Consider the following 230,686-nt stretch of genomic DNA (forward strand, 5'->3'; position numbering starts at 1 on the left):
GAACCTGATCCTGCCGTAGATCGACGGTTCCTACACCACCCCGCGGGACACGACCCATCTAAGGGCAGCTAGCCACCCGTTTCGCCATTCCGTGGGGGTGAACGCTGCGCTCTATAGCTGTCCGTCCGGTGCTCGCCGCGAGCGAAGAAAACCCGCCTGACCGAACACGCCACTTTGCCGCCATTGCTGCAGCAGCCTAGAATTCCGGAAAATGAGCAGTCCTCGCTTGATTCCTCGCTTCAAACGCGACTTAGTCGGATCGACCGGATTAGGCGTGCTTTGCCTTTTGTTTCTAGGTGTTTCTCTTGCAATCGGCGGCGCTAATTATCTTGCTAACCCCTCGGCTGCTGACGTTGCCTCATCTCCCTCGGAGACCGCTAGGATTACGTTCATCGGTGTTGGCGGCAGCAAATACCAAGTCGCGCCATCGAGGGTAGTTCACGCGCAAGACGATGCCGGATTAGTCGGCTCGAAGTTGGTGCAGCCCAATGAGATTTTCGGCTGCCAAGTCGGTGATAAGATAAAGGCGCAGCGGTCTGGGACCACCCTCATTTTAGCCCCGGCTCCATGCCGATGAACTTAAATTGAGCCGCTGAAACCAAAGTCCGCAATCCACCCCTTCCGGACAAAACTCGCCAGTCAGCACACGCCCCATTGCGGTCAACGTTCCTCTGATTCATCATGCGACTATGCGACGCCATAGAATCTTGCTTTTCGCTTTATGCGGTCTTCTTGGTTTCACGTTGACCGGTGGCCAAATTCCTACGCATGATTGCCTTCAAGGACTTAAAGAATCGCTGGTTTCAGGTGGATTTTCTGGTTCGGTAGATTGTCAAAACGACAAGCTATCCATGCGGAAAATCGGAACGATTCACACTCAGAGAAATGATTATTCTATTTACGACTACAAATATAGACTGGCTCGTATCTGCAAGGATTGCGCAGATCACGGTGGCCAGCGGATTTTAATATTTTCCCGCAGACAATATGTTGGTCAATATAAGCCGGATGGCGTGAATTTAACTATCAGAAACAATCGGCTGTTTTTTAGTTCTGCCAATAAATCTGCTGCGCAGCAAGGTTTGACGGAGATCAGAACTACTCAACGTGGCTTCCCTCGCAAGGTGCTGATCGACGGCGAGTTTTTTAGCTTTTTCCGGTAAATTGCTCTTCTTACCACCCCTTTCAGCTATTCAGGAGGGCGATGGCAGCGCTCCATAGCAGCCTGTCCGGTGCCCGCCGCTTTCGAAGAAACGCAGCCTGACCGGACACGCCCCGTTGCGGACCTGATGCAGCATAGTATGCATGCGAGACCATTATGATAGGTCGGCCATGAAAGTTGAAGCATCACAGGAAAATTCGGAAATAAAATTCTCACTGAATGAAGCTGAATCATGGCATTTTTTGGCGATTCTCCTGCACGCTAAATTCTCGGATGATCCAAAACTGGAAGTTGCCGGATCGCCGACGATGCGGTCCCTTCTGGAAGGGCTGATGTTAGCGCGAAATGAACTCGGATTCGATCAAAGGGAGAGTCCTGACTGGAAGATAGTTCATGACGAGAATGGTCTTTCTGCTCCTCCTGCATTCCGCATTTTGGAGAGTGATCTCAAGTCACTTCTCAGGAAAGAGGATGTCACCAAAGAACTGGGAGATTATCTTTTTCCCTACCAATGGATGCGTCGAGATTTTCCTTAAAAAATAATTGTCTGGTTCCCGCCAAAATCGGACGTTTCCGCATTTCGTCATTGCGAGCGTAGCGAAGCAATGACGATTTGGTATTGGCAGTTCCCCAAACAAAATGCCCCCAGGGCGAGGCGCACCCTCATCCCGCGACCATCGCCCGCTTCTCCAGCAGCGCCACGTACGAAGGAATCAGCGCCGCGAAGGCCTTGAAGCGCGGGTCGGCGATGCGGCCCGTCTTGAACAGGAACGCGCCGACCGAGATGATCGCCGCCACCTTGGCCTGACCCAGCACCGCATAACGATCGACGTCGACGGCGGTGCGGCCGATGCCTTTCTCCCATTCCTCGACCATGCGCCCGGCGGACCACCAGCCGGGCAGCTCGAACCCGGCGTTGGCCAGCGACGCCTCGCCCTGATCGTGGAACATCAGCACGTAGCCAAGGTCCAGCAGCGGCTCGGAGACTTGCGCCATCTCCCAGTCGAGCAGGCCGGTGATGCGGCCCCGGTGCCACATGCAGTTGCCGTGCTTGGGGTCGCCGTGGACCGGCGTGGGCGGGCCGGAAGTGCGCGGCGGGCGGGCCACCAGATCCTCCAGCACCGCGACCAGACCGGGCGTCGAGTCGGCGCCGCGCGCCACGTCCAGCCAGTGCTGCGCTTCCTCCAGCACGGTGCGGCCACCCGGCGGCATCGCCGATACCGGCATCCGGTGCAGCGCCAGGATCGCGTCGAACCACTGGCGGCAGACGCTTTCGGCGCCCTCGACCGGATCGGCGGCAAGCCAGTCGGGCACGGCATATTCGAACGCCTCGCCCTCGATGCGGCCCATCAGGAAGAACGGGTCGCCCAGCACCTGCGGATCGTCGCACAGTTCCAGCACCGGGGGCAGCGGCACCCCCGGAGCGGCCTTCGATACGGCGCTGAGCACCGCGTGCTGGCGCACCATGTCGTAAGGGGGCAGCAGGCCTTCCTCGGAGGGAGGCATGCGCAGGATCTCGTCGATCCCCTCGACCAGATAAGTCTCGTTGGAGTGGCCGGCGGAGAGGGTCTTCACCCCCGTCACCCGGTTGCCGCGCGGCAGCCAGGCGCGAAGCCCGGCAGCCAACTTTTCGGTATCGCGCGCCATGGCGGCTCAGACCAGCGAGTTTTCGGCGGTCAGCCCGAGTTCGGGATGCGCGCCGTGGATGATGGTTTCCATGATGCCGTAGCCGGTCCAGTCGCCCTCGGTGACCTTGATCGGGCAGTCGCGGACCTGGCGGATGCGTTCCAGCGTCGCGCGGTCGAGGGTATCGTCGAACTTCTCGCCCTCGAGCGTCAGCGGACCGTGCCAGGAGCCGTGCTTGCGCCCATCGAAGCCCAGGTAGAGGCCCGGGCCGAGGTGGACGCCCGAGGTGCCCATCACTTCCACATCGATGGTGTGCGATCCGCCCTGCAGCATGTCGAAATGGATGCGCCCGCCCAGCAGGCGACGGGTATGGTCGTCGAAGCGCAGTTCGGGGCGGACGCGGGCGATCTTCTCCTGCGTGCCGTCGGGGTGGTTACGGTAGCCGGACGAATAGAAGATGCGCCCCTGCTTCGACTGGAAGTACATGTGGTAGGCGACTTTCTCGCCGCTGGGCGAGACGAGCATGAACGGGCTCCAGATCAGCACGTACTCGCCTTCGCCGAACTTGACGTCGCCGAAGTTGGAGGTGGGCTTCACGTCGGCGTTGTGCGCACCGACGTCGAGGCGGGTTCCCCAGGAGTGATCGCGGTACTGGGTCCATTCCTCGGGGTTTATCTCGATCCGCTCGCCCTCCAGTTCGATCCAACCCGAAGGCGTGCCGATCTGGTGGTAGCGCACCACGTCCGAGCCGATGCGGAAACCGTCCTGCTCGCGCTGCTTGTGGCGGTCTTCGAAGAACGGCGGCATCTGTGCGGTGAAGGTGATGTCGTAGGCGATCGGCTGCAGGTCGTTGGCCGCGCAGGCGTAGCGGACCTGGCGCAGAGGCTCGATGATCTCGTAAGTGAGGGGACCGACTTCGGTGACGAGCGGGTCGTCGCGTAATTCGCTGTTGGCGCGGACGGTCCACTGCTCGCTCCCGCGCGAGATCGCGGCCCAGCCGTCGAGAACGCCGCGGTTGTGGTAGCGGCCGAGCCCGAAATCGACGCCCATGGTGCCGTCCTTGCGCACGATCGCGGTCCAGATCTTCTCGGTCCAGCTCTGTTCGGAGGTGCTGACGGAGGCGAACGTATCGACGATCTGGTGGTTGAGATGCTCGTCGAGCGCCGTGATCATGCCGATGTCTTCCATCGCATTGCGCACGTAGCGCACCGGCGTGTTCAGCAGTGTCGAATTCATTTCAGGCTCCCTCTTTGATGTCTTCTTCCGCCAGCGTGCCGACCTGCAGGACGGGGGTGACGGTGGTGTAGTTGGGAAGGTCGGCGAACAGCGCCGCGCCGCATTGCGCCATGGCCTCGTCGAAGGCGGCGCGCGTGGCGAACAGCATTTCCGAGACGGCCCAGTAAGCCGGAGAGGTACCGTCGAGCGCGGCTTCGCCCAGCACTGTGCGCACGCTGTCCAGCCCGAATGGCGCCAGCAGACGGTGCGCGAAAGGCGCGTGGCGGTGCCGGTAATAGTCGCCGTCGAAACGGCTGCCAGCGTCGTTTGGATAGACCGCGAGAATGCGAATCATCGCGCTTCGCCTTTCTGTTCCTGTCCCGCTGATCTGTTTAAATCGTCCGACGATTTAGTCTATAGAAAATCGTGTTGTGCTTGGGCCCTTCGACAAGCTCAGGGTGAGCGGCGGCAGCGCAGATGTTCTGACGCTGCTCAGGTCGCGCCAGTTGAAGGCACCACCCTACTTCGTCATTGCGAGCGCAGCGAAGCAACCCAGGGCGGTTTATGCTGCCCTGGGTTGCTTCGCTGCGCTCGCAATGACGAGATGTAAGATTAAGATGCGAAGCTGGCGAAGGCCGCTGCGGGCAGTTCCTCGATCGTGCTCCGGGTGCCGGCGAAGTGGCGCTGGACGGCGCGGTCGGCGGCGCCGACGTTGTTCTCCGCGACGGCCTTGGCGATCTTGCTGTAGCCCGAGGCATGGCGCACGCGCTGCTTTTCCGACTGGATCGATTCGATCTGGGCGCGGAACAGGTCGGTGCGGGTGAGCGGCATCGCACGCTCAAGCTCTCCGTTGCCGCCGATCGCGACGAGCACCGAATAGAACTGGCGCCGCTGCTCCAGATAGAGCGCGCGGTTGTGGTTGCGGTTGGCCTCGTCGATGGCATTGGCGGCCTCGACGATCTGGCGGCGCTTCTCGTCGGTGTCGCAATGCTCGGCCGCGAGTCGCGCGGCAAGGCAGGCGAGGGGCTCCAGCGTCTGCAGCAGATCGAGCACCGCCTTGCGGTCCAGCGTGGCGATATAGGCGCCGCGATAGCGGTTGAGCGTGACGATGCCGTCCGCCGCAAGGTGCTTGAGCGCTTCGCGCAGCGAGCCCCGGCTGATCCCCAGCCGCTGCGTCAGGTCCGGTTCGACGAGATGCTGGCCGGGCACGAATACGCCTGCGCGGATGCCCCGGATGATGGCTTCGGAGACTTTGTCGGCGGCGCTTCCGGCGTCGACCTTGATGGCCTCCGCATCGAGGGTGGTTTCGTCTGCCATGTCCTTCAACCGCGTCGCCATCGTCCTGTTGCCTTATGCCGCCGGGACATCTCTCCGGCTTCCAATCCGTACCGCCCTACAGGCGTTTCGTCCATCATCAATACAAAATGATCGATCGGTCTCATATCACGAAATCGTCGAACGATATTGACAGATGGTGCGGGCGGGGCAATACCTCCAATTCACGAAGGACGGCAGGGAAGCAAATTCCCGCGCCTCGTGGCTCCAAGGAGGGAGGAAACTGAAATGGCGATAGACAATCTTATCCCGGTTGGGCGACTCGCATTCGGGAGGATGCTGCTGGGGGCGGTGTCGCTCACCGGACTGGCAGGCGCGAATGCGGCGTGGGCGCAGGACACTGCCGCAAGCACCCCGAGCGCTTCGGCGAACGAAATCATCGTGACCGCGAACAAGCGCGAGCAGGACATCAACGACGTCGGGCTTTCCATCACTGCGCTCAGCGGCGCGGCGCTCACCGACAAGGGCATCACGTCCTCGCAGGATCTGGCGAAAGTGGTGCCCGCCTTCACCGTCGCCTCCTCCGCCGACGGCACGCCGGTATACACCTTGCGGGGTGTCGGCTTCAATTCCTCCAACCTTGGCGCGCAGCCCACGGTCAGCGTCTACGTCGACGAAGCGCCACTGCCTTACGGGCCGATGACGCAGGGGCCGATCTACGACCTGCAGCGTGTCGAAGTGCTGAAAGGGCCGCAGGGCACGCTGTTCGGCCAGAACTCTACCGGCGGCGCGATCAACTACGTGGCGAACAAGCCCACCGATGTCTTTGAGGCGGGCGGTAATGCCAGCTTCGGTCGCTTCAACACGTTTCAGGCCGACGCCTACGTCAGCGGCCCGTTGTCCGACACGCTCAAGGGGCGCATCGCGGTCACCGGAACCCGTTCGGGCGGCTGGCAGGAGAACTACACTCGCGACGACAGCATCGGCCGCCAGAAGAAGTTCGCCGGTCGCCTGCTGCTGGACTGGGAGCCGAGCGACCGCCTGCGCGTGAACCTCGACCTCAACGGCTGGATCGACAAATCGGACAACCAGATCCCGCAGTTCGTTCAGGCTTCTCCGCGCGTGGCGACGCAGGCCGACCCGAGGCTGTTTCTCCAGCCCGTCGCTCCCCGCAACGCGCGCGCCGCCGACTGGGATCCGAACCGCCCGTTCGACCGCAACAACAGGATGGGACAGGCGATCCTTCGCCTCGACTACGACGTCACCGACCAGCTCACGCTGACCTCTCTGACCAATTACGCCTACGTTCACATCGACAGCCTGTTCGACAACGACGGCACGGCGCTGCCGCTGAGCTATGTGAATACTTCGGGCCATGTCGAGACGTTCAACCAGGAACTGCGCCTTGCCGGGCGGATCGGCGCAGCCAACATCACGGTGGGCGCCAGCTTCGCCGACGACAACAGCTACGAAAGCTCGTTGCAGGACTTTGGCGGCATCCTGTCGAGCACCACCAACGTCGGCGCGACGCCGGAGAATCCCGAGGGGGTGGGCGACATCCTGATGAACGAGAACCGCGGCCGGCAGACCAACCGCGCCTATGCGGTGTTCGGCAATGTCGAATACGAACTCACCCCGCAACTGACGGTGCTGGGCGGCGTGCGTTACACCGACCTGCGGCACACCAACCAGGCCTGCAGCGCCGACACCGGTGCCGGCGATTTCTCGGGCGTGATCAACGCGCTGTTCGGCGGCCCGATCACCCAGCCCGGAGGCTGCATCACCCTGGCGTTCGACGGCGCCGCTTTCACCGCGCCGTTCCCGGTGCAGAAGTTCAAGGAGGACAATGTGTCCTGGCGCGTAGGCGTCAATTTCAAGCCGAACCCTGACACGCTGCTCTATGCGCTGGTCAGCCGGGGCTACAAGGCGGGCAATTACCCGGTCATCAACGCCACCGCGCGCTCGCAGTTCGAGCCGGTGCGGCAGGAGAAGCTGACTTCCTACGAGGCGGGCGTGAAGGCCGGGCTGGCGGATGGCCGGGTGCAGCTCAACCTCGCGGGTTACTACTACGACTACCGTGACAAGCAGTTGCTGACCAACACCACCGATCCGGTGTTCGGGCTGTTGCCGGTGCTGGCGAACGTGCCCCGATCGCGTGTCATCGGCTTCGACTTCGATGCCACGGTGAAGCCGGTGGACGGGCTCACCCTGCGCGGCTCGGTTGGGTATGCGGACTCGAAGATCAAGGACTTCGCCGGGTACGACGCCTTCAACACTCCCGTGGATCTCAGCGGCAAGTCGTTCAACTTCTCGCCCAAGTGGACCGCCAACGCGGATGTCGAATATCGTTTCCCGGTCGGGAGCATGGAGGCCTTCGTCGGCGGCGACATGTCGTACAACGGCGCGACATATGCCGACCTTGCGCAGACGTCCTCGCTGCGGATCGATCCCTATACGATCTACGGCGTACGGGCGGGCGTCGGCGCGCCCGATCGCAGCTGGACGGCGACCGTTTGGGGCAAGAACGTGTCCAACAAGTATTACTGGTACAACGTGCAGGTCGGTTACGACACGATCTGGCGGCTGACCGGAATGCCCGCGACGTACGGCGCGACACTGTCGTTCAGGATGTAGGTGACTCTCCGACTGGCCCCGCCTGCGTCCGGCACGAAGGCGGGGCTCGTTTGAGGGCAGGATACGTCCGCAAAGACGGCGGTAATGGGAGAGCAGCATGGCCACCCGACTGACTGAAGGCACGAGCGGTGATCTTCGCGCCGCAGGGCCCAGGATCGTATCGAGCATACCCCCGATCCCGCCGCGCGAGCGCGCGCACGGCCCGCTGACGGCGCGGCGGCTGCGGCGTTTCTACCTTGGTCTTGCGGTGGTCTTCGCGCTGGCGGTGCTGCCGGTTGTGCTGGGCATGAGCGCGCAGTGGAAGGCCTTCGGGCTGGGGCTGATCTTCCCCGGCGGCGGGTTCCTCTATGCGGGCGGGGTGGTCGGCGTGCTGGGTGCGCTGGCCTCGATCGCGGCCTTTGCGGTGATCCTGTTCATCTGGTGGGCGCGCGGCCCGATCATCGCGCCGCCCGGCGTGCTGGTCGGCACCGCGCTGCTTTCCGCCGCGTGGATCGAGGGGCGTGCGGGCGTCGCCTTCGTCGAATATGCGCTTCCCGCTGGCGTGCTGGCGGCGTTCGGCGTCATGGCGCTCAAGCGCCGCGCGCACTTCGTCCGGCAGCAGGCACGGGGGGAGGAACTCAACCGCGTGATCGCCCGGGCCGAGCCGATCCTGCGCGATGCGCCGGTGGAGGCCGGGCCGGAGATGCCCGAGGGCCAGATCGGCGAGTACCGCCGCATGCTCGACCTCGCGCTTCAGCCGGTGGACAGCTGGACCGGGTTCTCGACCGGCGACACCTGGCAGGACGGCGCGCTGCGCTACCAGATCTGCACGATGTCGTGGAACCTCGCCTTCGGGCAGTACACGCAGCTTCCGGCGTTCCATGGCTACCTGAACACCGCGCAGGAAAACCTGATCCGCAAGCACGTGGACCGCAAGACGTGGAACTACTGGTTCTGGGAAAGCCTGTGGGGCAACCTGAAGCTGGAGAAGAACCCGGTCGCCACTGACAACATCATGCTGTCGGGCTTCATGGGCGTCTCGCTCGGCCTGTTCGAGACGGCCAGCGGCACCTCGCCCTTCGCGGGCAAGGACGCGCTGACCTTCCGCTGGGACGAGAAGACCGCGTTCCCCTACAGCCACGAAACGCTGATGGACGAAGTGGTGAAGAACTTCCGCCGCTACGACATCGGCTGGTTCCCGTGCGAGCCGCGCTGGATCTATTCGATGTGCAACCTCGTCGGCCGTACCGCGCTGGCGCTGCACGATGCGCGCAACGGCACCGACATGATCGGCAAGGTCGGCGACCGCTTCGAGCAGACGATGGAGCAGGAAATGATGATGGCCGACGGGCGGGTGAAGGTCTGCACCTCCTCCCCCTTCGGCTTCACCGTGCCCAGTCTTTCGGGCCTGTTCGGCGAGACCTGGGGCATCCGCTTCCTCACTCCCCACGCGCCCGATCAGGCGGAGCGGCTGTGGCAGGTGCTCAAGCAGGACTTCATCGCCCGCCGCCCTGACGGTACGCTCGATTTCAAGCTGCTGCCGCTGGGCTGGGACACGCGCAAGCCCGCCAACTTCTCGTTCGCGCAGTGGCCCGAACTGAACCCGCTGACGATGGTGCTGTGGGCCGCGCTGGAGATGGGCGACGAGGAGATCATCGCCGCCACCCGCGAGAGCATCGACGCGCAGTACAACCCCGGCATGGCCGATGCGCTGACCTGGACCCGCCGCAACACCGTGCGCGACATGGTCAACAAGGGCCTGCCCGAAGCGTGGAAGACCGGCCCGCTGCTGGTCGAGGCGTGCTATCCCGAAACCATCGTCACCCGCGCGGTCAGTGACGGGCGCGACTTGTCGCTGGTGCTGCGGGCGGGGGAAGGCCCGGCGCGTGTCAGCCTCGGCTTCGCGCGGCTGGTGCCGGGTACGCGCTACCGCGTGGTGCAGACCGGGCAGGAGCTGCAGGCCGGGCCGGACGGCAAGGCCGCGCTGGCGTTCGACCTCGACATGCGTAGCGAACTGCATCTGGTTTCGGTAAGCTGACGCGCCATGTCCTGCTGTATCCTCGCCGCTTTGCTGATCGCCCATATTATGGCGGTGCTGCGGCGCTGGGCGGTGTTCCTGGGGCTGGTCCCGCCCCGTGAGTGCGACGATGCCGACACGCTGCCCGGCCGAATGCGGGCGTGGTCGGCAAGGCCCAAGGTGCGGGCGACACTGGGCGTGCTCGTGGCCGTGGAGCTTCTGGCGGGCGGCACCTGGATCTACGCGGAGCATGGCACGCACCTCTATCGCCTTGGCGACCAAGCCTATTCGGCGATGCGCGGAGAGCGGGTCATCTATAGCGAGGACTGCGGCAAGCCCGGAGAGCGCTATGCTTTGCGCATGGTAATCGACGAAAGCGGCAGGGTGATCCGGAACGAGCGGGTGTCGGCGCAGTCATGACCGGGGAATTGGCTGGCCGCGTGGCCTGAGTTGACACCAGGTTCGCCGCTCCATAATGGCGATTGATAATCGTTCGCAAAAATTTGAAATTTATGACGAGTTCCACGATCCGCGCCTGGTATCTGATCCATAAGTGGACCAGCCTCGTCTGCACGATGTTTCTTCTCATGCTTTGTATCACGGGGCTGCCGCTGATCTTTCACGACGAGATCGACCGGCTGGCCGGGGATGCAAGCGCTTATGGGCAGCCGGGCGTAGGTTCCTCGGGGAACGCGCCGGGCCTGCTTCCGCTCGACGAGATGATGCGCCGGGCGCTGGCTGCGCGTCCGGGAGAAGTCCCGCTGTTCATGGCGTTCGATAACGATCAGCCCGCGATGACGATCACCACCGGCCCAAGGGCGGACTCGCCCGGAGCGGAGATGACCATGCAGGTCTTTGACCGTTCCACCGGCCGCAAGATCGGGCAGGAAGACGAGAGCGGCGTGATGCACTTCCTGCTCCAGTTGCACACCGACATGTTCCTCGGGCTGCCCGGCATGCTTTTCCTTGGCGCCATGGGGCTGCTGTTCACGGCGTCGCTGGTGTCCGGAGTGGTGCTGTATGCGCCGTTCATGCGCAAGCTCGCCTTCGGAACCTTGCGCACGTCGCGCAGTTCGCGGCTGAAATGGCTCGATTATCATAATCTCATCGGAATCGTGGCGTTTGCATGGATGACGGTGGTGGGCGTCACGGGCGTCATCAACACGCTTGAAAATCCGATCAACAAGCTATGGCAGCGTAATGAACTGGCGGCCATGACCCGCGAATACGCGGGCAAGGGCGCGCTTGCACCATCTCGCTATGGTTCGCTGGACAAGGCGATGGCCGAGGCCCGGCGGACATTGCCCGGCAACAATCCGCAGTTCATCGGTTTTCCCGGCGGGAGTTTCAGTTCGAAGCACCACTACGCCGTCTTTTTCCAGGGTGACACGCCGCTGACCGAGCACCTGCTGACACCGGCTCTCATTGATGCGGAGACCGGCACTTTCACGGCCGCGCGCACGATGCCGTGGTACAACAAGTCGCTTTCGCTCTCGCGCCCGCTGCATTTCGGCGACTACGGGGGGCTTCCGCTCAAGATCCTGTGGGCGGTGCTGGACCTCTTCACGATCGTGGCGCTGGCGAGCGGCATCTACCTCTGGCTCGGCAAGCGCCGCGCCTCGGCATCTGCACATGTGCGCGAGGTCGAGTCAGGCGGCATCGTGGTGCCTGCGGCATGAAACGGGGGCGCCGGACATTGTGGGCGATCTTCGCCGTGCCTCTGGCGATCGGCGTTGTGAGTTGCGCCGCGCTCGTCCTTGCCCTGACAGGAGACGGATGGCGGGACACGGTGTCATGGGCCGGGCTGGCCGTGCCCGTCCTTGCGGTGGCCTGGGCAATGAAGGCCCGCCGTTCCTGAACGTCCCGCGCAGGTTCAAGCTGTCGGCTTCGATCCCTGCAAGGAACATCGCCATGGCCCGCTATGGAGCGATGCCGGGCCGAAATGTGCCTCTAGCGAACGATGCATACGTTTGTGCTGGGGAGGAGGGGCGACGGGATGGTTGCCATGGCCCCTTCCGCCTGGCTAATCCGCCGTGATGAACGACAGTTCGCATGGAGGCCGCTGAGCCATGTTGCGTCCCTGGCAGATCAGTCTCAGCCAGCGCATCGACGCTGCGCGTTCCGAGCCTGTCTACATGCAGATCATCCAGGCGGTGATCCGCGACATCGAAAGCGGGCGGCTGACTTCCGGCAGCTACCTGCCGAGCAGCCGTGAACTCGCGGCAGGGCTCGGCGTCAACCGCAAGACGGTGGTTCTCGCCTACGAGGATCTTATCGCACAAGGGTGGCTGTCGTCGGCAGGCACGCGCGGCACGATGGTCTCGACCGCGCTTCCCGATCCTGCGAGCACCGTGGCTCCGGAAGGGTCCGAGGCATCCGGCCAGGCCGAGTATCGCTTCATCCCCGGGCCCGAGCACCCGCTGGCGCTGCCGGAGGGGCGGGGCGTCAAGCTCGACGAGGGGGCACCGGACGGGCGGTTGTTCCCGGTGGAATTGCTGTCCCGCGCCTATCGCGGCGCCGCCCAGCGGCTCACGCGGGCCAACGGCTTGCAGTACCGCGATCCGCGCGGCGCCCCGGCCCTGCGTGAGAGTGTGGCGGCAATGCTCAAGAGCCAGCGCGGCCTGCCGGTGACGGCGGACAACATCTGCATTACGCGCGGCAGCCAGAACAGCATCTTCCTCGCCGCCAGCCTGCTCATCCGGCCCGGCGACGCGGTGATCGTCGAGGAACTGACGTACGAACCTGCCGTCGCTGCCTTCGCTGCGCGCGGGGCGAAGATCGTGCCCGTCGGGCTCGACCATGATGGCATTTGCCTTGAAGACGTGGAAGCCGCCTGCCGCCGCAACCGGGTGGCGGCGGTGTTCGTGACGCCGCACCACCAGTTTCCTACCACCGTCGCGCTGCGGCCCGAGCGACGCCTGCGCCTGCTCGACCTTGCGCGCCAGTTCGGCTTCGCGGTGATCGAGGACGATTACGATCACGAGTTCCATTTCGCCTCGCAGCCGCTGCTGCCGATGGCGGCTTATGCGCCCGGACGGGTGATCTACGCCGGATCGCTATCCAAGCTGCTGCTGCCCGCCCTGCGCATCGGCTATATCGCCGCGCCGGTCGAAGTGATCGAGGCGCTGGCGCACATCGTCTCGCTGGTCGACGGCATGGGCAATACGCTGACCGAGCATGCCGCCGCCGAACTGATCGACAGCGGCGAACTCAGCCGCCATGCCCGCAAGGTGCGCCAGATCTACGCCGGACGCCGCACCGCCTTCGCGCAGGTGCTCGACGACACGCTCGGTGACAGGGTGAAGTACGAGATGCCGCCGGGCGGCCTCGCGTTCTGGCTACGTTTTGCATCCGACGAAATTCTCGACCGGATCGAGGCCGGGGCGGCGGGCGCGGGCCTGCGCTTCGCTTCGTCGCGCTCGTTCCAGACCCGCGCGGACGCGCCGCGCGGATTACGGATCGGCTTCGCCAGCCTCGACGAACGCGAAGCGCGCGGGGCGCTGGAAGCGCTGCGCCAGTTACTGGATTGACCCTGCTGGATTAACGAGGCTCGTTGGCTTCGCGCATCGCTGCCGTCAATTCCGGGTCGGCATGCCCCGCGAGGATCTGTGCCAGGCTCTCCGGCCGCTCGTCCTGACCCAGCTTGAACGTCGCGTCGCACGACAACACCCTGGCCCTGAAGGCGATGATGTGGCGGCTCATCGGCTCGTAGCGTTCGCCCATGGCGGCCACGGTCCAGCGGTCCGGGCGATCACCTTCCATGTGCGCGATCAGGCGGTCGAGCGCCTCGCCGTTCTGGTCGGCCGCGAATTCCACTTCCACCTCGAGCCGGGCGACCGCATAGTTCCATGTCGGTGCCCATTGCGGCTGGGTGACCAGTTCGGGGGAGATGTAGCCTTCCGCCCCCTGGAACAGCACCAGCGCGCGGGGGTGTGCCTTCAGCGCCTCGACTTGCGGGTTGCGCAGCGCGAAGTGGCCGACAAGGGCCGCGACGCCGCCCTCGTCGTCGAGATCGGCGACCAGCGGCAGCGGCGTCGCATGGAACGAGGGCGCTCCGGAAACCACCCATGCAAGGGGATGACGAGCGACGAGGGCCGCCACTTCGGCGGCGTTTCGCGGGGACCAGGCGGTCATGCCGAAGCCGCCGTGAAGCGCTCGCGGCCGCCCACGAAGGTGCGCAGCACCTCGACCTTGGGCAGCTTTTCCGGATCGATCGCAGTCGGGTCGGCGTCGAGCACGGCAATGTCGGCGAGGAAGCCGGGCGCGATCCGGCCCAGCCGGTCGTCCTGGAAGCCCGCATAAGCATTGGCCACCGTGTAGGCGTGCAGCGACTGCTCCACCGTCACTTTCTGATCGGGCAGCCAGCCTTGCGGGTTCGCGCCGTCGATGGTCTCGCGCATGACGGCGGCATAGATGCCCTCCATCGCGCTAAGCGGCGCTACCGGCCAGTCCGAGCCGAACGTCACCGTCGCGCCGCTGCGCATCAGAGAGCCGAAGGCGTAGGTGCCGTTCAACCGCTTCTCGCCGATACGCTTGACCGCCCAGCGGCCGTCATCGACCGCGTGATAGGGCTGGACCGAGGCGATCACGTTCTGCTTCGCGAAGCGCGGGATCGTGGCTGGCGCGATGTGCTGGGCGTGCTCCACCCGGAAGCGGCGATCGCGCTTGCCGTTCAGGCGCTCGGTCTCGGCATAGACGTCGAGGATATCGTCGTTCGCCTCGTCGCCGATGGCGTGGACGGTAACGTGCAGGCCGGCGCGGTCGGCTGCGATCACCTTCTCGCGCAGCTCGGCCAGCGGCATCACGCGCACGCCGCGGGTGTGCGGGTCGTCGGTGTAGGGATCGTGGAACAGCGCCGTACGCGCGCCGAGCGAGCCGTCCACCAGCGCCTTGACGGCGCCCCAGCGCAGCCAGTCGTCGCCGCGCCCGTCGTCATTCACCAGCGCCGCCATCTTCTCCCAGTCACGCAGCGGCACGAAGCTGTAGAAGCGCATGTCCGTCTCGCCCTTGGCGCGCAGGCGGCGCAGGCCCTCGAAACAGTCCCAGTCGAAGGGATCGGGTACGTGAACCTGCGCGAAGCCGTGCTTCAGGCCGTGGGCGATGCCGCCGCGCAGCGAGGCTTCGACCTGCTCGGGCGTCAGCGGCGGGATCACGCGGTTCACCAGCGCCTTGGCGTTGTCCTTGACCACGCCGGTCGGCTCACCCTTCGCGTCGCGCACGATCACGCCGCCTTCCGGGTCCGGCGTGTCACGGGTGATGCCCGCCAGCCTCAGTGCCACCGAGTTGCACAAGTAGCTGTGCAGGTCGGTGCGGGGCACCGCGATGGGCGTATCCGGGCTGACCGCATCGATCCATTCGCGCGTGGGAAGCTGACCGCCGAGGCGCTGTTCGTCCCACGATCCGCCAAGCAGCCACTGGCCGGGCGCGGCCTTCACGGCGGCGGCAATCCGGGCGACGAACTCGGCGCGATCCTTCACGCTGAGCAGGTCCGGCCGGGTGAGCGCGTTGGACCCCATCAGGAAGTGGGTGTGATTGTCGGTAAAGGCCGGCAGGGCGAAGGCGCCCTTGAGATCGAGCACCCGCGTCGAGCGCGCCATGCGTGCCCTGACCGCGTCGGCTCCCACCGCGACGATGCGGTCTCCGACAATGCCGATGGCGTCGGAGCGCCCGCCCGCGCCGCCGGTCCAGACCGAACCGCCGACCAGCGCGACGTCGAGCTGCCCGGCATTGCGTGCGGCACCGGCAGCGAAGGCATGGCGCGCGAACGCGGCTGACCCCAGCAGAGCCGCGCCCGAACCCAGAAATCGACGACGATCGAACATGACGCTCCCCTTGCCTGTGCGTGTTGCCTGTGCGTGCAGATGCCCCATTCGCCTGCACGCCCGGTCCCGCCAACATCCAATACCACACACGACCAAGGGACCAATGCGCGGGCTGGCCCCTTCCACTGGTCCCCGCATCGCTGCCGGGCATTGGTCCCCTCGACTTCCTCAAAGTGGATGTTCCTCCCGGACCGCGCATGCGCTTCACCCATTTTCAGCCGCGAGGCCCAGCCTCGTAGCATTGTCAGATCGTCCCCGAGGGCGACCGCGAACAGGGATACATTGATGGAACAGATTTTCCGCGCACGCCGCCGGTCGATTCTGGCGGGCACCGCGCTTGTCGCACTGAGCATTTCGGCCGGTCCGGCGCTCGCCCAGACTGCTGCCCAGTCAGGCGACGACAGCGCTGCATCTCCGCAGGGCGACATCGTCGTCACCGGATCGCGCATCGACCGCCCCGGCTACGAATCGCCGACGCCGCTGCTGCACATGTCGCAGGAAGACCTGCAGGTCGTGAGCCGCACCAACCTCGGCGCGGCGCTGGCCGACCTGCCGCAGTTCAAGGCATCGCAGTCGCCGCAGACCTCGGGCACCAATGCGCAGGCGGGCCGCTTCCCGGTCAACATCCGCGGTCTTGGCGAGACGCGCTCGCTGGTCCTCGTCGACGGACGTCGTCTGGTCAGCGACAACGATCTTAACACCGTGCCCTCGATCATGGTCAAGAGCGTGGACATCGTCACCGGCGGCGCTTCGGCGGCGTGGGGTTCGGACGCGGTCGCGGGCGTTGTCAACATGATCGTCGACGGCGAATACGAAGGCGTGCGTCTCGGTGCCGAAGGCGGCATCTCGTCGCGCGGTGACGCGGGCCAAGTCAAGTTCGAGGGCAAGTACGGCACCAGCTTCGCAGGAGGCCGGGGCCACTTCGTGATCGGGGGCGAATACCTCGACAACAAGGGCATCCCGCGCAAGACCGACCGCGAGAACACCGGCCGCTTCGCCATCATCAACAACACGCTGACTTCGGACGTCGGTTCGGCCACGCGCCTTGTCGGCGGCTATGTCACCTCGGGTCCGGCAGGCCTTCGCGGCATGGGCTTCAACCCCGATGGCAGCCTGCGCACGCCCGACATGGGCATCATCGTCGGCACCAACATGGTCGGCGGCGAAAGCACCTCCGACGACGACCGCAGCCCGCTGATCACGCCGCAGAAGCGCTACACGGCGATGGCCAAGGCGTCTTACGAGCTGACCGATACGCTCAAGCTGAGCGCTGACCTGCGCTATTCGCGGTACTACAACAGCTATACGTGGTTCGGCGATCACACCAGCAGCGTGACGATCCAGGCCGACAACGCCTTCCTGAACGACGACGTCAGGCAGATCCTTGCCGATGCGAACGCCAGCAGCTTCACGATGGCGCGCTACAACGCGGACCTTTCGTACAGCACGATCAACCTCGACCGCCGCAGCATCCAGGGCACGCTGGCCCTCGACGGCAGCTTCGGTGACGGGCGCTGGCGCTACACGGCCTATTACAGCCACGGCCAGTACCGCAACAAGATGGACACCCCCGGCTTCCTGATCGCGAGCAACTTCGCCAATGCGGTGGATGCGGTGATCGATCCGGCGACGGGTCAGGCGGTGTGCCGTTCGGGCGCGGCAGGCTGCGTGCCGCTCAACCTGTTCGGCGAAGGCGCGCCCTCGCAAGAGGCGATCGACTACGTCACCGGCACCCCGCGCTCCAACAGCGTGAACCGGCTCGACACTTACGGCGTCTCGCTGCGCGGCGAGCCGTTCGAGTTGCCCGCAGGCCCCGTATCGATTGCGATCGGTGCGGAAGGGCGCAATCTGGAAACCAGCTCGACGATCGGCGAACTGGATGCCGCCCGCGCTTTCTCGACGTTCTACTTTACGTCGCTGCAGGGCAAGTACGACGTGAAGGAAGCGTTCGGCGAAGTGGTCGTGCCGGTGATCCGCGACGTGCCGCTGCTGCGCAAGCTTGAGCTGAACGGCGCCGTGCGCGTGTCGGACTACAGCACCACCGGCAGCGTCTGGTCGTGGAAGCTGGGCGCGACGAACGAGTTCCTGCCCGGCGTCATCGGCCGCGTCACCCGTTCGCGCGACATCCGCGCGCCCAACATCAGCGAACTCTACTCCAACCGCACGGTCAGCTATGTCGGCGTGATCGATCCGCAGTACACCGGCGATGGCAGCCGCAGCATTCTGGTCTACGGCGGCGGCAATGCCTCGCTCCGCCCGGAAAAGGCGGATACGTGGACGGCGGGCATCACTGCCGCTCCGCTGCGCGGCCTGACCGCCTCGATCGACTACTTCAATATCGCGATCAAGGACGTCATCACCAGCATCGGCGCGCAGGTTCTGGTCGATCGCTGCAACAGCGGTAACGCCAGCCTGTGCGATTATATCACGCGCGGCAGCGACGGCAGGATCGTCAGCGTCGCCTCGTCCTCGGTCAACCTGTCGGAGTTCAAGTCCGACGGTATCGATGCCGAAGTGGCCTATACGATGCCGGTGAACAACGACGCCAACGGGCGGGTCACCTTCCGCCTCGTCGGCACCTGGGTGAACCGCTTCACCACCGACGACGGCGTCACCAAGGTCGATTACGTGAAGTCGCAAGGCTATGCCTTCGTCAACGGCGTGCCGCGCATCCGCGCCAACGCCTCGGTCGGCTATGCCAGCGACGGCTTCAGCGGTCTGGTGCGGGCGCGCTACACGTCGGCGGGCCTGTGGGACGGTACGCGCCCGACGATCACCAACGGGCGCATCCCGGCCTATACCTACATCGATCTGCAGCTCAGCCAGAAGGTGCCCTTCGGTGACGGCCAGCACTTCGAGCTTTACGGCAATGTGTCGAACCTGTTCGACAAGAACCCGCCGCTCTACTCGAACTTCTCGCCGTACTACGACGTCATCGGTCGCTACATGACAGTGGGCGCGCGTCTGGAGTTCTGACGCGGGGGCCTGAGAGCACACAGAAAAGGCGGCGGGTTTGGCACCCGCCGCCTTTTTCATGCCCGCAGTTCGCGAAGAGCCTTTACCACCCACCACTGACGAGGTTGCGTGCCCCGCGCCGCGTCAGTACTCGAACGACGCGGCGTTGCCCTGCTTCTCCTCGAAGGCCGCCGCGGTGCTGATCGCGTGGGCGACCTCGCGCTTCGACATGCCCTCGAACCACTGGGCGTCGCGGCTCTGCACGCGCGGCCACTGCTCGTTGAGGGTCGCGGCTTCGTAGAGGCGGCCGTTCTGCATCACCAGCGAGAGCGAGCGGGTGTTGCGGATGTCCGCCAGCGGATCGCGGTCCAGCACCAGCAGGTCGGCCAGCTTGCCCGGCTCGATCGAGCCGAGATCGAGCGCTCGGCCGATCACCTCGGCCGAGCCGATCGTCGCCGCCCGCAGGATCTGCGCCGCGCTGGCCCCGCCCGATGCCATGGCCTCCAGTTCCCAGTGGTAGGACAACCCCTGCACGACGCTGTGCGAGCCGACGCCCAACAGGCCGCCCGCCTGTCCGACATCGCTCGCCTGCTTTGCGAACAGGGCGAAGCCTTGCCCGTCGGCGCGGTTCCACTGCGCCGAATCGCGCTTGCCCGCGAAGACGAATTCGGGAACGAAACGGCTCAGCTTTCCGTCGAAGTCCTCCTGATGAACCGCCGCCATCGCGCCCAGCGGTCCCGGCGCGCCGTAGAGCACCAGCATCGTCGGCACCGTCGAGATGCGCGATCGCACCAGCATCTGCTTCACGTCGTCATGCAGCGGCGCGATCGGCAGGCTGTGTTCGTTGCCCGCGTAGCCGTCGAGCATCTGCGTCAGGTCCAGCCGGTAGTCGCTGGCGCCTTCGGTCGTGGGCATCAATCCCAGCGCCTGCGCGCCTTCGATCAGGTGCCGCCGCTCTGCCCGGTCGCCGACCATGTACTCCTTGATGTTGGGGGTGCGGTAATAATCCGAATAGCGCCGCAGCGTGGCGATCGCCTCTTCGCGACTGGCCATCGGGCTGTTGCGGAACACGCCCTCGCCGGTGGAGAACGCGCGCTCACCCACCATCAGACCGGCGTCGATCATGTCGGCATAGCCGAACACGTCCGGATCGAACGTCTGGACGTCCAGCCCGGCGGTCACCCCGTAGGCCAGGTTGGCGGAGAAATCCCAGTGCCCGATGTCGAGGATGCGGCGCCGCGTCTCGAACCAGTGGGCATGGGCGTCGATGAAGCCGGGCAGGATGAACTTGCCCGTCATGTCGCGGACTTGCGTGTCTGCGGGTATCTTCAGCGTGCCGCGCGGCCCGACCCCGGCGATGCGGTTGTCGACGATCAGGACGTCGGCGTCGTCGATGACCTGATCGGCCTTCATGGTGATGACCTTCGCCCCGCGCAGCAGCAGCTTGCCCCGGGGCACGTCGCGCGGGAGCACGACGTCCATCGCGATGCCGCCCGCCCGCTTCTCGATCGCGGCAGGGGCACCGTCCTGCGCGGCGATTACCGGCAATTGCCGCAAGGTCGAGCCGACCGACCACACGAGCGAGCGCATGTCGGGCGCCCAGTCCATGTAGTCCGCGCCGATGGCAGTGATGCGCCGCGCTTGCGCAGCCGCATCGGTGACGGTGATGGTCGGCGCCGCGTCGTCCTTCGCTTGCGGCACCGGCACGAGGTAGAGCTGCGAGGCCAGCCTCACCAGCGCGGTGCGGCCATCGGCGCTCAGCTGCGCGTTTTTGAGCGGGGCGGGCGTGTCGAAATACTGGCTGTCGGGGCGAGCGATCAGCTTGACCAGATGCCTTGCCGGTTCCTCGGCATCGACCGCGTGCGAGGAAATCCAGCCATCGGCGTAATAGCGCACGCGCGCCGGATCGGGATCGCGCCGCAAGTCCATCGCCGCGCCTACCTCGCCAAGCGAGTGCATCGGCCCGCCGTCCACGGGTATCCGCACCAGCGTCGAGGGCATCGGCCCAAGGCTTTCGGCCGAACGGTAGAGCCGGTCATGCTGACTGGCAGAGAACGCGACCACGTCCTTGCCGCCGGCAAGGAACAGTGGTTCCGAATAGAAGGCCGTCTGCGTCGTGACCCGGCGCGGCGCGGTCTTGCCGTCCGCAGCCACTATCCAGACGTCGCCGCCTTCCTTTGCGGTCCAGGTGACGTAAGTGACGAAGCGCCCGTCGTCCGACCAGCTCGGCTGCCATGCGGCGCCCGGCACGTCGAGGCGGCGGGGAGTCGCGCCTTTGCGGTTGAAGGCGATATAGATACGGCCCACGGCGCCGAAGACCACCTGCCTGCCATCGGGGGAAAGGCGCGGCGTCTGGATCACGCGAACATGGACAGGGCCGGTATCGACCTGGTGCTGGCGGCGAAGCGGCGGCGGCATCTCGTGTCGCACATGCGCCTCGAACGGAATGTCGACGAGTGCGCCTCCGGCAAGGTCGATGCGTTTCAGACCACCGCCGAGCCCGAGATAGATGCTGCGGTCATCGTCGGAAAACACTAAGCGCGGCATCACATCGACGTAATAGCCGCCGGACTGCCCATCCGGATCGAGCGGGGCATGGATCAGCCTGTCGCTCCCGTCGGTCAGGTCGTGCAGGCGCAGCACTGTCTGCTCGTTTTCCCGCGTCACATAGGCGAGCAGGCGGCCGTCGTGCGACAGTACCGGCCGCATACCGCCGCCGGGTGTAGTCAGGACCTCGTGCTGAGTCCGGGTGGCGAGGTCGAAGCGCGCGATTGTCCAGTGCGGCAGGGGGCCGCTGGACCAGGTCGTGCCCGCCTTGGTCGCATAGTACAGGCTCTTGCCGTCGGGGGAGGCGACCACGCCCATCGCGTTGCGCCGCTGCGGATGCGGATCGTCACCATGGGGCTGGGCCTTCACCAGCACGTCCGCCTTGCCGCTCGCGACGTCGAAGGACCACAGTTCGAACGCCAGCACGCCCCAGATCATGCGCGAGACGTAGAGCGTGTGGCCATCGGGCGACCAGGCGGGAGAACCGTAGTGCGGCGCGCCGCTATTCTCCTGCGAAACGCGGCGGGCGTTGCTGCCGTCCGCATCGGCGATCCACAGGTTCTCCCGCCCGTCGCGGTCGCTCACGAAAGCGATGTGGCGGCCGTCGGGGGAGAATACGGGCTGGGTGTCGAATGCCGCGCCCGTCATCACCGGACTGGCTTTTCCGCCTGCAGAGGGCAGGGCGTAGATGTCGCCGAGCAGGTCGAACAGGATGGTGTTCCCGTCCGGCGAGAGGTCCAGCGCGGGCCACGTGACTTCCCGGGTGTCGTACTCGATGATCCGCCCGGCGAGCGGCGGCAGCGTATCCGCCCAGACCGAAGGCGCCACCGCCATTGCCGCGCATGCCAGAACCGCCGAACCTGCCAGCCACTTGTTCACTGCGTCACCTTTCCGCGATTATCCATGACACGGTTGCATCGCCTTTCGTCGCCTTGCGCGAAACATCCAGTTTCCGCAGCGGGACGGGTCCACCGGGCGGATGCTTGCGCCGCTCGCGTCAGACCGTGCTCAGCAGCAGGCTGGTTTCGCTGTTCAGCACCCCGTCGATCATGCGCACCTGTCGCAGCACCCGGTCGAATTCCGAGAGGCTGCCGGTACGAATGTCGGCGACGAGGTCCCAGTTGCCGTTGGTGGTGTGCAGCGCATGGATCTCGACCATGCCCCGCAGCTTCTGGATCACCTGCGTGGTCGACTTGCCGGTGATCTCGATCATCATCACCGCGCGCACGGAAAGATCCTCGTAGTCGTCGCGGACCCGGATCGTGAAGCCCAGCAGCGTTCCGGTATCGATCAAGCGGTCCAGCCTGCTTTGCACGGTGCCGCGCGCCACGCCCAGCGCATCGGCCAGTTTCGACAGCGAAGCGCGCCCGTCTGCCCGAAGGTGGCCGATGATGCGGCGGTCGAGGTCGTCGGGGATAAACTTGGCGGAAGATGACAAGAGTTGATGGCCTGAAATCGAGCATATTGTATAAATATGCTGATAAAATTGTCCAAAGTTCATCGGTCTGCAAGGCGGTATGGCAATTTTTACCAGCACGGCCTCGCTCTACGATCGTCCTGCCCATTCACCATCAGGATACGAAATCATGGCGCCGCAGCCTTCCCCGCTTGCCTTCATCCCTTTCGTCAGCGTCGAAAACATGATGCGCCTCGTCCATCATTTCGGGATCGAGACGGTGCTGCATGAACTGACCGATGCGATAGAGGCCGACTATTTGCGCTGGTCCCTGTTCGAGAAAGCGCCGCGGCTGGCCTCGCACTCGCAAGAGGGCGTGATCGAACTGATGCCCACGTCCGACGGCGAGGCCTATGCCTTCAAGTACGTCAACGGCCATCCCAGCAACACCGCGAAGGGTTTGCAGACGGTTGCAGCCTTTGGGCTGCTGGCGCGCGTGGATACCGGCTATCCGCTGCTGCTGACCGAGATGACGCTGCTGACGGCGCTGCGTACTGCGGCGACGTCCGCGATGGTGGCGCGCCGCCTCGCCCCGGCGGACGCGCGGGTCATGGCGATGATAGGCAACGGCGCGCAGGCGGAATTCCAGGCGATCGCGATGAAGGCCATCGTCGGCATCGAGGAAGTGCGCCTCTACGACCTCGATCCCGAGGCCATCCGCAAGGCCGCGCGCAATCTGCAGGGCAGCGGCCTCCGGGTCGTGGCCTGCGAAACCTCGCAGGATGCGATCGAGGGCGCGCAGATCATCACCACCTGCACGGCAGACAAGGCCTATGCCACCATCCTGTCCGACAACATGGTCGGCTCCGGCATCCATATCAACGCGATCGGCGGCGACTGCCCGGGCAAGACGGAACTGCACCGCGACATTCTCGACCGCGCGGCCACTTTCGTCGAATTCGAGCCGCAGACCCGCATCGAGGGCGAGATCCAGCAGATGGAGGCGTCCTATCCGGTGACCGAATTCTGGAAGGTTCTGAGCGGCGAGGCCGAAGGCCGCACCGACGCGCGCCAGATCACGCTGTTCGACAGCGTCGGCTTCGCGATCGAGGATTTCTCGGCGCTGCGCTACCTGTTGGGCAAGCTGGACGGCACCACGTTCTTCCAGCAACTCGACATCATCGCCGATCCCGACGATCCGCGCGACCTGTTCGGCATGCTGCAGCGGGCTGCCTGATCGGGCTTCGGCTCAACCCCGAGACTACGTGACTTGCGGCGGGGGGAGTGGTCCCGCGCCGCAAGTCATCTTGGACCTTTACCATCGGGTGGTCGCCGTGAAGAAGCGGGGAGATTGGCAAATGGAGATGAAGACGATGGGCGAAGCGACCCTTGACGGTACGACGGCGACCCGCCGAACCGTGCTGACCGGCGCAGCCACGGCACTGGGCACCATGGCGGCACCGGCGCTCGCACGGGTCGCCGAACGGCGTGGGACGGGATCGAACGAGATCGTGATGATGAATGCGACCGACCTGTCGGCCGCGATCCATCGCCGCGACTTGTCCAGCCGCGAGGTGATGACCGCCCATCTGGCGCAGATCGACCGCCTGAACCCCCGCTTCAACGCCATCGTTTCGCGCGTGGACGGCGATGCGCTGCTGCGACAGGCTGCCGCCATGGACGAGGACGCGGCGGCGAACCGTTTCCACGGGCCGCTCCATGGCTTTCCCCATGCGGTGAAGGACACTGCCCCGGTCAAGGGTATTGCCAGCACGCAGGGTTCGCCGATCCTGCGGGACAACATTCCTGCAGCCGACAGCCTCGTGGTGTCGCGCATGCGCAAGGCCGGTGCGATCTTCCTCGGCAAGAGCAACGTACCCGAGTTCGCGCTGGGATCGCACAGTTACAATCCGGTGTTCGGAACGACGCACAACGCCTATGCCTACGGCCGCGCAGCGGGCGGCAGCACCGGCGGCGGCGCGGTCGCGCTGGCGCTGCGGATGGTGCCGGTGGCGGACGGCAGCGACTTCGGCGGGTCGCTCCGCAACCCGCCCGGCTGGAACAACGTCTTCGGACTGCGTCCCTCGTTCGGCCGGGTTCCTTCGGTGCCCAACACCGACCTGTTCTGGCAGAACTTCGCCACGTCGGGGCCGCTCGGCCGAACCGTGAGCGATCTTGCGATGCTGTTTTCGGTGCAGGCGGGCGGCGATGCGCGCGCACCGTTCTCTCTCGGCGATGATCCGGCGATGTTCGCGCGTCCGCTCGATCGCGACTGGAAGGGCGGCAGGGTCGGCTGGCTGGGTGATCTCGGCGGTGCGCTGCCGATGGAGGCCGGCATCATGGAAACCTGCACGAAAGCGCTCAAGGCATTCGAGGCGATCGGCATGACCGTCGAGGAAGCGACCCTGGCCGAACCTGCTTCCGAGATGTGGCGTACGGCAGTGGCGCTGCGGCACTGGTCGGTCGGCGCCGATCTCCAGGGATTCTACGACGATCCCGCCAAGCGGGCGCTGATGAAGCCCGAAGCGATCTGGGAAGTCGAGGGCGGCATGAAGCTGACCGGGCCGCAGCTTGCCAAGGCGTCGGAAGGCCGCACCCGCATCTACAATGCGTTCGCCGCGGCCTTCGAGAAATTCGATTTCCTGGTGCTGCCCAGCGCGCAGGTCTTCCCGTTCGATGCCAGCGAGCACTGGCCGACCGAGATCGCCGGAAAGGCCATGGACAGCTATCACCGCTGGATGGAAGTTACCCTTCCCGCGACGATGGCGGGCCTGCCTGCTCTGGCGGTTCCGGCCGGCTTCGGCGGTGCGCGCAAGCTTCCCATCGGTCTTCAGATCATCGGCAGGCGCCATGCGGATCTGGCGGTGCTGCAAGTCGGCCATGCTTACGAGAAGGCATCGCCGTGGATCGCCGCGAGCCTGCCATCCGCCCTGCAGGGACTGCGCTGAACGATAATTCCGTCGATCCGCGTGCCGCCATGCGGGTCGGCGGCGCGTTTCAGCGCGCCGCTTCCCACTGGTAGGCGGACACGGTCTCTCCGCGAGGTTGGTAGCGCAGATGCAGTTCCTCCCCGGCGCGCTTCACGTCGAGGGAGAGGAAAGCCTGCTGGTCGCCCTGCAAGCCGTCCTGTGAGAACGTGTTGAGTATCTCGTCGCCTTCGCGCAGTCCGGCGGCTTCGGCATTCGAGCCGGGAATGATGCCCTTCACGATCTTCGGGCGTGCCAGCAGCGAGGCGGGGTCGAAGCCGAGGTCGAAACGGCGCAGCGGCTTCTCGATGCGGCGGAACTGCGGGCCGAAGGTGTCCGACGGCGGCAGCACGACGCCGCCCTTGAGCATCGCCTCGAACGCGGCGATGCCCGTGTCGCCGAGGTCGGCTTTCAGCAGGCGGCGGTACAGCGCTTCGTCCATAGGCCGCCCGGCGCGGCGCTCGGCCAGCATCGTGCGCACCAGATCGTCGAGAGAGCGCTTGCCACCCGACGCCTTGCGGATCGCCGCATCGGTGGCCGCGAAGTAGAGCGAGCCGCGATCGTAGGGCAGCACGCGGATCCGCGTGTCGCGCCAGAAACTCGCCGGGATATCGGCGTTGGGCACACCGATCTTGATGTTGGTGTAGTAGCGCGCCGCCGTCTCGTTGAGGTCGGCGAGGAAATCCTCGGCCGAGATCAGGCCCGCGCGGTAGGGCAGCAGGCGCTGGTAGTGCACCGCCAGCCCCTCGCCGAACCACGAGCGGTCGAGCCCGCCCGCCGCATCCATCGAGGCGTCGAGCGAATTGACCCAGGCATGGAGCATCTCGTGCGCCAGCAGCGAGCGCAAGTCGGCGGGTTTGGAGGTGTGGTTGAAGGTAAAGGCGAAGCTGTCCTTCAGGCCGATGCCGCTGCCCGGGTTGCGCTGGTTGGTCCGGCCGAACACGCCGAAGCTGGGCGGGGTATAGCCGAAGAACGCGCCATAATGGCGGTGCAGGTCGCCGGCCCATGTCATCAGCGGCGCCATCGGGAAGGGCGGAATGCCCTGCCATGCGGCGAAGAAGCCGTCGTTCGCGGGCGGAAACACGCCGGGCTGGCCGCCCATGTAGTACATGTGCGCCAGTTCCGAAGCGGGCATCGCCTTGCGCGCCGTCGCGTTGCCGACCCCGAGGCTGGAGACGCCCTTGCCGTTCGGGCCGTAGGCGGCGAAGTTCCACGTCACACTGGCACGGCGCGGCGTCTCGTCATCGGGCAGGATCAGGAAGGCGTTGCCCGCCGCCGAGAAACCGCCGAGTTCGGTGCGCATCTCGTACTGCGGCAGGGCAAGCGGCGGTGCGGCGGCGTCGATCGGCACGCGGTAATGCACCTTCAGCGCGCCCTCGACGGCACGCGGCGCGCGCCACAGGCGGGTGCGGTTGGAGCCGTCCTCCTCGACGTCCTCGACACGCGGGGTAAGGGCGCCGCGCCGGTCGCGGACGGTGAGGCCGGTGATCGCAGCGCCGCTGGTGACCACGGTATTGGCGACGAGGGGCATGCGCAGCAGCGGTGCGCCCTCGGTGCGGGACATGCCTTCGGCCACTACCGTCACGTCGACATAGGGCACATGCTGCTCGGCGTCGGGCTTCGCGGGGGCCAGCGTCACGCGCAGCGCGGGTTCGGCAGCGGCTCCGTCGGCAGGCGCACAGGCCAGCGCGGCCAGCAGGGAAAAGGCGATACGACGATCGGGCATGGTGGGCTCCTCCTGCCCGTGAGTCTATGGGCGCGCGGCGACGAAGGTTTCGCGTAGATGGCCGCCCGATCGCCTCGCCAAGCATCATTTATGCACAGGGTGGGGGCATGAATTCGAAAACCACTTCGTCATTGCGAGCGTAGCGAAGCAATCCAAGGCAGTCTTGAGCCGCCCTGGATTGCTTCGCTACGCTCGCAATGACGACAGGGAGCGGATCTCAGGACGCCGACGGCAGCGGCAGTCGGTGGGTGCACTTCATCTCCGACAGGGTCGCGGTGGAGCGGATGTCCTCCACCCCCGGCAGGCGCAGCAGGCGGCGGAAAGTGAAGTTCTGATACCACGCCATGCTCGGCGCCAGCACCTTGAGCATCACGTCCATCTCGCCGAACAGGGTATAGGCCTCAGTGATCTCGGGGATGTCCTCGATCGCGCGGATGAAGCTTTCGCGCGCCTCGTCGCTGAGGCGGCCCATCTTGAGCTGGGCGAAGATGTACATGCTTTCGCCGAACTTCTCGCGGTCCAGCACGGCGACTTGCGCCTTGATGTAGCCTTCTTCCTTCAGCCGCTGGATGCGCCGCCAGCAGGGCGATTGCGACAGGCCGACGCGCTCGGCGATCTCGCTCGACGATTCCGAGGCGTCGATCTGCAGCCGGTCGAGAATCTTGAGGTCGAGCCGGTCGAGTGCTTCCGCCATGATTATGCGTCATCCCTGTCATCGATGCATTGAATTGCCATCGAGCCTAGGCAAATGCGCGAAGTCGGGCAAGCATTACGCCGATAGGGCGGCTAGCGTGTGCACACAGGGAATTGAAAGGACGGCACCGATGAAACGCGACGAGCTGACGATCTTCGACAGCGAGGCGGTGCGCGAGAAGCTGTCCTATCCTGATTGCATCCGTGTCGTGCGCGAGGCGATGATGGCGCTGTCTTCGGGCGAGACGCGCCAGCTTTTGCGCACGATGCTGTCGCTCGGCCCGGGTCGCACCTTTGCTCAGATGCCCGGAGCGCTTGGCGAGCGCGACATGTTCGGCACCAAGACCATCAGCGTCTTCGCCGATCCGCGTTCGGCGGGCCTTCGGCGTCACCGGGGTCTCGTCGTGCTGTTCGAGCCCGAGGAAGGCCGCCCGGTCTGCGTGGCCGATGCCGAGGAGATCACCCATATCCGCACTGCCGCCGCGACTGCCGTGGCGACCGACGCGCTGGCGCGGCCCGATGTGAGCACGCTGCTGATCCTCGGCACCGGCGGTCAGGCGCACACGCACCTCAAGGCCCTGCCGCTGGTGCGCGATTTCGAGCGCGTGCTGATCTGGGGCCGCACACCCGACAAGGCCGAGGCTCTGGCGGCTGAGTACGCCCACCTCAACGCCGAGGCTGTGGCGGACCTGCCCACGGCAGCGGGTGAGGCGGACGTCATCTGCACCCTGACTACCGCTTCCGAGCCGGTGCTGAAGGGCGAGTGGCTGAAGCCCGGCGCCCATGTGAACCTCGTCGGCTCCAGCGGCCCCGGCCCGGTCGAGGTCGACAGCGCGCTCGTCGTCAACAGCCGCTACGTGGCGGACAGCCGCGCCTCTGCGCTCGACGCGGCGGCCGAGTTCATCCTCGCGCGGGAAAAGGACCTGATCGACGACAAGCACATCGTCGCGGAGATCGGCGAAGTGCTGCTCGGCCGCGTGGAGGGGCGCCGTTCCGAATGGGATATCACCGTCTACAAGTCGCTCGGCCATGCGGTGCAGGACCTTGCCGCCGCCGCTCACCTCTACCGGAGTTCGCTCGCCTGATGTTCCGCATGCCCTTGCGCGCCGCGCTGTTCGCCTCGACCCTGCTGGTCACGGTCCCCGCCCACGCAGAGCACCTGCGCTACAGCTTCGTCTCCAACGGCGAGAAGGTCGGCTTCGTAGACGCCGACGTGCAGGGCAATCGCGTCGCCATCGAGTACGACGTCAAGAACAACGGCCGCGGCCCGACCATGCGAGAAACCGTCGAACTCGGCCGCGACGGACTGCCCACGCGCTGGGAACTGGACGGCAAGGCAACGTTCGGCGGCGACGTCCACGAACGCTTTGCGCGCGAAGGCACCACGGCGCGCTGGACTGACTCCATGGGCGAGAAGCAGGCGGTCGCCAGCGGCCCTGCGCTCTATGTCGGACAGAACGCCAGCCCCTGGGCGCTGGGGCTTTACGCCCGCGCGCTGCTCAAGGATGCGGACGGGCGCATGGCGGCGTTCCCGCGCTATGCTGCCCTCCAGAAGCGCTTCGCCCATACCATCGACGCGCCGGTGCGCATCCGCAACGTGCGGGTGTTCGATCCTGCCAGCGGCATGCTGGGCGATCCGGTCTCGGTGGTCTTCGCGCACGGCCGCATCACCGGCATCCAGCCGCTCGACGAGCCCGCTACGCCGGGCGAGGCGCTGATCGACGGCAAGGGCGGCACGCTGCTGGCGGGTCTGCACGACATGCACGCGCATATCGGGCTGGAATCGGCGATGCTCTACATCGCCGCCGGGGTCACCTCGGTGCGCGACATGGGCAACCACAACGACTTCCTGCCCGGCCTGATCGACCGCATCGGCAAGGGCGAAGTGGCCGGGCCGCGCATCACCGCCAACGGCTTCCTCGAAGGCCGCAGCCCGTATTCGGCGCGCCACGGCATCGTCGTGGACAGCGAGGCGGCGGCGGTTGACGCGGTGCGCTGGTATGCCGCGCGCGGCTACTGGCAGATCAAGATCTACAACAGCATGAACCCGGCATGGGTGCCCGCCATTGCACGCGAGGCCAAGCGGCTGGGCATGGGGCTGACCGGGCATATTCCTGCCTTCACCAATGCCGATGCGATGATCGCGGCGGGCTATGACGAGATCACCCACGTCAACCAGCTGATGCTGGGCTGGGTGCTCGACATCAAGGAGGACACCCGCACCCCGCTGCGCCTGACGGCAATGCGGCGCACGGCGGGGCTGGACCTCGATGCCCCGCGCGTGAAGACGACGCTGGATACGATGGTCGCGAAGCACATCGCGCTCGATCCGACAGCGGTGACGCTGGAACTGCTGATGCTCAGCCGCGACGGCAAGCCCGCTCCGGCGGTGGCGAGCTATATCGACCACCTGCCGATCGGCCTCCAGCGCCGCCGCCGGCAGGCCATCGCGCCGCTGAGCGAGCCGGGCGACGATGCCGCCTATCTGGGCGCCTTCGATGCGGTGAAGCGCGTGGTAAAGCGCCTGCACGACCGGGGCGTCACGCTGCTGCCCGGCACCGACGACGGCACCGGCCTGTCGGTGCACCGCGAACTGGAGATCTACGGCGAGGCGGGCATACCCGCCGCCGACGTGCTGCGCATCGGCACGCTTGGGCCGGAGCGCTACATGGGCAACGATCAGGAACTGGGCTCGATTGCGCGGGGCAAGCGGGCGGATTTCCTGCTGCTGCCGGGCAATCCGCTGGCGGACCTTCGCGAACTGCACCGCATCGCCATGGTGGTGAAGGACGGGACGATCTATTTCCCGTCCGAGATCTACCCCGCGTTCGGCGTGAAGCCTTTCGCAGAAGCCCCCGCAATCGCGCTTCCCAGCAGCAAGCCGGCGCCCGCCACGACCAGCGGCGGCGACAGCCACGACGCCGCCGACGAGTTTCTCTAGAGCCGGATGACGTTGCCTTGGATCGTCATCGCGAGGGGAGAGGGGACTAAGGGCGGGTCAATCCGATCTCATCCCACTCCAAAGTGCGCAATGAAATCGCGGTCTTTACTGCGCAACCTCGCTTTCCATTGCGCGTAGCCCGTGCGATCTGCGGTCGGGATGAATGATTCACGACTCACCCTGATGGAAGCGATCGCGACGCGACGGTTCGTCACTGCGCGCTACAACGGCAATACGATCACGCTTGCGCCGCACTTGCTGTTCGAGCGGCATGGCGACCTTGTCGTCAGCGCCATGAATCCCGGCAAGGCGCGCCGCAGTGACGAGGAGCCCGGCCTCGGCCAGTTCAAGCTGGCGGGCCTCTCCGCGCTGGAACTGATGGACGAGCATTTCGAGCCGCTGGCGTCCTACGACGGCTCGCCCCCGCGCAGCGACGATGTGCTGATCCTGTCGGTCTGACGGCGGCCACTGCGGCCGTCAGACCCGCTCGACCGCTAGCGCCAGCCCCATGCCGACACCGATGCACAGCGTGGCGAGGCCACGCCTGCCGCCGGTCTTCTCCAGCTGGTGCACGAGGCTCATGGCGATGCGCGCGCCCGACATGCCGAGCGGATGGCCCAGCGCGATGGCGCCGCCGTTGGGGTTCACATGCGGCGCATCGTCCGGGAGGCCGAGGCCGCGCATGACGGCAAGGCCCTGGCTGGCGAAAGCCTCGTTCAGTTCGATCGCGTCGAAGTCGCCGATGGTCAGGCCAAGCCGCTCCATCAGCCTGAGCGTCGCGGGCAGGGGGCCGATCCCCATGACGCGCGGCTCGACGCCGACCGACGCCATGCCGAGAATGCGCGCGCGCGGCGTCAGCCCATGTGCCCTGGCCGCCGCCTCGCTTGCGACGAACATCGCCGCCGCGCCGTCGTTGATGCCGGACGCATTGCCCGCCGTGACGGTGCCTTCGGGACCGAACAAGGGCTTCAGCTTGGCCAGCGTCTCGATCGTGGTGTCGGCGCGGGGATGTTCGTCGATCGACACCTCCAGCGTCTCGCCGCGCTTCTTCCCCGGCACGGTGACGGGGACGATTTCCTCCGCGAAGAAGCCGCTCGCCTGCGCCGCGGCGGCGCGCTGCTGGCTGCGCAGGGCGAACGCATCCTGATCGGCGCGGCTGATGCCGAAGTCCTCGGCGACGTTCTCGCCGGTGCGCGGCATCGTCTCGGTGCCGTAGAGCGCATCGAGCGCCGGGTTGACGAAGCGCCAGCCCATCGTCGTGTCTTCCAGCTTCTGCGCGCGGCCGAAGGCGCTGTCGGACTTGCCCATGACGAAGGGCGCGCGCGTCATGCTCTCGACACCGCCCGCAATGGCGAGCGCCATCTCGTCATTGCGAATGGCGCGTGCCGCCGTGCCGACCGCTTCGAGGCCCGATGCGCACAGGCGATTGAGGGTGACGCCGGGGACGGTGTGCGGCAGGCCCGCCAGCAGCAGGCTCATGCGCGCGACGTTGCGGTTGTCTTCACCCGACTGGTTGGCGCAGCCGTAGAAGACCTCCTCGATGGCGGCCGGGTCGAGCGAGGGGTTGCGCGCGATCAGCGCGCGCATCGGCACGGCGCCGAGGTCATCGGCGCGGATCTTCGAGAGGCCGCCCGCGTAGCGGCCGATGGGTGTGCGTATGGTATCGCAGATGAAGGCTTCGGTCATCGTGTGGTCGTCCTTTGCACCCTTGTGGGCGTCTTGAGTGCCGTTGAGTGCCGCTTGGTCAGACGGGTTCGGCGGCTTTCGTGAAGGCCAGGTCGAGGCCGGTGATGCGGCGCAATTCCTCTATGTCGAGGCCCTCGACCATCTCCACCACGCGCGCGCCGGAGGGGCCGAGGTCGAACACCGCAAGGTCGGTGTAGACCCGCGACACGCAGCCGAGGCCGGTCAGGGGGTAGGTGCAGTTTTCGACCAGCTTGCTCTCGCCCTGCTTGGTCAGAAGTTCCATCATCACAAAGGTTTGCTTGGCACCGATGGCAAGATCCATCGCTCCGCCGACCGCCGGGATCGCATCGTGCTCGCCGGTGTGCCAGTTGGCGAGGTCGCCGTGCACCGAAACCTGGAAAGCGCCGAGCACGCAGATGTCCAGATGCCCGCCGCGCATCATCGCGAAGCTGTCGGCATGGTGGAAGAAGCAGCCGCCGGTCAGCAGGGTAACTGCCTGTTTTCCAGCATTAATCAGCTCCCAGTCTTCCTCCCCCGGAGCGGGCGCAGGCCCCATTCCGAGCAGGCCGTTCTCGCTCTGCAGGAAAATCTCGCGCTCCGCAGGAAGGTAGTTGGCGACCTTGGTGGGCAGGCCGATGCCGAGGTTGACGTAGGCACCTTCGGGAATGTCGCGGGCGACGCGGGCGGCCATCTGGTCGCGGTTGAGGCGGTTCATTTTATCCTCTCCTTTCAGGCGGCTACGGCGATATGCGCAGGTGAGATCTCAACTACGCGCTGCACGAAGATGCCCGGTGTCACCACTACTTCGGGGTCGATGTCACCCAGCGGCACGATCTGCGAAACCTGCGCGATGGTGGTCTTTGCCGCCATCGCCATGATCGGCCCGAAATTGCGCGCGGTCTTGCGGAACACGAGGTTCCCCCAGCGGTCGCCCTTGTGCGCCTTGATCAGCGCGAAGTCGGCCTGGATCGGGTATTCGAGCACGTAGTGTCTGCCGTCGATCTCGCGCACTTCCTTGCCTTCGGCAAGCAGCGTACCGTAGCCGGTGGGCGTGAAGATCGCCCCGAGGCCCGAGCCCGCAGCCTGGATACGCGCGGCCAGATTGCCTTGCGGAACCAGCTCCAGTTCGATCTTTCCGGCGCGGTAGGCGGCGTCGAAATGGTGCGAATCCGACTGGCGCGGAAACGAGCAGACGATCTTGCGCACCCGCCCTTCGCGGATCAGCGCGGCGACACCGTGCTCGCCGTTGCCGGCATTGTTGTTGATGATGGTGAGGTCGCCCACCCCGCGTGCGATCAGCGCGTCGATCAGTTCGTCGGGCATGCCCGCGGTGCCGAAACCGCCGATCATCACCGATGCGCCGTCATGAATATCCGCGACGGCCGCAGCGGCGCCGTCGATGGCCTTGTCGATCATCCGACTCTCCAAAGGCTTTATGTTGAATGCTGACCTCGCGTGTCTGCCTCTGGGTAGGTTGCGTCAATCGGTAAACGTGATATTGTCCGGTAATCGGTTGTTTAGGTGTGCGCATGCAGGATTTCGGCCAGTTGGACGCGAAAGGCGATCCCGAATTCATGACCTCGCTGGCACGGGGACTGGCGGTTCTGCGCTGTTTTGCGGACAGCGAACGGCCGATGACGATCGCACAGGCGGCCCGCTTGACGGGGCTGAGTCGTCCGGCGGTGAAGCGCTGCCTGCATACGCTCGTCAGGCTCGGCTACGCGGTGCAGGACGGCACGCTCTATGCGCTGCGCCCCAAGGTTCTGGCGCTCGGTTTCGCGTATCTTTCGTCAAGCAGCCTGGCGATGCGGGCGCAGCCGCTGCTCGACCAGTTGCGCGACGATCTGCACGAATCCTGCTCCCTCGGCGTGATCGAGGAGGATGAGGTCTATTACGTAGCGCGCGCGGAAGTGTCGCGGATCATGTCGATCGCGCTGCGGGTGGGCAGCCGCCTGCCGCTTTACTGCACCTCGATGGGGCGGGTGATGCTGGCCGGTCTCGATCGGGCCGCGCAGCAGGCGTACCTGCGGCGTACCGAACTGACCGCGCGCACCGACCGGACGGTGACGGAACCCCTGGCATTGCTGGAGATCCTCGATCACGTCGCGCAGGAAGGCTACGCGATCATGGATCAGGAACTGGAGCGCGGGCTGCGCTCGGTGGCGGTTCCGGTGATCGTCGATGGCCGCGTGATCGCCGCCGTCAACATCGGCACCCAGGCGGACCGGGTGTCGATGGCCGACCTGCACTCACGCTACTTGCCTGCGCTCAGGCGAGTGGCGCGCGATCTGGCGGCCTTGCGGCCGGTCTGACGGGTCAGTGCGTGGTCGCGATGGTCTCCGCCGAACTGCGCAGCCGGTCGAGATAGCGGTCGATCGCCACGGTTTCCTTCATGGCCGAGGCGAAATAGGTCATGGTGAGGACGTTCTCGACCCCGCCGTCGCGCATGATCGGGATCGCGAGCGAAGCGGTCTTGCCGTTCTTTTCGTAGACAGATGGGCGCCACGCGTAGCCCCTGCTGCGCACTTGTTCCAGCGAACGTAGCAGTTCCTCGACGTCGAACATGTCGTTGCGGGTGTCGGGGTCCATCTCGCCGCGCAGCAGGTCGTGGGCGCAGTTTTCGGACTGATAGGCCAGCCACGCCATGCCGGTGACGCTGCCGAGCACCGGAAACGTGCTGCCGGGCTTCCAGTTGAAGAACGTCAGTGTCGTCTCGTGGTGAGTCGATGCGCGGATCACGAAACGGCGGCCGACGCGCTCGGAGAGGAACACCGGCCAGCCGATTTCGCGTGTCAGGTCGCTCATCAGCGGCTGTGCGGCGGTGCGCAGCTTCTGCCCCTCGTAGCCGCTGGCGAGCGACTGGACGAGCGCGGTCGGACGGTAGCGCTTGCTGCGGTCCTCACGCTCGATCATGCCTTCGTGAAGCAGAGTCTGCATGATGCGGAACGCCGTGGGGTATGGCAGATTCTCGTGCCGCGCGATCTCCGACATGGAGACGCTGCCGAACTCGTTGATCGTTCGAAGTACACCCAAAGTCCGGCTTACGGAGCGAATGGGAACGCCGCTTTCCATCATCTGCCTTGCCCCTTTATCAGGCTCATCCGACCGGCTATAACCCTCATGCTGGCGGTATGGCGTGACTGTCTGCGGGCGATGACACGACAGTTTTTTGAAATCGCTGACGACGAATTCAAATCTATCCGCCTGTCGGAGATTTAAGGGTCGATCCCGGCATGGGGCGATTGGCCATGACGATTGCCGACCATGATAACCCTTTTTATGCAGATACTTGCTCTCAAGTTTTCGGCTAACGAATAACTCGTTCGGTTCTTCGTGACCGGCGCTGACCCTGCGTCAATCATCTCCGGCGAAGACAAATGGGCGACTGCCGGTCACTCGGCGCCGCGCCCGTCAGGAGTTTACGCGATGATCGATGCTGCGGACGTATGCGAAGGAACGCTGGCGAAGTGGCTGGCGCCCGAACTGATCGAGCATACCCGGCAAGGCGAGATGCTGGTGCATCGGGACCGGGCGGACCGGATCATGGACAAGTACGGGCTGGACGGGCTCGTCGCCGCGCTGCCCAGCAATATCTACTACCTCTCCAGCCATCTCGGCATTTCGGCGATGATGGGCCGCCATTATTCGAGTTTCGCCGTGCTGCCGCGCAATCGGGAGGCTCCGGCCTCGCTGATCGTCAACGGGTCGATGGTCTATCATCTCGACTACCGCCCGACGTGGATGCCCAGCGTGGAGGTCTTCAGCTACCCGATCGGCACTGACGCGGCAGGGCGTGCCATTCCCGAACCGTTGCCGAGCCCGTGGGCCAGGGCCATCCGCGAGGACAGCATGACCGATCGCGACCGGCTGCTGATGGCCCTTTACGCCGAGTATGAAGGCAAGACCGGCGCCTCGGCAGGCGGATCGCTGGCGAATGCGCTGGCGAAGGCCGGGTTGACGCGCGGAACGCTCGGCTTCGACGATATGCGCGTACCAGGCGTTCTGGGCGCGGACTTCCATGCCAAGGCGGTCGATGCGCTCAACATCTTCCGCGAGATCCGCATGGTGAAGTCCGAGCCCGAGATCGCCATTCTGCGTCAGGCGGCGATCCGCAACGAAGCCGCGCTGGATGCGGCGATCGCGACCATGCATATCGGCCAGCCACTGCAGGACATCGACATCGGCCATCAGCGCAAGTGGGGCGAGCTTGGCGGCAAGTCGCTGTGGCTGATCGTCAACCAGCGCGGCCTCAATTCGGGCGTGGTGGAGAAGGACGAGCCGACCAAGATCGACAGCGTCGGCGAATACATGGGCTACAAGGGCGACGTCGGCCGGACCATCGTGGTCGGTACGCCGCCTGACGAAGTCGCGCGCCGGGCGGAGGCGAACAGCGCTGCGCTTGCCGTGCTCTATGCCGAAGTGCGTCCGGGCATGACCTATGCGCGCGGCTCGGAGATCATCCGCGACGTACTGCGGCAGCACGGCTTCGAACGCGGGCTGGGCGGGGCGCACCCGGTCGGGCTGGAGCATACCGACCAGCCCTGGCCAGTCGGCGGCGAGCCCGATCCGGCGTACTTCGAGGACGTCATGGTGTTCGAGGAAGGCACCGTGTTCACCATGGACATGCCTTATCACGAGATCGGCTACGGCACTTCGCATGTCGAGGACATGATGGTCGTGCGCGCTGACGGCGCGGAAGCGCTGTCGTCCGGTGACACCTCGCTGCGCATCCTCCCGGCATGAGTATCGACGCTGCCGAAGAAGCCTATCCGAGCCGGTTCAGGGCTTGGTGGGTCGTCGCGGCGATGTTCGCGGCGTCGATCGTCTCGGTGATCGACCGGGGTATTCTGACCTTGGTGGTCGACCCGGTGCGGCGCGACCTTGGCATCTCGGACGTGCAGATCAGCCTGCTGCTCGGATTGGCCTTCGGGCTGTTCTACGCCGTGGCCGGCATTCCGCTGGGGCTGATGGCAGACAGGTTCTCGCGGCGGCGGCTGCTGATCGTGGGCATCGCGGTGTGGAGTGCGGCGACGTTCCTCGGCGGTCTGGCGGGCTCGTTCGGGGAACTGTTCACGGCGCGCCTGCTCGTCGGACTAGGCGAGGCGGCGCTGGCCCCTTGCGCGGTCTCGATGATCGGCGACATGTTTCCGCCGGATCAGCGCGGCAAGCCGATCAGCATCTATCTGCTCGGGCAATCCTTCGCTGGGGGGCTGTCGATCATGCTGACCGGCGCGATCGTCAGCGCGGTTCCGGCGGGCCGCTTCGCGTGGATCGGGCTGCTCGACGGGATGAGTGCGTGGCGCGTCGCCTTCGTGTTCTCCGGGCTGCTGGGTATTCCGGTGATCCTGCTGCTGCTCACCTTTCGTGAGCCGGTGCGCCGGGGGACAGCCAGCGCCGTCGCGCGCGTGCCGTTTCCCGAAGTGCTGGCCTATCTTGGGCGCAACTGGACGGTATTCGTGCCGTTCTACGGCGGGTTCGCGATGCTGGTGATGATGACCTACAGCATCAACGCATGGGGCGCGACGTACCTGATGCGCCGCTTTGCGATGATCCCGGCCGAGGTCGGGCAGTGGCAGGGTTCTGTCGGCATGGTGCTGGGCACGCTGGGCGCGCTGCTGGCGGGGGTGATCGTGGACGGGGTTTCGCGCCACGGACATCCGGGCGGCAAGTTCCTCTACCTCTTTGCGGTTTCGGCGATGCTGTTCCCGGCGACGCTGATGGTGTTCATGCCGACGCCCGCAACCGCGATCATGACGCTGGGGCTGGTCAGCTTCTTCATGCCGATGATCGGCACCGGCATGGTGACCGGCGTGCAGGAACTGGTGCCGGGCAACATGCGCGGCATCTGCGTCTCGCTGTTCGGGCTGTTCAACACCATCACCGGGCAGACGCTCGGGCCTTATCTGGTCGCGGCGGTGCGGGGCGAGGGGGCCGAGGACGGCCATGCGCTGGGCCTCGCTCTGACGCAGATCTGCCTGCCCGCGCTGACCTGCGCGGCCTTGCTCTACCTCATGGGCTACTTCGCCTATCGTGCGCGGCTGCCCGACATCCAATCTCGACAGGGGATCGACCATGCGTTTCCATCGTAAACTGGCGCTCGCGATCGGTGCGCTGGCGGCATCGGGCGGGCTGTTCGCCGCTCACGGCTACAGCAAGGCCAGTGAGGCCGCCGAAGTCCAGCGTATCATCTGGGCCAAGGAAATGGCCATTTACCAGGGGCGCAGCAAAGGCATGGTGGACTTCTACGTCGACAATGCCTCGCCCAATTTCCTTGCCTGGACGGCCGGTACGCCCGCGCCGTTCCGCATCGACAAGTTGCGCGCGGGCAAGCAGGCGATGCGCGGGCGCGACAAGGAAGTAATCGAGACGACCTTCCGCGATTTCAGCCTCTCGGGCGACACCGCGGTGATCTATTACCAGAACCACCGCACGCGGATGCCCGATGGCACCGTGGTCGACCAGACGTACGACAACATCCACGTCTGGCAGAAGACCGACGGCGAGTGGAAAGTGCTGGCGAGCATGTCCCGCCCGATGCACGGCTGCCCGCTGAGCTGATCCTTTCAATCCCGAACCACCTTCGTCATTGCGAGCGTAGCGAAGCAATCCAGGGCCGCGTAAACCGCCCTGGATTGCTTCGCTGCGCTCGCAATGACGATTGAGGGTAAAGTCATCGCGCTGCGGCTCGGCGCCTTGTCATATTCGGCATTCGCGGGCTGCGGACGCAGATATGCGCGGCAAGTATCCACGATAAGAATATCTCGATGCGAACGAGTTGGCGGTTCGCGCCCCTCGGGTGAACTTCTCCCCCGTACCCCGCAGCAGGCGCCATCGCCTTGGCCGGGGACGACCGACACGTCGGTCCATAACAATCATATCTACAAGGGGGCTGAATCCATGAAGAAGTACGCCATCATGCGCGCGGCGAGCGTCATCGCCCTCGCCCATGCCTATATGGGAACCGCATTCGCAGAGGACGGCGGTTCCGCGCCGAGGGCCGAGGAGGGCGGCCAGCTGACCGAGATCACCGTCACCGCACGCCGCCGCGAGGAGACGCTGCAGTCGGTGCCGCTGACGGTGCAGGCGTTCGGCGCCGATGCGATCGAGAACAAGGGCATCCGCGACATGGCCGACGTCGTGAAGCAGACGCCCGGCATCTTCATGGACAAGGGCTTCGTCCAGCAGGACGTGCGCCCGAACATTCGCGGCCTTCCCGCCACGCGCGGCCGCCCGCCGGTGGGCATTCTGCTCGACGGGATCGACATTTCCTCGGAGTCCATCGCTTCGGCGGGCGGCGGCAACCTCGCGAACATGAAGCTGGTCGATCTGGAGCGGATCGAGGTGGTGAAGGGGCCGCAGTCGGCGCTCTATGGCCGCGTGGCTTTCGGCGGCGCGATCAACTACATCAGCAAGGAGCCGACCAGCGACCGGGTCGAAGGCTACGTGAGCGGCGAAGTCGCGACCTACAGCCAGGCCGAACTGCGCGGCGCGATCAACCTGCCCGCCACGGATACACTCTCGTTCCGCTTCAACGGGGCCTATTCCTACTTCGACGGGTTCTACGACAACGACGTCACCGGCAAGCGCATCGGCGGCTACGAGTCCAAGGGCGGCGCGGTGGCCGCGAAGTTCCAGCCGTCCAGCGACGTGAAGCTCGTCGCCCGCGCGAGTTATTCGGACGACACCTACGAAGTGCGTCCGCAATACTACATCGGCGGTGCGCCCGAGGTGAACATGCGTGAGGCCATCGCGCTGCCCTCGGACGTGGCCGGGCAGCAGGTCGGCATCATCGGTGCGCCGCAGACGACGATCGGCTCCACCGCCTATGTCGCGCAGCGCGGCAAGATCGGCAAGGGCATCGGCCGTGTCATGCTATCGGCCGATCCGGCGACCGGGGAGGATTTCCCGGGCACGCACGTCAAGACGTTCCTCTCTAGCCTGCGTGGCGAATTCGCCGTGAGCGACAACATCACGGTCTCGACCTGGACCGGCTTCACGCGCTCGCGTTCGCGTCAGCGGCAGGATGCGGACTTCTTCGGCCGTCCCTTGACGTCCTATACGCAGGCGGGCGTGACGCAGCTTGCCGAAGTGCCCGAAGGCGGCATCGCGACCGGCTTCTTCTTCTTCGACGCAGCGACGCTGACCAAGCAGTTCAGCCAGGAAGTGCGCATCGGCGACCAGACCAGCAGCGGCTTCCGCTGGGCCGTGGGCGGCCTCTACTGGTGGGAGGACGTGAAGCAGAAGCTGGGCAGCATCTCCAACGCCGGGTTCAGTGCGGGCGGGCAGCCGGTCAACATCTATTCCAACCTCGCGCTGCTGGGAGGCTATGGCCCGGCGCAGGATCAGGGCCGCACGACCGAGCACTATTCCGCCTACGCCCTCGCCGAATACGACCTGACCGACCAGTTGACGGTCTCCGCCGAAGGCCGTTACGGCAAGGAGAAGTACGACTATCTCTTCGCGCGCAGCATCGCCATCTCGACGACGGCGGTGAACGGGGTCTATCCCTTCGCGCTGACCGGCAGCGTGTTCGAGGCGAGCACTTCGACCAACTACTTCGCGCCAAAGGTGGGACTGACCTACAAGGTCAATCCGGACCTCATGTTCTACGGTTCGTTCTCGCGCGGGATCAAGCCGGCGGGCATGTCGCAGGTGCAGACGCCGAACCCGGACGATGCGGCGTTCGGCACCGAAAAGCTCAACAACTACGAGATCGGCTTCAAGTCGAGCCTGTTCAACCGGCGGCTGCGTTTCAACGCCTCGATCTTCCGGATGGACTACAAGGACAAGCAGGAATCGACGCTGGTGCCGGTGGATTTCAGCGTCAACCCGCAGGGCAACGTCAGCCTCGTGCAGAACGTCGGCGGCGCGCGGATCGACGGCGCCGAAGTGGAACTGGCGGGCGTCATCGCGCCGGGCCTGACGTTCTCTGTCGGGTATACGTATCTCGATGCGCGCTACACCGATTACGACCTGCCCTCGACAAGCCCGATCACGATCGCGCTGGCGGGCGGCTGCACCATCCGTACCGAGGGCAATCTGAAAGGTTGCTTCGTCAACCTCGACGGCAAGCGGCTGGAAGCATCGGCGCGTCACTCGGCCGTGGGCAGCCTGAACTATCGCGCGCCGCTGACGGGCGATCTCGACCTGCTGCTGGAGAGCGATATCCAGTATCGCAGCCGTCGTTACCAGGACAACACCAATAGCTACTGGTACGCGCCTTATGCCAATGTCGATCTGCGGGCGGGCGTGGAGAACGATCGGTACTCGGTCATCTTCTTCGTGACCAACCTGTTCGACAATCGCTCCATCCAGTCGGCGCAGTCGGGCGGCGATACGCAGGCGCTGCCGTCGGGTGGCCTGTCGATGGCGGCATTCGCTGCCGACAAGCGCCAGTTCGGCCTGCGCGGCCGGTTCAACTTCTGAGTATCGGCGACACCGGCCCGGAATTGCCTCGGGCCGGTGTCGCACTTGAACGAGACAGAGCATGGCGCCTTCCCGAACTCACGTCACCATCGGCGGTCGGCCGGTCGACCCCGGCTCCCTTGCGACCGCGAGTTGGGACCATGTCATCGTTGGAGGCGGCTCGGCCGGTTGCGTTCTGGCCCGGCGGCTGTCCGAGGATGGCGAACGCCGGGTGCTGCTCCTTGAGGCTGGGGACGAAGCGGAGGATGCCGCGATCTGGTCGCCGCCGGCCTGGCCCGGCCTCGCAGGCGGGGGCAACGACTGGAACTACGCCTCGACACCGCAGCCCGGTCTTCTGGGCAGAAGCGTAGCGCAGCCGCGCGGCAAGGGCCTTGGCGGCTCGACGCTGATCAATGCGCTGGGTTTCCAGCGCGGGCCTTTGCGCGCCTACGACCGATGGGCTCAAGCGACCGGCGACCCCGGTTGGGGCGGCGAGGGGCTGTTGCCCTACTTCCGCCGATTGGAAGCGGCGTCGTCGGGCGATCCTGAATACCGGGGGCAGGACGGCCCGCTGAGCGTGCTTCGCATAAGCGACGTGGCGGAGCGCAACCCCCTCTCGACTGCGATCCATGAGGCGGGCGTCTCGGCCGGTCATGGTGCCAATCCCGATTGGAACGCGGAGCGGTGTGACGGCACAGTCTGGACGCAGCTGACCATCCGCGATGGTCGCCGTGATACCGCCGTGAGTGCCTTTGTGGACCCTGTGAGGCACCGCTCCAATCTGTGTATCGCAACCGGCATTGCCGCGCAGCGGCTCGTGTTCGATGGCAGGGTTTGTACCGGAATAGAGGCGCTGACTTCGGACGGAGCGGTCATGATCGGCAAGGTCGCCGAAGTGATCCTGAGTGCAGGGGCGATCGACACGCCGCGCCTGATGCTGCTGTCGGGCCTCGGCGGTGCGGCGATGCTGTCGGCACAGGGTATCCCGGTGGTGCTCGACAGCCCGGAAATCGGCCGCAACCTGCAGGATCATCCGCTGGTGCCCGGGCTGCTCTTGCGGGCGCGCCGCCCCGTTCCGGCATCCCGCTTCAACCACTGTGAGTCGCTGATCATCGCAGGCAGTCGCTTCATGGACGAAGTGCCCGACCTGCAGATCATGGGGCTGACCGTGCCGTTCCTCAGTCCTGAACTGGGCGCACCGCCACCGGACAGTTTTTCCTTCGTGCCCGCGTTGATGACGCCGATTTCGGTCGGGTCGTTGACGCTGGGAGACGGAAAGGCGCTGCGGATCGACGCAAACTATCTGGCCGAGGCGCAGGACGTCGAGGCTCTGGTCGATGCCTTCGAAATCAGCCGCGAAATCCTGTCGCAACCGGCGCTGCGCGAATGGGTCGCGGCGGAAGTCCATCCCGGCCCCGGCATACGGGATCGCAAGGCGCTGGCGGAGCACATTCGCCGCACCGCGTCGCCGTTCTTCCATCCCGTCTCGACCTGCCGCATGGGGCGCGACGACCTTGCGGTTACCGATCCGCAATGCCGGGTCCGTGGCATCGAGGGGCTGCGGATCGTCGATGCCTCGATCATGCCCTCGATCCCGCAGGCCATGACCAATGCAGCGGTGCTGGCTCTGGCCGAGCGGGCCTCAGATATTATTCGTGGCCTAAGGGGGCAGCCGATCCCGGCGTGATCCGCGCCATTCCGGCGAAGACGTGCCACTTGCCGTCCTCGCGCAGCCAGGTGTGCGTCGTGTCGAAGTGGTCGTCGCACGGCGTGCCGTCCGCGCGGCGCGTGCGGTGGGTGTTGTAGTAGATGACCGCCGTGTTCCCGTTCATCGAGAAGTCTACGAATGTCATTTCCAGCTTCTCCTGCGATGTGTGGGTCGCCGCTGCGCTGGCCTTCAGCGTCGTCGTGCCCAGCGGCTTCGCGGAGACCGGCGGCCATGCGAGGTAGCCCTTGGCCAGATTGTCGGCATAGCTGCTGAGGTCGCCCTTTGCGCGACCTGCATAGATCGAGCGTTCCAATGCCCATATCTCATCCTTGGCCGTAGCGATCTCGGCGGCGCTCTGGGCGTGCAGGGCGCAGGGAGCAAAAGCGGCCGCAAAAGTGAGTGCGATCATCATACGCTTCATGGACGTTGGACCTCGTTCTGACGGGAATGGGCCAGTCGGCCTGGCCATGAACATGGTGCACGGCCCGCCCCGGAGAAACGCCGTATTGGCGGCCTTTTCACCAGCCGAAAGAGAGGCGAGACTGCAGATGCGGACTTTCGCCTGACGAAAACCGGACACGGTCGCAAGCGACGGGTTTGGAGCGGGGGAATAGTATCGGCCGATCCTGTTTCACCAATGACGGAGCCGGGGCGATGAATACGCCGACGAACACCGCGTCGAACCTGAATTCCAGCACCATCACGCAGCGCAGCCGTGCGGGTCTCGACGCTCTGGCGGCTATGCTGAAGTATTCGTCCACCAGCCTGCGCTCGGTCGCCCGGGAGGACTTTCTCGCAACCGAGCAGGGCGCGCAGTTGGCCCGCGAGCACGAAGATGGAGCCACCGGCGCCGAAGAGGTCGCCGCCCGCGTCGACAGCGCGATCAAGGTGGCGTCAGCCCTCCCGGTGCATCGCATGGAGCGCTTCGTCCAGCGCTACGTCGCCGAGGAGATGATGAGCCGCAACGTCGTCTCGGTCGAGGAGATGCGCGATTTTCACGTGATGCAGGATGCCGCTCCGGTCGAGGGCGCGGGCGGTACGCTCGAACTCGACGGGGATGCGCCGCTGCCCGCTTACTACGAAGGCGTTCACTACCACCTCTCGCCGCATGGGGCGGAGGACTACGATCTCGGTGCTAAGGGCGGCGGGATCGGCCGGGTGTTCCGCTACGGCGGTTTCGCGGCAGTGCCTCCGAGTTCCAACATCGGCTCGCAGCGCATCGATGTGGTGCGCCAGTTCCGGCAGGCTGATCTGGGGCGCATCCTCGAGATCGGGTGCGGCGGGGTCTTCACGCTCATGGCGATCCACCGCGTCTTTCCGGAGGCCGAATTGATCGGCTGCGACCTCAACGGCCAGACTTTGGCGGAGGGGTTTAGGATCGCCGAGCGCATGGGGATGAAAGTGACGCTGCGGCAGCGCGACGCGCGCGATACGGGCGAGGCGGCCGGCAGCATCGACGGGGTCTTCAGCTATGCGCTGCATCACGAGGCACCCGTGGAGGTCAACCGCGAGATGTTCCGCGAGGTGTTCCGCGTGCTGCGCTCCGGCGGCGAGATCGTGATCTCCGATCCTCCGCCGTTCCGCGGGGTCGATATCTTCGACGCGGTTTTGCTGGAGTGGGACAACGACCACCGCGAAGAGCCCTATTTCCGCGAAACCTGCCTTGCCAACTGGGAGGACGAACTGCGCGCGATCGGCTTCGTGGATGTCGAAGGTTACGCACTGGGGGATCACGGCTATCCGTGGGTGACGCGGGCCGTGAAACCCTGAGGCTTATCGCGTACGAAAAAGGGGCGGGCCGGAGAACGGTCCGCCCCTTTTTGATTCAGGCAGGGCGGGAGTATCCTGCGCGGGCGAGCATCTGGTCAACGTGGCGCTCGCGCGCACCCAGCGGCGCGCCCAGGACGGAGCCGACCATCTGGTCGCGCAGCGTCTCGACACGATCGGCCTGTTCCGCCGGCCAGTCGAAGGCGTCGATCGTCGCGCTGTCGAGGATGCCTTGCCGGGACAACAGTTCCTCCATCACCAGCATGCGGTCGCGCATGATCCACATCTCGGACAGCAGGGTCGTGACCATGCGGCCGAGATCATCGACGTTGGTTTCATCAAGATAGACGTTCGCCATCGGGCGGATTCCTCCGTTTCGAAAAGATGGGTTCAGCGCGCGGCGCGCTGGAGAAGGCGGCGTTCGATGATCGCATGGCGGCGCCGGTCGATCGGGAAGTTCCAGATGATCAGCCCGCCGCCGATCTTGAGGATCGCGGGCAACACCGCGACGGTGAAGAGGATGCCGAAAGCGGCGGTCCCCGTGTTCACCGCACCGGCCGAGGCGTCGTAGCCGAATGCGCTCAACAGCAGGAAAGCCATCCCTGCGCCGATGGCCGTCGCGATCTTGCTGGTCAGCATGTAGAACGCATAGTAGCTGCCGGTGCGTTGTTCGCGCGTGCGCAGGCGGCCATAGTCCACCACGTCGGCCAGGATCGCGGGCGACAGGACCATGACCGCGCTCGCCCCCATGCCGATGAAGAACACGATCACCATGCTGACCGAAACGATGAACTCCTGCGTCAGCGTGTCGGGATCGAGGAACCAGTAGCCTTGCGTCGCAAGGCTGACGATCACGACGGACACCACGTAGGCGCGGTGCTTGCCGATGCGGCGGGCCATCCATGACCATAGCGGCGTCGTGCCCGCCATCGTGATCGCGAAGACCGTCATGAGGTAGGGATACCAGGAGCCCAGTCGCAGGTAGCCGTCGTAGAACGTGAACATGATCTGCAGCGTACCGAGCCCCATCCCGCCGAGACAGAACGCCGCAAGGTACAGCCAGAGCGGCCGGTTGCCGCGCACGCTGCGCACGAAGGTCCAGAACGGAGGGCGCTCGATCGGCGGCGCGGTGCCCTGCGGCGCGCGGGCGAGGCTGATCGCGGTGGTCAGCGGAATGACGATCACCGCGACGACGAAGAAATATCCCAGTACCGGGATCGAATAGGCGGACGTCGCCACCAGCCCGGCCCATGCCAGGATGATCGGCAGGGCATCGTTGCACAAGTTGCCGATCTGGCTGATCAGCCCCCGCATGCCGGTGATCCGGGAGCGGGTATCGTAGTTGCTGGAAAGCTCGGCGCCCCATGACGTGTAGTTGATGTCGCCGAGGGTATAGGCGAAATCGTAGAGTATCTTCCACCCGACCAGATAGGCGAGGCTTGCCATCGGCGGTGGGCGCAGCAGGAAGAACGCCGCGACGAGGACCAGCGCGGCGCCGATCGCTATGGCGGGCTTGCGGGCGCCCCAGCGGGTGCGGGTCCGGTCGGAGACGTATCCGATCACCTGGTCGGTAAAGGCATTGACGATGCGCAGGACCACCAGCGCCGATCCCAGCGCGGCAAGGCTGATGCCGAACTCCTTGGCGTAGATCTGCGGAACATAGAGCGTCATCGGATTGAGAAGCAGGCCGGGGCCGAAAGCGGCCAGCCCGTAGGCGACGAGGTCGGCGCGGCTGAGCTGGACCGGCCCGGTGCCGTCGCGCCGGTGCGCCGGGACATCGGCAACTGCGGGCGGGGGCGTCACTTCCAGTACGAGTTCGGCCGCGTCGCTCATTCGCTTCTCCATCGGTCAGGCGCGGATCAGGCGCTCGATCGCAGCTCAAGTCGAATGGCGTTTGGCGGGTTTTTCACCTGCCGAAATTGCTGCGGAGATTTACCGCGCGGTGCTCTGCGGGGCGACGACCGGAAACAGGCATGCCGCAACGAGAGTGCCGGCGAACATCGCCGCGCCCCACAGGAGCGGGGCTGGCGGTCCCAGCAGATCGTAGAGCGGTCCGGCCATCAACGGTCCGAACACGCGCCCCAGCGAATTGGCCGCCTGCATGAGGCCGAGGCCCATGCCTTGCGCACTAGGGGGTGTGGCAAGTGAAGTCAGGCCGGAGAGCGCGGGATTGAGCAGCCCGAAGCCGAGCGAGGTGAAGGTCAGCCCGATTCCCGCGACCAACAGGTCATGCGCACAGCCGAGCACCAGCATTCCGATGCCGATGGTGGCCAGTGCCGCCTGCATCGTCCCGCGATCCCCGAGCCGCCGCGATGTCGGTCCGGTGAGCGTCAGCTGGGTTATGGTGGTGACCACGCCCATCCCTCCGAACATGAGCCCGATGCGCAAGGGATCGAGCCCCAGCACGTCATCGGCGAAAAGCCCGAGGATCGCCTCCAGCTTCGAGAACGCCGCCGAGGCCAGGAAGGAAATGAACGTCAGCGTGGCGAAGGCGGGCAGGCGCAGCAGCGCGACACTGCCGATTGCAGGCGCCGCGCTCACCGGGTCGTGCATCGTTGCGGTCTCGGGCAGGAGGAACCACGTCACTGCGGCCGCCAGCAGGCCCATCGCGGCGCCGACCAGCGATACGAGCGTGAAGGCATGGTCCTGCCCGGTAATGCTGGACGCGAACCCGCCGATGGCGGGGCCGAAGATGAAACCCAGAGAGAAACCCGAACTGACTATGCCCATGTCCCGCGTGCGCGTCTCGCGCGTCGAAATGTCGGAGGCGACGGCGAACGTGATCGAAAAGCAGCCGTTGGTCAGCCCGCTGATGAAGCGCACGACCAGCAGCGACGCAGGCGTCGTCGCGTAGATATGCAGGACGTAGACCAGCGCTCCGATGGCCAGCCCCGCGAACATCACGTTCCGGCGCCCGTAGCGGTCGGAGAGGCGGCCCCAGATCGGGCTGGACAGGAAGCCGCCAAAGGAGAATGCGGCGACCGTACCGGCGATCTCGATCCCGCTCGCGCCGATCTGCCGTCCGTAGACGGCGAAGACCGGGAACATCAAGCCAAACCCTGCCAGCGAGACGAAGTTGACCAGCGTGATCGTGAAGAGGGCTCGGCCGCGCGAGGCGGCGGTCAGGGGGCTGTCGGTCATGGAGTCCGGGTCTCAGTCGGCGCCGATGCCGCCTACGGCATTCACCACTTGCGCGACGAGGCGCTGGCCCATTGCGTTGAGCCTCGCCTGGAACTCCGCATCGGGCTGGAAGGCGTCGATTTCGGCGCGAATGTCGATGCCGCGACGGGCGAGCACTTCCTCGGTCACGGCCATGCGGTCGGCCAGCACCCAGACCTCGCGCGTCAGGGCGATCAGCCCGGCGGCGAGATGCCCGCTGTCCGCCTCGGTCAGCGTGCGGCGTTCGGGGTGGTTGTAGCTCTTGGGGTCGGCGTCGATCATAGCGGCTTGCGGCCCTGGACAACGTAAGGATAGGCGCGGGGACCGAGGCCCACGGCGTTGACGTCGACGAAGCCCGCCTGACGGGCGACTTCGGCAAGGTCGAGGCTGGCGGATTCGCGCCAGTGAGGTTCACCGCCGTAACGGGCGCCGCTGTCTGCTCGCCAGACGCCGAGCTTGTCCATGTCGGCGTAGCGGGTAACGTCGCTCATGATCATGTCGCCGCCCGGCTCCAGCACCCGGAAGGCTTCGGCGAACACGGCGCGGATCGCTTCGGCTGGGAGTTCGTGAAGCAGGATGTAGGACGCGACGAGGTCGAACGAAGCCTCGGCAAAGCCGGTGCGCTCGGCCGGACGCTGATAGAGGCGCCATCCCCAGCCATGCGCATTGGCGACCCGCTGCGCGTGCTCTAGTGCGCGCAGGGACAGGTCCACTCCGGTGATTTGCGCCGAAGGGTAGGTTTCCTGCAGTGCGGCGGTGAAGTGGCCTGTCGATGCGCCCATGTCGAGGATGCGCGCATAGTCGTCACGCGGAGGCATCCCGGCGATCGCGCGGCGCTGGAGGAAAATGCCGCCGGGGAACATCGCCTCGACCAGTCGGCGATGGACGATTTCGCCGTGGATGTATCCCTGCAGGGGGTGATCGTCCCACCCGCCAGCAGTGCGGTGGAAGTTTACGCCTTGCCAATAGAACGGCGCGGCCTCGTCCGGAGCAGCAGGTTCGAGCGTGGCCGGGCCATTTGTCTGGAAGTGGGCAATCACGGGTTGGAGGTCGGGCAGGATTTCCTCGAAAGCCTCGCGTGCGATCAGCCCGTGCATCGTGGAATGCCATTCGCCCACCGCCTGAGATACGCGCCAGGGGCGGCTCGCGGCCATGGCGTCTTCCATCCACCGGCCGCGCTCGTCGAGGTCGTCAGGGAGCGAGGAGGGGTCTGGAACGGCGGCGGCGATTTCGCGATCGCCTTGCGCGCGCACGGCCTGCGATCCGCGCCCGAAATGCACGAGGAAATCGACCGAGGCACGGCCCCGCTGTTTCAGAACGGGGGTGAGCGAAGTGTTCATGCCTTCTGGCTGTCGTGTCATCTGGCCTCCAGGCCGTAGGATTGACGCCAAGCCGGTAAAATGGCGCGCGTTATGATCGTGTCTGTTCAGCAGATGAATAGTGATGGGAGCAGGCATTCGCCGGAGCCCTCCGTCGCGGCAGTGTGCAGCCTTCGCCTTGGGGAAATCCGCGATGAGACTTGCGTTGCCTGCCACTCTGCTGTCCGGCATGGCGGCTTTATGCCTGACGGGGTGCGCCTCGACTCCTCGCCCGTCTCCCAAGACGGCTGCGGAGATGTCCCCTCGGGACGCGGAGGCGCTCTACATGCGGCGTTATCAGCAGTACGTGACCGGAGAGACGGGGATAGCGACCTACGATACGCTGGGGCCGCTGGACGGTGTCCGCAAATGGCGCCCGCTACCAGCGGGGCACTCCATTGCACCTGCCGCACTGGCGAAGGCGAGGGATTATGCTGCATCGGGCAACAGTTCGGCGTTCATGGTCTGGCACAAGGGCGCTCTGGTCGAGCAGGACTATTTCGGCGATACGCATGAAGATACGCCGATCATCTCCAAGTCGCTGTCCAAGCCTCTGGCGGTCATCGCCGTTGGGCGGGCCATCGTGGCCGGCAAGATCGCGTCGCTCGACCAGCCGATGGCGGACTTCATTACCGAATGGCAGGGGACACCGCGCGCGGCGATCACCATCCGGCAAGTGCTCGGGATGCGATCGGGCCTGCTTCCGCAAGGTGCCGCGCCCAATCCCGGCGACATCCTCAACCGTGCCTACCTGCACCCCTATCACGATCGCATCATCATCGACGAGTACCCGCTCGTCGATGTGCCGGGGAACCGCTACGAATACTCCAACGCCAACGGCGAACTCGTCGCTCCCCTGATCGAGCGGGCTACCGGCATTCCGTTCGAGCAATGGATCGCGCGCGAAGTGCTGGCACCGATCGGCGCGCGGGGCGGACGGATCTGGATGAACCGCCCGGACGGCACGCCGCATTCTGGCTGCTGCGCCTTGCTGCCCGCCGAAAGCTATCTGCGGCTGGGTATCCTGCTCGTCCGCGACGGGGTTTGGGAAGGCAGGCGGCTTTTGCCGGAGGGTTTCGTCAAGGCCATGGTCACGCCGACGGAGCAGAACCCGCACGCGGGGCTCGGCGTCTATATCGGCAGTCCTTATGTCGAATGGCGAGGGCCGGCCAACCCGCAAGTCCCTTTCGGTCGGTCCTATCATTCCGCGCCTTATGCGGCTGCGGACCTGTTCCTGTTCGACGGCAATGGCAATCAGGTGGTCTACATTGTACCATCGCACCAGCTGGTGATCCTGCGCACTGGCGAACGTCCGCCCGCAAAGCCGGTCTGGGACAATGCGATGCTGCCCAATATCGTGCTTGAGGCGATCGATGGAGGTGGTCAGGAAGGCTCCACCGGGAAATAACGCGCAAGCACGTCGCGCGGCTTGCCCTTGCGGCGGTCACGGATCTTGCGCGGCGTCAGCCACGTGAAGATCCGGCCGTTGCGGGTGTTCGTATCGACAATGCGGGCGGCCCACCGGCCGATCGTCTCCGGGTGGTCGGCAATGAGATTTACCCAGTCACGACGGGCGCGCGCGCCCTCGGCATCCAGCTTTGCGTGTTCGCGCAGGAAGCCCTCCGTGATGACGAGGCCGGGGCTGATTGCGCCGACGACGATGGGGTGGGCGAGGCTTGGGCTATGCTTCATCTCCTCGGCCAGAGAGCGGGTAAGGTAGGTAACGGCGGCCTTGGTGGTGGCATAGCCGTTCATGAAGGGCATCAGCGTGCCGTCCGCCCCTGCCCCCAGCATGTTGTAGAGCGCCCCCTGCCTGCCGGCTGCGCGCCATCCGCGGATCGCCGTCTGGCAGCCATGCACCAGTCCCATGACGTTGATGTCGAGCATTCGGCTCACTTCGGTTTCGGGCATGTCGACCAGCCCGCCGCCGAGCGCCAGCCCGGCATTGTTGATCCAGATATCGATACCGCCGAACCGTTCGCAGGCATCGTCCCATGCCGCGCGTACCGCATCGGCACTCGTGACATCGCAGGCGCCGCCTTCGGCGCGGGCGCGATCCTGGTGCAGGTGCCGGGCCGTGTGGCGGGCATCCTCGCCATCGGAAGAGGATATGTAGACGTTGATACCCCGGTCGAGCAGCGCTTGCGCCAGCGCCTTCCCGATCCCTCTCGAACTGCCGGTGACGAACGCGGTCCGAAGGGCAGTGGTATCGTGAGCGGGCATGGTCTTTACGTCCCCATCGCGGCAGGCCTTTGCTTCGAGGCTAGCGCCCGGCCGCGCATGCTTGACCCGCTTCGTTCGTGAATGTTCGCGCAGTGAATTTTCCGGGCAGGCGGCGATGTTCGTCTGTTGAAAAGGCGCGAAGAGGGGGCAGGACAGGGAGCGCCTTGCTTCTCCATTCGTGATCGGGCCGCTTGCACATCCTCATGGGCAAGCCCTTCTCGCGGACAGGTTTCGATCATGAGCGACGCAATGCACTTTCCCATCGTCATCGTCGGCGCCGGCGGCACCGGCCTGACCGCCGCGCTCGCCGCGCACGACGCCGGGAGCGAGGTCCTCGTGCTGGAACGCGACGCCTCGCCTTCGGGCTCCACCGCGATGTCGACGGGCCTGATCCCGGCCAGCGGCACGCCCGAGCAGGAAACCGCAGGGATCGTCGATACGCCCGAAATCTTCGCCGCCGACATGGTGGCGAAGACCAAGGGCCGCGTGGATGGCGAACTCGCGCTGCACGTCGCGCGTGAATCGGTCGAGACGATCGCGTGGCTGCGCGATTGTCATGGAGTGCCGCTCGATCTCGTCGACGGGTTTCTCTACCCCGGGCATAGCGTGCGCCGCATGTACGGCACGCCGAACCGGACGGGGGGCGAGTTGATGGCGGCGCTCGAAGCGGCTTGTGGGGAGGCGCAGATACCCATCCTCACCGAAGCGACCGTGGAAGAATTGCTGCATGACGGCGACCGCGTCACCGCGGTGCGCTACACACGCCCCGACGGCAGCGCGGAAATCGTCACCTGCGATGCACTTATCCTCGCCTGTTCGGGCTTCGCGGGCAATGCGGAGATGGTCGCGCGGTTCATCCCCGACATGGCGGAGGCGACGTTCCACGGCCATCCCGGCAACAAGGGCGATGCCATCCGCTGGGGGCTGGAGATGGGCGCCGCGGTAGCCGACATGACCGCTTACCAGGGCCATGGCGGGCTGGCGGTGGGCCATGCCGTGCCGATCCTGTGGCCGCTGATCATGGAAGGCGGCTTTCAGGTCAACGTCGAGGGGCGCCGCTTCTCCGACGAATCCGCCGGCTATTCCGAACAGGCGGCCAAGCTCAATGCGCAGCCGGGGCGTGTCGGTTGGTCGATCTTCGACGAGCGGCTGCATGTGTTGATGAGTGATTTCGACGATTACCGGGACGCCCTGCGCGCCGGTGCGGTGGTGAGCGCACCCACCCTGCCTGCGCTGGCCGAGGCGATCAGGGTGCCCGTCGCAGCACTGGAGGGCACTTGTGCCGAGGTCGCGGCGATCGCGCGGGGCGAGCGGGAGGACGCCTTCGGGCGATCGTTCGCCGCTTCGCAGGTTCTGGTGGGTCCATACTATGCCGCCAAAGTGACGGGCGCGCTGTTTCACACCCAGGGTGGGCTGGTGATCGACAGCCGGACGCGCGTGCTGCACGAGGACGGGACGGCGTTTCCCAACCTCTTCGCAGGCGGAGGCGCGGCGCGGGGCCTGTCCGGCGATGCGTCCTATGGCTACCTTGCCGGTAACGGTCTGCTTGCGGCCACGACGCTTGGCAAGATGGCGGGCCGTGCTGCCGCAGCCTTATCCGTTCAGACGCTTTCTTTCACGGCAGCCCCTGACTCCAACCTGTAATAATATCGCTTCCCACTTCGCGTCGAAGCGCCTAAGGCGCGCTCCATCCCCGGGGGGCCGCTCATGCGCGGCTGAGAGGTGGTCAGCAGACCACGACCCGCTGAACCTGATCCGGTTGACACCGGCGTAGGGAGGGTTGGCGGCAAGTCCGTTATCCCTCCGAGTGGAGTGGACGCGAGACTATGACGGTCAATTTTTCGTATCTCTGTGGCGCGGCGCTGGCATTCCCGGCCCTGTTCGCGGCGGCTCCGGCGCTGGCTGACGAGGCCGATGCCTCGCCGATCCAGGTCATCGGTCATGCCGACCCCGAGGGCCTGCTGCCCGACCAGACCGAACCCAAGGCGGTCAGCGCGATCTCGTCCGAGTTCATCGTCAAGCAGGCACCGACATTCAACGCCTTCCAGTTAGTGAACCTGCTACCCGGCGCCAATGTATCGATGAGCGACCCTTACGGGCTCTCGGCCAGTTCCAGCCTGACACTGCGCGGGCTGGGGCAGGACCAGATCGGCGTGCTGATGGAAGGGGCGCCGCAGAACGACATCGGCTATTACAACGCCTATCCTTCGCAGTTCGCCGATGCCGAGAACGTGCGTCAGGTCAGGCTCGTGCAGGGCGGAGCGGACATCGATGCGCCGGTCGTCGCGGCGGCAGGCGGCCTGTTGTCGCTGACGCTGGATGACCCGAAGGAGCGGATGGGCGGGCTGGTCAACCTGTCGGTCGGTTCGTTCGACGAACGGCGCGTTTTCGCGCGCTTCGATACCGGCGAGATCGGCAATACCGGGCTCAAGGCCTTCGTGTCGTACTCCAACAACCGCGCCGACAACTGGCGAGGGCCGGGCTTCGACAAGCGCCAGCATATCGACGCCAAGTTGCTGGCGGAATGGGGAGAGGGCAACCGCGCCAGCCTCGCCCTGTCGTTCAACGAGGCCGAGACTTCGGGCTATCCGGCGCCGACGCTGGCCGATTGGCGCGCTTACGGTCGCGGTTTCAATTACAGCACGAAGTATACCGAAGGCGATACCGGGTACTGGCGCCTTTACCGCGCGCCGTTCCGTAACCTCTACGCCTCCGCGCCGGTGCATCTGAACTTCGGCAGCGGTCTGACGCTCGACAGCACCACGTATCTCCAGTTCGGCTACGGCAACGCGCCTTACGGGACGCAGTTGACCACGACCGGCAATTACCTCGGCACCGAGGAACTGACGCAGCCGGTGGAACTGCCGGGAGCGGTGGACGGCCTCGCCACGGTGATGGGGAACTGGACCGGCAAGCAGATGCGCACTGGCAACGTCAGCAAGCTGACGCTGGAGGCCGGCGCGCACACGATCACGGCGGGGCTCTGGTTCGACTACGGCACCGACCGGGTACAGCAGACCTACACCTCGATCGGCGCGGAGGGGCAGCCCTTCGACAAGTGGGGCTATCCGAGCAAGGCGATCCGCACTGCGGACGGCCGCCTGCTCGCTTACGAGAACGCGCGTACGGTCACGGTGACCAAGGGCTTCTTCGTCGCCGACAGCGTGACCGTCACGCCGCGCCTGACCCTCGATGTGGGCTTCAAAGGCGTGGATTTACTGCGCAATGGCCGCAACCATCTGCCGGGGCCGCAGGACAAGGTGCATACCGACAGCTTCGCGGCGCTTCCGCGCGCGTCGGTGCACTACAAGCTGGACGAGCGGCAGCAGCTGTTCGCCAACGTGACCACGAACTTCCGCACGCCTAACGAGTTCGCGCTCTACAACAGCTACTATGGCGGCGAGGTGGTGCAGCAGGGGACTTCGAACCTCAAGAACGAGTACTCGGTCTCCGAGGAACTGGGCTATCGCTATATTGGGCCGAGCCTGTCATTTTCGCTGACCGCGTTCCATTACCACTTCCGCAACCGGCAGGTGGCGACGGTGATCAATAGCGGCGGGGCGCTGGTCAATTCTACGGTCAATGGCGGCAGTCAGACCAGCTACGGCCTCGACGCCGAGATCGACTATCGCCCGGCCAAGGGCGTGAGCATCTACGCCTCGGGCGAATATCTGCACACGCGGCAGGACGACGATCTGGCCATCGGTGGCGATTATCTGCCGACGAAGGGCAAGCGCGCGGTGTCGAGCCCCGAATTCCAGTTCGCCGTGGGCAGCACCTATGACGACGGGCGCCTGTTCGGCAGCACCGCGCTCAAGTACGTTGGGCGGCAATATTCGTCGTTCATGAACGACGAGAGCATCAAGGGCTATGCGACGCTCGACCTGGCGATCGGTGTGCATCTGGCCGGGCTGATCGATGCGCAGCGCATGGACTTGCGGGTCAACGCGATCAACGTGACCAATCCGCGCGTGCTTTCGGGCGTGTACTCGGTCAGCAGCAACGCGCAGGACACGGTGGGTCGGGGCGGCACGGTGATCTCGGGTTCCGCGCCCGCCTATTACATCGGCGGCGGCCGGGCGGTGGTCGCGACACTGTCACGCGCGTTCTGACATGAGCGGCGGGGTGCCTCGGGCGGACCATCTCGTGCACGGGATGGGCACGGAGCTTGAGGCGCCCGTCTGGCCCGCGATAACCGAGCCCGAGGCGGAAGGCGTTCTCGCGCACTTCCCGCAAGTCGGGCGAGTGGAAGCGCTGCGCTGGCATTCCCCCCGCCCGTTCTCGGCCGCGACGCTGGTGGAAGCGGGCGGGGAAACGCTGTTCCTCAAGCGCCACCACCGCGCGGTGCGCTCCCCCGCCGCGCTGGGCGAGGAGCACGCCTTCATGGCACATCTGCGGGCGAAAGGGCTGAGCGTGCCCGAGGTCATGGTGACGTCGGACGGTGGCGGAGCGGTGGCGCAGGGGGAATGGACGTACGAACTCCATCGCCGGGCGCCGGGCATCGATCTCTACCGCGAGCTGCAGTCGTGGACGCCCTTCCTCTCGCATGATCATGCTTTCGAGGCTGGCGTCGCGCTGGCCCGGCTGCATGCGGCTTCGCGTGATTTCGCAGCCGAGGCGCGAGAGGATCGTCCGCTGGTCGCCAGCTTCACCATCGTGTTTTCGTCCGACCCGCTCGCGGCGGCCGAGGCTTATTTGGCAGCACGGCCGGCTCTCGACGCCTACCTCGATGACAAGTCATGGCGCCGTGAACTGGCTCGACTGTTCGATGCGCTGGGCGAGGGAATTGTGGACCGGATCAAGGGTCGGCCTACCCTATGGACGCACAACGACTGGCACCCTTCCAACCTCTTATGGTCCGTTAGGGGCACTGTGAGTGCCGTTATCGATTTCGGTCTCGCGACCCGGACTTGCGCTATCCACGACCTCGCCACGGCGATCGAGCGAACGGCCATTCCCTGGCTGGAAATCGGCGGAAATGCGGGCGATCCGCAGGCGGCTCGGGCAGTGATCGCGGGCTACCGGACGGTCCTCCCGCTGACCGGCGCGGATGTTCGGACGATCGCCTGTCTGCTGCCGCTGGTGCATGTCGAATTCGCTTTGTCGGAAGTTGATTATTTCGCAGGAATCCTCGCTGATCGCGGTCAGGCCGACCTCGCGTGGCAGGGCTATCTCATCGGGCACGCCGAGTGGTTCCTGTCCCCGCCGGGACGCGATTTCCTGAGCCGGTTGGAGGCCGCAGCCTGATGTCGATACTGGAGATTGTCGCCGTCGTCGTCAGCTTCCTCGGCATCTGGTTCACTGCCCGCCGCTGGATGCTGTGCTGGCCGGTCAGCCTGCTGGCCTGCGCCTTGTATTTCAAGGTTTTCCTCGACGTGCGCCTCTATTCCGACATGATGCTGCAGGCGCTGTTCGGTGTTGCGATCCTCTACGGTTGGGCGTCCTGGGGACGCGGGAAGGCCGATAGCGGCGACATCGTCGTCAAGCCGCTGTCGCTGCTCGGCGCTGCGGTGGGCCTCGGCGCCGGGGCTGTCGGTGCGGCCGCGATAGGCTGGCTCGCCAGCCGTTACACCGACGCCGCCTTGCCGTGGATGGACGCGGGGCTGAGCAGCTTCAGCCTCGTCGCCCAGTACTGGACGGCGCGGCGGCAGTCGGCCAACTGGCTGCTGTGGATCGCGGTGGACGTGCTCTACGTCGGCATGTTCGCGTTCAAGGACTTGTGGCTGACGGCGGGGCTCTACGCCGCGATGGTCGCTCTTGCCGTGCTCGGCTACCGGCGCTGGCGGGCAGCGGCGGCACGGCAAGGGCAGACCGCCGCCTTATAGGCGCGCCGTCACCGCCTTGGTCTCGAGATAGCCGTCGAGGCCCTCCTGACCGAACTCGCGGCCCCAGCCGGACTGGCCGTAGCCGCCGAACGGAATATTCGTACCCACCGCGCCGTGGCAGTTGATCGAGACATGCCCCGAACGCACCCGCTTCACCAGCCGGTGCGCCGCCGCCATGTCCCGCGTCCAGACGCTGCCCGACAGGCCGTAAGGCGTGTCGTTGGCGAGCCGTGCGAGTTCGTCGAGGTCGGTCGTCGCGACCTTCTGCACCGCCATGACGGGGCCGAAAATCTCCTCGCGCATGACCGCCATGTCGGGCGTGCAGTCGGTGAAGATCGTGGGCTGGACGAAGTTGCCCGGCCGCGCCAGCTTTTCGCCGCCGGTGACGAGCCGGGCCCCGGCTGCCTTCGCGGCGTCGATATGCGCCATGACCTTGCCGCAATGCGCCTCGGAAATCAGCGGCCCCTGCATCGTCGCGGGATCGAGCCCGTGGCCCAGCGTCATGCCCGAGGCGAACTGAACGAGCCCCTTGATCAGCGCGTCATAGATGTCCTCATGCGCGAAGATGCGGGTGCCGGCCATGCAGTTCTGGCCCTGCAGGAAGAACGTCGCCATCGCGACGCCGGGCACGGCGAGGGCGAGGTCGGCGTCGGGCATGACGATGACCGGGCTCTTGCCGCCGAGTTCCAGGCTGACTTTCTTGAGGTTGCCCATCGCCGCCATGACGATGCGTCGTCCGGTCGCGGTCGATCCGGTGAAGGAAACCTTGTCCACGTCCGGGTGCTCGGCCAGCGCTTGTCCGGCAGTCGCGCCGAAGCCGTTGACGATGTTCACCACGCCCGCCGGGAAGCCCGCCTCGCCGATCATGTCGGCCAGTGCCAGCAAGGAAAGCGGGGTTTCCTCCGATGGCTTGACGACGACCGTGCAGCCCGCCGCCAGCGCCGGGGCGAGCTTGAGGATCGCGGTTGACAGCGGCACGTTCCACGGCACGATCTGGCCGACGACGCCGACCGGTTCGCGCAAGGTGTAGGTCAGCGCTTCGGCCTCGGCGGAGACATGGCGCGGCGGGGTCGTGGTGGTGCCCTCGATACGCAGGATCGCGCCTGCGTAGTAATCCACCATCTCGACACAGTTGGCGGTGGTCAGCCCTGCGATGAAGCGCGGCATGCCGTTGTCGATCACGTCGAGTTCGGTTAGCAGCGTCGCGTTGGCCTCCATGACCCGGGCGAGGTGCTGCAGGATCGCGGTGCGCTCGGCGGCGGCCATGCTGCCCCACGGTCCCTCGAAAGCACGACGCGCGGCAGCGACGGCGCTGTCGATCTGCGCCTTGCCGCCGACGTGGAAGCGCGCGAGCACAATGCCAGTCGCCGGATCGCGGGTTTCGTGGAAGGCCTCGCCCTCGACCCGCTCACCGTCGATGAGAAGGCGCATGTCCCCGTCGAGGAAAGCGACGGTTTCGGGCGAGAGGGTGTGTCCGTCAAAGGGCCGGGTCATCGTCATACTTCCACCGTCCGGCAATCGTACTGGAACAGGCCCAGCGATTCCTCGTCCTTCATATCGCCGAGGCCGAAGAGGGCGGCATCCTGCCCCTGCATGCGGTCGGCATTGGCGTTGGATTCCGCCTGGATGAAACTCGCGCGTTCATGGCGTGCGGCCTGATAGCGGGCAAGCCCCCCACCGATCGTGTTCGAGGCCCGGAGTGCGCGGGCGAGCACCACGCCATCCTCGATCCCGCAGGCGGCGCCGTGGCCGAGGAATGGGGTCATGGCGTGCGCGGCGTCGCCGATCAGCGTCACGTTGTCGTCGATGATCCAGTTGGGAAGCGCGCTGCGGGCATTGATCGCCCACTTAAACAGAGGCTGGGCGCAAGCTGCATCGACCAGCTTTTGTGCATCATCGCACCAACCCGCGTAGATGCTGTGCAGTTCGGCGGGGTCGGCGGGGAGCATCCAGCCTTCCTCGTTCCACCCGGCCTGCCTGGCGAAGAACACGAGGTTCATCACCTTCGATCCGCGCACGTTGTAGCGGTTGAGCATCGCGCCGGGGCCGATGAAGATGCCGGGGAAGTCGGAGAGTTCCTGTAGTTCCGGCGTCACCGGCACCAGCGCGCGCCATGCGACGTGGCCTGTGAAGTGCGCGGCCGTCGTTTCGAAGCGCTGGCGGATGACGGACTTCACGCCGTCCGCGCCGACCAGCAGGTCGCCGCCGATGCGCTCTCCGCCCGCAAGGATCGCCTCGGGGCCTTCGCTGCCGACCACGGCTGCGCCGCAGCGGACCTCGACGCCTGCATCGAGGGCTGCGGCAGTCAGGACTTCATGCAGGTCGGCGCGGTGGATGGTGACGTAAGGCGCGCCGTACTTGGCGCGCTGTGTGGAACGGTCCATCTGCACCAGCGTGCGGCCGTCCTGCCAGTGCTGGATGCGCTGGCGGGTAGGCTCGACGCCGACCGCTGCCGCCTTCTCGCAGACGCCGAGGAAATCGAGGCCCTTCATGGCGTTGGGCGACAGGGTCACACCCGCGCCGATCTCTCCGAGTTGCGGCGCGGATTCGAGCAGCGTGACGCGGAAGTCCTGCTGTGCCAGCGCGGCAGCTGCGGTCATTCCGGCGATGCCGCCGCCGACGATTACGATGTGCTTGCTCATGGCATTCTACTCCAATCAGGCCGCATCGTTCAGCGAGACGATGACCTTGCCGAACGCGCCCGATGCGGTGCGGGTGTAGGCGGCTTCCGCTTCCTCGAAGGGGAACACCCGGTCGATGACGGGACGCAGGCTGTTGTCTTCCATGAAGGCCACCAGCGCTTCCTGATCGGCGCGCGAGCCGACCAGTACCGCACTGACGCGCAATGCCGCGAAGATCATCGGCATCGCGGGAATGTCGCCTCCGAAACCGTCGAGCGCGCCAATCAGGGCAAGGTGGCCATCGAGGCCGAGGCTGGCGATCGACTTGCCTATGGTGCCGCTGCCGCCCAGTTCGACCACCTGATTGACGCCCGCGCCGCCGGTGATGGCGCGCACCGCGTCGGCCCACTCGGGCGTGGTGACGTAGTTGACGCCGGAGTGGGCGCCCATCGCCTTGACGGTCTCGATCTTCTCGTCGCTGGAGGAGAGCACGATCGCCTTCGCGCCTGCTGCAACCGCGATCTGCAAAGCGAACAACGCCACGCCGCCGGTGCCGATGATCAGGACCCAGTCATCCTTCTCCAGCTTGCCGAGCGTCATCAAGGCGCGCCATGCGGTGACGCCGGCGCAGGGCAGGGCGGCTGCTTCCTCCCAACTCCAGCCCTCGGGAATGCGGGTGATGCCGGAGGCCGAAAGCACGACATAGTCCGCGAAGACGCCCGGCCCACCGCCACCGAGGGACGAGACCGCAGCGGGCAGGGTCAGGCGGCCATCCGCCCAGTTTTGACAGAACGTCGAGGCGACCCGGTCGCCCACCTGCCAGCGTTCGACGCCCGCGCCAAGCGCGACGATTTCGCCTGCTGCATCGGACAACGGCGTGAAGTTGTCGGCACCGTTCACCGGGTAGCTGAGGTCGCGGATGCTGACGTCGCGGCGGTTGATCGAAACCGCGTGGACCCGCACGACCACTTCGCCGTGCGCGGGCGAGGGCACTTGTGCGTCGGCGCGTACGAGGTCGTAACCGGTGTCGCCCTGCTTCAGTGTGTAGCGCTTGTTTGCCATGGTCTTGTCCGTTGCGTAAGGAGGCTGGATGAAGTCGAGAAGTGCGCGGGCGAACTGGCCCGCCTGGCGCTCCGGCGTGGCGAGGAAGGCCGGGCCGGTCGGATAGAAGGACACGGCCGGGAAGTCTTCGCGGAAGCGGGTGAGCATTCCGCCGAGGGTGAGCGGGTCGTCGGCTGCTTGCACGATCTGCACCGGGCAGCGGACCTCGCGGAACACCGCGCCGAAATCCTGCGCGAAGATCGCGTCGAAGGCTTGGTCACGCGCCTCCATGGCGGTGAGCGCGCCCAGCGTCTCCGCATGGACGAGCGGGCCGTCGTAGTCGAGGAACAGGCTTTTCATCAGGTCCCAGCAGTTGGAGACGTGCGAGCCGTCGCTGGCGATCGGCGCGGCGTTGCCGATGTCGGCGCGCATCTTGGCGCGATCTTCCTCGGGCGCATAAAGGACGCCGGAAAGGGTCAGCGATTGCGCCCGCTCAGGTGCGAGCCGGGCCATCTCCGCCGCGAAGTGCGTGCCGGTGTGATGTGCGGCGAGGTGGAGCCTGCCGATGCCGAGCGCGTCGAGCGCCTCCAGCAGCCAGCGGCCGTACTCTTCGGTCGAGGGGCTGCCGTCCGGCCGGAAAGACTGCCCGAAGCCGGGCGTGTCGAGCGCCACGGCGGCATTACGTCCATCGAGATAATCCAGCATCGCGTCGAAGCTGGAAGACGAAACCGGCGTGCGGTGCAGGAGGACTAGGGGGATGCCCGGTCCATCGACCGAGCGGAAATGGATCTGCCCTGCACCCGTGCGTGCGTAGCCCTTGGTTTGACCGGCCATGCGAATTCCCTTGCCGCTTGCGGCCTCAGCACGGCCTCATCGCTTCCCGCGGCAAAGTCTATGGCCGGCGAAATGGCGCGGCCAGCAAATCGGGAGAATTTACGACAACTTTTGGTTGTCGTCCTCATGCGCTCCGAGATAGGCCTTCACGATGTCGCAATAGGCGGTGACGACCGGAGTAGGCCGGGCGTGGCGCCGGGTCGCCATGACAAGCTCCCATCCCGCGTCCTCCGGCTCGACCGGAAGCACGGCAAGGAGGCCATCGCGAACGTGGGGCCGGGCTTGCCGAAGAGGCGCGATCCACCAGAAGTCGCTGCGGCGCAGCCATGCCATCGCGAAGTCGATCGAGGCGGCTTTCAGCATCGGTCGCGGTGTCGGCGATCCGGCGAAGATCCGCTCCAGATAGCTCTCGCCGCGCGGGTAGTTGTGGATCGCGAGCATCGGATAGCCCGCCAGCATCGCTGTGGAGACGGCGGCCGCATTTGCGAGCGGATGATCCTTGCGCACCACCACGACGTTGCGGTCGCGGGCGATGACGCTGGTGGTAACGAGATGGCGGGGGATCTGCTCGGGGCTGGAGCAGAGGATCAGGTCGAGATCACCCTGCAGCATCGTGTCGCGCAGCAGCGGAAAGTCGCCACGATCCACGGAGAGGCGCGCTTCTGGATAGCGCTCGTGGAAAATCCGGAGCGTGTCGGGAATGGCCTCGCTCAGAAGGTTCGGCGTCGCGCCGATGCGCAGGTGGCCGTGCTTGCGGCCCATGGTATCGGCAAGGGCGTCGTCGAAGCGGCGCACGTCGGCAAGGATGTCGCGCGCGTAGGCCAGCAGTTGCCGCCCTTCCTCGGTCAGCAGCACCGCCTGTCGCCCGCGTTCGAACAGGCTGATGGACAGGCTGCGCTCCAGTTGAAGGATGCTCTTGCTGACGGCCTGCTGGGACAGGTTCACGCGCTCGGCGGCGAGCCGGAAGTTGCGCGCCTCGGCGACCGCGAGGAAGTGTCTCAGCTGGCGGATTTCCATCGAGGGCTGCGTACTTCATCGCGAAGGGGGCCGCCAGCCTGATCAGGCTGCGACAGCTTTTTCAGGAGCGCTCACGGCAGAGATGACGGTGGCGCATACGAGGTCGCCGATGACGTTGAGGGTCGTGCGGCACATGTCGAGGAAGCGATCGACGCCGATGATGAGGCCGATGCCCTCGGGCGGGACGCCGACGCTGCCGAGTATTAGCGCAACTACCGGCAGCGATCCGGCGGGAACGCCCGCCGTGCCGATTCCGGCGAGAATGCAGATGACCATCACATAGAGCTGTTGCCCCAGGCTCAAGTCGACGCCGAAGAATTGCGCGAGGAACAGCACCGTCACGCCCTCGAACATGGCGGTGCCGTTCTGGTTGGCGGTCGCTCCGATCGTCAGCACGAAGCGGGCGATCTTGTTGGGGAGGTGGAGTTCTTCGTCGGCGACGCGCAGCGAGGTGGGCAGGGTGGCGTTGGAACTCGCGGTCGAGAAGGCCAGCAGGCTGACTTCGCGGGTCGAGCGGAAGAACGCGATCGGATTCCTGCGCGCAATGAAGGCGAGGAGCAGGGGGTAGACGCCGAACATCTGCAGGCCCAGCGCCAGCAGCACGACCCCCGCGAAGGCCGCGAGCTTGCCCAGCAGGTCCCATCCGAACTGCGCCGAGAGATTGAACATGAAGCAGAAGATCGCGATCGGCGCGAGTTGGATGACGATACCGATCAGCTTCATCGCAACCTCGAAGACGCCTTCGATGGCATCCTTGAGCGTCTCCGTGCGCGGGCTCTGCACCAGCAGCAGGCCGATGCCGAAGAACAGCGCGAAGAACATGACGGCGAGGATGTCGTTCTCGCTCATCGCGGTGATCACGTTGGAAGGCACCAGCGCCAGCACGGCATCGACGCCCGTGGTCGATTTTGCCGAGGTCTGCAGGATGCTGCCGGCCGAATCCGCACCCTTGGCGAGCAGTTCCTGCGCTGCCTGCCGGTCCACGCCGTCCCCTGGCCTCAGGACATTGACGAGGGCGAGGCTGATGGCAACCGCGATCCCCGAGACGATCAGGGTATAGACCAGCGTGGCTACCCCGACGTTCCGCAAGGCGCGGATCTCGCCCATCTCCGCAATGCCGATGACGAGCGCGGAGAACAGCAGCGGCAGCACCAGCATGAACAGCAGCCGCAGGAAAATCTGCCCGATCGGCATCGTGACATATTCGACGAGGGGCGCGATCCATGGCGCGTCGGGGGCGAGCGTGTACGTCAGCAGTCCTGCACCGAGACCAAGCACGAAGCCTGCAAGAATGCGAAGCTGCAGCCGCTTGTGCCTTGCACGGCCGGGCGCGCTGTCGGAGGTTTCGCTAGCCTGATCCATGCCTACGGTCGGTTCCCTGACTTCGCGTGCCTGTGGAAGACAAAGTCCGAGCGGGGCAAACGTTGCCTCAGTGCGGGAACATCACCTTCGGGGTTTCAGGCGCCCACGGCGGCACGCGCACCATCGCGGCGTCGAACAGCGGTGATGCGAGGTGCCGGGAGAGCCAGTCTTGCACGTGGGACGGTGCATGTGCGGCGAACCATTCGCTGTCTACGGCCGCGAACTGGCGCACGAAGGGCATGACTGCGGCGTCCGACATTCCCCGCGCTTCTCCCGAGAGGTTGGCGGTTCGTGTCAGTCGCGCGTCCAGTTCGCGCAGGAAATCGAGGCCACTCGAACGGTGCAGCAATGGGTCTCCATCGTGACGCTCGGGATACTTGTAGCGATCGAGGTCGTGTTTGAACGGTCCGTCGTTGACGGCAATGAGCGCGGGATCGTCGCGCTCGAGCCAGCCTTCGGCGTCATGGGCGGCCAACACCCGGCGCATGATGTCGATGCTCTGGTCGATCACTTCGCCGTCCGGCATGACCATCACCGGAACAGTGCCTTTGGGAGACTCCGCCAGCATGGCCCGGGGCTTGGCGGAGAGTTTGACCTCCCGCAGTTCGCAGCGCATTTCGCTTACGATCACTGCCAGCCTTGCCCGCATCGCGTAAGGGCAGCGACGGAAGCTGTAGAGGATCGGCGCAGTCACCTCTTCAGTCGCCGGACAGAAGGCGGTAGGCGGCGGTCATCAGGCAATCGACGTCCTCGCTGCTCAGCACGTATTGCGGCTCGTACTCCAGCCCCACGCGGCGCGCGCGGCGCCACTGGTCGGCGTAAAGGCCCTTGTCCTGGCCGAAGACTGAATGAACGTGCCGCGCGAGTTCCGGGTGGCAATCGGCCGAACGGGCAAGCCCGAAGATGGCGACGTCGACGACGTGGGCGCCGACCATGATCCAAACATGCCCATTCCATGTAGGCTTGTCCTCGCCGAATACCTGCGCCCCGTCGAATGGCTCGCAGTCGCCGCGTACAGGCGTGCCGTCGATGCTCAGCGTACCGGCCACCAGATGCACGGGGGCATTGAGATGGCGTTCCAGTTGCACGGCAAGCGCAGCGCTGAGCAGCATTCCGGTTCCGGGCTGCTGCGGGAACACTTTCAGAAGATCGGCGGCGCAGGCGGCGATGCGCGCCTGGTCGGCCTCGGTCCATGCGTAAGCCTTGAATGCCTTGGCGGCGGCCCAGCCATGGGTGGCGGCGACGCGCTGGCCAAGTTGGACGAGGTCTTTCACGGGAGGCATGGCATTCTCGGCAGGAGAGGACGGGGCTTGGCCCATAGGCCAGTCAAGCCGCCCGGCTCAAGCCCGTCCGGCGTAGATCATCCGTCCCTTGCCGAGAAACCGGAAGACATCGTCGAGCTTGTTCTCACCCACCGCGAAACAGCCCTGGCTGCGCCCGAGCTTGCCGTGCGCGCGGATCATGTCGTCATTCGCATACCACGCGCTATGGATCACGACCGCGCGGTCCAGCGCATTGTTGTTGGTCGTATCGAGCCCGATCAGGCGCTGCGAACGGCCATGCTTGCCGACGTAATAGTCGTCGGTGAGAAAGGCGCCCTCGCTCGACGCATTGGAACCGAAGGCGTTCGAAAACCGCTCGGCAAAGCCGGTATGGTGCGGGTCGGAACCCGAGCCGTGAGCGACCAGCAGCTTCGAGGCCTTGCCATCGATAACGTCGAGAAAATGCATGCGCATCTCGGAAGATGGCGCGTCGAAATCGACTATCGCGATGCGATCATGGGCCTTGATCAGCTTCGAATGCCGATCGAGCGAGGCGAGCGCCTTGCGCAGCAGCTTGGGATCGACGGTGGAGAATGCCGAACGCGGAGCGGCGGGACGCGCTTCGACCAGCTTCGGCGGTGCCGAAATACGCACGGGCGCTGGCGGCGCCAACGGCCCGAGCGATCTCGAGGTGGACTGCGCCAGCGCGCCGATTCCAACGGCCGCGCTTCCGGCCATGAGCATGCGCCTGCTCAATCGGGAGGATTCTTCCGTCATGAGCCCGATATGGGGATTCTCGAGGAAACTTCAAATCGGACCATATCCGTTACGGATATGCCTTGGGGCATTTTCGCAAGGGCTTTTCAGATCGAGCGGCGCGGATCGGAGCCGTCCCAGGCCGCCGCCGCGCCCTTGATCATGGCGAACAGCTCGACCATCGGCGGCAGCGGTGCGATGACCTCGATCAGAGGGCTGAGGCCGTCGCGAGCCGTGTCCAGATAGGCGAAGCGCGACAGCGGCAGGCGGCCTTCCAGCAGCACGGGCACGCCGTCCGCCCGTGCCTGTGCCAGCGTGGCCTCGTAGTCGTCGATCCAGGTGCCGTAGTGATGCACGCCGCTTTTGCCGCTTTCCAGGAAATCGCGGTAGGTGGACGGCGCCGCGCCGGGCTGGATCAGTTCGATCATCGTGTCGCCGCTGTAGCTGATCGAGACGCCTCCGAAGATCGGTTCGTCCAGCGGCGCCGGGCTGTCGGCGACGGAAAGTTCCTCGAAGGGAAGGGGAATCGGGAAGTCGTAGAACGGTCCGACTCCCATCGATTTCGTCCAGTGCTCGACCGCTTCGTCGAGGTCTGGGACGACGTAGGCGATCTGGAAAATCCTGCCATAGATGCGGCTCATCTCGGTCACTCTCCCGCTATGCCGCGTTCCCGCGTCCGGTCGGCACGGGTGGTCGCGATCCTTCTTGAAAAACATTCATGACTGTTTTCTACTGAATGTCCACCCCGAGGGTGAGTCGGACATGAGAGACGGCCGCCCGGTGGATCCCAGAGGAGAGGGATGACCATGATGAAGCTCGATTTCGACGACTGGAACATCCATGTCGGCACGCCGCATCCGTTCAACGCGCGGGTTTCGCCCGCGATCGACAACGGCACCGGGCGGCCTGACCCGCGCCGCTACCACGACCGCGCTTTCATGCGCGAGGAGTGGGAAAAGGTCTTCGCCAGGAGCTGGCTGCTGGCCGGGCCTGCCTCCGACATTCCGGAGTCGGGGGACTTCTTCACATTCGATGTGGGACCTGAGAGCTTCATCGTCGTGCGCGGCGACGACGGCGCGATCCATGCGCACTACAACGTCTGCCCTCACCGTGGCAGCCGCCTCGTGACCTCGGACTTCGGCTCGCTCGACCGCTTCACCTGCCCGTTCCATTCGTGGAAGTTCGACCTCGAGGGCCGCAACGTCGCGGTGACCGATCCGGAGACGTTCCGGCCCGAAGTCCTGTGCCATGACCGCAATCTCACTTCGGTACGCTGCGAGGTGGCGGTGGGGCTGGTGTTCATCTGCATGGACCCGCAGGTCGAGCCGCTGAAGCAATGGCTCGCGCCGATCCTGCCGCATCTGGAACTCTACGACATCGATCGGATGTACGTGGTGCAGCACCGCCGCTCCGACTGGGGCGCGAACTGGAAGGGCGGGGTGGATGCCTTCGCCGAGATCTACCACCTCCATGCCGTCCACCCGCAGACGCAGTGCCTGATGGACGACCGCACCCAGATCGACCTTTGGCCGGGCGGCCTCTCACGCCAGTTCGTGCCCTTCGCGCAGCCCGCCGCGCGCTATGGGGATCAGGAGACGGTGAACCCCGGCATCCAGTCGATGCTGCGCGACGCCGGGATCGATCCCGAGACGTACGATGGCACTGCCGCCGAAACCCGCCGGGCGGTGCAGCAGGCCAAGCGCCGCCGATCCGCAGACCTCGGGCTCGGCTATGAGCGGTTCAGCGACAGCCAGCTCAGCGACTCCGTCGTCTACGGCCTGTTCCCCAATGCCCAGATCGGCTGCCATCCGGAGGCGATCTTCCTCCATCGCTTCCTGCCGCATGCCAGCGATCCGAACCAGTTCACGTACGACACCTGCATCCTCTACCGCCACGTCGACGCGCCCGGTTACAGCGCTCCGGCATGGATGGGGCTGGGGGAGGACACCGACCTTTCCGGCGCCACCCGGCCCGAGGTCGTTCACACTGGCCTCGGCGAGCCGCCGGGGCTGGGCGAGGTGCTGGATCAGGACTCCGACCTCCTGCCCATCGTGCAGGCGGGCGCCCGCTCGCGCGGTTTCCGGGGACCGCTGTGGAGCGAGCAGGAAGGCCGTCTACGCCACTTCCACGCCGAACTCGACCGCCGGATGGAGGCAGGCGTATGAACTACGATCCGCGCAGCTGGACCGTCCACAAGGGCTCCGATCATCCGTTCGACCAGCCCGCCCCGGCGATCGACAACGGCACCGCACGCCCTGATCCCGCGCGCTATACCTCGCCCGAATTCTTCGCCCGCGAATGGGACGAGGTCTTCGCCCACACCTGGCTGCTCGCCGCGCCGTCCAGCGATATTCCCGAGCCCGGCGACTGGGTGAAGTTCGATACCGGACCGGAGAGTTTCATCGTCGTGCGGCAGGCGGACGGCTCGGTCGCGGCGCACTACAACGTGTGCCCGCACCGGGGCAGCCGCCTCGTCACCGGAGAGATGGGCAGCCAGGACAGCTTCACCTGCCCGTTCCACTTGTGGCGTTACGGGATCGACGGGCACAACCAGAAGGTGACCGACGCCGAGACCTTCCGTCCCGAAGTGCTCTGCCATGGCACCGACCTGACCTCGGTTCGCGCGGAGGAAGCGGCGGGCCTCGTCTTCATCAACATGGACGAGGGCGCGCGGCCGCTGGCCGAGTTTCTCGCACCGATCCTGCCGATGCTGGAGACTTACGGCATGGACCGGATGCACGTCGTCCAGCATCGCCGGTCGGACTGGGCGGCGAACTGGAAGGGCGGGATCGACGCTTTCTACGAGAGCTATCACCTCCACGCGATCCATCCGCAGACGATGGGAGTGATCGACGACCGCACGCACATCGACCTCTTCCCGCACGGCCTCTCGCGCCAGTTCGTGCCGATGGCCCAGCCCAACTCGCACTTCCCGGATCAGGAGAGGATCAATCCCGGCATCGCCATGCTGCTGGCCGACGCGGGCGTCGATCCGGACAGCTTCACCGGCACCGCCATGGAAAGCCGCGCCGCGGTGGCCCATGCCAAGCGGGAGCGGGCGGCGCGGATCGGGCTGGACTATTCGCACTTCTCCGATGCGCAACTGACCGATGCGACGATCTTCGGGATATTTCCCAATACCCAGATCGGCTGCCACCCCGAGGCGGTGTTCCTCCATCGCTTCAAGCCGCATGCCAGCGATCCGGAGCAGTTCACCTACGAGACCACCATCCTCTACCGCCACGTCGATGCCCCCGGCTACGGTGCGCCGGGCTGGATGGGGCTGGGCGCGGAGGTCGACGTGACGGGCGCGACGCGGCCCGAGGTGGTCCATACCGGGCTCGGCGAACCGCCGGGTATGGGCGAGGTTCTGGATCAGGACTCCGACCTGCTGCCGATCGTTCAGGCGGGCGCGCGTTCGCGGGGGTTCCGTGGCCCGCTCTGGGGCGAGCAGGAAGCGCGGCTAAGGCATTTCCATGTCGAACTGGATCGGTGGTTGGAAGGTTAGACGGTATAAATGTTCCGGTTATGATCTGGTGACGGATTGACACTCGGCGCGGCGGCGGCAAGGAGGCGCGGATGGAACAGCCTCTCTATCGCCGCACGATGCCGTCGCCGGTGGGCGAACTCACGCTGGTGGGCGGCGACGCCGGGCTGGTCGCGGTGTTGTGGGAGAATGATCGGCCGGACCGGGTTCCCCTTGGTCCGCTGATCGACGAAGAACATCCGGTGCTTGCCGCCACGCAGACACAATTGCGCGAGTACTTCGCGGACGGTCGGCGCGTGTTCGACCTGCCGCTGGATTTCCGGGGCACGGAATTCCAGCGCAAGGTCTGGGCCGCGCTGCTGGAAATTCCCTTCGGCGAAACGCGAAGCTACGGCGAGATCGCGCGCGGGTTCGGCACTCCGGGTGCAAGCCGCGCGGTCGGTGCGGCGAACGGACGCAACCCCATCTCGATCATCGCGCCGTGCCACCGCGTGATCGGCAAGAGCGGCAACCTCACCGGTTTCGCCGGCGGCATCGACGCGAAAGCCTGGCTGCTGGCGATGGAGGAAGGGCAGCCGCTCCTGCTCTGACCGGTCAGAACGGCCTGATCGTCACGCCGTTGTCGATGACAAGCTCCGCGCCGGTGATGAAGCGGGATTCGTCCGAGGCGAGGAACAGCACCAGCGCCGCCACGTCCTTGGGATGGCCCGGCGTGCCCGGAGGCAGGACGCCGTCCGGGATTTCCTTCGGCTTGTCGAGGCGGCCTTCGGCGGTCTGCACCATCGGCGTCTCGATCGCGCCGGGATGGACCGAATTGCAGCGGATCTTGTAGCCCTTTTCCTGGCACATCACCGCGACCGACTTGGTCATCGCCCGCACCGCGCCCTTGGCGGCGGAATAGGCGAAGAAGATCGGATAGCCGAGCAGGGCGCCGGTCGAGCTCATGTTGACGATGGAGCCGCCGCTCCCCTTGTTCATCAGCGGGATCGCGTGCTTGCAGCCCAGGAACACGCCGTCGGTCATGATCGCGCTGACCCAGCGGAACTGTTCGAGCGTGGTATCCTCGACGTCGGCGCTGAGCACCACGCCTGCGTTGTTCACCAGCACGTCGAGCCTGCCGAAGCGCGCCTCGATCTCCTGCATGACGGCGATCCACTGCCCTTCGTCCGCCACGTCGAGCGCCATCGCCAGTGCGCCGCCACCGATGCGGTCGGCTACGGCGAGCGCGGTCTCCAGCTTCACGTCGGTGACGACCACGGTGGCGCCTTCACGGGCGAGCGCCTCGCAATCCGCCGCACCCAGCCCCGAGCCGCCGCCGGTGACCAGCGCGACTTTGCCTTCAACCCGGCCCATGTCTCTCTCCCGTTTTCGTCTTAGGAACAAACTTGTTCGTCATTGCGAGCGTAGCGAAGCAATCCAGCGCGGCATTCAACTGCCCTGGATTGCTTCGCTACGCTCGCAATGACGAAGAAAAGGGCATGGGCTACGCAGCCCCGTCCTCGCTGAAATATTCCGGCATTCCGGCGGGCCAGATCACGCCCCACTGGGCCTGCCCGCCGTCCATGATGATGAGGTCGCCATTGATGAACCGCGCCGCCGGGGAGGCGAGGTAGGCGATCGCCTCGGCCACGTCCCAGGCGTTGCCGCGCATCCGCATCGGGTTGGCCTTGTGGAAGCGCTTGAGCGCTTCCTCCGGGTACATGCGGAAGCCCTCGGTCTCGATTACGCCGGGGCCGATGCAGTTGACGCGGATGTTCCACTGCGACCACTCGGTGGCAAGCGTCTTGGAGAGGTAGATCACCCCCGCACGCGCCGCGCAGGTGTGCGCCGCCTGCGGCATGCCGCGCTCGACGTTCGCCACGATGTTGACGATGTTGCCCGGCTTGCCGTCCTCGCGCCAGCGCTTGGCGGCTTCCTGCATCATCCACCAGGTCCCGTTGAGGTTGGTGTCGATCACCGCCAGCCAGCCCTTGCGGGTGAAGTCTATGGCGTCCTGTGGGAACTGCCCGCCCGCGTTGTTGACCAGCGTATCGAGCCCGCCGAAGTGGTCATGAACCGTGCCGATCAGCGCCTCGACGCCTTCGGGATCGCGAATGTTGGTCGATACGGCGAGGACTTCGCTGCCGACCTCTTCGCGCACGAGGTCCACGGTGGTCTGCAGCTTGTCCAGGTCGCGCCCGCAGATCGCGACGTTGGCGCCCAGCCTTGCCGCCAGGAACGCCGCCGCCTTGCCCATGCCGCTGCCCGCGCCCGTAATCAGCACCGTCTGCCCGGCGAGCATGTCGTCCCGGTAGATCGTGGACTGCTGGCGCAGCGCCTCTTCGTCAAGGCCACGCGCCGGACGGTCCGGGCCATCGTCTTCGGGGCGGAACACTTTCGCGGTGTAGTTGCTGGGCGCGTTCAAATCTCTTGTCCTCACGAATCGGGACAGAGGCCGACTTGCGCCGCGTTGATCCTCTGCCCGCCACCACGGTAGCGGCGGCCGATCAAAAAGACAAACAAGATTGTTTTTACGAGACGGCGGCGCCCTTGTGCCACGGCATCAGCGCGCGGATCTGGTTCTCAAGATGGGTCAGCATGGCCGGGACCTTGGCCTTGTCCATCGCGCCGGTCTGCACCGCGATGGCCATGCCTTCGAGGATCGTCTGGGACAGGTTCATGGCCATGTCGAACTGGGCCGGAGCATCGCGCCATTCGGGGAAGAGGGCATCGGCCTGCGCGTTGAAGCGTTCGCGGAATTCCTCCTGCAGCGGGAAGAGGATCGCGCCGAGGTCCTTGTCGGTGCGCGCCGCCACGGCAAGTTCGTGGAAGGCGATGAACGCGGGTTTCTGGACCTGTGCCCAATAGACTTCCACAAGCGTGTCGACGTCGTGCTCCTCCGGCTTTTCGGCGGCGCGGCGGAAAGCGCGCAGGCGCTTCTCGTGCAGTTCGATGATCGTCGCCTTGATGAGCGCGGCGCCGTTCTCGAAGTGGTGCATCATCGCTCCGCGAGACAGGCCCGCCTCCTCGGCCACGCGCGGGGTCGTGGTGTTGGCGTAGCCGTGCTTGACGAGGCAGCGCACCGTCGCATCGATCAGCCGCGCGCGCGTCTGTGCCGCCTTGGTCGCCTGCAGGGTCGTGCCGCCATTCTTTGCGGGAGACGCCTTGGGAGCGGCGGGCTTTGCAGTGCGGGTGGTGCGCGTGCGCGAAAGAGCCATGTGATTCGCCTGGAAAATGCTGTCGGCAGTGATTGCGGATTCAATCCGCTTACGCTCTGGACCGCCCGTTAGGCAAGCACCCGAAGGACCCGGATCGCGGCCATTCCTGCGGATATCGCCGCGCTGGCATCACCTTGCCAAGCCCGTAAACAAAACAGACATGACTGATTGTATTTTTCCCACCGCTTGATAAGCTGGCGTCAAACACAGTTCGCATGATCGGGTGCTTTGCCGCGCGATCTGATAAGAGCACAGGACATGGGAGAGCGGGAATGGGCGATAGGCCGATCCTGACTATGGGCGAGATGGTGCGATCCTCGGCAGGCAAGTTCGGGGACCGCGATGCGATCGTGCTGCCGGACCGGCGGCTGACGTACACCGAACTGAACGAGGCAGCGCGCAGCTGGGCGCGGGCGTTCGTGGCGATGGGGGTGAAGCCCGGCGACAACGTCGGGCTGCTGCTTCCGACTTGCGTGGACTTCATCACCGCGTTCTATGGCATCACCATGGCGGGCGCCGTCGCGGTGCCGGTCAACGCGCGGTATCAGGCGAGCGAACTGGGCTTCGTCGCCGCCGACGCCGATCTCGTGACGATCATCACCATCGGTAAAGTCGCCGACGGTCTCGATTTCAGCGCGCGTCTCGAAGCGGCACTGCCCTCGCTGACGCAGGCGGAGGATCCCTGGGCGCTTGCCTTGCCCGAGGTGCCCCGCCTGCGCAGCATCGTGTGCCTGGACGACCGGTGCGCGCCTTACCTTGTTTCCGCCCGCGCGGCGCTGGGGGCGGGGCTGGAGACGCCCGAGGCCGAAGTGGATGCGCGGATCGACGCCGTCTCGCCGCAGGATACGGCGATGATCCTCTATACTTCGGGCACCACGGCCAATCCCAAGGGCGCGATGATCAGCCACCGCGCGCAAGTGGCGAACAGCCGCAATCTCGGTGTGCGCTACGAATGCACCGGCGAGGACAAGGTCTGGTCGCCGCTGCCGATCTTCCACATCGCCGGCATCCTGCCGATGACGATGATCCTCGACCTCGGCGGCGTCTACATGACGATCCCGCGCTTCGATGCCGGGGTAGGGCTGGCGATGCTGGGCAACGAGGGCGCGACGATCGCCTATCCCAGCTTCGTCACGATCATGCAGGACCTCATCACCCACCCGACCTTCAAGGACACCGACCTGTCGAAGCTGCGGGTGATGAACTCCAACTTTGCGGTCCAGCCCGAATGGATCAAACTGGCGGTGGCCGAGGCCATGCCGCACACCATTCAGGTCGGCACGTACGGGCTGACGGAAGGCGCGGGCACCGTCTCCACCAGCCGTCTTTCCGACAGCTATGACGTGCGCACCGGCCGCTGCGGGGTGCCGCTAGACGAGTGGAAGGTGCGCATCGTCGATCCCGAAACCGGCGAGGATTGCGGGCCGGGAGAGCAGGGCGAGATCGTGCTGGGCGGCCCGAACATCCTCAAGGGCTACTACAACGCCTCCGAAAAGACCGCCGAGGCCATCCGGGGCGGCTGGTTCTTCTCCGGCGACATCGGCTCGATCGACGCGGACGGCAACGTCATGTTCCATGGCCGTACCAAGGACATGCTCAAGGTCGGCGGCGAGAACGTCGCGGCGGCGGAGATCGAGGCCATGCTGCAGACGCACCCGGCGGTGAAGCTGGCGCAGGTCGTCAGCCTGCCGGACGACCGCTACTCCGAAGTCCCCGCCGCCTTCGTCGAACTCGCCGAGGGCGAGAGCGCCAGCGAGCAGCAGTTGATCGACCACTGCAAGGGCCGCATCGCCAGCTTCAAGATCCCGCGTCATGTGCGCTTCGTCGCGGAGTGGCCGATGTCGACCTCCAAGATCCAGAAGTTCCGCCTGCGCGAGGGGCTGATCGCGGAGTTGCAGGCGGTTTGAAACCGAAAACAAAAAAGGCAGTCGTGATTGTCTTTTTTATTGCATCGTCCGGGGCGAGGGGCTTACAGTCCTCTCAAGACTTCAAGGCCGCACTCCGACTCCGCGGCCATACGGAACAAGGAAGAAGCGAATGGATCTGGGACTGGCGGGCAAGAAGGCGATCCTCGTCGGCGCGGCGCGCGGCATTGGCTACTCGGTGGCCGAAGTCCTGGCGCGCGAGGGCTGCGACATCGCACTCACCGCGCGCAGCGAGGACAGCGTCAAGGACGCCGTCGCCAACCTTTCGAAGTACGGCACCAAAGTCGTCGGCAAGGCCGTCAACGCCAAGCAGCCCGAGGAATACAAGGCCTGGATCGACTGGGCGATCGAAGCGCTCGACGGTGTCGATATCCTCGTCCCCTTCACCTCGGCCGGCGGCGGCATGGGCAGCGAGAAGTATTGGTACAACGCCTTCGAGACCGACGTGATGGGCGTGGTCCGCGCGGTCGAGGGCGTGATCGAGAAGATGACCGAGCAGCAGCGCGGCGCGATCGTCCTGCTCGGCTCGACTTCGGTGGGCGAGGCGATGGGCGGCCCGCAGGCCTATAACGCGATGAAGGCCAGCCTCATCACCTGGGGCAAGCAGCTGGCGCTGTGGCACGGCAAGAACGGCATCCGCGTCAACGTCGTCTCCCCCGGTCCGATCGAGTTCGAGGGCGGCAACTGGGACATGATCAAGGGCACGATGGAGAAGTTCTACGCTTCCCAGCTTCGCCAGCAGCCTTCGGGCCGCCTCGGCCGACCGGAGGAAGTGGCCAAGGCCATCGCCTTCCTCGCCAGCGACGCGGCCAGCTGGTGTAACGGGTCGCACCTCGTCGTCGACGGGGGCTTCACCAACAGGACGCACTTCTGATGAAGCCGCATGTCATGGGCTGGGACCGGGCGTCGATGGACGTCAAGCGCGTCGTCGACGTGTTCCGCGTCGATCCCGAGTCCGTGGGTAACGGCACCCCGACGGAGCGTGCGCCCGATCCGGAGCTGGGCACCGACATAATCCCGGCCGCGCGCTATTACTCGCCCGAGTTCATGAAGCTGGAGTGGGAGCGGGTCTGGACCAAGGTGTGGCTGCTCGGCGGCCGCTCCGACGATCTGAAGGAGCCGGGCGACTACATTTGCACCGACATCGGCAAGGAATCCGTGCTGATCGTCCGGCAGGCGGATGGCTCGATCCGCGCCTTCCCAAACCTGTGCCTCCATCGCGGCAACCGCCTGCGTCCCGAGGGGCGCGGCAATGCCGAGAAGTTCCAGTGCATGTATCATCACTGGACTTATGGCCTCGACGGCAAGCTCGAGCATATCCCGGACTTGTGCACCTTCGTGCAGGGCGGTCCGGACGGCATGAAGCTGACGCCGCTGCCGTGCATCGAGTGGAACAGCTTCGTGTGGTTCTCGCTCGATCCGAACGTCGAGCCGTTCGACGACTTCATCGATCCGCTGAAGCGCCACCTCGAACCCTATCATCCCGAGCGGATGGCATGGATGCGCGACATCACCGTCGAGTGGGACTGCAACTGGAAGACCTCGGTCGATGCCTTCAGCGAGACCTACCACGTCCAGGGCATCCACCCGCAGCTCAAGTGGTATCTCGACGACGTCAACGTCCAGATCGACTGCTACGGCAAGCACAACCGCTACCTGATCCCCTTCGCGGCGATATCCCCGCGCGTGGCGATGCCGAGCCAGATCCCACCCGCGATCCACGAGATCATGGTGCATGCGGGAATGGACCCGGCCGAATACGAGGGCCGCGTCTCCGACATTCGCCGCGACGTGCAGCTGTTCAAGCGCGAGCACGGCGCGGCGCAGGGCAAGGACTATTCCGAACTCAATGACGAGCAGCTGACCGACGACTACCACTACACGATCTTCCCGAACGTGTCGGTGAACGTCCACGCGGACGACGTCATGCTGTTCCGTCAGCGCCCGCACGCCACCGACCCAAACAAGATGTACTACGACATCTGGATGTTCGGCCTCGTCCCCGAGGGTGAGGAATGGCCGGAGCGGGTCCGCCATCAGCGCTTCAAACACGGCGACAAGACCATCGGTCAGGTGCTCGATCAGGATGCCTTCAACTTGCCGACGGTGCAGACGGGCATGCAGTCGGACTTCTTCCCCGGCCTGCACATCGGCGATCAGGAACTGCGCATCCGTCACTTCCACAAGGTGCTGGACGACTACATCTACACGCACGGGAAGGGGCCGGATGACTTGTGACAAGGACGTCGTCCCGGACTTGATCCGGGACCGCTGGCCGAGCGTCACCCAACCCTCGGCAGGGCGCGCCTAAAGACAGCCACCGGTCCCGGATCAAGTCCGGGACGACGATTTAAGAACACCAACGGGAGAAGCGGGCGATGCAACTGAACCGCGACGAACTGCTGGGCGCCTATCGCCGGATGAAGACCATCCGCGAATTCGAGGAACGCCTGCACGAAGAGATCAAGACCGGCGAGATCGGCGGCTTCACGCACCTCTACGCCGGGCAGGAAGCGGTTGCCGTGGGCATCTGCGATCAGTTGACCGTGGACGACAAGATCGTCTCCACCCATCGCGGCCATGGCCACTGCATCGCCAAGGGCTGCGACGTGAAGGGCATGATGAAGGAGATCTACGGCCGCGCCGGAGGTCTCTGCAAGGGCCGCGCGGGCTCGATGCACATCGCAGACCTCGAAGTGGGCATGCTCGGCGCGAACGGCATCGTCGGCGGCGGTGCACCGCAGGCGGTGGGTGCCGCGATCGCCGCGCGCATAGACGGCAAGGGCAGGGTGGGCGTGACTTTCTCCGGCGACGGCGCCTGCAATCAGGGCACCACCTTCGAGGCGATGAACCTCGCCGTCGTGACCAAGGTTCCGGCGATCTTCGTCTTCGAGAACAACCACTATTCCGAGCACACCGGCGATGCCTACGCCGTGGGCACCAGCAAGGACATCGCCAGCCGCGCCGAAGGCTTCGGGATGAAGGCGTGGCGCGCCAATGGCTGCGACTTCTTCGAGACGTATGCAGCCTTCACCGAGCTGCTCGAATATGTCCGTGCCGGCAATGGCCCGGCCGCGATCGAGCTGGATACCGAGCGCTACTACGGCCACTTCGAAGGCGATCCGCAGCGCTATCGCGGCAAGGGCGAACTCGATCGCATTCGCGCCGAGCGGGACTGCCTCAAGGCCTTCCGCGCCCGCGTCACCGGCGCCGCGCTGCTGACCGACGCCGATCTCGATGCGGTGGACGCCGAAGTGCTCGCCCTGATCGAGGAGGCCGTGGCCGAGGCGCGTGCCGACGAGCAGCCCGATCCCGCCACCGTCGCCGACGACGTCTACGTTGAATACTACTGAGGAACCGCAGATGGCCATCATGAACATCCGCGAGGCAATCGTCTCGACGCTGCACGCGGAAATGGAACGCGATTCCGACATCATCCTGCTGGGCGAGGACGTGGTGGGCGGTAACGGCACCGCCGGAGGGCCCGAGGCGATCGGCGGCATCTGGGGCACCAGTCCGGGGCTCTGGAAGAAATTCGGGCCGGAGCGCGTGATCGACACGCCCATCAGCGAAAGCGCCATCATCGGCGCGGCGGCGGGCGCGGCGCTTTCGGGCAAGCGGCCGGTGGCGGAACTGATGTTCGCGGACTTCGTGGGCGTCAGCCTCGACCAGATCTGGAACCAGATGGCCAAGTTCCGCTACATGTTCGGCGGCAAGACCAAATGCCCCGCCGTGGTGCGGCTGGTCTACGGCGCGGGGATGCAGACGGCGGCGCAGCACAGCCAGTCGGTCTACGCGATGCTGACGGCGATGCCCGGCCTGAAAGTGGTGCTGCCCACCACCCCGGCCGACGCCAAGGGCCTGCTTACCGAGGCCCTGCGCGGCGACGACCCGGTGATGTTCTTCGAACACAAGACGCTCTACGGCGTGAAGGGCGAAGTGCCCGAGGGCGACCACCGCCAGCGCTTCGGCGAAGCGCGCGTGGTGCGCGAGGGCGGCGATGTCACCGTGGTCGCTTGCGGGCGCATGGTGAACTTTTCCGAAAAAGCGGCGGATGCAGTGGCGAAGGACGGCATCGGCATCGACTTGCTCGACTTGCGCACCACCAGTCCGCTCGACGAGGACGCCATCCTGGAATCGGTGGAGCAGACCGGCCGTCTGGTCGTGGTGGACGAAAGCCCGCCGCGCTGCAGCCTCGCCGCCGACATCGCCGCGATGGTGACCGAGCGCGCCTTCACCAGCCTCAAGGCCCCGCCCGCGATGGTGACCGCGCCGCACAGCCCGATCCCCTTCGCCCGCAACCTTGAACGCGCTTGGGTGCCTTCGCCGCAGAAGATCGAGGAAGCGGTCCGCCGCGTCCTCGCCTTCCGCTGAGGGGAGGGCACATGGCCAAACTCACTCCCTTCACGATGCCCAAGTGGGGCATCGAAATGGCCGAAGGCACGATCGCCGATTGGATGGTGGCCGAAAACGCCCCGTTCGAACGCGGCGCCGTGCTCACGCTGGTCGAGACCGACAAGATCACCAACGAGATAGAGGCCGAGAAGGACGGCCGCTTCGTGCGCATCCTTGCCGAAGCCGGGCAGACCTACCCGGTCGGCGCGCTGCTGGCGGTGTTGAGCGACGGCGGCGAAGCCAGCGCGGCGGAGATCGACGCGGTGATCGCGGCGTTCCGCCCTTCCGAAAGCGGCTTCGGCCCGGACGGGGACGATGCACCCGCTCCGGCCGCGCCCGCCGCCGAACCGGAAAAGCCCGCTGCACCCGTAGCGCCGCCGGTGCCCGAAGGCCTTGCCATCAGCCCCGCCGCGCTGGCGGAGGCGCAGCGCCTTTGTGTCGATCTCGCCACCGTCACCGGCACGGGCCGGGGTGGCCGGATATTCGCGCAGGACGTGCATCAGGCCGCGCGGCCCGAGGCCACGCCGCAGCTGGTCGGCGTGTTTGCGGCGACGCCGGACAGCCCCGTGCTTTCCACCCCCGTCGCCCGCCGTCTGGGCGTGCTGCACGGGTTGGACCTTGCCACGATCAAGGGCTCCGGCGCGCGCGGCAAGGTGCGGCGTGATGATGTGCTGGCGATCGTTCAGCAGGCGGCCCCGACACCGGCACCCGCTCCGGCGCCCGCCAGCGCGGCGCCGGCACCTGTCGCAGCGGCTCCCGCACCGCGTCCGGCTTCGGGCGATGTCGATGTGCTGCCGATGTCCTCGATGCGCCGCACCATTGCGCGCAGGCTGACAGAGGCGAAGCAGCAGATCCCGCACTTCTACGTCCGCCGCCGCGTCCGCGCCGACCGGCTGCTGGCCCTGCGCGCCTCGCTTGGCCCGGAGAAGCCCAGCGTCAACGACTTCATCGTCAAGGCCTGCGCCCTCGCGCTGCTGGAAGTGCCTGCCGTCAACGTGCAGGTCCACGGCAACGAGATCCACCGCTTCGGCTCGGCCGACATTTCGGTGGCGGTGGCGACCGAGAAGGGCCTCGTCACCCCGATCGTCTTCGGGGCCGACGATCTCTCCGTGGCCGAGATCGGGAGTGTGATGAAGGGCCTCGCCCAGCGCGCCCGCAGCGGCAAGCTGAAGCCGGAGGAATTCACCGGCGGCAGCTTCTCGCTGTCCAACCTCGGCGGGTTCGGGGTCGAACAGTTCGACGCCATCATCAACCCGCCGCAGGGCGCGATCCTTGCGGTCGGCACCGCCCGGCCCGAGCCCATCGACGACGACGGCGCGATCCGCATCGTGCCGGTGCTCCATCTGTCCCTGTCGTGCGACCACCGCGCGATCGACGGGGCCGACGGTGGCCGCTTCATGGCCGCGCTCGCGAACCTCATCGAACAGCCCCATTTGCTCTGACGGAAAAGAAACGATGAACTTCAAGCTGACCGAAGACCAGCTCCAGCTGCAGGAAGCCGCCCGTACTTTCGCCCGCGCCGAGCTGCCCGCCATCGCCGCCGAGCTGGAGCGCGACAACAAGCCGCCGAGCCGCGCGCTGGTCAAGCGCTATGCCGAAATGGGCTTTCTCGGCATCAACGTGTCGAGCGAACTCGGCGGTCTGGGTCTCGGCAACATCGAGGCGCTGATCGTGCTGGAGGAATTCGGCAAGATTTCCTCGGCGGTCGGCTTTCCGATCTTCGAAAGCTCGGTCGGCCCGGTCCGCGCGATCGAGCATTTCGCGTCCGACACGCTGAAGAAGCGCGTGGTTCCGGCCGTCTGCTCGGGTGACATGGTGGTGGCGGTCTCCATGTCCGAACCGGATGCGGGCAGCGCGCTGACCGACCTCAAGACCAAGGGCGTGGTCAAGGGCGACAAGCTGATCATCAATGGCACCAAGCGCTGGTGCTCGGGCGGTGGCCACTCGGACGCTTATGTCGTCTACTGCCGCCTTTCGGACGATCCGGGCGCAAAGGGCATCGGCGCGGTGCTGGTGGAAAAGGACGCGCCCGGCATCTCGTTCGGCCCGAACGAGGAGCTGATGGGCTTTCGCGGCGTGCCGTCGTCGGACATCAATTTCGACGACTGCGAAGTGCCGCTCGACAATATCATCGTGCAGGCGGGCGGCGGGTTCAAGAAGCTGATGGAAGCCTTCGACCTCGAACGCTGCGGCAATGCCACGATGTCGCTGGCGCAGGCATCGGGCGCGCTGGAGGACGTCAGCGTCTACGTTCAGGAGCGCAAGCAGTTCGGCAAGGCGATCGCCGAATTCCAGGCGGTGCAGATCAAGCTGGCCGAGATGCAGATGAAGATCGAGGCCGCCCGACTGCTGATCTGGCGCGCTGCCTCGCTGGCCGAGGACGGGCTGCCTTCGGTGCTGCACAGCTCCACCGGCAAGTGCTTCGCCAACACCATCGCGCGCGAGGTGACGGGCGATGCGATGCAGTTGATGGGGGCCTACGGCTACTCCAAGGAGTTCCCGATGGAGCGTCGCCTGCGGGACTCGTGGGGCTGGGGCATCGCCGGCGGGGCGATCGATATCCAGAAGGTCAATATAGCCGGGGCCATGCTCGGGCGGCGGTTCGATCAGCGGCGGTAGTGGCGGAGGGGGCTTCGACAAGCTCAGGGTGAGCGGGGTTAAGTGTAAACCTCCCAATTCCGCTCAGGCTGAGCTTGTCGAAGCCCCCTCGGTTACAGAGCCATGAGGGGGTGGCCCGGCACCCGCGTTTCTAGCGCGCGGTGCCGGCCATCCGCTCCCTCGCGCCGCGCGTGTAGACCAGGTTGATGCTGGTGAAAGTCACCGCCTCGGTCCCGTCGTCGAGGAGCACGGCGTAGCGTGTCATCGCCGTGCCGCGATCGGTGCGGGTCTTCGAGGGTTCGAGGCTGACGATCTCGCTGGTGACGTGGATCGTGTCGCCGGCCCGGATCGCGCGTTTCAGGCGCAGTTCGTCCCAGCCCACGCCGCAGACCCAGTCGATGTCCCAGTTTATCTCGTGGTCCATCTGCCGCCACAGCGCGAGGACGTGGATGCCGCTCGCCACCACTTCGCCGAAGACCGACTGCGCGGCGCTTTCCGGGTCGGTGTGGAACCATTGCGGATCGTACTTGCGCGCGAATTCCAGGATTTCCTCCTGCATCACCGTGCGCGAGGAGGAGCGGCGGAACTCGCCCAGTTCGAGGTCTTCGAACGTGCGATGGGGTCTGGCGGGGACGAACGGCTCGGAAGTCACAGCTTTCCTTCGCGTTTCTGGTCCAGCATCCGCGCGAGGCCTTGCTGGCTGACGGTGGCGACGAGGGTGCCGTCGCGGCGGAAGATATTGCCTCGGCCGAGCGCCAGCGCATCGGTCGCGGCGGGACTGTCCATCGCGTAGAGCATCCATTCGTCCACGCGAAAATCGTCATGGAACCATATCGCGTGGTCGAGGCTGCTGCTCTGCAGGAAGTCGTTGGCCCAGCCGATGCCCAGCGGGCCGAGTGCGGTGTGGAAGATATGCAGGTCCGTGGCATAGGCGAGCAGGCGCTGCTGCACATCCAGCGGACCGTCCACGGTGCCGTTGAAGCGGAACCAGAAGTCGCGCGCCGCCGGGCGCACCTCGCGCTCGTCGAAGGGGAACAGGCCGATCGGGCGCCAGTCCACCTGCTGGCGGCGGCGCCAGAACGGGCGGTGCCGCTCGGGCAGGCGATCGCCGTAGGCCGCCACCAGTTCGGCCAGGCTGGTGAGGCCCTCGGGCGGGGGCACGTCGGGCATCGGGAAGCCGTGGCGGCCCGAGGGTTCGGGCGCCTTGAACGAGGCCATCAGGTTGATGATCGGCGCGCCGTCCTGGGTCATGCGCACGGTGCGGTTGGAAAAGCTGCGTCCGTCGCTTTCGCGGGTGACGGCGAAGTCCACCGGCCGGTCGATGAGGCCGGGCTGGAGGAAGTAGGCGTGCAGGCTGTGCGCCGCCTTGTCCTGCGGCACCGTCAGCCGCGCGGCGGCGAGGCATTGCGACAGCGCCATGCCGCCGTAGAGCCGCAGCAGCCCGCTGGGGACCGGGGCGACACGGAAGCTGTCGGGGCCGGTTTCCTCGAAGGCGTAGGCGAGGCGGCGTTCGAGTTCGGGATCGTCGATATAGGGGTTGGTGTCAGGCAAGCAGTCCATCCAGTTTCGTCATCCCGGACTTGCTCCGGGACCGTGGGCCGTGTGACGCGGGGGGCATCGACAAGCTCAGCCTGACCCTTCGACAAGCTCAGGGTGAGCGGGGTTAAGTGTAAACCTCCCAATTCCGCTCAGGCTGAGCTTGTCGAAGCCCCAGCCGTCAGCACTGACCTAAAGACCGCCTACGGCCCCGGAGCAAGTCCGGGATGACGCAGCGATCATGCCACGGCCAGCTTATCGAAGGCGAACCCGCAGTCCGGATCGACGATCTGAAGGAGTTCCACGACGTTTCCGTCGCAGTCCCGGCCATACGTCGCCCGCGTCGCCGCAGAGCCGCCGGGCGGGCAGTTGAACTTCATGCCCAGGCCGAGAAGACGTTCGTATTCGGCGAAGACATCGTCGCAATAGAGGCACAAGTGCGTGATGCCCCGGTCGCACATGCGGGGGTGGACTACTTCCGGGTCGTTGCTGGCATACTCGAAGACCTCGATATGCAGATTACCCAGCCGGATCATCTCGTAGCGGGCGCTGCTGTCTTTCAAGCCGACCATCGTGTCTATGCGGTCGTTGCCGGGCTGCCAGCCGCCTTCCTTGCCGGCGCGTTCGAAGCCGAACCAGCGCTGGTAGTGATCGACGAACCGTTCGAGGTCCGGGGTCGATATGGCGAGATGGTGGACGCCCCGGATCATGCCGCCTGACCCACTGCGGATTTGGCGGCTTTCACGGCGGAGACGATCTCGGCGTTGGTGGGATTGCGACGCAGGGTGAGGCCGCCGTTCACTTGCAGGACCTGCCCGCTCATGAAGCAGGCATCCCCTGCGAGCCACGAAACGGCCTCGGCGATGTCCTCGCTCGTGCCGACGCGGCCGAGCGGATACTCTTTCGTAAATGTATCGATTATTGCATTGTTTTTCGATGCTTTCTCGGTCATTGGCGTGACCGTGAAGCCAGGCGCGATCGAGTTGGCGCGGATGCCGCGATGGCCGAATTCGTTGGCGACGCAGCGGATCACGTGGTCGGCGCCGGCCTTGGTGCCCATGTAGGCGGCGTGGTCCTCCAGCATGATCGATGCCGTGGCGGACGAAATCTGGATCAGCGATCCGCCGTCGCGCATGATCCGCAACATGGCCTGGTAGAACAGGATCGCGCCGGTGAACTGCAGCGCCGTCATCTGCTCGATCTCGGCCTTCGTGGTGTCGAGGAAGGGCTTGAGCAGGCCCCAGCCGGTGGCGTTCACGGCAATGTCGACCCCGCCGTAGGTGGCCTTGGCGGTGTCGCCCAGCCGGGCAAGGCTGGCCTCGTCGGTAAGGTCACATCCGGTAACTGCCAGCCCGCCGATCTCTGCAGCGAGGCGTTCGAGTTCTTCCGCCCTGCGGCCCGCGACGATTACGGTTGCGCCATCGGCGGCAAGGCGGCGTGCGATGACCTGCGCCATGTTGTCCCGGTTCGCCGCGCCGGCGACGACGGCGATCTTTCCAGCCAGATCGGCCATGCGTGTTCTCCCGTTATCTTGTGTTCTCGTCCCGTGTGGGGCGGGGCAAAGTCAGTCGCGCTGTACCCAGTCGCCCAGAACCTGCTCGACCCGCGCGTGCTCCGGCACCTGGTTGAGGCCGATGCGGCGGTCCAGTTCCTCGTGCCAGTGATAGATGCGGCGCTCCTGATAGTTGAGCGGCATGCCCTTGAAACCCGGACTTTCAAGCGATTCCTGGATCTGGGGCGCGTACTGCAGGTCCTCGTAAAGAATGCGCTCCCAGTTGTTCAGGCGCGTGGGCCAGAGCGGGTGCGGATTCTCGGGATCGTGGTCGGGCGCGAGCCAACTGGAGACGACGCGGGTGCGCCTGGTCCCGATCGGCCAGAACTGCAGGATCGGGATGCCTGTGGGCGCGGGCGGCATTATGAAGTTGGGATAGATCTGGTAGCTGACGTTGTTCTTCGCCGGGAATTCCGTGATCGATGCGATCTCGGGCATGCCTACGGTGCCGGGATCTACCCAGTCCGGACGGCGGTTCGGCGTCGCCATGCGGCTGTGACCGCCCGGCCAGAGCGTGACGATCATCGCGCGGTGATCGAGGAAGCGGTCCACGGTGTTGATATGGATCGACTTGAGGTGATAAACCTCAAGAAAAGCGTCGAGCAAGACCTTGGCATTGCAGTCAACTTCGTAGCTGCGGCTGTCGACGAGGCGAAGCTTTTCAAGCTCGAACTGTTCGAGCTGTTCTGCCATCGGGCCGATGTGCTCCATCAACGGCTGTGCATCGGGATCGCGGTTGATGAAGATCAGCGACCCCAACAGCTCGCAACGTACCTGCACCAGAGAACGACATGACATGTCGAGATCGACGAAGTCGCGCTTGTCGCGCACCGCCGTCAGCTTGCCGTCGAGCGTGTAGCTCCAGCCATGATAGCCGCACACAAAGCCGCGCCCTTCACCCGCTTCCTCGGTGACGAGGGGGGCACCGCGATGCTGGCAAGTGTTGTAGAACGCCTTGACCTCACCTGTCAGGTTGCGCGCGACGATTATCGGCACGCCCGAATTGCGGGTCAGGAACCAGGAGCCGGGATTGGGCACCTGATCAGTGTGGCCGGCGTAAAGCCACGCCCGGTCCCACATCATCTCCTTTTCGAGGCGGAGGAATTCGGCGTCGGTGTAGCGAGTGCCGGGAATGTCGGGGAGTTTGGGAAACCCCTCGGGCGGCCCCTTGCGATCCCGCTCGTAGTCCATGCGCGCGAAATCGTTCTCGGGGGTTTGATCTGTGACCAGATCGAGCATCGGCCTTCTCTCCCTTGCCTTGAACCGCGACGCCCTGAACTGTGACTGTCGCCGGGTCGGCCTGACCGAATCAAAAACAGACATGAATGTTTGATTCTGTCGATGTGATGCTTGCGATCCTACCTCCCGCACGATAAAACAGTCAACAGTGATTGTAATTTTGCCATCTCGACAATCGGGCGCTTCAGCCCTGACCGAAGTCCGCGACACGTTTCTGCGCGTAAGCGGCGATGCCTTCGCGGCTGTCGGCGCTGGCGAGGGTCGCCTTGCCCCAGGCGTTACCGACTGCCAGCGCCTGCGCGGTATCCATCCCGGTGGAGAGTTCGTAGAGTTCACGCCCGTTGTTGATCGCCTGCCAGCTGTTCGCCAGCATGGCCTGCGTAACTTCCAGCGCGCGGCTCAGCAGGCCGTCGCCGGGAACCACTTCGGTGACGACGCCCAGTTCGTAGAGCCGCCGCGCCGGCAGCAGTTCGCCGGTCATGATCATAGCCAGTGCCGTGGCGCGGGGGACCTGCGCGGCGAGACGCTGGATGCCGCCGGCGAAGGCGAAGAGGCCGCGCTTCACCTCGCTCACGCCCATCAGTGCGTGTTCGGCGGCGAAGACCATGTCGCAGGCCATCATGATCTCGAACCCGCCGGCCACCGCCGTGCCGTTGATCGCGGCGATGAGGGGCTTGGAACGGCGGCGTTCGGTGATGCCGCCGAAACCCCGGCCCGGGATCAGGCCATGCCCGGCGCCGATGCGCTCCGCTTCCTTCAGGTCCATGCCGGCGCAGAAGGCGCGGTTGCCGGCGCCCGTCACGATCATCGCCCCCACAGCCGGATCGGCTTCCGCGGCCGAGATTGCTTCGTCCATCGCGTGGGATGTGGCCGCGTCGAGCGCGTTACGCGCATCCTCGCGGTCGATCGTCAGCAGGCACACGGCGCCACGGCGTTCCACGATCAGGCCAGTCATTGTGCTATTCTCCCGAAGTTATCTGCCGTCTTCGGATGGCGAGAACCGTTTCTCGAATCACGACAGCGTATAAGCTGATCGATAATATGGGATGAGGATAAATTGAAAGCTTTTGAAAAGCTCCATCATCATGGATTGATAGTCGAAGATATTCATCAATCCATGGATAAATTGAGAAATGGACTTGGTGTCGAATGGGCACCAATTCGAAAATTCGATCCTATTCGCGTATGGCTGCCTGATCTCGGTTGGTCCGAAGCACATCTAACCGTCACGTATTCGCGGCAGGGGCCGATCCACGTCGAACTGATCCAGATGGTCCCCGGCGGCGCTTACGAGGCGCTGCGTGCCGTTTCCGCCGCCCATGTCGGCGCCTGGGTGGACGACGTCGGCTCGGAAGTGGAAGCGTTGCTGGCCGAAGGCTGGCGGGTCATCGCAGCGGGCGCGTCTCCCAAGCATCGCTACGGCCAGATGGCCTACATGGCGCGTGGTGACGGCCCGGTGCTGGAACTGGTGGGCGAGCCCATCCGGCCGATGATCGAAGATTGGATTCGGTCATGAGCGGGGGTGTGAGCGGGGCGGCTGTCGCTTTTGCCGAGCCGGAAGAGCAGGCGACGCCGCTCCCGGCAGATACCGAGTCCGCGCCCACTGCGGCGGCGTGGTACCTGATCTTCGTGCTGACCCTGACCTATACCGCCAGCTTCGTGGACCGTCAGGTGCTGAACCTGCTGGTGGTGCCGCTGAAGGCAGACTTCGGGCTGTCCGACACGCGCCTCAGTCTGTTGCAGGGGGTGGCGTTCACCGGCGCTTATATCCTGTTCAGCCCGCTGTTCGGCAGGCTGGCCGACACCGGCAGTCGCAAGCGCATCCTGATCGGCGGCTCGATATTATGGAGTCTGGGCACCGGCCTCTGTGGCCTCGCGCGCGGGTACTGGCAGTTGTTTTTCGCCCGTGCGGCGGTGGGCGGTGCCGAGGCGAGCGTCACGCCCGCCGCATGGTCGATCATCGCCGACAGCTTTCCCACGAGGATGATCCCGCGCGCATTCAGCATCTTCCTGATGGGACCCTACATCGGCGGCGGGCTGGCGCTGATCTTCGGTGGGCTGCTGCTGGAGGCGGCGCAGGGCTGGGATCTGAGCGCGGTGCCCTATCTGGGAGCGCTGCGCCCGTGGCAGGTCGTGTTCCTCGTCGCGGGTATCCCCGGCGTCCTGATCGCGCTGATGATGCTTCGCATTCGCGAGCCCGTGCGCAAGCTGGCGCCTCGGGATTCGGCGCAGATGCCGTTTGCGCAAGTTTGGCGCACCTTTACCGATCGCCGGGACTTCTACGGCAATTTCTATGCCGGCATGGCCTCGCTGGTGATCGTGCTGTACGCCTTCCCGGCGTGGATGCCGGCGATGCTGATGCGCCGTTTCGGGGCGAGTGCGGCCACGGTGGGCGTGCAGTACGGCGTGGCAGTGCTCGTCACCGGTTCGATCGGCGTGCTGGCAGGGCCGATGGTTGCCGACTGGCTGCGGCGGCGGGGCCACCATGACGCGCTGATGCGGGTGCCTTTCTTCGCCGCGCTGGCGCTGATCCCGATCTCGCTGGCGCTGGCCTTCGCGCCCAGCTACGAATTCGCGATGGTGGTGGCGACCCTGGCGAGCTTCACCTATTCGCTCCCGCAGGCGCTGGCGTCTTCGGGCCTGCAGATGGCGACGCCGAACCGGATGCGGGGGATTTCCTCGTCGGTCTACGTCTTCGTGGCGAGTGTCATGGGGCTCGGCGCCGCGCCGACGATCGTGGCGCTGCTGACCGACCATGTCTTCGCCGACGAGCGCAGCGTCGGGCTTTCGCTTTCGGTGACGTGCGCGGTTGCGGCGGGGGTTTCGGCGTTCTTCGTGGGCCGCGCGCTCAAGGGCTATCGGCGGGTGCTGGCGCTGCAGTGAACCGTCGTCCCGGACTTGATCCGGGACCGCTGGCAATTCTTGAGGCGAATGCTGGCCGTGAGACGTCCTGACGCGAGGTGGGCTGTTCACGGCCAGCGGTCCCGGATCAAGTCCGGGACGACGGCGCATTCCGACTTACAAAGTAGCCACACTCCCCAGCACCACCGTCGCCTGACTCGACAGGGTGCCGCCGTTGCCGTGCGCCAGCGCCACGTCCACGCTGGAAAGCTGGTTCGCCGCCTCTCCCCGGATCTGGCGGGCGGCCTCGATCACCGCGAAGAGGCCGTACATCCCCGGGTGGCAGCACGAGAGGCCGCCGCCGTTGGTGTTCACCGGCAGACTGCCGCCCGGTGCGATGGCGCCGCTGCTCACGAAGCGGCCGCCTTCGCCCTTGGGGCAGAAACCGAGGTCCTCGAGGAACAGGATCGTGTTGATCGTGAACGCGTCGTAGAGCTGCGCGGTGCGGATGTCGGAGGGAGAGACTCCCGCCATCGCCATCGCCCGCGCGCCGGACTCCCTGGCGGCGGTAACGGTCACGTCCTTGGCCTGCGCGATCGAGTTCCACCACGTCGCAGCAGCCGCGCCCAGCAGCGGCACGGCCGGTTTCGCAAGATCGCGGGCGCGGGACGTGCGGGTCATCACGATCGCCGCGGCGCCGTCGGTGACGAGGCAGCAGTCGCGCACCGAGATCGGGGTGCTGATCATGCGGGCGGCAAGGCACTCCTCCAGCGACAACGGGCCTTTGGCGAAAGCCTCGGGATTGGTCTGCGCCCAGGCCCTTGCGGCCAGCGCAACGGCGGCGAGGTCTTCGCGGGTGGTGCCGTATTCGTGCATGTGACGCGCTGCCGCCAGCGCATAGCCGGTCAGCGGAAATATGGGCGCGTAAGGCGCATCCCACTGATTATTGGTGATCTTCGTCGCCAGCTTGCCGCCGTTGCTGCGCTGGTTGGAGCCGTAGGCAATCAGCGCGCAGTCGATATAGCCCGCCTCCAGCATCATCGCCGCCACTGCCATGTGGCTCATGAAGGCCGAGCCGCCGGTACGGTTGTTGTCGGTATAGCGCGGCTGCAGGCCGAGGTATTCGGCGAAGGAGAGCCCTGCGAAGAAGTCATCGGGCTGGCAGATGAACAGCGCATCGACGTCAGCCAGCGTCAGCCCGGCATCGGCGACGGCGAGGAGGGCGGCCTGCGCGGTCAGTTCCATCGAACTGTATCCAGGCGTCTCGCCGATGCCGAAGGTGGCGAGGCCCGCGATGGCGGTGCGGGCGCGAGGGAAGGTGTCGGTCATCGTCAGTCCTCCACCGGCCGAAACAGCAGCAGCGGTGTATCCCCGTCGTGGTCGACGAAGGCTTCCACCCGCATCCCGATGGCCAGCGTTTCGGGCGTCACGCCCTCCACCCGGCTCATCAGCCGCGCGCCTTCGTCGAGGTCTATCAGCGCGACGTGATAGGGCTCGGCGGGCGGCTTCCGGTTGATCCACGAGAGCGTGTAGACCCGGCCGCGCCCGGATGCCTCGAACCATTCGAGCGGCCTGCCGCTGCCCGGTGCGGCGAGGCGCGGGGGGAACACCGCGCTGCCGTCCGGCGCGCGCTGGAGCAACAGGCAACCTTCCGCCAGCGCCGTGCGCCAATGGGTTTCGGGGCTCATGCCGCTGTCCTCACCGCGCCGCGCGCTTGGAGATCGGCGATCTCCTCGGCCGAGAAACCCGCTTCGCGCAGGACGTCGAGGCTCTCGCCGCCCAGCGCCGGGCCGGGATCGCCGATGGCGCCGGGGGTTTCGGAGAAGGTCGTCGGGATGCCGGGAAAGCGCAGGGTGCCTTCCGGTGTCTCGCGCTCCTGCCAGAAGCCGGTTTCGACCAGATGCGGATCGTCGAGCAGGTCGGTCAGGCTCTTGATCGCGGTGGCGGGGATGTGGGCCTGACGGAACAGCTCCACCCATTCCTCGGTCGTTCGCGTCTCGATCACTTCGGCCACCTTCGCCAGCACGGTGCCGATGTTCTGCGTGCGCGATCGCATCGAGGCGAACATGGCGTCCTGCGACCACTCCGGGTTGCCCAGCGCATCGAAGAAGGCGCGCCAGTGCTTGTCGTTGTAGATCATCACGCCGATGTAGCCGTCCGCCGTGCGGTAGGGGCGCCGCGCTTCCGAGGTGGCGCGGGGGTATTCGGGCGGCCCCTGGGGCGGCACGAAGAGCGAGCCGCACAAATGCTCGACCATGGCGAAGGACACCAGCGTCTCGAACATCGGGACCTCGATCTCCTGCCCGATCCCGGTCTTCTCGCGCGCATAGAGCGCTGCGATCACCGAGTAGGCGCCGGTGAGGCCCGCCACCTTGTCGGCGATCACCGTCGCGGCATAAGTCGGCTCGCCGCCCGAGAGGCGCGCCTGCAGGTCGACGATGCCCGAGGCGGCCTGCACGATGTCGTCGTAGGCGGGATAGTCGCGGTACGGGCCGCTCCGCGCGAATCCGTAGAGGTTGGCGTAGATGATCTTCGGGTTCACGGCCTTCAGCGCCGCATAGTCCAGCCCGAGCCGCCCGATCGCGCTGGAACGCATCGAGTGGATGAACACGTCGGCGCTTTCCGCCATCTTCAGCAGCGCGGCGCGCGCCTCGCCCTGCTTGAGGTCGAGCACGATCGAGCGCTTGCCGCGATTGACGTTGAGGAACATCGCCCCGCGCGAGGCGTCCGGCCCCGGCGGGATGAAGCGTGTGGTGTCGCCCGAGGGGCTCTCCACCTTGATCACGTCCGCGCCCAGATCGGCGAAGATCTGCGTCGCATAAGGCCCCATCAGCACGCTGGTGAGATCGAGCACCCTGACACCTGCGAGGGGGCCTTTGCCCTTACCGCTCATTCGTATTCTCCGATGATGAAGCGACCGCGCTGCGGCCTGAATTTCGATGCTTGGACGCAGGCGTGGCGAGCCTTACGCTCGGGCGCATACACGCACACACGTGAGGGGAGTTTGCCGGAATGAAGGTCCACCTGATCGCCGCGGGGAAGTTCCACGACATCGATTATGCCCGCCTCGAATTGCTCAAACTGCTGGCGGAAACCCCGCGCATCCGCGCCTCCGTGGCCTCCGACTACGCCGATCTGGCGAGCCTTGCGGCGGCGGACCTGCTGATCACCTACACCTGCGATCTGGTGCCGACGCGCGGCGAGGAAGTCGCCGCGCTGGAGGCGTTCCTGGCGCGCGGCGGGCGCTGGCTGGCGCTGCACGGGACCAACGCGGTGCTGCGCTTCGGCGCGGACGGCGTGGTCGATACCCCGGACGAGGTGCCCACCTTCACCGGCCTGCTCGGCACGCGTTTCGCCGGCCATCCGCCGATCGCGCCGTTCAAGGTCTTCGTCACCCAGGGCGATCACGAGATGACGCAAGGGCTGCGCGACTTCCGGGTCGAGGACGAGCTTTACCTGACGCACCGCACCGCCGAGATCGACGTGCTGCTGCACACCAGCTTCACCGGCCGCTGCGACGAGTTCCGCGATGCCGACTGGGACGAGGCGGAAGTGCCCGTGCTCTACGAGCGCAAGGTCGGCGAGGGTGCGATCCTCTACCTGACGCTCGGCCATTGCCGGGGTCACTACGACCTGCTGCCGGTAAGCCCGTTCTGGCCCCATCCGCAGCGCTGCGCGTGGAATTACCCGGTGTTCCACGAACTGCTGCGGCGGGGCATTCGCTGGGGTCTCGCTCATGCCGCCTGATCCTGCGGCCTGAGGGCGTGGAGCTGGGTTTCGAGCGCTTCGAGCACCGGCTCCACCAGCCCGGCGTCCATGGCGCCCGTCAGCAGGTTGATCGCCATGCCTTCCATCGTCGCCTGCGAGATCGCCATGGCCAGCGCGAACTTCTCCGGGCTTGCCTGCCATTCGGGATAGAGCTGGACGGCGAGTTGGTTGAACCGCTCGCGGAACTCCACCTGCAGCGGCATCAGCACGGCGGCGAGGTCGGGACTGGTACGTGCCGCCACCGCCAGTTCGTGGAAGGCGATGAAGGCGGGCTTCTGGATCTGCTTCCAGTACGTGCGCACCATCGCTCCGTGATCCAGCGCACTGCGCTCCGCCGCGCGGCGGAAGGCGCGCAGGCGGCGCTCGTGCAGGTGCATGATGGTCGCCTTGATGAGCGATACGCCGTTGTCGAAGTGGTGCAGCATCGCGCCGCGTGACAGCCCGGCCTCGATCGCCACCTGCGGCGTCGTGGTGCGCGAATAGCCGCTGCGGACGAGCACCCGGATCGTCGCGTCGATCAGCCGCGCGCGGGTCTGGGCGCTCTTGAGCGCCTGCATCGTCGGTTCGTCCGCGCCGGGTCGTCTCACTGGATCGCGCTCTCCCACGCCGTGCGGGCCGGTGGGTTCCGGCCTCGCCAACCTGATCGGTAGCGCAATCCGGTCGATAAAAAAAGACATTCATGAACGTCTTTTATAATTATACGGACGTCAGTTGCGCGCATTTCGTCATCCCGGACTTGATCCGGGACCGCTGGCCGTGAACAGCCCACCTCGCATCGGGGCGCCTTGCCGGCGACCGTTTCCTAAAGACGGCCAGCGGTCCCGGATCAGGTCCGGGGCGACGGGTCTTTCAGCGCCGCTTCCATCCGGTCGATCAGCGCCGACAGCCGCTCCGTTTCCGACGGTCCGCGCGGTTCGCCCGGCTCGGACAGCACGCCGCAGAGCAGCACGTCGACATACCGCTTCGCCTCCGCGTCGATGTCGAGCGGGCGGCCGATGAAGCTGGTGCGCATGGCGACGTGCTCCAGCCCGCCGAACATCATGTCGCGGATCATCACCGGATCGACGTCGGCGCGGACTTTGCCCTCGTGCTGCGCCTGCTGCACCGCCTCGACCACGCTATGCGCGAAGACGTGGTTGAGCTTGTGCAGCGCCGACCCGCGATAGTCCGCCCAGCGCAGTTCCTGGTAGAACACACGGTGGAAGCGCGGCGTCTCCTCGATCGAGCGCATGAAGCGCGCGGCGATCAGCGTCAGCTGCGAACGCAGGTCGGTGATGTGCCGCAGTTCTGCGATCAGGCGCTCGACGAAAGGCGTCGCCCAGTCGACCAGCACCTGGTTCACCAGTTCCTGCTTGCTGTCGTAGTATTTGTAGACGGTAGCCTCGGACACGCCCGCCAGCTTGGCGATCCGCGCCATCGAGGTGGCCGTGGTGCCTTCCTCCTCGATCAGCCGGCGCGCGGCGGCGAGGATTTCCTGCGGGCGGTAGTCCTTGCGACGCCGCCAAGCGAGGGGTTCGGCCTCCGTGGTCTTCACCGGGTTCGCCATAATAATTGAACCATCCTCATTACTGGCCTCGATTGCGGTTGACTCCGGCGAAGCCCGAGGTCAGCTTTACGCCCAATCGCGCGACATGCAACACGTGGGCGCGGACTTACCAAGCAGCCATTCCGGGAGAGGCATGGACCATTTCGCGATACCGCCGGGGCGCTTCCTGCTGTCTGCCGGGCTCGACGATGCGATCCGGCGGTCCTGCGCCGCGCCGCAGCGCCGGGCCAAGGAAGCGCACCCCGTCTTCGCCTTCGTCGCGGCGCTGGGCGGCATGGGTGCGCGGGTGGGCGACGTGTGCCGTGCGCTCGGCCTCGCGTTCGACGAGGGGGCGGTGCTGGGTCGCTGCCGGATCGACTACGACGCGCCGCTGACGGTTGATACCGGGTACGACGTGGCCGCCCGCGTGGTCTCGCTGGAGCGCAAGGCAAGCCGCAGGTTCGGCGCGGCCGACCACCTGACCCTGGGCATGACGGTCAGCGCCGCCGGGCGGCCGCACGCGCGAGTCAGCCTCACCACGATCATGCCCGCGCCCGGACCGGCCGTGCAGGCACCCGCATGAGCGCGTGGGAACTTGGCGCCGTGCCCGCCGAGGCGATGGCGCTGTGGTGCGAGGCGCTGGGCGACGACAATGCGATCCACGTTGACCCCGCCGCGGCCGAGGCGCTGGGCTTCGGCCCGCGCACGGTCAATCCGGGGCCGACGAACCTCGCCTATCTGCTCAACATGGTGATGGAAGCGCGGCCCGACCGGGAGATATGCTCGATCGAGGCGGCGCTGCTGGGCAACGTACTGGCGGGCGACGGCGTGCTGGCGCGCGGGACCTGGGACCAGGACACCTGCGACGCGGAACTCGTGGTCGCACCGGACAACGTCGTGCTCAGGGCAAGAATAGAAACGGACGGGAGAGACAGCGATGATGGAGAAGGCTTTCGCAGCCAGCGTCTATGACCTTGTCGCCATGCGCGCGCGGGCGACCCCCCAGGCGCTGGCGATCGTGCAGGGCGGGATGCGCCTCGGCTATGCCGAGGTGCTTGCCTGCGTCGATGCGGTGGCCGCCGATTTCGCCACGCGCGGGCTCGTGCGCGGGCAGCGCGTGGCGATCCTGTCGGAAAACCGCTTCGAGTACACCGCCGTCCAGCTTGCCTGCGCGAAGCTGGGGCTGATCGCGGCCTGCCTCAACTGGCGGCTCTCCGATGCCGAGATGCGCCACTGCGTCGAACTGGTGGACCCCTCGCTGCTGGTCGCCTCGTCCCGCCATCAGGTCCTCGGGGAGAAAGTGGCGAACGGTCGTCCCTTCGCCGCCATCGATCGTCTCGGCGCGGCGGGAGAGACCGCCAGCGTGGCCGAACCGGAAGACGGCCTGCTCATCATCTACACCAGCGGCACGACGGGGCTGCCCAAGGCCGCCGTGATCAGCCACCGCGCCGAAGTCGCGCGGATGTGCGCCATGCGGCTCGACATGGGCGTGGCGATGACTGACGCCTACGTCTCGTGGGCGCCGATGTTCCACATGGGCGGGACCGAGCACCTGCTGGCGACGCTGATGTGCGGGGGCACCGGGATCATCATCGACGGTTTCGACGTCGATGCGCTGGTCGATGCGCTTGAGGAATTTCCGATAGGCTGGCTGATGCTGGTGCCCGCGACGATCGAGCCGCTGCTCGAACGGCTCGAGGCGAGGGATGCCAGGGTGCGCGGGGTCAAGGCGGCGGGCTGCATGGCGGACCTCGTCCCCTCCGCCACGATCGCGGCGATCACCCGGGCGCTGGGCGCGCCTTACCTCAACTCCTTCGGTGCGACCGAGACGGGAATGCCGCCGCTTTCGGCCGATCTCATCCCCGTCGGCACGATGCCTTCGGCTTTCCCCAAGCGGCTGAGCCTGCTGTGCGACCTGCGCCTGCTGGGTGCGGACGGCAACGAGGTGCCCGACGGCGCGACCGGCGAGGCCTGCGTGCGCGGGCCGACGCTGTTCAGCGGCTACTGGAACGCCGAGGCCACCAATGCCGAGTGCTTCGCCGGAGGCTGGTTCCACATGGGCGACCTGTTCCGCCGGACGCCTTCGGGCTACGACTTCGTCGGCCGCTCCAAGTACCTGATCAAGTCGGGCGGCGAGAACATCTACCCGGCCGAGATCGAGCGCGTGCTGTTCGCCGATGCGCGGGTCAACGATGCCATCGTCGTGCGCAGGCCGGACCCGCAATGGGGTGAAGTGCCGGTGGCGGTGATCGCGCGCAACGATCCCTCGCTCGACGAGCAGGTGGTGATGCAGATGTGCCGCGACGCGCTGGCCGGATACAAGCGGCCCAAGGCGGTACGCTTCATCGCGATGGAAGCCTTCCCTCGCAGCGCCAGCGGCAAGATCATCCGCGAGGAAGTGGAGGCGATGATCGGATGAGGCAGGTTGACATTTATCGCCAAATGGGTTATAAGCCCCAGCATCCGATCCGGCGATGATCACGCTGGAAAGGTGTATCGGGTCGGCGTCGTGGGCCGGGATGCGGTTTCAAGCCGCGATCGTGCAAACCACGCGTCAGTTCGAAGACCCGGACTGTCCCTGAGTTCCCGGAAAGTGTCATCCGCCCGATCCTGAGATATACGTCAGGACACCGGATGTCCCCGCCGGACAACCATCGGCCGATAACGCTGCGAGCCCTAACGACGGCTACATGGGACTTTCCGATGGAATACAGGTCGAGCCGGGCTGACCACCGCTACCCGGTCGCTCGCCAGAGCAGGTGGAAAACAAACCCCCGCGTCCCAGCTTGGACGCTCCCGACGCCGACCCGATGTTACCTTCGGATGCGTTGACTTTCCCCGGCGTAATGGCCCGCACTCGCCAGCGGGTATTGTCGTATCTGCAAACCCCAAGTTCGTCATTGCGAGCGCAGCGAAGCATTCCAGGGCCGCGTAAACCGCCCTGGATTGCTTCGCTGCGCTCGCAATGACGAATGGTGGGTGCAAATTCCTCCCCGGCATGGGGAGGGGGACCACCCGCAGGGTGGTGGAGGGGCGCCCTCGCGAGGACGCTTCCCCTCGGCCTCACATAAACCGCCTGTGCCCCTCCACCATGCTGCGCATGGTCCCCCTCCCCCAGGGGGGAGGAATCAACCCCTCCCGCGTGATTTCTCATAGGCGATCCACGTCGGCAGGCGCTCGGGGAAATCCGCCGGCATGGGCTCGGGATAGGCGTGGTTGCGCAAGGGCGTGGAGAGGATGCCGGGATACTCCTCGATCGGCACGTAGTAGAGGAACCCGATCGTCCGCTCGGCGAACTTCCAGCCTGCGTCCGTGTTGCGGTACTTGTCATCGTAGCGGATGGCGGTGACCATCATCCTGCCGCCGCGCCACAGTTCCGCATGGCCGATAACGCGGCCGGTCGCCGCCTCCGAACCGTCGCCGACGAAGTCGATCTGGACGTCGTGCATGAAGTGGTGCCCCGGCCCCAGCACGTCGAAGCGCCCGTCGTACTGCGTCATGATCGCATCGACGCCGGTGGCGTTCATCACCCCGTCCGCCGATTTCAGCACCGCATCGGGCGCGAAGAGGGCGCGGATGCCGTCGATGTCGCGGTCGTCGATGGTGAAGCAGTAGCGGGCGACGAGCTGGCGGATCTGCGATTCCGCTTCCAGCCGGGCGATGCGCTGTTCCAGTGTCGGCATGTCTCTCTCCTCTTTTATCGGGCGTCTTCCAGGATCATGTCGGCGCACTTCTCGCCGATCATGATCGAGGGGGCGTTGGTGTTGCCGGACGGCAGGCTCGGCATGATCGAGGCGTCGGCGACGCGAAGCCCGGCGATGCCGTGGACGCGCAGGCGCGGATCGACCACCGCGTCGGCGCTGACACCCATCCGGCACGAACCGACCGGGTGCAGGTTGGCGATGGCGGCGGCGCGCACGTAAGCCTCGATCTCCGCGTCGCTGCGGGCATCCGCGCCGGGCGATATCTCGCCAGCATTGTAGGGCGCGAGCGCGGGCTGGGCGGCCACGCCGCGCACCACCTTCACCGCCGCAATCATCGCGTCCACGTCGATGCGGTCGGTCAGGAAGTTTTGGCGGATCACCGGGTCGGCCAGCGGGTCCGGCCCGCGCAGCCGCACCGTGCCGCTGGCGCGCGGGTTGAGGTGGACCGGGCTCATCGTGAAGCCGGGGAAGGGGTGGGCCTTCATGCCCGCCGCCGTGCGGCTCTGGACGGTCCAGATGTTGGTGTTGACCTGCAGGTTGGGCCGGTCCTGCCGCTCGTCGGTGCGGGTGAAGATGCCCGCATAGATGCCGTTGCTGGCGAGCGGCCCCTTGTTGAACAGGACGTAGTCGATCCCCGCCTTCAGCTTGCGCAGCGGGCTGTTGGCCAGTTCGTTGATGGTGATCGGCCGGGTGCAGCGGAACATCAGCGAGATGTAGAAGTGGTCCATCAGGTTGGCGCCGACGCCCGGCAGGTCGAGCACCGGCGCGATGCCGCTTTCGCGTAAGTGCGCGGCGGGGCCGATGCCGGAAAGCTGCAGAAGCTGCGGCGACCCGAAGGCGCCGCCGCAGACCACCACCTCGCGCCGCGCCTTCGCGGTGACCAGGCCCGCTTTGGTGCGGTACTCGATCCCGGTGGCGCGGCCCCCTTCGACGAGCACCCGGGTAGCATGGGCGCCGGTCTCGATCTTCAGGTTGGCCCGCCCCCGCGCCGGGGTGAGGTACGCCTGCGAGGTATTCCAGCGCCGGTTGTTGCGGGTGGTGGTCTGGAAGAAGCCGGTGCCTTCCTGCTCCGCGCCGTTGAAGTCCGGGTTGTAGGGAATGCCCGCTTCCTGCGCCGCCTCGACGATGGCGACGGCGATCTCGGAGCGGCCCGGCTGGTCGGACACCGTCAGCGGTCCGCCGACGCCGTGATAGGCATTGGGTCCGCGCTGCTGGTCCTCGGCCTTGCGGAAGTAGGGCAGGACGTCGGCGAAGCTCCAACCCTCGCATCCGCGCTGGCGCCAGTCGTCGTAGTCGCGCGCGTTGCCCCGGATATAGAGCATGCCGTTGATCGAACTGGTCCCGCCCAGCACCTTGCCGCGAGGCTGGTACATGCGGCGGCCGCCGAGTTCGGCCTCGGGCTCGCTCTCGAACATCCAGTTGACCTTGGGATCGGCGAACAGCATCGGGTAACCCATCGGCGGCCTGATCCAGAACGCCTTGTCATCCGGCCCGGCCTCCAGCAGCAGCACCGAGTAACGCCCGTTCTCGCTGAGCCGCGCCGCGACGACGCAGCCCGCCGAGCCCGCGCCGCTGACGATGAAGTCGAACTCCTCCATTTACGCCGCCTGCCCCGCAAGGTGTCTGCCCGCGATATAGGCGAAGGTCATGGCAGGGCCGATCGTCGCCCCCGCGCCCGGATAGGCTCCGGCGAAGACGTTGGCTTGGTCGTTGCCCACTGCGTAGAGGCCCTGCACTGGCGCACCTTCGCCGTCGAGGACGCGGGCGTGGCGGTCGGTCTTGAGCCCCGCGAACGTGCCGATGATCCCGGCCTCCATGCGGATGGCGTAGTACGGCCCCTTGGTCAGCGGGCCGAGGCAGGTGTTGGGCCGGTGCTCCGGGTCGCCCTGATAGACGTCGTAGACCCGCCCGCCGCGTCCGAACTCGGGGTCCACTCCGGCCTCGGCATTGGCGTTGAAGGTCGCGACCGTGCGTTCCAGCGCGGCGGCGTCGATGCCGCACTGGGCGGCGAGTTCCTGCAGCGTCGCGGCGCGCTTGAGGTAGCCGCTGCGCACATGCTCGCCGTGGGGAATGGGGAAGGGGCGGACCATGCCGATGCCCCATTTCTTCACCGCCGCCGCGTCGCCGATCAGCCAGCACCATGCGCTGGCGTCGCCCTCGCTCGCCCGGGTCATTTGGGGGACGAGGTCGTGGTAGGCGCTGGACTCGTCGCCGAAGCGGCGGCCATCCGGGCGCACGGCGATGAAGCCGGGCTTCTGCCGGTCGATCAGGTGCGGCCAGACGCCGGTGAAGTCCGTCGATCCCGGCAGGACCGAGACCGGCATCCACGGCGCGGCATGGGCGACATTGCCGTTGAAGACGCCGCCGACGCTTTCGGCCAGGCGGATGCCGTCGCCGGTGTTGCCGGGGTTGGTGGGGTTGCGCTGCTCGCGGTTGTTCGCAGGTGCCGGGAAGGTGGCGGCGCGGCGCTCCGGGTCGTTGGGATAGCCCCCGCAGGCGAGGACGACGCCCCGGCGCGCGGTGATCCGCACGCGGCCCTGCGGGGTGTCGATCTCGGCCCCGGTGACGCGCCCGTCCTCGTGGGTCAGCCCGGCGACGGGGGAGGAGAGCCAGATCGGCACATCGAGGTCGAACAGCGTGCGCGCCAGCCGCGCCACCAGCGCCCGCCCGCGCACCACCTGCTGCCCCTCGCCATAGCGCAGCACGTCGGCGAAGTGCCGGGCCAGCTTCTTCGCGACGAAGCCCAGCGCCTTGACCGAGCGCCCCGCCTTCATGAACTGGATCATTTCCACGCCCGAGCCCACGGCGAAACCCAGGAACAGCGTCTGCGGCAACTGCTGCTTGAGGGTCTTCAGGTGCGGCCCGAGTTCGCGCGCCTCGTAATCGACGGTGCCGATCGAGCGGACGATGGAGCTATGCGCGCTCTCCGAGTGATAGTCGGGATAGTCCATCCCGTAGAACCGGACGTGGCTGTTTTCTTCCAGAAAGCGCACCATGCGCGGCGCGGTGTCGAGGTAGGCCTCGACCCGGTCGGGCTCGATGTAGTTGCCGGTTTCCTCGACCAGATAGGCGCGGGCGCTCTCGATGTCGTCGCTCTGGCCGGTGGCGCGCTGCATGGCCGGGGAGTGGTGGTTGCCGGGCACCCACAGCACGCCGCCGGAGGTCGCGGTGGTGCCGCCGAAGACGGCTTCCTTCTCCACCACCAGCACGTCCAGCCCGGCGCGCCGCGCGGTGACGGCGGCGGTGAGACCCGCCGCGCCGGTCCCGGCGATGAGGACGTCGACGGTCCTGTCTCCCATGGTCATGCGTTCACCTTCTCTTTCGCGGCGTTGGCGCCGGCGATGCGGCCGAAGACGACCGCGTTGCCGATCGAGGCGCCGCCCGCCGCGTAGCATTGGCCGAACATGCCGCCGGTCGTCTCCCCGGCGGCGTAGAGGCCCGGCACCGGGCGATCGTCGGCGCCGAGCACGCGGGCTTCGGTGTCGATACGGATGCCGGTGCCCGTCCAGCAGATCACGGCCGGGCGGATATGCGCGGCGTAGAACGGCCCTTGCGCGACCGGCCGCAGCATCGCCGAGGGCTTGAAGTAGTCCTCGTCGTTCCCTATCTGTACCAGCGAATTGTAGCGCTCTGCCGTCGTCGCAAGACGGGCGGCGGGCACGCCGAGTTTCCCGGCAAGGTCCTCCAGCGTCGGTGCGCTGATCAGCGTTCCGGCCTCCACATGGTCCAGCAGCCGGTCCGCCGTCCAGTTGGGGGCAGGCCGGTATTTGGTGGTCTTCGAGGCGAGGCGCGATGCCTCGTCGAACACCGCGAAGCAGTCCCGTCCCGGCTGTTCGTCGAGGACGGCGGCGAGGACCGAATATTCTATCGTTTCGTCGATGAACCGGCGCCCGTCGCGGTTCACCATCATCAGCCAGCCGGGGAGGTAGCTTTCGAGGTCCTTGACGAAGCCCGGAGTGATCAGGAGCAGGCCGCGATTGGCCTTGCTCAACTGCCCCTCCACTTGCGCGGCAAGGCCGAGGCCATCGCCCCGGCAGGTAGGGGCGCCGATATACCAGTGGAGGTCGCCGTAACGCGAGGCATCGGGATAGAGTTGCGCCAGCATCTCGGGATTGGCGCCGAAGCCGCCGGTGGCGATCACCGTTGCGGCGCTGCGCACCGGCGCGCCGTCGGCGACGATGCCGCAGACCCGGCCGTTCTCGACCAGCAGGGTCTCGACGCGGGTATCGAGGACGGTATCGATGTTCCTGCCGGACAGGAAGCCTTCGAGGCCCTCGACGATGCCTGCACCGCCGTCGGTGGCACGGTGGCCGCGCCGGACCTTGTCGACTCCCGATGCATAGAGGTTGTCCACCGTGAACCCGATGCCGAGCCCGCGCAGCCACTCGAACGCCTCGGCCGAGCGTTCGCAAAGCGTGCGCACGAGCGCGGGCTCCAGCTTGTACTGGTTGAGCGTCATGTAATAGTGGAACATCGCCTCGGCCGTGTCATCCTCCAGCCCGGCCTCGCGCTGGAGCGATGTGCCCGCCGCGTAGAACACGCCGCCGGACAAGGCGCTCGACCCGCCGGTGCGGTCGGCCGCCTCGACCATGAGGACACTGGCACCGCCTTGTGCTGCAAGCGCCGCGGCGCTGAGACCCGCCGCCCCGGTGCCGATGACGATGACGTCGTAATCGAGAGCCTCACTCATCGCCGCTTCACTCCCGCGACGGGCGACACAACGGAAATCCTCTCAGCCATGACCGGCATCGGGCGCCTCTCCATCCATGATTGTCGTTGGGCCTCAGCGCCTCCGCACGAAGGCGGTCACGCTCGCGGCCGATGACCCGAAGCATGGCGAGCGACGGGTAATAAGTCTAGCTCAATTGTTGCTATCTGACCGCACTTTGAATGCGGCCTATCGCTGAAACCCGCAGGTTTGGCGGGGTTGCGGGCTCGCGTGCGTCATAAAAAAGCAATCATGATCGACTTTTTTATTGTCACGGCGGATCATCCTGCGCATAAAGCCGGGCAGAAAAGAGGTTGGATCACCACGGCGACGAATCGCCGGGTGCTCCAGGGAGCGGGATGAAGACTGGCTCCACCGCGCACTCCGGCATGTCCGGGGGCTGTGGTCATGCCTTCGATTTTCTAAATAAGTCATCCTTCGCAGCGAAGAGATGAACGGGGAGAAGAGAATGAAGGACCTACCGAACTTTCATCGCGCCTGCCTGCTAGCCGGGCTCATGGCGTCGGCTTCCGCGATCGGCCTCGCCAGCCCCGCGATGGCTCAGGACGCCGCCCCTCAGGCGGCTGCGGGCGGCCTCGAGGAAATCGTCGTCACCGCGCGCAAGCGTTCGGAATCGCTGCAGGACATTCCCGTCGCGGTGACCGCCTATTCGCCCGCGCAGATCGCCCGTCAGGACATCTCCAACATCGAGCGCATCGCCGCGACGACGCCGAACCTCACGGTAGGCCGCGCGACGACGGGTTCGGGCGCGCAGATCTCGCTGCGCGGCATCGGCACCCCGGCGAGCGCGTTGGGCATCGAATCCTCCACCGCGATCATCGTCGACGGCATCTATTACGCCAGCGGCCGCATCCTCAACGAAGGCTTCTTCGACCTGTCGCGGATCGAGGTGCTGAAAGGCCCGCAGGCGCTGTTCTTCGGCAAGAACGCGACGGCGGGCGTGATTTCGATCACCACCGCAGATCCCGGCTCCAGCTTCGAGGGCTCGACCCGCGTGGGCTACGAGTTCCGGGCGAAGCGGCCCTATATCGAGCAGATGATCTCCACGCCGCTCACCGAAACGCTCGGGCTGCGCGTGGCGCTGCGGGCATCGAAGATGTATGGGGGCTATTCGCGCAATTACGCCACGGCGCAGCCCTTCACCGTCACCGACCAGGCCGGCGGCCCGGTACAGAACCTGATTGCGCCTCCGGGCGACCGCCGCGGTCCGAAGGAGAAGGAACTGGTCGGCCGCCTCACGCTCAAGTGGGAGCCGACCGACACCATCACCAACACTTTCAAGGTGTCCGCCAACGAGACGACCACCAACGACGGCGCCTGGAACAACATCGTGTTCTCCTGCGCCACCGGGTTCAGCACGCTGCAACCCGGCGTGCCCTGCAAGCGGGACTGGAAATACTACCACAACCAGATGCCGACCGAGATCGCCGCGAACTTCCCCTTCGCGCGCGCAGATGGCGAACTCTACACGAAGTACCGCTCCTGGCAGGCGACCAACAATCTGGAATGGAACCTGGGCGATGTGACGCTGACGTCGGCCACGAACTACCAGAACCAGAACAACCGCTGGCTGACCGACAGCGACTACCAGCAGCGCGCCGTGCAGATCTACGTCGGCTCGCGTGAGAAGTGGTGGGCGTTCTCGGAGGAACTGCGCGCGCAGACCAACTACGACGGCCCGGTCAACATGATGCTGGGCGTACTGTACCAGAAGACCAAACTGCAGTCCGACCAGTACGTCTATTCGGGCAACACGCGCGTCAGCACCCAGCGGCCGGAATGGGAATACGTCGCCTTCGGCAAGGATTCCTACACCAAGGGTGAGACGATCTCTCCCTTCGCGCAAGTCACCTGGAAGGTCGTGCCCGAGGTCGAACTCTCGTCGGGTATCCGTTACACGCATGAGACCAAGGACAGTTTCTTCGTCCACCCGGTCAATCGCCCCGGCCAGATCAACCGCCTGAACGACCCGATCTACAAGAACCAGACCTTCACCAACTGGAGCCCGGAAATCACCGCGTCGTACAAGCCGGTGCCGGGCGTCAACATCTATGGCGGCTTCAAGACCGGCTACAAGTCGGGCGGCTTCTCAAACCAGAGTTCCTATACCAACGCGTCGATCCCCGCCGATCTCGACTTCGAGCCGGAGAAGGCCAAGGGCTTCGAGGGCGGCGTGAAGACCACGCTGTTCAACAACCAGCTGCGCTTCGATGTGGCGCTCTACACGTATGAATATACCAACCTGCAGGTCGATTTCTTCGAGGCGCAGACGTTCCGCTACATCACCACGAACGCGGGTTCGGCGCGCACCAAGGGCATCGAAATTTCGACCGAGTGGGCGCCGCATGCGCTTCCGGGCCTGACGATGCGCGGCGCGCTGAACTACAACAAGGCGCGCTACGTGGACTTCATCGCACCGTGCGTCACCGGCCAGACCCGCCTGCAGGGCTGCAATCCCACCGCGAGCAGCCCTTACGGCGGCCTCTTCGTGCAGGATCTGAGCGGCAAGCCGACGGCCAACGCGCCGCGCTGGACGGCGGCGCTGGGCACCAGCTACGAGGCAGACCTCAGCCCCGACATGTCGCTGACGCTCTCGGCCGATGCCCGCTATTCCAGCAGCTACAATGCATCGCCGTTCAACAACCCGATCGCGACGCAGCCCAAGTACGTGAACCTCGACGCGTCGCTGACGCTCAGTTCGAAGGCGGGCTGGGATCTGGCGGTCATCGGCAAGAACCTGACCAACCAGTTCGTCATCTCCGGCGCGCTGGATGCGCCGGGCACCGGCCGGGGCACCGGGACCGACGGGGGCGTGCTGGGCGACCAGCGCGGCTATGCCAACATCCCGCGCACGGTGCAGGTGCAGGTCACCTACCACTACTGATCGGGGGGAATTTTCCCCTCACACCTTGGCCGGTGTGCGATCCTCCAATCGCGCACCGGCCACTCCATATCGATAATAGAGGGCAACGATGCGGCTTGAAAGCAAGGTCACTGTGATAACCGGCGCGGCGAGCGGGCTTGGCGAAGCGACCGCGCGCCGGTTCGCGCGCGAGGGCGCCGTGCTCGTGCTCGGCGACATCAGGCACGATGCGGGCCAGGCGCTGGCCGAGAAGCTTTCCGCCGCTTTCGTTCCCTGCGACGTCACCCGCGAGGAGGACGTCGCCGCCCTCGTGGACCGGGCTATCACATTGCATGGCCGGCTCGACTGCATGATCAACAATGCCGGCCAACTCGGCGCCGTGGGCCGGGTCGAGGAGATCGGGGAGTCGGCATGGCGCAATACGCTGGCGGTGCTGCTCGACAGTGTGTTCTACGGCATGAAGCACGCCGCGCGCGTCATGCGGCCGCAGGGCTCGGGCGCGATCCTCTCGACCTCGAGCGCGGCTGGTCTCGCGCCGCTTGGGCCGCATGCCTATACGGCGGCCAAGCATGCGGTGGTCGGGTTGACCCGGTCCGTCGCGGCGGAACTGGCGGCAGACGGCATCCGGGTCAACGCAGTGGCGCCCGGCAACGTACCGACCCGCATGACAGAGCTTGCCTATGGCGATGCGGAGACGATGCGAAAGGCGGCGGAGGCCCGCAATCCCCTGCGTCGCGTGGTCGAGGCGGACGAGATCGCCGGAGCCTTCGCCTATCTCGCCAGCGACGACGGCCTCAACGTGACCGGGCAGGTGCTTGCGGTCGATGCCGGGCTGGTCGATTGCCGGCTGGGCGCGGACTATTATGCCCGCACGCCGACCTACTTCTCCGCCGAGGGCGATCGCGGCCTCGCCTGATCAGCCCTTGGGCCGCAGGGTGCGGATCTTGTCTTCCAGCATCTTGAGAAGCGCCGGCACCATCACTTCGTCCAGCGCGCCGGTCATGAGGCCGGTCGCCATGCCCTCGATCAGCGTCTGGGATAGGGCCATGGCCTGTGCGAACTGCTCGGGCGCGGACTGCCATTCGGGGAAGAGGGCGATCGCTTCGGAATTGAAGCGTTCACGATATTCGACCTGGAGAGGCTGCATGATCTGGGCGAGATCGGCATCGGTGCGCGCCGCCATCGCCAGTTCCTGAAAGGCGACGAAGGCGGGCTTCTGGACCTGTTTCCAATAGGCGGTCACCATCGTCGTCGGTTCGTGCTCGGTGATTTCCGAGGAGCGGCGGAAGGCGCGCAGGCGCCGTTCGTGCAGTTCGACGATGGTGGCGCGGATCAGCGTCGCGCTGTTCTCGAAATGGTGGAGCATCGCCCCGCGTGACAGTCCGGCTTCGACCGCGACCAGCGGGGTCGTAGTGCCGGAATAGCCGACCTTGACGAGGCACTGGATCGTCGCCTCGATCAGCCTTCCCCGCGTCTGCGCGCTCTTGAGCGACTGGCGGGTCGGAGTGCTTTCGCTCGTCTTGCCGTTGGGGGCGCGGGTGGAAGCGCGTTCGGGGCGCTTGCGGGCAGGACTGACGGCCAAACTGGGGGTTCCGTGTGCAATTGCGAAAAGGTTGCACTCCTCCTGCCTTGTCCGGGATGGATGGGGCAACAGGAAAGATGCACCATCGCATGCAATTTCCTGGCGGCCCGTTCCGACATGGTAGCGTAGCATGGCGGTCGTAAGCGCTTCGCCGATCCATCCCGGAGAACGCATACATGGTCCGACTACTGCCTGTCCTTCTCCTGCTCGCTTCCACGGCGTCGCTGGCGGATACCGTGCCGGAAGCTCCCCGGGCGGCCGCGCCCGTGGCGCTTCGGATGGCAGCACCAGAGGCGCATCAGGGCGCTGCATCGGACGGCGAATACGTCTATGCGATCGACAACGACCGCATCGGAAAATACCGTCTCTCCAATGCCGAGAAGGTCGACCAGTGGAAGGGCGAGCGCCGCCTGTTTCCCCACATGAACAGCTGCACGGTGGTCCAGACGAAGCTCTACTGCGCCGCCTCCAACTACCCGGCGGTGCCGCAGACCAGCGCCATCGAGATCTTCGACACCCGCCCGCTGCGCCATTCCGGCAGCGTCAGCCTCGGCTTCGGACCGGGATCGCTGACCGTGATCGACCGGCATGACGGCAAGTGGTGGGCGGTCTTCGCGAACTACGAAGGCAAGGGCGGCGAGCCGGGCCGCGACTATCGCTACACCGTGCTGGCGCGGATGGACGAGCAGTTCCGCATCGAGCAGACCTGGGCCTTCCCCGAGGAGGTTCTCGCCCGTATGGCCCCCAAGAGCTGCTCGGGGCTGAGCTGGGGCGCGGACGGGCTGATCTACGTAACCGGCCACGATCGCCCCGAACTCTACGCCCTGCGCCTGCCGGAAGCGGGCTCGCGCCTCGAACTGGTCGAGACCTTCGCCATCGCCACGCCGGGGCAGGCGATCGACTGGGATCCCAAGGCCAGGCGGCGCCTCTGGTCGATCGCCCGCGACCGCAGGGAGATGGTCGCCAGCGACATTCCCGAGGTCGCTCCGAAGCGCTGAGGTTTCTTCGTCAGTCGGACACCGGCGCGCTGCTCGCAGGACAGCGGCGGCGGCTCACGAGCATCCTGTGGCATCATGATCATTCAGCCCATCCAGGAAGCCGTCGTCAGCACGTTCGACATCGACCGCCTTGCGGCGCCCTTGACGCAAGTATGCGGCTATGACCGCGTCGACTTGCCCGATGCTCCGCCTTCGCAGTTCGCGGCATGGCATGTTCCGCAGCAGTGCACGCGGATCGAACAGGCGCTGTTCGTGCCGCAGGACACCGCATCCGGGCGCGGCGCGCTCAGGCTGGTGCGCTTCCACGGGGTGGAGCAGAAGGTCATGCGTTCCAGCCAGCGAACGTGGGACACCGGGGGAATCTTCGACGTCGACATGTTCTCGGCCGACGTCGATAAGGTCTATCGCGGGCTGCAGCGCCACGGCTGGACGGCGTTCGGCGAGCCGGTGGATTACAGCGAGGCGCACTTCTCGGTCCGGCAGGTCGTGGCGATCGGCCCGGACGGATTGAACCTCGCGGTGATCCAGCGTTATTCGCCCGAAGTGCCGGGGCTAGATCCTTCGGGCAGGCTTTCGCCGGTGTTCAATTCGACGCAGATGGTGGCGGATATCGAAGGTGCCATCGCGTTCTACGTGGACGTGCTGGGCTGGCACAAGGACCTAGACTTAATGGTCGAGGGCGTGGCCGAGCCGGGTGCCGATGTGCTCGGCCTGCCGCTGCCCGCCGCGATCGGGGCGCAGCGCCGGGTGGTGATCTTCAACCCGCCGGGGCCGTCGGTAGGCGGAGTCGAGTTGATCCACAACGCCGCGATGTACGGCCGCCGCTGCGACGCCGACTGCGCGGCGCCCAATGTCGGCATCCTGTGCCTGCGCTTTGAGGTGGACGATGCCCATGCCTATGCCGCCGCGATCGTCGGCCGGGGCGGGTCACTCCATATCGAACCAGCGGCGTTCGTGATCGCGCCTTACGGGACCGTCACGCTGTTCGCGGTCCGCTCGCCCGAAGGCGCGATCGTCGAGTTCTTCAGCCCCGGCGGATGAAACGAGGCCTGCACGGAAGCGATGCGCCGAAGCTCGCGTCAATTGATCTTATAAATATGAATTTCTATACGGTGATGCATCGATAAACTCCGATGGCCATGATTCGGGCCATGTCGCTGCGTCATGAGCAGTCGTCTCGATTGCCACTGCCAAGCGGCCGGGCGAAGATGCGATCTCGGCCGGGGACGTGGTTCAGGCGATGGCCACCGGGTTCGGTGCAGGAGCGGTTTCTGTGGTTTTGATGCCTTGCGTCCCTTACGCGGACTTCCGGTGAGCGGGCCTTTCATCGCTGTCGATTGGGGTACGACCAATCGTCGTGCCTACGTCATCGACAAGAGCGAGGTCGTCGCCTCGGAGCAGGATGACGGCGGAGTCCTCTCGGTTCCAGCTGGCGGCTTTCCGGCCTCCGTCGCGGACCTGCGCGCGCGGCACGGCGGGTTACCGATGCTGCTCGCGGGCATGGTCGGCTCCAACCGGGGTTGGCATGACGCGGGATACGTCGCCGCGCCTGCCGGGATTGCCGAGCTTGCGGGAAACCTCGTCTCGCCGGTCGAGGGCGTCGACATCGTCCCCGGCGTCTGCCGCGACAGCGGTGGTCGACAGGACGTAATGCGTGGTGAGGAAGTGCAGCTTCTCGGCGCCGTCGCGGCGGGGCTTGCGCCTGCGGACGCATTGCTGTGCCAGCCGGGCACCCATGTCAAGTGGGCGGTCATGCAGGGCGGGGTTCTGGCGGACTTCACCAGTTCCATGACCGGCGAGATGTTCGCCATGCTCAAGGCCCACTCGCTCATCGGCAGCGAGATGACCGGCGGAGTCGATGCCGACGAGGAATTCCGCAAGGGCGTCGAGGCCAGCGCCGACGGTGATCTGCTCGCCGCGCTGTTCGGCGTGCGCGCGGCCTCGGTGCTCGGCGCGCGCGCTCCCGGTGCGGCGGCGGCCTATGTCAGCGGCCTGCTGCTCGGCACCGACTGCCGCGCCCGGATCAAGCCGGGGGAGACCGTCTACCTCCTCGCGGATGGGCTGCTCGCGCGGCTCTATTCCGCCGCCATTTCAATCGCCGGGGGAGAGGCCGTCATCGTCGACAGCCACGCTGCCTTCATCGCCGGCATCACCCGCATCCGGGATATGACTCCATGATCGACCTTGCCACCGCGCTTGCGCAGCTTCCCCTCGTCGCGATCCTGCGCGGCATTCGCTCCGACGAAATCGAGGCCGCCGCCGACGTTCTGGTCGAGGCGGGCTTCCGCCTGGTCGAAGTGCCGCTCAATTCGCCCGACCCGCTCGTCACCATCGAGAAGCTGGCGCGGCGCGTCGGCGACCGGGCGATCGTCGGCGCGGGCACGGTGCTGACGGTCGGGCAGGTCGCCGAGGTGCAGGACGCGGGCGGCGCGATGATCGTCTCGCCCAATACCGACGTCGCCGTGATCGCCGAGAGCGCCCGTCGCGGCCTCGTCTCGCTGCCGGGCTACTTCACGCCGAGCGAGGCGTTCGCGGCACTCGCGGCAGGGGCAAGCGGCCTCAAGCTGTTTCCGGCCGAGGCCGCCAGCCCCGCGGTGGTCAAGGCCCAGCGTGCCGTGCTCCCCAAGGACGTGCCGCTACTGGCGGTGGGCGGCATCTCGCCGACCAATATGGAGCCCTGGCGCCAGGCGGGCGCGGACGGCTTCGGCCTTGGCTCGGCGCTCTACAAGGTTGGCCTGAGCACCGCCGAGATCGCCGCGAACGCCCGGGCCTTCGCACGGGCGTGGGCGGAGATGGAGGGCCGCGCGTAATCCGGGGTCAGGCCGTCTCCAACAGCGGCGCGCGCCGGTAGAACGCGAGGTCCTGCATTTCGTAGGCCGCTGGGGTGTCCGACGTGCGCGCGTCGTGGAGCCGTTTCCAGTGCGCGAAGAGGCCCATGATGTGCGGCGGGTCGCCGTGGATCTCGGTGAACCCGCCGTTCAGCGCGCGAGTATCGAAGTAGGCCGCGTTGACCTCGTCCGCCCATAGTTCGGTGGCCAGCGGATAGCCCATGTCGATCCAGCGCTGCCGCTCGCCCGCGAAGTCCGAGACCAGGTAGGCGATGTGGTGGAAGCCTTCCTCGCCTTTCGCGAACATGTCGCGGTAGATCGAGGGCTTGTCGTCGTGCTGCTCGATGAACTGGATCATCATGTCGCCGAGATAGCCGAAGGCATAGGAAACGTCCGCTTCCTCGGTGGTGCCGCGATAGGTGAACTCGTCGCAGTGGTGGTGGCGGACCATGCAGAACGGCCCGGCGCCGAAGGCGTCGGACCACTTCTGCGCGGCCTCGTCGATGCTGTTCACGAACCAGGCTTGCTGGAACAATGCGCGCTTCATGGCCTCTCCTCTTTCCCGTGGTGCCGTAGACCGGCAACCACAGGGTCAAGGAGTCCCCGCCCGGCCGCAACCGGGCAAAAGGGGAGGTCATGCTGCCGTCAGAGCCTGGAAGCGTGCCGCATATTCGTCGTCGTCCCCGCGAAGGCGGGGACCCAACTGACGCTCTTGCAACAGGCACCGTCAGGAGATGGGTTCCCGCCTTCGCGGGAAAGACGACGATGTGATGGGCGCGGACCGTGCTTCAGAACAGACCCGGCACCTCGCGCTGCGGGGTGCTGGGCCGCGCCGGGGCGAGGATGTCGCGCTTTTCCGAGGTGTCGGCCGTCACCGCCATGCGCGCCATGCTCTGGCCGACGATCGGCGTGCAGCTCTGCCCGGACAGGAATTGCAGAGCCACGCGGGTCGAATCCTCGCGCGGATCGCCCATGTCGTAGCTGATGTCGTCGTTGCTGGTGCAGGTGCTTTTCATGCGGTCGGCCAGACCGTTGAAATAGCCGCCTTCGCCCGCGCTGTTCTGGACCTTGATCGCCACGATACGCAGGCGGTCGTCGCATGAGGGCTGGTCGATCGCGATCTGTCCCACCGGCTTGCCGTAGGTATTCGCGCCGATCAGCGCCACGTCGGCATTGAGGTAGGGAAGGAAGGCGTTGATCACAAGCTCGCTCGCCGAGGCGGTGCCGCCCGAGGTGATGAAGGCGATCTTCGTCGGCGCGACCGATTCGGCCTGCGCCGCGAAGTAGGCCGTGGTGTTTTCGGCGGACTTTTCCGGCCGGAAGACGGTGTGGGAGAAGACGTCCGACGCGGTGCGGTTCGCGCCCATCAGGTTGCCCATCAGCTCGGCCACGGAGATCAGCCCGCCGCCGTTGTAGCGCAAGTCCACCACCAGCTGCGTCACGCCTGCCGCGCGAAAGGCAGCGAAAGCGGTGCGCATCTGCGGCTCGGCGGTGGAGATGAAGGTGCGCAAGTTGAGATAGCCGACCTTGCGCCCGCCCTGGTCGATGACCTTGTAGCCGTAAGTGCTGGACACCGGCTGCAGCGCGAAGTCGCGCTTGGCGACGGTGATGTTGCGCGTTCCGCTGGCGTCGCTGATCTGGAGCACGCGGGTAACGCCCGCCTCGTCCGGGCCGAGCGCATCGGCGACCGCGTTGACGCCGCCTGCCACCCAAAGCGACTGCACGGTCTGCAGGTTGCCCGAACTGGTGCCGATGGCGAGGATTTCCGTGCCGCGCCGCATCCCGGCAGTCGCCCCCGGACCGGTTTCGAACGCCTCGATCACGAACAGGCGGCGAGCGGCGGAATTGACGCCGAGGCGGACGCCGAGCCCGGCCGAGGAGCCCTGCTCGTAATAGGCGTTCTCTTCGGCGATCGAGGTGCGATAGGTAAAGAACCGATCCCAGTTCTGGGCGCGGGCATTGGAGGTCAGCGAATCGATGTAGTCGTCAAGCGTGGTGTAGGCGGCCGGATTGGCGTTCGCGGGCAGGGTCTCGGGGAAGAGATACCATTCGCGCAGCTGCGCTTCCGCCCAGTCCTGCCGTTCGCGCAGCGAGCACCCGGCCACCGGCGTGGGCGTCGAAGTGGGGGCAGGGGTCGGCGTTGGCGTCGGCGTGGAACCGCCTCCGCTCCCGCCGCTTCCGCCGCCGCCACATGAAGTCACCAGCAGAGCCAGCACGCACGCGCATGCCGTCCACGTCTTGTTCGATCGCACCAGTAGTCCCCCGTTTCAATGATGCGGCAGTCGCGGCCGCGTCCCGAAGCGGAATGAGCCGACACCAAACCAGCATCGTCATTGCGAGCGAAGCGAAGCAATCCAGGGCGGCGCAATGTTGCCCTGGATTGCTTCGCTCGCAATGACGAACGATGTCGGTCATCACGCCTCTAAAGCATTGTAGAGGCGGTATTACACAAGTGCGTCTTTGGTCAGGTTAAATATTTGTCACGGGATTGTTTTTTGGAGAATTACGGCATGAAGAACCCGCCGTTGACGTCCAGCACCGTCCCCGTGACGAACGCGGCACGCTCGGAGATCAGGTACTCCACGCCCGCGACGATGTCGTCGGTCTCGCCGAGGCGGCCGACGGGGATGTCGTCGGTGTATGTGCCCTTGTCGCCGAAGCCTTCGCTTTGCGGGGTGACGATGCGGCCCGGCGCGATGCAGTTTGCGGTGATGCCGTGGGCGCCGACCTGCCCGGCGAGTACGCGGGTAAAGCCGATCACGCCTGCCTTGGTCGCGCCGTAGTGCGCGCCCGACAGGCGCGAGCGCATGCGGCCGCCTTGCGAGGAGAAGTTGACGATACGGCCCCATCCGCGCGGCTTCATCACCGGCAGCACGGCCCGGCACATCAGGAAGGTGCCGGTGAGATTGACCGCGATCACGCGGTGCCATTCGTCGATATCGGTCTCCTCGACAGGCAGTGAGCGGCCGCCGTGACTGGGACTGATCCCGGCATTGTTGACCAACACGTCGACATGGCCCCACTCGGCGGCGATGCGCCCCACGCAGTCCTCGACGCTGGCCGGGTCGGCCACGTCGCAGCGCAGGGCGAGGCTACCGGGCGGGGCGTCGGCGACGGCATCGAGGCCCTTGACGTCGAGCAACGCCAGCCGGTGCCCTGTCGCCGCCAGCTTTTCGGCGATGGCGCGGCCTATGCCTTGCGCGGCGCCGGTGACGACGGCGACCCTGGCTTCATTCATGTCATGTTCTCCCGGGAAAATCGCGGGCCTGACCCGCGTGATAGTGGCGATGCTGCATTGCAAGGGCTTGCGCCGGGGGCAGCAAGATGGTCATGATCGGCGCGGCGGGCCATGGGGCCTTGCCGAAGCAGCGCGGCCGGGACAGGAGGGTAACGCCATGCACGACACCATCCGATCCGATCCCAATGACACCGCAGCCAGCGAGACCGGAACTGCGCCGGAGCGCGGCCGTCGCCGCCACGTCACTTCCGCCGCGACGCGGATCAAGATCATCGAGGCCGCCGAGAAGCTCTTCGCCGATCGCGGGATCGACGGCGTCGCCCTGCGCGAGATCGCGGCGGCGGCAGGGCAGGGCAACAATACCGCCGTCCAGTACCACTTCGGCACCAAGGAAGCGCTGGTCTACGCGATCTTCGACTACCGCACCGAGATGTTCGAGCCGCTGCGCGCCGCCATGCTCGACCGCGCCGAGGAAGCCGGGCTGCTCGGCGATGCGCGCACGCTGCTGGAGATCATGTGCCTGCCGCACCTGACGATCAGCGACGAGAACGGGCGGCATCCGTACTCCGCCTTCCTCGCCCAGTACCTCACCCGCACCCGTGCGGAAGGCATTCCGCACCCTTACGACGATCCCGAGGTCCCCGTGCCCGCTCTGCGCCGGGTGCGCCGGCTGATCGTCGAGCGCGTGAACTACGTGCCGCCGGTGGAGCTGCGTTTGCGCGTGGGGCTGTGCAAGCTGATGTTCCTCAACATGCTGATGCGGCGGGACAGCGGCTTTCCGCACTTCGATCAGGGCATCACGCTCGATGCGCTGGTGGACGATACCATGGTGCAGATGACCGTCGCGCTGACCGCGCCTTACAACCATCATCATGCGCCGCTGTTCGCCGACATGATCAAGGCCGACTGACCTTCACGTTCGTCCGTTGAGCCCGCCTCCTCATGTCCGTCATTGCGAGCGCAGCGAAGCAATCCAGGGCGGTGTAGGGCTACCCTGAATTGCTTCGCTGCGCTCGCAATGACGATGAAGGGTGACGTGCTGCCAAGGAGGTTTGAAGCCATCCGGTCTTACGCCGCCTCGTCCAGCATCCGGCGATACGTGGGCAGGGCGCGGGCGATGAACACCGTCGATGCCGCCGCCGCGACGGCGCAGGTGATGGCGAGGGAGTCGCCCACGCGGCCCTCGTCGCCGAAGACATGGTCGGTGATGAGCGCGACGAACGTAGGTGCCAGCGCCAGCCCCGCCACGCTGACGACGAAGACGTAGATGGACGAGGCGATGCCGCGCATCCGGTTGGGCGTCACCAACTGCAGCGCGGAGGACGAAAGCGCCTGCGGCAGGCTGTAAAGCACGCTCGCCGCCGTCGCGATGGCAAAGGCGGTCCAGTAATCGGTGGCGGCCATGAGCGCGAGGCTGAGCGGCACCATCGCGACCGAGGCGCCCAGCGCGACCAGAAGCAGGTTGTCGCGCCGTCCCATGCGCTCCACCGCGCGGGCCACCCAGGGGCTGACCAGCACGCTGAGCGATCCGGTGATGAGCACGGCAATGCCGTACTGCACACCCACTTGCGCGGCGGAGACGCCGAACTTGCGGATCAGCACCGTCGGCATCCACGCGGGGAAGGCGTAGAGCGGGATGATGAACAGCGGCATGCCCAAGTAGAAATTGCCGTAGAACCCGCGCCAGCGCCGGAACGTTGCCCAGATTTCTGCCGACGACATCGTCTGTACCTCGGCACTTGCGGTAGAGGCGCGGCGGGCGGGTTCCTTCACGAAGACCAGCAGCAGCGCGATCAGCACGCCGGGCAGGCCCGCGCAGAAGAAGACCAGCTGCCACGGCTTCATCGCGCCCAGCAGCGGGATCGCAGACAAGTCCCAGCCTTCCGCGCCCTGCAGCAGCAATCCGCCGAAGATCAGCGCGAGGCCGCCGCCAAGATACGGCCCCATCATGTAGACGCTGAACGCGCGCGGGATCAGGCGCGGCGGGAAGGCGTCGGCGATGATCGACCATGCGGCCGGGGTCAGGCAGGCTTCCGCCCCGCCGACGCCGAAGCGGGCGAGGAACAGCTGCCAGTAGCTGCGCGCGAGACCGCAGGCGCTGGTGCCGATACTCCACAAGGCGATGCCGAACATCAGCACGCCCTTGCGACTGCCGACGTCGGCGATGCGTCCGAACACCGGGCTCATGACGACGTAGGCCGATGTGAACGCAAGGCCCTGCAGCAGGCTGAGGCGGGTATCGTCGAGCCCGAACTCGGCCTTGATCGGGCCGACCAGCAGGTTGAGCACCTGCCGGTCGATGAAACTGGCGGTGTAGGCCAGGGTGAGGACGAAGATCAGATACCAGCCCGCCCGCGATCCCCCCTGCGGTTCGGGGGCGGCCTCCGGGTAATCGGCGCCGGCTTCGCGGATGGGCGTCACGACCGTCACTTCGCGAGGCCGGCCGGGTCGATCTTGCGTTCCGGCGTGAAGCCGCGCAGCAGTTCGAATTTCTGGACTTTGGTGGCGCTCATCGGCCAGCTTTCGACGAACCGGACGTAGCGCGGGATCTTGTAGCTGGCGATGCGCCCCGCGCAGTGGCGAGCGACGTCCTCTTCGCTCAAGGCTTCGCCGGGGTTGAGTTCGATGAAGGCGGCGGCGACTTCCATCAAACGCTCGTCCGGCACGCCGACGACTTGCGCCATGCGGATCGCCGGGTGCGTGGCGAGGAAGCTCTCCAGTTCGACGGCGGCCACGTTCTCGCCGCCGATCTTGAGCATGTCCTTGAGGCGCCCTTCGTAGACCACGCGCCCCATCGCGCCGATGCGGCCGAGGTCGCCGGTATGGAGCCAGCCCCCGGCATCGACGGCCGCGGCGGTGGCCTCGGCATCGTCGAAGTAGCCCGCGAAGACGCCGAAGCCGCGCATGCGGATCTCTCCGGGCTCGCCGTCGGGGACGATCCGGCCGTCCTCGCCGAAGATCGCCAGTTCCATGCCTTCGCAGATCGGGCCGGAGGTTTCGAATAGGACGTCGTCGGGGTCGTCGATCTCGCTGTAGCAGGGGACGCCGGTGCCTTCGGTCAGGCCGTAGCTGTTGACGTATTTCGCCCCCGGAAACAGCGTTCCGTAGCGGCGCATCAGATCGACCGGGCCAACCACGTGGTTGATCCGCAAGTCCGACTGGTCGTAGCGGCCGAACTGCGGATGCGTCACCAGCGCCGAGATGATCGTCGGAAAGCCTGCGTACTGCACGGTCGGCCGCCGCTCGATAAGCAGGTCCATCGCCTCGTCGGCGGAGAAGTGCCCCATGCCGATGAAGCAGGCGCCCGTTGCCCGGCACCCGGCCATCGGCAGGATCGTAGACATGTGGAACAGCGGCAGCGGGTCCCAGACCCGGTCCTGCTCCGTCAGCCGGAAACGCCCCGCCATCGCGGCGCCCATCCGGCTGAGCGACCCGTGCGTGAGCATGCAGGCCTTGGGGCGCGAGGTGGTGCCCGAACTGAAGATGATCAGGCCCACGTCGTCAGGCCCGACCGCCGCCGCCCGCTCCATCACGGCGTCGGCGCCGACGCCCTCGGCGGCGGCTTCCAGCATGGCGAGGCCGGGCCAGTTGCCGGGGCGCTCGTCACCCAGTTCGATCACGCCGCGCAGCGCCGGTGCGGCTGCAACCGACAGTTCGCCCCCGCTCCATCCGGCCAGCTCGGGAAAGACCTCCCCCAGCATCGGGCGGTAGTCGCAGTGCCGCCAGGCATGGCCGCCCACGAACAGCAGGCTGATCTGCGACTTGGGGATGACGTAGGCGAGGTCGTCCGCCCGATACCGCGCATTGAGCAGAACCGCGCAGCCGCCCACCATCTCGATCGCATAGTACAGGACCACGTAGTCCCAGCAGTTGGGCGCCAGCACGCCGACATGGTCCCCCGGCTTCACCCCCAGCCCGACCAGCGACCGCGCCCGCTCGACGACTTGCGCGAAGAGTTCGGCATAAGTCGCCTCCCGCCCGTCGTAGACGAGCGCGGGACGGTCGGCGAACCGGTCGGCGGCACAGGCAAGCGTGCCGCCGACCGTCAGCGCCTGCAGCGCCGAAGAACCGTGAAGATCGAGAAGGTCGGGTTGGGGCAAGGCTGTCTCCGTGAATATGATCGGCCGCCGCTCAGGGCATGCGCCAGGTCAGCTGCAGCGCGATCGTGCGCGGCATGGCGCCGAACCCGGCCTGGTCGGCGATGCGGTTGGCGTTGGTCCCGGTGCCGAGCCCCGAGCCGGAGGCGTCGGTGACGCCGGTGACGACGAAGCGGTTGGTCAGGTTCTTGCCCAGCAGCGCCAGTTCCCAACGCTCGTCGGCGGTGCGGATGTGGATCTGCGCGTCGAGGTTGATGTACGATCCCTGGCGCGACAGCGGCGAGCCGAAGGCCGAGGTCAGGTAGCTGGAACTGTAGCGGCTATCGACCCCGAACCCGGCGGTCAGCCCGTCGCTGATGTCGGTGTCGTACTTCATCCCCAGCGTCGCGGTCCAGCGCGGCGCGGCGAAAGTGGACACGCCGTCGAGGTTCTGGCCCGGCGTGCCCGGCCGCGCCGGAGTCGTGCCGGTCGCGGGCACCGGCGGCACCAGCAGGCCGGGCGTGCAGCCGTTCGCCAGCGACTGGCCGCCGTAGCACGGCGCGATGCCGTCCCCGTAATTCGCCTTGTTGTAGTTGATCGATCCGTTCAGCCCGAACCCGCGAAGACCGCGCGGCGCATAGTCGAACTCCACCTCGACGCCGCGCGTGCGTGCCGAACCGGCGTTGACCGAGTTGTAGCTGAGCGCCGCCGAGTCCAGGTACGTCACCTGAAGATCGGTGTACTTGAAGGTATAGAGGCTGACGTTGAAGCGCAGCTGGCGGTCGAACAGCATCGTCTTGATGCCCGCCTCGAAGCCCTTGCCCTTTTCCGGATCGAAAGTGAAGAAATCCGCCTGCGTCAGCGGCGTCAGGATCGAACTGTTGGAGAAACCGCCCGACTTGTAGGCCGTCTTGTAGGCGCCGTAGACGTTGATGTCCGGCGTCACCTTCCACGCCACCGTCGCTTCGGGCGACCAGTTGGTGAACGTCTGGTTGGCCGCGAGGCGCCGGGTCACGTCGTAGTTGACGCCCGCGAAGCGCGGATTGGCGTAAGGCTGGAAGAACGTGCTGTCCTTGGTCTCGTGGATGTAGCGCACGCCGCTGGTCACCTCGATCTCGGGGATGACCTTCCAGATCAGCTGGCCGTAGCCCGACAGGGTTTCGCCGTCGGTCGTCGATTCCTTGGCATACTGGACGTAGCGATAGCCTTCGGGCGCGGCGCTGTTCTCGGCATTGGCGTTGATGACGACCTGGTCGAAGGTGCGCTTCGTGTTCTGGTAATAGCCACCGACGAGGAAGTTGAGCGGGCCGTCGAACTGCGAAAGCACGCGCAATTCCTGGCTGAACGCCTTCCACCGGCTGACTTCGCCGCCCCAGATGTTGACCGTGGGCGACGACTGGTAATCGATGTCCGCGGTCCAGTGGTTGCGGTTGAAATTGTAGTTGGTGACCGAGGTTACCGCGAGGTCGCCTAGCTGGTAGTCGATGTTGCCGGTAACGCCCCACGAACGATAATCGTTGAAGTTGTGGTCCTTCACCAGCGCGGTCTGGTCCGCGATGTCCTTGGGCAGGTCGTTCATGCGGTTGTAGAAGCCGGGCGTGCAGGCGACGCCGGGCGTCGTCGTGCTGGTGCCGCCGTCGCACGCGAACACGTTGTAGTTCCAGGCGCCGCCGTAAGTCCTGTTCCAGCCGTAGTTGGCCTTGACCGTCGCGGTCAGGTCGTCGGTCGGTTCCCAGCGCAAGGTGCCGCGCACGAGCACGTCGCGTTCGCGCGGGCCGCTCTTGCTGGGCAGGGCGGTATGCGCGGTGTTGGGGGCCACCGTGGTCGCGGTCGGCGTGTCGCGGGTGTTGTAGGTGATCGGCCCGGCGCGGTTGTCGAACAGAGACCCGAAATCCTTCGAGGCGCGTACGGCAAGGCGGAAGCCAGCCGTGTCGCCGATCGGGCCGGAGACGAAGCCTTCGCCATAGACCTTCTGCGCGTTGAATTCGTATCCGGTGCGCATCTGCGCGGTGAAGTGGTCGGTCGGGTTGGCGGTGGTGATCGAGATCACGCCTGCCGTGGCGTTCTTGCCGAAGAACAGCGACTGCGGACCTTTCAGGATTTCCATCGAGGCGAGGTCGAAGAAGCCCTCGTTGATGGTCCGGCCCTGGCCGTAGTAGACGCCATCGACGATCACCGCGACCGACTGCTCGACGCCGATCGACAGCGAGTTGGAGCCGATGCCGCGCAAGGTCAGCTGCGCGCCGGAGCCCGAGACATTGCGCCCGATCACCAGCTGCGGCGTGGCGGCGGCGATGCGTTCCAGGCTGGTGAGGTCGCGCCGCGCGATGTCCTGCGCCGAGATGACGGTGACGGCGACCGGCACGTCCTGCGCCGATTCCGCGCGGCGGCGGGCGGTCACGACGATATCGTTGGCGCTGAAAGCCGGAGCGTCGCCTTGCTGCGGCGGCGCTGCGTCCTGCGCGAGCGCGGTGGTCGCACCGGACGTGACGGACAGAAATGCGGTGCCCGCGAGCAGCAGGGCACGGCACGACCTATGGTTCGTTGCTTCGATCATTTCAGGTTCCCCTCGACCAGCTTGTTTTTGCGTTTGCGCTTGGTTCGAGCCGCGATTGTGTCGTTAAATTTGGTGCGGCGGACTTAACTTATCGCGGTTTAAAATTAAGGCAACTGCCTTTTTAAATCGGGCCGATTTTGCGGATGCAGAGGGTGTTTGCGGCCATGTCAGGTCGCCTGAAGGCGCGCCCTGGCGGTGGTGTGACGCGCTTGAGTGCTGCTGGTTGCCGTTGAGTGCCGTTGAGTGCCTCCTCCCAAACCGTCGTCATTGCGAGCATAGCGAAGCAATCCAGAGCCTTTCTGCGCCGCTCTGGATTGCTTCGCTACGCGCGCAATGACGAGGTGGTCTTTTCGATTCGAAGGTGATTCGGGACTACGACCGGCGCGCCCATTCACGGGCCTGATCGCTCGCTACCCACCGCACCGCATTGCCCACCAACTGCCGGTAATATGGGCACTCGTAAGTCTGCGTGCTGTCGCCCGGCTGGATGTAGACGAGCGGGCTGTTACCTGCCGGTTTCGCCCACGCCAGCAGTGGGTTGAGCCGGTCGGGGTGCCAGGGCTCACCTTCGCCAGCGCCAAGCCGCTGCACCGCGCGGCGGGCCGAATGGAACCGTTCGGGCGCCACTTCGTCATCAAGACAGAGCAGGGGATGGATGGCCGGATCGTCGAACACCTGCTGAAGATACAGTTCGTCGACAAGGTCGATCCGCTCGGGGAGCCCGGCCATGACCGGGTGCCACGGATCGGCGATTTTCGCGGTGTAGGCCACCTCGCCAAGGTAGCCGGAGTCGGGTCGCGGTGCCCCGTCGATCACGGCGTCGCGATAAAGGAACTGCCCGCCGATAGCCTCGGCATAGCGCGGCCATGCGGGCCATCCGGCGATGGCGTGATGGAGCATGACCATGCCCTTGCCTTCGGCCATAAGTCCCTCGAAACCCCGTGTGAAATACTCGGGGGGAGCGATGAATCCGGGCCGCTCTGCCGCCGGAGCGCGAAAGTTCAGCCCCGGCATGTCGTAGAACAGCAGCGCGTCGTAGCGCCGCATCTGCTCGGGATTGAGCAGCACGGCGGCGGCGGGTTGGTCCACGAAAGTCGGCTCGCAGCCGATGGCGCGCAGCATGTCCTCCAGCCCATCGCGCGAGAAGGCGTGGCCCTTCACGACGACGAACAGTTCGATGCGGTCCTGCTTGTCGGTCATGGGCGGACGCGGAAGCGGATCGGCAGTTCCCGCAGGGGCAGGGTCAGGAAGTTCGCCCGGTGGATCGGTTCGGCCAGCGGGCGCGCCAGTGCGATGTCGTCGAGCCGTTCGAGGATGGCGGTGACGCCGATGGCGATCTCCTGCCGCGCCAGCACGGCGCCGACGCAGAAGTGCGTGCCCGCGCCGAACGCCAGGTGGGTTCCGGCGTTGCTGCGCTCCATATCGAACATGTGCGGGCAGGCGAACTTCGCTGCATCGCGGTTGGCGGCGCCGTAGCGGACGATGACAACGGAGTCCTTCGGGATCACCGTGCCGCTCAGTTCCACTTCGCGCGTGGTGCGGCGGCGCAGGCCCTGCGTGGGGCTTTCGAAGCGGATGACTTCCTCGACGAAGTTCTTGATCCGCTTGGGATCTTCGCGCAGCCGCGCCATCTGGTCGGGGTGGTTGAGCAATTGCATCATGGCGTGCCCGATGGCAGTCATCGTCGATTCAAAGCCGCCGCCGATGAGCTGGCTCATCACGCTCTGCAGCTCCGCCATCGACAACGGCTCCTCGGTATCCGCATGGGCGGTGGCGAGCGCGGAAATCCAGTCCCCGGTTGGCCGCGCCCGGCGCTCCTCGAACAGCGTGGCAAGGTGGTGCTGCGCCTCCAGCTCGATGTCGGCGTTGCGCAGCAATTGCTCCTCGCTCATCACGTAGGATGCCGGGGCGAGCATGGCGTCGGCCCATGTCTTGAAGGTCGCAACCTGGTCCGACGGCAGGCCCATCTCCTCGGCAAGGATCGTGCCGGGCAGCAGCATCGCGTATTCGCTGATGAACTCGCACTCCCCGCGCGCAGCAAAAGTATCGATAAGGCGGTGGGCGACGTCCTCGATATGCGGCGTCATCTCCCGCACGCGCCCGACGGCGAACACGCGGTCCACCAGCTTGCGGTAGCGACCATGATCCGGCGCATCGGTACGCTGGAGCGTGGAGATATGCGGCCACCCTCGTTCTTCCATATAGACGCGCAGCTTCTCCGCATTTTCCGGCCCCTGCAGCGAGGCGCGGTCCACCTTATTGGAAAACGTCACCGGATCGGTCAGCACCGCCCTCAGATCGGCATAGCGCGAGACGATGTAGAACCCCGTCTCCGGCATCCGATAAATCCCGGGCGCGTCCTGCATCGCCTCGTACATCGCAAACGGATCGCTCTGCGTCATCGGATCAAGCAGGCTGAATCCCTCAAGCCGCTCCGCCGCGCCAAGATCGGCCATCAGAATCTCTCCAGTCATGGTTTTTCTAATGTTGGATCATATGACTTAAAAAATAAAGGGCTAAAGATCGAGGAGAGATTCCGTGCATTGTCGGGCCAACGATGATGCCGATATTCCTCTCATAGCGTCCACATACAAAGGGCCGGCCATCCAAACGGAAGCCCGGCAAGAACCGCCGAGTGGGTCGAAAGATAGGCGTAGCTCTGCTCGATCGTCCAGTTGTCGGCGGCGCTGGTGTAGGCTTTGTTATTGAACAGATTCGTCAAAAATGCCTGGATCGAGGCAATGCCCAATCGAACCTACCGCGTACGTTGACCTTGTTGCATCGCTGGTCGTGGCGAGATTGGCTTGATTAGAATAGAAATCCGACTTGTAATTCTAGTCCGCTCGCGCGAACCAAGTCATGTCATCCTGACCCTTCACGTTGCCGCCAAATTGAACACCAAGATTCGCTGAGTATTTCGAGGTATTGGGCATTTCGTTCCCGCTGTATTCGGCGAATCCGGAAAGTGCAGTGATTGTTGAGCTGACGAAATCGCGAATGTTGGTGACGTTAATGGCAGCGCCACCGTCGATGCTGTCGATGCTTATGAGTTCTACCGGACGCCAAGCGAATTGCCCTCCCACACCGTAGAGGTTGACGGAGCCCGAGTTGGAATAGCCGCTCACGAAGGAAACGTACCCGATGCCGTTCGTGCAAGTGCCGTTAGGCAGGGTCAGGAGGATCGAGTTGATCTGCTTGCGCCACTGCGCATAGTACGCGGCGATCGAGTAGGTCATGCTGCCGTCGAACAGCCGGCCCTTGGCTCCGACTTCGTAGTGTGCCATCTTCTCGGGATCGACGGTCAGCGTCATGCCCGCATCGGCCGCGGCTTGCTGGATGGCGGCCGACTGGCTAAGGATTCCGGTAGAACTGGGGCGGATTGATGCCCTTTGCCCACGATGCATAGAGCATCAGCTCCGGCGAGACCTGATAGTTCAGGATCATACGCGGGGTGAATTTCCTGAACGTCTCGTTCGCCAACAGCATACCCGGAGCATAAGTGCCGGCCGGAACGAACACGTCGGCGGGAACGGTAAGGCCCGAAGAGGACACATAGGAAGCGAGTTCGTCGACCTGGCAACGCCTTTCGCGCTCAGCGCGAGGCCGTCGGTGAAGTCGCAAAAGTAGACGCCCGTGGTCTTGCTCTGGTCCTTGCCGCCCTTGGAATAGATCGATGCCAAAGCCGCGGAGAGGCCGCTGCCGAGCCCCGAGTAGGTACGCGCATAAAGATAACTGTTACCTATGACACCGCGCAGCTTGCCGAATCGAAGTTGAGGCGCCCTTTGGCGGACCAATCCCTGTTGTCACGTTCGATCACATAGGGAAAATCGAAGTAGCCCGATGGCGAGTAGGCGGAAGTTAGCATGGAGGTGTCGAAGCGGTCGAGATCGATCAGCGTGGAAAACTTTTCCCGGTTGAAGCCGCCGAGCACCGAAATCGAAAATCGGTCGTTCAACTCGCAGTTGAGCGTGCCGTGTGCGTGTCCGGTGTGCCGCAGTAAGCCATAGTGATCGACCGTATTTTCCGACGACACGACCCGATTGGTGTCCACTGCCAGCAGATTTCGGATATTCTCGGTCATCTCGGTATTGGCGGAGACGACGTTACTGCAGCGGGGCAGAGTGCCGCAGATGAACGGGTTGCCGTTGACGGTACAGTTGGCCTGGCTGGCGTAGACGACGTTGCCGCTGGGATCGACAATGTTCTGGGCGCTGATGCGCGTCTGCGCGGAGGGGGGCGTCCTCGCCCCGCACGATCATGCCGAAGAGCTTGACGGTGAGCTTAGCGACCACCAGCAGGGTTCCGGTGGTGGAGGCTGGTCCCCAGGGTCTCACCGGCGGCGTCGTTCTTCCACGACCCATTCTTGCTGAACTTTTCGCCGGTAGCCCGGAAGGTCAGGGCATCGCCGATGATCGGGCCTGCCGCGCCTGGTCGAAGTTCCGATCGTTCCCCTGTCGTTGCGGCGCTATGACAGGCTGTAACTCGAAAAGGCGCAGGAGGAGCACCGTGAACTCGTTCAGGCGCTCGAGATCAGCGACGCAGCCTGGGCTCAGGCAATCATGACGACGCACATCCATCGGTCGCGCCGCGTCTTCTTCGATGGTTAGAGACGGTCGAAGACCGAACCCATGCGGGGGCTGAACAGCCGCTCGTAAGTCTTGAGCAGGTGCGTATCGGTCATCGCCGCGACTTGATCGCAGATCACGCGAAGATCGCCGTCCGACGCATTCAGGCGGTCGAGGGCATCACGCTGCAGCAGGCGGCGCGGGTCGGCGGCAAGCGCCTCGAACACGGCGACGACCATGGCTTGGCCTTTGAACTCGAGTTGCTGGACCTCGGGGCTGGTGATGACCTCGCGCACCACGAAGTCCTGCAGGGCGTCGAGGAATTCGCGGCGCGGCCCCTTGAGCGCGACGCGCCAGCGCAGGAGCGGCTCGCGAAACCCCTTGACCTCGACATATCGCGCGCCGGTCAGGAAATGGTGGACGAGGCGGCTGATGTAACGCTTGCGCGTGTTGGCGTCGCCAAACAGGTCGTCGACCATCCGCGAGAAGACGTCGTTCTCGCTCTCGCCGGGGTACTTTTCCTTCAGCGCATCGAGAAAGGAGGCGCACTTGCCGTTGATCGCGGCGGCAAATGCATCCTTGGACACCAGTCCGATCGAGATCGCGTCCTCAAGGTCATGGACGCCGTAGGCGATGTCGTCCGCCACGTCCATGATGGTGCAGTCCAGCGACTTGTGGAGCGTGCGCGCGTGCTTGCCCTCGGGGCGTTCCAGCGCCTGGAACCGGTCGCGATCGGAGGCGGAGACGGATGCGAGGATCCAGTCGACGACGTCCTGCTCGCTGTCGAAATGGCATTTGGGCGGCTTGCACGAACGCGCGTCGAGCACCCGGATCGTCGAGGTACCGGCATGGAGCGACGGCACGAGCGCCGGGTTGCGGGCAACCGACCAGGCCACCGGATACTTGAGCACGCCCAGCATCGTGCGACGGCAGAGATTGGCTCCGGCGCCGGCCGAAAAAGATTCGAGGCGAGCAAGGATGCGCAGCGTCTGTCCGTTGCCCTCGAACCCACCGGCATCGCGCATGCAATAGTTGAGGGCCACTTCGCCGCCATGGCCGAACGGGGGGTGTCCGAAGTCATGCGTGCAGCCGATCGCGTGGATCAGGCTGTGATCCGGCAGCAGCGCGGTGGCGGTGTGATCGGGGAACGACTTGGCCAGTTGCCGGGCAAGCCCTCCGGCGATCTGCGCGACTTCCAGCGAGTGAGTCAGGCGGGTGCGATAGAAATCGCTGTCCCCGAGGTTCAGAATCTGCGTCTTGCCCTGAAGGCGCCGGAAGGATGCGGAGTGGATGACCCGCGCATAATCGATGTCGCCATCCTCGCGGGCGTCCTCGGCCTGCGGGTTCCAGTTTTCGCGTCGGGCGTGCCAGCTCATGCGACCGGCTATTCCAGTTGCAGCCGGGCTCGGCAAGGGCGGGGCCATCGATGGAACGGGATAATCAGTCCGTCACGAAGCGGCTATTGGCATATACCGGGTCGCCGCTCCCCCATTCGCCGATGGGGCGCAGGTCGGCATGCATTCCTTCGTTGCGGATTTCGTTCGAGGGCCGGGAATCGTTCCAGTCCGTGACGACCTGCCGACGCAGGATGCGCCACTCTCCCTCGCGGAGTTCGAGGCGATCGAGATAGCGCCCGGCCATCACGAACATCTCGTTGCCCTGATCCAGCCCGCTTCCGGCCAGCTGCCTAAAGTAGCGGCTCCCGAGCAGGGCCTCGACTATCCCGGCCCGAACCCGGCAGGCGGAATAGAGGTAGCTTTCCGCGACAGCGAAATCGCCCGAAACCTCTATGTGGATGTTGAGCAGGCAATGCGTGCCCATGGCGAAGTACTGCGTGATCTCGCCGATGATGAAGGGCACGAATTCGCTGGCGCGGCCGACATAGATGCCGTGAATGTCTTCGCCATCGGGCCAGTACACGGTTTCCATGAGGGCAAGGTCGGCGCGGTCGAGGGCGCGGCAGTAGCGCGTCAGCACCGCCTCCACGTCGCGTACCGCGATCAGTTCGGCAAGGCGCTCGCGGGCGGAAAGGGGCGCGCTCACGGCCGGTTGGCCCACACCGGATCGCCGAGGCCACGTTCGCCAAGCGGGCGCAGGGTGGCGAACATGCCCTGATCGAGAATCTCGTTCGAGGGGTGGTTGTCGTTCCAGTCCATCACGACCTTGCGGTGCAGGATGCGCCATTCTCCCGCGCGCCGCTCGAACTGGTCGAGATAGCGCCCACCGAAGTAGAAGGTGTGGTGCGCCGGATCGAGACCTTGCCCCGCGAACATTCGCATGTAGCGCGAACCGAAGATTTCCTGCGCCTTGCTTTCCCGTACCTTGTGATAGGCGAAGAGATAGGTTTCGGTCGCGGCGCGGTCACCCGCGATCTCCATGTGCACGTTCATGAGGCCGTGCATGGTGACCTCGAACCACTCCTGGATTTCGCGCACGATGAAGTCCGCGAAGTCGGCCGCATTGCCGTCGAAGACGCCGTGGCTGTCGGTGCCGTCGGGCCAATAGACGCTGCGCATGAGGTCCACGTCGCAGCGGTCCAGTGCGCGGGAATAGCGGGTGAGAACGGCATAAATGTCGCGTCGCGCGACAAGATTCTCGATCTCGGCATCGGTGACCATAGGGCCTCTCCTATAGCGGTCGGCAGCATGCTTTGGACGCCGATCCATGTGGTCGAGGATAGGGCTTCGATAAAATAAAACAATCGTGATTGGTTATATAATTGCATGGCCGGCAACCAAGGCCCGGCGGAATGTAAGCCCGATCTTAACCATAGATTATGGAATATCGCCTAGTCGCGCCTCTGGATGGGAGGCCGCTTGTGCGTGTCTCGGGACTCAGGGGGAAGATTTCTATGGTTCGTATGGTCAGTCACGTTGCGCTGGTCTGTGCGGCTGTCATGAGCACGCCGGTCATGGCGCAGGAGCAGGCTCCCGGTGCGGCGGATGCCGATGGCGACATCATCGTCACCGCCCGCAAGCGCGAGGAACGCGCGGTCGATGTGCCGATCGCGGTCACCGCGGTCAGCGGCGCGGCGCTGGAAAAGCGCGGTGCGGCGAACCTGGCGGATTTCTTGCAGGAAGCGCCCGGCGTGGGCATCTATGACGGCGGCTCGGCGCTCGGCACGAAGATCACCATCCGCGGCATCTCGACCTCGCTGGGTGCCAACGAGAACGGATACTACCTCGACGACCTGCCGTTCACCGGCGTCACCGTGCCGCTCAGCCCGGACGTGCGCGCCTGGGATCTCGACCGCGTCGAAATCCTGCGCGGGCCGCAGGGGACGCTGTTTGGCGAGGGTTCGATGGGCGGCACCGTGCGCATCCTGACGCGCGGCGCTGACCTCGACCAGTGGGAAGCCAAGGGTCTGGGTATGGTCTCGGACACGCGCGGAGGCGGCACCAACGGGGGGGCTAAGGGTGCCTTCAATGCACCTATCGTGCCCGGAGTGCTCGCCGTTCGCGTCGCAGGCACCCATGAACGCTACCAGGGCTGGGTGGACAACAGCAGCACCGGCGCAACCAACGTCAACGACCAGACTTACGACACCTTCCGTGCGAGGCTGCGCTTCGATCCCGTCGATCGCCTGTCGATCACTGGCAGCTACTGGTGGTCGAAGTCGGACTTCCCGGCGGGCGGATCGAGCGCGCGCGACGACGATCAGCAGACGCGCGGTACGGTGCCATACAGCAAGAGCCGGATGGAGCTTTACGGCGCCACCGCCCGCTATGATCTCGGCGGGGCGGAGCTGTTCTACAGCTACACCCACAGCGATTTCGGGGTGCCGCAGAGCGGCATGTCCTCGATCGGCAGCATCGAGACGAACATCGACATCGCACTCGACGCGCACGAACTGCGCCTGGCTTCGACCGGCGACGGCCCGCTCAAGTGGACCGTGGGCGCCTATGCGCGCGATTCCCAGCGCAACGACACCGTCAAATTCCCCGCACGCGGCATCGACAACGACGCGCAGATCAACTCGCGCGCCCGCGCCCTGTTCGGCGAGGCGACTTACACGCTGCCCGGCGTGCCCGTCGATCTGACCGCCGGCCTGCGCTACTTCGAGGACCGACTGCGCGGCTTCGAGGCGAATTCCGGCGTCGTTACCGACCAGCCGGGTGACACCTACAAGTCGTGGAACCCGCGTTTCTCGGTGGCTTGGCATCCGGTGGAGAACACCACGATCTATGCCAGCGCCGCCAAGGGCTTCCGCTCGGGCCAGTTGCAGCCGACGGTGCCGCTGATCCTCGGTCCGATCTACGGCGTCGAACTGCCCGCGGCACTGAGCCAGGATTCGATCTGGACCTATGAAGTGGGCGCAAAGGCCGAGCTGTGGGAGCGCAAGCTCTCGATTGAGGCTGCGGTATTCTACAGCGACTGGAAGGACGTGGCGGTCCGCATCCCGATCCCGGGAACGTCCTTCAACGGACTGGTCAATTCCAACGGCACCCACACCAAGGGTGCCGAACTGAGCCTCGTCGCGCAGCCGGTCTCGGGCCTGACGCTCTCGGCGGGCGGCGCCTACGTCGATGCCGAGTACACCGATGCCGTTGCCGGTACGGCGATCGTCAAGGGCTCGGCCGTGGACGACGTCGCGAAGTTCACCGCCAACGCCTCGATCGACTATGCGGCTGCGATCACCGACACCGTGCAGGCGTTCGGCCGGGTGGGCTGGCAGCACAGCTCGCCGCGCCGCAATTCGTCCTACGCCGCGTTCCTGCCGGGCGACACGATCGACCGCGTGGACGCGCGGATTGGCGTCGAGTTCGCGCAGCTGACCATTGCGCTGTTCGCCGACAACCTCACCGACGAGAACGGCGCTACCAGCTTCCGCCAGGTGCAGCAGATCGGCCCGACGAGCTTCGATATAACCTCGAACCGCCTGCGTCCGCGCACGCTGGGCGTGGAAGCCAGCTTCCGCTTCGGCGGCCCTGCGCGCTGACCCATATCTGCCTCGCCGCGAGCCCATCGCGGCGAGGCGTCCTTGCGATATTCGCGCGCGGCGATATATGGTTCATATACGAATCATATATGGAACTTCCCAATGGGCATCGTGAACATCGATGACGACCTGCACGAGCAGGTCCGCCGGGCGAGCAAGGTTTCTTGCCGCTCGATCAACGCGCAGGCCGCGTACTGGATCAAGGTCGGCATGCTGTGCGAGACCAACCCCGGCCTCAGCTTCGCCGAGATCATGGAACGCGAACTTAGTTCGGCCGGGGTGTCGCCGCCAACGCTGGGGGTAAGGGCCGCGTGACCAAGACGCCTGAAGAACTGGCGCTGATGGCGCAGGCCGGGCGTCTGCTGGCCTCGGTGTTCGAGATGCTGGACACCGTATCGCTGATCGGCCGATCGACGCTCGATATCGATACTCTGGTCGAGCGGTTCATCGTCGACGACCTGCAGTCCCGCCCTGCCAGCAAGGGGCAGTACGGTTATGGTTTCGTGCTCAACTCCTCGGTCAACGACGTGGTCTGTCACGGTGTGCCGTCCTCGTCGGACGTGCTGCGAGACGGGGATATCGTCAACTTCGACATCACGCTGGAGAAGGACGGTTTCATCGCCGATTCCAGCAAGACCTACATGGTCGGCAATGTCGATCCTGCGGCGCGGCGGCTTGTGCAGGTCACTTACGAGGCTCTGTGGATGGGCATTCGCACCGTCCGCCCCGGCGCGAGGCTGGGGGACATTGGCGCTGCGATCGAGAAGCACGCCAAGCGCCACGGCTATTCGATCGTGCGCGAATACTGCGGTCACGGCATCGGCCGCGAGATGCACGAAGACCCGCAGATCCTCCACTTCGGCAGGCCGAACACCGGCATGCTGCTGCGCGAGGGCATGGTCTTCACTATCGAGCCGATGCTCAATCGCGGCCGCCGCAGCGTTTGGACCGAAGGCGACGGCTGGACGGTGCGGACGAAGGACGGCTCGCTGTCCGCCCAGTTCGAGCACACCGTCGCCGTCACCGCTACCGGCGTATCGGTGCTGACGCTGCGCTCGGACGAGCGCGAGATGGTGCGGCGCAGGAAGGCCGCCTGAACTTTTCACCAACCTCGTCATTGGCAGCGTAGCGAAGCAATCCAGGGAGGTTTAGGCAGCTCTGGATTGCTTCGCTACGCTCGCAATGGCGGAGAATGGTCATTCCCGCGAAGGCGGGAACCCATCTCCTGACGGTGCCTGTTGAAAGAGCATCAGTTGGGTCCCCGCGTTCGCGAGGATGACGACGATGTGTTGCGAGCAGGCGCCCGACACCTCACTCCTCCGGCTTCAGCCCGTGGCGTTCGAGGAAGCCGAAGATGCTGTTCCACAGGTGCACGCTGATGTGCGGGCCGCGCACGGCGTGGGTCTGCCCGGGATAGAGCATCATCTCGAACGGCGTCGCCTCGCCCTGCATCTTGGCGATGAGGGTGGTGCTGTTCTCGAACACCACGTTGTCGTCCGACATGCCGTGGATCAGCAGCAGCGGATCGGCGATCTTGCCTGCATCATCCAGCGTGTCGGCCTTGCGATAGGCATCGGCGACCTTGCGCGGATCGCCCATGTAGCGCTCGGTGTAATGGGTGTCGTAGAGTTCCCACTTCGTCACCGGCGCGCCGGAGATGCCCGCAGCGTAGAGGCCGGGGTCGGCCTCCAGCATCTTGAGCGTCATGTAGCCGCCGTAGGACCAGCCGTAAGTCGCGATCTTGGCCGGGTCCACGAAGTCCAGCGTCTTGAGGTATTCGGCCCCGGCGCGCTGGTCCTGCACCTCGACGGTGCCCATGGCCTGATGGATCTGCGATTCGAAAGCCACGCCGCGATTGGCGCTGCCGCGGTTGTCGATCTCGAAGTAGATGTAGCCCTTGTCGACGATGGCCTGTGCCAGCGCGCCCTTCCATCCGCGCGTCACCGTCTGCACATGCGGGCCGCCGTAGTGCTCGAAGAACACCGGGTAGCGCTTGCCGGGCCTCAGCGGCGGAGTGATCATCATCCAGTGGAGGTCGGAACCATCCGCTGCCTTGATCGTGCCGAACGTGGTTGGGCGGTGACTGGCCAGATAAGGGCCATAGGGATGCGTGGCATCCAGCTTGTTCTCCTCCACCCAGGCGAGCCGTTTGCCGTTCTCGTCCGCGATGTAGGTCTGCGAGGGCTGGGTGGTCGAAGAGCGGGTGACGAGCACCGTCGATCCGTCCCGGCTGCCCGATGCGGCATTGGCCCAGTCTGCCTCGGTCAGCTGCTTCGGCGTACCCGGCTTCGCCAAATCGATGGCGTAAAGCTGCGGCGCCAGCACATCGTCGCGGTTGCCGAGGAACAGCACGCGGCCTTTCGCTTCGTCCACGGAAACCAACTTGGTCACCATCCACTTGCCCGAGGTCAGCTGCTGCCACTTGCCGTTCCGGAAATGGTAGAGGTGCCCGTAGCCGTCGCGCTCGGACCACCAGACGAGGCTGCCGTCCTTCAGGAAGCGGTAGTTGTCGGTGAGGTTGACCCAGCTGCCCTTGGCCGCCTCTTCGGTGAACAGGACGCGGCTCTTGCCGGTCTGCGGATCGACCGCCAGCATATCGAGGCGGGTCTGCTCGCGGTTCTGGCGCTGGACGTAGAGCATGCGCCCGTCCCGCGCCCAGTTGACGCGGGTAAGGTAGATGTCGCGGTCGGGGCCGAGGTCCACCTCGACGCGGCCGCTGCCGTCCGGCTTCATGACATGGAGCGAGACGAGGGCGTTGGGCGTGCCCGCCGCCGGGTAGCGCTGCTGGTAAGTGTGCGTGCCCTCGGCGCCGATCGCGGTGCGGGTGACCACGCCGACCGGCGCCTCGTCATAGCGCTCGACGGCGATGAGCCTGTCGTCGGGCGACCACCAGTAGCCGTCCATGCGCGCCATTTCCTCCTGCGCGACGAACTCGGCCTCGCCCCAGTGGACGGTGCCAGCGTTTTCCTTCGGGGTGATCGGCTTGTGCTCGGTCCCGCCGAGCGGGCCGACGTAGAGCCGCCCGTCGCGCACGAACGAAACGTAGGCGCCCCTCGGACTCAGCGCGGCGTTCAGCTCGTCTTCGGGAGAGTCTGTCAGGCGGCGCACAGACCCGTCGATCCCGGCGAGGTAGAGGTCGCCGTCGAGCGGGACCAGCACGGCATCGCCGCCCTCGGTCCACTCGTAGGAGATGATGCCCTTGAGACTGCCGACGCGCTGGCGTTCGCGCTGCATCTTCTCCGCCTCGCTCAGCGCGCGGCCGGAGCCGAGCTTGAGGGAATCGACCAGCATGCGCCATTCGCCATTACGGCGGTCGTAGGCCCACAGGTCGTAGCGGTCCTTGTCCTCGGCGCGGCCGCGCAGCAGCGTGATGTAGCGTCCGTCCGGAGAGACCTTGACCGCGCGCGGCTGCGGTCCATCCAGCGAGGGGCTGGCGAAGACGCGGTCGAAGGTCAGGTCTTGTACGGTTTCGGGCATGGCGGAAGCGCTCCGTTCGGCGGGGGCGGCAAAGGCGGGAAGGGCGGCAGAAGGCAGCGCGGCGAGGATGCAGGCGCTCAGCAGACGGGCTCTGTTCATGTCCCATGTCCTAATGACAGGTCCGTGCGAGGGAAAGCCATTGGCGCTGCCCCCGGCATTTCTTATGTGGAGCATCATGCGCTTACGGGTCGGCGGGGAGACCACAGTTTGAAGAAGACGTTGGCGGTGGGCCTGTCGATCGGGCTGCTTGCGCTGGCCTGTGCCGGAAGCGCGCGTGCGCAGGACGACGCATGGGCACCGCGCGCCCGCGCGGCTGCGTCCTATCTCGACGGGCAGTGGGGCAAGCCAGACGGCTGGGCGCAGAGCGAGGCATGGCAGCGGTTCGTGATCGTCGATGCCCTGCTCGACCATGCGCGCCGCACCGGAGACGATCGCTGGAACGCGCGCGTCTTCTCGGCGGTGCGTAATCGCTCTGGGCTCTATCTCAACGATGACGACTTGTGGGCGGTGATCGCCAACGTTCACGCCTGGCAGGTCGATCGCGATCCCGAATTGCTCGACTATGCCAGCACGACCTATCGGCGCATCGTCACCACCTATTGGGACGATCGCTGCGGCGGCGGCATCTGGTGGGACCGCAAGCGGACGTACAAGAACGCGATCACCAACGAACTCCTGCTCTATGCCTCGACGCAGCTTTACCTTGCGACCGGCGAGGCGAGCTATCGCGACTGGGCCTTGCGGACGTGGGCGTGGTTCGAAGGATCGACGATGATCGACGGCGATGGGCTGGTGAACGACGGCCTCGATGCCGCCTGCCGTAATAACGGCCAGCCGCGCTTCACGTACAATCAGGGCGTGCTACTGGGCGGCCTGAGCGACCTCACCCGCATCACCGGCGATCCACGGTATCGCATGCTTGCGGTCAGGACGGCGCTCGCGGCTATCCGCAAGCTGTCCAACCCCGGGGGCATCCTGCGTGAGCCGGTGCCCTCGATCGGTGCGGACGGGCGCATGTTCAAGGGCGTGTTCGCTTGTCATCTCGGGCACTTGCTGGACGACCTGCCCGACGGGCCGGAGCGCGGAGAACTGGCTGCATGGGCCGGCCGCAATGCAAAGGCGGTCTGGACCCTCAGCGATTCCGGGGCGAAAGCCATCGCCGGTGACTGGTCCGAGGCGGCATCGCAGACGGATGCGGCGGCGCAGACTTCGGGCCTTGCCATGATGCTCGCTGCCGCGGGAGCAGGGCGGGAAAGTGCTCCAGGGCATTCCGGTGCTGATCGCTAGGTTCAGGACCCTGGGATTTGATCCCGAGGGGCGGTTTGTCATAAGACGTCCGCAATGGACGCAAACGATATCGCACAAGGCATCCGCCAGTTGACCCCCCGCCAGCGCGAGCGGCGCGAGCGGATACAGGCGGCGACGTTCGCCCTGCTTGCGCTTCACGGCGGTGAAGCGCTGTCGATGCGCATGATCGCGGAAACCGCAGGCGTCGCCGAGCGTACGCTGTTCAACATCTACGGGTCTAAGGATCGCCTCTTCGCCTTCAACGCGCGGGAGCGCAGCGAGGAAACCATCGCCCAAGCCCATGAAGAGGGCGGTGAGGGCTTCGGCTTCTTCGAGGTGCTACCGAGCCGATTGGCCGAAAAGACCTTCGAGGCGCCCGAACTCGCGCGGGCGTTCGGGTCCATCCTCGTCGAGCACGCGGACATGGTCGGCCTGCCGGACGTCTACGAGCGCTTCGCCGGGGGAGCGCTGAAAGTCATGCGGGCAGAGGGGCTCGTAGCCATCGACGACATCGCCACCGTGTCGCGCTTCGTGTGCATGAGGATGGTTGGCACCATCGTGCTCTGGGCCAAGCGCGAAATACCGGACGATGCGCTCGAAACGCACTTGCGGCTCGCGATCTGCCAGGTGCTGCTGCCTTACGCGGAAGCTCCACTGGCGGCGCAGTTGAGGGACCGGGCGCGGGCACTGACCCGCGCGCTGACCAGGGTAGTTACACCCGCCTAGCATTTATTGCAGTCCACTGCATTTTTTAATGAGGATACGTTCCGCCTGGTCTCGAATACGAGGCACCCGGGGGGCGACCAAGTCAGAACAGGCCCTTTCCGGTTCAAGGGGAAAGGAGCTTTCGATGTCTGGAGAGGCAGCACGAACCGTGCGTACCGCGCTCATGGCGAGCATTGCCATGTCGGCTTTCGCATTCACATCCGCAAATGCTCAGGAAGCGGTCGTAGCGCCGCTGCCAGCACCCGCTGCGCAGGAGCATACCGAAGGCGGTCTCGGCGACATTGTTGTCACCGCGCGCCGCCGGGCGGAGAGCCTGCAGGACGTGCCGGTCGCCGTCACCGCGCTGACCGCCGAAGTGCTTGAACGCTACGACATGACCAGCTTGGAGAAGATCTCCACGCAGACGCCGCAGTTCACGATCGGCCGCGCCTCGAACGGCTCGGGCGCGCAGCTGACCTTGCGCGGCATCGGGTCGTCCTCGACCTCCATCGGTATCGAGCAGTCGGTCGCGGTCGTCGTCGACGGCGTCTACTACGGCCAGGGCCGCGTCATCAATGAGGGCTTCCTCGACCTTGAGGGCGTGGAAGTGCTCAAGGGGCCGCAGTCGCTGTTCTTTGGCAAGAACGCCACCGCCGGCGTGATTTCGCTGCGTACCGCAGACCCCACATCCAGCCCCGAATTCAAGGCCAAGCTGGGCTATGAGTTTCGCGCCAAAGAGCTGGTCGGCGAGTTCGTCGGATCCGGCCCGATCACCGATACGCTGGGCGTGCGCGTCGCCGTGCGGGCATCGAACATGTGGGGCGGCTATTTCAAGAACGGCGGCATCGACAAGACCTACAACACCTTCGACGTCGCCACCGGCGTGACGACGCCGCACTTCGCACCTGCCTATGACGGCGACAACCCCGGTAACAAGGAACTGCTCGGCCGCGTGACGCTGGTGTGGGACCCCGGCAACGATTTCAAGTTTACGCTGAAGGCAAACGGCTCAACCTCGAAAAACAACAACAATTCGTGGAATTACGTCCCCTTCGGATGTGCAACGAGGACGTATTCGCTGAACCCGGCGATCAAGTGCGGCAAGTCGTTCACCGTCTACCAGAACTATTTCCCGGAAGACCTTGCCGGCACAAACCCGTGGTCGCATGACGACGGCGCGCTGTACAACACCTACAAGAGCTGGGCGGTCACCGGCACTGCCGAATACGCGATGGACAACGTTGATCTCACCTGGGTCAACAACTTCAACCGCAACGTCAACCAGTGGGCGTGCGACTGTACCTTCGTATCGAGCGATCTGGCCGCCGCGCCTTCGTCCGAGCGGTCCATCTACCACGCATTCTCGAGCGAGTTGCGCGCCCAGACCAGGTTCGACGGGCCGATCAACCTCCTCGTCGGCGCGTACTACCAGAAGACCCATCGCAACCACCGACAGAGCGGCTCATTCGGTAACATCGAGGATTCGACCGCCCCGGCCGAATATCGCTACCTCGGCTACTTCAAGCATTCCGAAACCCATGGTGAGACGCTGTCCGCCTATGGGCAGGCGACCTGGAAGATCCTGCCGACGCTCGAGGCTGCCGTCGGCGTTCGCTACATTCACGAAACCAAGGACAGCTATCTCATCCAGCCTTACGTGAATGCGGCGTTGCAAGGGATTTTCCTGCAGGATACGCCCATCAACGCGGACCAGACCTTCAACAACTGGTCGCCCGAAGCGACGCTGACGTGGAAGCCGACGGACGACGTCACCGTCTACGGTGCCTACAAGACCGCGTACAAGTCCGGCGGGTTCTCGAACTCCGGTTTCGTCAGTGCCAGCACGGTCCCCAGCGACGTCGCGTTCGCCCCGGAGAAGGCGCGCGGCTTCGAAGTCGGCATCAAGTCCAAGCTGCTCGACAACCAGTTGCGCCTGAATTTCGACGTCTACAGCTACAAGTACGTCAACCTGCAGGTCGACTTCTTCAACTCGCAGACGTTCGCCTTCATCACCACCAACGCCGGTGCCGCCCGGACCAAGGGTGCGGAACTGGAGTTCGAATTCGCACCCTACGCCGCGCCGGGCCTCAACCTGCACGGATCGATCAACTACAACAAGGCGCGCTACCTCAACTACATCGCACCCTGTTATGGTGGTCAGTCGGTGGCGCAAGGCTGCGACACTACCTTCCAGGGTGCACCGGGTCAGGACCTGAGCGGGGCTCCCACCGCAGTCGCGCCCAGGTGGACGGGGGCGCTGGGCGTCGGCTATGAAAGCGACATCGGTGAGGGCACCAAGCTGGGTGCCACGATCGACACGCGCTATTCCAGCACCTACCTTGCCTCCAGCTTCGCGCATCCGTTCTCGCGTCAGGCGAAGTACCTGACCGTGGACGGCACGATCCGCGTGAAGTTCAACGATGAACGCTTCGAACTGGCGCTGATCGGCAAGAACCTCACCAACCAGTTCATCGTCGGCGGTGCGATCGACGCGCCGAACACAGGTACGACCGGCGTTGCCGATCAGATCGGCTTCGTTAACCTGCCCCGCACGGTGCAGTTGCAGGCCAGCGTCAGGTTCTGACCCAGCGGGCCGACGCACGATGCGTCGGCCCTTCCCATCGAAAGGAAAGGTCATGAACGACCTTCAAAGACTTATCGCCAAGGATGCAATCCGCGACCTCGCCATGCGCTATATGCGTGGACAGGACCGCCTCGACCGTGCGCTGCAACTGGATACCTTCTGGCCGGATTCGACGACCGACTACGGCATCTTCAAGGGCTGCGGACCGGACTTCGTGGCCTTCGCGCAGGACCTGCTGACCGAGCATCTCGCCAACCAGCACATCATCGGCCAGCATCTGATCGAGTTCGACGAAACCGATGCCGACCGCGCCTATGGCGAAGTCTACTACTACGCCTTTCATCGCATCCTGGCCGAAGGCGTGCCCACCGACATGATCATCAGCGGCCGCTATGTCGATCGCTACGAACGGCGGGGCACGGAGTGGCGCTTCGCCCACCGCAGCGAACTCGTCGACTGGGCGCGCACGGAGCCTGCCGCAGACGGCATCCTGTCCGGCGACCTCGCCGCCTGCCTGCTTGGCCGCCACGACATGACCGACCAATCCTACGATCGCGAATGGCTCAGCAACGCCTGACCGGAAAGAGATAACCCAATGACCCATAAGAGCATCATCGTCACCGGCGCCGCGTCTGCGGGCGGCCTCGGCTTCGCCACCGCACGTCTGCTGGCCCGGGAGGGCCACGCCGTGACCCTGACCGACCTCGATGGCGATGCCGCTGCGGCCCGTGCCGAGGAATTGCGCGCTGAGGGCCTTGCCGCCACCGGATTCGCGCAGGACGTCACCGACGAAGCGGGCTGGGCGACGCTGATCGATACGGTGAAGGCGCAGACCGGCCGCATCGACGGCCTCGTCAACAACGCGGGCATCGCGGTACTCAAGTGGACCGCCGACCTCGATCCTGCCGCATGGGACCGGCAGATCAACGTCAATCTCAAGAGCGTCTACCTCGGCTGCCGGGCGGTCCTGCCGGTGATGGAGGCGCAAGGCGCAGGTTCCATCGTCAACTTGTCTTCCGTCGCCGGGCTCGTCGGCATTCCCGGGGCTTCGGCCTATGCCGCAAGCAAGGGGGGCGTGCGGCTCTACTCCAAGTCGCTGGCGCTGGAAGTCGCCGCCAAGGGCATCCGTGTGAACTCGGTTCACCCCGGCGTGATCTGGACCGACATGCAGAAGGTCGCGATCGAGGACAACCCGGACCAGTACGACGCCATCAACGCCATGATCCCGATGAAGCGCATGGGCGAGCCTGGCGACATCGGTAACATGATCGCCTTCCTCCTGTCCGACCGCGCCAGATACGTGACTGGCGGCGAGTTCGTAGTCGACGGCGGCCTCACCGCGCAGTGATTACATAATGACTACATAAGGACCATGCCGGGTTCCGGACGTCAGACCAGCACTTCAGCGGTCTGGCGTCCGGCAGCGCCGAAGATGCGCAAGTAGCGCTCGATTTCCGCCGGGGCTCCAGTCGCCTTGGCGGGATTGTCGGAAAGCTTGACGGCCGGCCGACCGTTCGCCTCCACCACCTTACAAACGAGCGAAATCGGATCGAGCCCGTTCGTCGCGAAAGGTGCGCAGCCGCGGAAGTCGTTCGTCAGGTTGGTGCCCCAACCGAAGCTCATGCGCACGCGGCCGTGGAAGTGGCGATAGGTCGCCTCGATGCTGTCGATGTCCATGCCGTCGGAAAAGATCAGCAGCTTGGTGCGGGGATCGCGGCCCTTTTCCTCCCACCAGCGGATGATCTGTTCTCCTCCTTCGATCGGCGGGGCGCTGTCCGGGCGAAAGCCGGTCCAGTCGGCCAGCCAATCGGGCGCGTTGCGCAGGAACGAAGCTGTACCAAAGGCGTCGGGCAGCGCGACGAGCAGGTTGCCGCCGTAGTGCGCGCTCCAGTCTTCAAGCACGCGGTAGGGAGCGCTCGCCAGTTCCTCCTCGTCGTTCGCCAAGGCAGCGTAGACCATCGGCAGCTCATGCGCGTTGGTGCCGATCGCCTCAAGGTCCGCGTCCATCGACAGCAGCACGTTGGAGGAGCCGATGAACCGCTCGCCCAGTCCTTCCTTCAGCGCCTCGACGCACCAGCGCTGCCACAGGAAGCCGTGCCGCCGCCGTGTGCCGAAATCCGAGATGACGAGGTCGGGCAGCGCCGAGAGCCGCTCCACCTTCTCCCATAGCTTGGCCTTGCCACGGGCGTAGAGCACATCGAGTTCGAACCGTCCGCGCCCCTTCATCGCCGCGCGCGACCGCAGTTCGTTGATGATCGCGAGCGCCGGGATCTCCCACATCATGGTGTGGGTCCAAGGGCCGTGGAAGCGCAGTTCGTACTGGCCATCGTGCTGGCGCAACTCGTAATCCGGCAGGCGGAAGTCGGCGAGCCACGCGATGAATTCCGGGCTGAACATCTGCCTGCGGCCGTAGAAGCTGTTGCCGGCCAGCCAGATCAGCTCCTTCTTCCCGAACCGCAGCGAGCGGGCATGATCGAGCTGCGCGCGCAATTCCGCCTCGTCGATGACTTCGGCAAGGCGGACGCTGCGGGTGCGGTTGATCAGTTCGAAGGTCGCCTGCACCTCGGGGTGAAGCTGCCGGATCATCTGCAGCATCAGCAGCTTGTAGAAGTCGGTGTCGAGGAGGCTGCGCACGATCGGATCGAGCCGCCAGTTATGGTTGTAGGTGCGCGTGGCGATATCGGTGAAGACCATGATGGACCTGCTCAGACTTTGGCGTTGATCGGGGCGTTGATCGGGCGGAAACGGAAGAGTTCTGCGGGCCGGAACGATGCGCCGGTCTCGCGCTCGCCGGTTGCCTCGAGCCAGCCCCGGTCGAGCATGCGGCGACGGAACGCCGACTTGTTCAGGGATTGGCCAAGGATCGCCTCGTGCACGTCCTGCAGGGCACGCAGCGTGAACCGCTCCGGCAGCAGTGCGAAGGCGAGGGGGAAGTAGTCGATCTTGCCGCGCAGCCTCTGCATCGCGACGCCGAGGATGTCCGCGTGGTCGAAAGCCAGCGGCAGGGCGCCTTTCCTGCCTGTGACCTGTGCCGGATTGCCGTCCGTTGCCGAGATACGCGCCAGGGTCAGCGCCGGGTCTGCCTCCAGAGCGGCGGAGAAACGATCGGCCGGAAGCAGGGCGAAATAGGCGACGCTGATGACCCGCATGCGCGGATCGCGACCGACACCGCCGAACGTATAGAGTTGCTCCACATAGGCACCGTCCATGTGGGCCTTGTAGGCGAGGATCCTGCGTGCCGCGGCGTCGAGATCCTCATCCACCGCGACGAAGCCGCCGGGAAGCGCCCACTTGCCGGCATGGGGCTGTTCGTCCCTTCGGGTCAGCAAGGCCGCGGGAGCGCCATCGACGACCGACATGAGCACAAGATCCACCGTGACCGAAGGGCCGTCATAGGCCCGGGCATCATAGCCCGCCAGGAATTCCGCCTCGTCCTGAAGCACGTCTCTCGGACCCTTATGTGCAAGTTGCACTTTACTTATGTCCGCCATGGATATATGTCAAGCGCATCAGTAACAGCAGGAGGCTTCGGTGGTTGGCTTCGTCATCGTCGTGGATATGCAGCATGACTTCGTGCGAACTTCCGGTGCGCTTCCGGTCCCCGATGCGGAGGCGATCGTGGCGCCGATGCAAAATTGGCTGGAGTCACTCGATCCGCAGGATGTAGCGGGCGTGCTGATGACCTTCGATACCCACATGTCTGCGGATTACGTCGGATCGCCGGAAGCAGAGCTGTTCCCCCTCCACTGCGAAAAGGGCACGCTGGGCTGGGAAAGCATGCTCGATTCTTCTGCAATAAACCCCGACATCCCACTCTATACACTTGAAAAAGGTGTGTTCGACATGTGGCAGGAGGAGGCCGTCGGCATCCGCTCCACTGACGGTGTGCAGATCGAGCGCGAGGCGTTCTTCCGCGACCTTGCCGCCCGGGGTGTCGATCGTGTGACCGTCGTGGGCGTGGCGGCCGACTACTGCGTGCGCTGGGCTGTCGAAGGGTTGCTTGTCCGTGGTTTCGACGTCGATATTCCGGCTTCGCTGACCCGGGGGATCGCCCGGGATGCTCATGCCGTTGCCCAGGAACTGGGCCGCGAGGACCGCCTGCATCTCGCGGCATAAGGAATTGTTCCACTGATAGATAATCCGGCAAGGTCGCCCGGTTTGTCGTCCAGTGGATAATCACGGTCGCTTTCGTGATCTCGCACTTCGATGGGGTAAGGGTCGTTACGCCCCATCCGAGGAAGGACCATGATGCGACTAGAGGAGCCCGATATGCGTCCCGATACGGGCCGGGCAATCGGACCCATGATAGCGTGGGTCACTGTCGCCACTCTGTTCCTGGCGCAGATCGTGTCCACCATCGATCGCGGGATGCTGGCTCTGGTGATTGATCCGGTTCGCCGCGATCTTTCGATCAGCGAGATGCAGATCGCGCTGCTGCAGGGGTTCGCCTTCTCCATCTTCTACGTAACCGTCGGCCTGCCGCTGGGCGCCGTGGCGGACGTGGTGAACCGGCGCCGCCTGCTTATCGGCGGGATCGTGATATGGAGCGCGGCGACGATCGCGGGCGGTTTTGCGCAGGGGTTCGGGTCGATGTTCGCCTCGCGTCTGTTCATCGGCGTCGGCGAGGCGGTGCTGGGGCCTTGCGCTGTCACGATGATCAGCGACCTGTTCCCGCCGCATCGCCGGGGACGGCCCATGGCGCTCTACGTCTTCGGCAGCATGATCGCCTACGGCCTCGGCTCGCTGGTCAGCGGGGTGATCCTGGACCTGGCGCCCAGGGGCGTGTTCGCCGGCCTGCCGATCATCGGTGGACTCGCCCCGTGGCGCATCGCCTTCGCGCTTGTGGGAGCGTCCGGCCTGCTGATCGTGATCCTGCTGTTCCTGCTGCGCGAACCCGCACGCCGCAGCGATGCCGTCACCGGGTCGGAGCCGAAGCTCTCCTTCGCCGAGGGGCTCGGCCTGCTGGCGGCGCAGCGCGGGGTGTTCCTGCCGCTTTACGGATCGCTGGCGCTCTATGCGATGGGCGGTTCGGTGGCGACGGGATGGGGCGCCGTGTTCCTCACGCGCGCTTTCGGGTATCACGTCGGCGCGGCCGGAAAGGGCCTCGGCACCAGCCAGATCGCATGGTCGGTCGCCGGAGCGCTGGTCGCCAGCGTCGTCGTCGACCGTGTCGGCGCGCGCTCGGGAGCGCGTGGGCGGACGCGGCTTGCCGGAGCCCTGTCGCTGCTCGGCATTCCGTCGTGCCTGCCGCTGCTGTCCGGCAGCGCTCCGCTGGCCATGGTCATGCTGGGCGAGATCATGCTGGTCAGCGCCATTTACGGAACCACGATGCTGTCGGTGATCTCGGAGATCACGCCCACCAAGGTGCGCGGCTTCGCGGTGGCGCTCTATGCCTTCGTCATGACGATCATCGGCGCCTCGCTTGGCCCGCTGGCCGTGGCGTGGCTGACCGAGTCCGTGTTCGCCTCCCCGGCGGCGGTGGGTCGATCCATGGCGATCGTCGGGCTCTGTGCCTTCATCGCGGCGTCGCTGCTCGCTTTCCGCGCGGCTTCGCGCATCACCTCCGACCAACGGAACTGACCATGTCCAAAATCCTGCGCGGCTATGCGCCGAGCCGCTTCGGCCAACTCCACTATCGCATCGCAAAGTGCGACACCCCTGACGCCCTGCCGCCGCTGCTGTGCCTGCACCAGACGCCTAGCAACAGCGGCGACTGGCTACCAGTGATGGAGCCCCTGTCGGCCAAGCGCACCGTGATCGCCGTCGATACGCCGGGCTACGGCATGAGCGATTCCCCGCCCGAGCCGGTCACCATCGAGGACTTCGCCGAAATCATGGCGCAGTTCATGGCCGACCTCGCCGCTGAGGGCGAGATCCCGGCCGGTCAGTTCGACGTCATGGGCTTTCACACCGGCTCGATCATCGCCACGCAGCTTGCCCGCATTCTGCCGGAGCGGGTTCGCCGCGCGGTGGTCTTCGGCCTTGCCGCCTTTCCGGCCGAGCAGCGCGAAGCCAAGCTCGCCAACCTGCTCACGGCGTTCCCGCCCCCGGGTCCGGACTTGGCGCATGTCGAAAAGCTCTGGGCGATCATCGGCGAGCTGAGCGACCCGCGCATCTCTTACGAAGAGCGTCACATCAGCATGGCCGAGTGCCTGCGCCTCGGTGGGCGGATGCCATGGGGCTATATCTCGGTCTATCGCTTCGACTTCCTCGGCGCGATGGCCGAAGTGGCGCAGCCGGTGCTGGTGATGAACCCCGAGGATGACTTGTGGGAGCCGACGCTCGCCAACTCGCACCACTATCCCAATGGCCGCCGCGTCGATCTCCTCGGGGTGAAGCATGGCGTGCTCAAGCTGGAGAACGCGCGCGTCGTCTGCGAGATCGACGCTCACCTGAGCTGATTACTTGAGCCGGGCGGCGGACATGCCACATTGTCCGCTGATTAGGTCGCCAAGGCAAAGGAAAACCCGTGAACCTCGTGCAGCTCAAGCGGATGATCGCGATCTACGAGAGCGGGAGCCTGCGCAAGGCGTCAAAGATGGTCGGCATCACGCAGCCCGCGCTGACGCTCAGCATCCGCCAGCTGGAGGAGGAGTTCAACACCAGCCTCTTCGAGCGCGGCCCCAACGGCGTGCGCCCGACCGAGATGTGCGAGAAGCTGGTCCAGCGCGCGCGCCTCATGCTGATGGAGGAGCAGCGCATTCTCCACGACCTCGCGACCGCCAACCGCGTGCCCAAGGTGGCGGTGGGGGTGCATCCGATCATCATGAACGATACGATGAGCCGCGCCATGCGCCAGTTCGTCGAGCAGGCGGGCCACGTGGATATGTGGGTGCGCGAAGGCTACACGACGCAGCTGCTGGACCTGCTGTCATCAGGCGACCTCGACTTCGCATTCTGCGGATTGCCTGAAGGTTACGCCGACGATGCGCTGGAATTCGAGCCGCTGTTCAAGCGCGAATATGCCGTCGTCGCCGCGCCGGACCACCCGGTTTTCGCTCTGGCGGAGGACGATTTCGCCAGGGGCACCGACTTCGTCTGGGCACACGTCAGCGCTTACGAGACCGCCGATCCCATCGACAACGACGACGTCGTGAACATGCTGCGCCGGTTCGGCTATGGGCGCGAGAGCAAGTCGGTGAAGGCCTCGTCCACGACGTTCGTGAAGGCCATGATCCTGCACTCGGGCATGATCGGCATGGTCGCGTGCGAGGCAGTCGCCGACGAACTGGCGAACGGCTCGTTGAAGCGTCTGGCGGGCTCGGAAATTCCGGCGCCCGCCTTCGGCTTCATTACTCTCAAGGATCGCTACGAGACTCGCACCGTCCGGCTGCTCAAGGCGACCATCCGGCAATGGTGCGCTCGCAAGCCGAACTGAGCGCCGGTCACGCTTCGTCGAGGAAGGCCTTCAGCACGCGGGCCGTAGCAGGCGGATTGTCCTGCATCACGAAGGCGCCCGAGTTCTCGACCACCATGGTCTTGCCTCGCTTCAGTTCGGCCTCGGCGGCGCTGCGGAACTTGAGGTAGGCCTTGTCGAACTGGCCATAGACGAGCAGCGTCGGCGCCTCAATGCGGCTCATGGTTCCGGCGATCTCGGTGATCGCGACACCGCGCTCGGAGGGCTGGATCCACTTGCCCGCGGCCCTGCGGCTGAGGATGCCCTCGGCATTGATCGGGCCGGTATTGATGATGCCGAAGGTCTTTGACAGCAGTTCCGGCGGCGTCGGCACCGGGTCGCCATTCTTGTCGAACAGGGTGCCCTGCTTGTCGTCCACCGCAACCTTGATCTCGGCCAGTGAGCGGCGATGGCCGAGCGCGCAGGAGACGAGCGCGAGCTTGCCCACCCGCTCCGGCCAGAATGCGGCGAGCGGCACGGCAAGGCAGCCGCCGAGCGAGGTGCCTATCAGGTCCACCTTGTCGAAGCCGAGTTCGTCGAAAGCACCGACCAGCAGCGCGGCCGTCTCGCCAAGACTCTGGATGTAGGGCGCCGGGCCGTCCCAGCGCGAGCCGCCATGACCGGGAAGGTCGAAGGCATAGACCTGCCGCCCCTCGGCCAGCATCGGCGCGACATGGCGCCAGTCGGACAGCCAGCCACCCAGCTTGTGCAGCAGCACCACCGGCGGCTTGCCCGTGATCGGCTCTCCGATCACGGCATAGTGCAGCACGCCGCCCGCACGGCGCAGTTCGCCGAAGCGGGTCCACTGGCCTTTCGGGGGCGTCGGCAGGCTGGCAGCTTTCTGCGCGGCGAGGGCGGGAAACGCGCTGACTGCTCCGGCCAGACCTATACCCCGGGCAACATCACGACGGCTCAACATGGTCCTATTCCTCTTCGAGAGTGGCTGTAGCGGTCAGGCCCACATGCGGGGTTCGCACCCCAGCGCGGGATTGGCGACGAAAGCATTTTCCGGGCGCGGCAGGCCGAGGTTCTCGCGCAGGGTATCGCCTTCGTACTCGTCGCGGAACAGGCCGCGCTTCTGAAGGATGGGGATGACCTGGTCGACGAAGCCCTCCAGCACGCCGGGCTGGTAGTTGGGCGAGAGCGAGAACCCGTCCGCAGCACCCGCGCGGAACCAGTTCTCGCACAAGTCCGCCACCTGTTCCGGCGTGCCGGTGTAGGAGAAGCTGGCGCGCGAGACGACGACGCGGCGGGCGAGCAGGCCGATCGGCAGGTCCTCTTCGCGGGCCATGCGGATGATCGACTGCTGCACCCACTTGCCGCCGTTGGTCTCGGGCAGGTCGGGCAGGCGATCATTGACCGAGAGGTGCGAGAGATCGACGCCGAGTTGCAGGCTGAGGGTGCGAAGGGCCAGAGCCTCGGGCACGAGGTCAAGCAGTTCCTCGTCGGCACGGCGGGCCTCGGCCTCGCTGGCGCGGACCATCAACTGGACCGAGGGGATGATCTTCACGTGATCCGGGTTGCGGCCGAAGGCGGCGGCGCGGGCGCGCATGTCGTCGCGGAACTCCTTCGCGACTTCCACTGAACTGGCGGCGGTGAAGATCATGTCCGCGGTGCGCGCGGCCAGCGCGCGGCCGGGGCCGGAGCCGCCCGCCTGCACGATGATCGGGTGCCCTTGCGGCGGGCGGGCGACATTGAGCGGACCGGCGACGGAGAAGTGCTCGCCCTTGTGACCCAGTTCGTGGACCTTGGCGGGGTCGAAGTAGCGCGCCGCGTCGCGGTCGCGCAGGATCGCGCCGTCCTCCCAGCTGTCCCAGAGGTTCTTGGCTACGTCCACGAACTCCTCGGCGCGGGCGTAGCGGGCGTCGTGGTCCATGTTCAGGTCGCGCCCGAAGTTGCGCGCTTCGCCGTCGCTGGCGGAGGTGACGACGTTCCAGCCCGCGCGGCCCTTCGAGATATGGTCGAGCGAGGCAAAGCGGCGGGCGATCGCGTAAGGCTCGTTGTACGTGGTCGAGGCGGTGGCGATTAGGCCGATGTGCTTCGTGACGACCGCCAGCGCGGCGAGCAGCGTGGTCGGCTCCAGCTTGCCCGCGTAATCGGTAGCGGCGAAGGCGTCCTTGCCGGAAATGCTCGGAAAGCCTTGGGAATCGCCTGAGAAGTAGCAGTGCATCTTCCCGCGCTCGGCCGTCTGGGCGAGGTGAGCGAAGTGGGCGAAGTCGTGCTGGTCTACGGCAGGCGCGCCGGGCCAACGCCATCCGCCGGGGTGCGCGCCGCTGTTGTGGATGAAGGTGGCCAAAATCATCTGGTTGGGGTCGGGCATGGTACGGGCTCCGGAGAGATCACAAGTGGCTGGCGCCGATGACGCGCGCCAGTTCGCCATCCGCCGGGGCGGAGCGATAGGCGCGCGCGGCGGCCGCGAAACAGGCCGCCGCCAGCACGAGGCAGGGCAGGACGACGAGGACGAACGAGGCGGCGATGCGCGATGGATCGCCGAGCACCTTCTCCGAGACGAAGGCGATGGCGAACGGCCCTCCGGCGCCTGCGGGCAAGGCCGCGACGACGCTGAGGAAGGCATAGGAGAAGCCGCGCATGTCGTTGGGCACGATCTCCTGCACGGTCGCGTTCATCGCGACGTTGAGCATCGGCGTGGTCAGGCTGATCGTGGCGAGCGCCGCAATGGCAAGGCCAAGGCCTGGCGCATAGCCCGCGAACGCGGTGGGCAGGGCGACCAGCGGCAGCACCGCCATCAGCCCGATGCGCCCGGCCTTGCGCGTGTCCGCCGCGAAGCCGCCGAGCAGGTAACCCGAAACACCAGCGACGAGCATGCCGAGGCCGAGCAGGTTGGCGATCTGCGGCAGGGTCAGCCCATACGTGCGCATCAGCAGCGGCGCGGTCCACGAGGTGACGCCGACAAAGGCGAGGTAATAGAGGCAAAAGCCGGCGAACAGCGGCACGACCAGCTTTCGCTGGCGGCCGAGATAGGCCAGCTTCTCACCCACCCGCGCGGGCGCCTTCGCCTCTGCGGGCAGGCCGCGCCGGGCGGGTTCGCGGATGGTCAGGAAGGCGAGGCCCACGGCCGGGCCGACGATGCCGCAGAGCAGGAACGCGCTGCGCCACGGGACGACGAGGCCATAGCCCGGCAGCGCGATATGCACCTGCGCTGCAAGGATCGCGCCCGGGATCACCGAGGACAGCGCGGTGCCGATCGTCGCGCCGATGAGGTAGGCGCTGAGGGCCCGGCCGCGCCGGTCGGGCGGGAACATGTCGGCGATCAGCGACATGGCGGCAGGCGCGACCGCCGCTTCGCCAAGGCCGACGAGGGCCCGAAACACGAAGAACGTCTCGAAATTCGGCGCGAGGCCGCCGAGCGCGGTGGACACACTCCAGACGATGATCGCGCCGCCCAGCACGCGCTTGCGTACATGTCGGTCCACCAGAGAGCCCAGCCACAGCCCGCACACTCCGCTCAGCAGCGAATAGGCGAGGCCCATGAGCAGACCCATGCGGATGTCGTCGATGCCGAGGTCGGCCTTGATCGGCTCGGCCAGCACGCCGACGATGGCCTTGTCAATGCTATAGAAATTGGCCGCGAGGAAAAGCAGCAGCATCGGCCAGAGCGTCTGGCGGAGCGGAGGGAAGGGCGCCGGGGTGTCAGTCGACACGAACGGTGCGCCCGTCGATGCAGGCCATCAGGCGGCCGTCGGCATCGTTGAGGATCTCGACCGTGTCGCCGTCGAGGTAGATGATGTCCTCGAAGTGGAACTTGCCGATCTCGGGGCCGATCCAGGGCAGGTCGCAGCTCAGGACCATGCGGTCTACCAGTTCGAAACTGTGCATGCCTCCGCCCGGATGCGGGTGATCGGTGTGCTCCAGCCCGACCGAGTGGAGGCCGCAGGCGCGGAACTCGGGGTTGCCGTGGGCCTGGATCGAGGCGACGACGGCCTTCTCCACGTCGCTGGAGAGGCGACCGGCGCGGAACTCCGGCAGCGCCGCCTGCCAGCCAAGGCGCGTGGCGTTGTAGCGCTTCAACTGTTCGGGCGAGGGCTCGCCGATGACGGCGGTGCGGCCGATGTCGCTGGTGTAGTGCGAGAACTCTGCGGTGGCGTCGAAAGTCACCATGTCGCCCTGCTGCAGTTCGGCGTTCTTGGGCAGGCGCCCGAAGCCGGGGCGGTAGGGGGTGATGAGCAGGAACACCGGGCGCCCGCCCGCCAGCGCGGCGGCGGACCAGAACACTCGCTCCGCCTCGGCGCAGGTGGCCCCGGCGGCAAGCGCTTCGGCCGAGAGCTGGAGCGAGAGTTCGGTCTTGCGGGCGGCGGCGCGCATGTTGGCCATCTCGGCGGGCGTCTTGACCATGCGCATGTCGCGCAGGAGATCGCGCGCAGGGACCACGTCGATGGTGCCGCCGAGCAGTTCGTTGACGTCGAGGCCGAGGCCGCGATCCTCGAACGCCACGCGCGAGCGGTCGAGGCCGAGTTCGCGCAAGTATTGCGCCACGGCTTCCTGATGGTTCTGCGGCAGCCCCTCGGCGGTCAGCGCGGCCTGCACACCGCCCGCGCCTATGCCGGGCTTGCGGGCGTAGCCGCGCACCGCCATCCACGTGCCCTGCCCCTGCTGGGGCTGGCCCATGTCGACCTCGACGGTCAGCACGGCGGCATCGAGCGCATGGTCGCGCGGCAGGATCGCCAGCGCGAGATCGCCGAAGCCCCAACTGGCGTCGGTGGCCCAACTGGAGAGGTAGTAGGTATTGATCGGGGTCGAGGCGACGACGACTGCGATATCCTCCCGGTCCATCAGGGCGTCGGCGCGGTCTCGATTGATGAGCATCAGGTTAGTTCCGTCTGGAGGTATCAGGCGACAGGCGCGGAGCGGCGGCCACGCACGAGGCGGCCGGGCAGGGCACCCGTCGGGGTATCGTCGCGGGCGGTGACGACGCCGGAGAGGATCGTCGCGGCGTAGCCGCTCGCCCCTTGCGTCAGGCGGCGGCCACCGGCGGGAAGGTCGAAGCTGGCGCGCGGCGGGGCGAGGCGCAGGCGGTCGTAGTCGATGACGTTGAGGTCCGCCTTGTAGCCGGGCGCGACGATGCCGCGATCGCCGAAACCGCCGACATGGGCGGTGTGGCCGGTCATCAGATGCACCGCTTCCGGGATCGACAGACGCTCGCCCACGCGGTCGCGGGTCCAGTAGGTGAGCAGGAACGTCTGCATGCTGCCGTCGCAGATCGCGCCGACATGCGCGCCGCCGTCGCCGAGGCCCAGCACGGTGTCCTCGCGCCGCAGCATGTGGTGCACGACGTCGAGGTTGTAATGCGTGTAGTTGCGCGCCGGGAAGTAGAGGATGGCCTGGCCGTCCTCCTCCAGCAGCGCGTCGTATGCGACTTCGTGGACACTGCAGCCGCGCTGGGCGGCGATAATGTCGAAGCGGGCGCTTTCGGGCGGGGCATAGTCGGGGTTCTCGCCCATGGCATAACACTGGGAGACTTCGCGCATGAACGCCGGATACGTCTTCGGGTCGAGCGGCAGCCCCATTTCCGAGAGGATCGCGGCCTTCACCTCAGGCTTGCGCATTTCCCGCGCGCGGGCGGCGATGGGAAGGTGCTCGATGGCTTCGTAAGCCGGGCAGCCGCGGAAGGGGCTCAGCGACAACTGGTGGCCGAACAAAACGCCGACCGGGCGGCCGACGACCTGTCCATAGATGTCGATCCCCTGCGCCCGGCTCGCGGCGCAGGCGTCGGCGATCTCGCGCCAGCGATCGGGCGCTTCGTTGTACTGCAGGAGCGGGAAGGTCACCGTCTGGCCCGAAGCCTCCGCCACGCGCGAGAGCATGCGGAATTCGGACGAGAAGCCGTTGCCGGTGTCGAATTCGGAAGCCGACATGAACAAGTGGCGGCCCAGCGGCTTCATGGCCATGGCGATGGTGAGCAGTTCGTCCTCGCTCGCGGTGGTGACCGGAAGCTGGTCGCCGCTCGCGGTGCGGTGGCCGATGACGCGGGTGGTGGAGAACCCGAAGGCGCCTGCCTCCAACCCTTCGCGCACGATGGCGGCCATGGCCTGCATGTCGGCGCCGGTGGCGGGTTCACGCTCGATGGCGCGCTGACCCATGACGTGGACGCGCACCGGAATGTGGGGGACGGCGACGGCGAAGTCGGCATCCATGGGGCGCTGCTCGATGGCGTCCATGTATTCCGGGAAGCTCTCCCAGTTCCACGGCAGGCCCTCGGCCATGACGATGCCGGGAATGTCCTCGACGCCTTCCATGACGTCGATCATCTGTTCGCGCATGTCGGGGCGGCAGGGCGCGAAGCCGACGCCGCAGTTGCCCATCAGCACGCTCGTCACGCCGTGATTGGTCGATGGCGAGAACTGCGTGTCCCAGGTGACCTGGGCGTCGTAGTGGGTGTGGATGTCGACGAAGCCGGGCGTAACCAGCTTGCCGCGCGCGTCGATCTCCTCGCGCCCGGAGCCGGAGACCGCCCCCGTCGCGACGATCTTGCCGCCGCGCACCGCGACGTCACCTTCGAAAAGATCGGCTCCGGTGCCGTCGGCGACAGTGCCGCCGCGAATGACCAGATCGTATTCGCTCATCGTCGTATCCATCTGCTCGAGTTGAAATACCGTGTGCGGCGGGGTGCGAGGGTGCTCCCCGCCGCGCATCGGCACTCGTCAGAACTTCACGGTTGATCGCACACCGAACGTGCGCAAGTCGCGCAGAGCCACCGCAACGCCCGAGAACGGCGAGAGGTAGGAGTTGGTGCGCTCCAGCAGGGTGAAGTCGATGGCGGCCGGATAAGCCTTGTTGTTGAACAGGTTGGTCACGAAACCTTCGAACGTGAAGCGATCGTTCCCGAAGCCTGCGCGCAAGTTCACCTGCGTCATGTCCGGCGTCTTCGTCAGGTTGGAGGCATTGGTGTAGACCCCCGACTTGTAAGTGAAGTCGGCGCGGGCGAAGGCCTCCACGTCACCGCGCAGCGGCATCGTGTAGTTGGCCGAGACCGAGCCCGACCAGCGCGAGGCCAGCGGATTGTGGTTGCCGCTGAAGTCGGTGATGCCGGTAAGGGCGGTCACCGTGGGTGCGCTCAGCTTGCGGATGTCGCTTTCGTTGTACGAACCGTTGGCTGAGACTGTCAGGTGGTCGGTCGCCGCGAAGGAGAAGTCGCCTTCGAGGCCGTACATCTTGACCTTGCCGGTGTTGAGCTGGGCCTGGATGTTGTAGACCACGCTCGTCGCCGGATCGACCAGGGTGATGACGTTGGCGTTCAACTGATCCTTCCAGATGCCGTAGTAGGCTGCAACGGCGTAGCGCACGCGGTTGTCGAACGCCTTACCCTTGGCGCCGATCTCGAAATTGTCGAGCTTTTCCGGTTTCACCGCGATGCGCAGGCCCGCGTCCGCCGCCAGAACCTGTGCCGCCGCGCTCAGGTTGGAGAGGAACACGGTGTTGAATGCCGCCGGGTTCACGCCCTTCGAGTACGAGGCATAGACCATCATGTCCGGCGTCACGTCGTAGTTGACGATCACGCGCGGGGTGAAATTCTTGTAGGTCTGCTTGGCGAGAACCGAGCCTTCCTCGTAGAAGCCCGGCGTCGCGAAGGCGGCCGAAGCGATGGTCTGGCCGCCCGGGCGGGCATAGGCATACATCGTGTCGATCTGGTAGCGGCCGTCGAAGTTGACGCTCAGCTCCGGCGTGATCTTGTAGCCGAGGCCGAAGAAGGCGCCGAAGGTGCGGTTGCGGGTCTTGCCCGAGACGACGCTGAACTGGCTGGTGCCGAGCGCGCCGTTGTTGCCGCCGCCGCCGCCCTGGAACGTTGCGTTCAGATAGCTGCCGCCGAGCGTGGCGGTGAACGGCCCGCCATCATCATAACTTGCACGAAGTTCCTGTGAGAAGTCCTTGCTTTTGGCTTCGACGAGGTAGGGATAGTCGAAGTAGCTCGGTGCTCCGGGCGCCGTGCCGACCGCGTTGGTCGAATTCGGCGCAGTGGTGTTGTAATAGAGGTCGAGGTCCGACAACTGGCTGCGGCGCTCGTTGTTGTAGCCGGTGAGCGAGGACAGCGTGATGCCGCTGCCGACCTCCCAGTCGACGTTGAAGTGCAGGTGATAGAAGCGGCTGCGCAGGCCATAGCCCTGGACGCCGTCCTCGGGATTGATCAGGCGGCCCTTCGGGTTGGCGAGGAAGTCCTTGATGAAGGGCGTATTGACCGTGTTCATCGAAGGCGCGCCAGCGGGCAGGCCGGGCAGGGTGCCGCAGAAGTAGCGGTTGTTACCGAAGGCGCAGTTCGAGGAATCCGGCACGATCACCGCGCCGTTCGAAGGGTTGGTGACGGCGTGCGCCGCCAGCAGGCCGGTCGCGTTGGGGCCGTCGTTGTTCTTCGAGATCATCGCGAAGGCCTTGGCCTTCAGGTTCGAGGCGGGCGTGAACTCCATCGCCAGCGTCGCGGCGCGGGTGCGCTGGTCGCCGAGCGTCTGGCCGGGCACGCCCTGGTTTTTCCACGAACCGCCCTTGGCCATTTCCTGCACGGTCGCGCGGAAGCCGACGAGGCCCTCGATCAACGGCGCGCCGATGGAGGCCTGGATGTCATGGTTGTTGCGCGTGCCGACCATGCCCGAGAAGCTGCCTTCGAGGCGGTCGGGCGTGGACTTGGTCACGACGTTGACGGCACCGGCGAAAGTCTGGCGGCCGAAGTAGGCGCTCTGCGGGCCTTTCAGCACTTCGATACGCTCGGGATCGGAGATCGTCTGGATCGCGGTGGCGGTCGAGACCGGCACGCCGTCGATGAACATCGAGGCGGTCTGGACCGAAGCGCTGGAGGGCGTGAAGCCGCGGATGATGACCTGCTGGAACGAGCGGTCGTTGCGGCCCGAAGAGCTCGACACGATCTTCATGCTGGGCGTGAAGGAGGCAAGGTCGGTGACCGACTGCACGCCGCGCTTCTGCATGTCCTCGCCCGTCAGGGCGGTGACCGAGATCGGGGTCTTGAGAATGTCCTCGCCGCGCTTGCGGGCAGTCACGACGATGTCGCCGGGCGCACTCGCAGTCGTATCGGCGCCGGATGCCTGCGCATTGGCGTTGGTCGAAAGGCCCAACGCGACGATCATCGACGTGCAGGACAAAAGAACGGCGCGATTCAGCGCCGACGTGCTGGTCATGATTGCTTTCCCCATTTCGATCCCTGACCATTATTGGTCTGAGTTTTGAGATCGTTCTTCCTGCGTGAAACTTTTATCGTGTTTCTTTATTAAGCATTGCATCGAGCACTGGACGGCTTGCTGTCATCAAATCGCCGCTTGATAAGTGCAAGGTAACATCGGTTTTTTCCGCTTCGGAAATCAGAACCCCTTATCACCTCCAAGGAATCCTGATTGGCGTGGGCGGCCAAGTCGTGCTCGTTATCCGCACATGTCAGGGGGCAAGGGTGGCTTCGGCCGCCGTTCCCGACGAGGGTGATCCCCGACAGGCTCAATTCTTCGACGCGAGGCGCCAAAGACGTCATGAAACTGCTTGCGTTCCTGATGCAGACCGGTGGCCATATCGCCGGTTGGCGTCACTCCCGCGCCGCCGACAATGCGCTGTGCGACGCCGACTATTTTCGCGCACTTGGCCGCACTGCGGAGAAGGGGCTGTTCGACGGCGTCTTCCTGGCCGACTACCTCGGCTATCATCCGGTCCGGGGCGCTTCGGTCTTCGCCGGGCTGGAGACGCCCAAGCTGGACCCGCTCGTGGTGCTGGCGACGATCGCGGCGGAAACGCAGCACCTTGGCCTGATCGGCACCGCGTCTACCACGTACAATCATCCCTACGATCTGGCGCGCCGGTTCGCCTCGCTGGATCACATGAGCCGTGGCCGCGCGGGCTGGAACATCGTGACCTCCACCATGGAGAACGAGGCGCACAATTACGGTTTCGACAGCCACCTCGCCCACGGCGATCGCTACGCCCGGGCAGAGGAGTTCGTGGCCGTTGCGCGCAAATTGTGGGACAGCTGGCAGGAAGGCGCCGTCGTCGCCGACAAGGCGAGCGGGCGCTACACCGACCCTTCGCGTATCAGCGCCGTCGATCACGAGGGCGCGAACTTCAGGGTCGCCGGGCCACTGACCGTACCGCGTCCGCCGCAGGGTCACCCGGTGCTGGTTCAGGCGGGGGCCTCGGCTACCGGGCAGCGCTTCGCCGCGGCGACCGCCGAAGTCATCTTCACGTCGCACCCGACGATCGAGACGGCGAAGGCCTTCCGCTCCGCAATGCACGCGCAACTGGCCGGGTTCGGCCGCACGCCGGACGGTCTCAAGATCATGCCTGCGGTCACCCCGGTCATAGGACGTACCCTTGCCGAAGCCGAAGATCTCAAGCGCGAACTGGACGACCTGATCCCGGCCGAGATCGCCATCTCCAAGCTCGAAGGGCTGCTCGGCAACATCGACCTGTCGCAGGCAGACCCCAACGGTCCGCTGCCGCCGCTGCCGGAAACGGCGCTGGCTGGCCAGAACTCGACACGCGACCGCGTGCTCGAACTGGCGGAGCGAGAGGGCCTGCCGGTGCGCGAACTGGCGCGCCGGGTCGCGGCCGGGCGCACCGGCCACACCATCGTCGGTACGGCCGAGGACGTAGCCGGGACGCTCATTGAATGGGAGAAGCAGGGCGCCGCCGACGGCTTCGTCATCTCCGCACCTTTCCTGCCGGGCGGGCTGGAGGACTTCGTCGATCACGTCGTCCCGATCCTTCAGGATCGCGGCCATTTCCGCAAGGAATACGAAGGCACGACCATGCGCGAGAACCTGGGGCTCACCGTTCCCGCCAATGCCTTCGACCTCGATCCCGGTCTGCGGTCCCGCCCCGAGATCTGGTGAGCCTCAAGGCCCCGTCCTTGCGCGGCACGTCAAGCGACGTCGCCGCGCCCTTAATCGCGTCTCAAGGAAACGTTTGCCCAATGCCCGCGCTCGCCCCTTTAATGAACCGTGCCGTCGCCGAAAGCGTGATGAGCGAGCAGGGGGTATCGGCGCTGGTCCTCTCCGACCCGACGAACATCTATCACGCCACCGGCTTCTGGCCGCAGATGGTGCTGATGGGCCAGTCGGGTGCAGCTTTCGCCGTCGTGCCGACATCGGCCGATGAACCGGTGATACTGATCACCAGTCAGTTCATCCATTATCTCCACGACGTCGAGGATCCCGCCGAGGGCGGTCCGCTGGACATCTTCCTCTACACCGCGCCCGAAGGGTTGGAGGGAGCCGCGGCCGCGCCGGTCTTCCTTGATGAGCCTCCGGGAGGACGCCCCGATCCGCTCGACATGTTGAGCCGGACGGCGACATTGCGTGTACTTTCGCGGAGACCGGCATTCCATAACGCTGCCGCTGCCCTACGGGCGGCGATCGCCCCATACAGTATGAACCTTGCCGTCGATACCCTGAACGCCGCTGCCGGAGTCGAACTGACGAGCGCGTATCTTCCGGCCGAGCCGTTGCTGCGCCGCATACGGATGGTCAAGTCACCCGCCGAGATTGCGCTGATGCGCCATGCCGCTGCCAGTAATGCGGAGGCGGCGCGCGCCGCCATCACGTCGATGCAGGCAGGATCTACATACGAGGACTTGCGCCATGCATTCTTTGGGGAAACCGGCAAGCGAGGAGGTGTGCCATTGTTCGTGTCAACCGACAGCATGGCCATGCGTCGCCGCGACGGCGTCATCCGCGACGGGCGCAGCTTCCAGATCGACGCTGTCAGCCACTATGCCGGTTACCACGGGGATTTCGGCCGCACCGTCTTCGTAGGCACACCCGATCCCATCGTCATGCGCATGGTTGAGGCAGCCGTCTGCGCCAACGACGCGATCGCGCGCGAACTGCGTCCGGGGCTGCTCTACTCCGACATCCGCCGTATCGGCCATGGCGCCGTCTCGCGCGCTGGCTACGATCTGTCGGTGGCCTGCGCCACGCATAGCGTTGGCCTGTTCCACACGGATGAGGCATTCAAAGGCGATGCGCTGAATTTCGACAAGGGTGACCATCGTATCGAGGCGGACATGGTGATCAGCGTGGACTGCCCGGTGCTGCACCTGGATGCTTCCGGGAACGTCCATCTCGAAGACCTTTGGTTGATCACCAAAGACGGCTGCGAACCCTTGAACGATCGCAGCCAGCCCTTTCTTCAAATATCACCATAGGTTTATATTTTTCAGATAGATATAACCGTTACGTCAGGTTGCTTATGATATTTTTTCTAAAATTCAAACCAATCAGATGTTTTTTCAATAACAGCATGTTATAAATAAATATTTTCTGCAAGGCACGATGCGGTGGTCGCAAGGTCTGATTATCCTTGCAGATTGGCCGGAATAGCTCCGAATTCGATGGCGGTCACGCGGTCGCGCCCTTGCTGCTTACTGCGGTACAGTTGCTGGTCGGCTTCCTTGAGCCACATTTCCGGTGTCATGTCCGGCAGGCAGCGGGCGCTGGCCACGCCAATGCTGACGGTGATAAAAGGACTGACCTGCGAACGCTCGTGAGGGATGTTCAGCGACTGCACGTGAAGGCTGATCTCCTGCGCGACCAACGCCGCGCCTTCCGGATCCGCGCCGGGAAGGATGCAGGCGAACTCTTCGCCGCCGTAGCGGGCGGGGAGATCGGAGGCACGCTTGACGGCGCGCGTGAGGGCGGCGCTGACCATGACGATACAGCGGTCTCCTGCCGGATGGCCGTAAGTATCGTTGAACTGCTTGAAGAAATCGATGTCGATCATGATGACGGTCAGCCAGTCGCCGGTCCGCCCGAGACGGCCGACCTCGGCCTGCAACGCCTGCTCCATCTGCCGGCGGTTGCTGAGGCCGGTGAGCGCGTCGGTGACGGCCAGGTTCGCCAGCTGGTCGCGCAGGCGCTTGAGTTCGACATGGTTGCCGACCCGGGCTCGCAGGATCGCAGGCTGGATCGGCTTGGTCACATAGTCGATCGCCCCCAGCGACAAGCCGCGCATCTCGTGGTCGGTATCACCGAGGCCGGTAGTGAAGATCACCGGAATGTCGGCAAGCTCTGGATCGGCCTTGATCTGGCGGCAGACCTCGAAGCCGTCGATGCCGGGCATGAGGACGTCGAGCAGGATCAGGTCCGGCGGGCTCCTCCGTGCCGTATCCAGCGCCTGCTGGCCGGACGTGGAGAACAGGACTTCGTAGTCGTCCTCCAACACCGCGTTCATGATCTCAATGTTGGAAACCTCGTCGTCGACGATGAGGATCGTGCCCCTGCTCATGCCGCTGCTCCTGTCTTGTCGACCGGCTCGACGGCGGCGGCGTCCGCGTCGAGCAATTCGATTGCCGTGTCGTAGTCGAGCTTTTCCAGCGCGCGATAGACCGGATGCATGGTCTGCTCGTCGTCGTTGAGACCGATTGCTGCGGCGTAGCGACCGAAGCTGGCGCGCGCACCAAGGCTGCGACGGCGCAGGAGTGCGCGCAACTCGTCCCGCGCCACCGCTGCCGTGCTCATGTCGCGGTCTGACTCGGCGATCGGGGCCGCAGCCTTGCGGCTCGCGGTAAGGCTGCGGGCGGCCGCGATGGCGGGAGCCAGCAGTAGCTCCAGATCGACGATCGCCGCTTGCGCCTGCAGGGCCTCGCCGTCCGCGAGCAGCCGTTCCATCTCCGCCGCCGAGCGCTGTATTTCCGGCAGTTCGAGCGACCCGGCAACCCCCTTGAGGCTGTGCGCGAGGCGCCTGGCGTCGGCGAGCAGGCCACCGGCGATATGCGTGCGCAAGTCCTGCCCGACATTCGCATAAGTCTCACCGAAAGTGATGATCAGCTTGCGCAGTAGCGAGGCCTTGCCGTTCACGCGCAGCAGCGCTGCACGCAAGTCGAACGGGGGCAGGTGTTCCGGCAGGATCGCATCCTGCACCGGAGCGGCGGCGGCAACCTGAACCGGCGCAGTTACCGGCGCGCGTACCGATGTGCTGGCCGCAGGCACCTTCAGCCAACGTTCGAGCGTGCGCATCAGCGTCGCGGGATCGACCGGCTTGGAGATGTGATCGTTCATCCCTGCATTGAGGCAGCGCTGGCGCTCTTCTTCATGGGCGTGGGCGGTCATGGCGATGATCGGCAGGCGATCGGCCGACCAAGTCTCGCGGATCAGGCGGGTGGCCGCGATGCCGTCCATCTCCGGCATCTGCACGTCCATGAGAACGGCCGCGTAGTTGCCGTCGGCTGCCTGCACCCGATCGCAACCGATGCGCCCGTTCTCAGCCTGATCGACGACGAGCCCGGCCTGTGACAGCAACTCGATGGCTATCTCGCGGTTGATCTCGTTGTCCTCGACCAGCAGGACGCGGGCGCCCTGGAACTGGGCAGCGACGGTCGGAGCGGCCGCCGGGGCAGCGTCTCCCGCCGGACCCGAATCTTGCGAGGCGACTTCGATGATCGTTTCCAGCAGAGCGCGGGGCGCGATCGGCTTGGTCAGGACCGCCGCAACGTGGGCAGGGGTGCCGCCGGGCAAGAGGCTGTCGGCGCCATAAGCGGTGACGATCAGGGTGCGCGGCAATGGCGCGGCATGGTCCATAGCCTGCATCGCCTCGACCGTCTGGAGGCCGTTCATGCCGGGCATTTTCCAGTCGAGCAGGACGAGGTCGTAGGCATGGCCCGCTTCGTCCGCGCCGCGAATGGCGCTCAGTGCCTCGTCACCCGAGGCTACGAGATCGAGCGGAATCTCCCAACCCGCGAAGATGTCCTGCAGCACCTGCCGCGAGGCCGCGTTGTCGTCGGCGGCCAACACGCGCAGGGCGCGGATGTGCGCGGGCACGGCCGGTTCGAGCGCTGCCGTCTCGTCCTCGCGCGCCATCTGCATGCGGGCGATGAAAGTGCTGCCGAGGCCGGGCGCGCTCTCGACCCGGATCGAGCCACCCATCTGCTCGACGATCTGGCGACAGATCGCGAGACCAAGACCGGTGCCTCCAAAGCGCCGCGTCGTCGAGCTGTCCGCCTGTGTGAAGGACTGGAACAGCGCTGCCTGCTGCTCGGCAGTCATGCCGATGCCGGTATCGCGCACCTTCAATTCGATGATGAACTGGTCCCCGGTCTCCTCGATGATGTCGAGGCTGACGGTGACGCTGCCGTTCTCCGAGAACTTGACCGCGTTGCTGACGAGGTTGAGCAGCACCTGGTTGAAGCGCAGTTCGTCACCCATCAGGCGATGGGGCAGGGCGCCGGATACTTCGGAAGTGACGCGAACGCGCTTGGCCTCGGCGTCGCCCGCGACCAACTGCAACTGGTTGGCGATGGCATTGCGCACGTCGAAGGGGTTGGCCTCCAGCGTCAGCTTGCCCGCCTCGTTCTTCGAGAAGTCCAGAATGTCGTTGATCAGGCGCAGCAGCGACATGCCCGCCTGCCCGATCTTGGCAACGTAGTCCTTTTGCTTGGGGTCGAGGTCGGTGCGGCCGATCAGGTGGCAGAAGCCGAGGATGGCATTCATCGGCGTGCGGATTTCGTGGCTCATGTTCGCCAGGAACATGCTCTTGGCCCGGCTCGCTTCCTCGGCTTCGCGGGTACGCTCGCGCAGGGCGAAGGATTCCACGAGCTGGTCGCTCAGCAGTACGAGGACGCTGGCCTGGAAGATGACGATGACGGCGTGGAGCAGCACACGGCCGAGGTTGCCTCCGCCCGCGAACACGACCGAGGGAAGGAGGTAAAGCAGCAGAAGGTGATGCAGCGCCACAGTCGTCGCCGCAACCAGCACGGCACGTCGATCGCACCAGCCGATCGTCAGCGTCAGCATGGCGAAGAAGTACATGTGCATGTCCATCTGCCACGCATGGCCGCGTAGCAGGACCAGCAGGATCGCAGGTTCGGCCATCAGCGCCACGGCGGAGAGATAGCGCGTCGCCGGAGCGATGCCGTGTCGCAGCCACATGAGGTGATAGCTGCCCGCCACCAGAGTACCGGCAAGCGCCGCCGCGACCGGGCTATGTCCGGTAAGCAGCGCGACTACGGCGAAAAGGGGGACATGGGCCCAGAACAATGCCAGGAGCAGGCGGCCGGACTTGCGGCGCAACTGGTCGAGTTCAACGTTCAAGAGGTCTGCTCCTGCGAAGAGAAAGGTCCGCCGCAACCCGCGACGGCCGGAACGGAAACAGCAAGCCACGCGCCTGCCTGGCGCAGCGACGCGGCGAAGTGAGCCTGCGAGGACCCGGCGATCACGACGTTAGGCAGCGAGCTGGTGGCCGCAAGCCGCCCCCCGTTGCGCGTGACGAGGTTGACGCTGTCGACCAGCGATGAGGTCGGGGCCATCACTACGAGATACTGGCCCGACTGCGTGCCCGAAAGCAGCCAGCTTGCGGTCAGGCCGACAAGCCCGGCGGCGAGCAGCGCTGCAGCGGGCAGGAAATCTCGAAGGCCGACCTCGGAAGACGTGCTCTGCCTGCCGGTAAAAGCAGGGTGGCCAGCGCGCGACTCAAGACGACGAGATGTGGACCAATAAAACATTGGCCACCGCTTACGAAACTATGGCTATTTTTTGGTTAAAACCTCGCCGAAATCTCGCCGGATTCCGCATATTTCACTATTGTAACCGTCCAGCCGTCAAGCTGACGTGCTTTTTACCGGACTTGGCGGTCATCAGCACTCCCGCAGCATCGCCCGGCACCGCGCGTGAGTAGAGGAATCCTTGCCCCAGCGTGCAACCAAGCGCCATGAGCTTTCTTGCCTGGCCTGCCGTTTCGATACCTTCGGCCACCACCTGGATGCCCAGCTTGGTAGCGATGTCGATGATGCCTTCGACGATGATCTGGCTGGGTGCATGCGAAACGATACGATCTATGAAGGACTTGTCGATCTTGATGTAGTCCACAGGCACGCTCATCAGGTGCGTGAGCGAGGCATAGCCGGTGCCGAAATCGTCGAGAGCGACCTTGAGCCCCTTGGCGCGCAGAGCCTCGACCGATCGGCGCACGACACCGGCGTCGTCCATGAAAACCGATTCGGTCACCTCCAGGCTGACATGGCCGAGGGGCACCCCTTCGCGCTCGAAGGTCTCGCTCAGCACACCGTAGATCGAAGCGCCGTGGAAGTCGGCGGACGAGACGTTGATGCTCACCTGCGGCACGGCGATGCCGCCGGCAATCCATTCTGCGATGTCGCGCGCTACGGACGCCATCATGCGCTGGGTCAGGGCGCTGGCGATCTGCGAGTCGATCGTGGCTTCGTGGAACGAGGCGGCAGGTACGACGCGATCACCGATCCGCATGCGGCAAAGGGCCTCAAGACCGATTACCTGGCCGCTGTGAATATCGACCACGGGTTGATAATGCGCCTCGATCCGGTTCTCGCGGAGTGCAGCGTTAACGTCGCGTATCGCGGTGAGCCGCTGCGTCATCCGGCTGCCGATACCCGGCCAGTAGCGCACGAATCCCCCCCGCGCGGTCTCCTTGGCGTGATAAAGCGCGAAGTCGGCGTTCTGGCGCACCTGTTCGGCCGTGGTGTCGGCAAGCGAGTATTCGGCAAGACCGATGGTGGCACCCGGCGAGACGACGTGACCAGCGCAATTGGCCGTCACGGAGATTTCGTCGATATAGAACTGTGCCGTGCGTTCGAGGTCGCGCAGCGCGGCCTCGCTTTCGATCACTATCGCGAATTCATCACCGCCGATGCGATATGCGCGGTCGGGATAGGCGGCGATGGTCAAGCGATCCGAAATCTGCTGAAGCAGAAGATCGCCCGCACGGTGCCCGAAGGTGTCGTTGACGAACTTTAGGTTGTCCACGTCGAGCAGAAACAGAGCCCAGCTGCCCGGATCGGCCCCGTCGAGCCGGTGCAGCGCGGCGTTGAAGGCGCCCCGGTTGGCAAGCCCGGTAAGGGCATCGGTATTGGCTCGCCGCTCATACTCGATCACCCGCCGCTGACGATCCAGCGCGATCGAGCACAAGTCGACGCACTGCGCGACGATATCGCGTTCAAGCTGCGACGGGCCGCGCATTTCGCGATAGTAGAAGGCGAATGTCGCAATGGCGTGGCGCTGCGCATCAAATATCGGATGGGACCAGCACGCTCTCAGGCCCAGTGGAAGGATGAAGTGTCTGAAGTCCGTCCAGCGCGGATCGTTGGCGATGTCGGCGGTCGTGATCTCCTGCCCATGATAGGCGGCGGTCCCGCATGTGCCGACTTCCGGACCGATGCTGATCCCTTCGATTGCAGCGCAGAAGGCGTGCGGGAGGCCGGGCGCGGCAAGTGTATGGATGCGCCCTAGCGTATCGACCGTCACCACCGAACAGATCACGCCGGGAACGAGGCGCTCGACTTCAAGGCACAGCCGCAAGGCCGTGTCAGCCAGCGTCTCTCCCTTGGCGATCATCTCGAGGATCGTATTCTGTAAAGCGGTCATCGCCTCCCAACCTGGTCAGCCGGGAGGCAGTCTGCTGCACGAAGGTTAATTTTTCATCCTCTACCGAATGACGCGCGGTGGTTTCGCCTTCGCTGCGGCGCTGGTTCGATGCGGTTCGTCCTGAACATCCCATCCTGCAAGGATATCGCGCCGGATCGCGTCGATGCCTGCGGTCTCGCGCCAGGTCATGCCGATATCGCGCGCTTTCGCGCCGGGGCCGTTGGAGCCGGTCTCCCAGAAGCGGGAGTCCTGCGGTCGGAACACCCCGGTCATGGTGCCGTCGCGGGCGGTGCCGTTCATCGTCGTCCAGTGGTCCGGGTGGATATGCCGGTCCATGAAGCAGTCGATGAAGATCGCCTGTCCGACGGCCGCAGGGTCGGCATAGCGTCCGTCGGCGAAGCGCGTCGTCGGATGCCATGGCCGCGCGAGCGCTACGGCGCCGTCGGGCACCCCGGCCTCGCGGGTCAGGCGCGAGCGGTAGATGACGATGCCGTGCGCCTGCGACACCTGGGTCGATGGCGCGGCGATGAAGGACTGGAACTCGCCCGGAACATAAGGCTCACTGCGCGGACGGGAGCGGATCTCGCTGTCCTCGATCAGCAGTTGCCCGTTGCCGAAGATGAAGTCGATGTTGCCCGCCACCAGGCTGCGGCGCACCAGCGCCCGGCCGCCGTTGGTGAACAGCGTATCCTGATAGCCGAGGATTGCCGTGCGATCGACGAGCACGCGGTCGCTGTGCACGTCGAGGAGCAGGGCGACGGCCTGCGGGTTGGCGATGCGCTCCGCGCTGCCTTGCGGGTGGCGGTCATTGGCGAGGTAATCGAAGGTGTTCTCGATGGTCAGGTCGCGGATCACCACGTCCTTTGCGTCCACCATCAGCGTCGCCGAGCCGGGCGTGCCCCAGCCGTCGCGGTGCCAGCCTTTCGCGGTTTGGGCTACGGCGCCGAAGTGAACCCGCGTGCGCTGCGCGCCGCTGCCGATCAGGCGCAGGCGATTGCGGGAGATCACCGGCTTCTCCGCATAGTCGCCCGGTGCCACGCGGATCGTGATCCAGTTTTCGGAACCGTCGCGTGCTGCCGCGTCGAGCGCACGTTGGATCGACGTGTAGCACGGCGCCGCGCCGTCCCCGCACGAGGGCCGCACGACGTACTCGGTCGGCGCCGCCATCGCGGTTCCGGTGGACAGCATCGCTGCCAATGTGAACGCAAGTCTGCGGATCATTCAGGTGCGCTCCCTCGCGCCGGTTCAAGGGTTTTGAGGAAGCCGTCGATCTGCTCCGCGACGCGGGGCAGCCACGGTTCGAACAGCCAGAAGTCGTGCGGCGCATTCTGGAAGGCGAAGAAGCGATGGGCGATGCCATGGCGCTCGAGCGTGGCGAGCACGGCGGTCTTGCCTTCGGTGAAGCGCGGGATGCCGCTGCTGACGATCAACGTCGGCGGTGACTGTGCGCCGACATGGCTGGCGGCGCTCGCTTCCTTCCAGCGTGCGGCGGCGTGCTCGTAGGAACCGCCAAGCCAGCGCGCGGCGGGCGATGCCTCCCCGGCGGCATTCTCGAACTGCAGCGCTTGCGGGGTGGTGAAGTCCAGCACGCCGTCGAGGTCGATCAGCGCGGCGGCGGTGCGCTCCGTGCCGGAGCCGAACAGGCCCGAAGGTCCGGCATAGGCGAGCAGCGAGGCCATCTGTCCGCCGGACGAAGCGCCGCCCACGGCGATGCGGGAGGGATCGACGTCGAATTCGGCTGCATGCGCGCGTGTCCATGCCAGTGCGTCGCCGATGTCGATCATCCCCGCCGGATAGGCCGCCTCGACCGATAGACGGAACTCCGGCAGGAACACGGTGTATCCGCGCTGGGCAAGGAGGTTCGCCAGCGCATAGAAATGCGTCTTCGCCCCCGCGCGCCAGCCTCCGCCGTGGACGAGCAGAATGCCCTGCCGGTTGGCTCCCGCCGAGGGGCGGAACACGTCGATGTGCAGGTCGCGGGTGCCGGTATTCTTGTAGGGCCGGTCGAACAGCACCGACTGACCCGCTTTCCACGTCACGGCAGGCCAGGCGATCCCTGGAAACTTGTCCCGGTACTGTGCGAAGCGCTGGCCGATCGTGTAGCTGTCATCCACCTCGCGCGCCGGGGCATGGCCCGGCAGGAGCATGGCGGCGAGGGCCAGCGCACATGCGAACTTGCTTGAACCCGGCACTCTATATCACTCCGGACAAACGAAAAAGAGGACCGCCGCCCGAGGGGTATTGGGCAGCGGTCCTTCAAGGTATCAGAACTGGTAGCGGGCGCCCACGAACCACTGCGCGCCGGTCTTGGAGAATTCGCGCACCAGATACTGAGTTCCGTCGCCGGTGCCGTAGATGCGCTCCCGTTCGTTGGTGATGTTGATCCCCTGCAGGTTGACGCTGATCTGCTTGGTCAGGTTGTAGTAGGCCGAGAAGTCCACTTGCGTCGGCCCGTACTTGCGTTCCTGCACGTGGCCGTTGCCGCCCGGTTGGCTCAACAGATAGTCGTCGCGCTTGTTGATCGAGAGGCGAAGGCCAAGGTCACCGGTGTCATAATAGGCCGTGAAATTGTAGGAGTTGGGCGACAACCCCGTGGAATCGCGGGCAGAGACATGGGTGTAGTTCGATGCGATGCCGAAGTACGAAAGCGCGCCCGGCAGGAACGTGAACGGCACGTTGAGCGTCGCCTCAAGCCCCTTCACGCTGTTGCCGTCCGATGAGTTCACAGTGCTGTAGAAGGTGTACTGCGCGGTCGCCGGGTCCGCCTGGTACGAAGCGTCGTAGCGAGGATCGGCGTAGATCGCAGCCCAGTATTCCTGGGGGACCGACTGCTGCACGACCGAGGTCGTCAGCGAACTGATGATGTTCTTCTTGAACACGCCCACCGAGAACAGGCCGCCCTTGCTGAAGTACCACTCGAAGCCGAGGTCGAAGTCGTTCGACAGATAGGGCTTGAGCGCGGGATTGCCCAGGTTGCTCACCGTGCGCGTGGTGTATTCGAACACGGGCGCGGCGATGTTGAGCGAGGCGAGGCCCGGCCGCGTCATCGAACGGGCATAGGCGAAGCGCGCCACGAGGTCGGGCGTGATGTTCAGTGCCGCGTTGAACGAGGGCAGGAAGTTATCGTAATGCCGCTTCACGTCAACCGGCGATCCGGAGATGACCGCACTCGATTCCACGTCCGTCCGCACCCAGCGCGCGCCGCCGTCGAGGCGCAGGGTCATCGAACCGATGTCGATCTCACCCGTCACTTCGCCGTAGCCGCCGGTGGTCTTTTCAACCACTTCCCAGCCCGCTGCGACGTTGGTGGTGTAGTTGCCCGAGAAAAGGCCCGACGATCCGATCGCGTCGAAGTCCATCACCGCGAACGTCGGCAGGCCCCCGGAAACCACGCCGCTGCCGAAGTGGCTGTACGGGAAGGCGGTCATGTAACTGGACGGATCGAAGGTGGGCAGCTCGCCCTGAGCCTCGGAATAACGCACGAGGCGGCGGTTGTAGGCGAAGCCCGCCTGCGCGGTGAAGCGGCCCTTGGTGAAGGTGGCGTTCGTCTTGGCCGTGAAGTTGTCCTTCACGACGTTGTTCAGGCGGTTGGCGGGCGTCGTCGCGTTGACGAAGTTGGTGGCATCGTTCGGGTCGTAATCACCGTAATCGACTTTGGCGACGTCCTTGCTGCCCGAATAGTCGTAAGCGTAGTAGTGCGGCACCGAACGGGCATAGAAGCGCAGCTCGGTGCGGTCGGCGGTGTCGCGCGCCTTGCCGACCATGGCGTCGATCTTGAGGTTGCTCGTCACTTCGTAGTCGCCCGAGAACACGAACTGGCGGAACTTGGAGGTCGAGGTCTGGTGGCGGCTTTCGTACCACGATGTCACGTCGTCGAAAGCGGCGGCGACCAGCTGCTTGCCGTCAGGCGCGACGGTGAACGACAGCGGGGTCTGGCCGACGAAGTTGCCCGGGGTGCCGTGAGTCAGCAGCCACTCCATCGAGTTGTAGCTGTAGCGGTCGTTGTCGAGCTGCGAATAGAGCGCGTCCAGGCTGAGCGTGAGCCCGTCGATCGGCTTGGCCTGGATCGAGCCGGTCAGGCCGAGGCGCTTCTGGTCGTTGCCGAAGAAGTCCGCACGCGGCAGGCGCGGCGCCCACAGGCAGTCGAGCCGGTCGGCAGCGCCGCAATCCTCGGGCGTGCCGGTGACGGTCGGGTTGGTGTCCGCCCAGCTGTCGCCGTTCACATAAGGCGAGGTCCAGCGCACGCTGGAGAAGCCTTCCTGATAGACCGTGCGCTTGGAATAGGCGGCGGAAAGCAGGAAGCCGATGCGGTCGTCGGCGAAGGTGTCTGAAATCATCACCGTCGCGCGCGGGTCGACCTTGCGCGTCATCGTGTTGTATCCGCCCTGCGCCGATCCGACGACATGGAAGCCCTTGAAGTCGAAGGGCTTGGCCGAATAGAGATCGACGGTGCCGGCGATGCCGCCTTCCTCGATCGAGGCGCGCTGGGTCTTCTGCACGTCGATGCGGTTGAACAGTTCGGACGCGAAGACGTGGAAGTCGAAGGCGCGGCCGGCATTGATGGTGAAGCCGCCGGAATCGAGGCCGTCGCTGCTGGCGGGCACTTCCATGCCGTTCAGCGTCGTGCGGGTGAAGTCGGGGGAGAAGCCGCGCAGGGTGATGTTGCGGCCTTCGCCCCCTTCGCGGGAGATCGCGACGCCGGGCAGGCGCTGGATCGATTCCGAGAGGTTGAGGTCGGGCATCTTGGCCATGTCCTCGGCCATGATGCTTTCGGTGAGGTTCACCGCGCGGCGCTTCAGGTCCTGCGCCTTGGCGAGGCTGCCGCGAAAGCCGGTGACGAGGATTTCGGAGTTCGCAGCCGGTTCCTCATCCGCCGCCGCGGCCTCTGCCGCCGGGGATGCGGCCTGTGCGGCGGCGACGGGCGCCTGTACGCTCGGGGCCGAGGTCAGGCTGGTCTGCGTCAGGGTGCGCGGCGACATCGGAGGCGTGGCGCGGGCGACGATGGCATAGGAACCCGGCCCGGTGCGGCGGGCGGTGAGACCGGTCCCCGCCAGCAGGCGGTTCAGCGCGTCGTCCACGCTCATCTCGCCGCGCACGGCATTGGTGCGTACGGCATGCGTCAGGCGCCGCGCCGCGATGATCTGGATGTCGCCCTGTCGGCCAAGCTGGCTAATCGCGGTTTCGGCAGGCTGCGCCTCGATCGCGAACTGCCGCGTCTGCGCTGCCGCCTGAACCGGCGAGGCTACCATGCACATGATCGCAGATGATGCGAACAAGGCACTCCGAATGTCCGAAGTATTCATTATCCCTCCCAATGTCCCGATCCGTCAGGTTTCTTTTCACCTGTGCCCTTTAAGAGTCTCCGGAGCGGATATTCCTTCTCGTCATTTCAAATTTTTTTATCATTCGATCCGAATGAGGTTCGGATTGCTGGTGTCGAGCGACACTCCGAGGCTGGCCTTCACCGCTTCGGCGAAGCCTTCAGGGTCGTTGACGCGGAACAGGCCGTCGAACTCCTCGCGGGCGACGCGCGGGTCGGCGATGATGATCTGGCGCTGGTTGTAGCGGTTGAACTCGTCCGCCGCGTCATAGAGCGTGCGGCCGTTGAGATCGATCATGCCGCCTCGCCATGCCAGCGCCCGGTCGACGGATGACGAGATGCCGGTTTCGTAGTCGATCACCGCATGGGCGCTAAGCATCGCGCGATCTCCGGCCTCCAGCTTCATGCGCAGGCTCTGGTCGCCGTCCGCCCAGGTTTCCACGATGCCCTCGGTGACGAGAATCTCCACCCCGGTTTCACGCCGCCGCACCGAGAAGGCCGTTCCCACGGCGCGCACGCGGACGTTTCCGGCCGCAACGACGAAGGGGCGCTGCGCGTCCTTGGCGACCTCGAACCATGCCTCACCCTGCGCCAGTTGCACCTCGCGCAGCTTGGTCGCCATGCTGACGGTCAGTTCGCTGCCCGAATTCATCGTCATCACCGAGCCGTCCGGCAGCGGCAGGCGCCGGATCTCGCCGAGCTTCGTCGTATAGGCCGCCGGGCTCTGGCTCCAGCGCAGCCCGACGAAGGCGAGCGCAGCCGATGCCGCCAGCCCCGCCAGCACGCCGCGACGACCCCAGCCGGATTGTGCGGGTTCCTCTTCCTCCTCGACGGGGACAGCCGATGCCTCGACCTCGGGGGTCAGCGCCAGCCATTGTGCCTGGACCTGCAGCAGCAGGCCCTGACGCAGCGGGTCTTCGGCCAGCCATGCCTGAAGTTCGCTCTCGTCGGCCTCGGTCCAGTCGTCGGCGTCCATGCGCGCCACGAACCGCGCCGCCTCGTCGCGTGCCTGATCGCCTGCGAGCGTCACCATGACCGCGCCTCCCGGCGGTCAGCGCCAAGCATGCGGTTCTCGCTCTGCGCCTCGGCCTGCGTCCAGGCATCGCGGATGGCGCGTACGCCGGTCCAGACCTGCTTCTCCACCGCCTTCTCGGTCATGCCGAGATGGGCGGCGATTTCCTTCTGGGACCAGCCTTCGATCTTGCGCAGTTCCACCACGCGGCGGCAGCGTTCCGGCAGGCGGCCGATGATGGCCAGGACCCGCTCGTAGCTGATGCGGCTCGCGGCCTGCTCTTCGGGCGAGGGGGTTTCGTCCTGCCAGGTCTCGATCTCGCTCACGGCCTCCAGCACCACGACCTGCTGGCGCTTGAGACGGCGCAGCAACAGGTTGCGGGTGATCGAGAACATATAGGCCAGCGGCCGGTCGATATGGTCGACCGAGGGCAGCATCGCGATCCGGCAGTAGGCTTCCTGCATCACCTCGTCCACGTCCTCCGGCGAGAGGCGCGACCGGGCCAGCCAGCGGCGGACCCGCGCCTCATGGGGCACGATCTCGCGCGCGACCCAGAGGGCCGTCCCGCGTCGCCGCGCAAGTTCCTTGTCTGCCTCCCCTGGCGTGGCACCCTCCCTCAAGGCGTTCGGATTTCCCGTTTGCCATGAAAGAGACACGGCGCGGAAAATTCCTTCCGCGCGGACGTAAATTTTTCCGAGAGGGGCAACGACGCAAACCTGAATCGTCATTGCGAGCGCAGCGAAGCAATCCAGGGCAGTCTTACACCGCTCTGGATTGCTTCGCTGCGCTCGCAATGACGAAAGGGGTTTAAGGTGGGGTGCTTGCGCTTGGCGCGAGGGAAGAAAAGCTTACCAGTATCGCGTAACCTGTCGCGGTGGCGGGGCCGTCGATCTGGGCGCAGTCGAGATAGCCGAGATCAGCATGGCCGAGCGACTGCGGTTCCAGCGCAAGGAGGAACGTCATGCCTGCGGGGGTGAAGGTTTCGCCGGATGCGATGCGCTGCATCTCGCAAGTGTAAGCGCCGCGACGAACCATGGCGTTGAGGTCGAGCACCGGCCCGCCCAGCGGGACGCCATCGACGTTCGCCGCACCGTCGAAAGAGAAGGGCGCGCTGACGGGGTCGAGTACTGCGTCGACGGCTCCGGATAAATGCAGGGTGCCTTCGAGCACCGACAGCGTTCGGTCGATGCCCTCGAATGACGAGAATGGTCCGGCCTGTTCGACGCGCGCCATGCTGAGGCGCCACAGGAAATCGTCCATGCCCGCGCCGGGCGGAAAGACGGCGATCTCGCGCGTGGTGCCGCCGCCGTTCTTCCACGGAACCTCCGGGCAGTCGGCGGCGCGGATGATGCGGGCGATGGTCATGGGCGGATACTCACGAAAATACATTCGTCATTGCGAGGAGGCGAAGCCGACGAAGCAATCCAGGGCGGTTTACGCGGCCCTGGATTGCTTCGCTGCGCTCGCAATGACGAGCATGGGGGAAGGATTACAGGATGCCCGGCAGGTCCAGCCCCTTTTCCACCGCGCAGTCCCGCGCGATCTCGTAGCCCGCGTCGGCATGGCGCATGACGCCGGTGGCCGGGTCGTTCCACAGCACGCGCTCCAGACGCGCTGCGGCCTCGGGCGTGCCGTCGGCCACGATCACCATGCCCGAATGCTGCGAGAAGCCCATGCCGACACCGCCGCCGTGGTGCAGCGACACCCAGGTCGCGCCGCTGGCGGTGTTGAGCAGGGCGTTGAGCAGCGGCCAGTCCGACACCGCGTCCGACCCGTCCTGCATCGCCTCGGTCTCGCGGTTGGGTGAGGCGACCGAGCCGCTGTCGAGGTGGTCGCGGCCGATCACGACCGGGGCCTTGAGCTCGCCCTTCGCGACCATTTCGTTGAAGGCGAGGCCGAGGCGGTGGCGATCACCGAGACCCACCCAGCAGATGCGCGCCGGAAGGCCCTGGAAGTGGATCTTCTCGCGCGCCATGTCGAGCCAGTTGTGCAGGTGCGCGTTGTCGGGCAGCAGTTCCTTCACCTTGGCGTCGGTCTTGTAGATATCCTCCGGATCGCCCGAAAGCGCGGCCCAGCGGAACGGTCCGACGCCCCGGCAGAACAGCGGACGGATATAGGCGGGCACGAAGCCGGGGAAGTCGAAGGCGTTCGCCACGCCCTCGTCCAGCGCGACCTGGCGGATGTTGTTGCCGTAGTCGGTGGTGGGAACCCCGGCCGCCTGGAAATCGAGCATCGCGCGCACATGCTGCGCCATCGATGCCTTGGCGGCCTTGGCGACTGCCTCGGGTTCGCGCTCGCGCCGTTCGATCCATTCGGCGACGGTCCAGCCTGCGGGGAGGTAGCCGTTGATCGGATCGTGGGCGCTGGTCTGGTCGGTCAGCAGGTCGGGGCGAATGCCGCGCGCGTAGATTTCGGGCAGCAGCTCGGCGGCATTGCCCAGAAGGCCGACCGAGACGGGCTTGCCGTCCGCCTTCGCCTGATCGATGATGGCCATGGCCTCTTCGATGGTGGCGGCGGACTTGTCGAGGTAGCCGGTGCGCAGGCGCATCTCGATCCGGCTGGGCTGACACTCGATCGCAAGGCACGATGCGCCCGCCATGACGGCGGCCAGCGGCTGCGCGCCGCCCATGCCGCCAAGGCCCGCCGTCAGCAGCCATTTGCCCGAAAGGTCGCCGCCATGGTGCTGGCGGCCCATCTCCACGAACGTCTCGTACGTGCCCTGAACGATGCCCTGCGTGCCGATGTAGATCCACGAACCGGCGGTCATCTGCCCGTACATGGCAAGGCCGCGCTTATCGAGTTCGTTGAAATGCTCCCAGTTCGCCCAGTGCGGCACGAGGTTGGAGTTGGCGATCAGCACGCGCGGGGCATCGGCGTGGGTGCGGAACACGCCGACCGGCTTGCCCGACTGCACCAGCAGCGTCTCGTTGTCTTCAAGGCGCTGGAGCGTCTCGACGATCCGGTCGTAACTCTCCCAGTCCCGCGCGGCGCGGCCGATGCCGCCGTAGACCACGAGTTCCTCGGGCCGCTCGGCGACGTCGGGATGAAGGTTGTTCATCAGCATGCGCAAGGGCGCTTCGGTGAGCCAGCTTTTCGCGGAAAGCTGCGTGCCCGTGGCGGGCTTGATGACGCGGGTATTGTCGATACGGGTCATGTCAGGATTCCTGAAGAGCGAAGGTGCGGGCAGCCTTCATGATCTGGGAAAGGGTCTCGGTGATCGCGGCGGCGCGTGCCGGATCGAAGGCGGGGGGCCAGTTGGCCTCGCTGGGCACCTCGGGTTCGTCCATGTAGCCGCGAATGGCGAGTTCCATCTGGATGGCATGGACGCCCTTGTCGGGCTGGCCGTAATGCCGGGTGGTCCAGCCACCCCGGAAGCGGCCGTCGAGGACGTGGCTCTCGCCCGAAGCCGCGCAGATGTGCTCCACGGCGGCGGCAAGGGTGGGATCGCAGGTCGCGCCGCCGTTGGTGCCGATGTTGAACTGCGGCAGTTCGCCGTCGAACAGGCGCGGCACATGGCTGCGGATCGAGTGCGCGTCGTAGAGCACCACGCGGTCATGGACGGCGCGCAGCCGGTCGATCTGGGCCTGCAGCGCGGCATGGTACGGATCGAACCAGAGCGCGCGGCGGTGGGCGATCTCGGCCTCGCCGGGCGCTTCGCCTGAATAGAGCGGCTCGCCGTCGAAGGTCGTGGTCGGGCACAGTTCGGTCGTCGTCTGCCCCGGATAGAGCGAGGCGCCCGAAGGATCGCGGTTGAGGTCGATCACGCTGCGCGAGATGCGCGTGCTGACGAGGGTTGCGCCAAGATCGGCGGCAAAGGCGTAGAGTTCGTCCACCCACCAGTCGGCATCGCGCCGCGCCAGCCACTCGGACGCGAAGAGGTGCCCCACGTCGGCAAGCTGGGTGCCGACGTGGGGGAAGGCGACGATGAGGGGGGCGTCGCCTTCGATGACTTTGAGCCAGTCGCTCACGCTACACCGGGGAGGCTGTCACCTGCGGAGGCGAGCAGCGCGCCCGAGCGGACGAGCAGGTTGGCCGCCTCCATGTCGGGGTGGAAATGGCGGTCGTCCTCCAGCGTCGGCACCTGCTCGCGCAGGGTCGCGCGCGCAGCCTCGAGCGCATCGCTGGACGCGAGCGGAGCGTGGAAATCCACCCCTTGCGCGGCGGCGAGCAGTTCGATGCCAAGCACGGCGGTGGCGTTTTCCGCCATGTCGAGCAGGCGGCGCGCGCCGTGGGCGGCCATCGAGACGTGGTCTTCCTGATTGGCCGAAGTCGGGATCGAATCCACGCTGGCCGGATAGGCACGCTGCTTGTTCTCGCTGACGAGCGCGGCGGCGGTCACCTGCGGGATCATGAACCCCGAATTGAGGCCGGGGCGCGGTGTCAGGAACGCGGGCAGGCCGGACAGCGCCGGGTCCACCAGCATGGCGATGCGGCGCTCGGCGATCGAGCCGATCTCGCAGATGGCCATGGCAATCATGTCGGCCGCGAAGGCGACCGGCTCGGCATGGAAGTTGCCGCCCGAAAGCGCCTCGTCGGTCTCCGGGAAGATCAGCGGGTTGTCGGAGACGCCGTTGGCCTCGATCTCCAGCGTGGTCGCGGCCTGGCGCAGAATGTCCAGCGCGGCGCCCATGACCTGCGGCTGACAGCGCAGGCAGTAGGGATCCTGCACGCGCGCGTCGTTCTCCAGATGGCTGGCGCGGATGGCGCTGCCGGTCATCAGGCCGCGCAGGGCATCGGCAACCTCGATTTGACCCCGATGACGCCTTAGCGTGTGAATGCGCGGATCGAACGGCGTGTCGGAACCCTTGGCCGCCTCGGTCGAGAGCGCGCCGGTGACGAGCGCGGAGCGAAACAGCAGCTCGGCCTCGAACAGCCCGGCCAGCGCGTTGGCAGTGGAGAACTGGGTGCCGTTGAGCAGCGCCAGACCCTCTTTAGGCCCCAGTTGAGTGCTGGTGAGTGCCGCTCTGTGCAGCGCCTCGGCGGCGGGCAGGCGCTCGCCCTGATAGAAGATCTCGCCCACGCCGATCATCGTCGCGGCCATGTGGGAGAGCGGGGCAAGGTCTCCGCTCGCACCGACCGAGCCCTGCGACGGGACCACCGGGGTCAGTCCCTTGACCAGCATCGCCTCCAGCAGCGCCACTGTCTCGGGCCGCACGCCCGAGGCGCCCTGCGCCAGGCTGGCGAGTTTCAGCGCCATCATCAGCCGGATTACCGGCACCGGCGAAGGCGCGCCCGTGCCCGCCGCGTGGCTCAGCACGATGTTGCGCTGGAGCGTCGCGAGGTCTTCGTCGCCGATCCGCACGCTGGCGAGCTTACCGAAGCCGGTGTTGATGCCGTAGACCGGCGCGCCCTTCGCCAGAATGCGCGAGACGGCGGCGGCGCTTTCCGCCACGCGGGGCGCGCAGGCCGGGTCGAGCGTGACGGGGGCGCCGCGATAGATCGCGCGCCAGTCCGCCAGCGGGATGTCGCCGGGGGTGAGCAGGACAGGATTCATTGACCACTCCAGATGCGGGCATGGAGCGGGTTGAACCCCATGCGATAGACCAGTTCGGCGGGACGCTCGACGTCCCAGATGGCGAGATCGCAGCGCTTGCCCGCCTCCAGCGTACCGCGATCGGCAAGCCCGAGGGCGCGCGCGGCATTGCGGGTGACGCCGGCAAGGCATTCAGCGACGGTGAGGCGGAACAGCGTCGCGCCCATGTTCATCGTCAGCAGCAGCGAGGTGAGCGGCGAAGTGCCGGGGTTGCAGTCGGTCGCCAGTGCGATCGGCACTCCGGCGGAGCGCAGGCCTGCGACCGGCGGCAGCTTCGTCTCGCGCACGAAGTAATAGGCGCCCGGCAGCAGCGTGGCGACGGTGCCCGATGCGGCCATGGCGGCGATCCCGGCCTCGTCGAGATGTTCGAGGTGATCGGCGGAAAGCGCACCGTGCCGCGCCGCCAAGGCCGCGCCGTGGAGGTTGGAAAGCTGCTCGGCATGGAGCTTTACCGGCAGGCCATGGCGCGCGGCGGCGGCGAACATCCATTCCGTCTGCGCCGGGGTGAAGCCGATGCCCTCGCAGAAAGCGTCCACCGCATCGGCAAGGCCCAGAGCGGCGACCTCGGGCAGCACTTCGTCGCAGAGCAGGGCGATGTAGCCGTTGGCATCGTCCGCGAACTCGGGCGGCAGGGCATGCGCGCCGAGGAAAGTGGTGGCGATGGACACCGCGCGCTCCTCGCCCAGACGGCGGGCGGCGCGCAGCATTCGGATCTCGCTGTCGCGGTCGAGGCCGTAGCCGGACTTGACCTCCACCGTCGTCGCGCCTTCCGCGATCAGCGCGTCGAGGCGGGGCAGGGCGGCGGCGGCGAGTTCGTCCTCGCTCGCGGCGCGGGTGGCGCGCATGGTGGAGACGATACCGCCACCGGCCCGCGCGATTTCCTCGTAGGAGGCGCCGCCCAGGCGCATCTCGAACTCGGCCGCGCGGTCGCCGCCGTGGATCAGGTGGGTGTGGCAGTCGATCAGGCCCGGGGTAATCCAGCGGCCTTCGCAGTCGACGATCCGCTTCGCATTGAGGGTCGGTACATCGGCGGCAGGTCCGGCGTAAGCGATCATGCCGTCCTTTGCCGCGACCACGCCATGGTCCACCGCGCCGATGCCTTCACCACTCATCGTAGCGAGCCGGGCGCCTTTCCAGACGGTGTCGTACAGCATGATTCCGTGGCCCTCGTTTGCCTCGCCCATTGTGATTGCACCGTTCAAATTTAATGTATAGACAAAAAATCAAAGCAAGGAGCAGATTCATGTCGGCAAGGTCGGACGGCTCGCACAGGTCATTGTTTTTCGAGCATTGTCTGCTGCCCGAAGGCTGGGCACGGGATGTCCGCGTCACGCTGGAGCAGGGGCGGATCGCTGCCCTCGAGGCGGATACGGAACGCTTGCCCGAGGACGAGCGCCACCCTTGCGCGCTGCCCGGAATGCCCAACCTGCACAGCCATGCCTTCCAGCGCGGCATGGCGGGCCTTGCCGAGCAGCGCGGCCCTGCGAACGACAGCTTCTGGACCTGGCGCGAGATCATGTACCGCTTCGTCCAGCGCATGACCCCGGACGACGTGCGCGCCATCGCCGCGATGGCCTATGTCGAGATGCTGGAAGGCGGCTTCACTCGCGTCGGCGAGTTCCATTACCTCCACCACGACCGCGAGGGCGGCGCCTTCGCCGACGTCGCGCAGATGAGCGCGGCGGTGCTGGCGGCGGCCGGGGACACCGGCATCGGCATGACGCTGCTGCCGGTGCTCTACAGCTACGCCGGGTTCGGCGCGCAGCCGCCCAGCGATGCGCAGGCGCGCTTCATCAACGATCTGGACCGCTACGCACGGTTGTTCGAAGGCGCTCAGGCCCATGCCCGCGCGCTGCCTGATGCCGTGGTCGGTGTGGCGCCGCATTCCCTGCGCGCCGTTTCGCCCGATCAGCTGCGCGATCTCGAACCGCTGGCGAAAGCCCGACCGGTCCACATCCACATCGCCGAGCAGGTGAAGGAAGTGGACGACTGCCTCGCGTGGAGCGGCCGGCGCCCGGTCGAATGGCTGCTGGACAATGCCGAAGTGGACGGACGCTGGTGCCTCGTCCACGCCACGCATATGACGAAAAGCGAAACCGTCGCCGCCGCGCGCAGCGGCGCGGTGGCGGGGCTCTGCCCGATCACTGAGGCGAACCTCGGCGACGGGCTGTTTCCGGTGGAGGGGTTCCTGCAGGCGGGTGGCCGCTACGGCATCGGCAGCGATTCCAACGTCCTGATCGACGCGGCCGAGGAACTGCGCCTGCTCGAATACGGCCAGCGCCTGACCCGCCGCGCGCGCAACGTCATGGCCCGGGAGAGCGGGCGCTCCACCGGCGCGGATCTTTACGCAGGCGCGCTGACGGGCGGGGCGGCGGCATTGGGCGTCGGGGGCGGCATCGCGGTCGGCCTGCCTGCCGACATCGTCAGCCTGAACCTCGACCATCCGGCGATGGTGCACCGGGCGGGCAATGCGATAACCGACAGCTTCGTCTTCGCCGCCGGGCGCTCGGCCATTGACTGCGTGTGGCGCCATGGCGACAAGCTGGTGAGCGAAGGGCGCCACCATGCCCGCGACCGTGTGGTCCGCGACTATGCCAAGGTACTGGAGACACTGATCGCGTGAGAATGCCCCTTCACGAACGCATTCGATCGGATTTCGAGGGCCGCATCCTCGGCGGCGAACTGGCTCCCGGAGACCGCCTGCCCATCGAGCAGGAGCTGATGCAGGAATACGGCTGCTCGCGCATGACCGTGAACAAGGCGCTCTCGGCGCTCGTCGCGGCGGGGCTGATCGACCGGCGCAAGCGGGCGGGGACGTTCGTGGCGCGGCCGAAGGTCCACTCGATGGTGCTCGACGTGCCCGACATCGCCGCGCAAGTGCGCGAGCGCGGGCAGGATTATGCCTTCCAGCCCATCCGCCGCCGGGTCCGGGCAGCGGGCGATGACGAGGAGGAAGTGCTGCTCGCGGGTGGCGGGGAACTGGTTCATATCGACGGCCTGCATCTGGTGGACGGCGCGCCGCTGGGCGTGGAGTTCCGCCTGGTGAGCGCTCTGGCCGTACCGGGGATCGTCGGCGCCGACCTCGACGCGGTTCCTCCGGGGACGTGGCTCCTGCAGCACGTGCCCTGGACCGAGGCGGAGACGCGCATCTCGGCCGTCGGCGCGCAGGCCGAGGAAGCGGAATGGCTGGGCGTGGCGGTCGGAACGCCGTGTCTGTGCGTCGAGCGCCGGACGTGGCGCGGCTCGGAGCGGATTACTTACGTGCGCCAGCTGTTCCTCGGCGATGCCTACGACATGGTGGCGCGCTTCGGGCCGGGGGCTTCGGGGCGGTAACACTTCGAAGCTCGCTTACCGCGCCCGTCATTCCAGCGAAGGCTGGGACCGCCCTCGGCACGGCGCGTGCTGTCATGCCCAGCAATGCTTTGAAACAAATACTTTTCCCGACAGGCAATCAAAAGCACATGGCGCCTTCAGTAACTTCCGCGAAAGCCTGACCCTTGCGCACGATCTGATCCAGCGTGCGAGGCGAGATTGATTCGACGTCATCTTATTTTGTTCACCGGCTGCGCAGCATCGGCACTTGCGGGTTGCGTCATGACGCAGGAGCCATTGGGCAATGCCGACAATAGTGCCGTCCCCCATCTTTCGGTCGAGCAATTGCCCGTGGTTGGAACTGTCAGCGAGCGCTTCCTGTCCTACAACGTCGAAATGCTGGAACTGACGGGCGGACGCTTCTGGAAGCCATACGGCAGTACGAACGGTTCGAAGACGGATCTGTACGAGGATCGTCCGCCGATCGACTTGCAGAATCCCCGGTTGCGCGTTCTCGCGCAAGCGCTCGGACCGGCTTACGTCCGGTACAGCGGGACATGGGCGAACGGGACGTTCTTTTCCGACACCGAGACGCCGCTGTCGGCCGTGCCCAAGGGATACGACGCGGTCCTCACCCGCCGTCAGTGGCGACAGGCCGTGGAGTTCGCGCGCGACAGCGATGCGCAGATCGTCACGTCGATGCCCACCAGTCCGGGATCGCGCGACGCTGACGGAAACTGGACGCCCGAGGCTGCCGAACGGCTGTTCGCCTATACGCAGAGCATCGGCGGCAGGATCGCGGCGTCTGAATTCGCGAACGAGCCCAATCTCATCGGCGGCACCAAGCCCCCGGTCAATTACGACGCGGCGCGCTATCGCCGGGATTTCGGGCGGTTTCACGACTGGCTGCGCAAGCGCTCGGCCGACACGCTGATCCTCGGGCCGGGAGCCTTCGAACTCGGCAAGGGAAGCGCGTTTCCCTCGTTCATCAAGATGCTGCCGACGGCGGACGTGGCGCCGCTGACAGTTCATCGTCCAGACGCGGTTTCGTTCCATTTCTACGGGGCACTGTCGCAGCGCTGCAACGGCCTGAAGGACATCGACCCGCAGTCGGACGCATGGTTGTCCAAGATCGATACGGCGATTGCGGACACGCGCACGCTGCGCGATCGGATCAGTCCCGGCGCTCCCATATGGCTGACCGAGACCGCCGACGCGGCCTGCGGCGGCAATCCGCAGGCGAAGACTTTCGCGGATACCTTCCGGTTCGTGGACCAGCTTGCCCGTTCCGCAAGGCAGGGTGTGCAGGTGGTCATGCACAACACGCTGGCGGCGAGCGACTATGCCCTGCTCGACGAGCACGATTTTGCGCCCCGGCCGAATTATTGGGCGGCCTGGCTCTGGCGCCGGACGATGGGGACGACCGTGCTCGACGGCGGCCGCATGGACGGAGCTGACGGACTGCGGATCTACGCGCATTGCCAGCGTGGACGACCGGGCGGGGTGACAGTACTTGCCATCAATCCGGAACGGACGAATGCACGTTCGCTGCGAGTGGATGGACGTGCGGAGGTCTTCACCCTGACGCAGATGGATGGCCAGCCGCGCAGCACGGCGCTGAACGGCGTGGTGCTTGAACTGGGGCCGGGTGATGCGTTTCCACGCATGACGGCAAGGCGGCAGCGCGGCGTCGTCACGGTGCCTGCGTCGAGCATCAACTTCATTACGATACCGGATGCGGCCAATCCGGCGTGCACGTCGAAGGGCTGATCCGCGCTTTCCTACAAGGTACGTGAGCCGGTACGTTGCGCGGCATGAACTCGCCGCTCGCTTCGTCCCGTCACAAGGTTACACATCGGGTCTGCAAGGTGACACTTCGCGCCGCACAAGGTGACACATTTTCCGCCGGATGTGTCACCTTGCGCCCCTAAGGTGACACTTTTCGGCCCAAGGTTACACCTTTCCCCTCTGGACCGTGTAAACCGTGTAAACCTGCGTCACCTTATGAAAAGGGGGCGCCGCCATCGCGACGCCCCCAAGGGTGGATCATTTGCCCGTGTTGTCGGGGTAGAGCGTGTTGAAGAACGCCTTGTAGGCCCCGTGCGACTGGCCGCGCCACTGCGGGCGGAAGCCGTAGAGGTAGACCTTGCCCTTGCCGTACTCGACCACGACGGCGGCCGCCTTGCCCTGGATCGCCTCGGGGTGGAGCAGGACGCCGCTGCGCAGCGGGTTACCGGTGGGGGCGTAGGATGCCAGCACCTCGCCCTTGAAGCCGGGCTTGGGCGCGAAGGCGGGGCCGCGTTCGAACATCACGATGGGGTCGAGCGGCATGCCCGCCGCCATCTTCGTGCCGGGCGTCAACTGTACCTGCAGCAACGCGCCGGAGCAGAAGAAGAAGTCGGCCTTGGCGTCCTTGAGGATGTTGGTCACCGGCAGGTCGAACAGGTCGATCACCGCGTCCGACGCATTGTTCAGCGCCACCAGCGTACCGCCGTTCTTCACGAAGTCCTTGAGCTTCTTCGCGCCGTCCTCGCCGATGCCGCCGGCATAGGGGGCGGGCATCTGGTTGGGGCTGAACCCGTCCATCAGCGAGGCGAGGGGGCCCTTGTACCTGGACTCGAAGTCGGCGGCAGGCGCGGTGTCGCCGGGACGGGATTTGCCCGGAGCGGACATGTCGGGCAGGACGATGGTGTCGTACTTGCCCGCAAGGCCCGCCTTGATGTCGGCGTTGTAGACGCTCTTCGCACCGAAGTCGTACTGCTCCAGCAGCCAGCGGGTCCATCCCTCGTCGATGTTGGAGCCCCACGGACGGTAGAGCGCGACGCGGCCCTTGCGCACCGCCTCGCCGGTGGGAGCATCGGTGCTGGCGGTGACGTTGACGCTGTACTGGCCGGCAAGCTTGCTCACGGCGTCGGACGAAAGGCCGGTAAGAGCGATCGTGTCCGCACTCCAGCTGGCTTTGCCGCCCGCCGCCAGCGCCGCGTTCATCACCCGGTAGCTGTTGTTGACGCGGCGATCGAGCAGGTAGGTCGAACCCGACCCGGTGACGCCGCCTGTGGGCGGCGTCGCGGCCGCGACCTTGGTGAGCGAGGCGCGGGCAGAGGCGTCGAGCGGTTTGGCGATGCGCTCCACCTTGATGCCCATCTGCATCGGCAGGGTCCAGCCGGTGACGTCGTAGGGCAGATCGGCCGGGTTGCCGTCCCCGCCGAGGATGGCGTCGGGGTACTTCTGCGGGTCGAACAGCTCGCGCGCCAGGCCCGCGAAGGGCTGGTCCATCGGCACGACCCAACTACCCGCCGCATAGGTCTGCCCGCCGATCGCGGTCGGCGCCGAGGTCTGCATCACGTCGAGACCGTGCGCGATCATCAGCTGCGCGAGTGAAGCGGCCTCCGGCACGTCGGTCTGGTCGGCCGGGATGACGTAAGCGCCCGGGCCGTCCTTCGCGGCGGCGGCGATCATGTCGCGGCCCGCCTGATAGCGGTTGAACAGCAGCGTCTCGCGGTACTTCTGCGCCGTCTCCAGCACCGACATCGACGCGGTCAGCATGTAGTCGACCGAGTTCTTCAGGTGCCACTCGCCGCCCTGCCAGGGGTGCGGGTACATGATCTGGGCCTTCAAGTCCTGCTGCGCCTTGGGGAAGTCGCTGACCTTCCAGGTCTTGGGCGTCGCGCTGTCGTGCGCGGTCTCGGTGAAGAACGAGATCGTGTTGCGGAAGACGTGGATGTAGTCGAGGAACCCGGCGTACCAGTTGTCGAACCGGGCCTGCGCGATGGCGCCGGGCTTGCCCTCGGTTTCCATGCGGGTCATGATGTTGGTGCCGATGGCGTTGGTCCAGATCCGCATGTACGGGCTGATGTTGGAAGAGACCGGATCGGCGAAGGGCGGCACCCAGATGCGCGCGGGGAACGGCGCGACCTGATGCTGGCTGTACCAGATCACCGGCGCGTAGTCCTGCTCCGTCGCGTTGACGACCTGGCTCTCCTTCATGTTGAGCATGTAGCCGTCGCGGTTGTTGTCGTGGCCGACGTACTCCTGGTAGAGCCAGGGCGTCCGGCTCGTCTCCCACTTCGTGCCGCGCTGCTTGCGATACCAGTCGACCACCATGTCCTGCCCGTCCGGGTTCAGCGTGGGCCACAGGACGAGGATGACGTTCTTTAGGATGCCGTCGACTTCGGCGTCGTTCTTCGCCGACAGCAGCTTGTGCGCCAGCGCCAGCGGCAACTGGTGGTCGGACACTTCGCTGGCGTGCATGCCGCCGTCGATGTGGACGATGATAGGGCTCTCGGCGGCGAGCTTTTTCGCCTCCGCATCGCTCAGCCCGCGCGCGTCGCCGAGGCGCTTGGAGATCGCCTTGTACTTGTCGAAATTGGCGATGTTCTCCGGGCTGGAGATGACGGCGTAAACGAAAGTCTTGCCGTGCGTGGACTTGCCGCTCTGGAACAGCTTGATGCGGTCCGAGGCCTTGGCGAGCGCCTCGAAATAGCGGACTGCATCCTCGTAGTTGGCGAGGTAGTAGTCATCGCCGACTTCGTGGCCGAGCACGTCCTTGGTGCTCGGCACGCTCTGGGCAAGTGCCGGAGCACAGAGCCCCAGCGCCGAGGCGGCCATCAGGACGCGCGCGAGGCGCGCCGACTTGTGCGTTTTCATGTGCTGGGACTCCGTGAGCAGATTGGGATCAGAAGGTTTTCCACGCCCCGCTTCGTCATTGCGAGGCCCGCAGGGCCGCGGCAATCCAGAGCGGCGGGACCGCCCTGGATTGCTTCGCTACGCTCGCAATGACGAAGTCGGGGTGGGCATCAGAAGCTGCGACGCACGTTCACGCCGATGGTGCGCGGCGCGGCCGAGGTGGCGGCGTAGCTGTTGGGCGTGGACGACATCGATGCGCGGTTGATCGCGACCGCGTCGAAGACGTTGTTCACGAACAGGTAGATGCCCGCATCGCTTTCCGGCAGCTCGAAGCCGACGCGCAAGTTGGCGAGGACATAGTCGTCCATCTTCACGCGGTAGACGTTGGTGGGACGGAACTCCGAATAGGACGAGCCGACGTAGTTGAGGTCTCCGCGGGCGAAGAACTCGACCGTGTCGCTGACCGGCGTGCGGTATTCGGCACCCACCGATCCGGCGAAGTGCGAGATGTAGGGGATGCGGTCCCCGGCGCGGCCGGCGGCAACGACGGCGTCGTTCACCTGGTCCTCGGTCAGCTTGGCGTCGAGATAGTTGCCCGAGAAGTTCAGCTGCACGCCCTTGACCGGACGCACGAAGGCTTCGGCCTCGAGGCCACGGATGCGCGCGGCGCCGGCGTTGGACAGGAACGAGTAGGCGCCGTTGGTGGTGCGCCCGCTGACCTGCATGTTGTCCCAGTCGATCTGGAACGCGGCAAGGTTCAGGGTCAGCGCGCGGCCCAGCAGGCTGAGCTTGCTGCCGACTTCATAGTTCCACAGCTTGTCGGCCTGGTACGGGGTCAGGTCCGCCGAGAGGCCGATGACCTGGTTGGCGCCGCCCGGACGGTAGCCCTGCGATGCCGTCGCGTAGAACAGCATGTCGGGGTTGGCCTGCCACGAGGCATTGAACTTGAGCAGGGTGCCGTCGGCCGAGGACTTGACGGTGCTGACCGGGCGCGCCGGTGCGCCGATCAGGGTCCAAGCGATGTCGGTATAGCCGGTGACGGTCTTGTCGTAGTCGTAATAGCGGATGCCGGCGGTCAGGCTCAGCGACGGGGTGACGTGGTACGTACCCTCGCCGAAGACGGCGACTTGCTTGAGCTTGTCGAAGATCTCGCGGCGATAGATCAGCTGAACCGGGAAGATGATCTCGCCGGTGGCGTCGTCGGCCAGGGCGTCTTCGGAGGTGACGTGGTTCTTGCGGTTCTGGAAGAACGCGCCGACGGTCCAGTCGATCGGGCCGCCCTCGGTGGAGCTGAGGCGTACTTCCTGCGTGAAGTCCTTGGTCGATCCCGGATAGTAGATCGCCGCCGGGCTGATGCTGTCGAGATAATCGTAGTAGCTGGCCAGCGTGTCGGACGAGCAGGCGCTGCCGGTGTAGGACGCGCACCTGGCCTCGGTCCGGTAGGTGCCGATGTAGTAGCTGTCATCGGCGGCATAAGCCGACTTGCGGTGCTGGTAGCTGGTGATCGAGGTCAGGTTGGCGAAGCCCACGTCCCAGTTCGCGGTCAGGCTGTAGAGCTGCGACTTGTCGGTATAGGGCAGGTTGACCTGCGCCGCCGACTTGTACTTGCCGACCGAGGGGTTCCAGGTGGCGGAGACCGCATCGGTGTTCTCGAACGCGGCGGTGCCGTCGATCGTGAAGTTGGAAGTCGGCGTGAAGCGCAGCATCAGGCGGCCGCCGGTGGCGGTGTAGTCGTTGACGTTCTTGCGGTTCAGGTAGGTATTGTCGATGTAGCCGTCGCTGTCGCGGCGGTAGAGCACCGCGCGCGCGGCCAGCACGTCCTTGACCAGCGGCACGTTGACCATGCCGTTGACGAAGTAGCCGAAGCCGCCGCCCTTGGTGGACATGGCCTGGCCTTCGACGGTGCCCTCGTATTCCTGCGTGGGCTTGTTGAAGATCACGCGGATCGCGCCGCCCATCGAGCTGGCGCCGTAGAGCGTGCCCTGCGGCCCGCGCAGCACTTCGATGCGGTTGACGTCGAACAGGGTGAAGTCGGCGGTACGGCCCGCCGCGTCGCTCGATACGCCGACCGAACCGGTGACGGGGGTGTCGTCGTAATAGACGCCCACGGTCGCCTCGCCCGATGCCTGCACGCCGCGAAGGCTCACGCGGCGCTGGCCGGGGCCGTTGTCCTGGATGCGCAGCGAGGGGACGAACTTGGCATAGTCGGCGATGTTGGTGACGCCGGCATTGGTCAGCGTCTCGCCGGTGAGGGCGGTGATCGCCATCGGCGTGGTCTGCACCGTGGTGTCGCGGCGCAGTGCGGTCACGACGATGTCGTTGCCATTCTGGGCGGCTTCGTCAGCAGCCTGGGCATGGGCAGCCGCAGGCACGACGGTGGCGATAGTGAAAACGGCGGAAGCGACCCCGCAATTAAGAAAGGCGCGACGAAACTTGCTGTGAACGGTCATCGACTGTCTTTTCCCTCAATATGGCGAAGGCGGCTTCTGGCGGCCGGTCACCTTCATCCCTGTTGACGACTCGCATAGTGCCGAGTCGATAATGTATATACAAGAAATATTATTGCTCAAAAAATGGACATTTAATGTCGGAGGTTGCCCATTTTTTGCGCACAACCACGCGAATGGTAGCGGCGCCCGGAAAGCCGATGCGATGGGGAAGGTCAAGGCCGCATTGCGGCGAAACCCGCAATCAAGGGGATCTGCAGCGCTATTTTCTCGCGCGGCGCGGGCGCATCGCGTCCCGCATGGCGAAGCTGGAGTTGATGCGGGTGACGCCGGGCAGGCGAGAGAGCACCTCGCCGTGGATCGCCTCGTAGGCCGCGACGCTTTCCGTGCGCAGCCGCAACCAGTAGTCCACGTCACCTGTCATCAGGAAGCACTCTCGCACTTCGGGGCATTGCCGCACCGCATGTTCGAAGCGCGACAGGTAGTCGTCGGTCTGACGGTCCAGCGTGACCTGGACGACGACGTCCACCCCGCGTTCGTCATCGTCTTCAGGCCCCGTCAGCACGGTGTAGCCACGAATCACGCCGCGATCCTCGAGCAAGCGGATGCGACGCAGGCATGCCGATGGCGACAGGCCGACCTCTTCGGCGATCTCGGAATTGGGGCGTCGCCCATCCAGACGCAGAAGGCGAAGAATCGCGCGATCGACGGCGTCGGCGGCCATAGGCATGATCTTGTGATTTCTCCGCATTATCGTGTGCAACATCGCATAATGTGGCATAATATTAGAGTATTCGGCAGCCTATTTGCGTGGTCATGCGATACGATGCAGGCATTGGATCGCCAAGGGGGCTTTGTGATCACCGCTGCACGCCTTACCATCGACCTGGAGGCTCTCGCAGCCAACTATCGCCTTGTCCGCGACCGGGTGGCGCCTGCGCAGGCCGGTGGAGTCGTCAAAGCGGATGGCTACGGCCTCGGTGCAGTTACGGTAGCGCAAACGCTCATGGCTCAGGGTTGCCGCCATCTTTTCGTGGCCCTCTTCAGCGAGGCGGAAGCCCTGCTGCCGAATTTGACGGGCGAGGCGCAAATCTATGTTCTCAACGGCCTGCTTCCGGGGCTGGATGCGCAGTGCGCCGAACTGGGTGCCATCCCGGTGCTCAACTCTCTGGACCAGATCGAGCGCTGGTCCGCTCAGGCGCTCCTGCGAAGCGAGACGCTGCCTGCAGTCCTTCAGGTCGATACCGGCATGTCGCGCATGGGGCTGCCCCCCGATGAGATCGCGCGCCTGGTCGTCACGCCGAGCCTGCTCGATGGGATCGAACTGCGCTTCATCATCAGCCATCTCGCTTGTGCCGATGATCCGAATGACCCGGCAAACGCGGCTCAGCAAGCAAGCTTCGAGGCGGTTGCTGCGCAGTTCCCCGATGTTCCCCGAGCACTCGACAACAGCGGGGGAACGTTCCACGCTCGCGGGCATTTCGACCTCGTGCGCGCAGGTATCGCCCTTTACGGCGGGAACCCCGGGACCGGGCCGAACCCGATGCAACCGGTCGTAGGCCTGGAGGCACCGATTGCGCAGCTGCGAACCATCCAACCGGGTACGGGCGTGGGTTATGGTCTGACATTCCATGCCTCGCGCGAGACGCGCATCGCGACGATACCGGTGGGCTATGCCGATGGCTGGCCACGCTGCCTCGGCAATCGCGGTGCGGCCTATATCGCGGGGGTTAGGGCGCCGATCGTCGGGCGGGTGTCGATGGACAGCATCACGCTCGACGTCACCGACGTTCCGACCGAGCACCTGTATCCCGGCGCCCCCGTCGAACTGATAGGCCCGAACCAGACTGTCGATCAGGTCGCATCCGACGCCGGCACGATCTCCTACGAAATCCTCACCCAGCTCAGCCACCGCTACGATCGGGACTATCGCCCCGTCCGAACGCCCGCGCTCGACCGGAGCAACATCGCATGAAGATCGTCATTCTCGGCAGCGGAGTCATCGGCGTCACTTCGGCATGGTATCTGGCCGAGGCGGGGCATGACGTGGTCGTGATCGACCGGCAGGAGGGGCCTGCGCTGGAAACCAGTTTTGCCAATGCCGGAGAGATCTCACCGGGCTATGCCTCGCCATGGGCCGCGCCCGGGATCCCGATGAAGGCGGTGAAATGGCTGATGATGAAGCACGCGCCGCTAATCCTGCGGCCGCACGCCGACATGGCCATGCTGCGCTGGCTTGTCGCCATGCTCGGCAATTGCAATGCGAGAGATTATGCGATCAACAAAAGCCGCATGGTGCGCCTCGCGGAATTCAGCCGTGATTGCCTGATCGCGCTGCGCCGGGAAACCGGTATCCGCTACGACGAGCGCAGCCAAGGCACCTTGCAATTGTTCCGCGAGCAAAAGCAACTCGAGGGCATCGGCAAGGACATCGCCGTTCTGAAAGCGGACGGTGTTCCCTTCGAGGTGCTCGACCGCGCTGGCTGCATCGCTGCCGAGCCGGGACTTGCCGCCAGCACCGCGCCGATCGCGGGAGGGTTGCGGCTGCCTAATGACGAGACGGGTGACTGCTTCAAGTTCACCAATGCTCTGGCGGCAATGGCTGCAGCGAAGGGCGTCGAATTCCGCAATGGAATCAACGTTCAACGGCTGGTCGAAGAGAGTGGCCGGGTCGTCCGGGTAGAGACGGACAAAGGCACGGTCTCCGCAGATGCCTTCCTTGTCGCGATGGGTAGTTTCTCACCGCAGTTGGTGGCGCCGCTCGGCGTTCGGCTGCCTGTCTACCCGGTCAAGGGGTACTCGTTGACGGCGCCGATCATCGACGAGGCGCGGGCGCCCGTCTCGACCCTGCTGGACGAGAGTTTCAAGGTGGCGATCACTCGTCTGGGGGATCGCATCCGTGTAGGCGGAATGGCGGAGATATCAGGTTTTTCCCGTGACTTGCCACCTGAACGGCGCGCCACGCTGGAACATTCGGCGGGGTCGCTGTTCCCCGGCGGGGGCGATCTGGAAGCCGCAAGCTTCTGGTGCGGGCTGCGGCCGATGACGCCCGACAGTACCCCGGTGATCGGTCCGACGCGCATCCCGAACCTGTTCCTCAATACCGGACACGGCACGTTGGGATGGACCATGGCTTGCGGTTCGGCCCACGTCATCACCGACCTCATCGCTGGTCGCCGCCCTGCGATCGAGGCTTCCGATCTTGCGATCAACCGTTATTGAGCGGCACTCAACGGCACTCAAGAGGACCACACATGACGATAACCCGCATCGATCAGGGCGCGCGCATGAGCGAAGCGGTGATCCATGGTGACACCATCTACCTCGCTGGCCAGATCGGCAATCCGGGCGAGAGCGTCGCCGAGCAGACCCGCGTGGCGCTCGCCGAGATCGACGCGCTGCTGGCGCGCACCGGCAGCGATCGCGACCATTTGCTATCGGCCACGATCTGGCTCGCCGACATGGCGGACTTTGCGGAAATGAACGCGGCCTGGGACGCATGGATCGCCGGCCACCCCGCGCCTGCCCGCGCGACCGGCGAGGCGAAGCTGTTCGAGCCCGGCTACAAGGTCGAGATCATCATGATCGCCGCCAAGGCGTAACCCAACCCGGCTGCGTCGGGGCGCCTGTCAGGGCAGGCGCTTCAGCGTGGCCAGATCGACCGCGTCGCCCATCGCCTTCAGCCCCGCGTCGTTGGGGTGGAGGTGATCGCCCGGATCGAATTCGGGCCTCAGGTCGGATGGCGCGGCGGGGTTGCGCACGGCCGCCTCGAAATCCACGATCCCGTCGAAGACCCTGCCGCTGCGGATCGAGGCGTTGACCGACTGGCGCACCCGCTCCTTGACCGGCGACATGTACCCGGCGCGCAGGGCCGGGGTCATGGTCCCGCCGATCACCTTGATCCCGAGAGCATGGGCGCGCTCCACGAACTGACGGTAGCCGTAGAGCAGTTGTTCCGCCGTCACCGCGTCGGGGCCGGTTTCCGTACCTGCGCCGATGTCGTTGATGCCTTCGAGGAAGATCACGTGGGTGACGTTCGGAACGCTGGCCACGTCGCGCCAGAAGCGGTCGAGCGCGGAGTTCGCCCGGCCCGCTTTCAACACCCGATTGCCGCTGATCCCCATGTTGACGACGCCGCAACGCTGGGCGGCGGGAAGGGAGGCGAGCCGCTCGGCCAGACGGCCGGGCCAACCGCGCGTCTGGGGCGAAAGGCCGAGGAAGCCGTCAGTGATCGAATCCCCGAAGGCCACCACGGTGCAAGGTGCCTGCGGCGAACGCACCGACACCAGCGAGAGATAGGGCCTGACCTTGATCGGCGTGAAGCTCGCCCCCGGCGTCGCGGGCGCGAAGGCCATTTCCATGCCGAGGTTGGTGCGACCGGGCCGCGTCGGGGTAGAGAAGGTCACGCTGACGATCACGTCCTGCGCATTGTGGAACGGCGCGAGGATCGGATCGCTGATCACCGTTCCACCCTTGGGCAGCGCCACCGCCTGCAATCCCGAGAAGCGGATCGGATGGACCGGGTTCGCCCCGGTCTCCGTCCCCACCGGCCCCGATGGACTCGCGATCGTCACCGCGCCGATCGCGATTGCCTTGTCTCCTTCCGCGTTACTGAAGGTGAGCTGCATTGCATCGCCTGCCTGCGTCAGCCGCACGCGGTAGCGGTAAGTTCCGGCGGGCTGTTCCGGTTCTCCCGTACCACTGTCGGCCGGGGCATAACCCCATGCGCCAGCCCATTTTACAGCTGCGTGGGCCGGAACGGAGATCAGGGCGGCTCCGCAGAGGGCGGCCAGAAACATCTTGGTCTTCATGCCGCCTCTCTTGTCGGAGCAGCCGGGCCACTGTCCAGCCCCTTTGGAGGGTTGTGATGCGGTGAGGGGAGGTGTGACGCCCTCCGTCTCCGCATCCCCTTGTTCATTGCGAAGCCCTAAGGGCAATTGCCAGCCGGCCGCCGCTTACTTCTTCGCCGCCGGGACCACATCCTTGGGAGCCCTGAACCGTGAGCGGATCAGGTCGACCTCGACCGGAACGGCGGCCAAGGTCGCAATGCCTGCCAGCAGGGCAATTGCGGAAACATGCACCGTATTCCCATTTCATATGGCGGCAAGCGCGTACAGGTCGCGACGTTTCGCGAAGTCTTCCAGATCGAATCTGACTGCCATGACGAGGAGCCGGATCAGGAGATCAGACGCGGAACGGACATCGTACGGATCGAGAAGCGCGCATCGGGATGCTCCACGCCGTCACGGTGAGCGTCTCGCTGCTGCACGACACCGTTCTTGCCGAAGCCCTCGACCACCGGGCGGTCGGTCTTGCTCGACAGCCAGAGGCGCAGGAGATGGCGCTTGCGCTGGGGTTCGGGCCAGTCGAAGAACTCGGTGCGCGAATGGAGCGCGGCGTAGTTCGACAGCCACTGGATGTCTCCGGGCCGGAAGTCCATGGCGATCGCCATGCCCGGCTCGTACGTGATCTCGTCGAAGAGGCGTAGCACTTCCAGCTGGTCCTCGGTCAGCTTCGGCACGCCGGGGTACTCTTGCGCCGTCACGATGTAGAGCGAGCCTGCGTACATCGAGAACACCCCGTCCTCGACGCTCACCACCGGGGAGGTATAGGTATCGGCCGGAGCCTCCTGGTCCTGTCGCCGCCAGTCCCAGTGGAACGGCTCCAGCAGTAGATGCGCAAGGTCCGGTCGGCGGCGCAGGATTTCGTTGTAGATCTCCGCGCCCGAGACCAGACACGACAGTCCGCCCTCGCGGGCGCCGCGCAGGCACATCAGCGCCACGATGTCCGAACTGTCGGAATGATAGACCAGCTTGTCGCGCACCTTGGAGGACTTCGCAGTGGGATCGTCCATCGTCTTGTCGCTGGTGGCGTAGACGTGGTCGAGCAGGTCGCCCATCTCGTTCTGGCGGATCGGATCGCCCATGTGCAGGCCGAGCACGTAGTAGATCGCGCAGGATAGTGCGTCCGAATAAAGGTCCGAGCGCAGCCCGCGCACCAACAAGAAGCCGCGTCCGAAATCCACGTCGTCCCGCCATGCAGCCACCGCTTCTGCACAGGCGAGCAGCGGGTAGTCCTGTGCCTGTACGAAGCGAAGGTCCGGGTCGTCCTCGAGGAAGCGCTTTCCCAGCGTTTCCAGTTCGGCGAGCTGGGCCGCATCGAGTTCGTAGACCCACTCCTGCCCCTCCATGAGACGGTCCCCGCGCCACGCGGCGGCGGTCAGCACGGGGCCAAGAGCGGAAGAACGGACTTCGGCGACGGTCATGCGGCATGTCTCCTGTGACGAGTAGCGGCACTCTAGGCATGACAGCAAAGCGATGTCTTGATGCTGGACGCACGCGAACGTGCGCGAAAACACCCTGAGGACCAACGCCGTAACCCGTTTCTGTGCACTGATTTCGGTTCAAACCCTGCGCATCGGGCTGATTTACGTTGACTAAGTGATTTTTTGTATACTAAAAATGCAAAATGTAGCCGTTTTGATTCGACGGCTCACCGGGAGCTTATGCGATGGCGGCGAATGCTGCGCTGGAAGACAATTACGCCGGAGCATTCGGCGGCAAGGCCGGTTTCGGGCAGCGCCCGGCGTTGATCCTGATCGATTTCGTCGAAGCCTACTTCGCTCCCGACAGCCCCCTCTATGCCGGGGTCGAGACCGCGCTTGCATCGGCGCTGCGGATACGCAAGGCCGCTCGGGTGGCAGGCGTGCCGGTGATCCTGACCAACGTGATTTATCATCCCGGCGGCGTCGACGGCGGCCGCTTCTTCGAGAAAGTGCCCGCGCTCGAGGCTTTCGTAGCAGGCAACCCGATGGGGGCATGGCCCAAGGGGCTGGAGCCGCAGACGGACGAGATCGTGCTGTCCAAGCAGTACCCCAGCGCGTTCTTCGGAACTTCGCTGGCCGCGACGCTGACCGCGCGGGGCATCGACCAGGTGATCCTCGGCGGCCTGTCCACCAGCGGCTGCGTGCGCGCGACTTGCGTGGATGCCATGTCGCACGGCTTTCGCACCGCCGTCGTCGCCAATGCCTGCGGGGACCGCCATCCCGAGCCGCACAAGGCCAACCTCTTCGACATGAACGCGAAATATGCAGACGTCGTCTCGGAAGAGGCGATCATCACCTATCTGTCCGAACTGGAGACCATTCGATGACCGCGATCGAGATCGTCGAAGTCGCCCCGCGCGACGGCTTGCAGAACGAGAAAGTCCTCGTCTCGCTGGAAGACAAGGCCGAACTGATCCGCCGCCTGATCGACTGCGGCGCCCGCCGGATCGAGGTCGGCAGCTTCGTGAACCCCAAGAAGGTGCCGCAGATGGCGGGCACTGACGAACTCCTCGCCATGCTGCCGCGCCGGGGCGACCTGACGTACGTGGGCCTCGTCATGAACATGCGCGGGCTGGAGCGCGGTCTCGCCGCCGGTATCGACGAAGCGGGCGCGGTCTGCGTCTCGACCGACGGTTTCGCGATGCGCAACCAGGGCCAGACCAGCGACGAATCCATCGCCGTCGCCTCCGAAATCGTGCAGGCTGCCAAGGCAGCGGGCAAGAGCGGTCAGGTGACCATCGGCGCCGCGTTCGGCTGCCCCTTCGAAGGCGAAGTGCCCGCCGAACGCGTCGTCGCCATGGCCCGCAAGCTCGCCGAAGTGGCCCCGCGCGAGATCGCGCTGGCCGACACCATCGGCGTCGCCGTGCCCGCCCAGGTATCGCGCCTTGTAACCCAGGTGCGCGAGGCGATCGGCGGCATTCCGGTCCGCGTCCACCTCCACAACACGCGCAACACGGGCATCGCCAATGCCTGGGCCGCGATCGAGGCGGGGGCGACCACGCTCGACGCCGCGCTTGGCGGGATCGGCGGCTGCCCCTTCGCGCCCAACGCCACCGGCAACATCGCCACCGAGGACCTGCTCTACATGCTGGATCGCTCGGATGTCGCGACCGGCTACGACCTTGCCGCCGCGATCGGCCACGCCAAGTGGCTGGAAACGGTCATGAACAAGCCCCTTCCCGCAATGGTGAGCCGTGCCGGCTCGTTCCCGCAGACCATCGAACAGAAAGCCTGACCGCCATGGACACCCCTAACACCGGAGCCTTGACCGACATCCGCGTGGTCGAACTCGGCCAGCTCATCGCCGGGCCGTTCTGCGGCCAGCTTCTGGGCGACATGGGCGCCGAAGTCATCAAGGTCGAACCGCCGCAGATCGACGGCAAGGGTGGCGGCGACCCCATGCGCAACTGGGGCCACGGCGACGCCAAGCTGTGGTGGGAAGTGGTCGCCCGCAACAAGAAGTCGGTCAGCGCCAACTTGCGCGTGCCCGCAGGTCAGGAGATCGTGCGCAAGCTCGTCGCCCATGCCGACATCCTGATCGAGAACTTCAAGCCCGGCACCATGGAAAAGTGGGGCCTCGGCCCGGACGTGCTGCATGAGATCAACCCGCGCCTGATCATCGTGCGCGTTTCGGGCTACGGCCAGACCGGGCCGTATTCCTCGCGCGCGGGCTTCGGCGGCATCGGCGAGGCCATGGGCGGATGGCGCTACATCGTCGGCGATCCCGACCGCGCGCCGAGCCGCATGGGCGTCTCCATCGGTGACAGCCTTGCCGCGACTTACGGCTGCATGGGCGCGCTGGCCGCGCTCCACGCCCGCGAACGTACCGGCAAGGGCCAGGTAGTGGACAGCGCGCTCTACGAGGCGGTGCTGCAGGTCATGGAGAGCCTTGTGCCCGAGTACATGGTTTCCGACCATGTCCGCAAGCGTACCGGCTCGATCCTTGAAGGCATCGCGCCATCGAACGTCTACCCCACCAGCGACGGCGAATACCTGATCGGCGCCAATCAGGACGCGATCTTCAAGCGGCTCTGCCAGGCCATGGGCCGCCCCGAACTCGGCACCGACGAGCGCTATGCGACCCACGTGGCACGCGGCGAGCGCCAGACCGAACTGGACGATCTCATCTCCGATTGGACCCGCACGCTGACGGTGGACGAACTGGAGGAGAAGATGATCGAATTCTCGATCCCCGCCGGCAAGATCTACCGGGCGCCGGAGATGCTGTCCGACCCGCACTTCGCCGCGCGCGAGGCGCTGATCGACGTCGAGCATCCGCAGTGGGGTTCGTTCAAGATGCAGAATGCTTTCCCCAAGCTCTCGGCGACGCCGTCTTCGGTTCGCCGCCGCGCGCCGCTGGAGATCGGGCAGGACAATGCCGAGATCTACGGCGACCTGCTGGGCATGAGCGAGGACGAAATCGCGGCCCTGAAGGCCGGCGCGGCGATCTGATCACTATCCTCCCCGTTCCGCAGGAACGGGGAGGGGGCGCCGACGAAGTCGGTGGTGGAGGGGGACAACCCCTCCGTCAGCCCTTCGGGCTGCCACCTCCCCATCGCTGCGCGACAGGGAGGATAAGAGGCAATCACCCCTCCACAGGCTCCAGCCTCGCATGCAGCGCGCGGCGGATGTGCGCCGTCATCAGCGCTTCGGCCCAGTCGGGATCGCGCTGGGCCAAGGCGGTCGTTATCTCGACGTGCTCGCGGTAGCTGCGCAGCAGTTGCTCGCGGCTGTAGGCGCGCACTGTCTGCTGGACGACCGGCTGCAACACCAGCTTGCCGAGCAGCGAGGCGAGACGGTCGGAGGCCGCGGTTTCCAGGATCAGCGCGTGGAAGCGGGCATTGGCGGCAAGGTAGGCGGGCAGGTCGAAGTCTAGCGCCTCGATCACCGTGCGCATCGCCTCGTTCGCGGCGTTCAAGCCGGAGATGACGCTCGCGTTGGCGCGGGTGGCGGCGCGGCGGACGGCGTAGGCTTCGAGCATGCCGCGCAACACGAAGACTTCTTCCAGATCGTCGTTATTCCATTCGGCGACGAAGGAGCGCTGGCTGTCGGTGCGGCGGACGAAAAGTTCGGCCTCAAGCTGGCGGATCGCGGCGCGGACGGGGGTTCGCGAGACGCCGCAAAGCGCCGCCAGTTCCTCTTCCTTCAGCTGCGTGCCGGGGGCGAGTTCGCCTGACAGGATGCGGCTGCGCAGCTCTTCGTAGGCCTGATCGCTGGCTTTCGACACTCAAAACCTTCCCGGCACACAACGGCACTCAACGGCACACAAGGGGGCCACAGCGTTACCTTAACCTCCGCGAACGACGGCTTCGATGCGCACGGCAACCCCATTGCGAAGTTGCGATGATAGGCCAGCGCGAGCGAGCGGGGAAGTCGTTTGTATACTAAACCATCACCCATTCGTCATTGCGAGCGTAGCGAAGCAATCCAGGGCAGTCTTGAGCCGCCCTGGATTGCTTCGCTACGCTCGCAATGACGGGAGTAGGGGTTACGGACCGGGGTTCTACCACCGCCCTCCCAGCGCGCGGAACAGATCGACTTGCGCGAAGGCGACCTCGCGTTTCGCGGCTGCGGAATCCGCTTCGGCGCTCGCCAGCGTGCGCTGGGCGTCGAGGACGTTGAGCGCATCGATCTGGCCCCGGCTCTGGCGGGCGAGGCTGACGTTGGCCGCGCGGTTCGCCGCATCGCGTGAGGCGGCGAGGCGTTCCTGCCGGAGCAGGGCGTTGCGGTAGGCCGACAATGCCGTTTCCGTTTCGCCCAGCGCGGTCAGCACGGTGCCGTCGAAGGTGGCGAGGTCGGCCTTGGCGTCGGCCTTGCTTTCGTTGATGCGGGCGCGGATCGCTTCCTGGTTGGGGAAGGCCCACGAGATCAGCGGGCCGAGCAGCCAGCGCAGCGGGCCGCCGCCGAACACGTCGGTCGCGCCGACCGCCGTGGTGCCAATCGAGCCGCCCAGCGTGATGCGCGGGTAGAGGTCCGCCGTCGCCACGCCGATGCGCGCGGTGTCGGCGGCGAGGCGGCGCTCGGCGGCCTTCACGTCGGGGCGGCGGGCGAGCAGCGTGGCGCCGTCGCCGACCGGGATGGGGGTGGCGACGTTGGGGGTGGTGTCGCGGGCGATCACGCTGTCGGGCAAGTCCTGCGGGGTGCGGCCGGTCAGGACGGCGATGCGGAACAGGGCGGCGTCGCGGCGGGCCTGAAGCGTCGGGATGGCGGCAGCCTGCGCCTCGCGCAGTTGGGTGACGCGGATGACGTCCAGCTTCTGGTTGAGGCCGCGTTCGAAGCGGGCATTGGTGATACGCTCCGAGCGGGCGAGCAGGTCGACGGTGCGCTGGGCGACGTCGATCTGTTCGTTGGCGCTGGTGGCGTCGACATAGGCGCGCACGGTGTCGGCGACCACCGTGACACGCACCGCGTCGGCGTCCTCCTGCGCGGCGGCGAGGTCCGCGCGCGAGGCTTCGATACCGCGCTTGACGCGGCCGAACAGGTCCACCTCGTAGTTCACCGAGAGCCCGCCATCGACCCGGCGGCCCTCGCGGTCGAAGCCGGGCAGCACCTGGCTTTCCGACACGCGGCCGTACGTGCCGGTGGCGCTGAGGTCGGTGGAGGGCAGGCGGTCGGCGCGCGATCCGCGCAAGGTGGCGCGGGCCTTCTCGATGCGGGCGACGGCGACGCGGATGTCGGTGTTGGCGGCCAGCGCGTCGGTGACGAGGGCATCGAGCGCCGGGTCGTTGTAGAGCTTCCACCAGGTGTCGTCGGGGGCGGCTGTGGTGACATCCGCGCTCTGCACGCCGACGAAAGGCGCCTCGGCCGAAGCGGGCGGGGTGGGGGCCACATGGTCCGGCCCGACGGCGCAGGCGGAAAGGGCGGTGGCGGCGAGGAGGGCCGCTAAAGTCTGCTTCATCATCGGATATGTCCTGTGTCGATGAAATCGTGAGGTGGGCGGCCGTGCTTCGACAAGCTCAGCATGAGCGGAGGTTGGGGGATTTCGCGAAGCCTTGGGCGAGGGGGCGGGATAAATCCCAACCCCGCTCGCCCTGAGCTTGTCGAAGGGCCTCGGCGCCGCCCTTGCGTTACTCAGCCGGAACCGCGTGGAGGTCCGCGTGAGCCCCGCGCGGACGGCGGCGCAGCTTCTCCGCCAGACCCCGGCACACCACGTAGAACGTGGGCGTGAACAGCAGCCCGAAGCCGGTGACGCCGGTCATGCCGAAGAACACCGCCGTGCCCAGCGCCTGCCGCAGTTCGGCGCCGGCGCCTTGCGCGATCACTAGCGGCACTGCGCCGAGGATGAACGCGAAGCTGGTCATCAGGATCGGACGCAGGCGGGTCTGCGCGGCGTAGACGGCCGCCTCGACAATGCCCATGCCCTGCTCCTCCTCGGCCTGCTTGGCGAATTCGACCACGAGGATCGCGTTCTTGGCCGCCAGCGCGATCAGCACGACGAGGCCGATCTGGGTCAGGATGTTGTTGTCCATGCCCCGCAGGTTCACGCCCGCCATGGCCGCGAAGAGGCACATCGGCACGATCAGCACGATCGCCAGCGGCAGGGTCAGGCTTTCATACTGCGCGGCCAGCACGAGGAAGACGAAGACCACGGCCATGCCGAAGACGATCACCGCCGTGTTGCCCGCCGTCACCTGCTGGTAGGCGATGCCGGTCCACTCGAAGCTGTAGCCCGAGGGGAGCGTCTCGTCCGCGACCTTCTCCATGGTGGAGAGGGCCTGTCCGGTCGAGAAGCCCGGCGCCACGCTGCCGTCGACTTCCACGGCGGGGTGCAGGTTGTAGCGCACCACGCGGTAGGGGCCGGTCTTGTCCTGGAAGGTGGCGACCGAACCGATCGGCACCATCGCGCCGGAGTTCGAGCGGGTCTTCAGGTTGGCAAGGTCGGCGATCGAGCCGCGGCTGCCCTGATCCGCCTGCGCGGTGACGCGGAAGGTGCGGCCGAGCAGGTTGAAGTCGTTCACGTAAGCCGAGCCGAGGTAGACCTGCAGCGTCTCGAACACGCGCTCGGGCGGGATGCCGAGCATGTCGGCCTTGCGGCGGTCAATGTCGGTGAAGACGCGCGGGGTGTCCTGGTTGAACAGGGTGTAGACCTGGCTCAAGTCCTTCTGCTGGTTGGCCTTGCCGATCACGCCGCCCGCCGCCTTGGCAAGTTCGGTGTAGCCGCGACCTTCGTTGTCTTCCACGATCATGCGGTAGCCGCCCGGGGGGACGATGCCGTTGATGGTCGGCGGCGGAATGACGAGGACCATGGCCTTGTCGTAGCCCTTCAGGGCCTCCTGCGCCTGCGCCATGATCTCTGCGCCGGTGACGCCCAGTTCCTTGCGCTCCTCGAAGCTCTTGAACGGGAAGTAGATCGCGGCCGAATCCGGCGATGCGGTGCGCGAGGGGCCGTGGAAGCCGGCAAACATCACCGCGCCGCGAATGCCCTTGATAGGCAGGAGACGCTTGGCAATGTCCTTGGTCACCTCGTCCGTGCGCTCCAGCGAAGAGCCCGATGGCAGGAACGCGGCGGCAAGGAAGTAGCCCTGATCCTGCTGCGGGATGAAGCCGGTCGGCGTCGCCCAGAACAGGCCCACGGTTCCGGCGATGAGGGCGGCATAGGTCGCCATCATGCGCGTGGGGGCCTTGACCAGACGCAGGGTGAGGCGCGCGTAGCCGGCGCTCATGCGGTCGAAGCCGTGGTTGAACTTGTCCGCGCCCGACTGGAGCGCGCGGCGCCAGCGGGGGGCTTCGGGTCCGACCCGCTCCTTGTGCTTGAGCAGCAGCGCGGCCATCGCGGGCGAGAGCGTCAGCGAGAGCACCAGCGAGATGACCGTGGCGGTCGAGATCGTCACTGCGAACTGCTTGTAGAACTGGCCCGAGATGCCGGTGATGAACAGCGTCGGCACGAACACCGCGCAGAGCACCAGCACGATCGCCACCAGCGCGCCGGACACTTCGTCCATCGAGCGGCGGGCGGCTTCGAGCGGGGTCAGGCCCTCCTCGATGTAGCGCTCCACGTTCTCGACCACGACGATCGCGTCGTCGACGACGATGCCGATGGCGAGCACGAGGCCGAACAGCGAGAGGTTGTTGAGCGAATAGCCCACCGCCATCAGCATGATCGCGGTGCCGACCAGCGAGACCGGGATCGCGAGGATCGGAATGATCGCCGCGCGCCAGTTCTGCAGGAACACCAGGATCACGAGGACGACGAGGATCACCGCCTCGAACAGCGTGTGGTACACCGCGTCGATCGACTGGCCGATGAACTCGGTGGGGTTGTAGATGACCGAGTATTCAAGTCCCTTGGGGAACTTGGCCTGCATGGCGTCCATCTCGGAACGCACCAGCTTGGCGGTTTCGAGCGCGTTGGAGCCGGGGCGCTGCATCACCGCCATGACGACGGTGGGATTGCCCGAAAGGTAGGTGTTGGTGGTGTAGTCCTGCGCGCCCAGTTCCACGCGGGCGACGTCGCGCACGCGGACCTGATGGCCGTCCGCATCGGTGCGCACGATGATGTCGGCGAACTGCTGCGGCTCGGTCAGGCGGCCCTGCGCCTCGACGCCGATCTGGTAGGCGTTGCCCTTGTCGAACGGGGGCGCACCGATGGCGCCCGCCGAAATCTGCACGTTCTGCGCGCGCAGGGCGGCGACGATCTCGCCTGCCGTCAGGTTGAGCTGCGCGGCGCGGCCCGGATCGATCCAGATGCGCATGCCGTAGTCGCGCGCGCCGAAGGTCTGGACGTCGCCGACGCCGTCGAGACGGGCGAGGCGGTCCTTCACCTGGGTCAGTGCATAGTTGGAGATGTAGTCGCGGTCGTAGGTGCCGTCCGGCGACTGCAGGTTGACCACCATCAGGAAGTCCGGGCTGGCCTTCTTGGTGACCACGCCCATCGAGCGCACCGCGTCGGGAAGGCGCGGTTCGGCGATGGCGACGCGGTTCTGCACCAGCACCTGCGCGGCATCGAGGTCGGTGCCGATCTTGAAGGTGACGGTGATCGTCACCTTGCCGTCGCCGGTCGACTGCGAGTCCATGTAGAGCATGTTGTCGACGCCGTTGATCTCCTGCTCGATCGGAGCGGCGACGGTGTCGGCGACGGTCTCGGCCGAGGCGCCGGGATACTGCGCGTTGACCGTGACGGTAGGCGGAACGATGTCCGGGTACTGGCTCACCGGCAGGCCGATGAACGCGATGGCGCCGACGATGGTGATGATCACCGCGACGACGCCCGCGAAGATCGGACGGTCGATGAAGAAGCGGGAAAGTCGCATTGGGAGTGCCCCTGATGGGCGCGCGGAAGGGTTCCGGCGCGCCGGTTGGGTTCGTGTATTTGGTGGGTCTGGCTTGGGCGCAGGCCGCCTTACCCAGCCTCGTCATTGCGAGGCCCGGAGGGCCGCGGCAATCCAGGGCGGCGTGGGACTGCCCTGGATTGCTTCGCTACGCTCGCAATGACGAGCCTTGGGACGAGCCTTGGTTTAGTCGAACGTCGCCTGCGCAGCCGCGGGTTCGGCCGGCGCCGGTGCGCTTTCGACCTTGCCGCGCGCGATGGTGCCCGCCTTGGTCGTGACCTTGGTGCCGGGGATCGCCGCCTGATAGTTCGAGACGATCACGGAATCGCCCGCATCGAGGCCAGAGCGGATCACACGCAGGTCGTCCACCAGCGGCCCGACCTCGACCGGCTTGGCGGCGACGGTGCCGTCCTTGCCCACGACCATCACCACCTTGCGGGTCTGGTCCGAACGCACGGCGGCGTCGGGAACCAGCGTCGCCTTGACGGTGCCGCCATTGGCGAGGCGCATGTTGCCGAACATGCCCGGCGTCAGGAAGCCGTCCTTGTTGTCGAGGCTGGCGCGAATGCGAATGGTGCCCGAACTGGGGTTGAGCCCGTTGTCGGTGAAGTCCAGCTTGCCCTTCCAGCGATAGGCGGTTTCGTCCTGAAGACGAACCTCCACGTCCGAAGTCGCGCCCTTCGCCTTGTCGCGCTGCGCCTTGAGGAACAGCGATTCAGAAGCGTCGAAGGTGAAGTAGATCGGGCTGACGGCGTTGATCGTGGTCAGCAGCGTGGCGTTCGCCCCGGCATCGCCGGAGACGAGGTTGCCCGCGTCCACCCGGCGATCCGACACGCGGCCCGAAATCGGCGCGCGCACGGTGGCGAATTCCACATCGAGGCTGCGCGAACGCACCCGTGCCTGCGCCGCCGCAAGAGCAGCCTCGGCAGCGCGGACGCGCGAGCGCAGGTTGTCGACTTCGCTGGCGGCCATCGCCTCGTCCCCGGTCAGACCGGCCACGCGGGCATAGTCCGAACGGGCGAGGGCGAGGGTGGCGCTGGCCGAAGCCGCATCCGCCCGCGCTTCGGCGAGCGAGGCTGCGTAAGGACGCGGATCGACCACGAACAGCGCCTGACCGGCCTGCACGTAGTCACCGTCCCTGAACAGCACCTGGGTGATGGCGCCCGAGACGCGCGGACGCACTTCGACCGTCTTGCTGGGGGCGAAGCGGCCGACGTAGTCGTCCCACTCGGTCACGTCCTTCACCAGCGGATGGGCCACTTGCACCAGCGCGGGCGGGGGCAGGGCAGCGGCGGGCTCCGTACCGCCGATGAACTTCCAGCCAAGCCCGGCGACCGCGACGAGCGCCAGCGCGCCGATGGCGATCTGGGCACGTCGTGATCCGGTGCGCTGCTCGGTGGTCTGCTCACCAGAAGCGTATTCGGAGGGGATTTCGAGTTTGGTCGCGACTGTCACGCGGCGATGCTCCGGAAGGGGGCGCGGGTGCGCCCGATGGTATCGATGACGGCGCCGATCTTGGCCTCGGAATACCCGGCGTCGCGGGCTTCCTTCAGCGCCGAGACCGGCAGGGTGTAACCGTGGTGCCAGGCGCGCACGGCCAGACGGCGCAGCGCTTCGAGGCGTTCGTTCGCCAGCATCGGCGAAGGCGGCGTGGGGCCGAGGATCAGGCGCGCCAGCCATCCGCGCTTGCGCTGCGGTTTCAGCGACTGCATCCCGTCGGTCCGCGCGAGGGCGAGGATGCGCCGCTCGGTAAGGGTCAGCGGTTCGCCGGGGGTCTTGGCCGAAGGGGCCAGCGAGATGGGCAGCGCCTGCAGCGCTGCATCGGAAAAGTCGATGAAGGCCATATCCGTGCTCCTGCGTAAGTAGGGCGAGTTCGGGTGTGCCCCGGCGCGCACCCCGGGACAGGGGGGAAGGGTGCGCGCCGGGGCGGCTTCCGGCTTGGGGCAGCCGGAAGGATGCGGGTAAGGCTCTCCCGAGGCCGGACACGCGAATGTCCAGTCGTCGGCATGAGCCGGATGTGTGTCATCGAGCCGCTTCCCGGGTGGGAGTGCAACTGTCAGGCGGCCGGTCAGGACCGGTCGGTGATGGGAATACCCGAGGCCGGGGGGAGGCGATTCGGGCGGTTCGTTTCTATACCAAGCGGTATATATTCAGGTCCGGGTCACGTCAAGCGGCTTTCTGTACCGCCCGGTAGATTAGGACTCTGGAGAGCGTTTCAAGAGGCTGAACCCGCGTTGAACGAAATTTTTTCCGCAAGTGCGAAATAATGGACGATCTGCCCATTGGACAAATCGCCCAAGCTGTCGAACGCGGATTTCCAGCGGAAAACCGGAGTGACGGAGATCGCCGTTAGCGCCCCGGCCACATCGCCAGGAACGTATCCGCAGTACCCTGCAGTTCTTCCGATCCCGCGCCGCCCTGTGCCTTGACCGAAAGGCCCTGCAGCACGGTGGTGAGGCAGCCCGCGAGCTTGGTGGGGCAGACGCTGTCAGGCAGGTCGCCTTCGTCGCGCGCCTGCTCGAAGCGCTTGATGACGGCGGCTTCCGAAGAAGCGCGGCGCTTGATGACGTCGGCGCGGATCGAGTCCGCCTCGGGCGTGCAGGCCACGGTGCTGATCACGCCGAGGCAGCCGTGCGGATCCTTCTCACCGCAGTGAGTCGCCAGCGCACCGGTCAGCAGCCGCTCGGCCACGCCGCGCGCGGTGGGCGCTTCCAGCGCCTTGCCCATGTAGGCCAGCTTGTCGCGCTCGTAGAGGTCAAGCGTCTTCTTGAAGAGCGCTTCCTTGTTGCCGAAACAGGCATAGAGGCTGGGCTTGGTGATGCCCATCGCCTCGGTCAGTTCCGCCATCGACGCACCCTCGTAACCGCGAGTCCAGAACACCCGGAGCGCGGCCGCAAGGGCCTCGTCAGGGTCGAATTCGCGAGGGCGGCCCCGCGTTGTCACGGAGCCCGCAGAGGGAGCGGAACATTTCATACCGGGCGGTATATAGGTGCGGCCGCAAGCAGAGTCCAGTGTGACAAGTGTGTCATTGAGTTGCCTGCGGCCCCACGCCGTCCGGTTCAGTCGATGGTAAAGCTGGTGGTAGCGACACGGTGCAGCACGGCGACCTTGCCGAGCGTGGTATCCCCGCCGGCTTCGTCCTTCTGCGAGGCCGTCAGCAGGTAGCGGCCCTTGTCGCGGGTGGGCAGGGCGAAGCTACCCTGCGCATCGGTCTTGACCGACTTCGTCCACTTATCCGGCGAGATCACGGTGATTTCTGCATCGGCCACCGGCTTGCCGTCGCGGACGAGATGGAAGCGGTCGCCGCCCGCCGAGACCGGGGCGATTTCCAGCGGCATCACCGCGCGTGCCTCTGAGCGGCCGGCGCGGGCGTAATAGGCGACGCCTTCCTTCTTGCCCTCATCGCCCCAAGGCTCGAACACGGTGTCGTCGTGAGCGCGCACGTCGCCTGCGGGGACGGCGACTTCAAGGTAGCCCGCCTTGCGGGTCAGGGCGGCAGTGCTCGTCGGCAGCAGCTTGGGCGCCTTGAGGTGATGGAATTCGGGATCCCCGTTCTCGGGCAGTACTTCGGCTGGTTCGCCGAGGTAAATGCGGGCCGGGCCGGTGCCGTCGCGCTCGATCCACACTTCGTGCGCCTGAACGGCCGGGGCAGCGAAGGCCAACAGCAGCGGGGCAAGTTTCGTGATGGTCATTTCGATCTCCGTTACGTGCCGCCATGCGGCCCCTGTTGCAAAGGCGGTGTCGGTGATCGCGCATCTGTACGCAGCAGGCTCGGAATTCCGGCCTTCCGCGTGCCGCTGCGAGTGGCACGGCATCCTCCCTCTCGCTTGCCGTGATAACGATAATGAGAATTATACGCAATACATGGCGCATGCCGGGCTCGGCTGCGACATGCATGGAAAGGGGCCACCGTCACTGACGATGGCTCCTTCCGATCGTGATGCCTGCGCGATCAGCCCGGCAGCATCGTCCCGGTATCGATGTAGCGCTGGTGCCACGACAGTGCTTCGTTCGGCAATGAAGGCGCGTGGCGGCCGTAGCTGCCGTGGTATGCGCGGTCGTAGTAGTCGCGCAGCGCGTCGCGGTACATCGGGTGCGCGCAGTTCTCGATCACCAGCGCGGCGCGCTTGCGCGGGGTCAGGCCGCGCATGTCGGCAAGGCCCTGCTCGGTGACGAGCACCGCCACGTCCTGCATGATGTGGTCGACATGCGCCGCCTGCGGCACGATCGCCGAGATCGCGCCGCCCTTCGCGGTCGAGGGTGTCATGAAGATCGAGACATAGGCATTACGCGCGAAGTCGCCCGAGCCGCCGATGCCGTTCTGGATGCGGCTGCCCATCACGCAGGTCGAGTTGACGTTGCCGTAGATGTCCGCCTCGATCAGCCCGTTCATGGCGATGCAGCCGAGGCGCCGGATCAGTTCGGGGTGGTTGGAGATTTCCTGCGGGCGCAGGATCATCCGGCTGGCATAGCGCGCCATCTCGGCATTGATCCGCTCCGCCGCCTCCGGGGAGAGCGAGAACGCGGTGGCCGAGGCCATGCGCAGTTTCCCTGCATCAATCAGGTCGAGCATGCCGTCCTGGATCACCTCGGTATAGGCGGTCAGGTCGTCGAACGGGCCATTGACGAGGCCGGTCAGCACGGCGTTGGCGATGTTGCCCACGCCCGACTGCAGCGGCAGCAGCGAGGCAGGCAGGCGACCCTTGGCCACTTCATGGCTGAGGAACTCGATGATGTGATCGGCGATCTTCAGCGCATTGGCGTCGGGCGCGGTGAAGGGCAGGTTGCGGTCGGGCGCGTCGGTCTCGACGATGGCGACGATCTTGGCGGGATCGCACTGCAGCGTGGCCTGGCCGATGCGGTCGTCGGGGCGGACCAGAGGGATCGGCACGCGGGCAGGGGGCAGCGCGGTGCCGTAATAGATGTCGTGCATCCCCTCCAGCGCAGGGTTCTGCCACGCATTGACCTCGAGGATCACCTTGTCGGCACGGTCGAGCCAGGTCTTGTTGTTGCCCACCGAGGACGAGGGAACCAGCGAGCCGTCGGACCGGATCGCGGTCACTTCCACCACCGCGACGTCGAGGGGGCCAAGGAACCCCTGCCACGCCATCGGCGCCACTTGCGACAGGTGCATGTCGAGGTAGTCCATCTCGCCCTTGTTGATCCGTTCGCGCGCGATCGGGTCGGAGTTGTAGGGCAGGCGCAGTTCGATGCCATCGGCCTTGGCCAGCGCGCCGTCGAGTTCCGGGCCGGTCGAGGCGCCGGTCCAGACCTTCACCCGCATCGGGCGACCGGCGGCGTGCTCGCCCTCGATCCGCGCGGCCAGCGCCATCGGCACCGCCTTGGGATAGCCGGAGCCGGTGAAGCCGCTCATGCCCACGGTCTGGCCGTGATGGATAAGCGCGGCGGCGTCGGCTGCGGACATGACCTTGGAACGCAGGTCGGCGCGGGCGATACGATCTGTCATGGAATGCCTCTCAATCTCGGTGACCTTCTGGGGGCCGCCGCTCCCCATTCAATCCGTGCGTGTGCGAAGACAATATATCAAATATGCACACCACTTGTGCTATATACGTTCAGATGAGTGACCTGATCCGATCCTTGCGGCTATTCGTGCGCCTGAACGAAGAGGGCAGTTTCTCGGCGCTGGGTCGCCGCCAGAACCTCAGCCATACCACGATTGCGCGAGCGATCGGCGATCTGGAACAACACTTTGGTGTGCGCCTGTTTCAGCGCACCACGCGCAGCCAGGCCCTGACGGCGGATGGGGAGCGGCTGCTGGAGCATGCAGGGGCGATTCTCGACCAGATGGGGCTGGCCGAAGCGGACCTCGCAGGCGCCGTAGCAGCGCGCGGACTGGTCCGCGTCGGCGTGACCACGGCGCTCGGCTTCCATTACGCGCAACGGCTCGGAAGCGTCGCGGCGCAGCATCCTGACCTGATGATCGAACTGCTCATCGCCGACTGGCGCGATGCGGCGGATCATGGCGGGCTGGACCTGTGGCTATGGGCAGGGGATGGCAGAAGCGCCGCCGGAAGCACGCTGCTTGGCCAGTTGCCGCGCGTGCTGGTTGCCGCGCCCGAATACCTTGCGCATCACGGCATGCCAGCATCGGGCGATGACCTGATACAACATCAGTGCCTGACTTACGGCTATGCCGCAAGGGCGGCGCCATGGCCGATCGACGGGCGCGAGCTTGAAGTCTCGGGTTTCCTGCGCGCCAATTCCAGCGAGGCCGTGCTGCGCGCGATGAAGGGAGGCCTCGGCATCGGACTGTTGCCACGCATCCAGGTCGAGGAAGACCTCGCACGTGGTCTGGTCATGCAGGTCATGCCGGATGCGGAAATTCCCCCGATCCCGGTCATGCTCGCCACCGGTTTTCGCGGCATGCGCATGCCGATGCGCGCGCGCGTGGTCATGGACTTCCTGGAGGCGGGGTTCCCGGTGTGATATGCGCTTTAAGTAGATAATGTATCTTATGTAAAATAGAATACCTCAGGTAAGAGGGGGAATTAGCCGTCTTACATAAACTGCATCCGTTATCGACTACAGGATGCCCCGCAACTTTTCCCTAAGTCTCAAAGGCATTCGGTTCCCAGCCAATTCCGTCGGAATCGGAGGGAAACGCAATTGGCGAATCTCGGCGCATCTATATTCGATGCGATGTACGGAGAGCCGATCCGCTCTTCGCGGGAGGTGCACAATGCCCATAGAGGTCAAGATTGCGTCGGACCTGTCCGGCATTCACTCCGCCCCCATCGAAACCATTCACGGTTCGGTTCCCGTTGCCCCAGGTAGCAACGTAGCGCTGAACATCGGGCCGGAGGCCGTTGCCGGCTATACGCGGGAAGGTGCGGACCTGCTCGTTCACCTGCGTACGGGCGAAATCGTGAGGATCACGAATTTCTACGTCGATCCTTCCAAGCTCTCGCAACTCATGCTGGTCCAAGATGACCATCTGGTGGTTGCCGACTTGGCGCAAGGGTCTACCGCTGCCCTCGCCTCACCGGCCTATGTACCGATGGATGCCATGGCCGGGTTTCCCGCTCCGGCTTCGGCCGGAACTGCGGAAGCGGCTGCTGCAGCCGGAGCAGCATCCGGAAGCGGTCTGGGCGCAGGCGTGATCATTCCCCTCGCGGCTATTGGCGTGGGCGGGCTCGTAGCAGCTACAGTCAGTGGAGGCGGCAATGGCAGCGGTGCCGGAAATCCGCCAACGCCTCCCGATACGACTGCACCGGGCGCTCCCACAGATCTGGTAGTTTCCCCCGCTGGGAACAGTCTCAGCGGCCGCGCAGAGGCTGGCGCGACGGTCCTGGTCGATACCGATGGCAACGGCACGGCCAACTATACGACGACGGTAGGTGCTGACGGCACGTTTACCGTTGTCCTGTCGCCAGCACTCGTAAACGCTGAAGCCATCACGGTCACCGTCCGCGACGCCGCTGGAAACCTCAGTCCGACCGCCAGCACGCTTGCTCCCGACCTTACGCCGCCAGACGCCGCCACCGAACTGAGTGTCGCTGCGGACGGCACCGGCATCACCGGCACCGGCGAACCCGGAGCGACCGTCTCCATTGACGTCGATGGTGACGGCAATACGGATTACACGGCAGTCATTGCGGCTGATGGTACATTCTCGATCCTTTTTGCCGGTCCTTTGGATGATGGCCAATCTATAACAGTCACTGTTACTGATGCGGCAGGCAACCAAAGCGCGGTGGCGATCACGCAGGCACCCGATCTGATCCCGCCGCCGGCCACTGCCCCTACTATTGCCCCCACGAATGGCAGCTTTCTGACCGGCGCAGCCCAAAGTGGCATCGCCGTTGCTTTGACGGACGGTGCCGGGAATGCCATCGGCCAGGCAGCGATAGGGGCGGATGGAACCTGGCTTTTCACCCTTCAAACCGCTTTGCCGGACGGCACTGTGGTCAACGCCGCAGCGGTCAACTCGCAAGGACAGGCCGGCCCGGCGGCGAGTATCACCGTCGATGCCGTCTCTCCCGACGCGCCGATCATAGCGCCGAGCAACGGCATGGAGATCAACGGTACGGCCGAGCCCGGAGCCATGATCCTAGTCACTTCCGACGATGGTATCGCAATCGGCCAAGCGTTGACGGATGCCAGCGGAGCTTGGTCGATCACCCCCGCCAGCCCGATTGCCGATGGCACGACACTCACCGCCATTGCAAGCGATGCCGCAGGCAACACCAGCCTTCCGTCCGACATCACAATAGATGCAGCGCCACCTGCCGCCCCGAATTTTGCGGCGCCCAACGCGACAACCGTATCCGGCACGGCGGAACCCTATTCGACCGTGACCCTTTCCGATGGTGACGGCAATCCGATCGGTCAGGCCCTCGTCGATGCGGACGGCACCTGGACCTTCGCGGCATCGCCTCCACTAGTGGACGGAAGCATCGTCATCGCGGTTGCCAGTGATGCGGCGGGCAACATCGGTCCGTCTGCCAGCGCATCCGTCGATGCGGTCGCACCTGAGGCTCCCGACATGTCACCGTCCAGGGGCAACGTGCTCTCCGGCACGGGCGAGCCGCGCGCCACGGTGATCCTCACCGATGGTGCCGGCAATGCGATCGGGCAGGTGGTCGTGGCCGGCAACGGTACATGGGTTTTCACGCCGACGTCTCCGTTGCCTGACGGAACTACCGTCTATGCCGTGGCGCGCGATGGGGCGGGAAACGTCAGCGCGCCCTATTCCATCGTCGTCGATGCCGAGCCCCCTGCACCACCTGAAATCGCACAGACCAACGGCTGGGTGATAACTGGAACCTCGGAACCGGAAAGTATTATTTCTCTTGTCGATGATAACGGCAATCCGATCGGGCTGGCCACCGCCGACACTGATGGCGCCTGGAGCTTCACGCCTACCACTACCCTTCCCGACGGTACGATTGTCAAAGCCACGGCGCAGGATGTTGCCGGTAATACGAGTGCACCTTCCACCACGACCGTCGATGGCGTGGCCCCCGCCGCGCCCAGCATCGACGCTACGAACGGGAGTGAACTCACTGGCTCTGCAGAGGCTGATTCTCTTCTTGTTCTGACCGATGGTGACGGTAATGCCGTCGGTGAAACCACGGCGGACGGCGACGGAAACTGGAGCTACACACCCCGCACTCCCCTGCCGGACGGCACCATTGTCATCGCGACGGCCCAGGATGCAGCGGGCAATGTCAGTCCACAGACGAGCACGACGGTAGACTCCTCACCGCCAGTTGACCCTACGATCGACCCCACCAACGGCTCGATCGTCACCGGCACGGCAGAGCCGAATTCGACGGTGGTGTTGATGGACGGGACCGGCAACACATTTGCCGCCTTCTCGCCACAAGCAAGCGCGCGGGGGCTGGTCACGGTCGCATCGACCGTTCCGGATTTCGGCTTGCCGCTTGGAGAGGTCACTACGGATCCGCAGGGCAACTGGGCCTTTACACCGCTGCTCCCCTTGCCAGACGGCACTGTAGTGATTGCTGTGTCCGTCGATGCCTCAGGCAACGTGAGTGGGCCTATCAGCACGACCGTGGATGGCATAGCTCCGGCTCCCCCCACCATCGACCCCACGACGGGTTTGTTACTGGAAGGCACAGCCGAGCCGGGGGTGACGCTTTTCCTGCGCGACCCGCTAGGCAACCCGATCGGGGAGACTACGGCAGACAACGAGGGCAACTGGGTTTTCATACCCGACCTCGCCCTGCCGAACGATGCCCTTGTCGACGTCGTCGCAGTCGATGCCGCAGGCAACGTCAGCCTTCCCGCCAGCATCACGGTCGATGCCATCTCGCCGAGCGCACCGACAATCGATCCGAGCAGCGGCGGCACCATAACAGGCACGGCAGAGGCTGGCGCAACGGTCATCCTCACCGATGGTCTCGGCGTCCCTCTTGGCGAAGCCATCGTCGATGAAAACGGGCTGTGGATATTCACCCCGGCAGGTTCTCTACCCGATGCCACCGTGGTGGAAGCCATGGCGATCGATGCGGCCGGCAACTCAAGCCCGAGCACCAGCATCACGGTCGATGCCATTCCTCCGGCGGCTCCTGTTCTTACGCTGGTTTCGGGCGGCGAGTTGCTGCTCATATCGGCGGAACCGAACAGTACGGTGCGGATCGTGATCGATGGCGACACCGCCAATCCGGTCGTGATCGCCATCGATGGCAATGGCGAGTTCAGCCTGCCCTTGCTCGCGCCCTTGATCGCCAACGAGACGGTGAGCGCGATCGCTATCGACGCTGCAGGCAATGAGAGCGGCCCGGCCGTCCTGATTGCACCGGACATAGCACCGTTGACGATAGCAGTGATTGAAGCGGACGACGGTTACATCAACGCCAATGAGGCTGCTGACGGAGTTCAGGTCGACGTCGCACTCAGACCGACGATGCAGGCGGGGCAACAAGTCACGGCAACGCTGAACGGTCAGGGCGGATATCAGGCACAGACAACTCACGTTCTGTCGGTTGGCGACATATTGGCCGGCGTTGTCGTTCTCACCATTGCGCCCGGAGGCGGGTTGCCCGACGGTGCGTCAAGCGTGTCGGCCAATATCGGCGGAGGAGAAGAATCTTCACCCGTCGATTTTGTGATCGATACCTCTCCTCCTGCGACCCCGCTGCTGTCCCTGCTAGCCAGCGCGCTCACCATATCCGCCGAGCCCAACACACAATTGACGGTCTCAGCTAACGTGGGTGGCATCACGACTGAAACCGTGGTTGCAGCGGACAATAGCGGTCTGACCTCGCTCAACCTGCTGACTGACCTTGGCGTTCGACTCGACTGGGCACAATTGCTGGACGCTCAGGTCTCGGTTTCCAGCGAAGACACTGCCGGCAACGCCAGCAACGTTGCAACGATAGACGTCGCGACGAACATCGACGCGCCTCCGACGATTGGAGGGTTCGGCCTTGCGGTGAGCCTCAACCCGCTCAACCCGCAATTCGGTGTCAGTGGAACAACGGAACCGAATTCGACGGTTGTGATCCGGGTCGTAACACCTGCATTGAACGTCGAATTGCTGCCTCTTACTGCTGATAACAGCGGTCACTTCACACTCAATCTGCTCAGCCCGACCGTGCTGACGCAGTTGGGCCTGAACATTACCGACATCCTCAATCTCGGCTCCCAGATATCGCTTGGGATGGTTGCAACCGATCCTCAGGGCCATGAGAGCGCGATATACGGCCTCTCGCTAAGCCCCAATGGCCTGTCGCTCAACCTGGGGCAGATCGATGTGAACGGCTCGCTGGCCGATGACGTCATGTCAGGCACTACCGGAGCGGAGCACATCAACGGTAATGGTGGCAATGATCTGATCTTCGAGGTGGGCACGGGCGACCACGTGCTGGCCGGGCCGGGCAATGACACCGTCGAGGTTCTGGCCGCGAACTTCTCGACCATCAACGGTGGTGCAGGATTCGATACGGTGCTGCTCGGCAACGGCATCGATCTCGACTATGGCGCGCCCGGCGTGGGCACCCTAGCCAGTATCGAACGCATCGATCTCGGTTCAGGCGACAGCGGCAGCGTGCTGACGCTCACAGCGTCGGAAGTCAGCGCGATTACCGATGCAACGCATGTCCTGCAAATCACCGGTGAATCCAATGATGTGTTGAACATCACGGGCGCGGTCGGCACCGGATCGACGCAGACGCTCGATGGACTCGTATACGACGTCTACGCTTTCGGGACGAATACCATTCTGGTCGAGGACAATACCGTCCAGGTCGTCGTGTGAGGGCAGCCAGGGAAAGTCGCGCAGATGCTCTGTTCATTCTCGGCATGATCGCTTTCTCGGTCTTTGGCCCGAGCACGCAACACGCAAAGGCTATGACGGTGGAGGACGCTGTAGCCGCAGCGATCGCAAGGGATCCGACGCTGTCCGCCGCACGGTCGGAGGTCAAGGCCGCCCATACCGATGTCGACGTCGCGCGATCTGGGTACCTGCCTTCGATTTCTGCATCAGGCGGACCGCAAGAGGTCTCGCCAGACCAATGGGCTTACGAGGTGACGGCCGCGCAGATGGTTCATGACTGGGGCCAGACCCGAAGCAAAGTCGGCAGCGCACGGGCGACCGAACGACAGCGCCGTGCTGATTGGTCGATCGCCCGCGACGAAGCTGCGCGCGACGTGATCGAAATCTACCTCGACGTTGTATTGGCGCGGCTCCAGCGTGAGGTCGATCTCGACCAGATCTCGGCGCTGACCGGCCTCTCGCACATGACGGAGATGCGGGCAGACAGCGGATACGCCGATCGCAGCGAGCCTGATCGCACGCAGCTCGAACTGGCGCGTGCGCGTCAAAAGCTCGCCAGCGATGATGGTCAGGCTGCCGCCGCGGCCGCACAATTCGAAACGCTTGTCGGCGCATTGCCTGAACATCTGGAACAGCCCACCCCGATCTCGATGATCCGATATCTTGAAACTCAGGACATCGATGCGTTGATCGACGAGGCACCGAGATATCTCAAGGCTCTGGAGGAAACGCATTACACCCGTGCACAGTTCGACGATACTCGCTCGGCGATGTTGCCCCGTATAAATCTCGAGGCAACCGCCCTCAATCGTGAAATCGGCGGAAGAATGGCCAGCGACGCAGTGGTCGCCCTGCGCCTGCGCATGACGCCGATGCAGGGGTTTTCGTCATTTGATCGCGCGAACGCGGCAAGGGAGCGAGTGAATGCTGCGCAGTTGAAGGAGACCGCCGTCCGGCGTGATATTTCACGCGAGCTCCGAAATCTCACGACGAGCGCGACCGCACTGGAACAGCAGGCACAGGCACTGCATGCGCAAGTGGCCGGCGCTGGCAGCTTGATCGGCCTCTACAGGGAGCAATTCGAGGTTGGGCGGCGGGATATCGTCGATCTGGTGACAATACAGCGCGAACATTTCGATGCGCTGCGGTCGCTTAATGAAGTGAAGCTGCAGACGATCAGAATTTAATATCGGATAGCCGCGCAGCTAGGGAAACTTTCCGACCTTGTCGCATTGCCGAGGGACCTCCCGTGATGAAAGCAATGTCGGACGACTTTGGGCCATCGGTGCGCAAGCGCGATCCCTTGCGTGAAGGCCTCGTGCTGCTCGCCGCGATGCTAGGGCGGCACACCAGCGCGAGCGAACTGGGCGACGGGATGCCTCTGGCCGATGGCGGACTGCCTCTGGACATGGTACCACGCGCCATGCGTCGGCTCGACATGTCCGCACAAGTACGGCGATGCGATCTTGACCTGCCGGATTATCTGCTACCGGCCCTGCTGCTTCTCGATGATGGCAACAGCGTAGTCTTGACTGCACTGGAGGGGGACCTGGCTGTACTGCGGCTGCCCGATGCCGATGGCGGCATCCAGCAAATGCCGGTCGCCAAGCTGGCGGATGTGTACGCTGGCGTTGCGGTTTTCGCCAAGCCCCGCTTCAAGTCCGAGGCTAGATTAGGCGCTTTCGCGACGACCGATGGCCGGCACTGGTTTTTCGGCGCCTTGAGGAAATATCGCCGCGCCTACCTTGAGGTGGCGCTCGGAGCGATGATGGCCAACCTCCTTGCCATCGCAACGGCCCTTTTTGCCATGCAGGTCTATGACCGGGTCGTACCCAATTCGGCTTTTGACACCTTGTGGATACTGGCTAGCGGCGTCGTGATGGCCATCGTGTTCGAGGCTGTGCTGCGCTACATGCGCGGGCACCTTCTCGACGCGATGGGCAAGAACCTCGACCTCCGCCTATCGACACAGTTGTTTGCAAGAGTATTGCAGACACGGCTTTCGGCACGTCCTGCCTCGCTTGGTGCTTTCACCAGTCAAATCCGTGAGTTCGAGAGCGTTCGCGAGTTCTTCACCTCGTCAAGTGCCGCAATCGCAAGCGATCTTCCTTTCACGCTTATATTCTTGGCTATCATCGCGCTGATCGGCGGGCCGGTCGTGCTGGTGCCGATCGCTGCCATCATGCTGATGGTCTTTCCCAGTCTGATGATGCAGCGTCGCCTGGCCGACTTTTCTCGCCGGAACCTGCGCGAAGGCGCGATAAAGAACAGCCTCCTGATCGAAGCGGTGGAAAATCTGGAAGCTATCAAGGCGGGGCGCGGCGAAGGACGGGCCATGCAGCTTTGGGAAACGCTGACCGCACAACTGGCAGAAACCGCCCGGCACAGCCATTCCCTGTCGAGTGCGCTCACTTACGGCGCAGGGATGGTGCAGCAGTTCTGTTACGTCGGCATCGTCGCCTTTGGCGTGTACCGCATTGGTGAAGGCGCGATGACCGTCGGCGCGCTGGTCGCATGTTCGCTCCTTGGGGCCAGAGCCGTTGCGCCGATGTCGCAGGCGGCGGGCATACTGGCACGGTGGCAGCATACTCGCGTCGCCCTCGAGGGGCTTGATCAGCTCATGGCCGCGCCGGTCGAGCGGCCGGAGCATCGCGCGTTCGTCCGCGTGGAACGATTACGCGGACAGTTCATGCTCGCTGATGCCGCGGTTAGGTACGACGACGGACCGCCGGTCGTCGACGTAAGCGCGCTCACGATCGCCGCCGGAGAGAAAGTCGCGATACTGGGAGGGAACGGCGCGGGGAAATCCACATTGCTGCGCCTGTTGTCCGGCCTCGGCGACCTCACCTCGGGCAATGTCATGCTGGACGGGATGAACCTCATGCAAATCGACCCGTCCGACCGACGGGCGGCCATCGGCTTCCTGCCGCAGGATGTCGCCCTCATGCAGGGAACCTTGCGAGAAAACCTCAATCTCGAAGGGGGGGCCATATCGGACGCCGAGATGTTCGCGGCGCTGGATGACGTAGGGCTCGGCCGTTTCGTGCGAGCCAATGCCATGGGGTTGGACATGCCCCTCCTAGGCAGTCGCAGCCTTTCGGGCGGCCAACGGCAAGCGGTGGGACTGGCCCGGGTGATCCTGCAGGACCCGCAAATCGTGCTGCTCGATGAGGCAACCGCATTTTTCGACCAGGCGGCGGAGGACCACGTTGTCGCTCGGCTGCAGACCTGGCTGGGCGATCGCACGCTGGTCCTGACGACGCACAAGCGCTCAATGCTGGCGCTGGTTGAACGCGTCATCGTTATGCGCGATGGCAGCGTGGTGATGGACGGGCCGGTTGGCAACGTCGTCTCCGGCAATCAGGTAAAGGCGCCCGAGCGCATGGCGGCGGGAGCGACATATGGCGGTTGAAGGCTTCTCGGCGCACGGATTGCATCGCGAACTCGGCGACCCCTTCCGAGCCGGCACGCATCCCCTATTTCGCCCACTGTTGTGGACGATGATCGCAAGCATCGTCATAGCCATCCTGTGGGCGGCCTTCGCGCGCATCGACGAAGTCACGCGCGGCGAAGGGCGAGTGGTTCCAGTCAGCCGCATGCAGAAGATCCAGAGCCTCGAGGGTGGCATCCTGGCGGATCTTCTGGTCAGCGAGGGCGACATCGTCGTGCACGGACAGCCTCTTGTCCGCCTCGACCCCACGCATTTCCGGACTTCCTACGAGGAATCCGCCAATCAGGCAGCCGTTCTGCAGGCCGCCATAGCCCGACTGCAGGCAGAGGTCCTGAACAGGAGTTCGATCAACTTTCCGCGCGAGATCGCCCCCGATAGCGCTCTGGCACAGTCAGAGCGCGAATTGTTCGTTTCCCGACGCGGCAAGCTGGAGGAAGGACGCCGAACTTTGCAACAGCAGATCGGCATAGCACGAGGACAACTGGCCATCGTACAACCGCTGACCGCGCGAAAGGTCGTCAGCGAGATGGAAGCGCTCAAGCTGCGGCAGGACATTGCAACTTATACGGGCAAGCTGGTCGAACTTGAAAATACCTATGCCCAGGAGGCCTATACCGAACTGGCGAACAAGCAGGCCGAGCTGAGCGCCGTCACGCCCATCGTCCAGCAGCGTGACGACCAGTTACGACGCACCGAAATCCGCTCACCCGTGCGGGGCCGGATCAATACGGTGCTCGTCAATACGCGCGGAGGTGTCGTTCAGCCCGGAGAACCGATCATGGAGGTTACACCCATCGAAGATAGGCTGCTCATCGAAGCCCGTGTGCGTCCGCGCGATGTGGCGTTTCTCGTCCCCGGCATGTCGGCAAAGGTCAAGATCACCGCTTATGACTATACCGTCTATGGCGACCTTAACGGGCGGGTCGAGCGGATCAGTGCCGATACGATCGAGGAGGAAACCGTACGTGGAAAGGAGGCCTATTATCAAGTGTTCGTCCGCACCGATGGCGCCCATCTCATGCGGGATGGCAAGGCCTTGCCCATCATCCCGGGGATGGTGACCGAAGTCGATATCCTCACTGGAAAACGCAGTGTTCTCAATTATCTGCTGCGCCCTCTTCTGAAAGCGCGTTTGCATTGACCGTCAGGCGGCCGAACGCTGTTCCGGCGATGCCTCGGTCTCCTCGGCGTGGCCGCTGATCTCTGCGCCCGCGTCGCTGGCGAAACGCAGGTTCCAGAACGTAGCAGTAAGCGAGATCGCGGTAACAACCCAGAAAGCCACCGAAAAATCCCGCGAGGTCGGTGCCGAATTGCCATTGGCGAGCATGGCGAGGTGCAGCGCCATTGCCGCCACGCAGATACCCAAAGACAACATCAGTTGCTGGAACGTGGAATAGAACGCGGTGGCCCGGCTCATGTGCTGCTTGTCGACGCCATCATATGCAATCGTGTTGTATGCCGTGAACTGGAAGGACATGAAGAAGCCGCACAGGACCAGCACGGCGAACATGGCCCAGGTCGGCCAGGCAGGGCCGAACAGCCCGCAGACGGCATAGCCTCCAGTGGCGATGATGCCATTCCAGATCAGCGCGCGACGAAAGCCGAAACGGCGCAGAACCCGCTGCGCGAAGCTCTTCATGGCCAGCGAGCCGATCGCCGTCGCGACTGTGATCGTCCCGCTCTTGGCCGCCGTGAAGCCGAGCCCCACCTGCATCATCAGCGGCAGCAGGAAGGGCTGGGCGCCTTGCGTGATACGCGTGATCGACCCCGCGATAACGGACAGTCGAAACGTCGGATCCCGCAGCAGGCCGAGGTCGAGGATGGCGCCTTCACGGTCACGGGCGTGACGGATATAGAGGATGCCTGCGGTCAGCCCTATGCCGACGAGGATTGCCGCCATCGCGCCCTCGCCCGGACGGCTTACCATCTCGAAGCCGAACAGCAGGCAGCCCAGCGACAGGCCGCTCAGAATGAAGCCGGGCGTATCGAAACGGCCGGGATCATCCTCACGGATGTTGGCGATGTAGCGGCCGACGAGCCAGAAGCCCAGGATGCCCATCGGCAGATTGATGTAGAATATCCAGCGCCAGTCCAGATAGGTCACGATGAAACCGCCCAACGGCGGCCCGAGTATCGGACCGATCAGGGCAGGCACCAGCAGCCAGGACATGGCATTGACCATATCACGCTTGGCGACCGACCGCAGGAGCACCAATCGCCCGACCGGAATCATCATTGCCCCGCCCATGCCCTGAACGAAACGCGACACGACGATCATCTCGAGCGAGCGCGATTGTCCGCAAGCGAGGCTCCCCAGGACGAACAGCAGGATGGCACTGCGAAAGATCGTCCGAGAGCCGAACCGGTCGGCCAGCGATCCCGATGCAGGAATGAAAATCGCGAGCGCGAGCAGATAGGACGTCAATGCGACGCTCATCTCCTGCGGACGCACGGAGAAGTCTTTCGCCATCGTCGGCAACGCCGTGGCGAGCACGGTCGCATCGACGAATTCCATGAACAATGCCGAAGCGATGATAAGCGCTATGAAACGGTAGTTTGCGCCCGATTCCGCAGGTCCTTCATCACGTGTCTTCGCGAGCGCGCCTGCGGCGGGAACGATCCCGTCGCGCACTTCAGCATTGACCGAGGCGATACCGCGCCGCCGCGGCCTCAGCATGGGACCAGGGGGCAGCGGGCGAGAAAATACATGTTCAGCTTTCCGGATTACGGACGAATGGGGCTCTCCCGTCCAAGGGCCGTCCATCGTAACGCGGGCGTACCGGAACCGCCTATATAGGTGCGGTGCGGCATATTGGAACCCCCGGTGTTCCGGAATGAGCCGCAGGCACCCGGATCAGGCCATCGTCTGCGGTTTCAGGGCCAGCTACTTCAGGAACGGGTCATCCGGCAGCGGAATGAACTCCTGATCGTCCGCGTCCGGAAGCTTCATGCGACCTGCCTTCCAGTCCTCCGCCGCTTGCCGGAGGCGGTCTTTGGAAGATGAAACGAAGTTCCAGTACAGGAAACGTTCGCCGACCGGCTCGCCGCCCAGCACCATTACCGTCGATCCGGTCGCGGCGACGATGCTGGATACGTCTGCGCCCAGGATCAGCATCTGACCCGCCTCGTACCGCGTGCCGTCGACTTCGACGGCTCCGGTGGCGACATAGACCGCCCGCTCGGCATGATCCGAAGGCACTTCCGCCCTAGCACCCGCATCGAGGTCGAGATGCGCATAGAACAGCGGCGAATGCGTTCGAGCCCCTGCGGTCAGGCCATAGGCGCTGCCGGCAATGAGTTGGCCGCGAACTCCGGCTTCGCTCCATTGCGGAAGGTCGGCACCGGCGTGATGGGAGAACGAGGGCGCGACCTCCTCGTCGCCTTCCGGCAAGGCCACCCAGGCCTGGATGCCGTGGAGATGGTCACCGACAGCGCGCGCCTTTTCGAAGCGTTCGCTATGCGTGATCCCGCTGCCTGCGGTCATCCAGTTCACTTCCTGCGGGCGGATCGCCTGATGCGAACCGACGCTGTCGCGGTGAACGATCTCTCCGGAAAACAGGTACGTCACCGTCGACAGCCCAATGTGCGGGTGCGGTCGCACATCGAGGCTGCGGTCCGCGCCGGCCGCCACGTCAAGCGGCCCCATATGATCGAAGAACACGAACGGCCCGACCATGCGACGCTTGGCGAAAGGCAGCACCCGTCCTACGTCCAGACCGCCGCCAAGGCTACGCCGCCGTTGCTCGATCACCATCTCGATCATGTCGTCTCGCCCGTTTGTTTCCTTGCCCGGCCAGCTATGCGGGATTGCCCAAGGTCGTGCAACTTGCGAAGCGACGCGCTAGGCAGCCGTCATGACTGTCACGTCCATCGCCGAACGCATCGGCATCATCGGAACCGGGCGCGTCGCGCGCGCCTTTGCGCTGGGGCTGCGCGATCGTTCGCATCAGCCCTTGCTGATATGGGGTCGCACCCCTGCCCGCACCATCGATATGATGCGGGAAGTGGGGCCATCATGCGAGGCCGCCGAAGACCTGCAGGCTCTGGCCACGAACTGCGATACCCTCGTCATCGCCGTTGCCGACGACGCGATCGCGCCGCTGGCCGCCGACCTGGCGCAATGGCCCCTGCCCGTGGTCCCTTTCGTCTGCCATCTCAGCGGCGGCAGCGGGACGGCTCCCCTGTCCTGCCTGGAGGCCATCGGCGCCCGGACCGCGGCGGTCCACCCGGCAATGACATTTACCGGCGACCCGCATACCGAGGTCGCGCGCATGGCACAGGCTCACTTCGCAGTGACGGGATCAAGTGCGGCCGCCACTGATGCAGGGATGGCGCTCGTCCGCGCGCTTGGCGGAACCGGCGTCGAGGTCGCCGAAGAGCACCGGCCGCTATACCATGCTGCCTTGTGCCATGCGGCCAATCATCTGGTCACCCTCATTGCCGGCTCAAGCGATGCCTTGCGGCGGGCGGGCATCGACCGGCCGGGTGACTTTCTTGCCCCGCTCGCCCGTGCCGCGCTCGAGAACAGTCTGAGCAAGGGCATGGCAGCACTCTCCGGCCCGGTCCTGCGGGGCGACGCAGGAACCGTGGCCCGCCACTTTCGCGCCATCGCCACCGACGACCCCGCGTTGATGGCGCCCTACCGAGCCATGGCGCTTGCCACACTTGATGCCTTGGGCGAGCGACGCCAGCCAGCGGGCAAGGAACTGGAGAAGCTGCTCGCCCCCGACAGGCTTACGCCGCCCCGCTAGAAAAGCGGGCTTCGGACAAGTCGAGTTCGCGCGTGAGCTTGCGAGCCGTCTCGCTGCTGATGCTACGCCCACGCAGCATCTGCGACAGCGCCGCCCTTTCCGCGCGGACGCCGACGAGGCGGAAATCGCGCAGCAGCCTGTCGCCGGTCCGGGCCTCGGCCGACTGGCGCTCGCTCAGACCCTCGATACGCTCGCGGTAGAGGGTCATCACCTGGCCGCCGGCATCGGCGAAGATGTCGGCCTCGCCATGAGTTTCGGCAAGGGCATGCTGATGCCGCTCTATGGCCTGGATCGCGGCTTCCGCAACGGCAATCCTGGTAGAATCCTCCTCCGCCTGACGGGCCGGTTCGGGTGGCATGGCAAGCCCCTTCAGCAGGAACGGCAAAGCGATACTTGCCAGGACCAGCGAAACCACGATCACACCGGCCGCCAGGAAGATCGCCAGATCGCGGGTCGGGAACGGCGTTCCATCGTTCAGCGTCAGCGGCAGGGTCAATACACCGGCGAGCGTAATGGCGCCGCGTACGCCCGCCACCGAGGTCGCGGCGATCAGGCGCCAGTCGGGCGTCTGCACGCCGACGCCCCGCTTGGCCTTGCGCAGGATCGTCAGCTTGAGCGATGCCCACACCCATACGAAGCGCAAGGTCGCAAGGCCCGCGACGATCGCAAGGGTATAGATCGCAAGCCACCACGCCTCGCTATGCCCGGTCACTGCCACGGTCTGGCGAGCACCGGCAAGGATGCCCGGCATCTGCTCGCCAAGCAGCACGAAGATGATGCCGTTCAGGGTGAACTGGATCATATCCCAAACCGAATTGCGACGCATGCGGGTGACCGCGAGCGCCTGCCGCGAAATCTCCGCATACGTCATCGTCACGCCCGCACTGACCGCCGCGAGAATGCCGGACGCGTGGAAATGCTCGGCCAGCAGGTAGGAGCCGAAGGGGATCAGCAGGCTGACGAGAATCTGGGAGCCGGTGTCCTCACCCCAGCGCTTCGTCACCCAGGCCTTCACGCGGGTCACCACCAGCGTCACCACGACGCCGATGGCAAGGCCGCCGCCCGCCACCCACAAGAAGTTGAGCGTCGCGCTGCCGGCCGAGAAGGTGCCGGTCAAAGCCGCGGCAACCGCGAAGCGCAGACAGACGAGGCCGGAGGCATCGTTGAGCAGCGATTCACCCTCGAGGATGTGCATCATGCGCTTCGGGATCGGCACGCGGGCGGCGATGGCCGAAACCGCGATCGGATCGGTCGGCGAGACGACTGCGGCGAGCGCAAAGGCCACCGCGAGCGGCATCGCCGGGATCATCCAGTGGATCAGGAAACCCATTCCGATCACGGTCATGAGCACGAGCCCAAGGGCAAGCTCCACCACGGTGGACGCATCCTTGAACAGTTCGTCCTTGGGGATGCGCCACCCGTCAAGGAACAACAGCGGTGGCAGGAACAGGAAAAGGAACAGTTCCGGATCGAGTTCGACCCGATGCGAAGTGGACATTCCGATCACGCCGCCCAGCACGATCTGGACCAGCGGCGTAGGTATCGAGAACGGCATCATCCTCGCAACGGCGCCACTGACGACGACCGCCAGCAGCAGAAAAAGTACGATCGAAACTGTCTCCAAAACCTCACTCCATATGACTACCCGTGCAGTCTAGGAGGCAGGTCGCCCGAGGGGCAACCCACTAATTGCAAAAAAAGCAATTAAATTCGGTTCTGCATGTATCGTCCGGACGCAGCAGCGCCCGCCCCCTGAAGGGAGCGGGCGCCTGCGACTTCACCGGATCGATCAGTACTTCAGCGACAGCGTCGCGAAGGCCGAACGGCCTGGTGCGATAGTCGCGAAGTGGGTCGAGTAGGTCTTGTCGTAGTACTTCTTGTTGGTGAGGTTCTGGACGTTGGCCCGCAACGAGATGTTGTCGGTGATGCGAGCCGACGCCATTGCGTCGAAGCGCCAGTAGCTGGGAATCGAGCGGGTAACGTCATAGGTCACGCTGTTGAGAATAACCGTGCCGTAGCCGCCGTACTGCTTCGAGTTGTAGATCGCGCCGCCGCCGATCTGATAGCCGCCGGGAATCTCGAAGGTATTCCATGCGGTGAAGCTGTGCTTAGGCGTATTCGGGAACGCCTTGCCGTTGTTGACATTGCCGGTGCCGGCAAAGCCGATCTCCGAGTCCATGTAGGTATAGCCGCCGAAGACGCTCCAGAATGACAGCGGCTTGCCGTTGAAGCCCACTTCGACGCCCTTGATGTTGCGCTTGCCCTGGAACACCACCACGCTGTTGTCGGTGATGCGGGCATTGTCCGTATCGGTCTTGAACAGCGCGAGGTTAAGGCCGAATGCGTCATCGAAGAACGACCACTTCGTGCCGATCTCATAGGACTTGGTCACTTCGGCCTTCAGATCGAGCCCCGCAGCGAGGGCGTTACCTTCCGACCCTTCGCCCAGCATGCTGCCGGCAGGCGTGGAGGACTTGGCGATCGAAACGTAGACGCTGCCATTCTCCTTGGGCTTGAGCACGAGGCCGGCCTGGTAGTTGAAGAAGTGCTCCTTGTTGCTCAGGGCAACGCCAGTGGTCAGCGTTTTCGCGGTCGTGTCGTACCAGTCGTAGCGCGCGCCCAGGTTGAGCAGCAGGAAGTCGGTGATGGTCACCGTATCGGCTGCGTAAAGCGCGTAAGTCGTCGCTTCCGTCTTGGCGCTGGCAGCGCTCTTCGCGATGGGCACGATCGTGGTCCCGTCGGAAGATATGTTCTGCCACGGATCGTAGGGGTTGGGGTTGGTCAGGCTGGTGCAGTTGTAAGCCGCCTGCTGTGCAGCGCTGCAGCGTCCGGTTCCCGTGTTGACCGCAGTGACGTTGGTGCTGACGTTGTAAGTGCCGCGCTTGGACTGCTCCCAGCTGCTCTCGAAGCCGGTCGAGAACGAGTGCTCGATGCCGCCGGTCGTGAACTTGCCCGACAGATCGAGCTGGCCGACCATCGAGTCCACGTCGCTCCAGCGTGTGTTGGCGCGGCGCCAGACGAGGCCGTTCTGGACGTTGCCCTGGCTGTCGTCGGGCTGGGTGATGATGTAGGACTGCTTGACGTTGGCATACTTGCCGGTCGCGCGCAGGCGGATCGTATCGGACAGATCGTGCTCGGCGCGCATCAGCAGTTCATCGGTGTTGGTCTTGCGGAAGTCGCGGTTGGCCAACCCGTAGAAGGTGCTGCGCTTGACGTCGGCGGGCTCGATCTTCAGCAGGCTGGCGGAAGTCACTTGGGCAGCAGTGCGCTCGAACGGAATGCCCGGATCGGGAATGTCGTCGCTCTGCATGTGATAGTAGTTGATGAAGGCGCGGGTCGAGGTGCCCAGCCCGAGAGCTGCCGAAGGGGAGATGCCCCAGCGGTTGTAGGTCACCACGTCGCGCTTGGCGACGTCGGCATCGTGCCACATGCCGTTGATCCGCACCGCCGCCATGTCGCCGAGTTGGTAGTTCGCATCGATGGTTGCACGCTTGTAGTCGTCAGTGCCGTAGCTGAGATCGGCCTGTGCGGTGGTGCCGAGATGAGGCATCTTGCTGACGAGGTTCAGGCTACCTCCGGCGCTGCCACGACCGCCCATGGTGGAATCGCTGCCCTTGACGACCTCGATCTGCTCGATGGCGAAGATTTCGCGCGACTGCCCGCCGACGCTGCGTACTCCATCGATATACGTGCTGCCCTGAGCATCGAAACCGCGGATCAGTGGACGATCGCCCTGTGGGTTGCCACCTTCGCCTGCACCGAAGGTGATGCCCGGCACAGTGCGCAGCGCTTCCACGAACGTCGTCGAGCCGGTGTCCTGGATCACTTGCGACGGCACGACGATGACCGTCTTGGGCGTATCGAGCAGCGGCGCGGTGTACTTGGGCGAGTCTGCCTTGGGCGTGCGGTACGGAGTTTCTTCGATCGCGGTGTCGGAAACAGTCACGCCGCCAAGACTCCGCGCAGCGGGGTCGCCTTCGGCATCCTGTGCGAACGCCGGAGCGGCAGCGAACCCGACGCACGAAAGCGCAAGATAAGCAGGCGCAACGCGCGCCGATGATAGGCGAAGGCGAGACTTTGACACGTGAGAATCCCTCATGTTTTGTGCGCGCTGCTAATGCTAATGACTTGCGAGAAAAACAAGGGACAAAATTCAGCAACGTGGCAATTTATCGCAATCTTACAGCAAGATTTTGATTGAGGAGAATATCGCGGCAGCTTCAGTCCTTCTCATGCCTGATTATCTCCGCGAGATCGGTAAGGCGGCCGTCCGGATCAACATCGCAGGCGAGCGCCAAGCCCCGCAACACCTCGCCATGATCGGTCGCAATGCTCAGCGTCGCCGCGAGAGCCGGTATCCCGATGTCATGCGGAAATTCATGCGTTTCATAGGCCTGTCCCGTAAGACCAAGACCGGACAGCCAGCGATCCGCGTTATGGCGATGACAATCTGGCGACACAGCCGTCGCGGCCGGTCGATCTGCCTCCGCCATGCTGGCAAGTCGCGCCTCCGCCGGGTAAAAACTGCCTCCGCCGGTTACTTTTGCGGTCTTCAGCGGTTACCTCCTGTCTATGGAGCAACAAGCCCTCGTCTTCGCGCTGATCGGTATTCTCGGGATCGGCGCGCAGTGGATCGCCTGGCGTACTGGTTGGCCTGCCATCGCCCTCATGCTCGCCGCCGGTGTCCTTGCCGGGCCGGTGACCGGGCTGATCGTGCCGGAACGGACTTTCGGCGAACTTCTCGAACCCATGGTTTCGGTGGCGGTGGCGCTCATCCTGTTCGAAGGCGGCCTCAGCCTTAATTTCCGCGAATTACGCAAGACCGAGGGCGCCGTCACGCGGCTCATGGTCATCGGCATCCCGCTGGGCTGGGTGCTCGGCACCCTCGCCTGCTATTACGTGGCGGGGCTTGTCTGGCCGGTCGCGATCCTGTTCGCGGGGATTCTCGTGGTGACCGGGCCGACGGTGGTGATCCCGCTGCTGCGCCAGAGCAACGTCGCCCCGCGCCCGCGCGCGATCCTCAAGTGGGAAGCGATCGTCAACGATCCCTTCGGCGCGCTCTGCGCCGTCATCACCTACGAGTACCTGCGCCGCGTCGATGAAGGCGGCACCCTGCTCTCGGTCGTCGCCGCACTGCTGGGTGCGGCGGTGGTCGCCGGGCTCATCGGCTATGCCACGGCGCGCGCGATCGCCTGGGCCTTCCCGCGCGGCCACGTGCCCGAATATCTCAAGGCCCCGGTCCTGCTGGTGGCGGTGATCGGGACATTCGTGCTGTCCAACCTGATCCAGCAGGAGACCGGCCTGCTCGCCGTGACGGTGATGGGCGTCGCGGTGGCCAACATGCGCCTCGATTCCCTGCGCGACATTCACCCGTTCAAGGAGAATGTCACCGTCCTCCTCATTTCAGGCGTGTTCGTGCTCCTGTCGGCGTCGCTCAACTTCGAGGTACTGCGCCTGTTCGAGTGGCGCTTCATCGCCTTCCTCCTCGCGCTGCTGTTCCTCGTCCGCCCGGCAACGGTGCTGGTCGCGCTGGCCTTCAGCAAGATTCCGTGGAACGAGCGGTTGCTGGTCGCGTGGATCGCGCCGCGCGGTGTCGTTGCGGTCGCAGTCTCCGGCCTGTTCGCGTTGCGCCTCGATCAACTGGGATATGGCGATGGCAGCATCCTCGTCACGCTGTCGTTCTCCGTGGTGGTGGCGACGATCGTGGCGCACGGGTTCAGCATCCGGTACGTCGCGCGCTGGCTCGGCGTCATGGGCGCGCCGCAGAAGGGGCTGCTGATCGTCGGCAGCACGCCGTGGAGCCTGTCGCTTGCCCGCCAGCTCAAGTCGCTCGACCTGCCGGTGATGATTTCCGACGCCAGCTGGCAGCGCCTCGCCGCACCGCGACAGGCGGGCATTGCCACCTATCACGGCGAGATCCTGGCCGAGACGACCGAGGAACGGCTGGACCTCACGCAGTTCCAGGTGCTCGTCGCGACGACGGAGAACGAGGCCTACAATGCCCTCGTCTGTAACGAATTCGCGCCAGAGATTGGCCGCGATGCGGTGTACCAGCTCGGCGGCAGCGGCGATGACGAGGACCACCGCAGCCTCCCCGAAGCCCTGCGCGGACGCGCGATGTTCGCCGCCGGGCACGGCGTCGAGGAGATCATGGAGCGCGAGACGGCGGGCTGGACCTTCCGCAAGACGCGGATCAGCGAGCAGTTCGACTTCACCGATGCCCGCTCCTCGCTGCCGGACGAGGCGGATATGTTGTTCGTGCTCCGCAAGGACGGCCGTATCCGCTTCTTCACCCATGCGTCGAGGCCGACGCCGCAGGCGGGGGACATCGTGGTGTCCTACGGCCCCTCGCGCCATTCCGATCCCGACAACCCGGCCCAACCCCACAAAAAGGAGGCGACCGCATGAGAGGACTGAAACTTCCGGAAGGCGCAGCGCACTGGCTGTCCGCCGCCGCGATCGGGCTTGCTGTCAGCGCCTGCCAGCCCGGCAAGGCCCCGCAGGACGACCAGAGCGAAGCGGCGGCCGATGCCTCCGACGCGGTCGAGCCGGAGTTGGTAAAGAAGTCGATCATCCGCGCGGAGATTGATCCCGAACCTAGCGAAACACCGGTGCTGCAGCCGGAAACGATCGTCGTCCCCTTCCCCGCCACGGGTTCCGAGCCTGACGCGGCGGGCCTCGCGATGATCGACGATCTGATGACGCACCCTTCGTTCCGGGCTGGCGGCCCGATCACCATCTGGGGTCACAGCGATTCCAAGGGGTCCGATGAGCAGAACCTCGCCGCCTCGCGCCGCCGGGCCGAGGCCGTGCGCGGCTATCTGGTGAAGAACAACGTGCCGCGCGACCGCATCACCGTGATCGCCCTCGGCGAAGCGCGGCCGATCGCGCCGAACCGGAACCTCGACGGCACCGACGATATGGAGGGCCGGGCGAAAAACCGGCGGGTGGAGATCAAGGTCGATCTTCCCGCACCGCCGCAGGCCGAGGAAACCCCGGCCGCGAAGCCGGAGTAAAGCGGGTCAGACCGGTGCGATTTCGGTGACAGGCTCCACGTCAGCAAGGCTCTTGCGGAAGGCCGATCGGATCAGCCACGGCTCCAGAATTCGGCCGACGACGTAGAGCACCGTGAAGATACCGGCGAACACGAAAGCCGGATTGCGCGATTCCTTGAGCAGCCACGCGATGCCGAGGAACAGGAACGGCAGGAAGAAGCAGAACTGAAGGGTCGGGCTGTTCAGGTCGTAGCGCAGTTCGGCGCTTTGCCCGTTATCCTCCACCCACAACGCGCCGTGGTTGAAGATGGCCATCCGGTCCTGTGCGATCGGGTCTTTCTTGCTGAAGGCCAGGGTGTCGCCATCAATGCGGAAGGTCGTGCCGACCGCGCGAAACAAGTGGTCGAGGCGGGCGAAGACGTCCCGGGGCGCACGCCGCACATCGAGCGCTAGGGATCCCCGAACACGCCAGATCCGGTCTATGAAGGGAAGGTCCACGCGAAAGTCTCCCTTATTCGGCCGGGACGGCGGCGGGCTGGAAGCGAACCTGAATGGCGGACTTCGTGGTCCTCCAGGCTTCGGTGAAGGGGTAGGTCATCTGCTCGCGGATCGACATGCGGCGGCCGCCTTCCATGCCGAGGAGTTCCGCTTCGCCATCGACGCAAGTGCCGAACATGCGGTCGATGAAGATGTAGGTGCCCGCGTAGTTGCTGCGGCTCGCCTCGAAGTCCTGCGAGTGGTGGACGCTGTGGTGCTCGGTGGTGTTGAACAGGAAGCGCCACAGGCGCGGGGTGTTAAAGCGGACGTTGATGTGCTGGTACGTGCTCACCGCCATGCCGATCGCTCCGGCCAGCAGCGCGGCACGCGGCAGGAAATCGAAGAATCCGCCGATGCCGAGCCCGATCAGGAACAACTCGACCGGATTGCCGACCGCGCCCTTGTTGATGTTGAGCTGCGTGATGTAATGATGCACCGAATGGGTGAGCCATAGCGGATACCAGTTGTGCATGCCGCGATGCATCCAGTATTGCCCGAAATCGAAGATGAACGATATCAGGAACGCCTGAACAAGCAGGGGCATCTCCTTGAAATAGGCGAATTTCTCCCAGTCGAAAGCATGCTGGATGGCCCCGACCATGGCGTCGCTGCCGATGTGCTTGCCAGCATACTTGACCAGCGTATAGCTGATGCCGACGTAGAACAGGTCGGTGACCAGTTCCTTCCAGGTAAGCCGCCAGCTGTCGTGGCGCGGGTTCACCCATTCGAGGCAATAAAGCAGCGCCTTAAAACCGATCCCGATGCCGATCGCGGTCGAGGCCTTGGCGATGGAATCGGGTGCGCAGAGCCAGAAGGTCACCAACGCGATCAGCACTGCAGGCTGAAACCAAGTGAAGACGAACTGTTTCACCGGGCTGCCCTCTACGCGCGGGATGTTTTCCCAGCCCACCGTGACCGGCGACTGCGTGCCGATCAGCCTC

Annotated in this window: 186 protein-coding genes and 1 riboswitch (1 of these 187 cut by a window edge); of the genes, 80 read left to right on the top strand and 106 right to left on the bottom strand. The window is 65.5% G+C overall.

Translation table 11 applies throughout. From position 1 onward, the window contains the following. Nucleotides 1-743 precede the first annotated feature (743 nt). Together QRN25_RS03140 and QRN25_RS03145 are read left to right on the top strand one after the other, a co-directional pair. Complete coding sequence (locus QRN25_RS03140) at nucleotides 744-1,163, top strand: hypothetical protein (protein ID WP_285017412.1); 420 nt, start codon at nucleotides 744-746, stop codon at nucleotides 1,161-1,163. 169 nt (nucleotides 1,164-1,332) lie between these two features. Continuing rightward, nucleotides 1,333-1,698, top strand: coding sequence for a hypothetical protein (locus QRN25_RS03145; protein WP_285017413.1), 366 nt, complete (start codon nucleotides 1,333-1,335; stop codon nucleotides 1,696-1,698). A gap of 127 nt (nucleotides 1,699-1,825) precedes the next feature. On the opposite strand, the gene QRN25_RS03150 is transcribed toward QRN25_RS03145, so the two are convergent. From QRN25_RS03150 to QRN25_RS03165, 4 genes are all read right to left on the bottom strand, one after another. Further along, the gene (locus QRN25_RS03150; protein WP_285017414.1) at nucleotides 1,826-2,809 is read right to left on the bottom strand and encodes a phosphotransferase family protein; all 984 of its coding nucleotides are present in this window, start codon (nucleotides 2,807-2,809) and stop codon (nucleotides 1,826-1,828) included. 6 nt (nucleotides 2,810-2,815) lie between these two features. Next, nucleotides 2,816-4,024: an Rv3169 family protein gene (locus QRN25_RS03155; RefSeq protein ID WP_285017415.1), complete on the bottom strand. Its 1,209-nt coding sequence runs from the start codon at nucleotides 4,022-4,024 to the stop codon at nucleotides 2,816-2,818. A gap of 1 nt (nucleotide 4,025) precedes the next feature. Next, nucleotides 4,026-4,358 carry an EthD family reductase gene (locus tag QRN25_RS03160; RefSeq protein ID WP_285017416.1) on the bottom strand — a complete coding sequence of 111 codons (333 nt, stop codon included), beginning with the start codon at nucleotides 4,356-4,358 and terminating at the stop codon, nucleotides 4,026-4,028. A gap of 257 nt (nucleotides 4,359-4,615) precedes the next feature. Next, entirely contained in the window at nucleotides 4,616-5,341 is a 726-nt protein-coding gene (locus tag QRN25_RS03165; RefSeq protein ID WP_285017417.1) for a GntR family transcriptional regulator, read from the bottom strand. Nucleotides 5,342-5,566: 225 nt separating this feature from the next. Between QRN25_RS03165 and QRN25_RS03170 the strand changes: the two genes are divergently transcribed. The 6 genes from QRN25_RS03170 to pdxR all read left to right on the top strand — a co-directional run bounded on the left by QRN25_RS03170 (nucleotide 5,567) and on the right by pdxR (nucleotide 13,438). Further along, a complete protein-coding gene (locus QRN25_RS03170) occupies nucleotides 5,567-7,912 on the top strand; it encodes a TonB-dependent receptor (protein WP_285017418.1) in 2,346 nt (781 codons plus the stop codon). 97 nt (nucleotides 7,913-8,009) lie between these two features. Continuing rightward, entirely contained in the window at nucleotides 8,010-9,929 is a 1,920-nt protein-coding gene (locus QRN25_RS03175) for a linalool dehydratase/isomerase domain-containing protein (RefSeq protein WP_285017420.1), read from the top strand. 6 nt (nucleotides 9,930-9,935) lie between these two features. Further along, complete coding sequence (locus tag QRN25_RS03180) at nucleotides 9,936-10,328, top strand: hypothetical protein (RefSeq protein WP_285017421.1); 393 nt, start codon at nucleotides 9,936-9,938, stop codon at nucleotides 10,326-10,328. Between the two features lie 92 nt (nucleotides 10,329-10,420). Continuing rightward, entirely contained in the window at nucleotides 10,421-11,587 is a 1,167-nt protein-coding gene (locus QRN25_RS03185; RefSeq protein WP_285017422.1) for a PepSY-associated TM helix domain-containing protein, read from the top strand. Beyond that, nucleotides 11,584-11,766 carry a hypothetical protein gene (locus QRN25_RS03190; protein WP_285017423.1) on the top strand — a complete coding sequence of 61 codons (183 nt, stop codon included), beginning with the start codon at nucleotides 11,584-11,586 and terminating at the stop codon, nucleotides 11,764-11,766. Before QRN25_RS03185 ends, QRN25_RS03190 begins: the two co-directional genes overlap by 4 nt. Nucleotides 11,767-11,977: 211 nt before the next feature. After that, nucleotides 11,978-13,438: a MocR-like pyridoxine biosynthesis transcription factor PdxR gene (gene pdxR, locus QRN25_RS03195; protein ID WP_285017424.1), complete on the top strand. Its 1,461-nt coding sequence runs from the start codon at nucleotides 11,978-11,980 to the stop codon at nucleotides 13,436-13,438. A gap of 10 nt (nucleotides 13,439-13,448) precedes the next feature. On the opposite strand, the gene QRN25_RS03200 is transcribed toward pdxR, so the two are convergent. Continuing rightward, nucleotides 13,449-14,042: an FMN-binding negative transcriptional regulator gene (locus tag QRN25_RS03200; protein ID WP_285017425.1), complete on the bottom strand. Its 594-nt coding sequence runs from the start codon at nucleotides 14,040-14,042 to the stop codon at nucleotides 13,449-13,451. Next, the gene (locus tag QRN25_RS03205; RefSeq protein ID WP_285017426.1) at nucleotides 14,039-15,730 is read right to left on the bottom strand and encodes an amidohydrolase; all 1,692 of its coding nucleotides are present in this window, start codon (nucleotides 15,728-15,730) and stop codon (nucleotides 14,039-14,041) included. Before QRN25_RS03205 ends, QRN25_RS03200 begins: the two co-directional genes overlap by 4 nt. A 285-nt stretch (nucleotides 15,731-16,015) precedes the next feature. On the opposite strand from QRN25_RS03205, the gene QRN25_RS03210 reads away from it, so the two are divergent. Beyond that, nucleotides 16,016-18,706, top strand: coding sequence for a TonB-dependent receptor domain-containing protein (locus QRN25_RS03210; protein ID WP_285017427.1), 2,691 nt, complete (start codon nucleotides 16,016-16,018; stop codon nucleotides 18,704-18,706). Between the two features lie 123 nt (nucleotides 18,707-18,829). Here the strand turns inward: QRN25_RS03210 and QRN25_RS03215 are convergent, their stop codons facing one another. Continuing rightward, on the bottom strand, nucleotides 18,830-22,111 hold the full coding sequence (locus QRN25_RS03215) for an amidohydrolase family protein (RefSeq protein WP_285017428.1): 3,282 nt from the start codon (nucleotides 22,109-22,111) through the stop codon (nucleotides 18,830-18,832). 118 nt (nucleotides 22,112-22,229) lie between these two features. Next, nucleotides 22,230-22,670, bottom strand: a complete 441-nt coding sequence (locus QRN25_RS03220; RefSeq protein ID WP_271182973.1) for an Lrp/AsnC family transcriptional regulator — start codon at nucleotides 22,668-22,670, stop codon at nucleotides 22,230-22,232. A 148-nt stretch (nucleotides 22,671-22,818) separates the two neighbouring features. Between QRN25_RS03220 and ocd the strand changes: the two genes are divergently transcribed. Both ocd and QRN25_RS03230 read left to right on the top strand, forming a co-directional pair. Continuing rightward, nucleotides 22,819-23,865: an ornithine cyclodeaminase gene (gene ocd, locus QRN25_RS03225; RefSeq protein WP_285017429.1), complete on the top strand. Its 1,047-nt coding sequence runs from the start codon at nucleotides 22,819-22,821 to the stop codon at nucleotides 23,863-23,865. 121 nt (nucleotides 23,866-23,986) lie between these two features. Next, on the top strand, nucleotides 23,987-25,576 hold the full coding sequence (locus QRN25_RS03230; protein ID WP_285017430.1) for an amidase: 1,590 nt from the start codon (nucleotides 23,987-23,989) through the stop codon (nucleotides 25,574-25,576). Nucleotides 25,577-25,625: 49 nt separating this feature from the next. Here the strand turns inward: QRN25_RS03230 and QRN25_RS03235 are convergent, their stop codons facing one another. Beyond that, nucleotides 25,626-27,320, bottom strand: a complete 1,695-nt coding sequence (locus tag QRN25_RS03235) for a M61 family metallopeptidase (RefSeq protein ID WP_285017431.1) — start codon at nucleotides 27,318-27,320, stop codon at nucleotides 25,626-25,628. Between the two features lie 217 nt (nucleotides 27,321-27,537). After that, complete coding sequence (locus tag QRN25_RS03240; RefSeq protein WP_285017432.1) at nucleotides 27,538-28,014, bottom strand: Lrp/AsnC family transcriptional regulator; 477 nt, start codon at nucleotides 28,012-28,014, stop codon at nucleotides 27,538-27,540. 130 nt (nucleotides 28,015-28,144) lie between these two features. On the opposite strand from QRN25_RS03240, the gene QRN25_RS03245 reads away from it, so the two are divergent. The 3 genes from QRN25_RS03245 to QRN25_RS03255 all read left to right on the top strand — a co-directional run bounded on the left by QRN25_RS03245 (nucleotide 28,145) and on the right by QRN25_RS03255 (nucleotide 31,413). After that, nucleotides 28,145-29,098, top strand: coding sequence for an ornithine cyclodeaminase family protein (locus tag QRN25_RS03245; protein WP_285017434.1), 954 nt, complete (start codon nucleotides 28,145-28,147; stop codon nucleotides 29,096-29,098). Beyond that, nucleotides 29,098-30,954, top strand: coding sequence for an amidohydrolase family protein (locus tag QRN25_RS03250; RefSeq protein WP_285017435.1), 1,857 nt, complete (start codon nucleotides 29,098-29,100; stop codon nucleotides 30,952-30,954). The genes QRN25_RS03245 and QRN25_RS03250 overlap by 1 nt, the downstream gene beginning before the upstream one ends. A gap of 183 nt (nucleotides 30,955-31,137) precedes the next feature. After that, nucleotides 31,138-31,413: a hypothetical protein gene (locus tag QRN25_RS03255; protein WP_285017436.1), complete on the top strand. Its 276-nt coding sequence runs from the start codon at nucleotides 31,138-31,140 to the stop codon at nucleotides 31,411-31,413. Nucleotides 31,414-31,431: 18 nt separating this feature from the next. Here the strand turns inward: QRN25_RS03255 and pcaF are convergent, their stop codons facing one another. Genes pcaF through QRN25_RS03270 form a run of 3 tightly spaced genes read right to left on the bottom strand, consistent with a single transcriptional unit; the run spans nucleotide 31,432 to nucleotide 34,056 of the window. Further along, on the bottom strand, nucleotides 31,432-32,640 hold the full coding sequence (pcaF, locus tag QRN25_RS03260) for a 3-oxoadipyl-CoA thiolase (protein WP_285017437.1): 1,209 nt from the start codon (nucleotides 32,638-32,640) through the stop codon (nucleotides 31,432-31,434). A gap of 58 nt (nucleotides 32,641-32,698) precedes the next feature. Beyond that, the gene (locus QRN25_RS03265; RefSeq protein WP_285017438.1) at nucleotides 32,699-33,355 is read right to left on the bottom strand and encodes a 3-oxoacid CoA-transferase subunit B; all 657 of its coding nucleotides are present in this window, start codon (nucleotides 33,353-33,355) and stop codon (nucleotides 32,699-32,701) included. A 14-nt stretch (nucleotides 33,356-33,369) separates the two neighbouring features. After that, a complete protein-coding gene (locus QRN25_RS03270) occupies nucleotides 33,370-34,056 on the bottom strand; it encodes a 3-oxoacid CoA-transferase subunit A (RefSeq protein WP_285017439.1) in 687 nt (228 codons plus the stop codon). Nucleotides 34,057-34,169: 113 nt separating this feature from the next. Here QRN25_RS03270 and QRN25_RS03275 point away from each other — a divergent pair, with 113 nt between their 5' ends. Next, entirely contained in the window at nucleotides 34,170-34,952 is a 783-nt protein-coding gene (locus tag QRN25_RS03275) for an IclR family transcriptional regulator domain-containing protein (protein ID WP_285017440.1), read from the top strand. Nucleotides 34,953-34,956: 4 nt separating this feature from the next. Here QRN25_RS03275 and QRN25_RS03280 read toward each other — a convergent pair whose 3' ends face one another. Beyond that, nucleotides 34,957-35,715, bottom strand: a complete 759-nt coding sequence (locus QRN25_RS03280; RefSeq protein WP_350224231.1) for an IclR family transcriptional regulator domain-containing protein — start codon at nucleotides 35,713-35,715, stop codon at nucleotides 34,957-34,959. A gap of 351 nt (nucleotides 35,716-36,066) precedes the next feature. Here QRN25_RS03280 and QRN25_RS03285 point away from each other — a divergent pair, with 351 nt between their 5' ends. The 5 genes from QRN25_RS03285 (at nucleotide 36,067) to QRN25_RS03305 (ending at nucleotide 43,732) form a co-directional block, all read left to right on the top strand. Then, complete coding sequence (locus QRN25_RS03285) at nucleotides 36,067-37,383, top strand: M24 family metallopeptidase (RefSeq protein WP_285017441.1); 1,317 nt, start codon at nucleotides 36,067-36,069, stop codon at nucleotides 37,381-37,383. Further along, nucleotides 37,380-38,729, top strand: coding sequence for an MFS transporter (locus tag QRN25_RS03290; RefSeq protein ID WP_285017442.1), 1,350 nt, complete (start codon nucleotides 37,380-37,382; stop codon nucleotides 38,727-38,729). Before QRN25_RS03285 ends, QRN25_RS03290 begins: the two co-directional genes overlap by 4 nt. Beyond that, nucleotides 38,713-39,198 (top strand): nuclear transport factor 2 family protein, encoded by a 486-nt coding sequence (locus tag QRN25_RS03295; protein WP_285017443.1) that lies wholly within the window; start codon nucleotides 38,713-38,715, stop codon nucleotides 39,196-39,198. Before QRN25_RS03290 ends, QRN25_RS03295 begins: the two co-directional genes overlap by 17 nt. Nucleotides 39,199-39,537: 339 nt before the next feature. Continuing rightward, nucleotides 39,538-42,066 (top strand): TonB-dependent receptor, encoded by a 2,529-nt coding sequence (locus QRN25_RS03300; protein WP_285017444.1) that lies wholly within the window; start codon nucleotides 39,538-39,540, stop codon nucleotides 42,064-42,066. A 61-nt stretch (nucleotides 42,067-42,127) separates the two neighbouring features. Next, nucleotides 42,128-43,732 carry a GMC family oxidoreductase gene (locus tag QRN25_RS03305; RefSeq protein ID WP_285017445.1) on the top strand — a complete coding sequence of 535 codons (1,605 nt, stop codon included), beginning with the start codon at nucleotides 42,128-42,130 and terminating at the stop codon, nucleotides 43,730-43,732. Here QRN25_RS03305 and QRN25_RS03310 read toward each other — a convergent pair. Then, the gene (locus QRN25_RS03310) at nucleotides 43,695-44,174 is read right to left on the bottom strand and encodes a nuclear transport factor 2 family protein (RefSeq protein WP_285017446.1); all 480 of its coding nucleotides are present in this window, start codon (nucleotides 44,172-44,174) and stop codon (nucleotides 43,695-43,697) included. The genes QRN25_RS03305 and QRN25_RS03310 overlap by 38 nt on opposite strands. A 233-nt stretch (nucleotides 44,175-44,407) precedes the next feature. On the opposite strand from QRN25_RS03310, the gene QRN25_RS03315 reads away from it, so the two are divergent. Beyond that, nucleotides 44,408-45,523, top strand: a complete 1,116-nt coding sequence (locus QRN25_RS03315; RefSeq protein WP_285017447.1) for a class I SAM-dependent methyltransferase — start codon at nucleotides 44,408-44,410, stop codon at nucleotides 45,521-45,523. Nucleotides 45,524-45,578: 55 nt separating this feature from the next. Here QRN25_RS03315 and QRN25_RS03320 read toward each other — a convergent pair whose 3' ends face one another. The 5 genes from QRN25_RS03320 to QRN25_RS03340 form a co-directional block, all read right to left on the bottom strand. Continuing rightward, nucleotides 45,579-45,878 (bottom strand): hypothetical protein, encoded by a 300-nt coding sequence (locus QRN25_RS03320; RefSeq protein ID WP_271182954.1) that lies wholly within the window; start codon nucleotides 45,876-45,878, stop codon nucleotides 45,579-45,581. A gap of 32 nt (nucleotides 45,879-45,910) precedes the next feature. Beyond that, on the bottom strand, nucleotides 45,911-47,353 hold the full coding sequence (locus QRN25_RS03325) for an MFS transporter (protein ID WP_285017448.1): 1,443 nt from the start codon (nucleotides 47,351-47,353) through the stop codon (nucleotides 45,911-45,913). Nucleotides 47,354-47,452: 99 nt separating this feature from the next. Further along, complete coding sequence (locus QRN25_RS03330) at nucleotides 47,453-48,661, bottom strand: MFS transporter (protein WP_285017449.1); 1,209 nt, start codon at nucleotides 48,659-48,661, stop codon at nucleotides 47,453-47,455. Between the two features lie 12 nt (nucleotides 48,662-48,673). Continuing rightward, complete coding sequence (locus QRN25_RS03335) at nucleotides 48,674-48,961, bottom strand: hypothetical protein (protein ID WP_285017450.1); 288 nt, start codon at nucleotides 48,959-48,961, stop codon at nucleotides 48,674-48,676. Beyond that, nucleotides 48,958-50,040: a class I SAM-dependent methyltransferase gene (locus tag QRN25_RS03340; RefSeq protein ID WP_285017451.1), complete on the bottom strand. Its 1,083-nt coding sequence runs from the start codon at nucleotides 50,038-50,040 to the stop codon at nucleotides 48,958-48,960. Before QRN25_RS03340 ends, QRN25_RS03335 begins: the two co-directional genes overlap by 4 nt. Nucleotides 50,041-50,323: 283 nt before the next feature. Here QRN25_RS03340 and QRN25_RS03345 point away from each other — a divergent pair, with 283 nt between their 5' ends. Next, nucleotides 50,324-51,445 carry a serine hydrolase domain-containing protein gene (locus tag QRN25_RS03345; protein WP_285017452.1) on the top strand — a complete coding sequence of 374 codons (1,122 nt, stop codon included), beginning with the start codon at nucleotides 50,324-50,326 and terminating at the stop codon, nucleotides 51,443-51,445. On the opposite strand, the gene QRN25_RS03350 is transcribed toward QRN25_RS03345, so the two are convergent. Beyond that, nucleotides 51,421-52,260, bottom strand: a complete 840-nt coding sequence (locus tag QRN25_RS03350) for an SDR family oxidoreductase (RefSeq protein ID WP_285017453.1) — start codon at nucleotides 52,258-52,260, stop codon at nucleotides 51,421-51,423. The two genes, QRN25_RS03345 and QRN25_RS03350, sit on opposite strands and share 25 nt — an antisense overlap. A 237-nt stretch (nucleotides 52,261-52,497) precedes the next feature. Here QRN25_RS03350 and QRN25_RS03355 point away from each other — a divergent pair, with 237 nt between their 5' ends. From QRN25_RS03355 to pnuC, 4 genes are all read left to right on the top strand, one after another. After that, nucleotides 52,498-53,904 carry an FAD-dependent oxidoreductase gene (locus tag QRN25_RS03355; protein WP_285017454.1) on the top strand — a complete coding sequence of 469 codons (1,407 nt, stop codon included), beginning with the start codon at nucleotides 52,498-52,500 and terminating at the stop codon, nucleotides 53,902-53,904. A 40-nt stretch (nucleotides 53,905-53,944) separates the two neighbouring features. After that, nucleotides 53,945-54,054: riboswitch (TPP riboswitch) on the top strand. Nucleotides 54,055-54,086: 32 nt separating this feature from the next. Beyond that, nucleotides 54,087-56,372 carry a TonB-dependent receptor gene (locus QRN25_RS03360; protein ID WP_285017455.1) on the top strand — a complete coding sequence of 762 codons (2,286 nt, stop codon included), beginning with the start codon at nucleotides 54,087-54,089 and terminating at the stop codon, nucleotides 56,370-56,372. Between the two features lies 1 nt (nucleotide 56,373). After that, nucleotides 56,374-57,507: a phosphotransferase enzyme family protein gene (locus QRN25_RS03365; protein ID WP_285017456.1), complete on the top strand. Its 1,134-nt coding sequence runs from the start codon at nucleotides 56,374-56,376 to the stop codon at nucleotides 57,505-57,507. Continuing rightward, entirely contained in the window at nucleotides 57,507-58,085 is a 579-nt protein-coding gene (gene pnuC, locus QRN25_RS03370) for a nicotinamide riboside transporter PnuC (RefSeq protein ID WP_285017457.1), read from the top strand. The genes QRN25_RS03365 and pnuC overlap by 1 nt, the downstream gene beginning before the upstream one ends. Here pnuC and QRN25_RS03375 read toward each other — a convergent pair. The 9 genes from QRN25_RS03375 to QRN25_RS03415 all read right to left on the bottom strand — a co-directional run bounded on the left by QRN25_RS03375 (nucleotide 58,080) and on the right by QRN25_RS03415 (nucleotide 67,619). Further along, nucleotides 58,080-59,579, bottom strand: coding sequence for an aldehyde dehydrogenase family protein (locus QRN25_RS03375; RefSeq protein WP_285017458.1), 1,500 nt, complete (start codon nucleotides 59,577-59,579; stop codon nucleotides 58,080-58,082). The genes pnuC and QRN25_RS03375 overlap by 6 nt on opposite strands. A 2-nt stretch (nucleotides 59,580-59,581) precedes the next feature. Next, complete coding sequence (locus tag QRN25_RS03380; RefSeq protein ID WP_285017459.1) at nucleotides 59,582-60,727, bottom strand: FAD-dependent oxidoreductase; 1,146 nt, start codon at nucleotides 60,725-60,727, stop codon at nucleotides 59,582-59,584. Nucleotides 60,728-60,742: 15 nt separating this feature from the next. Continuing rightward, a complete protein-coding gene (locus QRN25_RS03385; protein WP_285017460.1) occupies nucleotides 60,743-62,581 on the bottom strand; it encodes an alpha/beta fold hydrolase in 1,839 nt (612 codons plus the stop codon). 99 nt (nucleotides 62,582-62,680) lie between these two features. Next, nucleotides 62,681-63,598: a LysR family transcriptional regulator gene (locus tag QRN25_RS03390; protein ID WP_285017461.1), complete on the bottom strand. Its 918-nt coding sequence runs from the start codon at nucleotides 63,596-63,598 to the stop codon at nucleotides 62,681-62,683. A gap of 42 nt (nucleotides 63,599-63,640) precedes the next feature. Further along, nucleotides 63,641-64,960: a dicarboxylate/amino acid:cation symporter gene (locus QRN25_RS03395; protein ID WP_285017462.1), complete on the bottom strand. Its 1,320-nt coding sequence runs from the start codon at nucleotides 64,958-64,960 to the stop codon at nucleotides 63,641-63,643. Between the two features lie 67 nt (nucleotides 64,961-65,027). Beyond that, the gene (locus QRN25_RS03400; RefSeq protein ID WP_285017463.1) at nucleotides 65,028-65,654 is read right to left on the bottom strand and encodes a glutathione S-transferase; all 627 of its coding nucleotides are present in this window, start codon (nucleotides 65,652-65,654) and stop codon (nucleotides 65,028-65,030) included. Between the two features lie 4 nt (nucleotides 65,655-65,658). After that, nucleotides 65,659-66,243, bottom strand: coding sequence for a hypothetical protein (locus QRN25_RS03405; protein WP_285017464.1), 585 nt, complete (start codon nucleotides 66,241-66,243; stop codon nucleotides 65,659-65,661). Nucleotides 66,244-66,300: 57 nt separating this feature from the next. Continuing rightward, on the bottom strand, nucleotides 66,301-66,966 hold the full coding sequence (locus QRN25_RS03410; protein ID WP_285017729.1) for a murein L,D-transpeptidase catalytic domain family protein: 666 nt from the start codon (nucleotides 66,964-66,966) through the stop codon (nucleotides 66,301-66,303). A gap of 119 nt (nucleotides 66,967-67,085) precedes the next feature. Continuing rightward, a complete protein-coding gene (locus QRN25_RS03415) occupies nucleotides 67,086-67,619 on the bottom strand; it encodes a VOC family protein (RefSeq protein WP_271182935.1) in 534 nt (177 codons plus the stop codon). 168 nt (nucleotides 67,620-67,787) lie between these two features. On the opposite strand from QRN25_RS03415, the gene QRN25_RS03420 reads away from it, so the two are divergent. From QRN25_RS03420 to QRN25_RS03430, 3 genes are all read left to right on the top strand, one after another. Beyond that, nucleotides 67,788-69,143 carry an aromatic ring-hydroxylating oxygenase subunit alpha gene (locus QRN25_RS03420; protein ID WP_285017730.1) on the top strand — a complete coding sequence of 452 codons (1,356 nt, stop codon included), beginning with the start codon at nucleotides 67,788-67,790 and terminating at the stop codon, nucleotides 69,141-69,143. After that, nucleotides 69,140-70,486, top strand: a complete 1,347-nt coding sequence (locus QRN25_RS03425) for an aromatic ring-hydroxylating oxygenase subunit alpha (RefSeq protein ID WP_285017465.1) — start codon at nucleotides 69,140-69,142, stop codon at nucleotides 70,484-70,486. The genes QRN25_RS03420 and QRN25_RS03425 overlap by 4 nt, the downstream gene beginning before the upstream one ends. A gap of 71 nt (nucleotides 70,487-70,557) precedes the next feature. Next, the gene (locus QRN25_RS03430) at nucleotides 70,558-71,055 is read left to right on the top strand and encodes a methylated-DNA--[protein]-cysteine S-methyltransferase (RefSeq protein ID WP_285017466.1); all 498 of its coding nucleotides are present in this window, start codon (nucleotides 70,558-70,560) and stop codon (nucleotides 71,053-71,055) included. 4 nt (nucleotides 71,056-71,059) lie between these two features. Here QRN25_RS03430 and QRN25_RS03435 read toward each other — a convergent pair whose 3' ends face one another. The 3 genes from QRN25_RS03435 to QRN25_RS03445 all read right to left on the bottom strand — a co-directional run bounded on the left by QRN25_RS03435 (nucleotide 71,060) and on the right by QRN25_RS03445 (nucleotide 73,662). Further along, on the bottom strand, nucleotides 71,060-71,818 hold the full coding sequence (locus QRN25_RS03435; protein WP_008830388.1) for an SDR family oxidoreductase: 759 nt from the start codon (nucleotides 71,816-71,818) through the stop codon (nucleotides 71,060-71,062). 130 nt (nucleotides 71,819-71,948) lie between these two features. Beyond that, nucleotides 71,949-72,869 carry an SDR family oxidoreductase gene (locus QRN25_RS03440; RefSeq protein WP_285017467.1) on the bottom strand — a complete coding sequence of 307 codons (921 nt, stop codon included), beginning with the start codon at nucleotides 72,867-72,869 and terminating at the stop codon, nucleotides 71,949-71,951. 106 nt (nucleotides 72,870-72,975) lie between these two features. Then, nucleotides 72,976-73,662: a TetR/AcrR family transcriptional regulator gene (locus tag QRN25_RS03445; protein WP_285017468.1), complete on the bottom strand. Its 687-nt coding sequence runs from the start codon at nucleotides 73,660-73,662 to the stop codon at nucleotides 72,976-72,978. Between the two features lie 272 nt (nucleotides 73,663-73,934). Between QRN25_RS03445 and QRN25_RS03450 the strand changes: the two genes are divergently transcribed. The 7 genes from QRN25_RS03450 (at nucleotide 73,935) to QRN25_RS03480 (ending at nucleotide 82,601) form a co-directional block, all read left to right on the top strand. Further along, nucleotides 73,935-75,569 carry a class I adenylate-forming enzyme family protein gene (locus QRN25_RS03450; protein ID WP_285017469.1) on the top strand — a complete coding sequence of 545 codons (1,635 nt, stop codon included), beginning with the start codon at nucleotides 73,935-73,937 and terminating at the stop codon, nucleotides 75,567-75,569. A gap of 130 nt (nucleotides 75,570-75,699) precedes the next feature. Further along, entirely contained in the window at nucleotides 75,700-76,461 is a 762-nt protein-coding gene (locus tag QRN25_RS03455) for an SDR family NAD(P)-dependent oxidoreductase (protein WP_271182929.1), read from the top strand. Continuing rightward, the gene (locus QRN25_RS03460) at nucleotides 76,461-77,825 is read left to right on the top strand and encodes an aromatic ring-hydroxylating oxygenase subunit alpha (protein ID WP_285017470.1); all 1,365 of its coding nucleotides are present in this window, start codon (nucleotides 76,461-76,463) and stop codon (nucleotides 77,823-77,825) included. The genes QRN25_RS03455 and QRN25_RS03460 overlap by 1 nt, the downstream gene beginning before the upstream one ends. A gap of 140 nt (nucleotides 77,826-77,965) precedes the next feature. Beyond that, nucleotides 77,966-78,940 (top strand): thiamine pyrophosphate-dependent dehydrogenase E1 component subunit alpha, encoded by a 975-nt coding sequence (locus QRN25_RS03465; protein WP_271182927.1) that lies wholly within the window; start codon nucleotides 77,966-77,968, stop codon nucleotides 78,938-78,940. Between the two features lie 10 nt (nucleotides 78,941-78,950). Further along, a complete protein-coding gene (locus QRN25_RS03470; RefSeq protein ID WP_271182926.1) occupies nucleotides 78,951-79,961 on the top strand; it encodes an alpha-ketoacid dehydrogenase subunit beta in 1,011 nt (336 codons plus the stop codon). An 11-nt stretch (nucleotides 79,962-79,972) separates the two neighbouring features. After that, nucleotides 79,973-81,424: a dihydrolipoamide acetyltransferase family protein gene (locus QRN25_RS03475; protein ID WP_285017472.1), complete on the top strand. Its 1,452-nt coding sequence runs from the start codon at nucleotides 79,973-79,975 to the stop codon at nucleotides 81,422-81,424. 13 nt (nucleotides 81,425-81,437) lie between these two features. Further along, complete coding sequence (locus QRN25_RS03480; RefSeq protein ID WP_285017473.1) at nucleotides 81,438-82,601, top strand: acyl-CoA dehydrogenase family protein; 1,164 nt, start codon at nucleotides 81,438-81,440, stop codon at nucleotides 82,599-82,601. Between the two features lie 130 nt (nucleotides 82,602-82,731). On the opposite strand, the gene QRN25_RS03485 is transcribed toward QRN25_RS03480, so the two are convergent. The 6 genes from QRN25_RS03485 to QRN25_RS03510 form a co-directional block, all read right to left on the bottom strand. Further along, complete coding sequence (locus QRN25_RS03485; protein ID WP_285017474.1) at nucleotides 82,732-83,232, bottom strand: MaoC/PaaZ C-terminal domain-containing protein; 501 nt, start codon at nucleotides 83,230-83,232, stop codon at nucleotides 82,732-82,734. Continuing rightward, entirely contained in the window at nucleotides 83,229-84,140 is a 912-nt protein-coding gene (locus tag QRN25_RS03490) for an acyl-CoA thioesterase (protein ID WP_271182923.1), read from the bottom strand. Before QRN25_RS03490 ends, QRN25_RS03485 begins: the two co-directional genes overlap by 4 nt. 215 nt (nucleotides 84,141-84,355) lie before the next feature. Beyond that, a complete protein-coding gene (locus QRN25_RS03495; protein ID WP_271182922.1) occupies nucleotides 84,356-84,826 on the bottom strand; it encodes a VOC family protein in 471 nt (156 codons plus the stop codon). Continuing rightward, nucleotides 84,823-85,629, bottom strand: a complete 807-nt coding sequence (locus tag QRN25_RS03500; protein ID WP_285017475.1) for an SDR family oxidoreductase — start codon at nucleotides 85,627-85,629, stop codon at nucleotides 84,823-84,825. The genes QRN25_RS03495 and QRN25_RS03500 overlap by 4 nt, the downstream gene beginning before the upstream one ends. A gap of 51 nt (nucleotides 85,630-85,680) precedes the next feature. Beyond that, on the bottom strand, nucleotides 85,681-86,907 hold the full coding sequence (locus QRN25_RS03505) for an aromatic ring-hydroxylating oxygenase subunit alpha (RefSeq protein WP_285017476.1): 1,227 nt from the start codon (nucleotides 86,905-86,907) through the stop codon (nucleotides 85,681-85,683). A 184-nt stretch (nucleotides 86,908-87,091) separates the two neighbouring features. Further along, nucleotides 87,092-87,862, bottom strand: coding sequence for an enoyl-CoA hydratase/isomerase family protein (locus QRN25_RS03510; protein WP_285017477.1), 771 nt, complete (start codon nucleotides 87,860-87,862; stop codon nucleotides 87,092-87,094). Between the two features lie 102 nt (nucleotides 87,863-87,964). On the opposite strand from QRN25_RS03510, the gene QRN25_RS03515 reads away from it, so the two are divergent. Both QRN25_RS03515 and QRN25_RS03520 read left to right on the top strand, forming a co-directional pair. Next, a complete protein-coding gene (locus QRN25_RS03515) occupies nucleotides 87,965-88,423 on the top strand; it encodes a VOC family protein (RefSeq protein WP_285017478.1) in 459 nt (152 codons plus the stop codon). Beyond that, entirely contained in the window at nucleotides 88,420-89,790 is a 1,371-nt protein-coding gene (locus tag QRN25_RS03520; RefSeq protein WP_285017479.1) for a spinster family MFS transporter, read from the top strand. Before QRN25_RS03515 ends, QRN25_RS03520 begins: the two co-directional genes overlap by 4 nt. A 135-nt stretch (nucleotides 89,791-89,925) precedes the next feature. Here the strand turns inward: QRN25_RS03520 and QRN25_RS03525 are convergent, their stop codons facing one another. The 3 genes from QRN25_RS03525 to QRN25_RS03535 are packed head-to-tail and all read right to left on the bottom strand — an operon-like array spanning nucleotide 89,926 to nucleotide 92,641. Then, entirely contained in the window at nucleotides 89,926-91,077 is a 1,152-nt protein-coding gene (locus tag QRN25_RS03525; RefSeq protein ID WP_285017480.1) for an acetyl-CoA acetyltransferase, read from the bottom strand. A 2-nt stretch (nucleotides 91,078-91,079) separates the two neighbouring features. Then, a complete protein-coding gene (locus QRN25_RS03530) occupies nucleotides 91,080-91,436 on the bottom strand; it encodes a Zn-ribbon domain-containing OB-fold protein (RefSeq protein WP_285017481.1) in 357 nt (118 codons plus the stop codon). Continuing rightward, the gene (locus QRN25_RS03535) at nucleotides 91,433-92,641 is read right to left on the bottom strand and encodes a CaiB/BaiF CoA transferase family protein (RefSeq protein WP_211151705.1); all 1,209 of its coding nucleotides are present in this window, start codon (nucleotides 92,639-92,641) and stop codon (nucleotides 91,433-91,435) included. Before QRN25_RS03535 ends, QRN25_RS03530 begins: the two co-directional genes overlap by 4 nt. A gap of 119 nt (nucleotides 92,642-92,760) precedes the next feature. Here QRN25_RS03535 and QRN25_RS03540 point away from each other — a divergent pair, with 119 nt between their 5' ends. After that, nucleotides 92,761-93,495: a ThuA domain-containing protein gene (locus QRN25_RS03540; RefSeq protein ID WP_285017482.1), complete on the top strand. Its 735-nt coding sequence runs from the start codon at nucleotides 92,761-92,763 to the stop codon at nucleotides 93,493-93,495. On the opposite strand, the gene QRN25_RS03545 is transcribed toward QRN25_RS03540, so the two are convergent. Together QRN25_RS03545 and QRN25_RS03550 are read right to left on the bottom strand one after the other, a co-directional pair. Further along, nucleotides 93,483-94,103 (bottom strand): TetR/AcrR family transcriptional regulator, encoded by a 621-nt coding sequence (locus tag QRN25_RS03545; RefSeq protein WP_236727367.1) that lies wholly within the window; start codon nucleotides 94,101-94,103, stop codon nucleotides 93,483-93,485. The genes QRN25_RS03540 and QRN25_RS03545 overlap by 13 nt on opposite strands. Nucleotides 94,104-94,342: 239 nt before the next feature. After that, nucleotides 94,343-95,050, bottom strand: coding sequence for a TetR/AcrR family transcriptional regulator (locus QRN25_RS03550; RefSeq protein WP_285017483.1), 708 nt, complete (start codon nucleotides 95,048-95,050; stop codon nucleotides 94,343-94,345). Between the two features lie 145 nt (nucleotides 95,051-95,195). Here QRN25_RS03550 and QRN25_RS03555 point away from each other — a divergent pair, with 145 nt between their 5' ends. Genes QRN25_RS03555 through QRN25_RS03565 form a run of 3 tightly spaced genes read left to right on the top strand, consistent with a single transcriptional unit; the run spans nucleotide 95,196 to nucleotide 97,460 of the window. Continuing rightward, nucleotides 95,196-95,624, top strand: a complete 429-nt coding sequence (locus tag QRN25_RS03555; RefSeq protein WP_008829114.1) for a hypothetical protein — start codon at nucleotides 95,196-95,198, stop codon at nucleotides 95,622-95,624. Next, nucleotides 95,621-96,013 carry a hotdog family protein gene (locus QRN25_RS03560; RefSeq protein ID WP_051586885.1) on the top strand — a complete coding sequence of 131 codons (393 nt, stop codon included), beginning with the start codon at nucleotides 95,621-95,623 and terminating at the stop codon, nucleotides 96,011-96,013. The genes QRN25_RS03555 and QRN25_RS03560 overlap by 4 nt, the downstream gene beginning before the upstream one ends. Further along, nucleotides 95,979-97,460 carry a class I adenylate-forming enzyme family protein gene (locus QRN25_RS03565; RefSeq protein ID WP_285017484.1) on the top strand — a complete coding sequence of 494 codons (1,482 nt, stop codon included), beginning with the start codon at nucleotides 95,979-95,981 and terminating at the stop codon, nucleotides 97,458-97,460. Before QRN25_RS03560 ends, QRN25_RS03565 begins: the two co-directional genes overlap by 35 nt. A 709-nt stretch (nucleotides 97,461-98,169) precedes the next feature. On the opposite strand, the gene QRN25_RS03570 is transcribed toward QRN25_RS03565, so the two are convergent. From QRN25_RS03570 to QRN25_RS03585, 4 genes are read right to left on the bottom strand one after another with little or no spacing between them, the layout of a single operon-like run. Continuing rightward, complete coding sequence (locus QRN25_RS03570) at nucleotides 98,170-98,724, bottom strand: nuclear transport factor 2 family protein (RefSeq protein ID WP_285017485.1); 555 nt, start codon at nucleotides 98,722-98,724, stop codon at nucleotides 98,170-98,172. A 14-nt stretch (nucleotides 98,725-98,738) separates the two neighbouring features. After that, nucleotides 98,739-100,343 (bottom strand): GMC family oxidoreductase, encoded by a 1,605-nt coding sequence (locus QRN25_RS03575; RefSeq protein ID WP_285017486.1) that lies wholly within the window; start codon nucleotides 100,341-100,343, stop codon nucleotides 98,739-98,741. After that, entirely contained in the window at nucleotides 100,344-102,050 is a 1,707-nt protein-coding gene (locus QRN25_RS03580; RefSeq protein ID WP_285017487.1) for an FAD-dependent oxidoreductase, read from the bottom strand. After that, the gene (locus QRN25_RS03585; RefSeq protein WP_285017488.1) at nucleotides 102,047-103,435 is read right to left on the bottom strand and encodes an FAD-dependent oxidoreductase; all 1,389 of its coding nucleotides are present in this window, start codon (nucleotides 103,433-103,435) and stop codon (nucleotides 102,047-102,049) included. The genes QRN25_RS03580 and QRN25_RS03585 overlap by 4 nt, the downstream gene beginning before the upstream one ends. Before the next feature lie 487 nt (nucleotides 103,436-103,922). On the opposite strand from QRN25_RS03585, the gene QRN25_RS03590 reads away from it, so the two are divergent. Continuing rightward, nucleotides 103,923-106,358, top strand: coding sequence for a TonB-dependent receptor (locus tag QRN25_RS03590; protein ID WP_285017489.1), 2,436 nt, complete (start codon nucleotides 103,923-103,925; stop codon nucleotides 106,356-106,358). 88 nt (nucleotides 106,359-106,446) lie between these two features. After that, a complete protein-coding gene (locus tag QRN25_RS03595; protein ID WP_285017490.1) occupies nucleotides 106,447-107,253 on the top strand; it encodes an SDR family oxidoreductase in 807 nt (268 codons plus the stop codon). Here QRN25_RS03595 and QRN25_RS03600 read toward each other — a convergent pair whose 3' ends face one another. Then, the gene (locus tag QRN25_RS03600) at nucleotides 107,254-107,919 is read right to left on the bottom strand and encodes a TetR/AcrR family transcriptional regulator (protein WP_285017491.1); all 666 of its coding nucleotides are present in this window, start codon (nucleotides 107,917-107,919) and stop codon (nucleotides 107,254-107,256) included. It lies immediately after the preceding gene. Nucleotides 107,920-108,095: 176 nt separating this feature from the next. Here QRN25_RS03600 and QRN25_RS03605 point away from each other — a divergent pair, with 176 nt between their 5' ends. From QRN25_RS03605 to QRN25_RS03620, 4 genes are all read left to right on the top strand, one after another. Continuing rightward, nucleotides 108,096-108,917 (top strand): hypothetical protein, encoded by an 822-nt coding sequence (locus tag QRN25_RS03605; protein ID WP_285017492.1) that lies wholly within the window; start codon nucleotides 108,096-108,098, stop codon nucleotides 108,915-108,917. Between the two features lie 75 nt (nucleotides 108,918-108,992). Continuing rightward, nucleotides 108,993-109,958 carry a VOC family protein gene (locus QRN25_RS03610; RefSeq protein WP_285017493.1) on the top strand — a complete coding sequence of 322 codons (966 nt, stop codon included), beginning with the start codon at nucleotides 108,993-108,995 and terminating at the stop codon, nucleotides 109,956-109,958. Between the two features lie 270 nt (nucleotides 109,959-110,228). After that, nucleotides 110,229-111,095, top strand: coding sequence for a 2-dehydro-3-deoxygalactonokinase (locus QRN25_RS03615; RefSeq protein WP_285017494.1), 867 nt, complete (start codon nucleotides 110,229-110,231; stop codon nucleotides 111,093-111,095). Beyond that, a complete protein-coding gene (locus QRN25_RS03620) occupies nucleotides 111,092-111,727 on the top strand; it encodes a 2-dehydro-3-deoxy-6-phosphogalactonate aldolase (protein WP_285017495.1) in 636 nt (211 codons plus the stop codon). The genes QRN25_RS03615 and QRN25_RS03620 overlap by 4 nt, the downstream gene beginning before the upstream one ends. Nucleotides 111,728-111,734: 7 nt before the next feature. Here the strand turns inward: QRN25_RS03620 and QRN25_RS03625 are convergent, their stop codons facing one another. The 3 genes from QRN25_RS03625 to QRN25_RS03635 form a co-directional block, all read right to left on the bottom strand. Next, complete coding sequence (locus tag QRN25_RS03625) at nucleotides 111,735-112,292, bottom strand: VOC family protein (protein WP_285017496.1); 558 nt, start codon at nucleotides 112,290-112,292, stop codon at nucleotides 111,735-111,737. 241 nt (nucleotides 112,293-112,533) lie between these two features. After that, complete coding sequence (locus QRN25_RS03630; protein WP_502910416.1) at nucleotides 112,534-114,000, bottom strand: S41 family peptidase; 1,467 nt, start codon at nucleotides 113,998-114,000, stop codon at nucleotides 112,534-112,536. A gap of 248 nt (nucleotides 114,001-114,248) precedes the next feature. Continuing rightward, entirely contained in the window at nucleotides 114,249-114,983 is a 735-nt protein-coding gene (locus QRN25_RS03635; RefSeq protein ID WP_285017498.1) for an SDR family NAD(P)-dependent oxidoreductase, read from the bottom strand. A gap of 157 nt (nucleotides 114,984-115,140) precedes the next feature. On the opposite strand from QRN25_RS03635, the gene QRN25_RS03640 reads away from it, so the two are divergent. Continuing rightward, entirely contained in the window at nucleotides 115,141-115,893 is a 753-nt protein-coding gene (locus QRN25_RS03640; RefSeq protein ID WP_285017499.1) for a TetR/AcrR family transcriptional regulator, read from the top strand. Between the two features lie 158 nt (nucleotides 115,894-116,051). Here QRN25_RS03640 and QRN25_RS03645 read toward each other — a convergent pair whose 3' ends face one another. The 11 genes from QRN25_RS03645 to QRN25_RS03695 all read right to left on the bottom strand — a co-directional run bounded on the left by QRN25_RS03645 (nucleotide 116,052) and on the right by QRN25_RS03695 (nucleotide 128,799). Then, nucleotides 116,052-117,404 carry a spinster family MFS transporter gene (locus QRN25_RS03645; RefSeq protein ID WP_285017500.1) on the bottom strand — a complete coding sequence of 451 codons (1,353 nt, stop codon included), beginning with the start codon at nucleotides 117,402-117,404 and terminating at the stop codon, nucleotides 116,052-116,054. A 5-nt stretch (nucleotides 117,405-117,409) separates the two neighbouring features. After that, a complete protein-coding gene (locus QRN25_RS03650; protein WP_285017501.1) occupies nucleotides 117,410-119,083 on the bottom strand; it encodes an AMP-binding protein in 1,674 nt (557 codons plus the stop codon). Nucleotides 119,084-119,114: 31 nt separating this feature from the next. Beyond that, a complete protein-coding gene (locus tag QRN25_RS03655; protein WP_285017502.1) occupies nucleotides 119,115-121,616 on the bottom strand; it encodes a TonB-dependent receptor in 2,502 nt (833 codons plus the stop codon). A gap of 372 nt (nucleotides 121,617-121,988) precedes the next feature. Further along, nucleotides 121,989-122,816, bottom strand: coding sequence for a ThuA domain-containing protein (locus QRN25_RS03660; RefSeq protein ID WP_285017503.1), 828 nt, complete (start codon nucleotides 122,814-122,816; stop codon nucleotides 121,989-121,991). Next, nucleotides 122,813-124,090: a cytochrome P450 gene (locus tag QRN25_RS03665; RefSeq protein WP_285017504.1), complete on the bottom strand. Its 1,278-nt coding sequence runs from the start codon at nucleotides 124,088-124,090 to the stop codon at nucleotides 122,813-122,815. The genes QRN25_RS03660 and QRN25_RS03665 overlap by 4 nt, the downstream gene beginning before the upstream one ends. Nucleotides 124,091-124,450: 360 nt before the next feature. Continuing rightward, nucleotides 124,451-124,927 (bottom strand): TonB-dependent receptor domain-containing protein, encoded by a 477-nt coding sequence (locus tag QRN25_RS03670; RefSeq protein WP_350224234.1) that lies wholly within the window; start codon nucleotides 124,925-124,927, stop codon nucleotides 124,451-124,453. A 40-nt stretch (nucleotides 124,928-124,967) separates the two neighbouring features. Further along, complete coding sequence (locus tag QRN25_RS03675) at nucleotides 124,968-125,168, bottom strand: TonB-dependent receptor domain-containing protein (protein ID WP_285017507.1); 201 nt, start codon at nucleotides 125,166-125,168, stop codon at nucleotides 124,968-124,970. A gap of 187 nt (nucleotides 125,169-125,355) precedes the next feature. Further along, entirely contained in the window at nucleotides 125,356-125,697 is a 342-nt protein-coding gene (locus QRN25_RS03680; protein ID WP_285017508.1) for a hypothetical protein, read from the bottom strand. 522 nt (nucleotides 125,698-126,219) lie between these two features. After that, nucleotides 126,220-127,557, bottom strand: coding sequence for an anti-phage deoxyguanosine triphosphatase (locus tag QRN25_RS03685; protein WP_285017509.1), 1,338 nt, complete (start codon nucleotides 127,555-127,557; stop codon nucleotides 126,220-126,222). A gap of 64 nt (nucleotides 127,558-127,621) precedes the next feature. Continuing rightward, nucleotides 127,622-128,224 (bottom strand): nuclear transport factor 2 family protein, encoded by a 603-nt coding sequence (locus tag QRN25_RS03690; RefSeq protein ID WP_285017510.1) that lies wholly within the window; start codon nucleotides 128,222-128,224, stop codon nucleotides 127,622-127,624. Further along, nucleotides 128,221-128,799, bottom strand: a complete 579-nt coding sequence (locus QRN25_RS03695) for a nuclear transport factor 2 family protein (protein ID WP_271182888.1) — start codon at nucleotides 128,797-128,799, stop codon at nucleotides 128,221-128,223. Before QRN25_RS03695 ends, QRN25_RS03690 begins: the two co-directional genes overlap by 4 nt. Nucleotides 128,800-129,032: 233 nt before the next feature. Here QRN25_RS03695 and QRN25_RS03700 point away from each other — a divergent pair, with 233 nt between their 5' ends. From QRN25_RS03700 to map, 3 genes are all read left to right on the top strand, one after another. Beyond that, nucleotides 129,033-131,120: a TonB-dependent receptor gene (locus QRN25_RS03700; protein ID WP_036528517.1), complete on the top strand. Its 2,088-nt coding sequence runs from the start codon at nucleotides 129,033-129,035 to the stop codon at nucleotides 131,118-131,120. 102 nt (nucleotides 131,121-131,222) lie between these two features. Next, complete coding sequence (locus tag QRN25_RS03705) at nucleotides 131,223-131,435, top strand: ParD-like family protein (RefSeq protein ID WP_271182886.1); 213 nt, start codon at nucleotides 131,223-131,225, stop codon at nucleotides 131,433-131,435. Further along, a complete protein-coding gene (gene map / locus QRN25_RS03710) occupies nucleotides 131,432-132,217 on the top strand; it encodes a type I methionyl aminopeptidase (RefSeq protein ID WP_271182885.1) in 786 nt (261 codons plus the stop codon). Before QRN25_RS03705 ends, map begins: the two co-directional genes overlap by 4 nt. 214 nt (nucleotides 132,218-132,431) lie before the next feature. Here map and QRN25_RS03715 read toward each other — a convergent pair whose 3' ends face one another. Beyond that, nucleotides 132,432-134,696 (bottom strand): S9 family peptidase, encoded by a 2,265-nt coding sequence (locus QRN25_RS03715; RefSeq protein ID WP_285017511.1) that lies wholly within the window; start codon nucleotides 134,694-134,696, stop codon nucleotides 132,432-132,434. Between the two features lie 108 nt (nucleotides 134,697-134,804). Here QRN25_RS03715 and QRN25_RS03720 point away from each other — a divergent pair, with 108 nt between their 5' ends. The 5 genes from QRN25_RS03720 to QRN25_RS03740 all read left to right on the top strand — a co-directional run bounded on the left by QRN25_RS03720 (nucleotide 134,805) and on the right by QRN25_RS03740 (nucleotide 140,521). Then, entirely contained in the window at nucleotides 134,805-135,884 is a 1,080-nt protein-coding gene (locus tag QRN25_RS03720) for a glycoside hydrolase family 76 protein (protein WP_285017512.1), read from the top strand. Nucleotides 135,885-135,938: 54 nt separating this feature from the next. Continuing rightward, nucleotides 135,939-136,610 (top strand): TetR/AcrR family transcriptional regulator, encoded by a 672-nt coding sequence (locus QRN25_RS03725; protein ID WP_271182882.1) that lies wholly within the window; start codon nucleotides 135,939-135,941, stop codon nucleotides 136,608-136,610. Nucleotides 136,611-136,734: 124 nt separating this feature from the next. Further along, nucleotides 136,735-139,173 (top strand): TonB-dependent receptor, encoded by a 2,439-nt coding sequence (locus QRN25_RS03730; protein ID WP_285017513.1) that lies wholly within the window; start codon nucleotides 136,735-136,737, stop codon nucleotides 139,171-139,173. Between the two features lie 52 nt (nucleotides 139,174-139,225). After that, complete coding sequence (locus tag QRN25_RS03735) at nucleotides 139,226-139,750, top strand: nuclear transport factor 2 family protein (protein WP_285017514.1); 525 nt, start codon at nucleotides 139,226-139,228, stop codon at nucleotides 139,748-139,750. An 18-nt stretch (nucleotides 139,751-139,768) separates the two neighbouring features. Continuing rightward, entirely contained in the window at nucleotides 139,769-140,521 is a 753-nt protein-coding gene (locus QRN25_RS03740) for an SDR family NAD(P)-dependent oxidoreductase (protein WP_285017515.1), read from the top strand. Nucleotides 140,522-140,562: 41 nt separating this feature from the next. Here the strand turns inward: QRN25_RS03740 and pncB are convergent, their stop codons facing one another. Next, the gene (gene pncB, locus QRN25_RS03745; RefSeq protein ID WP_285017516.1) at nucleotides 140,563-141,867 is read right to left on the bottom strand and encodes a nicotinate phosphoribosyltransferase; all 1,305 of its coding nucleotides are present in this window, start codon (nucleotides 141,865-141,867) and stop codon (nucleotides 140,563-140,565) included. An 11-nt stretch (nucleotides 141,868-141,878) separates the two neighbouring features. Beyond that, nucleotides 141,879-142,646 (bottom strand): NUDIX hydrolase, encoded by a 768-nt coding sequence (locus tag QRN25_RS03750; protein ID WP_285017517.1) that lies wholly within the window; start codon nucleotides 142,644-142,646, stop codon nucleotides 141,879-141,881. Between the two features lie 58 nt (nucleotides 142,647-142,704). Between QRN25_RS03750 and QRN25_RS03755 the strand changes: the two genes are divergently transcribed. The 4 genes from QRN25_RS03755 (at nucleotide 142,705) to QRN25_RS03770 (ending at nucleotide 146,551) form a co-directional block, all read left to right on the top strand. Continuing rightward, nucleotides 142,705-143,289, top strand: coding sequence for a cysteine hydrolase family protein (locus QRN25_RS03755; RefSeq protein WP_285017518.1), 585 nt, complete (start codon nucleotides 142,705-142,707; stop codon nucleotides 143,287-143,289). Nucleotides 143,290-143,475: 186 nt separating this feature from the next. Then, complete coding sequence (locus QRN25_RS03760) at nucleotides 143,476-144,753, top strand: MFS transporter (RefSeq protein ID WP_285017519.1); 1,278 nt, start codon at nucleotides 143,476-143,478, stop codon at nucleotides 144,751-144,753. A 2-nt stretch (nucleotides 144,754-144,755) separates the two neighbouring features. Beyond that, a complete protein-coding gene (locus tag QRN25_RS03765; RefSeq protein ID WP_285017520.1) occupies nucleotides 144,756-145,574 on the top strand; it encodes an alpha/beta fold hydrolase in 819 nt (272 codons plus the stop codon). 68 nt (nucleotides 145,575-145,642) lie between these two features. Further along, a complete protein-coding gene (locus QRN25_RS03770) occupies nucleotides 145,643-146,551 on the top strand; it encodes a LysR family transcriptional regulator (RefSeq protein ID WP_271182873.1) in 909 nt (302 codons plus the stop codon). A gap of 7 nt (nucleotides 146,552-146,558) precedes the next feature. Here QRN25_RS03770 and QRN25_RS03775 read toward each other — a convergent pair whose 3' ends face one another. The 6 genes from QRN25_RS03775 to QRN25_RS03800 form a co-directional block, all read right to left on the bottom strand. Next, nucleotides 146,559-147,488, bottom strand: coding sequence for an alpha/beta fold hydrolase (locus QRN25_RS03775; protein WP_285017521.1), 930 nt, complete (start codon nucleotides 147,486-147,488; stop codon nucleotides 146,559-146,561). A 33-nt stretch (nucleotides 147,489-147,521) separates the two neighbouring features. Beyond that, a complete protein-coding gene (locus QRN25_RS03780; RefSeq protein ID WP_285017522.1) occupies nucleotides 147,522-148,889 on the bottom strand; it encodes an LLM class flavin-dependent oxidoreductase in 1,368 nt (455 codons plus the stop codon). 19 nt (nucleotides 148,890-148,908) lie between these two features. After that, complete coding sequence (locus QRN25_RS03785) at nucleotides 148,909-150,231, bottom strand: MFS transporter (RefSeq protein ID WP_285017523.1); 1,323 nt, start codon at nucleotides 150,229-150,231, stop codon at nucleotides 148,909-148,911. Then, nucleotides 150,221-151,393, bottom strand: a complete 1,173-nt coding sequence (locus QRN25_RS03790) for a M24 family metallopeptidase (protein ID WP_285017524.1) — start codon at nucleotides 151,391-151,393, stop codon at nucleotides 150,221-150,223. The genes QRN25_RS03785 and QRN25_RS03790 overlap by 11 nt, the downstream gene beginning before the upstream one ends. Nucleotides 151,394-151,416: 23 nt before the next feature. Next, nucleotides 151,417-153,150 (bottom strand): N-acyl-D-amino-acid deacylase family protein, encoded by a 1,734-nt coding sequence (locus QRN25_RS03795; RefSeq protein WP_285017525.1) that lies wholly within the window; start codon nucleotides 153,148-153,150, stop codon nucleotides 151,417-151,419. Nucleotides 153,151-153,228: 78 nt separating this feature from the next. Continuing rightward, a complete protein-coding gene (locus tag QRN25_RS03800) occupies nucleotides 153,229-155,709 on the bottom strand; it encodes a TonB-dependent receptor (RefSeq protein ID WP_285017526.1) in 2,481 nt (826 codons plus the stop codon). 342 nt (nucleotides 155,710-156,051) lie between these two features. Here QRN25_RS03800 and QRN25_RS03805 point away from each other — a divergent pair, with 342 nt between their 5' ends. Next, nucleotides 156,052-157,404: an LLM class flavin-dependent oxidoreductase gene (locus tag QRN25_RS03805; protein WP_285017527.1), complete on the top strand. Its 1,353-nt coding sequence runs from the start codon at nucleotides 156,052-156,054 to the stop codon at nucleotides 157,402-157,404. Nucleotides 157,405-157,484: 80 nt separating this feature from the next. Then, nucleotides 157,485-158,717: a M24 family metallopeptidase gene (locus QRN25_RS03810; RefSeq protein ID WP_285017528.1), complete on the top strand. Its 1,233-nt coding sequence runs from the start codon at nucleotides 157,485-157,487 to the stop codon at nucleotides 158,715-158,717. Between the two features lie 149 nt (nucleotides 158,718-158,866). Here the strand turns inward: QRN25_RS03810 and QRN25_RS03815 are convergent, their stop codons facing one another. From QRN25_RS03815 to hutI, 14 genes are all read right to left on the bottom strand, one after another. Then, entirely contained in the window at nucleotides 158,867-159,796 is a 930-nt protein-coding gene (locus QRN25_RS03815) for a diguanylate cyclase (protein ID WP_271182864.1), read from the bottom strand. Continuing rightward, nucleotides 159,793-162,597, bottom strand: a complete 2,805-nt coding sequence (locus tag QRN25_RS03820) for a response regulator (RefSeq protein ID WP_271182863.1) — start codon at nucleotides 162,595-162,597, stop codon at nucleotides 159,793-159,795. The genes QRN25_RS03815 and QRN25_RS03820 overlap by 4 nt, the downstream gene beginning before the upstream one ends. Then, the gene (locus QRN25_RS03825) at nucleotides 162,594-163,007 is read right to left on the bottom strand and encodes a hypothetical protein (protein WP_285017530.1); all 414 of its coding nucleotides are present in this window, start codon (nucleotides 163,005-163,007) and stop codon (nucleotides 162,594-162,596) included. Before QRN25_RS03825 ends, QRN25_RS03820 begins: the two co-directional genes overlap by 4 nt. 76 nt (nucleotides 163,008-163,083) lie before the next feature. After that, entirely contained in the window at nucleotides 163,084-164,901 is a 1,818-nt protein-coding gene (locus QRN25_RS03830; protein ID WP_285017531.1) for a putative bifunctional diguanylate cyclase/phosphodiesterase, read from the bottom strand. Between the two features lie 60 nt (nucleotides 164,902-164,961). Beyond that, entirely contained in the window at nucleotides 164,962-166,122 is a 1,161-nt protein-coding gene (locus QRN25_RS03835; protein WP_285017532.1) for a pectinesterase family protein, read from the bottom strand. Continuing rightward, nucleotides 166,119-167,093 carry an alpha/beta hydrolase gene (locus QRN25_RS03840; RefSeq protein ID WP_285017533.1) on the bottom strand — a complete coding sequence of 325 codons (975 nt, stop codon included), beginning with the start codon at nucleotides 167,091-167,093 and terminating at the stop codon, nucleotides 166,119-166,121. Before QRN25_RS03840 ends, QRN25_RS03835 begins: the two co-directional genes overlap by 4 nt. 72 nt (nucleotides 167,094-167,165) lie before the next feature. After that, complete coding sequence (locus tag QRN25_RS03845; RefSeq protein ID WP_285017534.1) at nucleotides 167,166-170,150, bottom strand: TonB-dependent receptor; 2,985 nt, start codon at nucleotides 170,148-170,150, stop codon at nucleotides 167,166-167,168. A gap of 153 nt (nucleotides 170,151-170,303) precedes the next feature. Continuing rightward, nucleotides 170,304-171,254 (bottom strand): FecR family protein, encoded by a 951-nt coding sequence (locus QRN25_RS03850; RefSeq protein WP_285017535.1) that lies wholly within the window; start codon nucleotides 171,252-171,254, stop codon nucleotides 170,304-170,306. Further along, nucleotides 171,248-171,853: an RNA polymerase sigma factor gene (locus tag QRN25_RS03855; RefSeq protein ID WP_285017536.1), complete on the bottom strand. Its 606-nt coding sequence runs from the start codon at nucleotides 171,851-171,853 to the stop codon at nucleotides 171,248-171,250. The genes QRN25_RS03850 and QRN25_RS03855 overlap by 7 nt, the downstream gene beginning before the upstream one ends. Nucleotides 171,854-172,040: 187 nt before the next feature. Continuing rightward, on the bottom strand, nucleotides 172,041-172,598 hold the full coding sequence (locus tag QRN25_RS03860) for a HutD/Ves family protein (RefSeq protein ID WP_285017537.1): 558 nt from the start codon (nucleotides 172,596-172,598) through the stop codon (nucleotides 172,041-172,043). A 124-nt stretch (nucleotides 172,599-172,722) separates the two neighbouring features. Further along, a complete protein-coding gene (hutU, locus tag QRN25_RS03865) occupies nucleotides 172,723-174,387 on the bottom strand; it encodes a urocanate hydratase (protein WP_285017538.1) in 1,665 nt (554 codons plus the stop codon). Between the two features lies 1 nt (nucleotide 174,388). Beyond that, nucleotides 174,389-175,201, bottom strand: a complete 813-nt coding sequence (hutG, locus tag QRN25_RS03870; RefSeq protein WP_285017539.1) for an N-formylglutamate deformylase — start codon at nucleotides 175,199-175,201, stop codon at nucleotides 174,389-174,391. Beyond that, nucleotides 175,198-176,727 carry a histidine ammonia-lyase gene (hutH, locus tag QRN25_RS03875; protein WP_285017541.1) on the bottom strand — a complete coding sequence of 510 codons (1,530 nt, stop codon included), beginning with the start codon at nucleotides 176,725-176,727 and terminating at the stop codon, nucleotides 175,198-175,200. Before hutH ends, hutG begins: the two co-directional genes overlap by 4 nt. Then, the gene (gene hutI, locus QRN25_RS03880) at nucleotides 176,724-177,920 is read right to left on the bottom strand and encodes an imidazolonepropionase (RefSeq protein ID WP_285017542.1); all 1,197 of its coding nucleotides are present in this window, start codon (nucleotides 177,918-177,920) and stop codon (nucleotides 176,724-176,726) included. The genes hutH and hutI overlap by 4 nt, the downstream gene beginning before the upstream one ends. Nucleotides 177,921-178,009: 89 nt before the next feature. On the opposite strand from hutI, the gene QRN25_RS03885 reads away from it, so the two are divergent. The 3 genes from QRN25_RS03885 (at nucleotide 178,010) to QRN25_RS03895 (ending at nucleotide 181,848) form a co-directional block, all read left to right on the top strand. After that, nucleotides 178,010-179,389, top strand: coding sequence for a formimidoylglutamate deiminase (locus QRN25_RS03885; RefSeq protein WP_285017543.1), 1,380 nt, complete (start codon nucleotides 178,010-178,012; stop codon nucleotides 179,387-179,389). Between the two features lie 2 nt (nucleotides 179,390-179,391). Beyond that, on the top strand, nucleotides 179,392-180,099 hold the full coding sequence (gene hutC / locus QRN25_RS03890) for a histidine utilization transcriptional repressor HutC (protein WP_285017731.1): 708 nt from the start codon (nucleotides 179,392-179,394) through the stop codon (nucleotides 180,097-180,099). Nucleotides 180,100-180,360: 261 nt separating this feature from the next. Further along, nucleotides 180,361-181,848: a glycosyl hydrolase family 79 N-terminal domain-containing protein gene (locus QRN25_RS03895; protein WP_285017544.1), complete on the top strand. Its 1,488-nt coding sequence runs from the start codon at nucleotides 180,361-180,363 to the stop codon at nucleotides 181,846-181,848. Nucleotides 181,849-182,124: 276 nt separating this feature from the next. Here QRN25_RS03895 and QRN25_RS03900 read toward each other — a convergent pair whose 3' ends face one another. The 3 genes from QRN25_RS03900 to QRN25_RS03910 all read right to left on the bottom strand — a co-directional run bounded on the left by QRN25_RS03900 (nucleotide 182,125) and on the right by QRN25_RS03910 (nucleotide 187,881). Then, entirely contained in the window at nucleotides 182,125-184,725 is a 2,601-nt protein-coding gene (locus QRN25_RS03900; RefSeq protein ID WP_285017546.1) for a M14 family metallopeptidase, read from the bottom strand. A gap of 149 nt (nucleotides 184,726-184,874) precedes the next feature. Then, complete coding sequence (locus QRN25_RS03905) at nucleotides 184,875-187,154, bottom strand: TonB-dependent receptor (RefSeq protein WP_285017549.1); 2,280 nt, start codon at nucleotides 187,152-187,154, stop codon at nucleotides 184,875-184,877. Nucleotides 187,155-187,413: 259 nt separating this feature from the next. Beyond that, entirely contained in the window at nucleotides 187,414-187,881 is a 468-nt protein-coding gene (locus tag QRN25_RS03910; RefSeq protein ID WP_285017551.1) for an Lrp/AsnC family transcriptional regulator, read from the bottom strand. 96 nt (nucleotides 187,882-187,977) lie between these two features. On the opposite strand from QRN25_RS03910, the gene alr reads away from it, so the two are divergent. The 3 genes from alr to QRN25_RS03925 are packed head-to-tail and all read left to right on the top strand — an operon-like array spanning nucleotide 187,978 to nucleotide 190,753. Beyond that, the gene (gene alr / locus QRN25_RS03915) at nucleotides 187,978-189,126 is read left to right on the top strand and encodes an alanine racemase (RefSeq protein WP_285017552.1); all 1,149 of its coding nucleotides are present in this window, start codon (nucleotides 187,978-187,980) and stop codon (nucleotides 189,124-189,126) included. Then, entirely contained in the window at nucleotides 189,123-190,373 is a 1,251-nt protein-coding gene (locus QRN25_RS03920; RefSeq protein WP_285017553.1) for a D-amino acid dehydrogenase, read from the top strand. The genes alr and QRN25_RS03920 overlap by 4 nt, the downstream gene beginning before the upstream one ends. A 32-nt stretch (nucleotides 190,374-190,405) precedes the next feature. Beyond that, nucleotides 190,406-190,753: a RidA family protein gene (locus QRN25_RS03925; protein WP_271182845.1), complete on the top strand. Its 348-nt coding sequence runs from the start codon at nucleotides 190,406-190,408 to the stop codon at nucleotides 190,751-190,753. A 27-nt stretch (nucleotides 190,754-190,780) separates the two neighbouring features. Here the strand turns inward: QRN25_RS03925 and QRN25_RS03930 are convergent, their stop codons facing one another. Beyond that, nucleotides 190,781-191,962: an SGNH/GDSL hydrolase family protein gene (locus QRN25_RS03930; protein ID WP_285017554.1), complete on the bottom strand. Its 1,182-nt coding sequence runs from the start codon at nucleotides 191,960-191,962 to the stop codon at nucleotides 190,781-190,783. Nucleotides 191,963-192,327: 365 nt separating this feature from the next. Continuing rightward, the gene (locus QRN25_RS03935) at nucleotides 192,328-193,416 is read right to left on the bottom strand and encodes a TauD/TfdA family dioxygenase (protein ID WP_285017556.1); all 1,089 of its coding nucleotides are present in this window, start codon (nucleotides 193,414-193,416) and stop codon (nucleotides 192,328-192,330) included. Nucleotides 193,417-193,661: 245 nt separating this feature from the next. Between QRN25_RS03935 and QRN25_RS03940 the strand changes: the two genes are divergently transcribed. Genes QRN25_RS03940 through QRN25_RS03950 form a run of 3 tightly spaced genes read left to right on the top strand, consistent with a single transcriptional unit; the run spans nucleotide 193,662 to nucleotide 196,428 of the window. Then, nucleotides 193,662-194,303, top strand: coding sequence for an isochorismatase family protein (locus QRN25_RS03940; RefSeq protein WP_285017557.1), 642 nt, complete (start codon nucleotides 193,662-193,664; stop codon nucleotides 194,301-194,303). After that, entirely contained in the window at nucleotides 194,300-195,211 is a 912-nt protein-coding gene (locus QRN25_RS03945) for a hydroxymethylglutaryl-CoA lyase (protein WP_285017558.1), read from the top strand. The genes QRN25_RS03940 and QRN25_RS03945 overlap by 4 nt, the downstream gene beginning before the upstream one ends. A 5-nt stretch (nucleotides 195,212-195,216) precedes the next feature. Beyond that, complete coding sequence (locus tag QRN25_RS03950; RefSeq protein ID WP_285017559.1) at nucleotides 195,217-196,428, top strand: CaiB/BaiF CoA transferase family protein; 1,212 nt, start codon at nucleotides 195,217-195,219, stop codon at nucleotides 196,426-196,428. 133 nt (nucleotides 196,429-196,561) lie between these two features. Here QRN25_RS03950 and QRN25_RS03955 read toward each other — a convergent pair whose 3' ends face one another. The 8 genes from QRN25_RS03955 to scpC form a co-directional block, all read right to left on the bottom strand. Beyond that, nucleotides 196,562-197,203: a GntR family transcriptional regulator gene (locus tag QRN25_RS03955; RefSeq protein WP_285017560.1), complete on the bottom strand. Its 642-nt coding sequence runs from the start codon at nucleotides 197,201-197,203 to the stop codon at nucleotides 196,562-196,564. Between the two features lie 276 nt (nucleotides 197,204-197,479). After that, on the bottom strand, nucleotides 197,480-198,877 hold the full coding sequence (locus tag QRN25_RS03960) for an efflux transporter outer membrane subunit (RefSeq protein WP_285017561.1): 1,398 nt from the start codon (nucleotides 198,875-198,877) through the stop codon (nucleotides 197,480-197,482). 166 nt (nucleotides 198,878-199,043) lie between these two features. Then, on the bottom strand, nucleotides 199,044-202,226 hold the full coding sequence (locus QRN25_RS03965) for an efflux RND transporter permease subunit (RefSeq protein WP_285017562.1): 3,183 nt from the start codon (nucleotides 202,224-202,226) through the stop codon (nucleotides 199,044-199,046). 204 nt (nucleotides 202,227-202,430) lie between these two features. Then, a complete protein-coding gene (locus tag QRN25_RS03970) occupies nucleotides 202,431-203,699 on the bottom strand; it encodes an efflux RND transporter periplasmic adaptor subunit (protein WP_285017564.1) in 1,269 nt (422 codons plus the stop codon). Further along, nucleotides 203,696-204,088, bottom strand: a complete 393-nt coding sequence (locus QRN25_RS03975; RefSeq protein ID WP_285017566.1) for a hypothetical protein — start codon at nucleotides 204,086-204,088, stop codon at nucleotides 203,696-203,698. The genes QRN25_RS03970 and QRN25_RS03975 overlap by 4 nt, the downstream gene beginning before the upstream one ends. Nucleotides 204,089-204,593: 505 nt before the next feature. Further along, entirely contained in the window at nucleotides 204,594-205,217 is a 624-nt protein-coding gene (locus QRN25_RS03980) for a TetR/AcrR family transcriptional regulator (protein ID WP_271182834.1), read from the bottom strand. An 86-nt stretch (nucleotides 205,218-205,303) separates the two neighbouring features. Beyond that, on the bottom strand, nucleotides 205,304-205,936 hold the full coding sequence (locus tag QRN25_RS03985; RefSeq protein WP_285017567.1) for a DUF4198 domain-containing protein: 633 nt from the start codon (nucleotides 205,934-205,936) through the stop codon (nucleotides 205,304-205,306). A 260-nt stretch (nucleotides 205,937-206,196) separates the two neighbouring features. Then, nucleotides 206,197-207,711 (bottom strand): succinyl-CoA:acetate CoA-transferase ScpC, encoded by a 1,515-nt coding sequence (gene scpC, locus QRN25_RS03990; protein WP_285017569.1) that lies wholly within the window; start codon nucleotides 207,709-207,711, stop codon nucleotides 206,197-206,199. Between the two features lie 113 nt (nucleotides 207,712-207,824). Here scpC and QRN25_RS03995 point away from each other — a divergent pair, with 113 nt between their 5' ends. The 5 genes from QRN25_RS03995 (at nucleotide 207,825) to QRN25_RS04015 (ending at nucleotide 218,603) form a co-directional block, all read left to right on the top strand. Beyond that, complete coding sequence (locus QRN25_RS03995; RefSeq protein ID WP_285017571.1) at nucleotides 207,825-208,694, top strand: LysR family transcriptional regulator; 870 nt, start codon at nucleotides 207,825-207,827, stop codon at nucleotides 208,692-208,694. Nucleotides 208,695-208,947: 253 nt separating this feature from the next. Further along, nucleotides 208,948-213,993, top strand: a complete 5,046-nt coding sequence (locus QRN25_RS04000) for an Ig-like domain-containing protein (RefSeq protein WP_285017573.1) — start codon at nucleotides 208,948-208,950, stop codon at nucleotides 213,991-213,993. A 92-nt stretch (nucleotides 213,994-214,085) separates the two neighbouring features. Beyond that, the gene (locus QRN25_RS04005) at nucleotides 214,086-215,198 is read left to right on the top strand and encodes a TolC family protein (RefSeq protein ID WP_285017575.1); all 1,113 of its coding nucleotides are present in this window, start codon (nucleotides 214,086-214,088) and stop codon (nucleotides 215,196-215,198) included. 65 nt (nucleotides 215,199-215,263) lie between these two features. Then, nucleotides 215,264-217,423, top strand: a complete 2,160-nt coding sequence (locus QRN25_RS04010; protein WP_285017577.1) for a type I secretion system permease/ATPase — start codon at nucleotides 215,264-215,266, stop codon at nucleotides 217,421-217,423. Beyond that, on the top strand, nucleotides 217,413-218,603 hold the full coding sequence (locus tag QRN25_RS04015; RefSeq protein WP_285017579.1) for a beta-barrel domain-containing protein: 1,191 nt from the start codon (nucleotides 217,413-217,415) through the stop codon (nucleotides 218,601-218,603). Before QRN25_RS04010 ends, QRN25_RS04015 begins: the two co-directional genes overlap by 11 nt. Before the next feature lie 3 nt (nucleotides 218,604-218,606). On the opposite strand, the gene QRN25_RS04020 is transcribed toward QRN25_RS04015, so the two are convergent. Next, a complete protein-coding gene (locus QRN25_RS04020) occupies nucleotides 218,607-220,139 on the bottom strand; it encodes an MDR family MFS transporter (protein WP_285017581.1) in 1,533 nt (510 codons plus the stop codon). 207 nt (nucleotides 220,140-220,346) lie between these two features. Further along, the gene (locus QRN25_RS04025; RefSeq protein WP_285017582.1) at nucleotides 220,347-221,225 is read right to left on the bottom strand and encodes a pirin family protein; all 879 of its coding nucleotides are present in this window, start codon (nucleotides 221,223-221,225) and stop codon (nucleotides 220,347-220,349) included. Between the two features lie 91 nt (nucleotides 221,226-221,316). On the opposite strand from QRN25_RS04025, the gene QRN25_RS04030 reads away from it, so the two are divergent. Continuing rightward, nucleotides 221,317-222,213 (top strand): Rossmann-like and DUF2520 domain-containing protein, encoded by an 897-nt coding sequence (locus QRN25_RS04030; RefSeq protein WP_285017583.1) that lies wholly within the window; start codon nucleotides 221,317-221,319, stop codon nucleotides 222,211-222,213. Here QRN25_RS04030 and QRN25_RS04035 read toward each other — a convergent pair. The 3 genes from QRN25_RS04035 to QRN25_RS04045 form a co-directional block, all read right to left on the bottom strand. Beyond that, entirely contained in the window at nucleotides 222,197-223,837 is a 1,641-nt protein-coding gene (locus tag QRN25_RS04035; RefSeq protein WP_285017584.1) for a Na+/H+ antiporter, read from the bottom strand. The two genes, QRN25_RS04030 and QRN25_RS04035, sit on opposite strands and share 17 nt — an antisense overlap. Nucleotides 223,838-224,002: 165 nt before the next feature. Further along, nucleotides 224,003-226,159 carry a TonB-dependent receptor gene (locus QRN25_RS04040; protein WP_350224235.1) on the bottom strand — a complete coding sequence of 719 codons (2,157 nt, stop codon included), beginning with the start codon at nucleotides 226,157-226,159 and terminating at the stop codon, nucleotides 224,003-224,005. A gap of 274 nt (nucleotides 226,160-226,433) precedes the next feature. Beyond that, a complete protein-coding gene (locus tag QRN25_RS04045; protein WP_285017586.1) occupies nucleotides 226,434-226,706 on the bottom strand; it encodes a hypothetical protein in 273 nt (90 codons plus the stop codon). 79 nt (nucleotides 226,707-226,785) lie between these two features. Here QRN25_RS04045 and QRN25_RS04050 point away from each other — a divergent pair, with 79 nt between their 5' ends. Both QRN25_RS04050 and QRN25_RS04055 read left to right on the top strand, forming a co-directional pair. After that, a complete protein-coding gene (locus tag QRN25_RS04050; protein WP_285017587.1) occupies nucleotides 226,786-228,621 on the top strand; it encodes a cation:proton antiporter in 1,836 nt (611 codons plus the stop codon). Continuing rightward, on the top strand, nucleotides 228,618-229,229 hold the full coding sequence (locus tag QRN25_RS04055) for an OmpA family protein (RefSeq protein WP_285017588.1): 612 nt from the start codon (nucleotides 228,618-228,620) through the stop codon (nucleotides 229,227-229,229). Before QRN25_RS04050 ends, QRN25_RS04055 begins: the two co-directional genes overlap by 4 nt. A 6-nt stretch (nucleotides 229,230-229,235) precedes the next feature. Here the strand turns inward: QRN25_RS04055 and QRN25_RS04060 are convergent, their stop codons facing one another. Beyond that, nucleotides 229,236-229,706: a hypothetical protein gene (locus QRN25_RS04060; protein WP_285017589.1), complete on the bottom strand. Its 471-nt coding sequence runs from the start codon at nucleotides 229,704-229,706 to the stop codon at nucleotides 229,236-229,238. 13 nt (nucleotides 229,707-229,719) lie between these two features. After that, on the bottom strand, nucleotides 229,720-230,686 hold the 3' portion of the coding sequence (locus tag QRN25_RS04065) for a sterol desaturase family protein (RefSeq protein WP_285017590.1). It continues 23 nt past the right edge of the window; only the last 967 of its 990 coding nucleotides appear in the window; its start codon lies beyond the right edge, outside the window; its stop codon occupies nucleotides 229,720-229,722.

The organism is Novosphingobium sp. fls2-241-R2A-195 (assembly GCF_030209485.1).
In the GTDB taxonomy this organism is placed as follows: Bacteria; Pseudomonadota; Alphaproteobacteria; order Sphingomonadales; family Sphingomonadaceae; genus Novosphingobium; species Novosphingobium resinovorum.

Bases quoted from the DNA above. Each gene is read 5' to 3' on its own strand.
- QRN25_RS03155 (WP_285017415.1), bottom strand. From the start codon at position 4,024: ATGAATTCGACACTGCTGAACACGCCGGTGCGCTACGTGCGCAATGCG.
- QRN25_RS04050 (WP_285017587.1), top strand. From the start codon at position 226,786: ATGGAGCAACAAGCCCTCGTCTTCGCGCTGATCGGTATTCTCGGGATC.
- QRN25_RS03610 (WP_285017493.1), top strand. From the start codon at position 108,993: ATGATCATTCAGCCCATCCAGGAAGCCGTCGTCAGCACGTTCGACATC.
- QRN25_RS03470 (WP_271182926.1), top strand. From the start codon at position 78,951: ATGGCCATCATGAACATCCGCGAGGCAATCGTCTCGACGCTGCACGCG.
- QRN25_RS03730 (WP_285017513.1), top strand. From the start codon at position 136,735: ATGTCTGGAGAGGCAGCACGAACCGTGCGTACCGCGCTCATGGCGAGC.
- QRN25_RS03250 (WP_285017435.1), top strand. From the start codon at position 29,098: ATGTTCCGCATGCCCTTGCGCGCCGCGCTGTTCGCCTCGACCCTGCTG.
- QRN25_RS03800 (WP_285017526.1), bottom strand. From the start codon at position 155,709: ATGACCAGCACGTCGGCGCTGAATCGCGCCGTTCTTTTGTCCTGCACG.
- QRN25_RS03975 (WP_285017566.1), bottom strand. From the start codon at position 204,088: ATGGCCTTCATCGACTTTTCCGATGCAGCGCTGCAGGCGCTGCCCATC.
- QRN25_RS03315 (WP_285017447.1), top strand. From the start codon at position 44,408: ATGAATACGCCGACGAACACCGCGTCGAACCTGAATTCCAGCACCATC.
- QRN25_RS03810 (WP_285017528.1), top strand. From the start codon at position 157,485: ATGCCCGCGCTCGCCCCTTTAATGAACCGTGCCGTCGCCGAAAGCGTG.
- QRN25_RS03670 (WP_350224234.1), bottom strand. From the start codon at position 124,927: ATGACGCTGACCGTCGATCCCGAGAAGATGGCACACTACGAAGTCGGA.
- QRN25_RS03965 (WP_285017562.1), bottom strand. From the start codon at position 202,226: ATGCGACTTTCCCGCTTCTTCATCGACCGTCCGATCTTCGCGGGCGTC.
- QRN25_RS03640 (WP_285017499.1), top strand. From the start codon at position 115,141: ATGCACGACACCATCCGATCCGATCCCAATGACACCGCAGCCAGCGAG.
- QRN25_RS03920 (WP_285017553.1), top strand. From the start codon at position 189,123: ATGAAGATCGTCATTCTCGGCAGCGGAGTCATCGGCGTCACTTCGGCA.
- QRN25_RS04015 (WP_285017579.1), top strand. From the start codon at position 217,413: ATGGCGGTTGAAGGCTTCTCGGCGCACGGATTGCATCGCGAACTCGGC.
- QRN25_RS03765 (WP_285017520.1), top strand. From the start codon at position 144,756: ATGTCCAAAATCCTGCGCGGCTATGCGCCGAGCCGCTTCGGCCAACTC.
- QRN25_RS03635 (WP_285017498.1), bottom strand. From the start codon at position 114,983: ATGAATGAAGCCAGGGTCGCCGTCGTCACCGGCGCCGCGCAAGGCATA.
- QRN25_RS03300 (WP_285017444.1), top strand. From the start codon at position 39,538: ATGAAGAAGTACGCCATCATGCGCGCGGCGAGCGTCATCGCCCTCGCC.
- QRN25_RS03715 (WP_285017511.1), bottom strand. From the start codon at position 134,696: ATGAACAGAGCCCGTCTGCTGAGCGCCTGCATCCTCGCCGCGCTGCCT.
- QRN25_RS03230 (WP_285017430.1), top strand. From the start codon at position 23,987: ATGGAGATGAAGACGATGGGCGAAGCGACCCTTGACGGTACGACGGCG.
- QRN25_RS03415 (WP_271182935.1), bottom strand. From the start codon at position 67,619: ATGAGCCGCATCTATGGCAGGATTTTCCAGATCGCCTACGTCGTCCCA.
- QRN25_RS04030 (WP_285017583.1), top strand. From the start codon at position 221,317: ATGACTGTCACGTCCATCGCCGAACGCATCGGCATCATCGGAACCGGG.
- QRN25_RS03175 (WP_285017420.1), top strand. From the start codon at position 8,010: ATGGCCACCCGACTGACTGAAGGCACGAGCGGTGATCTTCGCGCCGCA.
- QRN25_RS03295 (WP_285017443.1), top strand. From the start codon at position 38,713: ATGCGTTTCCATCGTAAACTGGCGCTCGCGATCGGTGCGCTGGCGGCA.
- QRN25_RS03405 (WP_285017464.1), bottom strand. From the start codon at position 66,243: ATGCCTCCCGTGAAAGACCTCGTCCAACTTGGCCAGCGCGTCGCCGCC.
- QRN25_RS03910 (WP_285017551.1), bottom strand. From the start codon at position 187,881: ATGCCTATGGCCGCCGACGCCGTCGATCGCGCGATTCTTCGCCTTCTG.
- pnuC (WP_285017457.1), top strand. From the start codon at position 57,507: ATGTCGATACTGGAGATTGTCGCCGTCGTCGTCAGCTTCCTCGGCATC.
- QRN25_RS03165 (WP_285017417.1), bottom strand. From the start codon at position 5,341: ATGGCGACGCGGTTGAAGGACATGGCAGACGAAACCACCCTCGATGCG.
- QRN25_RS04025 (WP_285017582.1), bottom strand. From the start codon at position 221,225: ATGATCGAGATGGTGATCGAGCAACGGCGGCGTAGCCTTGGCGGCGGT.
- QRN25_RS03510 (WP_285017477.1), bottom strand. From the start codon at position 87,862: ATGACTGGCCTGATCGTGGAACGCCGTGGCGCCGTGTGCCTGCTGACG.
- QRN25_RS03680 (WP_285017508.1), bottom strand. From the start codon at position 125,697: ATGACCGAGAATATCCGAAATCTGCTGGCAGTGGACACCAATCGGGTC.
- hutU (WP_285017538.1), bottom strand. From the start codon at position 174,387: ATGACCCGTATCGACAATACCCGCGTCATCAAGCCCGCCACGGGCACG.
- QRN25_RS03605 (WP_285017492.1), top strand. From the start codon at position 108,096: ATGGTCCGACTACTGCCTGTCCTTCTCCTGCTCGCTTCCACGGCGTCG.
- ocd (WP_285017429.1), top strand. From the start codon at position 22,819: ATGGCGCCGCAGCCTTCCCCGCTTGCCTTCATCCCTTTCGTCAGCGTC.
- QRN25_RS03950 (WP_285017559.1), top strand. From the start codon at position 195,217: ATGGACACCCCTAACACCGGAGCCTTGACCGACATCCGCGTGGTCGAA.
- QRN25_RS03210 (WP_285017427.1), top strand. From the start codon at position 16,016: ATGGAACAGATTTTCCGCGCACGCCGCCGGTCGATTCTGGCGGGCACC.
- QRN25_RS03665 (WP_285017504.1), bottom strand. From the start codon at position 124,090: ATGACTGGAGAGATTCTGATGGCCGATCTTGGCGCGGCGGAGCGGCTT.
- QRN25_RS03885 (WP_285017543.1), top strand. From the start codon at position 178,010: ATGTCGGCAAGGTCGGACGGCTCGCACAGGTCATTGTTTTTCGAGCAT.
- QRN25_RS03900 (WP_285017546.1), bottom strand. From the start codon at position 184,725: ATGAAAACGCACAAGTCGGCGCGCCTCGCGCGCGTCCTGATGGCCGCC.
- QRN25_RS04045 (WP_285017586.1), bottom strand. From the start codon at position 226,706: ATGGCGGAGGCAGATCGACCGGCCGCGACGGCTGTGTCGCCAGATTGT.
- QRN25_RS03590 (WP_285017489.1), top strand. From the start codon at position 103,923: ATGAAGGACCTACCGAACTTTCATCGCGCCTGCCTGCTAGCCGGGCTC.
- QRN25_RS03585 (WP_285017488.1), bottom strand. From the start codon at position 103,435: ATGAGTGAGGCTCTCGATTACGACGTCATCGTCATCGGCACCGGGGCG.
- QRN25_RS03255 (WP_285017436.1), top strand. From the start codon at position 31,138: ATGGAAGCGATCGCGACGCGACGGTTCGTCACTGCGCGCTACAACGGC.
- QRN25_RS03145 (WP_285017413.1), top strand. From the start codon at position 1,333: ATGAAAGTTGAAGCATCACAGGAAAATTCGGAAATAAAATTCTCACTG.
- QRN25_RS03660 (WP_285017503.1), bottom strand. From the start codon at position 122,816: ATGACCGACAAGCAGGACCGCATCGAACTGTTCGTCGTCGTGAAGGGC.
- QRN25_RS04010 (WP_285017577.1), top strand. From the start codon at position 215,264: ATGAAAGCAATGTCGGACGACTTTGGGCCATCGGTGCGCAAGCGCGAT.
- QRN25_RS03395 (WP_285017462.1), bottom strand. From the start codon at position 64,960: ATGGATCAGGCTAGCGAAACCTCCGACAGCGCGCCCGGCCGTGCAAGG.
- QRN25_RS03480 (WP_285017473.1), top strand. From the start codon at position 81,438: ATGAACTTCAAGCTGACCGAAGACCAGCTCCAGCTGCAGGAAGCCGCC.
- QRN25_RS03385 (WP_285017460.1), bottom strand. From the start codon at position 62,581: ATGGCCGGTCAAACCAAGGGCTACGCACGCACGGGTGCAGGGCAGATC.
- pncB (WP_285017516.1), bottom strand. From the start codon at position 141,867: ATGGTCTTCACCGATATCGCCACGCGCACCTACAACCATAACTGGCGG.
- QRN25_RS03905 (WP_285017549.1), bottom strand. From the start codon at position 187,154: ATGACCGTTCACAGCAAGTTTCGTCGCGCCTTTCTTAATTGCGGGGTC.
- QRN25_RS03575 (WP_285017486.1), bottom strand. From the start codon at position 100,343: ATGGAGGAGTTCGACTTCATCGTCAGCGGCGCGGGCTCGGCGGGCTGC.
- QRN25_RS03725 (WP_271182882.1), top strand. From the start codon at position 135,939: ATGGACGCAAACGATATCGCACAAGGCATCCGCCAGTTGACCCCCCGC.
- QRN25_RS03740 (WP_285017515.1), top strand. From the start codon at position 139,769: ATGACCCATAAGAGCATCATCGTCACCGGCGCCGCGTCTGCGGGCGGC.
- QRN25_RS03790 (WP_285017524.1), bottom strand. From the start codon at position 151,393: ATGCTCATCAATCGAGACCGCGCCGACGCCCTGATGGACCGGGAGGAT.
- QRN25_RS03925 (WP_271182845.1), top strand. From the start codon at position 190,406: ATGACGATAACCCGCATCGATCAGGGCGCGCGCATGAGCGAAGCGGTG.
- QRN25_RS04020 (WP_285017581.1), bottom strand. From the start codon at position 220,139: ATGCTGAGGCCGCGGCGGCGCGGTATCGCCTCGGTCAATGCTGAAGTG.
- QRN25_RS03780 (WP_285017522.1), bottom strand. From the start codon at position 148,889: ATGCCCGACCCCAACCAGATGATTTTGGCCACCTTCATCCACAACAGC.
- QRN25_RS03290 (WP_285017442.1), top strand. From the start codon at position 37,380: ATGAGTATCGACGCTGCCGAAGAAGCCTATCCGAGCCGGTTCAGGGCT.
- QRN25_RS03350 (WP_285017453.1), bottom strand. From the start codon at position 52,260: ATGCCCGCTCACGATACCACTGCCCTTCGGACCGCGTTCGTCACCGGC.
- QRN25_RS03235 (WP_285017431.1), bottom strand. From the start codon at position 27,320: ATGCCCGATCGTCGTATCGCCTTTTCCCTGCTGGCCGCGCTGGCCTGT.
- QRN25_RS03815 (WP_271182864.1), bottom strand. From the start codon at position 159,796: ATGAGCAGGGGCACGATCCTCATCGTCGACGACGAGGTTTCCAACATT.
- QRN25_RS03525 (WP_285017480.1), bottom strand. From the start codon at position 91,077: ATGACCGACACCTTCCCTCGCGCCCGCACCGCCATCGCGGGCCTCGCC.
- QRN25_RS03150 (WP_285017414.1), bottom strand. From the start codon at position 2,809: ATGGCGCGCGATACCGAAAAGTTGGCTGCCGGGCTTCGCGCCTGGCTG.
- QRN25_RS03270 (WP_285017439.1), bottom strand. From the start codon at position 34,056: ATGATCGACAAGGCCATCGACGGCGCCGCTGCGGCCGTCGCGGATATT.
- alr (WP_285017552.1), top strand. From the start codon at position 187,978: ATGCAGGCATTGGATCGCCAAGGGGGCTTTGTGATCACCGCTGCACGC.
- scpC (WP_285017569.1), bottom strand. From the start codon at position 207,711: ATGACAGATCGTATCGCCCGCGCCGACCTGCGTTCCAAGGTCATGTCC.
- QRN25_RS03380 (WP_285017459.1), bottom strand. From the start codon at position 60,727: ATGAGCAAGCACATCGTAATCGTCGGCGGCGGCATCGCCGGAATGACC.
- hutH (WP_285017541.1), bottom strand. From the start codon at position 176,727: ATGAATCCTGTCCTGCTCACCCCCGGCGACATCCCGCTGGCGGACTGG.
- QRN25_RS03540 (WP_285017482.1), top strand. From the start codon at position 92,761: ATGAAGGTCCACCTGATCGCCGCGGGGAAGTTCCACGACATCGATTAT.
- QRN25_RS03935 (WP_285017556.1), bottom strand. From the start codon at position 193,416: ATGACCGTCGCCGAAGTCCGTTCTTCCGCTCTTGGCCCCGTGCTGACC.
- QRN25_RS03320 (WP_271182954.1), bottom strand. From the start codon at position 45,878: ATGGCGAACGTCTATCTTGATGAAACCAACGTCGATGATCTCGGCCGC.
- QRN25_RS03620 (WP_285017495.1), top strand. From the start codon at position 111,092: ATGATCGACCTTGCCACCGCGCTTGCGCAGCTTCCCCTCGTCGCGATC.
- QRN25_RS03845 (WP_285017534.1), bottom strand. From the start codon at position 170,150: ATGGTAGCCTCGCCGGTTCAGGCGGCAGCGCAGACGCGGCAGTTCGCG.
- QRN25_RS03560 (WP_051586885.1), top strand. From the start codon at position 95,621: ATGAGCGCGTGGGAACTTGGCGCCGTGCCCGCCGAGGCGATGGCGCTG.
- QRN25_RS03275 (WP_285017440.1), top strand. From the start codon at position 34,170: ATGCAGGATTTCGGCCAGTTGGACGCGAAAGGCGATCCCGAATTCATG.
- QRN25_RS04055 (WP_285017588.1), top strand. From the start codon at position 228,618: ATGAGAGGACTGAAACTTCCGGAAGGCGCAGCGCACTGGCTGTCCGCC.
- QRN25_RS03180 (WP_285017421.1), top strand. From the start codon at position 9,936: ATGTCCTGCTGTATCCTCGCCGCTTTGCTGATCGCCCATATTATGGCG.
- QRN25_RS03830 (WP_285017531.1), bottom strand. From the start codon at position 164,901: ATGACCGCTTTACAGAATACGATCCTCGAGATGATCGCCAAGGGAGAG.
- QRN25_RS03535 (WP_211151705.1), bottom strand. From the start codon at position 92,641: ATGAGCGGTAAGGGCAAAGGCCCCCTCGCAGGTGTCAGGGTGCTCGAT.
- QRN25_RS04005 (WP_285017575.1), top strand. From the start codon at position 214,086: ATGACGGTGGAGGACGCTGTAGCCGCAGCGATCGCAAGGGATCCGACG.
- QRN25_RS03345 (WP_285017452.1), top strand. From the start codon at position 50,324: ATGCGGCGTTATCAGCAGTACGTGACCGGAGAGACGGGGATAGCGACC.
- QRN25_RS03625 (WP_285017496.1), bottom strand. From the start codon at position 112,292: ATGAAGCGCGCATTGTTCCAGCAAGCCTGGTTCGTGAACAGCATCGAC.
- QRN25_RS03365 (WP_285017456.1), top strand. From the start codon at position 56,374: ATGAGCGGCGGGGTGCCTCGGGCGGACCATCTCGTGCACGGGATGGGC.
- QRN25_RS03860 (WP_285017537.1), bottom strand. From the start codon at position 172,598: ATGACCATCGCCCGCATCATCCGCGCCGCCGACTGCCCGGAGGTTCCG.
- QRN25_RS03565 (WP_285017484.1), top strand. From the start codon at position 95,979: ATGATGGAGAAGGCTTTCGCAGCCAGCGTCTATGACCTTGTCGCCATG.
- QRN25_RS03465 (WP_271182927.1), top strand. From the start codon at position 77,966: ATGCAACTGAACCGCGACGAACTGCTGGGCGCCTATCGCCGGATGAAG.
- QRN25_RS03580 (WP_285017487.1), bottom strand. From the start codon at position 102,050: ATGACCATGGGAGACAGGACCGTCGACGTCCTCATCGCCGGGACCGGC.
- QRN25_RS03795 (WP_285017525.1), bottom strand. From the start codon at position 153,150: ATGAGCGAATACGATCTGGTCATTCGCGGCGGCACTGTCGCCGACGGC.
- QRN25_RS03375 (WP_285017458.1), bottom strand. From the start codon at position 59,579: ATGACCCGGCCCTTTGACGGACACACCCTCTCGCCCGAAACCGTCGCT.
- QRN25_RS03595 (WP_285017490.1), top strand. From the start codon at position 106,447: ATGCGGCTTGAAAGCAAGGTCACTGTGATAACCGGCGCGGCGAGCGGG.
- QRN25_RS03705 (WP_271182886.1), top strand. From the start codon at position 131,223: ATGGGCATCGTGAACATCGATGACGACCTGCACGAGCAGGTCCGCCGG.
- hutC (WP_285017731.1), top strand. From the start codon at position 179,392: ATGCCCCTTCACGAACGCATTCGATCGGATTTCGAGGGCCGCATCCTC.
- QRN25_RS03160 (WP_285017416.1), bottom strand. From the start codon at position 4,358: ATGATTCGCATTCTCGCGGTCTATCCAAACGACGCTGGCAGCCGTTTC.
- QRN25_RS03430 (WP_285017466.1), top strand. From the start codon at position 70,558: ATGGAACAGCCTCTCTATCGCCGCACGATGCCGTCGCCGGTGGGCGAA.
- pcaF (WP_285017437.1), bottom strand. From the start codon at position 32,640: ATGACCGAAGCCTTCATCTGCGATACCATACGCACACCCATCGGCCGC.
- QRN25_RS03980 (WP_271182834.1), bottom strand. From the start codon at position 205,217: ATGAAATGTTCCGCTCCCTCTGCGGGCTCCGTGACAACGCGGGGCCGC.
- QRN25_RS03355 (WP_285017454.1), top strand. From the start codon at position 52,498: ATGAGCGACGCAATGCACTTTCCCATCGTCATCGTCGGCGCCGGCGGC.
- QRN25_RS03530 (WP_285017481.1), bottom strand. From the start codon at position 91,436: ATGAGCCCCGAAACCCATTGGCGCACGGCGCTGGCGGAAGGTTGCCTG.
- QRN25_RS03185 (WP_285017422.1), top strand. From the start codon at position 10,421: ATGACGAGTTCCACGATCCGCGCCTGGTATCTGATCCATAAGTGGACC.
- QRN25_RS03455 (WP_271182929.1), top strand. From the start codon at position 75,700: ATGGATCTGGGACTGGCGGGCAAGAAGGCGATCCTCGTCGGCGCGGCG.
- QRN25_RS03170 (WP_285017418.1), top strand. From the start codon at position 5,567: ATGGCGATAGACAATCTTATCCCGGTTGGGCGACTCGCATTCGGGAGG.
- QRN25_RS03190 (WP_285017423.1), top strand. From the start codon at position 11,584: ATGAAACGGGGGCGCCGGACATTGTGGGCGATCTTCGCCGTGCCTCTG.
- QRN25_RS03760 (WP_285017519.1), top strand. From the start codon at position 143,476: ATGATAGCGTGGGTCACTGTCGCCACTCTGTTCCTGGCGCAGATCGTG.
- QRN25_RS03895 (WP_285017544.1), top strand. From the start codon at position 180,361: ATGACGCAGGAGCCATTGGGCAATGCCGACAATAGTGCCGTCCCCCAT.
- QRN25_RS03340 (WP_285017451.1), bottom strand. From the start codon at position 50,040: ATGACACGACAGCCAGAAGGCATGAACACTTCGCTCACCCCCGTTCTG.
- QRN25_RS03390 (WP_285017461.1), bottom strand. From the start codon at position 63,598: ATGGAAATCCGCCAGCTGAGACACTTCCTCGCGGTCGCCGAGGCGCGC.
- QRN25_RS03655 (WP_285017502.1), bottom strand. From the start codon at position 121,616: ATGATCGAAGCAACGAACCATAGGTCGTGCCGTGCCCTGCTGCTCGCG.
- QRN25_RS03555 (WP_008829114.1), top strand. From the start codon at position 95,196: ATGGACCATTTCGCGATACCGCCGGGGCGCTTCCTGCTGTCTGCCGGG.
- QRN25_RS03490 (WP_271182923.1), bottom strand. From the start codon at position 84,140: ATGGACTGCTTGCCTGACACCAACCCCTATATCGACGATCCCGAACTC.
- QRN25_RS03570 (WP_285017485.1), bottom strand. From the start codon at position 98,724: ATGCCGACACTGGAACAGCGCATCGCCCGGCTGGAAGCGGAATCGCAG.
- QRN25_RS03450 (WP_285017469.1), top strand. From the start codon at position 73,935: ATGGGCGATAGGCCGATCCTGACTATGGGCGAGATGGTGCGATCCTCG.
- QRN25_RS03985 (WP_285017567.1), bottom strand. From the start codon at position 205,936: ATGACCATCACGAAACTTGCCCCGCTGCTGTTGGCCTTCGCTGCCCCG.
- QRN25_RS03940 (WP_285017557.1), top strand. From the start codon at position 193,662: ATGGCGGCGAATGCTGCGCTGGAAGACAATTACGCCGGAGCATTCGGC.
- QRN25_RS03825 (WP_285017530.1), bottom strand. From the start codon at position 163,007: ATGTTTTATTGGTCCACATCTCGTCGTCTTGAGTCGCGCGCTGGCCAC.
- QRN25_RS03445 (WP_285017468.1), bottom strand. From the start codon at position 73,662: ATGGCTCTTTCGCGCACGCGCACCACCCGCACTGCAAAGCCCGCCGCT.
- QRN25_RS03735 (WP_285017514.1), top strand. From the start codon at position 139,226: ATGAACGACCTTCAAAGACTTATCGCCAAGGATGCAATCCGCGACCTC.
- QRN25_RS03310 (WP_285017446.1), bottom strand. From the start codon at position 44,174: ATGAAGCGTATGATGATCGCACTCACTTTTGCGGCCGCTTTTGCTCCC.
- QRN25_RS03360 (WP_285017455.1), top strand. From the start codon at position 54,087: ATGACGGTCAATTTTTCGTATCTCTGTGGCGCGGCGCTGGCATTCCCG.
- QRN25_RS03700 (WP_036528517.1), top strand. From the start codon at position 129,033: ATGGTTCGTATGGTCAGTCACGTTGCGCTGGTCTGTGCGGCTGTCATG.
- QRN25_RS03835 (WP_285017532.1), bottom strand. From the start codon at position 166,122: ATGATCCGCAGACTTGCGTTCACATTGGCAGCGATGCTGTCCACCGGA.
- QRN25_RS03945 (WP_285017558.1), top strand. From the start codon at position 194,300: ATGACCGCGATCGAGATCGTCGAAGTCGCCCCGCGCGACGGCTTGCAG.
- QRN25_RS03335 (WP_285017450.1), bottom strand. From the start codon at position 48,961: ATGATCGACGCCGACCCCAAGAGCTACAACCACCCCGAACGCCGCACG.
- QRN25_RS03505 (WP_285017476.1), bottom strand. From the start codon at position 86,907: ATGCTCGATCTGGTCACAGATCAAACCCCCGAGAACGATTTCGCGCGC.
- QRN25_RS03930 (WP_285017554.1), bottom strand. From the start codon at position 191,962: ATGAAGACCAAGATGTTTCTGGCCGCCCTCTGCGGAGCCGCCCTGATC.
- QRN25_RS03500 (WP_285017475.1), bottom strand. From the start codon at position 85,629: ATGGCCGATCTGGCTGGAAAGATCGCCGTCGTCGCCGGCGCGGCGAAC.
- hutI (WP_285017542.1), bottom strand. From the start codon at position 177,920: ATGCTGTACGACACCGTCTGGAAAGGCGCCCGGCTCGCTACGATGAGT.
- QRN25_RS03435 (WP_008830388.1), bottom strand. From the start codon at position 71,818: ATGGGCCGGGTTGAAGGCAAAGTCGCGCTGGTCACCGGCGGCGGCTCG.
- QRN25_RS03285 (WP_285017441.1), top strand. From the start codon at position 36,067: ATGATCGATGCTGCGGACGTATGCGAAGGAACGCTGGCGAAGTGGCTG.
- pdxR (WP_285017424.1), top strand. From the start codon at position 11,978: ATGTTGCGTCCCTGGCAGATCAGTCTCAGCCAGCGCATCGACGCTGCG.
- QRN25_RS04000 (WP_285017573.1), top strand. From the start codon at position 208,948: ATGCCCATAGAGGTCAAGATTGCGTCGGACCTGTCCGGCATTCACTCC.
- QRN25_RS03325 (WP_285017448.1), bottom strand. From the start codon at position 47,353: ATGAGCGACGCGGCCGAACTCGTACTGGAAGTGACGCCCCCGCCCGCA.
- QRN25_RS03410 (WP_285017729.1), bottom strand. From the start codon at position 66,966: ATGCTCATGGCCGGAAGCGCGGCCGTTGGAATCGGCGCGCTGGCGCAG.
- QRN25_RS03495 (WP_271182922.1), bottom strand. From the start codon at position 84,826: ATGATCCGGGGCGTCCACCATCTCGCCATATCGACCCCGGACCTCGAA.
- QRN25_RS03850 (WP_285017535.1), bottom strand. From the start codon at position 171,254: ATGGTGACGCTCGCAGGCGATCAGGCACGCGACGAGGCGGCGCGGTTC.
- QRN25_RS03240 (WP_285017432.1), bottom strand. From the start codon at position 28,014: ATGGCGGAAGCACTCGACCGGCTCGACCTCAAGATTCTCGACCGGCTG.
- QRN25_RS03305 (WP_285017445.1), top strand. From the start codon at position 42,128: ATGGCGCCTTCCCGAACTCACGTCACCATCGGCGGTCGGCCGGTCGAC.
- QRN25_RS03425 (WP_285017465.1), top strand. From the start codon at position 69,140: ATGAACTACGATCCGCGCAGCTGGACCGTCCACAAGGGCTCCGATCAT.
- QRN25_RS03420 (WP_285017730.1), top strand. From the start codon at position 67,788: ATGAAGCTCGATTTCGACGACTGGAACATCCATGTCGGCACGCCGCAT.
- QRN25_RS03245 (WP_285017434.1), top strand. From the start codon at position 28,145: ATGAAACGCGACGAGCTGACGATCTTCGACAGCGAGGCGGTGCGCGAG.
- QRN25_RS03200 (WP_285017425.1), bottom strand. From the start codon at position 14,042: ATGACCGCCTGGTCCCCGCGAAACGCCGCCGAAGTGGCGGCCCTCGTC.
- QRN25_RS03205 (WP_285017426.1), bottom strand. From the start codon at position 15,730: ATGTTCGATCGTCGTCGATTTCTGGGTTCGGGCGCGGCTCTGCTGGGG.
- QRN25_RS03775 (WP_285017521.1), bottom strand. From the start codon at position 147,488: ATGTTGAGCCGTCGTGATGTTGCCCGGGGTATAGGTCTGGCCGGAGCA.
- QRN25_RS03520 (WP_285017479.1), top strand. From the start codon at position 88,420: ATGAGCGGGGGTGTGAGCGGGGCGGCTGTCGCTTTTGCCGAGCCGGAA.
- QRN25_RS03995 (WP_285017571.1), top strand. From the start codon at position 207,825: ATGAGTGACCTGATCCGATCCTTGCGGCTATTCGTGCGCCTGAACGAA.
- QRN25_RS03805 (WP_285017527.1), top strand. From the start codon at position 156,052: ATGAAACTGCTTGCGTTCCTGATGCAGACCGGTGGCCATATCGCCGGT.
- QRN25_RS03460 (WP_285017470.1), top strand. From the start codon at position 76,461: ATGAAGCCGCATGTCATGGGCTGGGACCGGGCGTCGATGGACGTCAAG.
- QRN25_RS03960 (WP_285017561.1), bottom strand. From the start codon at position 198,877: ATGATGAAGCAGACTTTAGCGGCCCTCCTCGCCGCCACCGCCCTTTCC.
- QRN25_RS03695 (WP_271182888.1), bottom strand. From the start codon at position 128,799: ATGGTCACCGATGCCGAGATCGAGAATCTTGTCGCGCGACGCGACATT.
- QRN25_RS03475 (WP_285017472.1), top strand. From the start codon at position 79,973: ATGGCCAAACTCACTCCCTTCACGATGCCCAAGTGGGGCATCGAAATG.
- QRN25_RS03265 (WP_285017438.1), bottom strand. From the start codon at position 33,355: ATGAACCGCCTCAACCGCGACCAGATGGCCGCCCGCGTCGCCCGCGAC.
- QRN25_RS03280 (WP_350224231.1), bottom strand. From the start codon at position 35,715: ATGATGGAAAGCGGCGTTCCCATTCGCTCCGTAAGCCGGACTTTGGGT.
- QRN25_RS03685 (WP_285017509.1), bottom strand. From the start codon at position 127,557: ATGAGCTGGCACGCCCGACGCGAAAACTGGAACCCGCAGGCCGAGGAC.
- QRN25_RS03330 (WP_285017449.1), bottom strand. From the start codon at position 48,661: ATGACCGACAGCCCCCTGACCGCCGCCTCGCGCGGCCGAGCCCTCTTC.